At 58.9% G+C, this 230,686-nt stretch carries 197 protein-coding genes, 5 pseudogenes and 2 riboswitches (1 of these 204 cut by a window edge); of the genes and pseudogenes, 79 read left to right on the top strand and 123 right to left on the bottom strand.

All coding sequences use genetic code 11. The features are described 5' to 3' along the window. Window positions 1-972: the 5' portion of a methionine synthase gene (metH, locus tag BMZ57_RS14605; RefSeq protein WP_021491689.1), read on the bottom strand. 2,739 nt of this gene lie to the left of the window's left edge; 972 of the gene's 3,711 nt are visible here — the first part of the coding sequence; it begins with the start codon at window positions 970-972; its stop codon lies beyond the left edge, outside the window. A 166-nt stretch (window positions 973-1,138) separates the two neighbouring features. Here metH and BMZ57_RS14600 point away from each other — a divergent pair, with 166 nt between their 5' ends. Both BMZ57_RS14600 and nfuA read left to right on the top strand, forming a co-directional pair. Beyond that, complete coding sequence (locus BMZ57_RS14600; protein WP_021491688.1) at window positions 1,139-3,430, top strand: fatty acid cis/trans isomerase; 2,292 nt, start codon at window positions 1,139-1,141, stop codon at window positions 3,428-3,430. 519 nt (window positions 3,431-3,949) lie between these two features. Then, window positions 3,950-4,534 carry a Fe-S biogenesis protein NfuA gene (gene nfuA / locus BMZ57_RS14595; RefSeq protein WP_003173594.1) on the top strand — a complete coding sequence of 195 codons (585 nt, stop codon included), beginning with the start codon at window positions 3,950-3,952 and terminating at the stop codon, window positions 4,532-4,534. 65 nt (window positions 4,535-4,599) lie between these two features. Here the strand turns inward: nfuA and cobM are convergent, their stop codons facing one another. The 4 genes from cobM to BMZ57_RS14575 all read right to left on the bottom strand — a co-directional run bounded on the left by cobM (window position 4,600) and on the right by BMZ57_RS14575 (window position 6,710). After that, on the bottom strand, window positions 4,600-5,346 hold the full coding sequence (cobM, locus tag BMZ57_RS14590; protein WP_010210885.1) for a precorrin-4 C(11)-methyltransferase: 747 nt from the start codon (window positions 5,344-5,346) through the stop codon (window positions 4,600-4,602). Between the two features lie 70 nt (window positions 5,347-5,416). Continuing rightward, entirely contained in the window at window positions 5,417-5,809 is a 393-nt protein-coding gene (locus BMZ57_RS14585; protein WP_044287046.1) for a cobalamin biosynthesis protein, read from the bottom strand. Further along, entirely contained in the window at window positions 5,806-6,510 is a 705-nt protein-coding gene (locus BMZ57_RS14580) for a CbtA family protein (protein WP_010210883.1), read from the bottom strand. The genes BMZ57_RS14585 and BMZ57_RS14580 overlap by 4 nt, the downstream gene beginning before the upstream one ends. A gap of 11 nt (window positions 6,511-6,521) precedes the next feature. Beyond that, window positions 6,522-6,710, bottom strand: coding sequence for a CbtB domain-containing protein (locus BMZ57_RS14575; RefSeq protein ID WP_010210882.1), 189 nt, complete (start codon window positions 6,708-6,710; stop codon window positions 6,522-6,524). A 96-nt stretch (window positions 6,711-6,806) separates the two neighbouring features. Beyond that, window positions 6,807-7,011, bottom strand: a riboswitch (cobalamin riboswitch). 478 nt (window positions 7,012-7,489) lie between these two features. Beyond that, window positions 7,490-7,689, top strand: a riboswitch (cobalamin riboswitch). A gap of 93 nt (window positions 7,690-7,782) precedes the next feature. On the opposite strand from BMZ57_RS14575, the gene cobW reads away from it, so the two are divergent. The 4 genes from cobW to BMZ57_RS14555 are packed head-to-tail and all read left to right on the top strand — an operon-like array spanning window position 7,783 to window position 14,325. Then, window positions 7,783-8,850 (top strand): cobalamin biosynthesis protein CobW, encoded by a 1,068-nt coding sequence (gene cobW, locus BMZ57_RS14570; RefSeq protein WP_021491686.1) that lies wholly within the window; start codon window positions 7,783-7,785, stop codon window positions 8,848-8,850. A 3-nt stretch (window positions 8,851-8,853) separates the two neighbouring features. Then, entirely contained in the window at window positions 8,854-12,615 is a 3,762-nt protein-coding gene (gene cobN, locus BMZ57_RS14565; RefSeq protein WP_069672656.1) for a cobaltochelatase subunit CobN, read from the top strand. A gap of 55 nt (window positions 12,616-12,670) precedes the next feature. Continuing rightward, the gene (locus BMZ57_RS14560; RefSeq protein WP_021491684.1) at window positions 12,671-13,669 is read left to right on the top strand and encodes a magnesium chelatase ATPase subunit I; all 999 of its coding nucleotides are present in this window, start codon (window positions 12,671-12,673) and stop codon (window positions 13,667-13,669) included. Between the two features lie 53 nt (window positions 13,670-13,722). After that, complete coding sequence (locus BMZ57_RS14555; protein WP_069672713.1) at window positions 13,723-14,325, top strand: vWA domain-containing protein; 603 nt, start codon at window positions 13,723-13,725, stop codon at window positions 14,323-14,325. 114 nt (window positions 14,326-14,439) lie between these two features. Here the strand turns inward: BMZ57_RS14555 and BMZ57_RS14550 are convergent, their stop codons facing one another. Then, a complete protein-coding gene (locus BMZ57_RS14550) occupies window positions 14,440-15,387 on the bottom strand; it encodes a DUF1853 family protein (protein ID WP_069672655.1) in 948 nt (315 codons plus the stop codon). Window positions 15,388-15,531: 144 nt separating this feature from the next. Here BMZ57_RS14550 and BMZ57_RS14545 point away from each other — a divergent pair, with 144 nt between their 5' ends. From BMZ57_RS14545 to pepN, 6 genes are read left to right on the top strand one after another with little or no spacing between them, the layout of a single operon-like run. After that, window positions 15,532-16,422 carry an NAD(+) kinase gene (locus BMZ57_RS14545; RefSeq protein ID WP_010210870.1) on the top strand — a complete coding sequence of 297 codons (891 nt, stop codon included), beginning with the start codon at window positions 15,532-15,534 and terminating at the stop codon, window positions 16,420-16,422. Next, the gene (locus BMZ57_RS14540) at window positions 16,419-17,393 is read left to right on the top strand and encodes a metallophosphoesterase (protein ID WP_373422413.1); all 975 of its coding nucleotides are present in this window, start codon (window positions 16,419-16,421) and stop codon (window positions 17,391-17,393) included. Before BMZ57_RS14545 ends, BMZ57_RS14540 begins: the two co-directional genes overlap by 4 nt. Further along, a complete protein-coding gene (locus tag BMZ57_RS14535; RefSeq protein ID WP_021491805.1) occupies window positions 17,390-18,259 on the top strand; it encodes a rhomboid family intramembrane serine protease in 870 nt (289 codons plus the stop codon). The genes BMZ57_RS14540 and BMZ57_RS14535 overlap by 4 nt, the downstream gene beginning before the upstream one ends. A gap of 14 nt (window positions 18,260-18,273) precedes the next feature. Then, window positions 18,274-18,534, top strand: coding sequence for a YeaC family protein (locus BMZ57_RS14530; protein WP_010210866.1), 261 nt, complete (start codon window positions 18,274-18,276; stop codon window positions 18,532-18,534). Then, window positions 18,531-19,361, top strand: coding sequence for a DUF2797 domain-containing protein (locus BMZ57_RS14525; protein ID WP_021491804.1), 831 nt, complete (start codon window positions 18,531-18,533; stop codon window positions 19,359-19,361). The genes BMZ57_RS14530 and BMZ57_RS14525 overlap by 4 nt, the downstream gene beginning before the upstream one ends. Window positions 19,362-19,374: 13 nt before the next feature. Next, window positions 19,375-22,032, top strand: a complete 2,658-nt coding sequence (gene pepN, locus BMZ57_RS14520; protein WP_010210861.1) for an aminopeptidase N — start codon at window positions 19,375-19,377, stop codon at window positions 22,030-22,032. Between the two features lie 52 nt (window positions 22,033-22,084). Here the strand turns inward: pepN and BMZ57_RS14515 are convergent, their stop codons facing one another. After that, window positions 22,085-23,131: an aldo/keto reductase gene (locus BMZ57_RS14515; protein ID WP_010210860.1), complete on the bottom strand. Its 1,047-nt coding sequence runs from the start codon at window positions 23,129-23,131 to the stop codon at window positions 22,085-22,087. Window positions 23,132-23,290: 159 nt separating this feature from the next. Between BMZ57_RS14515 and BMZ57_RS14510 the strand changes: the two genes are divergently transcribed. The 4 genes from BMZ57_RS14510 to BMZ57_RS14495 all read left to right on the top strand — a co-directional run bounded on the left by BMZ57_RS14510 (window position 23,291) and on the right by BMZ57_RS14495 (window position 26,177). Next, the gene (locus BMZ57_RS14510; protein WP_021491802.1) at window positions 23,291-24,007 is read left to right on the top strand and encodes a helix-turn-helix transcriptional regulator; all 717 of its coding nucleotides are present in this window, start codon (window positions 23,291-23,293) and stop codon (window positions 24,005-24,007) included. Between the two features lie 52 nt (window positions 24,008-24,059). Next, on the top strand, window positions 24,060-24,395 hold the full coding sequence (locus BMZ57_RS14505) for a nuclear transport factor 2 family protein (RefSeq protein WP_010210857.1): 336 nt from the start codon (window positions 24,060-24,062) through the stop codon (window positions 24,393-24,395). Between the two features lie 15 nt (window positions 24,396-24,410). After that, window positions 24,411-25,514, top strand: a complete 1,104-nt coding sequence (gene zapE, locus BMZ57_RS14500; protein WP_010210856.1) for a cell division protein ZapE — start codon at window positions 24,411-24,413, stop codon at window positions 25,512-25,514. Window positions 25,515-25,685: 171 nt separating this feature from the next. Beyond that, a complete protein-coding gene (locus BMZ57_RS14495; protein ID WP_010210855.1) occupies window positions 25,686-26,177 on the top strand; it encodes a GNAT family N-acetyltransferase in 492 nt (163 codons plus the stop codon). Window positions 26,178-26,278: 101 nt separating this feature from the next. Here the strand turns inward: BMZ57_RS14495 and BMZ57_RS14490 are convergent, their stop codons facing one another. The 4 genes from BMZ57_RS14490 to BMZ57_RS29515 all read right to left on the bottom strand — a co-directional run bounded on the left by BMZ57_RS14490 (window position 26,279) and on the right by BMZ57_RS29515 (window position 31,078). After that, window positions 26,279-26,500 (bottom strand): hypothetical protein, encoded by a 222-nt coding sequence (locus BMZ57_RS14490; RefSeq protein ID WP_010210854.1) that lies wholly within the window; start codon window positions 26,498-26,500, stop codon window positions 26,279-26,281. A 145-nt stretch (window positions 26,501-26,645) separates the two neighbouring features. Continuing rightward, the gene (locus BMZ57_RS14485; protein WP_010210853.1) at window positions 26,646-28,874 is read right to left on the bottom strand and encodes a TonB-dependent siderophore receptor; all 2,229 of its coding nucleotides are present in this window, start codon (window positions 28,872-28,874) and stop codon (window positions 26,646-26,648) included. Between the two features lie 111 nt (window positions 28,875-28,985). Continuing rightward, window positions 28,986-30,737 carry a phosphoethanolamine transferase CptA gene (locus BMZ57_RS14480; protein WP_010210852.1) on the bottom strand — a complete coding sequence of 584 codons (1,752 nt, stop codon included), beginning with the start codon at window positions 30,735-30,737 and terminating at the stop codon, window positions 28,986-28,988. Window positions 30,738-30,898: 161 nt separating this feature from the next. After that, entirely contained in the window at window positions 30,899-31,078 is a 180-nt protein-coding gene (locus BMZ57_RS29515; RefSeq protein ID WP_255213030.1) for a DUF6026 family protein, read from the bottom strand. Window positions 31,079-31,348: 270 nt separating this feature from the next. Between BMZ57_RS29515 and gnd the strand changes: the two genes are divergently transcribed. From gnd to BMZ57_RS14465, 3 genes are read left to right on the top strand one after another with little or no spacing between them, the layout of a single operon-like run. After that, a complete protein-coding gene (gene gnd, locus BMZ57_RS14475; protein WP_021491799.1) occupies window positions 31,349-32,332 on the top strand; it encodes a phosphogluconate dehydrogenase (NAD(+)-dependent, decarboxylating) in 984 nt (327 codons plus the stop codon). Then, complete coding sequence (gene zwf, locus BMZ57_RS14470; protein ID WP_069672654.1) at window positions 32,329-33,852, top strand: glucose-6-phosphate dehydrogenase; 1,524 nt, start codon at window positions 32,329-32,331, stop codon at window positions 33,850-33,852. Before gnd ends, zwf begins: the two co-directional genes overlap by 4 nt. After that, the gene (locus BMZ57_RS14465) at window positions 33,849-34,673 is read left to right on the top strand and encodes a Cof-type HAD-IIB family hydrolase (RefSeq protein WP_069672653.1); all 825 of its coding nucleotides are present in this window, start codon (window positions 33,849-33,851) and stop codon (window positions 34,671-34,673) included. Before zwf ends, BMZ57_RS14465 begins: the two co-directional genes overlap by 4 nt. Window positions 34,674-34,739: 66 nt before the next feature. Here the strand turns inward: BMZ57_RS14465 and BMZ57_RS14460 are convergent, their stop codons facing one another. Next, window positions 34,740-35,000: a hypothetical protein gene (locus BMZ57_RS14460; protein ID WP_010210845.1), complete on the bottom strand. Its 261-nt coding sequence runs from the start codon at window positions 34,998-35,000 to the stop codon at window positions 34,740-34,742. 343 nt (window positions 35,001-35,343) lie between these two features. Here BMZ57_RS14460 and BMZ57_RS14455 point away from each other — a divergent pair, with 343 nt between their 5' ends. After that, window positions 35,344-36,669, top strand: coding sequence for a sigma-54 dependent transcriptional regulator (locus BMZ57_RS14455; RefSeq protein WP_021491796.1), 1,326 nt, complete (start codon window positions 35,344-35,346; stop codon window positions 36,667-36,669). A 108-nt stretch (window positions 36,670-36,777) separates the two neighbouring features. On the opposite strand, the gene fapF is transcribed toward BMZ57_RS14455, so the two are convergent. The 7 genes from fapF to BMZ57_RS14420 all read right to left on the bottom strand — a co-directional run bounded on the left by fapF (window position 36,778) and on the right by BMZ57_RS14420 (window position 42,786). Then, a complete protein-coding gene (fapF, locus tag BMZ57_RS14450) occupies window positions 36,778-38,079 on the bottom strand; it encodes a fibril amyloid transporter FapF (protein WP_021491795.1) in 1,302 nt (433 codons plus the stop codon). Between the two features lie 50 nt (window positions 38,080-38,129). Beyond that, the gene (fapE, locus tag BMZ57_RS14445; RefSeq protein ID WP_021491794.1) at window positions 38,130-38,873 is read right to left on the bottom strand and encodes a fibril amyloid subunit FapE; all 744 of its coding nucleotides are present in this window, start codon (window positions 38,871-38,873) and stop codon (window positions 38,130-38,132) included. 40 nt (window positions 38,874-38,913) lie between these two features. Next, a complete protein-coding gene (gene fapD, locus BMZ57_RS14440) occupies window positions 38,914-39,594 on the bottom strand; it encodes a fibril amyloid maturation endopeptidase FapD (RefSeq protein WP_010210841.1) in 681 nt (226 codons plus the stop codon). Window positions 39,595-39,655: 61 nt separating this feature from the next. Beyond that, a complete protein-coding gene (gene fapC, locus BMZ57_RS14435) occupies window positions 39,656-40,393 on the bottom strand; it encodes an amyloid-like fimbrin subunit FapC (RefSeq protein WP_010210840.1) in 738 nt (245 codons plus the stop codon). Between the two features lie 67 nt (window positions 40,394-40,460). Then, the gene (gene fapB / locus BMZ57_RS14430) at window positions 40,461-41,012 is read right to left on the bottom strand and encodes a fibril amyloid subunit FapB (protein WP_044287050.1); all 552 of its coding nucleotides are present in this window, start codon (window positions 41,010-41,012) and stop codon (window positions 40,461-40,463) included. Further along, window positions 41,012-41,461: a fibril amyloid chaperone protein FapA gene (gene fapA, locus BMZ57_RS14425; protein ID WP_021491793.1), complete on the bottom strand. Its 450-nt coding sequence runs from the start codon at window positions 41,459-41,461 to the stop codon at window positions 41,012-41,014. The genes fapB and fapA overlap by 1 nt, the downstream gene beginning before the upstream one ends. Window positions 41,462-41,790: 329 nt before the next feature. Continuing rightward, window positions 41,791-42,786 (bottom strand): FecR family protein, encoded by a 996-nt coding sequence (locus BMZ57_RS14420; RefSeq protein ID WP_044287051.1) that lies wholly within the window; start codon window positions 42,784-42,786, stop codon window positions 41,791-41,793. A gap of 142 nt (window positions 42,787-42,928) precedes the next feature. Between BMZ57_RS14420 and BMZ57_RS14415 the strand changes: the two genes are divergently transcribed. Next, entirely contained in the window at window positions 42,929-43,198 is a 270-nt protein-coding gene (locus BMZ57_RS14415) for a PepSY domain-containing protein (protein WP_010210833.1), read from the top strand. 55 nt (window positions 43,199-43,253) lie between these two features. Here BMZ57_RS14415 and BMZ57_RS14410 read toward each other — a convergent pair whose 3' ends face one another. After that, window positions 43,254-48,371 (bottom strand): dermonecrotic toxin domain-containing protein, encoded by a 5,118-nt coding sequence (locus BMZ57_RS14410; protein WP_044287052.1) that lies wholly within the window; start codon window positions 48,369-48,371, stop codon window positions 43,254-43,256. 210 nt (window positions 48,372-48,581) lie between these two features. On the opposite strand from BMZ57_RS14410, the gene BMZ57_RS14405 reads away from it, so the two are divergent. Then, a complete protein-coding gene (locus BMZ57_RS14405; RefSeq protein WP_042571576.1) occupies window positions 48,582-49,619 on the top strand; it encodes an Ldh family oxidoreductase in 1,038 nt (345 codons plus the stop codon). Between the two features lie 33 nt (window positions 49,620-49,652). Here BMZ57_RS14405 and BMZ57_RS14400 read toward each other — a convergent pair whose 3' ends face one another. Beyond that, window positions 49,653-49,973: an ElaB/YgaM/YqjD family protein gene (locus BMZ57_RS14400; RefSeq protein ID WP_003217958.1), complete on the bottom strand. Its 321-nt coding sequence runs from the start codon at window positions 49,971-49,973 to the stop codon at window positions 49,653-49,655. A 163-nt stretch (window positions 49,974-50,136) separates the two neighbouring features. On the opposite strand from BMZ57_RS14400, the gene BMZ57_RS14395 reads away from it, so the two are divergent. Then, window positions 50,137-50,391 (top strand): hypothetical protein, encoded by a 255-nt coding sequence (locus BMZ57_RS14395; RefSeq protein ID WP_003190904.1) that lies wholly within the window; start codon window positions 50,137-50,139, stop codon window positions 50,389-50,391. Here BMZ57_RS14395 and BMZ57_RS14390 read toward each other — a convergent pair. Next, window positions 50,384-51,277 (bottom strand): LysR family transcriptional regulator, encoded by an 894-nt coding sequence (locus BMZ57_RS14390; RefSeq protein WP_021491789.1) that lies wholly within the window; start codon window positions 51,275-51,277, stop codon window positions 50,384-50,386. The genes BMZ57_RS14395 and BMZ57_RS14390 overlap by 8 nt on opposite strands. Window positions 51,278-51,358: 81 nt before the next feature. Here BMZ57_RS14390 and BMZ57_RS14385 point away from each other — a divergent pair, with 81 nt between their 5' ends. Beyond that, the gene (locus BMZ57_RS14385) at window positions 51,359-52,285 is read left to right on the top strand and encodes a carbon-nitrogen hydrolase family protein (protein ID WP_044287053.1); all 927 of its coding nucleotides are present in this window, start codon (window positions 51,359-51,361) and stop codon (window positions 52,283-52,285) included. 39 nt (window positions 52,286-52,324) lie between these two features. Here the strand turns inward: BMZ57_RS14385 and BMZ57_RS14380 are convergent, their stop codons facing one another. Both BMZ57_RS14380 and BMZ57_RS14375 read right to left on the bottom strand, forming a co-directional pair. Continuing rightward, window positions 52,325-52,786, bottom strand: a complete 462-nt coding sequence (locus BMZ57_RS14380) for an LEA/WHy family protein (protein WP_010210817.1) — start codon at window positions 52,784-52,786, stop codon at window positions 52,325-52,327. Between the two features lie 12 nt (window positions 52,787-52,798). Continuing rightward, window positions 52,799-54,226 (bottom strand): nucleobase:cation symporter-2 family protein, encoded by a 1,428-nt coding sequence (locus BMZ57_RS14375; RefSeq protein WP_010210816.1) that lies wholly within the window; start codon window positions 54,224-54,226, stop codon window positions 52,799-52,801. A gap of 235 nt (window positions 54,227-54,461) precedes the next feature. On the opposite strand from BMZ57_RS14375, the gene BMZ57_RS14370 reads away from it, so the two are divergent. Beyond that, window positions 54,462-56,087, top strand: coding sequence for a methyl-accepting chemotaxis protein (locus BMZ57_RS14370; RefSeq protein WP_010210815.1), 1,626 nt, complete (start codon window positions 54,462-54,464; stop codon window positions 56,085-56,087). Between the two features lie 131 nt (window positions 56,088-56,218). Here the strand turns inward: BMZ57_RS14370 and BMZ57_RS14365 are convergent, their stop codons facing one another. The 8 genes from BMZ57_RS14365 to BMZ57_RS14330 form a co-directional block, all read right to left on the bottom strand. Then, window positions 56,219-57,196, bottom strand: coding sequence for a 2-hydroxyacid dehydrogenase (locus BMZ57_RS14365; RefSeq protein ID WP_069672652.1), 978 nt, complete (start codon window positions 57,194-57,196; stop codon window positions 56,219-56,221). Beyond that, window positions 57,193-58,485, bottom strand: a complete 1,293-nt coding sequence (locus BMZ57_RS14360) for an MFS transporter (protein ID WP_010210812.1) — start codon at window positions 58,483-58,485, stop codon at window positions 57,193-57,195. The genes BMZ57_RS14365 and BMZ57_RS14360 overlap by 4 nt, the downstream gene beginning before the upstream one ends. Window positions 58,486-58,530: 45 nt before the next feature. After that, window positions 58,531-59,472, bottom strand: coding sequence for a sugar kinase (locus BMZ57_RS14355; RefSeq protein WP_042571573.1), 942 nt, complete (start codon window positions 59,470-59,472; stop codon window positions 58,531-58,533). Continuing rightward, window positions 59,465-60,247 (bottom strand): sugar phosphate isomerase/epimerase family protein, encoded by a 783-nt coding sequence (locus tag BMZ57_RS14350; RefSeq protein ID WP_042571572.1) that lies wholly within the window; start codon window positions 60,245-60,247, stop codon window positions 59,465-59,467. The genes BMZ57_RS14355 and BMZ57_RS14350 overlap by 8 nt, the downstream gene beginning before the upstream one ends. Window positions 60,248-60,373: 126 nt before the next feature. Beyond that, on the bottom strand, window positions 60,374-61,405 hold the full coding sequence (locus BMZ57_RS14345) for a LacI family DNA-binding transcriptional regulator (protein ID WP_085989256.1): 1,032 nt from the start codon (window positions 61,403-61,405) through the stop codon (window positions 60,374-60,376). A 272-nt stretch (window positions 61,406-61,677) separates the two neighbouring features. After that, window positions 61,678-62,319: a DUF1345 domain-containing protein gene (locus BMZ57_RS14340; protein ID WP_010210806.1), complete on the bottom strand. Its 642-nt coding sequence runs from the start codon at window positions 62,317-62,319 to the stop codon at window positions 61,678-61,680. A gap of 151 nt (window positions 62,320-62,470) precedes the next feature. Further along, a complete protein-coding gene (locus tag BMZ57_RS14335) occupies window positions 62,471-65,563 on the bottom strand; it encodes a multidrug efflux RND transporter permease subunit (RefSeq protein ID WP_021491782.1) in 3,093 nt (1,030 codons plus the stop codon). A gap of 6 nt (window positions 65,564-65,569) precedes the next feature. Further along, on the bottom strand, window positions 65,570-66,712 hold the full coding sequence (locus tag BMZ57_RS14330; RefSeq protein ID WP_069672651.1) for an efflux RND transporter periplasmic adaptor subunit: 1,143 nt from the start codon (window positions 66,710-66,712) through the stop codon (window positions 65,570-65,572). Between the two features lie 287 nt (window positions 66,713-66,999). On the opposite strand from BMZ57_RS14330, the gene BMZ57_RS14325 reads away from it, so the two are divergent. Continuing rightward, window positions 67,000-67,701, top strand: coding sequence for a response regulator (locus BMZ57_RS14325; RefSeq protein ID WP_010210801.1), 702 nt, complete (start codon window positions 67,000-67,002; stop codon window positions 67,699-67,701). Between the two features lie 3 nt (window positions 67,702-67,704). Further along, window positions 67,705-69,006, top strand: a complete 1,302-nt coding sequence (locus BMZ57_RS14320; protein ID WP_010210799.1) for an ATP-binding protein — start codon at window positions 67,705-67,707, stop codon at window positions 69,004-69,006. Here the strand turns inward: BMZ57_RS14320 and BMZ57_RS14315 are convergent, their stop codons facing one another. Both BMZ57_RS14315 and BMZ57_RS14310 read right to left on the bottom strand, forming a co-directional pair. Beyond that, window positions 69,007-69,675, bottom strand: coding sequence for an anti-sigma factor (locus BMZ57_RS14315; RefSeq protein WP_010210798.1), 669 nt, complete (start codon window positions 69,673-69,675; stop codon window positions 69,007-69,009). It abuts the gene before it with no gap. Further along, complete coding sequence (locus BMZ57_RS14310; RefSeq protein ID WP_010210797.1) at window positions 69,672-70,187, bottom strand: sigma-70 family RNA polymerase sigma factor; 516 nt, start codon at window positions 70,185-70,187, stop codon at window positions 69,672-69,674. Before BMZ57_RS14310 ends, BMZ57_RS14315 begins: the two co-directional genes overlap by 4 nt. A 43-nt stretch (window positions 70,188-70,230) precedes the next feature. Between BMZ57_RS14310 and BMZ57_RS30145 the strand changes: the two are divergent. Then, window positions 70,231-70,317: pseudogene (locus BMZ57_RS30145) on the top strand (outer membrane lipoprotein carrier protein LolA); the annotation flags it as partial. Between the two features lie 40 nt (window positions 70,318-70,357). Here the strand turns inward: BMZ57_RS30145 and BMZ57_RS14305 are convergent. After that, entirely contained in the window at window positions 70,358-70,879 is a 522-nt protein-coding gene (locus tag BMZ57_RS14305) for a DUF3455 domain-containing protein (protein ID WP_010210793.1), read from the bottom strand. Between the two features lie 138 nt (window positions 70,880-71,017). Between BMZ57_RS14305 and BMZ57_RS14300 the strand changes: the two genes are divergently transcribed. After that, window positions 71,018-71,788 (top strand): class I SAM-dependent methyltransferase, encoded by a 771-nt coding sequence (locus BMZ57_RS14300; protein ID WP_021491778.1) that lies wholly within the window; start codon window positions 71,018-71,020, stop codon window positions 71,786-71,788. Between the two features lie 91 nt (window positions 71,789-71,879). After that, window positions 71,880-72,665 (top strand): sulfite exporter TauE/SafE family protein, encoded by a 786-nt coding sequence (locus BMZ57_RS14295; protein WP_010210788.1) that lies wholly within the window; start codon window positions 71,880-71,882, stop codon window positions 72,663-72,665. Window positions 72,666-72,854: 189 nt separating this feature from the next. Here BMZ57_RS14295 and BMZ57_RS14290 read toward each other — a convergent pair whose 3' ends face one another. After that, window positions 72,855-74,093: an acyl-CoA dehydrogenase family protein gene (locus BMZ57_RS14290; RefSeq protein WP_010210787.1), complete on the bottom strand. Its 1,239-nt coding sequence runs from the start codon at window positions 74,091-74,093 to the stop codon at window positions 72,855-72,857. A gap of 253 nt (window positions 74,094-74,346) precedes the next feature. Here BMZ57_RS14290 and sfnG point away from each other — a divergent pair, with 253 nt between their 5' ends. Further along, window positions 74,347-75,432 carry a dimethylsulfone monooxygenase SfnG gene (gene sfnG / locus BMZ57_RS14285; RefSeq protein ID WP_021491776.1) on the top strand — a complete coding sequence of 362 codons (1,086 nt, stop codon included), beginning with the start codon at window positions 74,347-74,349 and terminating at the stop codon, window positions 75,430-75,432. Here the strand turns inward: sfnG and BMZ57_RS14280 are convergent. Next, the gene (locus BMZ57_RS14280; protein ID WP_044287057.1) at window positions 75,416-76,516 is read right to left on the bottom strand and encodes a GNAT family N-acetyltransferase/peptidase C39 family protein; all 1,101 of its coding nucleotides are present in this window, start codon (window positions 76,514-76,516) and stop codon (window positions 75,416-75,418) included. The two genes, sfnG and BMZ57_RS14280, sit on opposite strands and share 17 nt — an antisense overlap. Before the next feature lie 94 nt (window positions 76,517-76,610). On the opposite strand from BMZ57_RS14280, the gene BMZ57_RS14275 reads away from it, so the two are divergent. Next, on the top strand, window positions 76,611-78,197 hold the full coding sequence (locus tag BMZ57_RS14275; protein ID WP_042571568.1) for a RimK family ATP-grasp domain-containing protein: 1,587 nt from the start codon (window positions 76,611-76,613) through the stop codon (window positions 78,195-78,197). 7 nt (window positions 78,198-78,204) lie between these two features. Next, a complete protein-coding gene (locus BMZ57_RS14270) occupies window positions 78,205-79,143 on the top strand; it encodes a magnesium transporter CorA family protein (RefSeq protein WP_010210779.1) in 939 nt (312 codons plus the stop codon). A gap of 548 nt (window positions 79,144-79,691) precedes the next feature. Here the strand turns inward: BMZ57_RS14270 and map are convergent. Both map and BMZ57_RS14260 read right to left on the bottom strand, forming a co-directional pair. Continuing rightward, window positions 79,692-80,441, bottom strand: coding sequence for a type I methionyl aminopeptidase (map, locus tag BMZ57_RS14265; protein ID WP_010210778.1), 750 nt, complete (start codon window positions 80,439-80,441; stop codon window positions 79,692-79,694). After that, the gene (locus BMZ57_RS14260) at window positions 80,441-80,641 is read right to left on the bottom strand and encodes a ParD-like family protein (protein WP_010210776.1); all 201 of its coding nucleotides are present in this window, start codon (window positions 80,639-80,641) and stop codon (window positions 80,441-80,443) included. Before BMZ57_RS14260 ends, map begins: the two co-directional genes overlap by 1 nt. A gap of 273 nt (window positions 80,642-80,914) precedes the next feature. On the opposite strand from BMZ57_RS14260, the gene ilvA reads away from it, so the two are divergent. After that, window positions 80,915-81,937 (top strand): threonine ammonia-lyase, biosynthetic, encoded by a 1,023-nt coding sequence (gene ilvA, locus BMZ57_RS14255; protein ID WP_010210775.1) that lies wholly within the window; start codon window positions 80,915-80,917, stop codon window positions 81,935-81,937. 234 nt (window positions 81,938-82,171) lie between these two features. Continuing rightward, window positions 82,172-82,441 (top strand): DUF1652 domain-containing protein, encoded by a 270-nt coding sequence (locus tag BMZ57_RS14250; RefSeq protein ID WP_010210773.1) that lies wholly within the window; start codon window positions 82,172-82,174, stop codon window positions 82,439-82,441. 107 nt (window positions 82,442-82,548) lie between these two features. On the opposite strand, the gene BMZ57_RS14245 is transcribed toward BMZ57_RS14250, so the two are convergent. The 12 genes and pseudogenes from BMZ57_RS14245 to BMZ57_RS14190 all read right to left on the bottom strand — a co-directional run bounded on the left by BMZ57_RS14245 (window position 82,549) and on the right by BMZ57_RS14190 (window position 100,910). After that, complete coding sequence (locus BMZ57_RS14245) at window positions 82,549-82,818, bottom strand: DUF2790 domain-containing protein (RefSeq protein ID WP_010210772.1); 270 nt, start codon at window positions 82,816-82,818, stop codon at window positions 82,549-82,551. Window positions 82,819-82,987: 169 nt separating this feature from the next. Continuing rightward, window positions 82,988-83,224: pseudogene (locus BMZ57_RS14240) on the bottom strand (hypothetical protein); the annotation flags it as partial. Window positions 83,225-83,367: 143 nt separating this feature from the next. Beyond that, window positions 83,368-84,306 carry a carbohydrate kinase family protein gene (locus tag BMZ57_RS14235; RefSeq protein WP_069672650.1) on the bottom strand — a complete coding sequence of 313 codons (939 nt, stop codon included), beginning with the start codon at window positions 84,304-84,306 and terminating at the stop codon, window positions 83,368-83,370. 12 nt (window positions 84,307-84,318) lie between these two features. Next, window positions 84,319-85,800: a xylulokinase gene (gene xylB / locus BMZ57_RS14230; RefSeq protein ID WP_045792220.1), complete on the bottom strand. Its 1,482-nt coding sequence runs from the start codon at window positions 85,798-85,800 to the stop codon at window positions 84,319-84,321. 141 nt (window positions 85,801-85,941) lie between these two features. After that, window positions 85,942-87,423 (bottom strand): mannitol dehydrogenase family protein, encoded by a 1,482-nt coding sequence (locus BMZ57_RS14225; RefSeq protein ID WP_069672649.1) that lies wholly within the window; start codon window positions 87,421-87,423, stop codon window positions 85,942-85,944. 18 nt (window positions 87,424-87,441) lie between these two features. Further along, window positions 87,442-88,545 (bottom strand): ABC transporter ATP-binding protein, encoded by a 1,104-nt coding sequence (locus tag BMZ57_RS14220; RefSeq protein WP_010210760.1) that lies wholly within the window; start codon window positions 88,543-88,545, stop codon window positions 87,442-87,444. Between the two features lie 22 nt (window positions 88,546-88,567). Continuing rightward, a complete protein-coding gene (locus BMZ57_RS14215; RefSeq protein WP_069672648.1) occupies window positions 88,568-89,398 on the bottom strand; it encodes a carbohydrate ABC transporter permease in 831 nt (276 codons plus the stop codon). A gap of 10 nt (window positions 89,399-89,408) precedes the next feature. Next, the gene (locus BMZ57_RS14210) at window positions 89,409-90,302 is read right to left on the bottom strand and encodes a carbohydrate ABC transporter permease (protein ID WP_029529156.1); all 894 of its coding nucleotides are present in this window, start codon (window positions 90,300-90,302) and stop codon (window positions 89,409-89,411) included. Window positions 90,303-90,479: 177 nt separating this feature from the next. Beyond that, window positions 90,480-91,802 (bottom strand): ABC transporter substrate-binding protein, encoded by a 1,323-nt coding sequence (locus BMZ57_RS14205; protein WP_044287060.1) that lies wholly within the window; start codon window positions 91,800-91,802, stop codon window positions 90,480-90,482. Window positions 91,803-92,075: 273 nt separating this feature from the next. Next, window positions 92,076-98,477 (bottom strand): hypothetical protein, encoded by a 6,402-nt coding sequence (locus BMZ57_RS14200; RefSeq protein ID WP_254668483.1) that lies wholly within the window; start codon window positions 98,475-98,477, stop codon window positions 92,076-92,078. A 123-nt stretch (window positions 98,478-98,600) separates the two neighbouring features. Beyond that, window positions 98,601-99,548 (bottom strand): AraC family transcriptional regulator, encoded by a 948-nt coding sequence (locus BMZ57_RS14195; protein ID WP_045792219.1) that lies wholly within the window; start codon window positions 99,546-99,548, stop codon window positions 98,601-98,603. Between the two features lie 72 nt (window positions 99,549-99,620). Beyond that, window positions 99,621-100,910, bottom strand: coding sequence for a glycosyltransferase (locus tag BMZ57_RS14190; protein WP_042571564.1), 1,290 nt, complete (start codon window positions 100,908-100,910; stop codon window positions 99,621-99,623). 158 nt (window positions 100,911-101,068) lie between these two features. On the opposite strand from BMZ57_RS14190, the gene tpx reads away from it, so the two are divergent. From tpx to BMZ57_RS14155, 7 genes are all read left to right on the top strand, one after another. Then, the gene (tpx, locus tag BMZ57_RS14185; RefSeq protein ID WP_010210749.1) at window positions 101,069-101,569 is read left to right on the top strand and encodes a thiol peroxidase; all 501 of its coding nucleotides are present in this window, start codon (window positions 101,069-101,071) and stop codon (window positions 101,567-101,569) included. Between the two features lie 232 nt (window positions 101,570-101,801). Continuing rightward, window positions 101,802-103,103 (top strand): MdtA/MuxA family multidrug efflux RND transporter periplasmic adaptor subunit, encoded by a 1,302-nt coding sequence (locus tag BMZ57_RS14180; protein WP_010210748.1) that lies wholly within the window; start codon window positions 101,802-101,804, stop codon window positions 103,101-103,103. Continuing rightward, complete coding sequence (locus BMZ57_RS14175) at window positions 103,100-106,201, top strand: MdtB/MuxB family multidrug efflux RND transporter permease subunit (RefSeq protein WP_021491764.1); 3,102 nt, start codon at window positions 103,100-103,102, stop codon at window positions 106,199-106,201. Before BMZ57_RS14180 ends, BMZ57_RS14175 begins: the two co-directional genes overlap by 4 nt. Further along, window positions 106,198-109,305, top strand: a complete 3,108-nt coding sequence (locus BMZ57_RS14170) for an efflux RND transporter permease subunit (protein ID WP_021491763.1) — start codon at window positions 106,198-106,200, stop codon at window positions 109,303-109,305. Before BMZ57_RS14175 ends, BMZ57_RS14170 begins: the two co-directional genes overlap by 4 nt. After that, window positions 109,302-110,849, top strand: a complete 1,548-nt coding sequence (locus BMZ57_RS14165; protein WP_069672647.1) for an efflux transporter outer membrane subunit — start codon at window positions 109,302-109,304, stop codon at window positions 110,847-110,849. The genes BMZ57_RS14170 and BMZ57_RS14165 overlap by 4 nt, the downstream gene beginning before the upstream one ends. Window positions 110,850-111,128: 279 nt before the next feature. Continuing rightward, window positions 111,129-113,225, top strand: a complete 2,097-nt coding sequence (locus BMZ57_RS14160; protein WP_010210743.1) for a putative bifunctional diguanylate cyclase/phosphodiesterase — start codon at window positions 111,129-111,131, stop codon at window positions 113,223-113,225. 54 nt (window positions 113,226-113,279) lie between these two features. Continuing rightward, complete coding sequence (locus BMZ57_RS14155) at window positions 113,280-114,026, top strand: SDR family oxidoreductase (RefSeq protein WP_044287062.1); 747 nt, start codon at window positions 113,280-113,282, stop codon at window positions 114,024-114,026. A gap of 11 nt (window positions 114,027-114,037) precedes the next feature. On the opposite strand, the gene BMZ57_RS14150 is transcribed toward BMZ57_RS14155, so the two are convergent. The 4 genes from BMZ57_RS14150 to BMZ57_RS14135 all read right to left on the bottom strand — a co-directional run bounded on the left by BMZ57_RS14150 (window position 114,038) and on the right by BMZ57_RS14135 (window position 117,613). Next, window positions 114,038-114,235, bottom strand: coding sequence for a hypothetical protein (locus tag BMZ57_RS14150; RefSeq protein WP_010210740.1), 198 nt, complete (start codon window positions 114,233-114,235; stop codon window positions 114,038-114,040). Window positions 114,236-114,318: 83 nt separating this feature from the next. Next, window positions 114,319-115,728 carry a GntR family transcriptional regulator MpaR gene (mapR, locus tag BMZ57_RS14145; protein WP_010210739.1) on the bottom strand — a complete coding sequence of 470 codons (1,410 nt, stop codon included), beginning with the start codon at window positions 115,726-115,728 and terminating at the stop codon, window positions 114,319-114,321. 51 nt (window positions 115,729-115,779) lie between these two features. After that, complete coding sequence (ccoG, locus tag BMZ57_RS14140; RefSeq protein ID WP_010210738.1) at window positions 115,780-117,189, bottom strand: cytochrome c oxidase accessory protein CcoG; 1,410 nt, start codon at window positions 117,187-117,189, stop codon at window positions 115,780-115,782. A gap of 184 nt (window positions 117,190-117,373) precedes the next feature. Further along, window positions 117,374-117,613 carry a DUF3203 family protein gene (locus BMZ57_RS14135; protein ID WP_010210735.1) on the bottom strand — a complete coding sequence of 80 codons (240 nt, stop codon included), beginning with the start codon at window positions 117,611-117,613 and terminating at the stop codon, window positions 117,374-117,376. Between the two features lie 120 nt (window positions 117,614-117,733). Between BMZ57_RS14135 and BMZ57_RS14130 the strand changes: the two genes are divergently transcribed. Then, a complete protein-coding gene (locus tag BMZ57_RS14130) occupies window positions 117,734-118,225 on the top strand; it encodes an MgtC/SapB family protein (protein ID WP_010210730.1) in 492 nt (163 codons plus the stop codon). On the opposite strand, the gene BMZ57_RS29510 is transcribed toward BMZ57_RS14130, so the two are convergent. Further along, on the bottom strand, window positions 118,203-118,379 hold the full coding sequence (locus tag BMZ57_RS29510) for a hypothetical protein (protein WP_010210726.1): 177 nt from the start codon (window positions 118,377-118,379) through the stop codon (window positions 118,203-118,205). The genes BMZ57_RS14130 and BMZ57_RS29510 overlap by 23 nt on opposite strands. Before the next feature lie 204 nt (window positions 118,380-118,583). Here BMZ57_RS29510 and BMZ57_RS14125 point away from each other — a divergent pair, with 204 nt between their 5' ends. The 4 genes from BMZ57_RS14125 to BMZ57_RS14110 all read left to right on the top strand — a co-directional run bounded on the left by BMZ57_RS14125 (window position 118,584) and on the right by BMZ57_RS14110 (window position 127,507). Then, entirely contained in the window at window positions 118,584-120,566 is a 1,983-nt protein-coding gene (locus tag BMZ57_RS14125; RefSeq protein ID WP_069672646.1) for an alpha-1,4-glucan--maltose-1-phosphate maltosyltransferase, read from the top strand. A 141-nt stretch (window positions 120,567-120,707) separates the two neighbouring features. Beyond that, window positions 120,708-124,055 (top strand): maltose alpha-D-glucosyltransferase, encoded by a 3,348-nt coding sequence (gene treS, locus BMZ57_RS14120; RefSeq protein WP_047543202.1) that lies wholly within the window; start codon window positions 120,708-120,710, stop codon window positions 124,053-124,055. Further along, window positions 124,052-126,289 carry a 1,4-alpha-glucan branching protein GlgB gene (gene glgB, locus BMZ57_RS14115; protein ID WP_069672645.1) on the top strand — a complete coding sequence of 746 codons (2,238 nt, stop codon included), beginning with the start codon at window positions 124,052-124,054 and terminating at the stop codon, window positions 126,287-126,289. The genes treS and glgB overlap by 4 nt, the downstream gene beginning before the upstream one ends. Window positions 126,290-126,340: 51 nt before the next feature. Then, window positions 126,341-127,507 carry a GGDEF domain-containing protein gene (locus BMZ57_RS14110; protein WP_021491755.1) on the top strand — a complete coding sequence of 389 codons (1,167 nt, stop codon included), beginning with the start codon at window positions 126,341-126,343 and terminating at the stop codon, window positions 127,505-127,507. Between the two features lie 3 nt (window positions 127,508-127,510). Here BMZ57_RS14110 and BMZ57_RS14105 read toward each other — a convergent pair whose 3' ends face one another. From BMZ57_RS14105 to BMZ57_RS14095, 3 genes are all read right to left on the bottom strand, one after another. Then, window positions 127,511-129,688, bottom strand: coding sequence for a hybrid sensor histidine kinase/response regulator (locus tag BMZ57_RS14105; protein WP_021491754.1), 2,178 nt, complete (start codon window positions 129,686-129,688; stop codon window positions 127,511-127,513). A gap of 149 nt (window positions 129,689-129,837) precedes the next feature. Next, window positions 129,838-130,689, bottom strand: a complete 852-nt coding sequence (locus BMZ57_RS14100) for a CAP domain-containing protein (protein ID WP_010210719.1) — start codon at window positions 130,687-130,689, stop codon at window positions 129,838-129,840. An 81-nt stretch (window positions 130,690-130,770) separates the two neighbouring features. Next, window positions 130,771-131,985, bottom strand: coding sequence for an MFS transporter (locus BMZ57_RS14095; RefSeq protein WP_069672644.1), 1,215 nt, complete (start codon window positions 131,983-131,985; stop codon window positions 130,771-130,773). Between the two features lie 113 nt (window positions 131,986-132,098). Between BMZ57_RS14095 and BMZ57_RS14090 the strand changes: the two genes are divergently transcribed. After that, a complete protein-coding gene (locus tag BMZ57_RS14090) occupies window positions 132,099-133,007 on the top strand; it encodes a LysR family transcriptional regulator (RefSeq protein WP_069672643.1) in 909 nt (302 codons plus the stop codon). Window positions 133,008-133,027: 20 nt separating this feature from the next. Then, window positions 133,028-133,696 carry a GNAT family N-acetyltransferase gene (locus BMZ57_RS14085; protein ID WP_069672642.1) on the top strand — a complete coding sequence of 223 codons (669 nt, stop codon included), beginning with the start codon at window positions 133,028-133,030 and terminating at the stop codon, window positions 133,694-133,696. 113 nt (window positions 133,697-133,809) lie between these two features. On the opposite strand, the gene BMZ57_RS14080 is transcribed toward BMZ57_RS14085, so the two are convergent. After that, window positions 133,810-134,403, bottom strand: coding sequence for a TetR/AcrR family transcriptional regulator (locus tag BMZ57_RS14080; RefSeq protein ID WP_047543214.1), 594 nt, complete (start codon window positions 134,401-134,403; stop codon window positions 133,810-133,812). Window positions 134,404-134,472: 69 nt separating this feature from the next. On the opposite strand from BMZ57_RS14080, the gene BMZ57_RS14075 reads away from it, so the two are divergent. Continuing rightward, window positions 134,473-135,072, top strand: coding sequence for an NAD(P)H-dependent oxidoreductase (locus tag BMZ57_RS14075; protein WP_010210709.1), 600 nt, complete (start codon window positions 134,473-134,475; stop codon window positions 135,070-135,072). A 1-nt stretch (window position 135,073) separates the two neighbouring features. On the opposite strand, the gene BMZ57_RS14070 is transcribed toward BMZ57_RS14075, so the two are convergent. The 8 genes from BMZ57_RS14070 to BMZ57_RS14035 form a co-directional block, all read right to left on the bottom strand. Beyond that, the gene (locus BMZ57_RS14070; RefSeq protein WP_047543216.1) at window positions 135,074-135,463 is read right to left on the bottom strand and encodes a hypothetical protein; all 390 of its coding nucleotides are present in this window, start codon (window positions 135,461-135,463) and stop codon (window positions 135,074-135,076) included. A 32-nt stretch (window positions 135,464-135,495) separates the two neighbouring features. Continuing rightward, window positions 135,496-136,752, bottom strand: a complete 1,257-nt coding sequence (locus BMZ57_RS14065; protein WP_010210707.1) for a 3-phosphoshikimate 1-carboxyvinyltransferase — start codon at window positions 136,750-136,752, stop codon at window positions 135,496-135,498. A gap of 186 nt (window positions 136,753-136,938) precedes the next feature. Beyond that, entirely contained in the window at window positions 136,939-137,493 is a 555-nt protein-coding gene (locus BMZ57_RS14060; RefSeq protein ID WP_044287069.1) for a UPF0149 family protein, read from the bottom strand. Between the two features lie 205 nt (window positions 137,494-137,698). Next, window positions 137,699-138,442: a hypothetical protein gene (locus tag BMZ57_RS29785; protein WP_254668482.1), complete on the bottom strand. Its 744-nt coding sequence runs from the start codon at window positions 138,440-138,442 to the stop codon at window positions 137,699-137,701. A gap of 3 nt (window positions 138,443-138,445) precedes the next feature. Then, the gene (locus tag BMZ57_RS14050) at window positions 138,446-139,885 is read right to left on the bottom strand and encodes a gp53-like domain-containing protein (protein ID WP_069672641.1); all 1,440 of its coding nucleotides are present in this window, start codon (window positions 139,883-139,885) and stop codon (window positions 138,446-138,448) included. Next, the gene (locus BMZ57_RS14045) at window positions 139,885-140,469 is read right to left on the bottom strand and encodes a phage tail protein (protein ID WP_069672640.1); all 585 of its coding nucleotides are present in this window, start codon (window positions 140,467-140,469) and stop codon (window positions 139,885-139,887) included. Before BMZ57_RS14045 ends, BMZ57_RS14050 begins: the two co-directional genes overlap by 1 nt. Then, window positions 140,462-141,583, bottom strand: coding sequence for a baseplate assembly protein (locus BMZ57_RS14040; protein WP_069672639.1), 1,122 nt, complete (start codon window positions 141,581-141,583; stop codon window positions 140,462-140,464). Before BMZ57_RS14040 ends, BMZ57_RS14045 begins: the two co-directional genes overlap by 8 nt. Next, the gene (locus BMZ57_RS14035) at window positions 141,567-141,944 is read right to left on the bottom strand and encodes a GPW/gp25 family protein (protein WP_069672638.1); all 378 of its coding nucleotides are present in this window, start codon (window positions 141,942-141,944) and stop codon (window positions 141,567-141,569) included. Before BMZ57_RS14035 ends, BMZ57_RS14040 begins: the two co-directional genes overlap by 17 nt. Window positions 141,945-142,044: 100 nt before the next feature. On the opposite strand from BMZ57_RS14035, the gene BMZ57_RS14030 reads away from it, so the two are divergent. After that, the gene (locus BMZ57_RS14030) at window positions 142,045-142,713 is read left to right on the top strand and encodes a DUF4145 domain-containing protein (RefSeq protein ID WP_074900545.1); all 669 of its coding nucleotides are present in this window, start codon (window positions 142,045-142,047) and stop codon (window positions 142,711-142,713) included. Here the strand turns inward: BMZ57_RS14030 and BMZ57_RS14025 are convergent, their stop codons facing one another. From BMZ57_RS14025 to BMZ57_RS14005, 5 genes are read right to left on the bottom strand one after another with little or no spacing between them, the layout of a single operon-like run. Next, window positions 142,714-143,265, bottom strand: a complete 552-nt coding sequence (locus tag BMZ57_RS14025; protein ID WP_069672636.1) for a phage baseplate assembly protein V — start codon at window positions 143,263-143,265, stop codon at window positions 142,714-142,716. Then, window positions 143,265-144,374 carry a phage late control D family protein gene (locus BMZ57_RS14020; RefSeq protein WP_069672635.1) on the bottom strand — a complete coding sequence of 370 codons (1,110 nt, stop codon included), beginning with the start codon at window positions 144,372-144,374 and terminating at the stop codon, window positions 143,265-143,267. Before BMZ57_RS14020 ends, BMZ57_RS14025 begins: the two co-directional genes overlap by 1 nt. Then, window positions 144,362-144,568, bottom strand: coding sequence for a tail protein X (locus BMZ57_RS14015; protein ID WP_069672634.1), 207 nt, complete (start codon window positions 144,566-144,568; stop codon window positions 144,362-144,364). Before BMZ57_RS14015 ends, BMZ57_RS14020 begins: the two co-directional genes overlap by 13 nt. Then, window positions 144,568-145,449 (bottom strand): phage tail protein, encoded by an 882-nt coding sequence (locus BMZ57_RS14010; RefSeq protein WP_069672633.1) that lies wholly within the window; start codon window positions 145,447-145,449, stop codon window positions 144,568-144,570. The genes BMZ57_RS14015 and BMZ57_RS14010 overlap by 1 nt, the downstream gene beginning before the upstream one ends. Next, a complete protein-coding gene (locus BMZ57_RS14005; RefSeq protein WP_069672632.1) occupies window positions 145,449-148,040 on the bottom strand; it encodes a phage tail tape measure protein in 2,592 nt (863 codons plus the stop codon). Before BMZ57_RS14005 ends, BMZ57_RS14010 begins: the two co-directional genes overlap by 1 nt. 19 nt (window positions 148,041-148,059) lie before the next feature. On the opposite strand from BMZ57_RS14005, the gene BMZ57_RS14000 reads away from it, so the two are divergent. Beyond that, window positions 148,060-148,320 carry a hypothetical protein gene (locus tag BMZ57_RS14000; RefSeq protein ID WP_069672631.1) on the top strand — a complete coding sequence of 87 codons (261 nt, stop codon included), beginning with the start codon at window positions 148,060-148,062 and terminating at the stop codon, window positions 148,318-148,320. A gap of 59 nt (window positions 148,321-148,379) precedes the next feature. Here BMZ57_RS14000 and BMZ57_RS13995 read toward each other — a convergent pair whose 3' ends face one another. The 24 genes from BMZ57_RS13995 to BMZ57_RS13880 form a co-directional block, all read right to left on the bottom strand. Beyond that, on the bottom strand, window positions 148,380-148,694 hold the full coding sequence (locus tag BMZ57_RS13995; RefSeq protein ID WP_069672630.1) for a phage tail assembly protein: 315 nt from the start codon (window positions 148,692-148,694) through the stop codon (window positions 148,380-148,382). 169 nt (window positions 148,695-148,863) lie between these two features. Next, the gene (locus BMZ57_RS13990) at window positions 148,864-149,388 is read right to left on the bottom strand and encodes a phage major tail tube protein (RefSeq protein WP_069672629.1); all 525 of its coding nucleotides are present in this window, start codon (window positions 149,386-149,388) and stop codon (window positions 148,864-148,866) included. Further along, window positions 149,388-150,812, bottom strand: coding sequence for a phage tail sheath subtilisin-like domain-containing protein (locus tag BMZ57_RS13985; RefSeq protein WP_069672628.1), 1,425 nt, complete (start codon window positions 150,810-150,812; stop codon window positions 149,388-149,390). The genes BMZ57_RS13990 and BMZ57_RS13985 overlap by 1 nt, the downstream gene beginning before the upstream one ends. Next, complete coding sequence (locus BMZ57_RS13980; protein WP_069672627.1) at window positions 150,802-151,014, bottom strand: hypothetical protein; 213 nt, start codon at window positions 151,012-151,014, stop codon at window positions 150,802-150,804. The genes BMZ57_RS13985 and BMZ57_RS13980 overlap by 11 nt, the downstream gene beginning before the upstream one ends. Beyond that, window positions 151,011-151,499 carry a Gp37 family protein gene (locus BMZ57_RS13975; RefSeq protein WP_069672626.1) on the bottom strand — a complete coding sequence of 163 codons (489 nt, stop codon included), beginning with the start codon at window positions 151,497-151,499 and terminating at the stop codon, window positions 151,011-151,013. Before BMZ57_RS13975 ends, BMZ57_RS13980 begins: the two co-directional genes overlap by 4 nt. Then, window positions 151,499-151,930 (bottom strand): gp436 family protein, encoded by a 432-nt coding sequence (locus tag BMZ57_RS13970; protein WP_069672625.1) that lies wholly within the window; start codon window positions 151,928-151,930, stop codon window positions 151,499-151,501. Before BMZ57_RS13970 ends, BMZ57_RS13975 begins: the two co-directional genes overlap by 1 nt. 8 nt (window positions 151,931-151,938) lie before the next feature. Then, a complete protein-coding gene (locus BMZ57_RS13965) occupies window positions 151,939-152,271 on the bottom strand; it encodes a capsid cement protein (RefSeq protein WP_069672624.1) in 333 nt (110 codons plus the stop codon). Next, entirely contained in the window at window positions 152,268-152,651 is a 384-nt protein-coding gene (locus tag BMZ57_RS29180; RefSeq protein ID WP_139136447.1) for a hypothetical protein, read from the bottom strand. The genes BMZ57_RS13965 and BMZ57_RS29180 overlap by 4 nt, the downstream gene beginning before the upstream one ends. A gap of 7 nt (window positions 152,652-152,658) precedes the next feature. Beyond that, window positions 152,659-153,582, bottom strand: a complete 924-nt coding sequence (locus BMZ57_RS13955) for a major capsid protein (RefSeq protein ID WP_069672622.1) — start codon at window positions 153,580-153,582, stop codon at window positions 152,659-152,661. A gap of 12 nt (window positions 153,583-153,594) precedes the next feature. After that, entirely contained in the window at window positions 153,595-154,701 is a 1,107-nt protein-coding gene (locus BMZ57_RS13950) for a peptidase (protein ID WP_069672621.1), read from the bottom strand. Window positions 154,702-154,936: 235 nt separating this feature from the next. After that, window positions 154,937-155,413, bottom strand: a complete 477-nt coding sequence (locus tag BMZ57_RS13945; RefSeq protein ID WP_069672620.1) for a phage virion morphogenesis protein — start codon at window positions 155,411-155,413, stop codon at window positions 154,937-154,939. A 10-nt stretch (window positions 155,414-155,423) separates the two neighbouring features. Then, the gene (locus tag BMZ57_RS13940) at window positions 155,424-156,254 is read right to left on the bottom strand and encodes a phage head morphogenesis protein (RefSeq protein ID WP_069672619.1); all 831 of its coding nucleotides are present in this window, start codon (window positions 156,252-156,254) and stop codon (window positions 155,424-155,426) included. Further along, entirely contained in the window at window positions 156,254-157,750 is a 1,497-nt protein-coding gene (locus BMZ57_RS13935) for a phage portal protein family protein (protein ID WP_069672618.1), read from the bottom strand. The genes BMZ57_RS13940 and BMZ57_RS13935 overlap by 1 nt, the downstream gene beginning before the upstream one ends. After that, window positions 157,747-159,351, bottom strand: coding sequence for a hypothetical protein (locus BMZ57_RS13930; RefSeq protein WP_069672617.1), 1,605 nt, complete (start codon window positions 159,349-159,351; stop codon window positions 157,747-157,749). Before BMZ57_RS13930 ends, BMZ57_RS13935 begins: the two co-directional genes overlap by 4 nt. Further along, window positions 159,348-159,899, bottom strand: a complete 552-nt coding sequence (locus tag BMZ57_RS13925; RefSeq protein ID WP_069672616.1) for a phage protein Gp27 family protein — start codon at window positions 159,897-159,899, stop codon at window positions 159,348-159,350. Before BMZ57_RS13925 ends, BMZ57_RS13930 begins: the two co-directional genes overlap by 4 nt. A gap of 2 nt (window positions 159,900-159,901) precedes the next feature. Further along, on the bottom strand, window positions 159,902-160,195 hold the full coding sequence (locus BMZ57_RS13920; RefSeq protein ID WP_069672615.1) for a VpaChn25_0724 family phage protein: 294 nt from the start codon (window positions 160,193-160,195) through the stop codon (window positions 159,902-159,904). Further along, window positions 160,192-160,497 (bottom strand): DUF2730 family protein, encoded by a 306-nt coding sequence (locus tag BMZ57_RS13915; RefSeq protein ID WP_069672614.1) that lies wholly within the window; start codon window positions 160,495-160,497, stop codon window positions 160,192-160,194. The genes BMZ57_RS13920 and BMZ57_RS13915 overlap by 4 nt, the downstream gene beginning before the upstream one ends. Continuing rightward, window positions 160,494-160,712 carry a TraR/DksA C4-type zinc finger protein gene (locus tag BMZ57_RS13910; RefSeq protein ID WP_074900543.1) on the bottom strand — a complete coding sequence of 73 codons (219 nt, stop codon included), beginning with the start codon at window positions 160,710-160,712 and terminating at the stop codon, window positions 160,494-160,496. The genes BMZ57_RS13915 and BMZ57_RS13910 overlap by 4 nt, the downstream gene beginning before the upstream one ends. 6 nt (window positions 160,713-160,718) lie before the next feature. Continuing rightward, complete coding sequence (locus BMZ57_RS13905; protein ID WP_069672613.1) at window positions 160,719-161,333, bottom strand: lysis protein; 615 nt, start codon at window positions 161,331-161,333, stop codon at window positions 160,719-160,721. Window positions 161,334-161,528: 195 nt separating this feature from the next. Next, window positions 161,529-161,747 carry a DUF7940 domain-containing protein gene (locus tag BMZ57_RS13900; RefSeq protein WP_069672612.1) on the bottom strand — a complete coding sequence of 73 codons (219 nt, stop codon included), beginning with the start codon at window positions 161,745-161,747 and terminating at the stop codon, window positions 161,529-161,531. After that, window positions 161,744-162,232, bottom strand: coding sequence for a structural protein (locus BMZ57_RS13895; RefSeq protein WP_069672611.1), 489 nt, complete (start codon window positions 162,230-162,232; stop codon window positions 161,744-161,746). Before BMZ57_RS13895 ends, BMZ57_RS13900 begins: the two co-directional genes overlap by 4 nt. A gap of 109 nt (window positions 162,233-162,341) precedes the next feature. Continuing rightward, a complete protein-coding gene (locus tag BMZ57_RS13890; protein WP_139136446.1) occupies window positions 162,342-162,893 on the bottom strand; it encodes a hypothetical protein in 552 nt (183 codons plus the stop codon). Between the two features lie 36 nt (window positions 162,894-162,929). Further along, window positions 162,930-163,412, bottom strand: a complete 483-nt coding sequence (locus tag BMZ57_RS13885) for an NADH dehydrogenase subunit 6 (RefSeq protein ID WP_069672609.1) — start codon at window positions 163,410-163,412, stop codon at window positions 162,930-162,932. Window positions 163,413-163,429: 17 nt separating this feature from the next. Then, a complete protein-coding gene (locus BMZ57_RS13880; RefSeq protein WP_217628725.1) occupies window positions 163,430-163,957 on the bottom strand; it encodes a helix-turn-helix domain-containing protein in 528 nt (175 codons plus the stop codon). On the opposite strand from BMZ57_RS13880, the gene BMZ57_RS13875 reads away from it, so the two are divergent. Continuing rightward, a complete protein-coding gene (locus tag BMZ57_RS13875; protein WP_069672607.1) occupies window positions 163,946-164,158 on the top strand; it encodes a DNA-binding protein in 213 nt (70 codons plus the stop codon). The genes BMZ57_RS13880 and BMZ57_RS13875 overlap by 12 nt on opposite strands. A gap of 36 nt (window positions 164,159-164,194) precedes the next feature. On the opposite strand, the gene BMZ57_RS13870 is transcribed toward BMZ57_RS13875, so the two are convergent. Further along, window positions 164,195-164,437 carry a hypothetical protein gene (locus BMZ57_RS13870; RefSeq protein WP_217628724.1) on the bottom strand — a complete coding sequence of 81 codons (243 nt, stop codon included), beginning with the start codon at window positions 164,435-164,437 and terminating at the stop codon, window positions 164,195-164,197. Between the two features lie 111 nt (window positions 164,438-164,548). Here BMZ57_RS13870 and BMZ57_RS13865 point away from each other — a divergent pair, with 111 nt between their 5' ends. The 14 genes from BMZ57_RS13865 (at window position 164,549) to BMZ57_RS13800 (ending at window position 173,002) form a co-directional block, all read left to right on the top strand. Beyond that, entirely contained in the window at window positions 164,549-164,917 is a 369-nt protein-coding gene (locus BMZ57_RS13865) for a hypothetical protein (protein WP_254668481.1), read from the top strand. 108 nt (window positions 164,918-165,025) lie between these two features. Next, window positions 165,026-165,328, top strand: coding sequence for a helix-turn-helix domain-containing protein (locus BMZ57_RS13860; protein WP_069672605.1), 303 nt, complete (start codon window positions 165,026-165,028; stop codon window positions 165,326-165,328). A gap of 310 nt (window positions 165,329-165,638) precedes the next feature. Next, the gene (locus BMZ57_RS13855; protein ID WP_437436581.1) at window positions 165,639-166,268 is read left to right on the top strand and encodes a hypothetical protein; all 630 of its coding nucleotides are present in this window, start codon (window positions 165,639-165,641) and stop codon (window positions 166,266-166,268) included. Window positions 166,269-166,271: 3 nt separating this feature from the next. After that, window positions 166,272-168,047 carry a TnsB C-terminal domain-containing protein gene (locus BMZ57_RS13850; protein WP_069672603.1) on the top strand — a complete coding sequence of 592 codons (1,776 nt, stop codon included), beginning with the start codon at window positions 166,272-166,274 and terminating at the stop codon, window positions 168,045-168,047. Further along, window positions 168,047-169,228, top strand: coding sequence for an ExeA family protein (locus tag BMZ57_RS13845; protein ID WP_069672602.1), 1,182 nt, complete (start codon window positions 168,047-168,049; stop codon window positions 169,226-169,228). The genes BMZ57_RS13850 and BMZ57_RS13845 overlap by 1 nt, the downstream gene beginning before the upstream one ends. Before the next feature lies 1 nt (window position 169,229). Continuing rightward, a complete protein-coding gene (locus BMZ57_RS13840; RefSeq protein ID WP_069672601.1) occupies window positions 169,230-169,547 on the top strand; it encodes a hypothetical protein in 318 nt (105 codons plus the stop codon). Then, the gene (locus tag BMZ57_RS13835) at window positions 169,544-169,750 is read left to right on the top strand and encodes a hypothetical protein (protein ID WP_069672600.1); all 207 of its coding nucleotides are present in this window, start codon (window positions 169,544-169,546) and stop codon (window positions 169,748-169,750) included. The genes BMZ57_RS13840 and BMZ57_RS13835 overlap by 4 nt, the downstream gene beginning before the upstream one ends. Then, window positions 169,747-170,037, top strand: coding sequence for an Arc family DNA-binding protein (locus BMZ57_RS30140; RefSeq protein ID WP_074900540.1), 291 nt, complete (start codon window positions 169,747-169,749; stop codon window positions 170,035-170,037). The genes BMZ57_RS13835 and BMZ57_RS30140 overlap by 4 nt, the downstream gene beginning before the upstream one ends. Next, entirely contained in the window at window positions 170,030-170,665 is a 636-nt protein-coding gene (locus tag BMZ57_RS13825; protein WP_069672599.1) for a DUF3164 family protein, read from the top strand. The genes BMZ57_RS30140 and BMZ57_RS13825 overlap by 8 nt, the downstream gene beginning before the upstream one ends. Window position 170,666: 1 nt before the next feature. Next, window positions 170,667-170,888 carry a hypothetical protein gene (locus BMZ57_RS13820; RefSeq protein ID WP_069672598.1) on the top strand — a complete coding sequence of 74 codons (222 nt, stop codon included), beginning with the start codon at window positions 170,667-170,669 and terminating at the stop codon, window positions 170,886-170,888. Further along, entirely contained in the window at window positions 170,885-171,328 is a 444-nt protein-coding gene (locus tag BMZ57_RS13815; protein ID WP_069672597.1) for a hypothetical protein, read from the top strand. The genes BMZ57_RS13820 and BMZ57_RS13815 overlap by 4 nt, the downstream gene beginning before the upstream one ends. Before the next feature lies 1 nt (window position 171,329). Next, window positions 171,330-172,019, top strand: a complete 690-nt coding sequence (locus BMZ57_RS13810; RefSeq protein WP_069672596.1) for a DUF2786 domain-containing protein — start codon at window positions 171,330-171,332, stop codon at window positions 172,017-172,019. 183 nt (window positions 172,020-172,202) lie between these two features. Next, window positions 172,203-172,643, top strand: a complete 441-nt coding sequence (locus BMZ57_RS13805; RefSeq protein WP_083266236.1) for a gp16 family protein — start codon at window positions 172,203-172,205, stop codon at window positions 172,641-172,643. Further along, window positions 172,640-173,002 (top strand): Mor transcription activator family protein, encoded by a 363-nt coding sequence (locus BMZ57_RS13800; protein ID WP_083266235.1) that lies wholly within the window; start codon window positions 172,640-172,642, stop codon window positions 173,000-173,002. Before BMZ57_RS13805 ends, BMZ57_RS13800 begins: the two co-directional genes overlap by 4 nt. A 247-nt stretch (window positions 173,003-173,249) precedes the next feature. Here BMZ57_RS13800 and BMZ57_RS13795 read toward each other — a convergent pair whose 3' ends face one another. Then, window positions 173,250-174,497: a chloride channel protein gene (locus tag BMZ57_RS13795; RefSeq protein ID WP_069672594.1), complete on the bottom strand. Its 1,248-nt coding sequence runs from the start codon at window positions 174,495-174,497 to the stop codon at window positions 173,250-173,252. Between the two features lie 192 nt (window positions 174,498-174,689). Here BMZ57_RS13795 and BMZ57_RS13790 point away from each other — a divergent pair, with 192 nt between their 5' ends. Both BMZ57_RS13790 and nudC read left to right on the top strand, forming a co-directional pair. After that, the gene (locus tag BMZ57_RS13790) at window positions 174,690-175,502 is read left to right on the top strand and encodes a crotonase/enoyl-CoA hydratase family protein (RefSeq protein ID WP_010210704.1); all 813 of its coding nucleotides are present in this window, start codon (window positions 174,690-174,692) and stop codon (window positions 175,500-175,502) included. Between the two features lie 5 nt (window positions 175,503-175,507). After that, window positions 175,508-176,341 carry an NAD(+) diphosphatase gene (gene nudC, locus BMZ57_RS13785; RefSeq protein WP_010210702.1) on the top strand — a complete coding sequence of 278 codons (834 nt, stop codon included), beginning with the start codon at window positions 175,508-175,510 and terminating at the stop codon, window positions 176,339-176,341. Here nudC and BMZ57_RS13780 read toward each other — a convergent pair. The 3 genes from BMZ57_RS13780 to BMZ57_RS13770 form a co-directional block, all read right to left on the bottom strand. Further along, window positions 176,309-177,088: a TSUP family transporter gene (locus tag BMZ57_RS13780; protein WP_044287071.1), complete on the bottom strand. Its 780-nt coding sequence runs from the start codon at window positions 177,086-177,088 to the stop codon at window positions 176,309-176,311. The two genes, nudC and BMZ57_RS13780, sit on opposite strands and share 33 nt — an antisense overlap. 175 nt (window positions 177,089-177,263) lie before the next feature. Next, window positions 177,264-177,983 (bottom strand): phosphatidylcholine synthase, encoded by a 720-nt coding sequence (gene pcsA, locus BMZ57_RS13775; protein WP_010210698.1) that lies wholly within the window; start codon window positions 177,981-177,983, stop codon window positions 177,264-177,266. A gap of 149 nt (window positions 177,984-178,132) precedes the next feature. Next, on the bottom strand, window positions 178,133-179,047 hold the full coding sequence (locus BMZ57_RS13770) for a class I SAM-dependent methyltransferase (protein ID WP_069672593.1): 915 nt from the start codon (window positions 179,045-179,047) through the stop codon (window positions 178,133-178,135). A gap of 191 nt (window positions 179,048-179,238) precedes the next feature. On the opposite strand from BMZ57_RS13770, the gene mdeB reads away from it, so the two are divergent. Continuing rightward, the gene (mdeB, locus tag BMZ57_RS13765) at window positions 179,239-181,905 is read left to right on the top strand and encodes an alpha-ketoglutarate dehydrogenase (RefSeq protein WP_044287073.1); all 2,667 of its coding nucleotides are present in this window, start codon (window positions 179,239-179,241) and stop codon (window positions 181,903-181,905) included. Window positions 181,906-181,982: 77 nt separating this feature from the next. On the opposite strand, the gene BMZ57_RS13760 is transcribed toward mdeB, so the two are convergent. From BMZ57_RS13760 to BMZ57_RS13740, 5 genes are all read right to left on the bottom strand, one after another. Next, window positions 181,983-182,471 carry a DUF1289 domain-containing protein gene (locus BMZ57_RS13760; protein ID WP_044287074.1) on the bottom strand — a complete coding sequence of 163 codons (489 nt, stop codon included), beginning with the start codon at window positions 182,469-182,471 and terminating at the stop codon, window positions 181,983-181,985. Window positions 182,472-182,779: 308 nt separating this feature from the next. After that, on the bottom strand, window positions 182,780-185,260 hold the full coding sequence (locus tag BMZ57_RS13755) for a TniQ family protein (protein WP_074900538.1): 2,481 nt from the start codon (window positions 185,258-185,260) through the stop codon (window positions 182,780-182,782). Then, complete coding sequence (locus BMZ57_RS13750) at window positions 185,253-186,209, bottom strand: TniB family NTP-binding protein (RefSeq protein ID WP_069672591.1); 957 nt, start codon at window positions 186,207-186,209, stop codon at window positions 185,253-185,255. The genes BMZ57_RS13755 and BMZ57_RS13750 overlap by 8 nt, the downstream gene beginning before the upstream one ends. Window positions 186,210-186,473: 264 nt before the next feature. After that, entirely contained in the window at window positions 186,474-188,363 is a 1,890-nt protein-coding gene (locus tag BMZ57_RS13745; protein ID WP_069672590.1) for a TnsB C-terminal domain-containing protein, read from the bottom strand. Continuing rightward, complete coding sequence (locus tag BMZ57_RS13740; RefSeq protein WP_069672589.1) at window positions 188,350-188,868, bottom strand: hypothetical protein; 519 nt, start codon at window positions 188,866-188,868, stop codon at window positions 188,350-188,352. Before BMZ57_RS13740 ends, BMZ57_RS13745 begins: the two co-directional genes overlap by 14 nt. 1,049 nt (window positions 188,869-189,917) lie before the next feature. Between BMZ57_RS13740 and BMZ57_RS13735 the strand changes: the two genes are divergently transcribed. Next, window positions 189,918-190,796: a hypothetical protein gene (locus BMZ57_RS13735; protein ID WP_069672588.1), complete on the top strand. Its 879-nt coding sequence runs from the start codon at window positions 189,918-189,920 to the stop codon at window positions 190,794-190,796. A 41-nt stretch (window positions 190,797-190,837) separates the two neighbouring features. On the opposite strand, the gene BMZ57_RS13730 is transcribed toward BMZ57_RS13735, so the two are convergent. Beyond that, window positions 190,838-191,794, bottom strand: a complete 957-nt coding sequence (locus BMZ57_RS13730) for a DNA-binding protein (protein WP_069672587.1) — start codon at window positions 191,792-191,794, stop codon at window positions 190,838-190,840. Window positions 191,795-191,970: 176 nt separating this feature from the next. Here BMZ57_RS13730 and BMZ57_RS13725 point away from each other — a divergent pair, with 176 nt between their 5' ends. From BMZ57_RS13725 to BMZ57_RS13715, 3 genes and pseudogenes are all read left to right on the top strand, one after another. Beyond that, window positions 191,971-192,879 (top strand): site-specific integrase, encoded by a 909-nt coding sequence (locus BMZ57_RS13725; protein ID WP_069672586.1) that lies wholly within the window; start codon window positions 191,971-191,973, stop codon window positions 192,877-192,879. A gap of 132 nt (window positions 192,880-193,011) precedes the next feature. Further along, window positions 193,012-193,752 (top strand): annotated as a pseudogene (locus tag BMZ57_RS13720) (serine hydrolase domain-containing protein); the annotation flags it as partial. Between the two features lie 225 nt (window positions 193,753-193,977). Then, complete coding sequence (locus BMZ57_RS13715; protein ID WP_074900536.1) at window positions 193,978-198,075, top strand: HigA family addiction module antitoxin; 4,098 nt, start codon at window positions 193,978-193,980, stop codon at window positions 198,073-198,075. A gap of 1,721 nt (window positions 198,076-199,796) precedes the next feature. Here the strand turns inward: BMZ57_RS13715 and BMZ57_RS13705 are convergent. Further along, window positions 199,797-200,384 (bottom strand): hypothetical protein, encoded by a 588-nt coding sequence (locus BMZ57_RS13705; RefSeq protein ID WP_069672585.1) that lies wholly within the window; start codon window positions 200,382-200,384, stop codon window positions 199,797-199,799. A gap of 461 nt (window positions 200,385-200,845) precedes the next feature. Here BMZ57_RS13705 and BMZ57_RS13700 point away from each other — a divergent pair, with 461 nt between their 5' ends. Further along, the gene (locus BMZ57_RS13700) at window positions 200,846-202,759 is read left to right on the top strand and encodes an AAA family ATPase (protein WP_069672584.1); all 1,914 of its coding nucleotides are present in this window, start codon (window positions 200,846-200,848) and stop codon (window positions 202,757-202,759) included. Further along, complete coding sequence (locus BMZ57_RS29175; RefSeq protein WP_139136445.1) at window positions 202,759-203,757, top strand: hypothetical protein; 999 nt, start codon at window positions 202,759-202,761, stop codon at window positions 203,755-203,757. Before BMZ57_RS13700 ends, BMZ57_RS29175 begins: the two co-directional genes overlap by 1 nt. Before the next feature lie 472 nt (window positions 203,758-204,229). Here the strand turns inward: BMZ57_RS29175 and BMZ57_RS13695 are convergent, their stop codons facing one another. The 3 genes from BMZ57_RS13695 to BMZ57_RS13685 form a co-directional block, all read right to left on the bottom strand. Further along, window positions 204,230-205,279 (bottom strand): hypothetical protein, encoded by a 1,050-nt coding sequence (locus tag BMZ57_RS13695; RefSeq protein WP_139136444.1) that lies wholly within the window; start codon window positions 205,277-205,279, stop codon window positions 204,230-204,232. An 817-nt stretch (window positions 205,280-206,096) separates the two neighbouring features. Next, complete coding sequence (locus BMZ57_RS13690) at window positions 206,097-206,930, bottom strand: HNH endonuclease family protein (RefSeq protein ID WP_069672583.1); 834 nt, start codon at window positions 206,928-206,930, stop codon at window positions 206,097-206,099. Beyond that, window positions 206,927-209,092: an AAA family ATPase gene (locus BMZ57_RS13685; protein WP_175439641.1), complete on the bottom strand. Its 2,166-nt coding sequence runs from the start codon at window positions 209,090-209,092 to the stop codon at window positions 206,927-206,929. Before BMZ57_RS13685 ends, BMZ57_RS13690 begins: the two co-directional genes overlap by 4 nt. 779 nt (window positions 209,093-209,871) lie before the next feature. On the opposite strand from BMZ57_RS13685, the gene BMZ57_RS13680 reads away from it, so the two are divergent. Continuing rightward, window positions 209,872-210,750, top strand: coding sequence for a putative phage abortive infection protein (locus BMZ57_RS13680; RefSeq protein WP_069672581.1), 879 nt, complete (start codon window positions 209,872-209,874; stop codon window positions 210,748-210,750). A 136-nt stretch (window positions 210,751-210,886) separates the two neighbouring features. Here BMZ57_RS13680 and BMZ57_RS13675 read toward each other — a convergent pair whose 3' ends face one another. After that, the gene (locus BMZ57_RS13675) at window positions 210,887-211,099 is read right to left on the bottom strand and encodes a hypothetical protein (protein ID WP_069672580.1); all 213 of its coding nucleotides are present in this window, start codon (window positions 211,097-211,099) and stop codon (window positions 210,887-210,889) included. Between the two features lie 90 nt (window positions 211,100-211,189). Here BMZ57_RS13675 and BMZ57_RS13670 point away from each other — a divergent pair, with 90 nt between their 5' ends. Further along, on the top strand, window positions 211,190-211,525 hold the full coding sequence (locus BMZ57_RS13670) for a hypothetical protein (RefSeq protein ID WP_069672579.1): 336 nt from the start codon (window positions 211,190-211,192) through the stop codon (window positions 211,523-211,525). 18 nt (window positions 211,526-211,543) lie between these two features. On the opposite strand, the pseudogene BMZ57_RS30335 reads toward BMZ57_RS13670, so the two are convergent. The 9 genes and pseudogenes from BMZ57_RS30335 to BMZ57_RS13630 form a co-directional block, all read right to left on the bottom strand. Beyond that, window positions 211,544-211,714 (bottom strand): annotated as a pseudogene (locus BMZ57_RS30335) (integrase); the annotation flags it as partial. Continuing rightward, window positions 211,715-211,954 (bottom strand): annotated as a pseudogene (locus BMZ57_RS13665) (IS110 family transposase); the annotation flags it as partial. 597 nt (window positions 211,955-212,551) lie between these two features. Then, window positions 212,552-218,473, bottom strand: a complete 5,922-nt coding sequence (locus BMZ57_RS13660; RefSeq protein ID WP_069672577.1) for a hypothetical protein — start codon at window positions 218,471-218,473, stop codon at window positions 212,552-212,554. A gap of 7 nt (window positions 218,474-218,480) precedes the next feature. After that, complete coding sequence (locus tag BMZ57_RS13655) at window positions 218,481-223,745, bottom strand: hypothetical protein (RefSeq protein WP_069672576.1); 5,265 nt, start codon at window positions 223,743-223,745, stop codon at window positions 218,481-218,483. Next, the gene (locus BMZ57_RS13650; protein WP_139136443.1) at window positions 223,742-224,704 is read right to left on the bottom strand and encodes a hypothetical protein; all 963 of its coding nucleotides are present in this window, start codon (window positions 224,702-224,704) and stop codon (window positions 223,742-223,744) included. The genes BMZ57_RS13655 and BMZ57_RS13650 overlap by 4 nt, the downstream gene beginning before the upstream one ends. A gap of 297 nt (window positions 224,705-225,001) precedes the next feature. Then, window positions 225,002-226,726: a hypothetical protein gene (locus tag BMZ57_RS13645; RefSeq protein ID WP_069672574.1), complete on the bottom strand. Its 1,725-nt coding sequence runs from the start codon at window positions 226,724-226,726 to the stop codon at window positions 225,002-225,004. Window positions 226,727-226,757: 31 nt separating this feature from the next. Then, the gene (locus tag BMZ57_RS13640) at window positions 226,758-227,546 is read right to left on the bottom strand and encodes a hypothetical protein (protein WP_069672573.1); all 789 of its coding nucleotides are present in this window, start codon (window positions 227,544-227,546) and stop codon (window positions 226,758-226,760) included. Between the two features lie 770 nt (window positions 227,547-228,316). Continuing rightward, on the bottom strand, window positions 228,317-229,096 hold the full coding sequence (locus BMZ57_RS13635) for an SIR2 family NAD-dependent protein deacylase (RefSeq protein ID WP_069672572.1): 780 nt from the start codon (window positions 229,094-229,096) through the stop codon (window positions 228,317-228,319). 28 nt (window positions 229,097-229,124) lie between these two features. Beyond that, on the bottom strand, window positions 229,125-229,661 hold the full coding sequence (locus BMZ57_RS13630) for a hypothetical protein (RefSeq protein WP_139136442.1): 537 nt from the start codon (window positions 229,659-229,661) through the stop codon (window positions 229,125-229,127). A 93-nt stretch (window positions 229,662-229,754) separates the two neighbouring features. On the opposite strand from BMZ57_RS13630, the gene BMZ57_RS13625 reads away from it, so the two are divergent. After that, on the top strand, window positions 229,755-229,988 hold the full coding sequence (locus BMZ57_RS13625; protein WP_069672570.1) for a helix-turn-helix domain-containing protein: 234 nt from the start codon (window positions 229,755-229,757) through the stop codon (window positions 229,986-229,988). A gap of 342 nt (window positions 229,989-230,330) precedes the next feature. On the opposite strand, the gene BMZ57_RS13620 is transcribed toward BMZ57_RS13625, so the two are convergent. Then, on the bottom strand, window positions 230,331-230,686 hold a 356-nt coding region (locus BMZ57_RS13620; RefSeq protein WP_074900529.1), incomplete at its 5' end, for a ribonucleotide-diphosphate reductase subunit beta.

The raw sequence follows: 230,686 nt of genomic DNA, 5'->3' as shown, positions 1-230,686 counted from the left end.
GATGGCCTCGATGTGGCCCGGCGTGGTGCCGCAGCAGCCGCCGACAATGTTGAGGAAGCCGCTCTGGGCGAACTCTTCGATGACCTTGGCGGTTTGTGACGGCAACTCGTCGTATTCGCCGAATTCGTTGGGCAGGCCGGCGTTCGGGTGGGCAGAGACGTGGGTGTTGGCCTTGTTCGACAATTCTTCCAGGTACGGACGCAGCTCGCTGGCACCCAGGGCGCAGTTGAGGCCCACGGAGATCGGCTTGGCGTGGGCCACGGAGTTCCAGAACGCTTCGGTGGTCTGGCCCGACAGGGTACGCCCGGAGGCGTCGGTGATGGTGCCGGAAATCATGATCGGCAGCTCAATATTCAATTCCTCGAACACGCCTTGCACGGCGAAGATCGCGGCCTTGGCATTGAGGGTGTCGAAAATGGTTTCGATCAGGATCAGGTCGGCACCGCCTTCGATCAGGCCTTTGGTGGCCTCGGTGTAGTTTTCCACCAATTCATCGAAGGTCACGTTGCGGTAGCCGGGGTTGTTCACGTCGGGCGACAGCGAGCAGGTGCGGCTGGTCGGGCCGAGCACGCCTGCGACGAAACGCGGCTTGTCCGGGGTTTCCGCCGTTTTGGCGTCGGCGATCTTGCGCGCCAGGCGTGCGCCTTCTACGTTTAGCTCAAACGCCAGCGCTTCCATGCCGTAGTCGGCCATGGAGATGCGCGTGGCGTTGAAGGTGTTGGTTTCGAGGATGTCGGCGCCGGCATCCAAGTAGGCTTTTTCGATGCCGCCGATTACGTCTGGACGGGTGATCACCAGCAGGTCGTTGTTACCCTTGACGTCGCTGGGCCAGTCGGCGAAGCGTTTGCCACGGTAGTCATTTTCCTCAAGCTTGTAGCTTTGGATCATCGTGCCCATGCCGCCGTCGAGGATCAGGATACGTTCCTTGAGGGCTTGATGAAGGGCTTGCAGACGAACGCTACGATCGGACATGGGACTACTCTGGTCAGGCATTTCGGAGGGCGTGAATCATAACAAACCTGTGCCGATTTAGAGCATGCGCAGTTTTTGCATGAATATCGTTCATGTTGCTGGGGAGTATGGCCCGGTAGAATCACCGGCAAATTTTCAGCGCACGCATTGAACCGGGACCCGATACATGTCACTTCGCCTCATCACCAGCGCCGTCCTGGCGCTGGTCGCTTGCATCGCACAGGCTGACGGACCCGCCCCGGCGATTTCGTACACTCGCGACATTCAACCAATCTTTACCGAGAAGTGCGTGGCCTGCCACGCCTGCTACGACTCCGCCTGCCAGCTCAACCTGGGCAGTGGCGAGGGCGCGGCCCGGGGTGCAAACAAAGTGCCGGTCTATGATGGCGAGCGCAGCCAGGCGACCCCGACCACACGGCTGTTCTATGACGCCTTTGGCAAGCAGGCCTGGCAGCAAAAGGGCTTTTACTCGGTGCTGGACGCCCAGGGCAGCCAGGCGGCCTTGATGGCACGCATGCTGGAGCTGGGCCATAACGCACCGCTGCAACCCAACGCCAAGTTGCCTCAAGATATCGTACTGGGCCTGAACCGTGAAAACATGTGCGCCATGCCCGGCGAGTTCAATGCCTACGCCGGTGCCCATCCCAAGGAAGGCATGCCGCTGGCGGTCACCGGCCTGACGGACCAGCAATACCAGACCCTGCAACGCTGGCTCGCGTCCGGCGCTCCTATCGATGAACAAGGCCTGGCGCCCAGCGCCAAGGAAGCCCTGCAGGTGCAGCAGTGGGAAAACCTGTTCAACCAGCCGGGTGCGCGGGAGAGCCTGGTGGCGCGCTGGTTGTTCGAACATCTGTTTCTCGCGCACATCTACTTCGAAAACGGCGAACCGGGGCATTTCTTCCAGTGGGTGCGTTCGCGTACGCCCAGCGGCCAGCCGATCGATCTGATCGCCACCCGTCGCCCCAATGATGATCCAGGCACCCGTGTGTATTACCGCCTGTGGCCGGTGCAGGGTGTGATTGTGCATAAAACCCACATCGCGTACCCGTTCAGTGCCCAGAAGATGGCGCGGATCAAAGAACTGTTCTACGCCGGCAACTGGCAGGTCAACGCCTTGCCGGGCTATGGCCCAGGCCGTCGCGCCAACCCCTTCGAAACCTTCGAAGCCATCCCGGCCAAGGCGCGTTACCAGTTCATGCTGGACAACGCCGAATACTTCGTACGCACCTTTATCCGTGGGCCGGTGTGCCGTGGGCAGATTGCCACGGACGTGATCCGTGACAACTTCTGGACCCTGTTCCAAGACCCGGACCACGACCTGTACATCACCGATGCGCGCTATCGCGGCCAGGCCACGCCGTTGCTGGCGATGCCGGGGCAGAACGATGACGTCGGCAGCGTGCTCAGCCTGTGGCTGGCGTACCGCGACAAACGTAATGAATACGAGGCCCTGCGCCGCGACAGCTATGCTGACTTGCCGCCGCCAAGCTGGTCGACCCTGTGGGCGGGCAATGACAATGCCTTGCTGAGCATCTTCCGCCACTTCGACAGCGCTTCGGTGACCAAAGGCCTGATTGGCGAGGTGCCGCAAACCCTGTGGCTGTTCGACTACCCGCTGCTGGAGCGCACCTATTATCAGTTGGCGGTGAACTTCGATGTGTTCGGCAACGTGTCGCACCAGGCCCAGACCCGGTTGTATTTCGACCTGATTCGCAACGGTGCCGAGCAGAACTTCCTGCGCCTGATGCCGGCCGATTCCCGCGAGGGCTTCTTGGATGACTGGTACCAGAACAGCGGCAAGCTCAAGCTATGGCTGGACTATGAAGCCATTGATGACGATAAACCCACTGGCCTGCACCTGAATGAAAACGATCCGAAGCGCGACTTTGCCAACCAGTTGCTCACGCGTTATGGCGATTTGAATGCGAGCCCGGATCCGATCAACCGCTGCACGGGCGCCTATTGCTCGCGTGACGGCGTGGACCCAGCCATTCAGGATGCGGAGCAGGCGCTGAGCCGCCTGACTTCACGCCCGGCCGCCGGGCTCAAGGTCATCGACCAACTGCCTGAAGCGACGATGTTGCGTGTCGAGACCGCCAGCGGTAAGCGTGTGCTCTACAGCATGCTGCGCAATCGTGCCCACAGTAACGTGGCGTTTCTGCTGGGTGAGGCTTATCGCTATCAGCCGGGCTTGGACACGGTGACGATTTATCCTGGCGTGCTGAGCAGCTATCCGAACTTTATGTTCAATATCCCTGCCCAGGAAGTGCCGGAGTTTGTGGCTGAAATGGAGCAGGCCAAGGATGCCAAGCGTTTCGAGAAGATTGTGGACCGCTGGGGTGTGCGGCGCAGTCATCCGTTGTTTTGGCAGTACTTCCATGATGTGTCGCAGTACATTCGGGAGACTACGCCGGTGGAAGAGGGGGTGTTGGATATGAATCGGTATCAGAACTTGTGAGATCTTTTCGGAGTGCATATCCGTTGCTGCGGTAACGGCTGATATTGGTTCCGCCCTTACGGCGCCTCAGATCAAAAGCCAGAGCAAGCGCGACTCGCTTCGCATCGTGGATACGCTTTTCGTCCTTTGTAGGAGCCGGCTTGCCGGCGAAAAACGTGAGAACGCCGCGTTTTGTCTGGTTACCCGCGTCATCGTTAACCACCATCGCAGGCAAGCCAGCTCCTACAGGGACTGCGTTTGCCCTTGCCTTTGCTCTACACCACTCAGGCCGCCGTGCTCTTGCGGTCCCCCAAACCCCTGTCGGATTACGGGCACACCGAGTATTGGGGCAAGAGCCTTTTGGTTGCTTTTGGACTCTTTTCAAAAGTGACCCGCCGTAAGAGCGGAACCCATAGCAGCCATCACCCAAATAACGGATATGTACACCCCCCCAAAAAACCTATCCCGACAAAAACACTAGGACTTTGTACCTGCGTAATATTTTGGCGTAAACTGCTGGCAAGCCTGTGAGGAGTTTCCATGACTGCCATAACCATTACCGACGCCGCCCACGATTACCTGGCTGACCTGCTGTCCAAGCAGAACACCCCGGGTATCGGCATCCGCGTCTTCATCACCCAACCCGGCACCCAATACGCCGAGACTTGCATTGCCTACTGCAAGCCTGGGGAAGAGAAACCTGAAGACACCGCCCTGGGGCTGAAAAGCTTCACCGCGTACATCGATGCCTTCAGCGAAGCCTTCCTCGACGACGCCGTGGTCGACTACGCCACCGACCGCATGGGCGGCCAGTTGACCATCAAGGCGCCAAACGCCAAGGTGCCGAACGTCAACGCCGACAGCCCGGTGAACGAGCGCATCAATTACTACCTGCAGACCGAGATCAACCCAGGCCTGGCCAGCCACGGCGGCCAGGTCAGCCTGATCGACGTGGTCGAAGACGGCATTGCGGTGTTGAAATTCGGCGGCGGCTGCCAAGGCTGTGGCCAGGCGGACGTGACCCTGCGTGAAGGCATCGAGCGCACCTTGCTGGAGCGTATTCCAGAGCTCAAGGGCGTGCGTGACGTGACCGACCACACGCAGAAAGAAAACGCCTACTACTGAATAAGGCGTTCACTGCGAGCAGAAAAAACGGCGCCCCGTGAGCGCCGTTTTTTTATGCCTGGGTTTCAGGGGCGGTAAAGATGAGCATGGCCCGCGCGATACAGCGACGACTCACTGAAGCTGTCACTTGCCAACACCCGGCCCACCACAATCAATGCCGTGCGCCGAAAGCCCTTGGCCGCCACCTTCTCGGTAATGTCACTCAACGTGCCCATCGCCCAATCCTGATCCGGCCAGGTTGCCCGGTGCACCACGGCAATCGGGCAATCCGCGCCGTAGTGCGGCAGCAGCTCAGCGACGATCTTCTCCAGGTGATTGACCCCCAGGTGAATCGCCATGGTGGTGCCATGCCGGGCCAGGCTGTCGAAATCCTCGCCGGCGGGCATGCGGGTTTTGTCGGCATAGCGGGTCAGGATCACGCTTTGGGCGATATCGGGCAGGGTCAGCTCGGTTTCCAGCAGGGCGGCGCAGGCGGCCACGGCGGTGACGCCGGGAATGATCTGGAAGGGAATGCCCAGCTCCCGCAGATGGCGGATCTGTTCGCCAATGGCGCCATACAGGCTCGGGTCACCGGAATGGACGCGGGCCACGTCCTGGCCGTTGTCGTGGGCGGTTTTGATCAGGTCAATGATCTGTTCCAAGTGCAATTCGGCGCTGTTGACCACCGTTAGCGCCGAATGGCCGTCCAATACCGCCGCCGGAACCAATGAGCCGGCATAGATGATTACCGGGCAACTGCGGATCAGCCGCTGGCCTTTGACGGTGATCAATTCCGGGTCGCCGGGGCCTGCGCCGATGAAGTAGACGGTCATGGTGGTTCCTGTCGAAAAAACGGGCGAGCATGAATGTTGTTCATGATCGGGGGCGGCAATTATCGGGATTTTAGCCGGCGCAGGCTAATGCAAAGGTGGCTTGGGCGGTTTTTTTGCGAGTGATCAACAGGCGGGCAGGGCTGCCTGCAAGGTGCTCGGCGAGTGCCAGCGCGGCGCTTTCGGCGATGCCATAACAGCCGGTGTGGGCAAAAGCGATGTCGGATTTGTGGCTCAGGCGGTGTTCAAACGCCGCCAGTTGCTCGGCGCTGAAACACTGCAGTGGCAGGTTCAGCCTCTGGGCCAGAGCCAGTAACCCCGGTTCATTCTGTTTGCGATCGATACTGGCCAGCGCGCTAATGCGGTGACGCTCGATACCGCCCTCGGCGAGGGCCGAATCGAACAGCGCCAGCAAGGTGTGAAGATCGCAACCCTGCTGGAAACCCAGGCCGATCACCAGGGTCATGCCGAGTATTGGTCGTCACGGTTGCGGCGGAACAGCCACGCGCTGATCAGGCCCAGTGCGAGCCAGAAAGCGACGTTGGTCAACTGTGAAGCGATCTTGAATTGTGCTTCCAGGGCTTGCGGTGCCAGCATCGAATGCACTTCGGGCTGTGGCGCGCCGATCACGTGGGGGACGGCGAGGATCGCCACGCCCAGCACTTTCAACAGCCAGTTACGACCAAATACGATCAAAGCGATGCCGGCAGCCGTAGAAGCCGCAGTGCCGATCCACCAGGTCTGGCGCAGCGCCAGGTCCGCGGCGGCGGTGCCCGGCAGCTCAGGCGGCAGGCCCATCGTCGGTGCCAGCACGAAGGTTGCGTAACCGGCCAAGCCCCACAGCAGGCCTTGGGCGGTGCGGGTTGGCGCGCGCAGTGTGTAGAGACCGGCCAGCATCAGCGCAAAACCGACCGCGACCACCAGATTACCGCCTGTGGTGGAGAGCACGCGCTGCCAGCCGTCTTCCGGCTCCCAGGCTTCGGCATCGTGGGTGTGGGCGGCAGCGCCTTCGGTGTGTTCGTGGGCCACTTCGGTGGCGGCCGGGGCCTTTTCAAAGGTTTCCGCCTGCAGAATCAGCGGGGCGACCCAGAAGCTTTGCAGCAAGGTCAGCAACAGGGCGGCCAGCAGGCCGGTGAAACCTGCAGTTTGCGCGATACGCTTGATCATGTCGGCAGGTCTCAGTGGCACGGGAACGCAGCGCTGTGGCGGGTATCGTGGGCAGCGTTGTGCACGGCCTCGATGTGCGAGAAACCGGCAAAGTACACCAGGCACGCACCAAGGATCGACGCGCCGATGGCGGCGGTCAGGCGTTGGCTCAGGGTGGCGGTGCTGCTGGCGGAGTGCGAGGTGCTGCTGACGATCGACATGGCGCGTCCCTTTCAGGTGTCTGGGTGAAACGAGCGCATGGAAACCCCGCGAGCCAGGCACGCAGGGTTTGAACAGCGCCCGCCCACCGCGGGTTTGTTATCTGAATTTTTCGGGCCGGTCTCCGGGCTTGCGAGGGGCAATGTGCCTAATAAGCATCGCCTTCCCATGCCGTCGAGGCACAGTGGATCTGACGCTTCACTCGCTTACCGTTGCGGGGGCAGCACCGGACTGGTCATATCGCTATGACGCACCGGTTTCCCGTTTCACCCTGTGAAGGGCACCCGAAACAAGATGTGTAGGAGAGCATGGGGGTGGGAGGGGAGTCAATTGGGGTGTGTACATATCCCTTGTTGCGATGATGGCTGAAATGGGTTCCGCTCCTACAGCGAACCGCCTTTGCTCTACACCACTCAAGCCGGCTGTCAGGCCGCTGTGCTTTTGCTTTTGATCTTGATCTTGATCCTAAGCGCCCCGTCAAACACGCTGGCCGGAATTCGACAGGGATTTGGGGGGTAAACCGGCAGGGATGCCGGTTTAGCCGCCCCGCGCCATGGATGGCGCGTGGCGGTGGCCCCCCAAATCCCTGTCGGATTACGGGCACACCGAGCGTGAGCGAGGTGCCGAGTGTTGGGGCAAGAGCCCTTTGGTTACTTTGGGGCTCTTTTCCAAAGTGACCCGCCGTAAGGGCGGAACCCATAGCAGCCATCACCGCAGAAACGGATATGTACACTAACCCAACCAATCCAACCCCATCATTGACCATCCCCCAAGCACTGCGTAGCCTTACACCCTTCGAGGTTCTTCGGCCCAGGCCGAAGCTAAGAAGGGAACGCGGTCCAAGCCGCGGCTGCCCCCGCAACTGTAAAGGGTTCAGCTGACTGCCACGCCACTGCCGACAAGGCGGGAAGGCGCAGCCAGCGCCGGTCGCAAGACCCGCAAGCCCCAAGCCAGGAGACCTGCCTCGCAACCGATTTTCTACTTCAACCGGGCGGGGTGATCCGGTGACGAAATCCGCTGCTGCGCGCCGTCGCAGGGCCTATCGTCCCGTATGCCCGCCCCCAAGGGCATCCGATGAAAACACTGGCCAAACTCCCCGTCACCATCGTCACCGGCTTCCTCGGCTCGGGCAAGACTACCTTGCTGCGCCACATGCTCGATAACGCCCAGGGCCGTCGCATCGCCGTGATCGTCAACGAATTCGGCGAACTGGGTATCGACGGTGAAATCCTCAAGCAGTGCTCCATCGGCTGCACCGAAGAAGAAGCCAACGGCCGCGTCTACGAGTTGGCCAATGGCTGCCTGTGCTGCACCGTGCAGGAAGAGTTCTTTCCAGTGATGCGCGAGTTGGTGGCCCGTCGCGGCGACCTCGACCATATCCTCATCGAAACCTCCGGCCTGGCCCTGCCAAAACCGTTGGTACAAGCCTTTCAGTGGCCGGAAATCCGCAGCGCCTGCACCGTCGACGCTGTGATCACCGTGGTCGACAGTCCGGCCGTGGCCGCCGGCACCTTCGCCGCTTTCCCGGACCAGGTGGATGCCCAGCGCAAGCTCGACCCGAACCTGGACCACGAGTCGCCGCTGCATGAGCTGTTCGCCGACCAACTGGCCAGCGCCGACCTGGTGATCCTCAACAAGAGCGACCTGATCAGCCCTGAAGACCTGGCCCGTGTGCGCCTGGAAGTCGCGGAAGAACTGCCGCCCGCGGTGAAGATCATTGAAGCCAGCAGCGGTCGTTTGCCGTTGGACGTGCTGATCGGCCTGGGTGCCGGCTCCGAAGAGCATATCGACGGTCGCCACAGTCATCACGACCATCACCATGACGGTGAAGACGATCATGACCATGATCACGACGCCTTCGACTCCATCTCCATCGACCTGCCGCAGGCCGATGAAGCGCTGCTGCTCGACGCCCTGACCCAGTTGGTGGTGCAACACGGCATCCTGCGCGTCAAAGGCTTCGCTGCGATTCCGAACAAGCCGATGCGCCTGCTGATCCAAGGGGTGGGTACGCGTTTCGACAAGCACTTCGACCGTGCCTGGGGCCCGGACGAAGCACGCATCACACGCTTGGTGCTGATCGGTCAGGACCTCGACGCGGCGGGCCTTGAAGCGCAACTGCGCGCAGCCCTCAGCGTTTAACCCATGCACCTGCTCAGGACCCAGCCCGGTGGTTTCGTCTCGGACGACAATATTGCCGACCTCGGACAAACCCCCGCTGATCTGGTGATCCTGTGCAGCGGCGATTCCAGCCTGGCGCTGCTGGCCGAAGCGGCCCAGCAGTTGCCGGACGATTACCCCAGCTTTCGCTTGGCCAACCCGATGCAGGTGCAGAACCATGCCTCGGTCGACCTGTATGTCGATGAGGTGCTGCGCCACGCCAAGGTCATCCTGATTTCCCTGCATGGTGGCATCGGTTATTGGCGTTACGGCATTGAGCGTCTGGTGGAATTGGCCGAGCGTGGCGTTCAACTGATTCTGGTGCCGGGGGATGATCGCCCGGACCCTGAGCTCAGCGGACTAAGTACCGTCGGCGCCGAAGAGCGTGATCGCCTCTGGCACTTCCTGCGCCAGGGCGGCCTGGGCAATGCCCTGGATTTCTATCGCTGCCTGGCCAGCACTTACCTGGGCCGTGATTACGCCTGGGCCGAGCCGCAAACCTTGCCGCGCACGGCGATTTATCACCCGCACCGTGCCAGCGCCCGGCTGAATGATTGGCAGGCCGACTGGAATGCCGAGTGGCCGGTGGCGGCGGTGTTGTTCTATCGCTCGCATTTGCAGGCAGCCAATACCGGTTTTATCGATGTGTTCTGCCAGCGCTTGCAGGCGGCGGGTCTCAACCCGTTGCCGATGGCGGTGGCCAGTTTGAAAGAACCCGGCTGCCTGGCGGTGGTCGAGGACCTGCTGGACGAGGTCGGCGCGGCGGTGATTCTCAACACCACCGGCTTCGCCCAGTCCAGCCCGGAAGCGCCGCACTTGCGGCCGTTTCGCCGCAATATCCCGGTGATCCAGGCGATCTGCGCCCAGGACAACCAGCCCGGCTGGGAAGCGAGCGACCAAGGTCTTGGCCCCCGCGACCTGGCGATGCACATTGCCTTGCCGGAGCTGGACGGGCGGATCATCAGCCGGCCGATCAGCTTCAAGGACCTGGCCTGGCGCAGTGAGCGCAGCCAGTCGGATGTGGTGTGCTACCGCGCCGCGCCGGAGCGCATGGATTTTGTTGCTGAGCTGGCGCGGCGCTGGGTCGAGTTGGCGCGAGTGCCGAATGGCGACAAGCGCATCGCGCTGATCCTCGCCAATTACCCGACCCGCGACGGTCGTATCGGCAATGGTGTCGGCCTGGATACGCCGGCGGCGGCGTTGAATATCCTGCGTGCCCTGCAGGCCGAAGGCTACCCGGTGTCGGATGCATTGCCGGAAAGCGGCACGGCACTGATCCACGCTTTGCTCGGCGGCGTTACCAATGACCTCGACAGCCTCGACCTGCGCCCCTGCCACCAAAGCCTGGGCCTGGAGGACTACGAGGCGATGTTCAGCCGCTTGCCCGCGGCCAATCGCCAGGCGGTGCTGGAGCGCTGGGGCACGCCTCATCACGACCCGATGTTCCGCGATGGCCGCATGATGGTCGCCGGCCTGCGCCTGGGCCTGACGTTCGTCGGTATCCAGCCGGCGCGGGGTTATCAGGTGGACGCCAGCGCCGTTTACCACGACCCGGACCTGGTACCGCCCCACGGTTACCTGGCGTTCTACTTCTGGTTGCGCCACACCTACGGTGCCCACGGCGTGATCCATGTAGGCAAACATGGCAACCTTGAATGGTTGCCGGGCAAGGGCGTCGGCTTGTCGGAAAACTGCTGGCCCGATGCGCTGCTGGGGCCGCTGCCGAATATCTACCCGTTTATCGTCAACGATCCGGGCGAGGGCGCCCAGGCCAAGCGACGCACCCAGGCGGTGATCATCGATCACTTGATGCCGCCCCTGACCCGTGCCGAAACCTACGGCCCCCTGCGTAACCTTGAGCTGCTGGCGGACGAGTACTACGAAGCGCAACTGCTGGATCCGCGTCGCGCCCTGGAGTTGCAGAAAGACATCCTCAAGCTGGTGCGCGAAACCCGCATCGACCAGGAACTTGAGCTGGAGAGCGACGCCGACGCCGCCGTCTGGCTGCCGCGCCTGGACACGTACCTGTGCGACTTGAAAGAGTCGCAGATCCGCGATGGCCTGCACATCTTTGGCGAGTCGCCGGCAGGTCGCCTGCGTATCGATACTTTGCTGGCCTTGCTGCGCATCCCGCGTGGCGATGGCCGTGGTCCGCAATCGAGTCTGCTGCGTGTGTTGGCCAAGGCCTTTGACTTGGGCTTTGATCCGCTGGATTGCGCTTTGGCCGAGCCCTGGACCGGGCGCCGTCCCCAGGTCTTGCAGAAGATCGATGCGCAGTTGTGGCGCACCGCCGGCGATACCCGCGAGCGCCTGGAGCTGTATGCCGCGCGGCTGATCGAACAGGCGCTGGAGGGGCCGCTTGAACAGCTGGAAGAGCCCGGTTGGGAGGATGTGAAGGCCGTTATCGAAAGCCTGCGCATCGTGGTGGCGCCGCGTCTGGACGCTTGTGGCCCGGCGGAAATGTGTGGCTTGCTGGATGCCCTCAGTGGCCGTTTTGTGCCTGCCGGCCCAAGTGGCGCGCCGAGCCGCGGACGTTTGGATGTGCTGCCGACGGGTCGCAATTTTTTCACCGTCGACGTGCGCAACCTGCCCACTACCACGGCCTGGCGCATCGGCTTTCAATCCGCCAACCTGATTCTCGAGCGACATTTGCAAGACCACGGCGACCACCTGCGCCAACTCGGCCTGTCGGTATGGGGCACTGCCACCATGCGCACCGGCGGCGACGACATCGCCCAGGCCATGGCGCTGATGGGCGTGCGCCCGGTGTGGGCGACCGGCAGCCAACGGGTGGATGATTTTGAAATACTGCCGATCAGCCTGCTGGACCGCCCGCGTGTCGACGTGACCCTGCGTGTGTCCGGGTTCTTCCGCGATGCCTTCGCCAACCTGATCCGCCTGTTCGACGCCGCGGTGCAGGCAGTGGCGGCGCTGGATGAACCGGACGATATGAACCCGCTGGCCGCCAAGGTGCGCAGTGAGCGTGAGGCGTTGCTCACATCTGGCCTGGACGCAGAAGCTGCGGCGAAACAAGCCGGTTGGCGCATTTTCGGCGCCAAGCCGGGCGCCTATGGTGCGGGCGTGCAGGGCGCGGTCGACGGTCGCCTGTGGCAAAGCCGTGAGGACTTGGCCGAGGTTTACCTCAACTGGGGCGGCTACGCCTATGGAGGTTCCGATGAAGGCACCGCCGCCCGTGCGCAATTCGCTCAGCGCTTGAGCCAGGTGCAGGCGGTGCTGCAGAACCAGGACAATCGTGAGCACGACCTGCTGGATTCCAACGACTACTACCAATTCCAGGGCGGCATGCTCGCTGCCGTGGAAACCCTCAGCGGTGACAAGGCCGCCAGCTACCATGGTGACCACAGCCAACCGGACCTGCCGAAGATCCGCACTCTGAAGGAAGAGCTGAACCGGGTGATCCGCTCCCGCGCCGCCAACCCCAAGTGGATCGAAGGCGTGAAGCGCCATGGCTATAAAGGTGCATTCGAGATGGCGGCGACCGTGGACAACCTGTTCGCTTTCGACGCCACCACGGCGCTGATCGACGATCATCAATACGCGCTGCTGGCCGATGCCTACCTGCTCGACCCCGACACCCGCGCCTTTGTGCAGCAACACAACCCCGACGCTTTGCGGGACATGACCGAGCGCATGCTCGAAGCCCAGCAGCGGAGCATGTGGCAGGAGCCGGGGGCGTATCGCGAGGCGCTGGAAAACCTGTTGCTGGATATAGAAGAGGACGGCTAAAGGCGGGCTCGTTGTGGTGAGCAGGCTTGTGTCGCAGAATTTGAAGAGGGATCGCATGACTGATATTCCCCATTTCCCGCTGTCCGCCGTAGTCGGCGCCGATGACCTGAAACTGGCGCTGTGCCTGACTGCCATCGACCCGAAGATCGGCGGTGTGCTGATCGAAGGTCCGCGCGGCATGGCCAAGTCGACCTTGGCGCGCGGTTTGGCGGACCTGTTGGCCAGTGGTCAGTTCGTGACGTTGCCTTTGGGCGCCACCGAAGAGCGCCTTGTGGGCACGCTGGACCTGGACGCCGCGTTGGGCGAGGGGCGGGCGCAGTTCTCACCCGGGGTCTTGGCGAAGGCCGATGGCGGCGTATTGTACGTCGATGAGGTCAACCTGCTGCCCGACCACTTGGTGGATGTGCTGCTGGACGTGGCCGCCAGCGGCACCAACCTGATCGAGCGCGATGGTATTTCCCATCGCCATTCGGCGCGCTTCGTGCTGATCGGCACCATGAACCCGGAGGAAGGTGAGTTGCGACCGCAGCTGCTCGACCGTTTCGGTTTCAACGTGGCGTTGAGTGGGCAGACCTTGCCGGTCGAGCGTGGGCAGATCATTCGTCGTCGCCTGGATTTCGACAGCGACCCGGCGGCGTTCTGCGCACAATGGGATGAGTCGCAGGCAGCCTTGCGAGAGCGCTGCACTCAGGCGCGGGCGCGGCTGGATGCCATCGCGCTGGACGATGAGACGCTGGCTCGGATCACCGAACGGTGCTTCGCTGCGGGCGTCGACGGGTTGCGTGCGGACCTGGTCTGGTTGCGCGGCGCTCGGGCCCATGCCGCCTGGCGGGGTGCCCATGCTATCGGCGAGGAAGATATTGAAGCTGTGGCGGAGTTTGCCTTGCGCCATCGCCGCCAAGAGCAGGCCACTCCATCGAGCCCACCGAGTGAAGGGCAATCGCCCAAGTCCTCCGACGCTTCCCCAGGCCAAGGCCAATGGGGCGATATGCCCGCACCGGCCTTGCCCACGGGCGCACGCCGCGATGTGCCGGCCTGGCCAAAAAAGCCCTAGGCATTCGCCCCCGACCTGACGCGGGGGCGGATGCCCGCCCCAACGCGGGGCAACTGGACAGAGGCAGGCACGGCAAGGCGCGCAGCGCGAAACAGGGCTCGATCAATTGGCCGGGCACCTTGCTCGGTGGGCGCCCGCAAACCCGTGAGGATCTGCTTTATCACCTGCGCAGTCGTTCGGCCCCCGCGTTGTGGCTGGTGATTGTCGATGCGTCGGCGTCCACCCGGCGACATCACGCGCTTTCCGACGCCAAGGGCGTGTTGGCGCATTTGTTTGATGATGCCTACCGCCAGCGGGCACGGATGGCGTTGTTGACGGCCAGCGGGCATTCGCCCAACTGGCAGGTCCAGGGATTGAAGGCGGCGAAGGGCTTGGCGGGTTGGCTGGACCAGTTGGGCGCGGGCGGCGGCACGCCATTACTCGCGGCGCTTGTAGAGGCCAGGCATTGGCTGGCACTGCGGCGTGCGCGTTACCCGGCTGAGCAACAGCGGTTGCTGGTGATCACTGACGGACGACTCAAGGATATCGCCGGGTTAGCGTTGCTGGAGTGCCCTGGCGTGCTGGTGGATATCGAGCGTGGGCCGATCAGGTTGGGTCGGGCTCAAGAGCTGGCGGCTGGGTTGCAGCTGGATTATCGGCATATCGATGACTTGTAGCGCCTGGACGATCGCTTTCGCAGGCAAGCCAGCTCCCACATTTGATCGGCGGTGCAGTCAAAATGTGGCCGCTGGCTTGCCTGCGATAAGGCCCTCCAATACACCAAAAATCCTTCAGCCCGCCCCCGGCACATTCGGCCAAAGGTCCGCCACCAGAAACAGCCGTTCAGCTTCCTCCCAATCCTCACCCACCTGCACCAGCCGCACCAGCAACTGCGCCGGGGCCATGGGGTCCAGGTCGGCCAGCCAGCCTTGCATCTGCGCCTCGCTCCACACCTGATCCGCCGGGTAATGCGCCGGCGCCAGCCACGCATGCCGGGGCAGGGGTTGCCAGCGGCCCGGCTGGCTGAGGCTGACAAACGCTTGCCAATCGCGCTGATGCAACCAGCGCCCACGCAGGTGCTGCGGATGGGCGCCGACGGGGGCTTGAGCCTGGCCGGGCCAGGGGTAGAGCAGGTAACCGCCCAGCCACAAATGCGCATCGAATTGCTGTATATCCAGCGCCGCCAACGCCTCGCGGCTTTCCGCACGCGCTGATATCGGCAGTTGATGCTGGGCCAGATGAGCCAGTTTGCGGTCCAACCGATCATGGCAACCCGGTCCCAGCCATTGCGCCGTGTCCTGGCCGTGGCCATCCTGTGGCCCAAGATAAAGTTTGATCGCCAGCTCCAGGTGATGCACGCCATCGCGGTCACGCAGCAGCATGTCCAGCTCGCCCAGGGTATGCCCGGCACGCCGGATCGGCAGGTTGGCGGCCAGCAATTCCACACCCGGCGCATGTTGCACCGCGAACTGCCACAGGCGTTCGTAATAGAGGCCCAGGCGCCGCGTGCGTGACAGGCTGAGCCATTGCTGCAAGGCGCCGCTGTCCTGATCAAGTTGGCGCAGCCAGCGTTCCAGTTGATGCGGTGCCTGCACCCAATCGCTGCCGGCCAGCGGGTGGCGTTGCGGCCACGGCGTGTGCGCGAGCATCGGCGGGGCGAGCATCACCCACGCCAGGTCGCGCACTTCGGGGTGGCGCAGCTGTCGGGGCAGGGTGTGCAGATCCGGGAACACAGTCATGGTCCGAGCATAGCCGTTTAAAGGTTGCATGGGTGGCTGAGAACTATTGTCATCAAGGCTTCATGGCGACAAAGGATTTTGCCTGGGGCGGCCTTTCGCCCATAATCCTTCTTTTTGCCACACCCCACATCCCGCAGGAGCCCCATGGAGCAATTTCGCAATATCGGCATTATCGGTCGCCTGGGCAGTACCCAGGTGTTGGACACCGTCCGCCGGCTGAAAAAATTCCTGCTGGAACGCCATCTGCATGTGATCCTCGAAGACACCATCGCTGAAATCCTCCCCGGCCACGGCCTGCAGACTTCATCGCGCAAGATGCTCGGCGAAGTCTGTGACATGGTGATTGTGGTCGGTGGCGATGGCAGCCTGCTGGGTGCGGCCAGGGCCTTGGCTCGGCATAACGTGCCGGTGCTGGGGATCAACCGTGGCAGCCTGGGGTTCCTCACCGATATCCGCCCCGATGACCTGGAAGTCGAAGTGGCCAAGGTGCTCGACGGCCATTACCTGGTGGAAAACCGCTTCCTGCTGCAAGCTGAAGTGCGTCGCCACGGCGAAGCCATCGGCCAGGGCGATGCCTTGAATGACGTGGTGCTGCACCCCGGCAAGTCCACGCGGATGATCGAGTTCGAGCTCTATATAGACGGCCAGTTCGTGTGCAGCCAGAAGGCCGACGGCCTGATCGTTGCCACGCCTACCGGCTCCACGGCCTACGCGCTGTCGGCGGGCGGCCCGATCATGCATCCCAAGCTGGATGCCATTGTGATCGTGCCGATGTACCCCCATATGTTGTCGAGCAGGCCTATTGTGGTCGATGGCAACAGTGAGCTGAAAATCGTGGTGTCCAAAGACATGCAGATCTACCCCCAGGTGTCGTGTGACGGGCAGAACCATTTCACCTGCGCCCCCGGTGACACCATCACCGTGAGCAAGAAGGCACAGAAGTTGCGGTTGATCCACCCGCTGGACCACAACTACTACGAAGTGTGCCGCACCAAGCTGGGCTGGGGCAGCCGCTTGGGGGGTGGAGGCGACTGATGCTCGATCCCGCGCGTAGCTACGACCTGATTGGTGACGTGCACGGTTGCGCCCATACCCTTGAGCACCTGCTCGACCTGTTGGGCTACCACAAGCAGGGCGGCACCTGGCGTCACCCGTCGCGCATGGCGGTGTTCCTCGGCGACATCATCGACCGTGGCCCGCGCATCCGCGAGGCCTTGCACATCGTCCACGACATGGCCGAGGCCGGCCAGGCGCTGTGCATCATGGGCAACCATGAGTTCAACGCCCTGGGCTGGACCACGCCCGCACCGCCAGGCAGTGGCAAACAGTTCGTGCGCGAGCACAACCCACGGCACGCGCGGTTGATCCACGAGACCCTGACCCAATTCGAACAGCACCCGGCCGACTGGCACGACTTCCTCGGCTGGTTCTACGACATGCCGCTGTTTGTCGATGCCGGACGCTTCCGCGTGGTGCACGCCTGCTGGGATAACGGCTTTATCGATCCGCTGCGCGCGACTTTTCCGAACGGATGCATCGACCAGCATTTCCTGCAGGCCGCCGCCGTACCGGGCAGTTTTGCCTGTAATGCGTTCGACCGCCTGCTGCGTGGCACCGACATGCGCCTGCCGGATGGCTTGACGCTGACCGGTGGCGATGGCCTGACGCGCTCATTCTTCCGCACCAAGTTCTGGGAAGACGACCCCAAGACCTACGGCGATATCGTGTTCCAGCCCGACGCCTTGCCGGAACCGGTGGCGCGTACGCCGTTGTCGTCCACCGAAAAGAATTCCCTGCTGCGCTACGGCGTCGACGAACCCTTGCTGTTCGTCGGCCATTACTGGCGCAGCGGCAAACCGGCGCCGATCCGACCGAACCTGGCCTGCCTGGACTACAGCGCAGTGCTGTATGGCAAGCTGGTGGCCTACCGTCTGGATCAGGAGACGCGGCTGGATCCGAATAAATTCGTATGGGTCGACGTTGAGCGGCCCGAGGTCATCAAATGAGTGCTGTGGCGGTATTACGCTTACCCTTGAGCGTCGACCTGGGCGGCTTTGTCCTGCTGCTGCAACGTATGCAAGTCCCCCATCGTGTCAGTGAAGAGGCGGGTGAGCAGGTGTTGTGGGTGCCCGAGAACATCAGCGACGACGTGCGCGTACTGTACCAACGCTTTCCTGCCGGGGACCCGGACCAGCAACTGGATATTCCCGAGCAGGCTCCGGTCAAGCGGCCCGGGTTCATTCAGCAACTGCGGCACAGCCCGTTGACCGCTTTGGTGCTGCTGGCAAGTATCATTGTTGGCGCCGTGACCTTGCTCGGTGAAAACCTGCAAGCCATGAGCTGGCTGACGTTCCTGCCATTTCGCATCGTCGGCGAGTACATCCAGTTCACGCCGCTGGCCGATAGCCTGGCGGCGGGGCAGTGGTGGCGGCTGGTCACCCCGATGCTGATCCACTTTGGCATCCTGCACCTGGCCATGAACGGCATGTGGTACTGGGAACTGGGCCGGCGCATCGAAGCGCGCCAGGGCAGCATCAACTTGCTGGGCCTGACGCTGTTGTTCAGCCTGGTGTCCAACTACGCTCAATATGCTTATGGCGGCCCCGGCCTGTTCGGTGGGTTGTCCGGCGTGCTGTATGGCCTGCTCGGGCATTGCTGGATTTTTCAATTATTGTCGCCTAACCCGGCCTATCGCTTGCCCCGCGGGGTGCTGGTGATGATGCTGGTATGGCTGCTGCTCTGCCTGTCGGGGCTGGTCTCGATGATCGGTTTCGGCGAAATCGCCAACGCTGCCCATGTCGGCGGCCTGGTTATCGGTTGCCTGACGGGTTTGCTGGGTGGGCTATACAGCCGCCGCAAAGCGTCTATTTGATAAGGAAGAGCCTTATGTCCTCTTTTGCTGAAATGATCGAAAACATCACGCCGGACATCTACGAGAGCCTCAAGCTCGCCGTGGAGATCGGCAAATGGTCCGATGGCCGCAAGCTCTCTGCCGAACAGCGCGAACTGTCGTTGCAGGCCATGATCGCCTGGGAAATCCAGAACCTGCCGGAAGACCAGCGCACCGGCTACATGGGCCCGCAGGAATGTGCGTCCAAGTCCGCGCCGGTGCCGAACATCCTGTTCAAGTCGGATGCGATCCATTGATTGAAATTGGTCGCGGTGCAGTCAGCAAAATGTCGGCGCAACTCGGTGAGCCGACCGTTCAATATGCGTTTCGCCTAGGCGATGCCGAGGTACCGGTCAATCCATTGATCGGTACTCACGTGCGCCTGGAATACCTTGGTGCCATTCATTGCAGCCATTGCGGCCGCAAGACCAAGACCAGCTTCAGCCAGGGTTACTGCTACCCGTGCATGACCAAGCTGGCCCAGTGTGACCTGTGCATCATGAGCCCCGAGCGTTGCCATTACGATGCCGGCACCTGCCGCGATCCGGGCTGGGGCGAAAAATTCTGCATGACCGACCACGTGGTGTACCTGGCGAACTCGTCGGGGATCAAGGTTGGCATCACCCGCGCCACCCAGTTGCCGACGCGCTGGCTGGACCAGGGTGCAAGCCAGGCGCTGCCGATCATGCGCGTGGCGACGCGCCAGCAGTCCGGGTTCGTCGAAGACCTGTTCCGCAGTCAGGTGGCCGACAAAACCAACTGGCGCGCGCTGCTCAAGGGCGACGCCCAAGCGGTCGACCTCAAGCAGGTGCGCGATGAGCTGTTCGCTTCCTGCGCCGAAGGCTTGCTCGGTTTGCAGGAACGCTTTGGCCTGCAGGCCATCCAACCGGTGACCGACATCGAACCGATCGAAATCCGCTACCCGGTGGAGCAGTATCCGGCCAAGATCGTCAGCTTCAACCTGGACAAGAACCCGATTGCCGAAGGCACGCTGCTGGGGATCAAGGGCCAATACCTGATCTTCGACACCGGCGTTATCAATATTCGTAAGTACACGGCCTACCAGCTCGCCGTGCATCAGTAGAAGGATGCCACCCATGCGCACCGAACAACCGAAGATGATTTACCTGAAGGACTATCAGGCGCCGGACTACCTGATCGAAGAGACGCACCTGACCTTCGAGTTGTTCGAGGACCACAGCCTGGTCCACGCGCAGCTGGTGATGCGCCGCAACCCTGAGCGCGGCGCGGGGTTGCCGCCGTTGGTGCTGGATGGACAACAGCTGGAATTGTTGAGCGTGAACCTTGCCGATCAAGCACTCGGCGCTGATGACTACCAACTGACCGACAGCCACCTGACGGTCCAGCCGAAAAGTGCGAGTTTTACCCTGGACACCACGGTAAAAATCCACCCGGAAACGAACACCGCCCTGGAAGGCCTGTACAAGTCCGGCAGCATGTTCTGCACCCAGTGCGAGGCCGAAGGTTTCCGCAAGATCACTTACTACCTCGACCGCCCGGACGTGATGAGTACCTTCACCACCACGGTCATCGCCGAACAGCATCGCTACCCGATCCTGCTGTCCAACGGCAACCCGATCGCCAGCGGTCCTGGCGAAGACGGCCGCCACTGGGCAACCTGGGAAGACCCGTTCAAGAAACCGGCGTACCTGTTTGCCCTGGTTGCAGGTGACCTGTGGTGTGTCGAAGATACGTTCACCACCATGACTGACCGTGTCGTAGCGCTGCGTATCTACGTCGAGCCGGAAAACATCGACAAGTGCCAGCACGCGATGACCAGCCTGAAGAAGTCCATGCGCTGGGACGAAGAAACCTATGGTCGCGAGTACGATCTCGACATCTTCATGATCGTGGCGGTGAACGACTTCAACATGGGCGCCATGGAAAACAAGGGCCTCAACATCTTCAACTCCAGTGCCGTGCTGGCCCGTGCCGAAACCGCTACCGACGCCGCGCACCAGCGGGTCGAGGCGATCGTCGCCCACGAATACTTCCACAACTGGTCGGGTAACCGCGTGACCTGCCGCGACTGGTTCCAGCTGTCGCTCAAGGAAGGCTTCACCGTGTTCCGTGATTCGGGCTTCTCCGCCGACATGAACTCGGCCACGGTCAAGCGCATCCAGGACGTGGCGTACTTGCGCACCCACCAGTTCGCCGAAGACGCCGGCCCGATGGCCCACGCGGTGCGGCCGGACAGCTTCATCGAAATCTCCAACTTCTATACCCTGACCGTGTATGAAAAAGGCTCCGAAGTGGTGGGCATGATCCACACCTTGCTCGGTGCCGAAGGCTTCCGCAAAGGCAGCGATCTGTACTTCGAACGCCATGATGGCCAGGCCGTGACCTGCGACGACTTCATCAAGGCCATGGAAGACGCCAACGGCGCCGACCTGACGCAGTTCAAACGCTGGTACAGCCAGGCCGGCACGCCACGTCTGGCGGTGAGCGAGTCCTACGATGCGGTGGCCAAAACCTACAGCCTGACCTTCCGCCAGAGCTGCCCGGAAACCCCGGACAAGGCGGAAAAACTGCCGTTCGTGATCCCTGTGGAATTGGGCTTGCTGGACGCTAAGGGCAGCAGTATGGCCTTGCGCCTGGCCGGTGAAGCGACCGCTGGCGCCACGTCGCGCGTGATCTCGGTGACCGAGGCCGAGCAGACCTTCACGTTCGTTGATATCCCTGAGCAACCGTTGCCTTCGCTGCTGCGCGGGTTCTCTGCGCCGGTCAAGCTGAGTTTCCCGTACAACCGCGATCAACTGATGTTCCTGATGCAGCATGACAGCGACGGTTTCAACCGCTGGGATGCCGGCCAGCAGTTGTCGGTGCAGGTGTTGCAGGAACTGATTGCCCAGCATCAACAGGGCCAGGCGTTGCACATGGATCAGCGCTTGATCACCGCGCTGCGCAGCGTGTTGAGCGACGAAAGCCTGGACCAGGCGATGGTTGCGGAGATGCTGTCGCTGCCGGGTGAAGCCTACCTGACCGAAATCAGCGAGGTGGCGGATGTGGATGCCATCCACGCCGCCCGCGAGTTTGCGCGCAAGCAATTGGCGGATAACCTGCATGAAGCCCTGTGGCTGCGTTACCAGGCCAATCGCGAGCTGTCCAAGCAAACGCCGTACGTGGCGGCCGCCGAGCACTTCGCCCGTCGCGCATTGCAAAACATCGCGCTGTCGTACCTGATGCTCAGCGGCAAGCCGGAAGTGTTGGCGGCGACTCTCGAGCAGTTCGACACCAGCGACAACATGACCGAGCGCCTGACCGCGCTGGCGGTGCTGGTGAATTCGCCGTTCGAAGCGGAGAAGGCCCAGGCCCTGGCGGTGTTTGCCGAGAACTTCAAGGACAACCCGTTGGTCATGGACCAGTGGTTCAGCGTGCAGGCCGGCAGCACCTTGCCGGGCGGGCTGGCGCGCGTGAAGGCGTTGATGGAACACCCGGCGTTCAACATCAAGAACCCCAACAAGGTGCGCGCCTTGATGGGGGCCTTTGCCGGGCAGAACCTGATCAACTTCCACGCGGCGGACGGTTCGGGTTATCGCTTCCTGGCGGACCTGGTGATCGAGTTGAATGGTTTCAATCCGCAGATCGCTTCGCGGCAGTTGGCGCCGTTGACCCGCTGGCGCAAATACGACAGCGCACGCCAGGCGCTGATGAGGGCAGAGCTGGAGCGCATTCGGTCGTCTGGTGAGCTGTCGAGCGATGTGTTCGAAGTGGTCAGCAAGAGCCTGGCTTAAGCTGGAGCGATGAATAAAAAACGGCCTGTTCGACAGGCCGTTTTTTTTCGCCTCAGATAACCGGCGGGCGAGGGGAGTCCAGGCCGATATCGATGGGGAAACGCTCGGCGATGATGCCGTGCGGTACACCCAGTGGTATGGCGCTGGCATGGTCGAGACGGGTGACGTGCTCGGCCGACAATTGCACATTCAACGCGCCCAAGGTGCTGTCCAGTTGGGCGCGAGTGCGCGAACCCAGGATCGGGATCAGTGCGGTGGTGGAGCGGCGCGCCTTTTCCCGTAGCCAGCCGATGGCAACGTGGGTCGGGGAGGCTTCAACTTCGGCGGCGACCGCCAGCAGGGTATCCAGCACGGCGGTTTCACGGGCGCTGTGTTCGGCGTGCACCAGGATCCCAAGTTTGTTGGCGCGGTTGTCGTCCTGGGTGTTGCGGTACTTGCCTGTCAGGAAGCCACCGCCGAGGGGCGACCACAGTGTTGCAGCCAGGCCCAGGGCTTCGGCCATCGGCAGCAATTCGCGGTCGGCGGTGCGCTCGACCAGACTGTATTCCACCTGGATGCCGATGATCGGCGCGAAGTTGCGCACTTCGGCCAGCAGGTCGGCGCGGGCAATACGCCAGGCGGGAAAGTTGGAAAGGCCGGCGTAGTGGATCTTGCCGGCGCGGACCAGGTCGTCGAGGCCGCGCAGGATCTCTTCCATGGGCGTGACGTTGTCGCTCATGTGCGCCCAGAGCAGGTCGATCCGGTCGGTGTTCAGGCGTTTGAGGCTGTCTTCCACCGAGCGAACCAGGTTCTTGCGATTGTTGCCCAGCCTGATCGTGCCTTCATCCGATGGCTGGGAGCGCAAGGTGTACTTGGTGGCCACCACCAGGTTGTCACGCTCGGTGGCGATAAACTCACCCAGCAGTTTTTCGGCCTGGCCGAACTGGTAGCCGTTGGCGGTATCGAGAAAGTTGCCGCCGGCCTCAAGGTAGCCGTCGAAGATTTGTTTGGCTTCATCGCGTTCGGCGCCATGGCCCCAGCCCGTACCGAAATTAGCGGTGCCCAAGGCCAGTTCAGATACCTGCAGACCGCTGCGGCGGCCAAAGACTTTATTGCGCATAGAAGGACTCCTGAGGCTGTGATGGTTAATACATGTCTATCAACATGTATTAAATATGATGCTGGTAATGTATTCGGTCAAGAGGCTTTTTCACTGCTGACGTTTTCTGACAGGGGGCTCTGCTAAGCTGCATCACTTTTTTTCTCGGCAGGCATTCCCGTGTCGCGCACCACTCGTCTACTGACTTTGCTCCAGGCCTTGCGGGGCAAGAAACGCCCGGTGACTGCTGCCGTGCTGGCGGCGCAGCTAGAGGTGTCCGAGCGTACGCTTTACCGCGACATTGCCGAATTGACTGCATTGGGCGCGCCGATTTTCGGCGAGGCGGGGGTTGGATATGTGTTGCGAAGCGGCCTGTTTCTGCCGCCTTTGATGCTGAACGCCGAGGAAACCGAGGCTATCGTGCTCGGCTTGCGTTACGTGGATCAGCGCGGTGATGACGTGCTCAGCCGCGCCGCCGCCAATGCTTTGGCGAAAATCGCCGACGTGCTCGACCCGGCCGCTCAGGAAGCCTTGCGCAACCCAACGGTATTGCCCGGCCCGCCAGGGTTCGGTTATCCGGAAAACCGCGTACCCCTCAACGTGTTTCGCGAAGCCATTCGCAGCCAGGCCAAATTGCAGATCGATTACGCAGACGCCAGCCAGACCCAGAGCCAACGTCTGATTTGGCCCCTGGCCTTGGGGTTCTTGAACGAAGTGCGGGTGATCGTCGCCTGGTGTGAATTGCGTGGCGCGTATCGCACCTTCCGCACCGACCGTGTGGCCAGTGCCCAACCCCATGGCGAGCGTTATCCGGGGCGGCGCAGTGATTGGCTACGGGCCTGGCGCAAGCTGATGGAACAGAATGAGGACGGGCCGTTTACTCCTGACAAAAACTGACACAACCCTGGCTTAGCATGGCGTCACCAATCACCTACAAAGGAGCTGTGCCATGTCTATTCCCGAGTTGGCGCCGGCCATCATGGCCTACCTCGAGGCGGCCAACAGCCGTGACACCTCGGCTGTCGCCGATTGTTTTGCCGACGACGCCAATGTGTTCGATGAGGGGCAGCATCAAGTCGGCACCGTTGCCATCGCGCGCTGGATGGAAGACACCGCGCGCCGTTACCAGCCGCGGGTCGAAGTGCTCAAGGTGCAACACCGAACGGGCAAGGTGCTGGTCAGTAATGTGGTGTCTGGCAATTTTCCCGGAAGCCCGTTGGAGCTGCGCTACACCTTTCGATTGAACGAGCAGGGTAAGATTTCGCGACTGGATATTTCCCTGTAGGTCATACTGGCGGGCATGACTTTCGACTCGCCCCGCGCTGCCTACCAATACGCCATTGCTCAACCGGGCTTCGTTGCCGACGACGCTCAGCGTCGAGCGGTCGACGCGCTGCAAGCCTGCCATGAAGCCCTACATCGGGGGCGTGCGCCAATCATCGGCGTCTACCTGTGGGGGCCAGTGGGGCGTGGCAAGACCTGGCTGATGGACCAGTTCTACCAGAGCCTGCGGGTGCCTGCGCGGCGCCAGCACTTTCATCACTTCATGGCGTGGGTGCATCAACGGCTGTTCCAACTGACAGGCACCCATGACCCCTTGCAGGCCCTGGCGCGCGAGCTGAGCCAGGAGGTGCGCGTGCTGTGCTTCGATGAGCTGTTCGTCAATGACATCGGTGACGCGATCATCCTGGGACGCTTGTTTCAGGTGATGTTCGAGGAAGGCGTGGTGATGGTCTGCACGTCGAATCAACCGCCTGGGCAGTTGTACGCCGATGGCTTCAACCGGGAGCGTTTTTTGCCGGGCATTGCGGCAATAGAACAGCATATGCAGGTGGTGGCCGTGGACGGCGAAAAGGACCACCGCTTGCACCCGGGCGTGGCGTTTCAGCGCTATTGGGTCAATCAACCCGACGCGCTGGCCGGTGTATTCAAGCAATTGGCGCAAGGGCAGGCGGTGCAGAGTGGGCCGGTGACTGTCGGTCATCGCTCGATCATCGCGCAGCAGTCCAGCGACACAGTGCTCTGGTGCAATTACGCGGACCTGTGCGAGCAACCCCTCGCGGCGATGGATTTCATGCTGCTGTGCGATCGCTTCAAGGCGATCCTGTTGGGTGAAGTGCCCAACCTCAGTGCGCAAAAACGCCCCGGCCGGATCGCCCGAGGTACCGAAGATGGCGCACAGCGCGTGGAGGCGGGTGATCGCGAGTTGCCGCAATTGTCGGTGCACGATGACAGTGTGCGTCGTTTCATCGCCCTGGTGGACGAGTGCTACGACCGCAAGGTGCCATTGTTCATCGAGGCGCGGGTACCTCTGGAGTGTCTTTATACCGAGGGTTACCTGGAGTTTGCGTTCCGTCGGACATTGAGCCGCCTGCGGGAAATGCAGTTGCTGCGTTTCGCCTGAGGGCGTGTGAAAAAACACAGGAATCGGCTGATTGTCGGCTTTCAACGGCACAGCCTTGGCGCTTTCATGCGCATTTTTGTAGTTAATCTCCTTCATCTGTGTCCGGCTCCACGCTTACAATCGTGCCCCTATAGGGAGCCGATTCCCTTGTAGTCGTGATTGAGGACGGAAATGGACACCCCAGATATCCTGGTGCTGCAAGCCAGCTATACCAATCCCGTGCATGCGCAAGCCATTGGCCGCGTGCTCAACCATTACGCCGAGGACCCGATGGGCGGTGGCCACAGCCTGCCTGCCGATCTTCTGGAGCAGTTGCCGGGCGAGCTGGCCAAGCGACCTCATGCCTTCAGCGTGCTGGCGTTTGTGGGAGGGGAGCCGGCAGGTCTGGTGAATTGTTTTGAAGGGTTTTCCACATTTGCCTGCCGTCCGCTGGTCAATGTCCATGACGTGGTTGTGATGGATGCGTTTCGGGGGCTGGGGTTGAGCCAGAAAATGCTGTTGAAGGTCGAGGAAATCGCCCGTCAGCGGGGCTGCTGCAAAATCACCCTGGAGGTGCTGGAGGGCAATGCGGTGGCTCAGTCGGCCTATCGCAAGTTCGGTTTTGATGACTCGATATTTGATCCAGCCCACGGGCGCATGTTGTTCTGGAGCAAACCGCTTTAATCAATCACAGGCAAAAAAAGGCGCCATTAATTAAATGGCGCCAAGTTCACCTTAGCCATAGGAGCAGGATGGTAAAGGGCCGTGCGGTTAACGCAGTTGAATCAAGTGTTCGGTAGTTCCTCGGCGGTAGATTGACCGGCTGCCTCTTTCTTCACGTTCTTCCCATCAGCCTGCGCGGTTTGTTCTGCAGTGCCGTGAGTCTTTTGCTGCATGAACGTGAAGTTGTTGTAGAACTCCTTCGAGCGCTCGGAACCACCTTCGGCGAAGGCGGCGGCGGAGGTCAGGGTCATCAGGCTGGCAAGCACCAGGGTCGAGAGTTTCATGGCAGTATTCCCATTAAGAGTGATCGGTATCCGCTCTGTCCTTGATCAGATTCATGGGGCGAGTTTGAGGTGAGTTTATTAAGTAGGAATTAACTCGGAAAAAACCGCGAAGTTAACAATTTCGTTAACTTCGGGTTAAAAGATCTTACAGCTTCCAGTCCAATGCCAGAGTGATCGAACGAGGGTCACCCCAATACACGCCATTGTAAAAACCGACACGTTCGTAATATTTTTTATCAAATAGATTGTTGACGTTAATGGATGCCGAAACATGTTCGTCAAACTGGTAGCGCGACATCAGGTTGACCACGGTGTAGGCCTGCTGGGTGATCTTGGTCGGAGTCGTGATGAGGTCGCCGTCCTGGTTCCGGCCACCCGTTGGACGCCCGGCAAATTTGTAGAACTCGCTCTGCCAATTGACCGCGCCACCTACCGTCAACCCTCGCCATTCACCCGGCAGGCGATAGGCTGTCGACATCTTCAGCAGGTTCATCGGCTGATCGGTGTTGTTGCGTTGCTTATCGCCGTTGACCGAGTGGGTGTACGTGTAGCCTGCGGTGAGATTCCAGTCGGGCATCACTTCGCCTGACACCTCGACTTCAAAGCCCTGCACCTTGTTGCCTTTACCACCGGATTTATAGAACTGCTCGCGGGTCACCGGGTCGGGTGGCGCGGCGTTGTCGAGTTCGGCCACGTTATCCTGGGTGCTCCAGAAGTACGCGGTGGCCAGGTTCAACCGCTCGTTCAGCAGGCTGCCCTTGAGGCCGATTTCGTAGTTGCTGCCCACCACCGGTTCCAGGTATTTCTTGCTGGCGTCGCGTTCGTCCTGCGGGTTGAAGATATCGGTGTAGCTGGCATACACCGTGTATTGCGGTGTCAGGTCGTAGAGTAGCCCGGCGTAGGGCGTCCACATGTCGTTGTGGGTCTGGCGGGTTTTGGGTTCGGGGATACGCTGGTTATTGGCGTCATAGTCAACAGGGGTGCTTTCGATTTCCCAGCTGCCATACCGGCTGCCCAGTACCGCGTGAAGCCTGTCGGTCAGGCTCAGTCGAGTGGCCAGATACCCGGCTTTTTGTTGTTTGCTTGAGTGTGGGCCCTTGAGCCCAGTGGTACGGTCGGGGAACTTGACGATACCGCCCATATCTTGCCAATCAGGGATGGTTTCGTAGCCTTCGGGTGTGCTGTAACGCTGGTAGGGCGAGGAATCCCGCTGCTCCGACTCCCCATACCCCACCATCAATTCATGCTCGCGCCCCAGCAGTGTGTAGGTGCCGGCGAGGTTGAAGTCCACGGCATCCATTTTCGACGTGCCGACCATCTGGTTGGTCCAGGCGGTCATGCCGCTGCCGTCCGGATTCGGGAAGCCCGCGCCGCCGTAATAGACCTTGCCGTCGGTATCGCTCTGTCGGTGGGTGTAGGCGGCTTTCAGGCGCCAGTCCTCGGACAGTTTGTGGTCCAGGGAGGCAAAGGTGGTCTTGTCCTTCAGCGGCCAGGAGCTCCAGTCGGTGGCCATATTGGCGGAGCGTGACAAGCGGGCCTTGCCGCCATCGCTGTTCCAGTAGGGCAGTGTGCCCCATGAGGTGCCCTGAACATGCTTGTTCTGATAATCGAAGCCTACGGCTACCACGGTATCGTCTGTCAGGTCGGCCTCAAGAATGCCGTAGCCGACTTCCCTTTGCAGAGCGTAGTTGTCGCGAAAGGATTGGCTGTCGCGGTAAGCCATCACGGTACGTCCGCGCAGGCGCCCGTCAAATGCCAGCGGGCCGCCCACATCCAGGTAGCTGTAGTAGTTGTCATGGCTGGCGCCGCTGACGCCGGCTTTGGCTTGCCACTGTGACGTCGGGCGTTTGCGGATCATGTTGACCGTGGCCGAGGGATCGCCTGCGCCGGTAGTCAGGCCGGTCGCACCGCGTACCACTTCGATACGGTCGTAGATGATGGTGTCGGCGTCTGACTTCATGCGCCCGAATGTATTGAGCATGCCATCCACCTGGAAATTGTTGATGGAGTAACCGCGCGATGAGTAGCCGGCGCGGTCCGAATCCAGGTGTTGGACGGTCACCCCGGTGGTCTGGCGCAGCGCATCGGTCAATGTATTGAGATTGAAATCATCCATCTGCTGGCGAGTGATCACCGAGATGGATTGCGGGGTGTCTTTGACCGACAGGTTCAGGCGGGTGGCGGTGCTCATGGAACCGGTGGTGTAGGCCCCGGTGTGCTCGGTGGTGGCACCCAGGCCTTCGGCGGTGATACTGGTGGCACCGAGTTCGAGGGCGTTGTTTTCGGGGTCGGTTTCAGCCAGCAGATCCGGGCTTGCTACCACAGTGAACAGGCCGAGGGTGAAGGTCATGGAACGCGTAAAGGGCGCGAACATCGCGGAAGACTCCTTGTCGTCTTTGCAGCCTTCTCAGTAAAAGAAGGCCTTGGCTCAAAGACGAAAGGAGGCGCGGAACTTTAGGGTTAAACGAGAATGATTGTTATCTTTCTATTGCAAGGGCTCTTGTAGCACCACGTCGGTGGTGCGCTTTTTCGGCTTGATCAGGCTGAAGTCGATCAGGCCTTTCTGCTGACGCTCGTAGGGGTTGCCGATCATCAAGGGGCGAGGCGTGAAGCTGTCGCTGACCAGGCTCTTGCTGCGGTCCCATTCATCGAAACTCAGGCCCGCCAGGTCCGCCCAGGTGTGGATCAGTTGGGAGCTGCTGTACGGGCGTTGCAGGTCGCCGGCGAAACTCCAGTCGTGGCTTTCGCGCCATTTGGGGGAGGCGTAGGCCATGAACGGGATGGTGTACATCGGCGCCGTCGGCTTGCCTTCGTTGCGCCCCAAGGTGGTGTGGCCGGCGGAGTCGAAAACGTCTTCGCCATGGTCCGACAGGTACAACAGGAAGCCATTGGGGTCGGTCTTGGCGTAGTCCTTGATCAGGCTCGACACCACAAAGTCGTTGTACAGCACGGCATTGTCGTAGCTGTTATAGGTCGGCAACTGCGCATCGCTGACGCCCTCCGGTACGCCTTGGCGATCGGTGAATTTGTCGAAGGTCGGCGGATAGCGGTACTGGTAGCTCATGTGGGTGCCCAAGAGGTGCACCACGATGAACTTGCGTTCGGCGGGGTCGGCCAGCGCCTTGGAGAAGGGGGCAAGCACGTCACCGTCGTACTGGCGAGCGTTCTGGTTGCGGTTGTTGTTCAGGTACACCTGCTCGTCGGCCTGTTCGGAAAAGGTTGTGAGCATGGTGTTGCGTTTGGTCATGGTTTGCTGGTTGGTGATCCAGTAGGTCTTGTAGCCGGCCTGCTTCATCACGCTGACAATCGACGGTGTCTTGAGGTACAGGTCCGGATTTTCTTCGTCGGCAAAGGTCAGCACCTGTTGCAGTGCTTCGATGGTGTAGGGGCGCGGTGTGATGACGTTATCGAACACTGCCAGTTGATCACGCAGCTTGTCCAGTTCGGGCGTGGTGTTGCGTGGGTAGCCGTAGAGGCTCATGCGCTGGCGGTTGGTGGATTCGCCGATCACCAATACCAACGTTGACGGCTGGCCAGCCATGCTGTCCTTGAGGTTTTTCAGGGGCGGGATCTGGCTGGCGCTGGTCAGCATGCCTTGCATGTTGTCCAGCTGTTCGGTGTAGCGGCGATAGGCAACAATCATCTGCCATGGCACGGCAGGCTCGATGCGGGTTTCGAAGCGATCAATAGCCTGTTCCATGTTATCGCTGGTGGCGATCTGCTTGACCAGCGGATAACCCACCACAGCCAGCACAATGGCGGCCGCGGCGAGCATCGACTGACCGCGAGGCAGATAGACCGGGCGCAAACGGGTCCAGAGGAACACGGCGAAGGCGGTATGAGCGATGAACGCCAGCACGATCCACCAGGCAAAATACTGGGTGGCGTATTCACCGGCTTCCGAAATGTTCGACTCGAACATGATGAAGATGACGCTTTGGGAAAATTCCTGCTGGTAGATGAAGAAATAACCCAGGCTGGCCATGGAGCAAGCCCACAGCACGACGCCGATCAACGCGGCGAGCAGACGTGTACGGCGGGGGAACAGCAACATGGGCGCCAGCCACAGCGCGCTCATAAAGAAGGCTTGGCGAAAGCCACTGAAACCGGAGGTTCCGGTCAGTTGGATCAGCAGTTGGGTAATACCCGAGAAGTACCAGAAGAACAGAAACAGCCAACCAAGACCGGCCCAATCAAAGCCTTTCGCAGACGTAGTGCTGCGTTTGAACATCGCCATCCAGCGCTCCAACCCGATAATTTTTTCAGTTGACGCGCAGGGGCGCGCGCAACAGAGGCCACCCTTGCATGGGGCGGCCCTTCGGGCGGGAGTATCGGGAGGGGTATGTGAAAACTTTGTGAGATTTTTGTAGCTGTTATCTTACAAAGTGATCGCAAGACTCAGCAGAGTGCGGGCTGGACGCCGGCGGGCTGGTCCAACTGGGCTTGGATGATGTGCGAACGCAGGCGCATGACTTCCTGCTGCAGCTGTTCGCGTTCGTCTTTCAACTGGCGCAACTCATCACGTCGAATGGTGACATAGAGGGTCTGTGGCGGACGATTCATCTGTGCAGTGCTCATTGCTTACCTCGCAAATAGCCGGTATGTCGCGGTGTGCCAGAACGCTTGAGTCGAGGTTCTCGGCAGCAGTCGAGGCTAATTCTGAATTCTTTTTGCGGGCAATGGAACTTTTTTATTTTTGATGGTCCTGTGACTTTTTGTGCCGTGATGGTGAAACGATGGCAACTTTTTTCCATGAAACTACAGGTATCCGCGCTGGACTAACCCTCATTAGCCTCATTGCGCTATAAACTATGTCACACATTTTTTAGTAGTTAGGAGCATCAGCACATGCAACTGGGGATTATCGGACTAGGCCGCATGGGCGGGAATATTGCACGGCGCCTGATGCTCAATGGGCATACCACCGTTGTTTACGACCGTAACGAAGCATTTGTAAAAGGCCTGAGCGAAGAGGGCGCTACCGGCGTTGCCGATCTCAAGGCCCTGGTTGCCGGGCTGCAGAAGCCGCGCACCGTGTGGGTGATGCTGCCAGCCGGCGCACCGACCGAAGACACCATCAACGAATTGAGTACGCTGCTGGAAGACGGTGATGCAATCATCGACGGCGGCAACACCAACTATAAGGACGACGTCCGTCGGGCCAAGGCGCTGGCGGAAAAAGGCTTGCACTATGTCGACGTCGGCACGTCCGGCGGCGTCTGGGGCCTGGAGCGTGGTTACTGCATGATGATCGGTGGCGACGCCGAGACCGTGCAGCGCCTCGATCCTATCTTCAAGAGTCTGGCCCCTGGCCTGGGCAACATCCCGCGCACCAAGGATCGCTCAGACAGCGCTGACCCGCGCGCCGAGCAAGGCTATATCCACGCAGGCCCTGCGGGTTCCGGGCACTTCGTCAAGATGATCCACAACGGCATCGAGTACGGCATGATGCAGGCGTTCGCCGAAGGCTTTGACATTCTCAAGACCAAGAACTCGGAAAACCTGCCCGAAGACCAGCGCTTCGACCTGAATGTGGCCGATATCGCTGAAGTCTGGCGCCGTGGCAGCGTAGTGTCTTCCTGGCTGCTGGACCTGACCGCTGACGCCTTGGCCACCGACCCGAAACTCGACGGCTATTCCGGCTCGGTTGCCGACAGTGGCGAAGGCCGCTGGACCATCGAAGCGGCCATGGAGCAAGCCGTGCCGGTGCCGGTGCTGTCCACCTCGCTGTTCGCACGCTTCCGTTCGCGTCAGCAGAGCACCTACGGTGACAAAATGCTTTCTGCCATGCGCTTCGGCTTTGGTGGTCATGTGGAGACTTCCAAAAAATGACCGCCAACGGCAAGAAACCCAAGGCCGAACCCGCTCCACCCACCACGCTGTTTCTGTTTGGTGCCCATGGTGACCTCGTCAAGCGCCTGCTCATGCCGGCGCTGTACAACCTCAGTCGTGATGGCCTGCTGGGCGACGGCCTGCGTATTGTCGGCGTTGACCACAACGCCATCAGCGACGCCGATTTCGCCAAGAAACTCGAAGACTTCATTCGCACCGAAGCAGCGAGCAAGGTCAAGGGAAGTGGTGAAAACGCCCTGGACCCTGAGCGGTGGGCGCAATTGGCCAAGGGCATCAGCTACGTCGAGGGGGATTTCCTCGATGACAGCACCTATGCCGACATCGGCAAGAAGATCGCTGACAGCGGGACCGGCAACGCGGTGTTCTACCTGGCCACTGCTCCGCGCTTCTTCAGCGACGTGGTGCAGCGCCTGGGCAGCGCCGGCCTGCTCACGGAAACCGAAGACGGCTTTCGCCGCGTGGTCATCGAGAAGCCCTTTGGCTCCGACCTGGCCACCGCTGAGGCGCTGAACGCCAGCCTGCTCAAGGTGATGAGCGAGAAGCAGATCTATCGCATCGACCATTACCTGGGCAAGGAAACGGTGCAGAACATCCTCATCAGCCGTTTCTCCAACGTGCTGTTCGAAGCGTTCTGGAACAACCATTACATTGACCATGTGCAAATCACCGCCGCTGAAACCGTCGGCGTTGAAACCCGTGGCAATTTCTTCGAGAAGACCGGCACTCTGCGCGACATGGTGCCCAACCACCTGTTCCAGTTGCTGGCGATGGTGGCCATGGAGCCTCCCGCTGCCTTCGGCGCCGATGCCGTACGGGGTGAAAAGGCCAAGGTGATTGGCGCGGTGCGCCCTTGGTCGCTTGAAGATGCACGGGCCAATTCGGTGCGCGGGCAGTACACCGCCGGTGAAATCGGCGGCAAGTCGCTGCCGGGCTATCGCGAAGAGGCGAATGTCGCCCCGGACAGCAGCACCGAAACTTTCGTCGCCCTCAAGGTGATGATCGACAACTGGCGCTGGGTCGGCGTGCCGTTCTACCTGCGCACCGGCAAGCGCATGAGTGTGCGCGACACCGAAATCGTCATCTGCTTCAAGCCTGCGCCCTACGCGCAATTTCGCGATACTGAGGTGGATGAGCTCAAGCCCACCTATTTGAAGATCCAGATCCAGCCCAATGAAGGCATGTGGTTTGACCTGTTGGCGAAAAAGCCCGGGCCGACCCTGGACATGGCCAACATCCAGCTGGGTTTTGCCTACAAGGACTTCTTCGAAATGCAGCCGTCGACGGGGTATGAAACCCTGATCTATGACTGCATGACCGGCGACCAGACCTTGTTCCAGCGCGCAGACAACATCGAGAACGGCTGGCGTGCAGTGCAGCCATTCCTTGATGCATGGAAGGAAGACGATGGGATCCAGGCCTACAAGGCCGGTGAAGATGGTCCGGCTGCCGCCGACGCCTTGCTGGCCCGTGACGGCCGCACCTGGCATAGCCTCGGATGAGTGATGCCGCGATCCATCCCATCCGTTTTATCCTCAGTGATGTGGACGGCACGTTGCTGCATCCGGATCACAGCCTCAGCCAACGCACCGCCGACGCGGTGCGTGCCTTGCGTGACAGCGGGGTGTTTTTCAGCCTGGCCAGCGGGCGTCCGCCCAAGGCCATGCTGCACTTGATCGAAACCTTCGGCATCGACGTGCCCGTCGCTGGTTTTAACGGCGGTACGCTGATCCATCCCGATGGCAGCATTCTGGTTGCCCACCATCTGCCGGCGGAGGCGGCGCTGGTGACGTTGGCGTTGTTCTCGACTGAGCCGGAGGTGGAGGTCTGGGTGTTTGCTGACGGCGACTGGTTGCGCCGCGACCCGGCAGGGCCGATGGAGCCGCGCGAGGCTGAGGGACTGGGCTACGGGCCGGTCGTGGTGGAGAGTTTTGAACCCTATCTGGACCGTGTGGACAAGATTGTCGCGGCCAGCAACAACACGCAGTTGCTGGTGGAGCTAGAGGCGCAGTTGCAGCCCAAGGTGCAGGGGTTGGCCCAGGTGTCGCGTTCACAGCCGGTGTACCTGGACGTGACTGCAATGTTGGCCAACAAGGGCGAGGCCTTGAAAACCTTGGCGGCGCACCTCGGCATCGCCATGGAGCAGACCGCGGCCATAGGGGATGGCGGTAATGACCCTGCCATGTTTCAGGTGGCCGGGTTGTCGATTGCCATGGGCCAGGCTGAAGAAACCGTCAAGCGTCAGGCCAGCGTGGTAACCGGTAGTAATGTCGAGGACGGTGCCGCAGAGGCCATCGAGCGGTTTATTCTGGCTGCTCAATAAGCGTCGCGCGTTTTAACACTGAACTTGCGCTGATCTAAACCGATAAGCGCAAGTTGCAGTGGCGGATTACTTAGGCATTGCCCACGATTGCAACTGGTAGCCACTTTTATCGAGTTCGGCACGGGCCTGCAACAGCAAGTCTTCAAGTTGTGCCGGGTCGGTATAAGCACTCGACGACAGTTGTTTGCTACCAATACGGGTATTGGTTCGGTCGATGACGCTCAGGCTGAGGGCGCCATTGCCGTCATGCCAGGCCACGCACTGAAAGGGCTGGAAGGCACGGTCTGCGATCAAAAGAGCTTCGTTGATGCGGAGCGGGGCGTTCATGTGGGTTCTCTCTCATTGCCCATTCAAGTGAGTGCCGGCGGTTGGGCTGACCGTGCGGCGGGTTACTTGTACTGATGCACGATGGCGGGGTACGGGTCACATGTTAAAGCAACTATTTTCGATATTTAGTGATTAACGTCATGTAAGCGGCTGTTTTGAAAGCTGAATGGAAGTCTCGTCGACGCCTAACTTTTTCAGTCTGAACACCGGCTGATGGCTTTTTGCCCCGACTTATAGCGAAACGATACAAGGCCAGCGTCAAAACCTTGCTAGGGTAAGCGGCAGACGTCACAAACTATTGTTTCTAAATAACATTTAACAATGTTGACGCCAAGGAACAGTCATGGGTGGACCCCCCGTTCAACGTCGATTGCTAGTGGTTGATCCCTGTGACGACTGCCACGGGCTGCTGCCCGGTTTGCGTGCGGCGGGGTGGGAAGTCGACAGCTGCACCTTGGAAGGGGTCGGTGACCGGTCTTGCGATGTCGGCCTGTTGCGCCTGCAGCCCTATCACCTGGAACGTCCTGAAGCGGTCAAAGAACTGATCAGCCGCAGCGGCACCGAGTGGATCGCGGTGCTCAGCCAAGACGTGCTACGCCTGCAGAACGTCGGTGACTTCGTCTGCGAGTGGTTCTTCGATTTCCATACCTTGCCGTTCGATGTGGCTCGCGTACAGGTCACCCTGGGCCGCGCGTTCGGCATGGCACGCCTGCGTGGCAAGGGCTACACGGCGGTGGATGAACCCGAGCATGAACTGCTGGGAGACAGTCGACCGATCCGCGAACTGCGCAAATTGCTCTCCAAACTGGCGCCCACCGAATCCCCGGTATTGATCCGTGGCGACAGCGGCACCGGTAAAGAACTGGTCGCCAAGACCCTGCACCGCCAATCCCAACGTCACGCCAAACCATTTGTGGCGATCAATTGCGGGGCGATCCCTGAACACTTGATCCAATCCGAATTGTTTGGGCATGAGAAGGGCGCGTTTACCGGTGCACACCAGCGCAAGGTCGGGCGGATTGAAGCGGCCAACGGCGGCACCCTGTTTCTCGATGAAATCGGCGATCTGCCGATGGAGCTACAGGCCAACCTGCTGCGCTTTCTCCAGGAAAAACAGATCGAGCGAGTGGGGGGCAGCCAGCCGATTCCGGTGGACGTGCGGGTATTGGCGGCGACTCACGTCGACCTTGAAGCCGCCGTAGAGAAGGGTACTTTCCGCGAAGACTTGTACTACCGGCTCAATGTCCTGCAAGTGGTCACCGCGCCTCTGCGTGAACGGCATGGCGACATAGCGATGTTGGCCAACCACTTTTCACGTTTCTACAGCCAGGAAACCGGCCGCCGCCCACGCAGTTTCAGTGACGATGCGTTGGTCGCAATGGGTGAGCACGCCTGGCCAGGCAACGTCCGTGAGCTGGCCAATCGCGTACGCCGTGGGCTGGTCTTGGCCGAAGGACGGCAGATAGAAGCCGTTGATCTGGGATTGCAGGGTCAACAGGCAATTTCGCCGCCGATGGCTACACTGGAAGACTACAAGCACCGCGCCGAACGTCAGGCGCTGTGCGACGTGCTCAACCGGCACAGTGACAACTTGAGTGTGGCGGCCCGTGTACTGGGGGTTTCCCGACCCACGTTCTACCGGTTGCTGCACAAACACCAGATCCGCTAGGGCGGGTAAACCGAAAAGCCCCGCAACGACCCTTATCGTTGCGGGGCTTTTCCTTGTTTCGACTACCCGTAGTAGGCGCGAGCTTGTTGGCGAATACCGTCGTTTCAGTTAGAAGTAATAAGGGAATTTCAGGCTGAACGTAAAGTCCGGCGCATCATCCGTCATCCCGATCGCCAGGTTCGGCACAATCGTCAGGTTATCCGACGCCGCAATGGTCATGCCCACGTTGAAGTAGCCTGCGTTGGCATCGCTGGACACCACCGACTGCCAGTCCCCACCGTCAGGCTTGAGCTTGCTCTTGCGCTGTATCAGGTCGGAGACCGAGAACGACATACTCATCTTTTCGTTCAGGGCGAAGGCTACACCGACGCCGAGCTGGAAGCTGTCGCCCAGCCTGACTTTGCCGCCGACCTTCTGATTGACGTCACTGCTGATGTCGTCAAACGAATCTTCGAAGTTATGGGTGTACGAAAGCGAGCCAAACAGCACGGCCGGGTCGAAGGTCTTGACCAGCGAGATGCCCGGTGTGATCGACCAGACACCGTTACCGGTCGGCAGGCTTTCCGGTACATAGAGGTTGTCGTTGGTGGTTTGCCTGACCAGCTTGATGCCGAAGGGTTCTTTACCGGTCGGCGCCTTGACGCGTACCGAAACCACCGCGTCCGGCAAGGTGGGGGTTTCATCGAGGAATTTGTACGCCACGCCGAAGTTCACGTCACCGATGGTTGGATCGCGGCTGACGTCTGCTTCAGAGGTGGCAGTGGCATCGTTGCCGGCGCCGCTCGATTGGTAGGTCGATTCGCGGTACACCACCGGCACGTTGACGTCGAACTGCCAACGGTTATCGACGTTGTAGCGACCGGTCAGGTCCAGGGTCCAGCTATCGGCTTTGATCCGGTCCAGGTTGATATTGCCGAGGAAGATAGAGTCCAACGCCAGGAAGCCGTTGAGGGTGAGCTGGCGGGCATCGTAACGCGCGTAGGTGATGCCGGTTTCAACGCTGAACTTGCCGTTGCCGAAAAAGCCGCTGGCCTCGTTATAGAGGTTGCTCACGCTTTGTGCAGGGGCTGAGTCGTCCTTGAGTGACTGACCGTAAGAACTGCCGCCACCACCTGCACCACCAGAGGCTGCTGCTGCGCCCGTACCTGCCACGGTCGTGCCACCTTTCTTGAAGTCTGCCGGGGACTTGGCCAGGCGCTTGGGCGCGGGTGCCGCGGGTTGGTCCTCCACCTGGCGCACCCGTTGCTCCAACACCGCCAGGGCTTTTTGCTGTACATCGTACCGCTGCTTGAGTTCCAGAAGTTCCTGTTTGAGGGTCTCGATATCGGCGTCTGGCGCGGCATACAACACGGATGCGGGCAACAGCGTACTTAAACAGACCACCGCACGTAGCGATAACGATCGATGCATGAAATAAGCCGTCCTGTTCTGAATGCGAAAGTGCCGAGGGTCAGCGTAGTTCAATAACCGAGAGTGCGTAGGCCTTTGAGTTGATCCAGGTTGCAGTTCAACGCCGGGTTGTTCAGGCCGTTATTCATCACCACATTGAGTTGGGTCATATTGGTGACGAAGTTGGCATTACCGGTCAGGACGATGGCCTGGCCCAGATTGCCGCCACCGATTTGTTGGAGGCTGTTGCCTTGATTATTCTTGGACTGGATCGCCATCTGCAGGCCGCCGTTTCTCGCCGAAACAGCAATATCGCCCGCAGCGCTGGTGCCGTTGACTATTCCACCTGCCAGCAGTACCTGCCCGGATTGCACGACATTCGTGGGGGCCAAGCCATTTTCAGTCACGTTGATACCTACATTGTTGTAGCCCGTATTACCGTCACCGGCTGTACGTACGCTCTGAGTCACGCCTTGGCCACTGCCCAGGCCTGCGCCGCCGGTCACGGTGCCGGTGCCCGGCCCCTGGTTCGTGCCTGAACCTGATGAGCCGGTGGTTTGTACATAGAATTGCGGTGTGATGGTGGACGCGTCGACCTGCATGCTTGCCGTGCCCTTGATGATATCTCCGGCAGCGTTTTGAAACGTGCTGCTCATGACGATGCCGAAGCTGATAATCCGCCCCGGCATCACATATCGACCGCGCAGCTCGGCCATTTCCGAATCCTTGAGTTCGATCGGTTTAAACCCCGATGAAGCATAAGCGGGCATTGAGGCTGCCAGACACAAGACCGTCAGCCAACGGGAAGTGTTCATCTGCTGCTCCTGGAGCGTCCTGCCCCTTATTGCGCTTCTGTTAAAAGAAGTCGCTCTGGATGAAACCGAAATCCATCAGCTCTGCATCGCCTACGGGCCTGAACTCATTCATCTGGTTTTTGGCGGTCAGCGGTGTGGGTGGGTCGAGCAAGGCGTTGGCCTTGTCGTAACCTTCACCCAGGATGGCGAAGACAATGCCATTCCAGCCTTTGACGAAGTCGTCGTGTGAATAGCGTTTATGGCCCAGCACCGGGTCGCCGATATAGACCCAGTCCTTGTCCGCGCGCTGTAACACCACGAAGTGCTTGTAGCCACGAATCTCCAGCAGCACCACCACAGGGATTTTCACGGTCACCAGGGTCTCTGGCCCGATCTTGTAACCCCGGGCACGCATGCCGATGCTTTCGAGGTAGCGCTTCATGTCCAGCATGGAAAAACCCTGGGTACGTACCAGGTCCTGGTCTGCATTGACCAGCATGCCTTTGATGACGTGGTCTTCGTCTACGTCCAGCCAATAGCCCTGGCGCAGGATGGTGGCGAGTGCCGCAGCACCGCAGCTGAAATCGGTTTTCTGTTCCACCAGGTTGGCGAACCGGCGTTCACGGATACTCTCGACCTTCTTGTAGATGACTGCACCGCCAGGCATGGCGGAGATCGCCATGGTGCCTGCCCAGGTTGGGCCGGTGAGCAACATCAGGAGGGTAAGGGTCGCGAGGCGCATGATCGTGTGACCTGTTGGACACTGGAATAAAAAAGGGCCTTGTTGCCAAGGCCCGATTGGATCAGAAGCGCACGCCGCTGGTGCAAACGGTGCAACCTTGACCGATCGACAGGCTGTTGCTGCCTTGGTTGCCGGCACCGGATTGCAGGTTTACACCTGTGTTGCCGGAGTTGCGGTTAACCGAGTTGTTGAGGCTGGAGTTGTTCGATACGTACTGAGGTTTGCCATAATGGCCATACCCGGAAGTAGCGGTGTTGAGGTAGCTGTTGGCGAGCGAGTTTTGCTCGGTGTTGGCGGCCGCTGCGATGTTTTTGCCATCAGCGGTGGTGATTGCCAGGTTGTTTTTACCTTGGTTGCCTTGACCGGCTTGGCCGTTGTAACCGACGTTACCGGAGTTGCCGTTAACCGAGTTGTCCAGGGAGGCATTGTTTTGCGTGCCTTTGTTAACGAAGTTGTTCAGACCGCTGTTTTGATTCACATCGACCACGGCGAACACGCTTGCATAGTCACCTTTGGCACTGGAGATGGCGCCAGAGTTGTCTGCCTGGTTGCCACTGCCAGCCTGAGCGTTCACACCGGTGTTACCGCTGTTGCTATTAACCGAATCATCGGCAGAGGCGTTGTTTTCGGTGTTGGTGTCGTCGAAGCGGTTGCCTGCGCTGTTTTGTACGTCTGTGACGACAGAGGCAACAACACCGGTTGGTTGAGGCGCAGGGTGCCAGCCATTTGCTTGAGCAGCAGCAGCCATGAGTGCGGCGAGAGCGAAAACCAGTGGTTTCAGAGCCATTTGAGGTTTCATGGTGTTTCTCCTTGCTTCTAATTAGTTGGTTAAGTGTTGGTACGGTCTAACGTGTGCTACCAAGCTGTTACTTGATAGTGATGCCCAAGGTGTTAGCCACTCGGTTCCCCACCCCGGCACTCTGGTTCACCTGAATCACTCCTCGGCTGCCGGTGAAGGCCTGGTCGCTTGTCACGACCTGGCGGCTGCCAGTGGTGGGGGTGAGCCCTGAGTCGGTTGCCAGCGTCGTCGTGTTCTGTTGCAACAGGACGCTGTCGTCGATGCTTTGCGGGCCAGGGTTGAGGCTGATCCGCACGGCATTGATTGATTGGTTATTGGCCCCGGCCGACTGGTTGATGCCCAGCATGCCGTTGCCATTGGTAAAAGAAGTGCCCTCGATCGTCGCCTTGGCGCTCAGGGCGGAGTCGACCTTGCCATCCATATTCTGGACAGTGCGGGTGGAGGCCTGGCCCCCGAGCGCTACGGCGCGATTGTTGGCCGATTGCTGTTGGTTGCCCGCCGCCTGATTGATCATCACGTTGCCGACATAGTCTTTGCCGCTGTTGTTGATCACCGCAGTGTTGTCGGCCATGGCCGCGGCGCTGCCCAGCAGGGCCAGAATGAGCAACGAACGGTTCATTATTTGCCCCCCATCATGCTGCCGATGTTGTTCAGGGGCGCCATGCCACGCTGGATCGAGTCGCTGATCTGCCCGCCCATGCTGCTGCCCGCACCATGACCGGCTGCCGAGCCGGCACCCAGGGTCGACATGCCGTTTTGGGTGGCGGTCAAGTGGTTCAGGTTGCTGGTGGACTGAATCGAGCGGGCAATGCTTGAGCCGCTGCTGATGCCGCCAATCGCCGAATCACTGAGTTCGCCGGTGGCGCTGATGATGTCCCGGCTTGGATTTGCGTTAGCCGTGGTTGGGTAGGGGTCTTTGCCGAATGAAGGTCGACCGTACATGTGCCCTTGTACGTCGCGGCCCGTCACAATAACGCCGTCACCCGCAAAGCTCGGAACACTGATGCCGGCACTGAGTAAACAGCTGATCAGCAATACGTTCAGCGACGCTTGATTGAGTGTGATCACGGCGGTCTTCCTTATGCTTCGCGCTGACCCTAAACAGCGCTGTAAGGGATAGAGCAGAAGCCGTGCCGCTTTCTATTTGTCTTGATTATTCATGGGGTTAGGTTTTTTGTGGGGCAAAGTGATGTCACGGCTGTTTCATCCGTGAGACAGCGCCAAGTGGAACCCTTGCACTTCTGTCATCGCACAAACGTTTCATCCCGCTGTATCAGTGTTGAAACACTGTCCATGACAAAACCATGAATCCGCTCCGCACGGGCGATTCAGGCCGACAGTGTGTTAAAAAAACGGACACTCCACGCGCACAGAACCCTGTGCCTGTAGGCAATGGCTCAGCCTTTCGGTGCTTTACGCGGGATGGAATTGAGTACGGGGTTGCCGTCCTGGTTCTGGGTCAGGTAGACCGGCAGAACCTTGGGCAGGGAGGGAACGAGGTTGTTGACCTCGTTGATGTTGTAGATGCCGCCGATGCGGATCGTGCCGGTGTTGGCGTCGGCGAGCATCACCGGTTTGCTCAGGTAGCGGTTGATCAGCGGTAGCGCGTCGGCCAGGGCCAGGTTGTCGAGGATCAGCTTGCCCTGGCGCCAGGCCAGCGCCGTGTCGTTGGGACTCATCGTCCTTACGCGCGGCGTGGCATCGCCGTGTTGGTAGTTGGCCTGCATGCCGGGGGTCAGTGGCACGCTGCCATGCACTTTGTCGCTGGAGATCTGCACCGAGCCTTCGAGCAGCGTCACGCGCACCTGGTCTTCATACTTCCACACGTTGAACTGAGTGCCCGTGACCCGCACCTGGCCTTCGCCGGCGTGCACGATAAACGGATGCGCGGTGTCATGACTGACCTTGAAGAACGCTTCGCCTTTCTTCAGCGTTACGCGGCGCTGGTCTTTGTAATTGCTATAGACCAATTGGGTGCCCAGGTTGAGTTCCACCTGGCTGCCATCCCCGAGCGTCACCTGGCGCAGGCCATGGGTGGCATCAAAGCGTTCATAGGAACTGGGCAGCCATCCCGCTTCCCAGCCGGTAAAGGCCGCCAGGGGCAGGGCGACCAGACAGATCGCGGCCGCTACCGCATAGGTGCGCAGGCGACGACGGGGCTTGAAGGGCACCACCGTTGTCGTGGGTTCATTGCGTGGCAGGTGGTCGGCGACGTCCCAGATTTCCAGCATGGCCGCGTACTCGAAAGCATGCAGCGGGTGGGCATCGTGCCATTGTTCAAAAGCCTGACGTTCACTCGCGGTGCAATCAACCGCGTGCAGGCGCATGCACCAATGCGCGGCAGCGTCGGTGATGGCGTCGTATTCGGCTTCTGAAAGGGACTTTTCGGTCATTGACTCATCCTGATTTCCCACATTCTAACCTCCGCAGGCCGGTGGCGAGAACAGCCGTCATGGCGATTGCACATCAATTGGAACTTATTCTTGTTTGAGAGCGCCTAAAAAATTCAGGACATTCCCACAATGGAGAACGAATATGCTGAAGAAAACCTTAGTCGCTGTGTGCGCAACCACTGCACTGCTCAGTGCTGGCGCAGCCCTGGCGGATAAACCGGGGGCGGGCTGGATTACCATTGAAAAGGCTATTGAAGTCGCCAAGACCAAGGCCGGTTATGTCGAGGTTTACGCGGCCGAAGCCGATGACAATGGCTATTGGGAAGTCAAAGGGCGCAAGTCCGACGGCACAGTCTATGAAGCGCGTATTGATGGCGCGTCGGGCAATGTTCTGCGCGATCAGAAAGACTGACGCTGCCCGCCGGGAGCCCGTTCGGGCTCCCAGCTCCAATGGGGCGCCGGAACATTTAACGCGTACCCTGTTCAGGGTCGAGTGCGCGCCCCATTTCACAAATAAGCCTGGCAACGGAGTCGGCGTTGCGCAGAATCGTGTCAATGCGTTTGTCGGCTGATGCGGTATCTAAAAATGCTCTACGTGCCTCATCAATGCTCGTGCTGGCTGTGGTTTCCAGGATTGCCTTGGCGGCTAGATCTTCCGAGTTGGAAGCGTCCATGGTGACCCAATTACCGGAGTTGCCGGAGGTGCCAGAGCTCCCGGACCTAGGGTACCAACGCGAGAACAGCTGATTAAACGGCGTGCGCAGTGACAGAACGTTGTGCTGAAAGGCTTGCAACAGTGTGTGTTCGAACCTGCCTCTTTGATTCGTGGTGTCAATCAGGTCCGCGAAGGGCCGACGCGCCTCTATGTAGGTGATATCTTCGGCGCGCGCGTAGAGATGGGCGAACTCGTGAATCAGTGTGGCCGCTCGCGCATGGCCGTCAATGTTGAAGGGTTCGGTCAACAGAGTGATGTACTTGTGCCGGAGTTGTTGATCAAAAAACAGCTCGGTAAAGAACACTTGGTTTTTTCTGTCGCCGGAGACAGTGAACGCGATCACCCTTTGCGAGGGATTTCTGTTCGCCCCGACCACAAAACGTGAGGTGTCCCACCCGTCGAGGTCCGGGTCTACCAAGGCTTTGCACAGCGGGGTGATGGCATCATGCACTTTCTTCAGGAGGCCAGCATCAACGTTTTTGACGTCAAACAGCCGCTTCAGGAAGTCATCAAGGCGTGTGCCTGGCGTCAGGCGTCGGAGTTGAACCAGGTTATGCATCGCGCGCAATGCGTAGAGGCGTGCGATGTCCAGGGCCTCGATAATCTGCTGGGCCTTGATCGGGTAGATTCGGCGAATTTCATCCATGCCAGTCGCTTCGATATTCATGTCAAGCGAGGCGTTCAAACGCGTCACATAATGATTACCCAGCCGCGTGATCGCTTGGCCGTATTGCAGCGGGTGATAATGCGGGGCCAGCACCTGTTGCTGCCGAGGGGTACGGGATAGCAGCGGGCCGTCACTGTTGGTGGACAGGCCGGCGATCCTCAGTTGTGGGCTATTTTTGATCGAGTAAACCTTGCCCTCCACGGCACCGTAGAGCGACCTGCCGTCGGCAGCAGCGTAGAGGCCGGTTTCCGCCTGTTTTTTCAAATCTATCAACGCCACTTGGCTGGTTTCGTAGGTTTGCAGGCGTGTGCGCCTGGGGTCGGTCACGTCGATGTCCTTGACGGTCGGCGCGACGACTGTGTCGGAGGGGCTCAAATCGCGTTCGTTCACTTCTTTGTAGACAGGGGGAGCTGCTTTGGGAGCTGGCGTGCGCATCAGCCGCTCCAGCCTTGCCATTGTTGCAACACCAAGAATGAATGAGCGCAGTGCATCCTGCCAATGATGCTGTTGCAGTGCCTCGGCAGAGTCTTTGAACAGTTTATAGCTCTGCCAGATCACCACCGGTATCTGCAGCGTTCCTGGCAAGAATTGCGCGACGATCCGCACGCCGCCGCTCAAGAGGCTTTTGACGGTGCCCCATAAACCCGCGCCATCGGGGTCCTGCTGGTGTTTCAGCATCCGCCCCATCACCACTTGGTTGTCCTGATAGAGCTGCTTGATGGCGTGACCTCTTATTGGGTGATTGGCCAAGGTGATGTCGGAGGTGGCACCTGCTGTGCTGATCAGCAAATTTTTATACGTCGTCTTATCTGCGCCTTCCAGGTGGGCGATGATCCAGTCCTGCAGCATGCCTGGGGCATTCAGGTGGAGGAGAAACTGCGCCTGGTGCTCGAACTCCATGAAGCACTGCCCTGGGTAGTAAGGCGCATAGAGAATCAACGGCCCAGTAGCACCGGCACCCATCACGTAAAGACCCAGTGCCTTGACGATTCTGGCGCCAGGTGTGGCAATCATCTCAAGGGGCCGAATACTTGCCGTGGCGCCCGAAATCGTGGCTCGGGCGACGGCGTCCGGCATGTCGAAGACCTGACGAATCAGGTTGTAGCCAGCCTCCGATAACCGCTCCTGCAGTTTCAGCGCATGGGCCTGTTGCAACAGTTGCCAGGGTAATTGCCGGATAAAACGCTGCTCACGCTCCAGTGCACCTGGTTGCCCTGAGGCTAGTTTCTCTTTCAGGTAGTCCTGAGTGGCCTGGGCGATGTTCAATTTAAGCAGGAGTGGCCGGATCGTTGATTCGGTCAGTTGGGTTACCGCCGACTCCACAGTGAAGGCACTCGCCTGCTCATTGATGTGGGCCAAGGCGTAATCGGTGAGGTTCTGTCGTTGACCACCCATGGCAAGCCGTGGCGTGATAAACACGTCTTCCGGGTCAACAGAATAGTCCACCAGCATCTCGTTCAGCGTGTCGTGAACCCGCTGGCGTAGCGAGGAACACTCATACAGATAGTCTTTTTGATCCAGGGTGTTGAGCCGATATTGCTCAAGTAACTCAGCATGGTGCTGCTGTTCAGCAGGGCTCGCCATGCCGAGCCAAGCGGGTAGTGAGCGTTGTGCCATAAAATGATGGGCGAGCTGTGCAGCCCCCCCAAGGACAGGGGTAGGCAGTACCGCCATAAGATTTAACAGTGCTTTGCCATTTGGCTTCTGTGCCAACCAATGGGCCCTTTGTGCGATGTAGTGGTCGATCCAGGACTGCTGGCGATTTTCGCTGATCGGTTCGGTGATCAGCCAGAATGCCCCCAAGCTGTAGTTGGCATGCGGCTGGCGTTGGCGCGGGTCCAGGTTTTCCAACAGTGCCAAGCACGCGCAGGGGTCGCTCAGGCGCACCTCAAGCTGCTGTTTTGCCACGGAGGGAGAAACGAAACTTTCCAGGCCCCAGGCCGGTGTCCAGAGAATGGCGCGACCCGAATGCTGGTGATCAAGTCCACCGCGCTCGGTGATCATCAGGCAATTGGCCAGGCTGTGCCGCAGTGCTTCTTCATCGCGTTGGACGGTGATGCGATAGACATCGGGGATAAACCCTTCCAGGTCTTCCCGTCGACGACGGTCAGGGTTGAACGGGTCAAACACGGCTTGAATGATGGCCTCATCCCTGGCGTCCAGGGTCTTGTTAAGACGTCGCAGATAGGCCTGGTGGCGTATCGCGTTGGACATCATGACCCCCATCTGCGGTAGCAGGTCCTGAAGGTGTTTACGGGGGGCGTCGTGGATGCCCTGCTCTTTGTAGTGGGCCAACACCTGATTGACGATCCGATTGAGCGACCTCACGTCCACATGAGTCAGTTGTTGCCCATAAGCGGTGTGGTCTGGCTTGTAAACGCCGTAATGGCGGGTTTCAGGGACCGGGCCAGCCCCTTCGGCCAGACGTGCGGCGAAATGGTCCGCCAGGCTTTGGCTGTCCAGTGGCAGCACAAGGGGGTAGGGGGGCGCATCGTCGGTGTAGCGATTGATGTACACCCGTTCAGGGTCGACTGCCTGCCGCTCGCGGCTCGACAAGGCTTCGGCCAGCGGGGCGGTGATCGACGGCAGTGGTTTGACCAGGTTCTCCAGCGCGTCGGGGATATCAATCAACTGTTTATGCGCCTGCTCCGCTCGTTTAGCGGCGACCGAAATGGGCCGAAGCGGGTCGGCCAACACTGAGTGGGTGGTCCAGCGGTGCGCAGTGTCCAGCGTCAAGAGCTTGTCATCGATCATGAAGCGCACGTCCATGGCATGATCCAGCAACGCCGAGAGGTTGATATCGCCGCGTTCGCGTCGGAATTGGCCGAGCACGTAGATCAGGTTCTGTTTCTGTTTGTCGATGATGCCCTCCATCAGGTGTTCAAACACGTTGCCGACGATGAGGTTGCCGCTGACCGACGGTTGGTTGAAACCGATAAACCACAGGCGCTCCTCCAGGGACAGAGCGTTGTAGACATCATCTTCATAGGCCGGGGCCTTAACCATTGCCTTCAGGGTATGAATCAGATCGTCGTGATCGGCCAGTACCTGCAGCCCCTTGGGCGGCGAATAAAACCAGGTCTGCACATCGCTGATCATCACCGAATTGGTCAGTTCGACGAAGTGAGACGCGCGCTCCCAGAACCTCACCGTCTCGACACGTAATCCGTCACTGGCTTGGGAGCGCGGCGCGCCGTCCGGAAGGTAAAGCGCGGCCAGTTTATCGGCGTGTTCAGGCGTAATGATTTCACTCTGGCGTTTGAACAGTAGGTCGATCCGAGCCTTGTGCGCCATGGTGTGTGCCAGGAATTCACGGCGTGAGGTGCCGTTTGGCGACTCTGTGTTCCAAAACGTCTCAAGGGTATTCTGCAAGAACGACGACAATTGTTCTGATGCCTGCTTCAGGCCATCTTCCCAGCGGGTTGCGTTGTTGGCGGCGGTGATGGCGTAGGGATGGGAGTACTCGCGGGTCTGCCCCGCCGGCCAGGCTTGCTGACGGTAAAGCATCAGGAGCGCCTCGCTGATCGACAGCGAATTGACCCACTGCCGTGGCTTCCCTTCGGTGGATAGCAATTTGAACAAGTTGATTCGGGTTTGGCTGGGCTCAAGCCCGGGGAAGAGTGGGTGGAAGACCGACCTGAGCAGCGACTGGAGCATCATGTCGAGGCTGGGCAATTTCACCAGCTCGGCGAGCACGGCTTGCAGGTTGAGCGTTTGCTGCTGCTCCACGGCTTTTCTCTGCTGGTCAAATACATCGCCCTCAATATCCACTGGTGTCAGCACCAGAGGGGATGACAGCTTCAATCCCGAACGCGTGCCCAGCGCAATGAACTGCAAGAGCTCATCGGCTTTGGCCGGCGTCTTGAGGCGTTCAGTCAACTCACTTAGCAACAGAGTCCGACTGTCGAATTTTTCCAGCCCGCCATAGGGCGTGTACAGAAAGGCGCGGGTGTAGGTGCCTGTTGAACTCATCATGAAACTGCCCACCAGTTCCTGCTCGGTCGGGCTGTTTTTGTTCAGCCAAAGCGTCTGGGCGATCATGGGGGGCACCTGCTTGCCCCGTACCTCATGGCTGCTCAAAGGCAGATTGCGCAAGAACCCCCTGTCGTTGGCATCAATGCCAAAGTGTCGTTCGCGATCGCGTTCCTTCCAGACCGAACGCAGGACTTCAGGAAAAAAGTAAGGCGGTTGTACCTGACTCATAGGGTGGACCCTCAAAGGTGCGGAGGCGGTGCGAATAGCCCGTCCGGGACGTCGTGAGCCTAGAGTCGTGGTACGCGGGTTCGGCAGTAGATATGTCTGATGCGCCGGGCTGCTTGTCGTGGTCGACAGTCACGCGCGAAACACTGTTTAATCGTGACTGCCGATTGTTCGTACGCAGTGCCCCTTCCAATAATTAAACGGGAGCTACCGATGTCTGCATCGCCTTTGGATCACGCCCCTTCAACCACGCACCTGAGCTATGAGGCCTTGACGCTGCTGTTGCAGCGCATCTTTACCCGGCAGGGCACGTCTGAATCGGTGGCTCAGGTACTGGCCGAAAACTGCGCCAGTGCCGAACGCGACGGGGCCCATAGCCACGGGGTGTTTCGCGTGCCCGGCTACGTCTCGACGTTGAACAGCGGCTGGGTTGACGGCAAGGCGGTGCCCATCGTTGAAGACGTCGCCAGCGGCTTTGTGCGGGTGGATGCGGTGAATGGTTTTGCCCAGCCGGCGCTGGCAGCTGCCCGCTCACTGTTGGTGGACAAGGCCCGCAGTGCCGGCATTGCGCTGCTGGCCATTCACAACTCCCACCACTTTGCGGCGCTGTGGCCCGACGTCGAACCCTTTGCCGAAGAAGGGCTGGTGGCGCTGAGTGTGGTCAACAGCATGACCTGTGTGGTGCCCCATGGCGCCGACCGGCCGTTGTTCGGCACCAACCCGATTGCGTTCGCTGCACCACGGGCGGACGGCCCTCCCATTGTGTTTGACCTGGCCACCAGCGCCATCGCCCACGGCGACGTGCAAATTGCCGCGCGCAAAGGTGAGCGCCTGCCGCCGGGCATGGGCGTCGACAGCCTGGGTCAGCCGACCCAGGACCCCAAGGCCATTCTTGAAGGCGGTGCGCTGTTGCCGTTTGGCGGGCACAAGGGCTCGGCGCTGTCGATGATGGTCGAGTTGCTGGCCGCCGCGTTGACGGGCGGTAACTTCTCGTTCGAGTTCAATTGGTCGGATCATCCAGGTGCGCGCACGCCATGGACGGGCCAGCTGGTGATTTTGATCGACCCGAGTAAAACCACCGGGCAAAACTTTGCCGAGCGCAGCCAGGAGCTGGTGCGGCAGATGCATGCGGCGGGGTTGCGGCGCTTGCCGGGGGACCGGCGTCATCGCTCGCGGGCGAAGTCGCAGGAAATCGGTATAGAGATTAACGCGCAGGATTTAAAGCAGTTGCAGGAATTGGCCGAAGATTGACGGGGGCTGCGCCAGCAGCGCAGCCCCCGTTGCTCAGTTACGGCGACCGAGCAGCAGGCCCACCACCAGGCCGAAACCGGCGCTGATCGCCACGGTCTGCCATGGGTGGCCACCGATGTAGGTCTCGGTGGCATCGACCACCGGCTTGCTGCGCTCGCGCACATTGGACACCGAGTCCAGGGCTTGTTTGAGCTTGATGGCGACCTGCTCACGCAGGGTTTCACCTTCTTCGCCTACCAGGGAGGCGCTGCTTTTGAGCAGTTTGTCCGATTCTTCGATCAACGCGGTCAGTTCGCTGAAGGCTTGATCCTTGATTTGGTCTTCGACAGCTTGGGCAGCGGATTTGCGGGCCATTGTGTGACTCCTTGCGGGTGAATGGGACAGTGATCAATGGAGTGCCGGGCGATGGCAAAAGTTGCAGTTTTTTTGCTTAGGCCCGGCCTTGAGCAAAATCCGAATCTGGAATATTCGACCTACAGTGTAAGATGTCGCCTATTTGTGCAGCAGGTAATTCAACATGAGCTTCAATCTCGCCAACAAGACCCTCGCCGAACGCGCCGAGCTGGAAGATGAAAAGTCGCGTCTCTACGACCTGTGGCAAACCAATCTGGGCAAGGCCAAGGGCGAGGCCGCGCGTTTGTTCGGCGAGCGCGCCAAGCGTAAGGGCAAGTGGGCCGAGTGGGTGCGCGCCGAACTCGACGGCATGTCGCCGCCGGAGTTTTCGAACATGGTGCGCAGCGAAGTCAACAAGCTGATGGCCGCGGCTAAGTAAAACTCGCCACAATCGCTTCACGCACTTTCAGCAACAGCGGATCAAGCTGCGCCTGGGTACGCCAGCCCAGTTCCACCGGGTAGCGCGGCAAGGCCAGCGGGCAGGGCAGCACGCGCAGGCCGGTCATCTGCGCGATGGCCTGTGCCGCATGCCCAGGAATGGTCGCCACCGCCTGACTGCCCTTGAGCAGAAAGGGCAGCGCGGCGAAGTGGCTGGTGGACGCACATACCTGGCGGCTCAGCCCCAGCGCCGCCAAGCCCTCGTCAGTAATCCCGATAAACCCGCCGGATGACACCAGCACATGCTCGCGTGTGACGAATTCCTCCAGGCTGATGCTGGCTTGGTCCGAATCCACCAGACAGCGGTAATCGCCTTCTCCCAGTACTTGGCGACTCAGCCGGCCCTGAGCAAAGCCACCGGCTGTGATAGCAAGATCCAGGGTGCGGTCGAGGAGGGCGCCCGCGACGATCTGGCTATGTGTCTGACGGAAAATCACCCGCAGCCTGGGCGCCCGTTGTGCGATGGCCTCGATCAGCCGGCGGCCGTACGCAATTTCGAAATCATCGGATAAACCCAACACCACTGACCGACCCTGATAGTGCTGATTGTCCGGATCAACCATGGCCAGGCTCTGCCGGCAGCGTTCCAGTGCTTCACTGATTACCGGTTTCAGTTGATTGGCCCGCAAGGTCGGCGCCAGGCCACGCCCGGTGCGCACGAACAATTGATCACCATACACCTCGCGCAAGCGCCGCAAGCCTGCGCTGACGGCCGATTGCGTCACGCCCAGGCGCAAGGCGGCGCGGCTGGCGCTGGACTCGTCATGCAGGGCTTCGAAGGTTTTCAGTAGGTTCAGATCGACCTGGGCGATATTGATTTGGCTCATATCATTCAGCACTGAAGTGGGCTTTATTCATGATCGAGGCTGACGGGAGAATGGGCAACCCCTTTATCTGGAGTGAATGCGATGCCTGTTTCTACTGTGGCGGCCCTGCAAATCGGATCCCTGCCTGGCGGCAAGGGCGAAACCCTGGCGCAGATCCTCAGTTATGAGGACGAGATCCTGCGCAGCGGTGCGCAATTGGTGGTAATGCCCGAGGCGCTGCTGGGTGGCTATCCCAAAGGTGAGGCATTCGGCACGCAGCTGGGTTATCGGCTGCCGGAAGGTCGCGAAGCCTTCGCGCGTTATTTTGATAATGCGATCGATGTGCCAGGCCCTGAAACGCAGGCGCTGGCAGGCCTGTCGGCGCGCACTGGCGCCAGCCTCGTTCTCGGTGTGATCGAGCGCAGCGGTAGCACGCTGTATTGCACGGTGCTGTATTTCGAACCGGCGGGCGGTCTGGTGGCCAAGCACCGCAAGTTGATGCCTACCGGCACCGAGCGGCTTATCTGGGGCAAGGGCGACGGCTCTACCCTGCCGGTGATCGATACGGCAGTGGGACGTGTCGGCGGCGCGGTGTGCTGGGAAAACATGATGCCGCTGCTGCGTACGGCGATGTACGCCAAGGGTGTGGAGGTCTGGTGCGCGCCGACGGTGGACGAGCGCGAGATGTGGCAGGTGAGCATGCGCCATGTGGCCCATGAGGGACGTTGCTTTGTGGTGAGCGCGTGCCAGGTGCAGGCGTCGCCCGAGGCGCTGGGGATTCAGGTGGCGAACTGGCCGGCCGAGCGTGCGTTGATTGCAGGTGGCAGTGTGATTGTCGGGCCCATGGGTGACATTCTGGCAGGGCCGCTGCTTGGAGAAGCCGGGCTGCTGACGGCGCAAATCAACACGGATGATTTGGTGCGTGCGCGGTATGACTATGACGTGGTGGGGCACTACGCCCGGCCGGATGTTTTCGAACTTGTGGTGGATGAGCGCGCCAAGCCAGGCGTGCGCTACATCACCGACTAAAACGCAATCGTTCGGTGTGCAGCGTCGGTTGCATGGCGGTCACCAGGTGGCCGTGTTGGGCATGTCCAACGTACCACGGTCGACAAAGCGCATCGTGCCGAACAGTCCACCCGCCAGTTTGCCGCGCAACACGTAGGGCAGGTTGTTCAAACTCTGGGTCTGGCTCAGGCCCAGGGTCTGGCGCAAGACAGAAAACGCCGAAACACTGACCGGCACCGTCAGAACCGTCTCGGAAAAGCGTGGGATGGATCCGCTTTGATCACTCACCCCTGACGCCAGCGGCCGGCCATTGACCTCCAGGTCCAGGGCCACGCCGTTGTAGTCGATCGCCGTATCATTAGGGTTCTGCACCCGCAGTTTCACGGCGAATCGCACTTCCAGGTCCTGGCTTTGCAGGGGCTCGATACCCACCACGTTGATGTTCACCGGGTCGCGGTTGGGGAACAGCGCGCAGGCGCTCAGGGTCAGTAGCAACAGCGATAGAACCATGAGCTTGCGCATTGATAAGTGCTCCTATTTCGTGACGTCCGGGTCCTGCATCACTTTAAGGGTCGAAGACTCCGGATCAAATTCATCTTCTTCCAGCTCTATGAACTCTTCCGGCAGGAAAATGTTCAGCAGGATTGCACAGAAAGCCCCCACGGTGATCGGCGATTCGAAGATGTTGTGCAGCGCCTTGGGCAAGTCACGCAGCACTTCCGGCACGGCGGCCACGCCCAGGCCCATGCCCAGGGAAATCGCCACGATCAGCACATTGCGCCGGTGCAGCCCGGCTTCGGCGAGGATCTTGATGCCGGCCACGGCCACGGTGCCGAACATGATCAGCGTGGCGCCGCCCAACACCGGCTTGGGCATCAATTGCAGCACCGCGCCGATCATCGGGAACAGCCCCAGCAGCACCAGCAGCCCGGCGATGAAGTACGCCACGTAGCGGCTGGCCACGCCGGTCAACTGAATCACCCCGTTGTTCTGGGCGAAGGTCACCATCGGCAGGCTGTTGAAGGTGGCCGCCATCGCCGAGTTGAGGCCGTCGGCCAGCAGGCCGGACTTGATGCGCTTGATATACAGCGGGCCCTTGACCGGCTGCTGGGAAATCATCGAATTGGCGGTCAGGTCACCGGCCGCTTCCAAGGGCGATATCAGGAAGATCACCGCCACCGGGATAAACGCCACCCAGTCGAACGAGAAACCGTATTTGAACGGCACCGGCACACTGATCAACGGCACCTGAGGCAGTGCCGCCATGTCCACACGCCCCATCAGCCAGGCCACCACAAAGCCCAGGGTCAGGCCGATCACGATGGAGCCCAGGCGCAGGAACGGGTTGTTGAAACGGTTGAGCACCACGATAGTCAGCAGTACCAGCGCAGCCAGGCCCATATTACTGGCCGCGCCGAGGTCGCTGGCGCCGAAACCGCCAGCCATGTCAGTGACTGCGACTTTGATCAGCGACAAGCCCATCAAGGTAATGATGGTGCCGGTGACCACCGGGGTGATCAGCTTGCGCAGCTTGCCGATGAACTGGCTCAGCACCACCTCGATAAACGCGGCGAAGAAGCAGATGCCAAAGATCGTCGAGAGGATCTCATCGGTGCCGCCGCCCCGGGCCTTGACCATGAAGCCCGCGCTGAGAATTACGCTGATGAAGGAAAAACTGGTGCCCTGCAGGCACAACAGCCCCGAGCCGATCGGGCCGAACGTGCGCGCCTGCACAAAGGTGCCGAGCCCCGACACAAACAGCGCCATGCTCACCAGGTACGGCACTTCGCTTTCCAGGCCCAGCACGCCACCGACGATCAGCGTGGGGGTGATGATTCCGACGAAACTCGCCAGCACGTGCTGCAACGCGGCAAAAATCGCCGCGGTGAAGTGCGGGCGGTCTTCCAGGCCGTAGATCAGGTCGGATTTATAGCGCGGGCGGGGGGCTTGAGCGTCAGACAAAATACGGGCTCGGGTCAGAAAATGGAGGCGCAGGATGCCAGAAAGCGCCGGTCGTCAGAAGTGTAAAAAAATATTTATGAATGACCTGCGGGAAACCCCAGGCCCTGCCGATATCGAGGATAGGCCCACATACCAACGACAACAGTGGTGACCACAGGTCGGAACGGCGCGTTGACGCCGACTGATCGTTTCGCAGCAGGGACGCTCGCAAACACTACTTCTGAGAGCCCCCCCTATGTCCCTTCGCCAATTGAACATTGCCCCTCGAGCGTTTCTCGGTTTCGCCTTCATTGCGTTGTTAGTGATTTTACTGGGGGTGTTTGCGGTCAACCGCATGGCACAGATTCGGCAATCCTCAGTGGAAATGACCGCGACCCAACTGCCCAGCGTGACGTCGCTGGGGGTGATCACGGAAAACGTGCTGCGCCTGCGCATCCTGTCGTTCCGCGTGCTGGTCAACCGCGAGCCTGCCAGCCTGCAAGAGGCCGAAACGCGCATAGGTGTGCTCGTTGACAAGGTCAAGACCGCCCAGGCCAGTTACGCTGCGCTGCCCGCCGGCCCGGAAGAAGCCGCGCTGTACAAAACGTTTATGGTCACGCTGGACAACTACCTCAAGGCCCAGGCCGACATGCTCGCGTTGTCCAAGCAGGGCAAAGTGGATGAAATGCGTGCGCTGATCAACAGCCGCATCAAGGACGGCACCGACCAGATGGGCGAGCAATTGAATAAGCTCATCGCCATCAACGTGGCCGATGCCAAGACCGCCGACACTGATGCCGGGCAGAGTTACGACGGCGCGATCACCGGCGTGATTGCGGTTTCCGTCGCTGCCGCATTGCTCACCGTGCTGTTGGCCTGGTTGTTGACCCGCAGCATTGTCACGCCACTGCGCAAAGCCGTAGAAGTCGCTGAAACCATCGCAGGCGGCAACCTGAGCAAAGCGATCGAAGACGACGGCAAGGACGAACCGGCGCGCTTGCTCGGCGCCCTGGCCACCATGCAGGCCAACCTGCGCCAGACCATCCAGCACATCGCCGGCTCGGCCACCCAGCTTGCCTCGGCAGCGGAAGAGTTGAGCGCAGTCACCGAAGAAGCCTCCAAAGGTTTGCAGCAACAGAACAACGAAATCGACCAGGCCGCCACGGCAGTCAACGAGATGACGGCGGCGGTAGAAGAAGTGGCGCGCAATGCGGTGTCCACCTCCGAGGCGTCCAGCCAGTCCAACCAGGCCGCCCGTGAAGGCCGCGACCGTGTGGTGGAAACCGTCGGCGCCATCCAAACCATGACCCAGGACGTACAAAACACTGCGGCGATGATTGAAGGCCTGGCCACCCAGGGCCGCGACATCGGTAAGGTACTGGACGTGATCCGTGCGATTGCTGAGCAGACCAACCTGCTGGCGCTCAACGCCGCCATTGAAGCGGCTCGCGCCGGTGAGGCCGGGCGTGGCTTTGCGGTGGTGGCCGACGAAGTGCGAGCGTTGGCCCATCGCACCGCGCAGTCGACCCAGGAAATCGAGAAAATGGTCGCCGGCATCCAGAACGGCACCGGTGAGGCCGTGCAATCGATGCAGCAGAGCAACCAGCGCACCCAGACCACCCTGGAAATGGCCCGCGCCGCCGGCGTGGCCTTGGAGCAGATCACCCAATCCATCAGCCTGATCAACGAACGCAACCTGGTGATCGCCAGCGCCTCGGAAGAACAGGCCCAGGTCTCCCGCGAAGTGGACCGCAACCTGGTGAACATCCGTGACCTGGCGACCCAGTCGGCGGCCGGTGCCAATCAGACCAGCGCAGCCAGCCACGAACTGTCGCGCCTGGCGGTGGATTTGAATGGAATGGTGGCGCGTTTCGTTATCTGACCTGAAATGCGCTCAAAATGGGGGAGCGGGGGCGTGCTCGCGAATGCAGTGGATCAGTCAAGACGTCTCTCGACTGACACACCGCATTCGCGAGCAAGCCCGCTCCCACATGGGGTTTGTGGTGTCAGAAATCAGCGGTTCCAGGCGTTGGCGTTGACCAGGTTCTTCGGCTTCTCACCGGCCAACGCCTGCAGCAAATTATCCACCGCACATTTGGCCATGGCCTCCCGCGTCTCATGGGTGGCCGAGCCGATATGCGGCGTGGCCACCACGTTGTTCAAGCGCAACAACGGCGAGCTGTGATCCAGCGGTTCCTTCTCAAACACATCCAGCCCCGCTGCCCGAATGGTGCGCTGTTGCAACGCCTCCACCAGCGCGGCCTCGTCGACCACCTTGCCCCGCGAAATATTGATGAAGATCGTCTCCGGGCCCATCCGCGCAAACTGTTCTGCGCCTATCAATTTCTCGGTTTCGGCGGTGAGCGGCAACGTCAGGCAGACAAAGTCGGCCTGTTGCAGCAAGTCGTTCAAGCTGCGGTACTGCGCACCAAAACGCGCCTCCACCGCCGGCTTGGGCGAATGGCTGTGGTAGATCACCGGCATGCCAAAACCAAAATGCCCACGCTGGGCCAGCGCTTCGCCGATGCGGCCCATGCCGATGATGCCCAGGGTCTTGCCATGCACATCGCTGCCGAAATGCGCTGGGCCGATGTTTTTGTTCCATTGGCCGGCGCGGACCATGTCGGCCAGTTCGACCACGCGCCGGGCGGTGGCCAGGATCAATGCAAAACCGGTGTCGGCGGTGGTTTCGGTGAGCACGTCGGGTGTGTTGCTGAGCAAGATGCCGCGCGCGGTGAGGTAGTCGATATCGTAGTTGTCGACGCCGACCGATACGCTGGCCACGGCCTCCAGCTGTGGCGCCAGGTCGAGCAACTTGGCATCCAGCCGTAGGCTGGCACCTAGCAGACCGTGGGCGCCGGGCAGGGCATCGCGCAATTTGGCCAGGCCGGTGTCGTCCAGTGCTTCGATCAGCGTGACATCGGTCTGATCATGCAGGCGGGCCATCAGTGGCGCAGAGAGTTTCTTGTACAACACGACAGACTTTTTCATGCGGTCTTTACCTTTAATTCCAGGTTGGGCGCCGGCGTGCGATCACTGGCGCCGGGCTTGAGAAAAATCGTCAGTACCACCGACAGCAGCAAGGCGCCGCTCATCAGCAGGTACGAAGTACCGGGCGAACCGGTGCTGCTATTGAGGTAGCCCACCAGGTACGAGCCGCCAAAGGAGCCCAGGGCGCCCATGCTGTTGATCAGCGCCATGGCGCCCCCGGCGACGTTGGCCGGCAGGATTTCCGGGACAATCGCAAAAAAAGGACCGTAGGGCGCGTACATGCAGGCGCCGGCAATCACCAGCAAGGTGTAGGACCACCAGAAGTGTTCGGCACCGAGCACGTAGGACGCGTAGAAAGCAATGGAGGCAATCAGCAACGGTGGCCATACGAAACGCTTGCGCTTTTGCAGCTTGTCCGAGCCCCACGACACCGCCAGCATGCCAATCACGGCCGCCAGGTAGGGCAGCGCCGACAGCCAGCCGGCCTCGACCATGTCCATCTGCAAGCCTTGCTTGAGGATCGACGGCAGCCACAACACGAAGCCGTACACACCAATGCTCCAGCAGAAGAATTGCAGGGCCAGGATGATCACCTTGGGCGAGCGGAAGGCTTCGGCGTAGTTCTTCACCGCCTTGATCCCGACTTGCTCGGCGGCCAGCGCGGTTTCCAGGTCCTGTTTCTCAGAGTCGCTCAGCCACTTGGCATCCTTTGGACGCTCATCGGCCAGCTTCCACCAGATAAACGCCCACAGCACGGCCGGCAGGCCTTCGATGATAAACATCCAGCGCCAGCTGAAATGCTGCACCAGGTAGCCTGATACCACCGACATCCACAGCATGGTCACCGGGTTGCCGAGGATCAGGAACGTGTTGGCGCGTGAGCGTTCTGCCCGGGTGAACCAATGGCACAGGTACACCAGCATCGCCGGCATCACCGCGGCTTCGACCACGCCGAGCATGAAGCGGATCACGATCAGCATGTAGGCGTTGGACACCACGCCGGTCAGGGTGGCGAGGCCGCCCCACAGGATCAGGCTGACGAAGATCAGCTTCTTGACGCTGCGCTTCTGCGCGTAGATCGCTCCTGGCACCTGGAAGAAAAAGTAGCCGAGGAAAAACAGCGCGCCCAGCAGTGACGACATGCCGGGGGTGATCATCAGGTCTTCGGCCATGCCGGAGGCGGCGGCGAAGCCGTAGTTGGCGCGGTCCAGGTACGCCAGGCTGTAGGTGATAAAAACGATGGGCATGATGTACCACCAGCGGCGGGTGGCGAGTTTCACGGTTTCCATGGGGTTGCTCCTGAGCTTGTTGTAGTTGTGGCAACAGGTAGTGGGTTAGGCAACGGATCGAATCGGTAACTCTGAACGGGCGGGCAGGCCTTCCATATCGCCACGGCTTTGCACGGCGCGGCTGCCGATCCAGTTGCCGCGCTGTACCGCCTCGGGGAAGCTGAGGTTTTCCAGCAGGGCGCTGATCATGCCCACGGCAAAACCGTCGCCGGCGCCGACCGTGTCCACGACCTTGTCCACGCGCACGGCGGCGACAAAGCCCTGGTCCAAATGAGTGCGGTAGTAGGCACCGTCCGGGCCAAGCTTGATGGCCACGGCTTCGGCGCCTTGGTCGAGGTAGAACGCGGCGATGTCGGCCGGGTCATCGAAACCGGTGAGCAGGCGGCCTTCACCCAGGCCCGGCAAGACCCAATCGGCCAGGCCGGCGAGGGCGTTGATTTCACGGATCATCGTCTGTTGGTTGGCCCACAAGGACGGGCGCAGGTTGGGGTCGAACGACACGCTGCGTCCGGCTTTGCGCATCTGCGTCATCAGCTCCACGGACAACTCACGTGTCGCCTCAGACAGTGCGGGCGGAATGCCGGTGGCATGCAGATGGCGGGCTTGCAGCAAGGCAGGACTGATGGCTGCGATCGACAAATGGCTGGCCGCCGAGCCCTTGCGGAAGTACTCCACCTGAGGATCATCGCCGGTTTCTTCACGGGATTTGAGTTGAAAACCGGTGGGGTGTGCCGGATCGACCGCCACGTGGCGGCAATCCAGGCCTTCCTGGGTCAAGGTGTCGACCACAAAGCGCCCGAGCGAATCGTTACCGACCCGGCTCAGCCAGGCCACCTTGAAACCCAGGCGTGACAGGCCGATGGCGACGTTGCTGTCGGCACCCGCGATCCGTTTATGAAATTGAGCCACGTGGGCCAGATCGCCGGTTTGCTCGGCGACAAACATCGCCATGGTTTCACCAAACGACAGGATATCGATCTCAGACATAAGCACGCTCCGCACGAGGTTGGCCCAGCAGGGTGAGGGTGGCGACCTGCCGCGCGGTGACCGCGACCAGGTCATCGCCTTGCAGCGGGAATTCCACGGCCCGGCTAATACCTGGAGTCATGTGCTTGAGCAGTTGTTCCCACAGATGCAGGTCGGTGGCGCCAGGCGGCATGGCCACCAGCTTGCCGTCGGCGCGGCGGGCCACGGCCTTGCAGTGCAGGTAATCCACATGCCGGCCCAGCAGGCGTGCAGCGGTGAGGGCGGATTGGTCTTGCCACTGCCAGTTGCCGATATCGAAGGTCATCTTCACCGGCAGGCCCAGGCGTTCCACCTCGGTGAAAAAGCGCTGCATGGGTTCGATGCGGCCGCCGTGCAAGGTCTGGTCGTTCTCTACCAGCAGTTGAACCGGGTGGCGGTTGAGCAGGGCGTGCAGGCTTTCCAGGTCGTTGGTGTCGGTGAAGTAGCCAAGGGAGACTTTCAGCCAGCGTGAGCCGAACGCCTGCGCTCGATCGAGGGTGGCCGCGAGTTCTGCATTCGGTTGGGCGCGGCCGGCGACCCACAGTTCCAGCGGCGATGAAAACACCGATTCCAGGCCATGCTCGGCAGTGGCCTGGGCCAAGGCTTTGGGTTGCTCGACGGTCAGCAATTCTTCACGCCATTCGATACGTTGGGCGCCGGCGGCCCTCAGCAGCTCGACAAAACTCAACTGGCCCTGCTGGCGGACGAGGTCGGCGCCGTAGCTGGAGAGGCTGATTGAAACGGGGTATTTATGCATTGTTGGTTACCTCTGAAACCGGTTTCATTTTTTCTGAAAAAAATACTTTCCGTAGGCGCGAGCTTGCTCGCGAAAAACCTGAGAGCGCCGCGTTAAACCAGGATCGCTGCGCTATCGTTGGTGTTTTTAGCGAGCAAGCTCGCTCCTGCAAGGGGTTGTGGAGCCTCGGATGATCAGTTGGGGCATGAAGTCCAGGGTGCGGGTCGGCGTTGTGTCACCGCGCAGACGTTTGAGCAAACAGTCGAAGGCGCTGGCACCAATCGCTTCGGTCGGCTGGGCGAGGGCGGTAATACCGGTGCCTACCAGCGGATACCAGTCGAGGTCATCCAGGGCGATCAGGCCGATGTCGTCGAACAGGTTGCAACCCAGGTTCTTCAGGGCGCGGGTGCAGGCCAGTGCTGCGACGCCGTTGGCACAGAACAGCGCCTTGGGGCCAGGTTTTGCGAGAAAGGTCTGCAGGTGTTGTTGCAGCGCGTCATCCAGTTCTAGCACGGCGCCGGTCAATGCCGGGCGGCTGGCAATCTCAGCCTTGAAACTCTCCAGGCGTTCCAAGCGTGAACTGGTGCCATCGGTGGGTTCGCTCACCATCAGCACATCGCGATAACCCTGCTGCTCCAGGTGTTCTACCGCCATACGCACTGCCGCCGGGTTGTCCAGACCAACCAGGTCGCTGTGCAGCGGCTCGACCTTACGGTCCACCAGCACCAGGGGCATTTCCCGTTGCAGTTCCAGCAACTGGTCGAGGTGATGGCCGAGGGTGTTCACGATCAGCCCTTCGATGTTGTAAGAACGCAGGGCCGCCAGGTGCTGGCGCTCTTGTGCGTCATCGCGGTCGGTGTTGCACACCACCAGGCTATAACCGTGCTGGCGGCAAGCGGTTTCGACACCGTGCATCACGGCAATGGAATAGGGGTTGCGGATATCGGCCACCAGCATGCCGATCAGGCGGGTGCGGCCACGTTTGAGACCACGGGCCATCTGGTTGGGGCGGTAGCCGAGGTGTTCGATGGCTTGCTCGATGCGCAGTGCAATGGCATCGGAGAGCAGGGCGCGGTCGTCGCCGATAAAGCGTGACACGCTGGCCTTGGACACACCGGCGCGCTCGGCCACATCAAGCATGGTCACACGGCTGCGCTGGGCGGCAGAGAAATTGTTCACGGTCATCGACCTTCTGTTTTTATTGGAATGACTGAAACCGGTTTCAGGAAACCATCAAATGAGGAAAGTCGTCAAGCTGTTGTAGGACAAAGTCAGATGACCGGTGCGTCAAACTGCCACATGCAGCCAGGTCGCTATCAGCAGCAACAGGGCCGGTGTTGGCTTCCTCGGATAAGTCGATTCAGTTGTGCGTGCCCATAAGGCACCGAGACGGACTAAGTGAAGCGATTAGCGCCCAGCGTGTGTGGGGCGTCTAGCAGGTGTGTGCCGTGTCAGCCGAACAGTCCGGCGGCAATATTGATCGAAAACCCCAGGATCGCCGTGTTGAACAAAAAACCGATCAACGATTGGCCCAGCACCACTTTGCGCATGGCCCGGGTGGCGACGCCCACATCGGAGGTCTGCACCGCTACACCGATGGTGAAGGAAAAGTACAGGAAGTCCCAGTAATTGGGCGTAGTCAGGCCCTCGGCAAAGCGCAACGCCGGTTCCTTGCCGTCCCAGGTGTAGTAAAGGCGGGCGTAGTGCACGCTGAAAATCACCCCGATCAGCAACCACGATCCGATCACCGTCAACCCGGTGAACCCGTAGTGCAGCAGGCGCTCGGCATTGGCCAGATCCTTGCTGCCCACCAGCTCGAACGTGATGGTCGCCAGGCTGGCAATGGCGGCGATGCATACCGTGAACAGCACCAGGCCGGCATTTTCATCTTCGATCTCGGCGATGCGCTTTACGTCCTCGGCCTTGGCGCGGCGGGTCAGCCACAGCATCAGCACCAGGTAGGTCCAGACGCCGGCGTTCCAGCCGATGAGGACTTTGCTGACCAGCGTGTCGGCCGGCACCAGGATGCCCACGGCAATCCCGAACACGGCGGCGGCGGAGAGGCGAGGGTGGGTGCGGGCGAGGAAGGGCATGAGGGCTCACAAATCACGGTATGTGAGCAGACTGTACCCGATCCTTGTGGGAGCTGGCTTGCCTGCGATGCAGCCACCTCGGTACATCAGGCATACCGAGTTGATGCCATCGCAGGCAAGCCAGCTCCCACAGGGGAAAGGGAAAATTGTGCTAGCGGCTTTTTTTCTTCACCAACTTCATCACCACCACAAAGAACACTGGCACAAACACCACTGCCAGCGTCGCCGTAATCATCCCGCCAATCACCCCCGTACCAATCGCTTGTTGACTGGCCGAGCTGGCGCCGGTTGCAATCGCCAGCGGCACCACGCCGAGGATGAACGCCAGGGACGTCATGATGATCGGCCGCAGGCGCAAGCGCGCAGCTTTCAAGGTAGCGGTGACCAGGTCTTCACCCTGGTCATACAGGTCCTTGGCGAACTCGATGATCAGGATCGCGTTCTTCGCCGACAGGCCGATGATGGTGATCAGGCCAACCTTGAAAAACACATCGTTGGGCATGCCGCGCAAGCCCACCGCGATAACGGCGCCGAGAACACCGAGCGGCACCACCAGCAATACCGAGGTGGGGATCGACCAGCTTTCATACAGCGCCGCCAGGCACAGGAACACGATCAACAGCGACAAGCCCAACAGCAAGGGCGCTTGAGCGCCGGACAGACGTTCCTGCAACGACAAACCGGTCCATTCCTGGCCCAGGCCTGCCGGCAACTGGCTGACCAGGCGCTGGATCTCGTCCATCGCTTCACCGGTACTGTGGCCCGGTGCCGCTTCGCCGGAAATCGCGATGGCCGGGTAGCCGTTGTAGCGGGTCAGCTGCGTCGGGCCCTGGGTCCATTTGGCTTCGACAAAGGCCGACAGCGGCACCATCTTGCCAGCGTTGTTGCGCACGTTGATTTTCATCAAATCCGCCACCTGGCTGCGCTGGTCGCCTTCGGCCTGTACCACCACCCGCTGCATGCGGCCCTGGTTGGGAAAGTCGTTGATGTAGGCCGAGCCGATGGCCGAGGACAGCACATTGCCCACGTCGGCGAAGGACACGCCCAGCGCGTTGGCCTGCTTGCGGTCCACCTCCAACTGCACTTGCGGGGCTTCGGCCAGGGCGCTTTCGCGGACGTTGGCCAGGATCGGGCTTTTCTCAGCGGCAGCCAGCAATTCGGTACGCGCCGCCATCAACGCGGCATGGCCGACGCCCCCCCGGTCCTGCAGGCGGAACTCGAAACCACTGGACGTGCCCAGGCCGTCCACCGGCGGCGGCAGGACCGCGTAGGCAATCGCATCCTTGAGCTCGCTGAAGGCCATGTTGGCGCGGTCGGCAATCGACGAAGCCGAATCATCGCTGCTGCGCTCAGACCAATCCTTGAGCGTGGTAAACGCCAGCGCCGCGTTCTGCCCCGAACCGGAGAAGCTGAAGCCCATGATCATGGTGGTGTCGCCCACCCCAGGTTCCTCGGCGTTGTGCGCTTCGATCTGCTCGGCCACCTGCACCGTGCGGTTCTTGCTCGCGCCCGGCGGTAGCTGGATGTCGGTGATGGTGTAACCCTGGTCTTCCACCGGCAGGAAGGAGGAGGGCAGGCGGCTGAACATCCAGCCCAGGCCTACCAGCAGCACCAGGTAGATCAGCAGGTAACGGCCGCTACGCTTGAGGGCATAGGCTACCCAGCCTTCATAGCGGTCGGTGAGCTGTTCAAAGCGCGTGTTGAACCAGCCGAAGAAACCGCCCTTGGCATGGTGCTCGCCCTTGGCGATCGGCTTGAGCAAGGTGGCGCACAGCGCCGGGGTCAAGGTCAGGGCGAGGAACGCCGAGAACAGGATCGAGGTGGCCATCGACAACGAGAACTGCTGGTAGATAACCCCCACCGAACCGGCCATGAACGCCATCGGCAGAAACACCGCCACCAGCACCAGGGTGATGCCGATGATGGCCCCGGTGATCTGGCCCATGGCCTTTTTCGTCGCTTCCTTGGGCGACAGGCCCTCGGTGGCCATGATGCGCTCGACGTTCTCCACCACCACAATGGCGTCGTCCACCAGGATACCGATGGCCAATACCATGCCGAACATGGTCAGTACGTTGATCGAGAAGCCCAGCAACAGCATGGTGGCAAAGGTGCCCATCAGGGCTATCGGCACCACCAGCGTCGGGATCAAGGTATAGCGCACGTTCTGCAGGAACAGGAACATCACCGCAAACACCAGCGCCATCGCTTCGAGCAGGGTATAGACCACCTTGGTGATCGAGACCTTGACGAATGGCGAGGTGTCGTACGGGATCTTGTACTCCACATTGGCCGGGAAGTAGCGCGACAGCTCGTCCATTTTCGCCCGCACCAACGTCGCGGTGTTCAGGGCGTTGGCGCCCGGCGACAGCTGTACGCTGACGGCGGTGGACGGCTTGCCGTTCAGGCGTGTGGAGAACTGGTATTCCTGGCTGCCCACTTCAACCCGCGCCACATCGCCGATGCGCACGGTCGAACCGTCCGGGTTGGCTTTTAGCACGATATCGGCAAACTCGGCGGGCGTCGAAAGCTGGCCCTTGACCAGGATTGCAGCGGTGATTTCCTGGGTGTTGGTGCCGGGCAAATCCCCGATGCTGCCGGCCGAGACCTGGGCGTTCTGCGCGCTGATCGCAGCGTTCACGTCGGCCGGCGTCAGGTTGAAGCCGATCAATTTCTGCGGGTCGATCCAGACGCGCATGGCGCGCTCGGCACCATACAGCTGGGCCTTGCCCACACCGTCGAGGCGCTTGAGTTCGTTCATCACGTTGCGCGCCAGGTAGTCACTCAGCGCCACGTCATCGAGCTTGCCGTCGTTGGAGGTGAGCGTCACCAGCAGCAGGAAGCCGGCGGAGACTTTCTCCACCTGCAAGCCTTGCTGGGTCACCGCCTGCGGCAGGCGCGGCTCGACCGCCTTGAGGCGGTTCTGCACGTCCACCTGAGCCATTTCCGGGTTGGTGCCCGGTTGGAAGGTGGCGGTGATGGTGGCCGAACCGAGGCTGCTCTGGGACTCGAAATACAGCAGGTGATCGGCGCCGTTGAGCTCCTGCTCGATCAGGCTCACCACGCTTTCATCCAGGGTCTGCGCCGATGCACCGGGGTATACCGCGTAGATCTCCACTTTCGGCGGCGCGACGTTGGGGTACTGCGCCACCGGCAGTTGCGGGATCGCCAGCAAACCGGCCAGCAGGATAAACAGGGCGACCACCCAGGCGAAGATCGGGCGGTCAATAAAGAACTGCGGCATGACGGGTTATTCCTTTACGAGCGGGCTGTCGTCCACTTCAACGTTTTCACCGGGGCGCGCGTGTTGCAGGCCTTCGACGATGATGCGGTCACCGGGCTTGAGGCCGCTGCTGACGATCCAGCGATCGTTGATCACCGCCCCCAGCTCGACCGGCTGTTGGCTCACGGTCTGCTCGGCGTCCAGCAGCAACACCATCGGGATACCGGCGCTGTCACGGGTGATGGCGCGTTGCGGCACGCTGATGCCTTGTTTGTCGACCGCTTGTTCCAGGCGCACCCGCACAAAGCTGCCGGGCAGCAGGTCGAGGTCGGGGTTGGGGAACTCGCTGCGCAGGATGATTTGCCCGGTGCCAGGGTCGACACTGATCTCGGCAAACAGCAACTTGCCCGGCAATGGGTAGAGGCTGCCGTCGTCCTCGATCAGCGTAGCCTTGGCCTGGTCCTGGCCGACCTGCTTCAAGCTGCCGGCGCGGAAGGCGCGGCGCAGGTCGTTCAGTTCGCGGGTGGACTGGGTGAGGTCGGCGTGGATCGGATCCAGTTGCTGGATGAGCGCCAGCGGTGTGGCCTCGTTCTGGCCGACCAGCGCGCCTTCGGTGACCAGCGCCCGGCCAATGCGCCCGGAAATCGGGGCGGTCACGGTGGCGTAGCCCAGGTTCAAGCGCGCGCGTTCGACGGCGGCTTTGTTGGCGGCGACCTCGGCGTTGGTCTGGCGCACGGCGGCGCGGGCGTTGTCGTAGTCCTGGCCGCTGATGGCATTGCCTTCCACCAACTGGCTGTAGCGCTGTTCCTGCAGGCGCGCCTTGAAGGCATCGGCCTCGGCCTTGCTCAGGTTGGCCTGGGCGCTGTCGAGGTCGACCTTGAACGGTGCGGGGTCAATGCGAAACAGCACGTCGCCCTGTTTGACATCATGGCCTTCCTTGAACACCCGTTGCATCACCACGCCTGCGACCCGTGCGCGCACTTCGGCGATACGCGGCGCGGCAATGCGCCCGCTGAGTTCGCTGGTGATGGCCAGGGGCTTGGCTTCAAGGGTTTCGACGCGCACTTTGGCCAGGGGCATTTCCGGCGCCTCGGCGGCGGAGTCGCCACATGCGCTCAGGGCCAGGGTGAGGGCCAGCAGGCAAAATGGCGCAAACAGATTCTTCGACATGCTTTTATCCCAATATTGACTGGCGCATCCTAAAGTCACCTGCGCCTTGGTGCTGTGAAGCTGTGTAGCTCGTCTGTGAAGAAATGTAAGGTGCGACCCATAGTCGGCAGAGGGCGTATATCCTTGCACAATCCTGCAAACAGCAACGATCAATGTGGGGGGCGGGCTTGCCCGTGAAAGCGGTATATCAGCCAAAAAATCTGCTCACTGAACCACTGCTTTCGCGAGCAAGCCCGCTCCCACAAGGGTCTGTGCACAGCCGACGAACCGCATTATTTGGAAACACCATGCCCAACATCCTCCTGGTGGAAGACGACGCCGCACTCTCCGAGCTGATTGCCAGCTATCTGGAACGCAATGGCTACCACGTCAGCGTGCTCAGCCGTGGCGACCACGTCCGCGAACGCGCGCGCCTCAACCCGCCGGACCTGGTGATCCTCGACCTGATGCTGCCCGGCCTCGACGGCCTGCAAGTCTGCCGCCTGTTGCGCGCTGACTCGGCGGGCCTGCCGATCTTGATGCTCACCGCCCGCGATGACAGCCACGACCAGGTGTTGGGCCTGGAAATGGGCGCCGACGACTACGTGACCAAGCCTTGCGAGCCACGGGTATTGCTGGCGCGGGTGCGCACGTTATTACGGCGCAGCAGTTTGTCCGAGCCCCAGGTGGCCAACGATCAGATCATCATGGGCAACCTGTGCATCGACCTGTCGGAGCGCACGGTGACCTGGCGTGAGCAGCCGGTGGAGCTGTCCAGCGGCGAGTACAACCTGCTGGTGGTGCTGGCGCGGCATGCAGGCGAAGTGCTGAGCCGCGACCAGATCCTGCAACGCCTGCGGGGCATCGAATTCAATGGCACTGACCGTTCGGTGGACGTGGCCATCTCCAAGCTGCGCCGCAAGTTCGACGACAACGCCGGTGAGGCGCGCAAAATCAAGACGGTGTGGGGCAAGGGCTACCTGTTCAGCCGTTCCGAGTGGGAATGCTGAGCCATGTTCCGTGTATTGCTGCGCCTCTACCTGATCACCATCGTCACCTACAGCCTGGCGATCTACTTGATCCCGTCGCTGGTGATCCAGCTGTTCGAACACCGCTACATGAACTACAACATCGAGCAGACCCGCGGCCAGCAGAAGCTGATCGTCAAGCAATACCTGCGGGCGCCGGTGGAGCGCTGGTCCCAGGTCACCGAGCAACTCGGTCGTGATTTCGCGCCGCTGAAAGTGCAGTTGTTGCTGCGCCAGGACGCCAGCTACACCCCGGCCGAAGAGACGCTGCTGGAACGCGGCAAGTCGGTGGTCCGGCTGGGGGAATGGGGTTGGATGGAGGAAATCAGCTCGCCGATCAATGAGCAGTTCGTGGTCAAGCTGACTGTACCGCCCGATCCGATGGACATGAATGTGCTGTACTGGGCGATCAACGTGCTGATCGTCGCTGCACTGCTGGCCTGCCTGCTGGTGTGGTTGCGCCCGCACTGGCGCGATCTGGAACGCCTGAAAAGCACCGCCGCGCAATTGGGCCAAGGCAACCTGGCCGAGCGCACGGGTATTCCGGCCAGTTCCAGCATCGGCAGCCTGGCCTCGGTGTTCGACACCATGGCCGACGACATCGAGCACCTGCTCAACCAGCAGCGCGACCTGCTCAACGCGGTCTCCCATGAGCTGCGCACGCCGCTCACGCGCCTGGATTTCGGCCTGGCCCTGGCGCTTTCCGAGGACTTGCCCGAGGCCAGCCGCGAACGCCTGCAAAGCCTGGTGGCGCATATCCGCGAACTGGATGAGTTGGTACTGGAGTTGTTGTCCTACAGCCGCCTGCAAAACCCGGCGCAGCTGCCGGAGCGGGTCGAGGTGGTGCTCGATGAGTTCATCGACAGCGTGCTGGGCAGCGTCGATGACGAACTGGAAAACCCCGAGATCGTCATCGACGTCGCGCTCGACTGCGCCGTAGAGCGCTTCAGCCTCGATCCGCGCCTCACTGCTCGTGCCTTGCAGAACCTGCTGCGCAATGCCACGCGTTACTGCGACAAGCGCATCCAGGTTGGGGTGAAGGTGTGTGCCAAGGGCTGTGAAATCTGGGTGGACGACGACGGTATCGGCATCCCCGTGGACCAGCGCGAGCGCATCTTCGAGCCGTTCTACCGGCTCGACCGCAGCCGCGACCGCGCTACCGGCGGGTTTGGCCTGGGCCTGGCCATCAGCCGGCGCGCCCTGGAAGCCCAGGGCGGCACCTTGACGGCATTGGCTTCACCGCTGGGCGGTGCGCGGTTTCGCGTGTGGTTGCCCACCGTCGCCTGATCAGAGCACTTTGACCGCGCGGCCGATCGCCTGGATCGGCCCAGTGGGTTTGCCGGTCGGCGAACCGCGCGGGTCTTCCAGGGTCAGTTCGAACAATTGGTTCTGAGTCAGCGGTGGCAGCTTGTCCAATGGCACCGACAGCGTCTGCCCCGGCGTGACCAGGCCCAAGGATACCGGTCCCTGCCAGCCGTCGCCCTTGGTCCAGAACTGCAGGGCCTTGTCGGCCGGCACTTCCATGACGCCCAACGGGATCAACTGAATCTGCTGATCATTGCTGGCCTGGATCACCCAGCCCGGTGCCTGGCTTTGAGGCGCCACCAGCACCACCACGAAGCTTGGGGCGGCAGTGGGCGGGCGGGTCAGCAGCAACCCGGCCAGCACCAGCGTGGTCAACAGCCCAGCACCGGCCAGGCCGCGCCACACTGCCAGCAGGTCCCACCAGCGTGTACCGGCACTGGCAATATTGCGTTCGATACGCCGCCACAGCTCAGAGGAGGGCGGCACGGGCTCCGCCAAGGCCGTCAGCGGCAACAGGCGTTGCTCCCAGGCGTCCACTGCAGCGCGTAGTTCGGAATCGTGTTTGAGGCGTTGTTCGACTTCAGCGCGCTGTTCGCCGGGCAGGGTGCCCAGCACGTATTCGCTGGCCAGTTCGTCCAGTGGGTTGCTCATGCCATGCACTCCCGCAGCGCGGCGAGGCTACGTTTGATCCAGGCCTTGACGGTCCCCAGCGGGGTGTCGAGTTTCTGGGCGATTTCGCTGTGGGAATAACCGTCGACATAGGCATGCAGGATGCACGTGCGACGGACCGGGTCGAGTTGCTCAAGGCAGGTGTGCACTTGCCCTGAGCGTGCAGTGAATTCAAACGTGTCGGTTGCAGCGACCTGTTCGTGTTCATCGCTCAACGGGACTTCGCGGTATTGGTTTCGTACGAAGTTGAGCGCCAGGTGCCGGGTCACACTGAACACCCAGCCACGGGCCGAGCCGCGACTGGGGTCAAAACTGCCGGCACCGCGCCAGATCTTGATAAACGCATCGTGCACGATATCTTCGGCCAAGGATCTGTTCCTGGCGATGCGCATCGCTACGCCGAGCAGATGGCTGCTTTCCTGCTCGTAGAGTTGGCGCAAGGCGCGTTGATCGCCACGGGCGCAGGCCTGCAGACAGGCTTCGTAATCAAACACGTATCACCGTCCCCTCAATTGCTGAACCCCTGTAGGAGCGAGATTGCTCGCGAAAAACGTTAACGAAAACGTGGGCATTCAGGCTGTCCGTGGCGCTCTCAGGTTCTTCGCGAGCAAGCTCGCTCCTACAAGGTATGTAGGCAGTTTCGGGGCAGCGTAGCTCAGTTTGCTCAGTTGGCCGCCCAGAAGATGTAATCGGCCTGGTATTTCACCACTTCCTGCTTGCCTTTGTTGGCTGCCGTGCACTCTGTGTTCGGTGCCACGCCGCCCTTGAGGGCCACGCGCTGGATGTAACTCACGCCGCTCATCACGCCTTTGCCTTCAGCGGGGTTGGCCTTGACCAATTGATACGGCAAGTTGCCCGCGCCCGATGGCGCCACGGCCAATTGGGTGCCGGTGATTGTCGAACCGTCCTTGGCCTGCCAGGTGGCCGGTGGGCCAAAGTAGGTGCCGACTTGCTTGCCGCTGCGGTCATTCAACACCGCTTTTGGCCCGACAAACGTCCACTCGGTCTGGCCGGCGGCGTTGGCCTTGTCGCGGCACTCGTAGGTGATTTCGCCGACGCCGGTGGTTTCCAGCGCCACCTTGTGGCCGTCCGGCACCTTGATGCTGTCAGGCAAGCCGGTCTGGGCGAATGCGGCCGGCGCGGCGGCCAGCAGTGTAGTGAGGCAGAACAGTGCTTTAGCGTTCATGGGTACTTCTCCATTTCAGTAAAACAGCGGGGTTTCTGAAAGGACTACCCATGGCGCGTACGATTGGATGCAGCGATTAGAAAATAAAGGTGAGAGGGCGCACACTGTGCCCCCGCTTTACCCGAGGAGAGATTGGCAATGACTGGTGTACACACGTCTGCTCAACAAGGTTTCTCTACCCAGGCCGTCACCTACGCCCAAGGCCGGCCGGACTACCCCAGGCAACTCACGGGCTGGCTCGCCGACACACTGCGCATCGATGCACAATCGAGCGTGATCGACCTGGGCGCCGGCACTGGCAAATTCACCCGCCTGCTCAGCACCCTGGCACCGACATTGACCGCCGTCGAGCCGGTCGCGGCCATGGGCGCGCAGTTGACCAAACTGTTGCCGGATGTGCGCCTGGTCAATGGCACTGCTGAGTCTATCCCACTGCCCTCTGCCAGCGCCGACGCAGTGGTGTGTGCCCAGGCGTTCCACTGGTTTTCCACTGAAGCCGCGCTCGCAGAAATCCATCGCGTACTCAAACCTGACGGTCGGCTTGGCCTGGTGTGGAATGTCCGCGATGAGTCGGTGGATTGGGTCGCCGCCATCACCGAGATTATCACCCCGTACGAGGGTGATACGCCGCGCTTTCATACGGGGCGTTGGCGTGAGGCCTTCACCGGCGAGTATTTTTCCGACCCCGAAGTAACCTGTTTTCCCTACAGTCATGTCGGCAGCCCTCAGGAAGTGATCATGGACCGCTTCCTTTCCGTGAGCTTTATTGCCGCGCTGCCGGATGCACCCAAGGCGGTAGTGACTGCGCAATTGCAGGCCTTGATTGATACGCATCCGGCGTTGAAGGGGCGCGACACGGTGGCCTTTCCGTATCAGACCCAGGCTTATGTCTGTCACCGTCTGAGCTAAAAGGCATAAAGTCAGATCACATTGATATAAGTCGTTATAAGAAAAATCGCTATCCTGCGGCCAGAAATTTATAAGGCCGCAGGTAGCTGTGATGGATGTGGGTAATTTTGGTTTTGTAATTGCTGGCCTGATCGTTGGTTTTATCGTGGGCATGACCGGTGTGGGTGGGGGCTCGTTGATGACCCCGATCCTGCTGTGGTTCGGCATCAACCCGGCCACCGCCGTGGGCACTGACCTGCTGTATGCCGCCATCACCAAGTCGGGTGGGGTGTTGGTGCACAGCAAGAACAAGAATATCGATTGGGCCATCACCGGCTGGCTGACCCTGGGTAGCGTGCCGGCGGTGTTGTTGACGCTGTGGTTCCTGGCCAGTCTGCATACCGACCCCAGTGTGATGAATGCGGTGATCAAGCAGGCGCTCGGTGTAGTGTTGCTACTGACGGCCTTGGCGATTCTGTTCAAGAAAAGTCTGTTGGCGTTTGCCCAGCGGCATGCGGGTGATAGCTATCACATGAGCCCGCGGAACCTGAATGCGCTGACAGTGGTGACTGGCGCGGTCCTCGGAACCATGGTGGCGCTGACGTCCATCGGTGCTGGTGCGCTGGGAACGGTGGCGTTGTTTATTCTGTATCCGTTCCTGGCTACGCGGCGATTGGTGGGGACTGAAATCGCGCATGCTGTGCCGCTGACCCTGGTGGCGGGGTTGGGGCATGCCAGCATGGGGAATATGGACTGGCATTTGTTGGGGTTTTTGTTGATGGGGTCGTTGCCGGGAATCTATGTCGGCAGCCATATGACGGGCAAGCTTCCGGATGGGGTGTTGCGGCCTTGTTTGGCGGTTATGTTGATGGCGATTGGTTACAAGCTCGCGTTCTGATGTTGGCTGGGACGGCCTTAAAGCCGTCCGGTATTCAACGCCGAACTCGGTCAACATGTGGGAGCTGGCTTGCCTGCGATGGCATCACCTCGGTGTAACTGATATACCGAGTTGCCTGCATTGCTGGCAAGCCCTCCAAATCAATGTTGGATTACGGGCACACCGAGCTTAAGCGATGTGCCGAGTGACTCAGCCCCGGCCCGGCCCATTCCCAATCTGCCAGACAAACGGCGGCTCAACCCCATTAACCACCCAATCCCCCACAATCCGCGCCTTATAGATCACCGGATTATGCGACGACACCGTCCGCGCATTCCGCCAATGCCGGTCCAGCGCCTTACCCTGACGCACATCCGACGCCCCCAGGGCATTGAACAACTCACTGGTGGCACGCTGAATCAACCCCGACACCACCACCTGCGCCGTGGCCGACTCAATCTCGGCCGCTACATTGGCTTCACGCTCAACAATATCATCCCTCCCAAACCGCGCCAGGTACGCCCGTTGCGCCGGCAACGTGGCTTTCAACGCGCTTGCCTCGGCGGCATAAACCAGCGCCGCCACTTCGCCCACTACCTGTTGAACCTGCGCGTCCTGGCTGACATGGGCCGCATTGCCATGGCTGTAGATGCGCTTACGGCTGCGCACCTGGTGTGCCACGTCGCGCAGCGCCGCGCGGCCAATACCCGCCAGGCTGGCGAGCAGCACCAACTGATAGAACGCCGTCTGGTATTTGAACCGCGTAGCAAAGTCGATAACGTTGTCCGCCTCCACCACCGCATCGGTAAAGCGCGACGTGCCGCTGCCCGTGGTGCGCTGGCCAAAGCCGTCCCAATCATCACTGTGCACCACCCCAGGCTGGCGGGCGCGGGTGGCGGCAATCACATCGGCGCCGGTGTCGCTGCGTTGGGCATACACGTCGATCCAGTCGGCGAAGATGCTGCCGGTGCTGTAGAACTTTTCTCCATTGAGCTTCCAATGGTCACCGTCGGGGCTGACCTGGGTGACCACATCGCCAATGGCCACGTTGCCGATTTCGGTCCAGGCGCAGCCGACGATATCGCCCTCTACGAAGCGCTTGAACCACAGGTCGCGACCGGCACTGGGCGGTGCATTCAGGCGGTCTTCGGCAAAGGCAAAGTGCCCGCGCAGGGCCTGGGGCACGTTGGAGTCGGCTTCGGCCAGTTCGATCAGCAGTTCGAACAACTGCGGCAGGGAAGCGCCCCCACCGCCGTACTCCACCGGCACGCGCACCGCGCCAAAGCCGGCGGCTTTCAGCCACTGGATCGGCTCGTGGGGCAGGGTGCGGCGCTGTTCGCGCTCTAGGGCGCCCTCGGCGATGCGCTGAAAAATCGGGCGGAAGCGTGCCGCCAGAGTCGGGTAGTCGACGCCGGTAGACAGCGGGTTGATGACGTGTTGTTCGGTCATGGGCAAGGTTCCTGGGCAGTGATCGGTACAGGGGGATTGCACAGTCCGTGCCGGGTGCCAGCGCCCGTATTTGCGGGGTAGACCCTTCGGCCACTGTTGCCCTGGCAACAGCTGATCGACAAACCAGCACACTCTGCGACATCGTCGCCGACACCTCGAAGTCGGCCCAGAGCCCCTGGCATGGGCGTTTCACCGGCCTGGCACGCTTGCTGCTCAAGCCCCGGGTACATCCCTTTGTGCGAGGTACCGTTCGATGAGTCAGCAAGCCGTGAAATTTGCCTATTGGGTGCCCAACGTCAGCGGTGGGCTGGTGGTCAGCAAGATCGAGCAACGCACTCACTGGGGCATTGATTACAACCGCAAACTGGCGCAGCTTGCAGAAGCCGCCGGTTTCGAGTACGGCCTCACCCAGATCCGTTTCACCGCCGGCTACGGCGCCGAAAACCAGCATGAGTCCGTAGCGTTCAGCCATGCGCTGCTGGCGGCGACCACCACGCTCAAGGTGATCGCCGCCATCCTGCCCGGTCCGTGGCAACCGGCGCTGGCGGCCAAGCAACTGGCGACCATCGACCAGCTCACCAACGGCCGTATCGCGGTGAATATCGTCAGCGGCTGGTTCAAGGGCGAGTTCCAGGCCATCGGCGAACATTGGCTGGAGCACGACGAGCGCTATCGTCGTTCCGAAGAGTTCATCCGTGCCCTCAAAGGCATCTGGACCCAGGACGACTTCACCTTCAAGGGCGACTTCTACCGTTTCAACGAGTACACCCTCAAGCCCAAGCCACTGGGCCAGCCGGAAGTGTTCCAGGGCGGCAGCTCGCGGGCGGCGCGGGACATGGCCGCACGGGTGTCGGACTGGTACTTCACCAACGGCAACACCCCAGAAGGCATCAAGGCTCAAGTCGACGACATTCGAGCCAAGGCGGCGGCGAATAACCATTCGGTCAAGGTCGGCGTCAACGCGTTCGTGATTGCCCGCGACACCGAGGAAGAAGCCCGTGCCGTGTTGGCGGAGATCATCGACAAGGCCGATCCGGAGGCCGTGAATGCCTTTGGTGATGCAGCCAAGCAGGCCGGCAAGGCTTCACCGGAAGGTGAGGGCAACTGGGCTAAGTCCAGCTTCGAAGACCTGGTGCAGTACAACGATGGCTTCAAGACCAACCTGATCGGCACGCCGCAGCAGGTCGCCGAGCGCATCATCGCGCTCAAGGCGGTGGGGGTGGACCTGGTGCTCGCCGGTTTCCTGCACTTCCAGGAAGAAGTCGAGTACTTCGGCAAGCGCGTGTTGCCGCTGGTGCGTGAGCTGGAGGCCAAGGCTGCGATCAAGAACGTGGCGTGAAGACCACCACCGCCGCGCGCAATTTGTTATTGCCGAACCGGCACATGCGTTCGAACTCCCCATGGCTGACCGGCAAGTGCTGGCAGTCCAGGGGCTGACGGTGCTGGCTGTGGTCAACGTCCGGGTCGTGAAGGTAGACGAAGTCATCGTCGCAGTCGGTGACTATTACCCAGTGCGGTGACTTGGATCGGGTGAGGCGGTAGCTGCTGATCAGCACCAGCGGCTGGCCGCCGTCGCGTAATACCTGGGGCAAGTCCAGCGCGCCGCCGAACACTTGCTCGACGTCACTACTCGCTAATTCCTCTTCGAAAGCCTCATGCACCAGGCGCATGACGTCCTTTTTATGCGCATCACGCACGCCATCCAAAAACAGCGGCCCGCGCACATTCACCTGCATGCGCACCGCAAAGCCCCGGCGCCAGGCGGCCAGGGCCAACCCTTGGGGGCTGCATCCGCCGTGGCCGGCGGTCATGAACACGGTGGTCGCTTCGCGCCAGATCTGCAGCTCTTCGCGTCGTTGTGCCACGCGTTTCGGCACCAGCGCGCCCATAGCCATCAGCAGGCAGGCAGCGCCACAGGTGAAGTCAGTGGTCTGCTGGTAATACGGCACGCTTTGCGGGCGCGCATCCTGATGCTGGACGATGCGTTTCTCCAGGCGCAGGGCAGCGGTGTGGTCTTCGTAGTAATCGTTGATCAGGGCAAAACGCCGGTAGCCATTGCGTTCATACAGGGCGAGGGCGCCGGGGTTGTCGGTGCGCACCTCCAGGCGCAGGTAGGCGCAGTCGTGTTCCACCGCGATGGTTTCGATACGGGCGAGCAACTGTTTGCCCAACCCCAGGCCGCGCGCGTGCTCGGCAATGGCGATGGAATACAGGCGCGCCAACGAGGTACCGCGGTGGAACAACACCAGCCCATAGCCGAGCAGTTGCCCGTCATTGTCCGCCACCAGCAACTGGCCATGGGCGCGGCTGACCATCCACTGGAAACTGCGCGATGACAGCCGGTCGGTGGTGAAACAGTGCTGTTCCAGTGCCACCAGTTCAGGCACATCGCAGGGGGTTGCAACGCGAAAGCAAAGAGCCATATGACCGCCGTAAAAGTTGCGTAACGAAACGGGACTTCTCTAAAAGATCGTGCTTAATAGAAAAGGTCGAGTTCTCTAAAGCGGATCAAATATTATGTCGGCGGTACAAGGTCATTGGCGTGAAGTATCCGAGCAAACAGTCGCGGCGACAATAACTAATACAGGTTATTTTCCCGTCCCCCTCAAAGGAACCCGTCAAGTAGTGATCATTGTCGAGCGCAAGGAAGATTGGGCCTCCTACTTCCCCAGCGAAGACATCGTCACCGCGCAGGAATACCTGGAGCAGACCCGGGAAAGCGAGACCGGCAAGCGTGTGCAGGTGATCAACCTGTGCCGCGGCTACAAGTACCTGGGGCACGGTTATTACTGCTCGCTGCTCGCCGAAGCCCGTGGGCACAAGGTAATTCCCTCGGTGCGCACCATCAGTGAACTGACCAGGAAGTCGCTGTACGGCCTGGCCCTGGACGACCTGGACAAGACCCTTGATAAAGCCCTGAATCATCACCTCTATAGCAATACCGAAGGCTTTACCCTGACACTTTATTTTGGTCGAACCAATATAGAGCCATTGCAGGATTTGGCCCGTCAATTGTTTGAAGCCTTCCCTTGCCCGATTCTGTTAGTTGATTTCAAAAAGAATAACGGTTGGCACATAGAAGGGGTCAAGTCCGGCGTGTTGCACAAGTTGCGCGATGATCAGGAAGATCAATTTGCCCACGCCCTGGACAACTTCAGCCGCAAGATCTGGCGCCAGCCGCGCTCACGGAGACTGGCGCGTTATGACCTGGCGATCCTGCACGATCCCCAGGAGCAATTGCCGCCGTCGAATGCCAAGGCGCTGGATAATTTCATCCGCGTGGGCAAGGGCCTGGGCATCGATGTCGAGTTGATCGAGCGCAAGGACTACTCGCGCCTGGCTGAATACGATGCCTTGCTGATCCGCGAAACCACCAGCGTCGACAACCACACCTACCGCTTCGCCAAGAAAGCCGAAAGCGAAGGCCTGGTGGTGATGGACGACCCGGCGTCGATATTGCGCTGCACCAACAAGGTCTACCTTACCGACTTGCTCAACAGCCACCAACTGGGCATGCCCGCCACAGAGATTCTGTACAAGGAGCGACCGGAAGACTTCGAACGGGTCGGCGAGCGCCTGGGGTTCCCGCTGGTGTTGAAGATCCCCGACGGCTGCTTCTCGCGAGGCGTGATCAAGGTAGAAAGCCAGGACGCCTTGCTCAAGGCCACCGCCGAGTTGTTCGAGCATTCGGTGCTGTTACTGGCCCAGGAATTCTTCTACACCGAGTACGACTGGCGCATCGGCGTACTCAATCGCAAGCCGATTTTTGCCTGCCAGTACTTTATGTCCAAGGGCCATTGGCAGATCTACAACCACAAGGCCATCGGCCAGGACATCAACGGTGAGTGCCGTACCCTGGCGGTCCACGAAGCGCCCAAAGCGGTGGTGGAACTGGCGGTGAAGACCGCCAACCTGATCGGCGATGGCCTCTACGGCGTCGACCTCAAGCAGTCCGGCGACAAAGTGGTGGTGATCGAAGTCAACGACAACCCCAACCTGGACGCGGGCATTGAGGATGCCTACTTGCAGGACGACCTGTATGGGCTGGTGCTGGAGGAGTTCGTGCGACGTCTGGAGTTGAAACGTCAGGGCCAGGTTTGGTGACCCGGCGATGATTCAGCGTTTTCAACTGGCCGACGGCAAGCTGTACGGTGGGGAAAGTGACGATGCCCCGATCCTGTTGTTCAACAACCCTGACCTGGCCGAGCGCGAGTGGCTGCGCGACCACCATAAGCTCGACGAGCACGCCCTGGCTTCGGCGCTGGACCCCGACGAAGTCTCACGCATCGAGTTTCATCCGGACAATCTGTTCCTGATCTGGAAGCGCCCGGAAAACTACTCCGGCGGCGGCAACCTGGTGTTCGAGGTGTCGTCCTGCGGCCTGCTGTTTTCGCCCAGCCGCCTGCTGGTGATTGCCACCGACGAAACCCCGCTGACCGGTCTCGGCAAGCGCCGCCCACTGCACACACCGCTGGATGTGTTGCTGGACCTTTTGCTCAACAACATCCACCACTATCTGGGCCATCTCAAGGTGATCAAGCTGGTCGCCCGGGAATTGCAGCAGCAGTTCAACGCGTCCATGAGCAACCATCATCTGATGCAGATGTTCAGCCTCAGCGAAAGCCTGATCTATTACATCAACGCGCTGCACAGCAACGGCGCGGTGCTGTCGCGGCTGCGCAACCATGCCGAGAAGGAGCACTTCGACGCGGAAATCCTGGCGCTGATCGATGACCTGATCATTGAGAACCATCAGTGCTACAAACAGGCGGAGATCTATTCCAACGTGTTTTCCGGGCTGATCGATGCGCGCGGCAATCTGATGAACAACAGCATGAACAACCTGTTGCGCAAGCTCACCCTGATCAACGTGGTGTTCCTGCCGCTCAACCTGATTGCGAGCATTGGCGGCATGTCGGAGTTCAGCATGATGACCGCGGGCACGCCCTGGTGGGTGTCGTACCCGTTGTTCCTGCTGGCGATGGGGCTTGGGGCGGGCTTGATGGTGGTGGGGCTGAAGCGGATAGCGGGGGGCGCCAATGTCGTGTGAACATGCCAGCGATGCAAACACCTCTGTACATCAGGCATATCCAGTTGAGGCTATCGCAGGCAAGCCAGCTCCCACATTCGACCGAGATAGAGAGTAGGAAACGGGTCAGTTCTAAGGCCGCCGCGCTTGGCTGAGAGATCAGTCGCCTCTGCTTTTCTGTGGGAGCTGGCTTGCCAGCGATGCAGACACCTCGGTACATCAGGCACATTCAGTCGAGGCCATCGCAGGCAAGCCAGCTCCCACATTCGACCGAGATAGAGAGTAGGAAACGGGTCAGCTCTAAGGCCGCCGCGCTTGGCTGAGAGATCAGTCACCTCCCTGCTTTTCTGTGGGAGCTGGCTCGCCAGCGATGCAGATAACTCGGTACATCAGGCACATTCAGTTGAGGCCATCGCAGGCAAGCCAGCTCTCACATTTGACTGAAATCGAGAGTAAGAAACGGGTCAGCTCTAGCGAAGTGCCGAGGGTTGCGGCGAGAGCATTTTTCTTACTTTTGACTGGGCCGGCATTCCGGCTGTTCGAAAGTGAGCCGCCGTATGGGCAACCGTCTAAGTCTGCAGGGTCAGGACTTCAAAGCCATCCGCGGTCACTGCCACCGTGTGCTCCCACTGCGCCGACAGGCTGTTGTCCTTGGTGACCACCGTCCAGCCATCCTTGAGGCTGCGCACTTTCGAGCTGCCCTGGTTGAGCATCGGCTCCACGGTAAACACCATGCCTTCACGCAGTTCCAGTCCGGTGCCGGGGCGGCCAAAGTGCAGGACCTGTGGTTCTTCATGCATCTGCCGGCCGATGCCGTGGCCGCAATACTCGCGCACCACGCTGTAGCCGTTGGCCTGCGCATGGCTCTGGATGGCATGGCCGATATCACCCAGGCGGGCGCCGGGCTTGACCTGGCGGATACCGGCCCACATCGCTTCGAAGGTCTTCTCGACCAGGCGCTGGGCCTTGGGCGTAACGCTGCCGATCATGTACATCTTGCTGGAGTCGGCAATGAAGCCACCTTTTTCCAGGGTGATGTCGATGTTGATGATGTCGCCGTCCTTGAGGATTGCCTTGGCGCTGGGCATGCCATGGCACACCACCTCGTTGATCGAGGTGTTGATGGAGAAGGGGTAGTCGTACTGGCCCAGGCTGGCAGGGCGCGCCTTGAGGTCGTTGCGGATAAAGGCTTCGACGGCGGCATCCAGTTCCAGGGTAGAGCGGCCGGCGGCGACAAAACCGTCGAGCATGGTGAAGACCTGGGCCAGCAGGCGCCCGGCTTCACGCATCACGGCCAATTGTGCGGCAGTCTTGATCATCAACTGCGCCCTCGGATCAGGTCAGGTTTGTCCAGCAGCAGTTTGTTGATCAGCTCGTTGTAGGGCAGGTGAGGGTTGAGTTCGGCGAGCAGGCCGATCTTGATCCAGAACTCGGCCTGGGCGTTGATGGAGCGGTCCATCGCTGCGCTGGCCAGGCGTAATTGTTCGTGCAGGTGGTCGGTGATCTTGACGATGCCCATGGTCATCACTGTGCAGTGGGAATATACAAAGCGTATACGTTTCGTATATAGAACGTAAACCCCCAGCCGCTAAATGGCGCTTGGCCATTGACTTGATCGCGGGCCGCCGGTTAGTTTCGTCACATGACTTTTCAAGCCTTCCGCAGCCAGCCAAGCATTATTACCGCCATTCCTCATTTGGCGGGATAGCGCACGGCTGTACCCAGACCCGCCCTAGAGGCGGGTTTTGTTTTTCCGTCTCCAGGGTCTTTGACAAAAAGCCAGGAGACATCCATGAGTAGCTGCACCGCGCCTCACACCGCCGACCCGGGACTGCTTGAGCATTACGTGAAGAAGATTCTTGCTGCCCCGGTGTACGACCTGGCGGTGCGTACGCCCTTGCAAGCGGCCCCGGCCTTGTCGGCATTGCTGGGCAACCAGGTGTTGCTCAAGCGCGAAGACTTGCAGCCCACCTTTTCATTCAAGATCCGCGGCGCCTATAACAAGCTGGTGCAGCTCACGCCTGAGCAAAGGGCCCGTGGCGTGGTCACCGCGTCGGCGGGTAACCATGCCCAGGGTGTGGCCCTGGCAGCGCGGGAGTTGGGGATCAAGGCGCGTATCGTGATGCCCGCCAGTACCCCGGAACTCAAGGTGTTGGGCGTACGTTCACGCGGTGCGCAAGCCGTGCTGCACGGCGCGAGTTTTCCTTTTGCCCTGGCCTATGCGCTGCAGTTGGCCGAGTCGTCCGGGTGCACCTTCGTGTCGCCCTTCGACGACCCAGACGTGATCGCCGGCCAAGGCACCGTGGCTATGGAGATCCTGCGCCAACAGCAGGGGCCGCTGGACGCGATCTTCGTGCCGGTGGGCGGTGGTGGCCTGATCGCCGGCGTCGCCGCCTACGTCAAATACCTGCGCCCGGACGTGCGCATCATCGGCGTCGAACCCGAAGGCTCCAGTTGCCTGTTGGCGGCGCTGCGTGCCGGTGAGCGCGTGGTGCTGCCCAGCGTTGACGGGTTTGCCGACGGTACGGCGGTAGCCCAGGTCGGCGCCCACGGGTTCGAGATCTGCCGGGACTGGGTGGATGAAGTCATCACCGTCAGCAATGACGCGTTGTGCAGCGCAATCAAGTTGATCTACGACGACACGCGTTCCATCACCGAGCCTTCCGGGGCGTTGGCGGTGGCGGGCATTCGCCAATACGTCGCCACTCACAACCTGCGCGGGCAGACGCTGGTGGCGATCAATTCCGGAGCGAACATCAACTTCGATAGTTTGCGACATGTTGCCGAAAGGGTCGCTGCGCAAAGTGTCGTTTGACCTTAAGTCCAGGGTTAAACGTTTAATCGTAGCCGTTCGACGACGATCCCATTGACGCTGTTCAACCTCTATAACCAGGCACAGTGCTTATGAGGAAAAGTTACAACGAGCGCTGACTTAGCCGAGTACGCTTGGGTGTTACAAGCGTCTTCCAGGGCCGGCAAGACGCGGCGGGCGAGCGTCCGCCAGATTCATAACAATCTGTTGGCAGTCTCAGAAAAGGAGAGGTTGACCATGCTTTCGGAATTAGAACTTCGCAGCATTATTGAAGGAAGTTTCCTGCCCAGACGGTGCGAATGCACCAAAGCCGAAGATGCCTCGCTGACGATCAAGGTCTACGATGACCGTGACCGCGACCGGGTGGATTTGGAAGTCAAAGGAATCGATGCAGACAAACTCGACAGCAGTCGAGCCATTTGCAACCTGATCACCGGGTTGCGCGAAGACCTCAAGCACACCCACGCACCTACACTGCAACGAGTGGGAGGGCGCGGCTACTATTAGCCGGGGCGAGCTTGCTCGCGAAAATCGGCAACGATAACGCGGGTAGCCTACTACTCAGTGGCGTTTTAAGTGCTTCGTGAGCAAGCTCGGTCCTACGGTGGTTCGCTTCAATTCTGGAAATCGCAGGCATCGGACATCTTCCGATAGCTCACGTCTTCCACCTTGCCTGCCTTGTCCAGAAACTTGATATCGGCCTTGATGACTTTGCATTCGTCGGTCTGGGCTTCGTTCATGGCCAGGACCTTGTCGATGTTCATCGGCAGGCCATAGTGGTAAGGCACGGGTTTCACGGCGGCTGTTTGATCGTCGGCCTGGGCCAGGCCTGACACAGCCGCCAGTGAAAAGGTGGCACCGAGCATCAATGTGCGCAGTTTCATGGTGGTTCTCCGCAAGTGGGTACAGCGTCACTCTCGACTTGCGGGATTAACCATCGATTAATGTTTGCCTGGCTGACAAAACCTTCATCTTCACCAGCTCATGCGCACGCCGGCGGTGCCGCTGACCCCCTCCATCGCGTTGCTGTCCAGGTGGGTGTTGTAGTCTGCCGCCAAGTAGACGCTTACCGTTGATGGTGCCGGTGCCACCTGCAGGCAGCGTCAGGCTGTTATTGCCCAGGAGATCGGTCAGGCCGGCACTGCTGCCGCTGTCGCAGATGAAGGTGTCGTTGCCCGGGCCGGGAGTGAGTGCGCAGGCAGCGTAGGACTGTTGTGGTGTGGTGTACTGCAGTGAGAGAAGGCCGACAGCTAAAACGGCGCGGGTTGATAAGCCGTTGCTTTTTTGCATGGGTCTTTCCTGCATTTGTTGTAATTACTGCTCCTGTTTTGGGTTTAGCACAGTTTTCCCGCTTGGCAATGTGTGTATAAACGCGCGCAGGCCACGGAATACGTGGCCTGCGTGGTGGCACATTGCTCATGTTGCTGCTGGGTTCAACTCACCTGGCGGCGGTAAGGCAGGTCTGGACCGGTCTTGGTGCAGGTCAATGCCGCGGCGCGAATCGCAAAGCCCAGCATGGCGTCGATCTGGTCGCGGCTGAGCTGCTGCAGGCCGTCAATCGAGTCAAATTGTTGCTCGGTCAACCAGGCAATCAACGCGGCCTGGAAGGTATCGCCGGCCCCCACCGTATCAGCCATCACCACCTTGACGGCCGGTTGTGACCAGTGGCCGTGCTGGCGACTGAACACACTGGCGCCATCGCCGCCTTGGGTCAGGAACACCAACTGGCAACGGTGCTGCAGCCAACCCTGCAACACGCTTTCCGGGGACTGTTCGGGGTAGAGCAGGTGCAGGTCTTCGTCGCTGACCTTGATCAGGTCGGCATGCTTGACCAACTCTGCCACGCGGTCGCGCCACAGCTGGATATCCGGCTGCGGGTTGAGGCGCACGTTGGGGTCGAGGCTGATCAGGCGCTTGCCGCTTTCGCGCTTGACCAGGCTCAGCAGGGTGTCGCCGATGGGTTGCACCACCAGGGAGAACGAGCCGATATGCAGGCCGCGAATGTCATCACCCAGCTCAGGCAGATGGGCGACTTCCAGCAGTCGGTCGGAGCAGCCTTCACCACGGAAGTTGTACTGCGGTGAGCCATTGGCGCCCACGGCGACCATCGACAAGGTGGTCGGCGCGGCAAATTCCACCAGGAACTGCTCGCTCACGCCCTCATCCTTGAGCACCTGCAATAAGCGGCGACCAAGGAAGTCAGTGGACAAACCGCCGAACAAGCCCGCCTCGATACCCAGGCGGCGCAAGCCTACCGCGACGTTGAACGGCGAACCGCCGGCAATCGCCTTGTAATTGACCTTGGACGCCTGCCCGCTGGCATCTTCCTCGCTGAAAAAATCAAACAGCGCTTCACCACACACCAGATACATAGTCGTTCGCTCTTAAAGGGTTGCCACAAGCTGCTGGTAGCGCTCGTAGGCTTGTTGATATGCGCTGACACTGGCCGCTACCGGCAGCGTACGGCTGGCCGGGTCGACGCTCACGCACTTGTCGCACAGGCTGGCCAGTGATTCGCCGGACTGGCTCCAGGCCGCCTGAATCGCGGCGCCCAGCGCGGCGGCTTCACTTTGTTCGGTGCAGACCACTTCGGTGTTCATGATATCGGCGACCATCTGCCGCCAGATCGGGCTTTTCGAACCGCCACCGATCAAGCGGATGCTCTGGCTTTGCAACCCTGTCTGACGCAGCAAGTCCAGGCCGTAGCGCAGGCCGAAGGTCGTGCCTTCGACCACCGCGCGACACAGGTTGGCGCGGGTCAGGTTGGTCATGGTCAGGCCGTGCAGGCTGCCGGTGGCGTGGGGCAGGGCGGGCACGCGTTCGCCGTTGAGAAACGGCAGCATGCTGACGCCGTCCGCGCCAATCGGCGCTTGCTCGACCAAGGCATTGAACGCGGTCAGGTCCAGATCGAAGAGTTCGCGGATCACCCCGGTGGCGTTGGTCAGGTTCATGGTGCAGATCAGCGGCAGCCAGCCACCGCTGGATGAGCAGAACGTGGCGACCGACGCCTGCGGGCTTACGCTCGGCTGGTCGGCAAACGCATACACAGTGCCCGATGAACCCAAGCTCATGGTGATCACGCCAGGCGCAATGTTGCCAGTGCCGATGGCGCCCATCATGTTGTCACCACCACCACTGGAAACGATGGCATTGGGGTTGATGCCCAGGCGTTCGGCAATTGCCGGAAGAATCGTGCCGACGCTTTGATCGGCCTCGATCAGTTGCGGCAAGGCGTTTTCAAGGCGCCCACTTGGGTCGATGTGCTTGAGCAGCGCCACATCCCATTCACGGGTGCGCACGTTGAAGTAGCCGGTGCCTGACGCATCGCCGTATTCCGCGACGGCGCGACCGGTGAGCCAGTAATTGAGGTAGTCGTGGGGCAGCAGGATATGCGCGATACGCGCAAAAATGTCCGGGTGCTGTTCGCGGGTCCACAGCAGCTTGGATACTGTGTAGCCCGGGGCAATCGCCACACCGAGGCGTTCCAGAGAGCCGCTTTCGCCGCCCAGGTGCTGCAAGAGTCGCTCGTTTTCCGGCGCAGTCTCGGTATCGCACCACAGCTTGGCCGGGCGCAGTACGCGGCCCTGGTCATCCAGCAGCACCAAACCATGTTGCTGGCCGGAAACGCCGATGCCGAGGATGTCCTGGCCATCCACGCCCGCCTGTTGCAGGGCGCGGTGGGTGGCTTCGGTAAAGGCGTCCAGCCATTCCTGGGTGTGCTGCTCGCGACGGCCATTGGCGCCGCTGATCAGCGTGTGCGCCGCAGCGCCCAGGCCGAGTACCTTGCCGCTGGAGGCGTCGAGGACGATGGCCTTGGTGCCTTGGGTGCCGCAGTCGATGCCGAGAAACAGGTTTTGCTGGGTCATGAGGATTTGCTCAGCAGTATTGTTTTTTTGGAGTGGAAACCCTATCAACGGTGGGAGCTGGCTTGCCTGCGATGGCGGTGGTCCGGTTAGCCATGATGTGACTGATAGATCGTTATCGCAGGCAAGCCAGCTCCCACCTATTTAATTCGGTTTCTTCAGTAGATGTTGCAGTGTTGCGGTGACGCCGTTGTCACGCAAGCTGATAAAGCAGCGCTCGAAAGCTGCCACAAACCCAGGCGAGTTGGGAATAGCCGTACCAAAAATCTCTTCCACCGCCAACAGGCGTTGGCTGATCAGCGCGTCATCACTCACCAGCCCCTGGCAAAACTCAGCCCGCGGATCCGGGATCTTGTAGCTCACCCCGTTTTCATCCACACCTTTCAAATACAACGCCCAGGCCGCCACCACCAGCGCGGCGCGCTCAGTCTCGCGGCCATCGGCGATCAACCGGTTAATGGTCGGTACGGTGAACTTGGGAAACTTCGACGAGCCATCCGAACACACGCGCTCCAACTGATCGGCAATCGCCTGGTTGGAGAAGCGATCCACCAGCGTCTGCTTGTAGTCCGTCAGGTCGATGCCCGGCACCGGTGCCAGGTTCGGCGTGACGTCCAGGTCCATGTAGGCGCGCATGTAGGCGACAAACACCGGATCGTTCATGGTCTCGTGCACAAACCGATAACCCTTGAGAAACCCCAGGTAGGTCAGCGCCAGGTGGCTGCCGTTGAGCAGGCCGATCTTCATTTCTTCATAGGGGGTGACGTCATCGGTGAACTGCACGCCGACCGTTTCCCAGGCCGGGCGACCGTTGACGAACTTGTCCTCCAGCACCCATTGCACAAAGGGTTCGCACACCACCGGCCAGGCATCGTCGATGCCGTGATCATCATGCAATTGCAGGCGGTGCGCGGTGCTGGTCATCGGCGTGATGCGGTCGACCATGGCATTCGGGAAACTCACGTTGGCCTTGATCCAGTCGTGCAGTTCGGCATTGTGCAGGGCGGCGAAGGCCAGCAGCGCCTTGCGCGTCACGGCGCCGTTGTGCGGCAGGTTATCGCAGGACATCACGGTAAATGCCGGAGTGCCGGCGGCGCGGCGTTTGGTCAACGCGGCACAGATAAAGCCGAACACGGTTTTCGGTGCGCTCGGGTGCGCCAAATCATGCTGGATCTGCGGCAGGTGGGCCATGAACTCACCGTTGCTGTCGTCGATGCAGTAGCCGCCTTCGGTGATGGTCAGCGAGACGATACGAATTGCCGGGTCAGCCAGCTTGTCGATCAACGCCTGGGCGCCGTCTTCGGCCAGCAGCATGTCGCTGATCGAGCCGATCACACGCACTTCGGTGTCATCGGTATCGCCCAGTTCATACAGGGTGAACAGGTAGTCCTGGCCGGCCAGGTCGTCGCGGGCCTTGCGGTCTTCGGCCCGCAGGCCGACGCCGCAGATGCTCCAGTCCAGGCCAACGCCGGTGTTCATCAGGGCGTCGGTGTAATACGCCTGATGTGCGCGATGGAAGCCACCGACGCCGATATGGGCGATGCCCTGCGTGGTACTGGCGATCTCATAGGTGGGCAGCTTCACTTGCGGTGCCAACTGGGCGAGGTTCTGTTTATTCAGTTTCATCAGCAAAGTCTCGCGAAATCAGGCGGCAGCGCGCAGTGGGCGGGCCACGGCAACACCGTCGGTGTCGAACAGATGGCAGTGCGCCGGGTCCAGGTGCAGGTGCAGCGTCTCGCCGTACTGGCTGGCCATGTCGCCGCGAATCCGCATGGTCAGCGGTTCGCCATTGGCGGTGATGACATGGCAGAAGGTGTCGCTGCCCAGGCGTTCGCCGACGTCGGCGGTGACGGTCAGGGTGGTTTGGCCCGGGGAGGCAATTTCCAGATGTTCCGGACGAATGCCCAGGGTCACTGCACTGCCCACGCTCAAGGTGGCGCCACTCAGCGGCAGGTTGATCAACGTGCCAGCGTCCAACTGCACTTCGCAGCTTTGGCTTTCAACACGGGTGACTTTGCCCTTGAGGAAACCCATCTTCGGCGTGCCGAGGAAACCCGCCACAAACAGGTTGGCTGGCTGGTGGTACAACTCCAGCGGCGAGCCGACTTGCTCGATACGGCCACTGTTCAGCACCACCACCTTGTCGGCCAGGGTCATGGCTTCAACCTGGTCGTGGGTCACGTAGATCATGGTCGCTTGCAGCTCTTTATGCAGGCGCGCCAGTTCCAGGCGCATCTGTACGCGCAGGGCGGCGTCGAGGTTGGACAGCGGTTCGTCGAACAGGAAGATCTTCGGGTTGCGCACAATCGCGCGACCGATGGCCACACGCTGGCGCTGGCCACCGGACAACTGCTTGGGCTTGCGCTCCAGCAACGGTCCCAGTTCCAGGATGCGTGCCGCCTCGCTGACCTTGCTCTCCACCAGCTTCTTGTCGACACCGGCCAGGTCCAGGGCAAACGACATGTTCTTGCGCACGCTCATGTGCGGGTACAGCGCGTAGGTCTGGAACACCATCGCCAGGTCACGCTTGGCCGGGGTCACTTCGGTGATGTCGCGGCCATCCAGTTCGATGGTGCCTTCGCTGACTTCTTCCAGGCCGGCGATCAGGCGCAGCAGGGTGGATTTACCGCAGCCCGACGGGCCGACGAACACCACGAATTCCTTGTCGTTCACTTCCAGGTCGATGCCTTTGATGATCGAGAAGCCTTCGAAGCCTTTTTGCAGATTCTTGATTTTCAGGTTGGCCATGATGAGCCTCCGCTAGGAATTATTATTTAACGGCGCCAAAGGACAAACCGCGCACCAGCTGTTTCTGGCTGATCCAGCCAAAGATCAGGATCGGTGCGCAGGCCAGGGTCGAGACGGCGGACAATTTGGCCCAGAACAAGCCTTCGGGGCTGGAGTAGGAGGCGATCAATGCGGTCAACGGCGCGGCGCTGGAGGAGGTCAGGTTCAGCGACCAGAACGCCTCGTTCCAGCACAGGATCAGCGACAGCAATACGGTGGACGCCAGGCCGCCTTTGGCAATCGGCAACAGTACGCGGACCATCTCTTGCCACAGGGTCGCGCCATCCAGGCGGGCGGCTTCGAGGATGTCCTTGGGAATGTCCTTGAAGTAGGTGTAAACCATCCACACCACAATCGGCAGGTTGATCAGGGTGTAGATGATGATCAGCGCAATGCGTGTATCCAGCAGGCCAAAGCTCTTGGCCAGCAGGTAGATCGGCATCAGCACGCCCACGGGTGGCAGCATCTTGGTGGACAGCATCCACAGCAACGTGCCTTTGGTGCGCTGGGTCTCGTAGAACGCCATGGAGTAGGCGGCCGGCACCGAGATCAGTAGGCAAAGCGCCGTTGCGCTGAAGGAAATCAGCACCGAGTTCCACGCATAGCTGAAGTAGTTGCTGCGCTCGTTGATGTGCAGGTAATTCTCCAGCGTCGGCGTGAAGATGAACTGCGGCGGCGTGGCGAACGCGTCGATTTCGGTCTTGAAGCTGGTCAGCACCATCCAGAAGACCGGGAAGAAAATCAGGATCGCGATGGCCCAGGCCAGGGTGCCGAGCAACAGGCTTTGCAGGCGGCGGGATTGTTGAAGCGTCATGGCGCGGCCCTCAAGGCTTGTCAGTCAGGTTTTTGCCGATCATCCGCACCAGGATGATCGCCGCGATATTGGCGATGACCACGGCAATCAAGCCGCCGGCCGAAGCCATGCCCACGTCGAACTGCACCAGCGCCTGGTTGTAGATCAGGTAGGCGAGGTTGGTCGAGGCGTAGCCGGGGCCGCCGTTGGTGGTGGTGAAGATTTCAGCGAACACCGAGAGCAGGAAGATCGTCTCGATCATCACCACCACGGCAATCGGGCGGGCCAGGTGCGGCAGGGTCAGGTGCCAGAAGATCGCGATGGCGCCGGCACCGTCCAGGCGCGCGGCTTCCTTTTGTTCCTGGTCGAGGGACTGCATGGCGGTCATCAACAACAGGATCGCGAAGGGGAGCCACTGCCACGACACAATGATGATGATCGACAGCAATGGGTAGTGCGCCAGCCAGTCCACCGGCTCGGCGCCGAAGAACTTCCAGACGGCGGCGAGAATCCCCGAGACCGGGTGGAAAATCAGGTTCTTCCAGATCAACGCACCGACGGTGGGCATGATGAAGAACGGCGAAATCAGCAACACCCGCACCAGGCCGCGGCCGAGGAACTCACTGGCCTCCAGCAGGGCACTGATCAACACGCCGAACACCACGCTGATCAGCAGCACGCTGCCCACCAGCAGTAAGGTATTGGTGGCGCCGGGCAGGAACCCCGAATCGGTGATGAAATAGGTGAAGTTCTCCAGCCCCACGAACTCGTTTTCGCCGGGGTAGAGCAGGTTGTAGCGGATCAACGAAAAGTACAGGGTCATGCCAAGCGGCACGATCATCCACAGCAGCAGCAAGGCCACCGAGGGGCTGACGAGGAACCAGCCGGGGTTGGCCAGGCGGTTTTTGGGTGTGGTTGTATTCATGGTGATCAAAGCCAGTCGATTACATGCAGAACCAGAGTCGGAGCGCGATCAAATGTGGGAGCTGGCTTGCCTGCGATGGCATCATCTCGGTGTAACTGACAGACCGAGTTGTCTGCATCGCAGGCAGGCCAGCTCCCACAAAAGCCCTGCTCCCACATTTATGGTGGTGAGCCTGGACTATTTGGGATAACCCGCCCGCTTCATTTCACGCTCGGTGGTGGTCTGTGCGGCGGTCAATGCTGCATCCACCGTCTGCTGACCGGTCAGTGCGCCCGAGAAGAACTTGCCGACCTGGGTACCAATCGCCTGGAACTCAGGAATGGTCACCAACTGGATACCGATATACGGCACCGGCTTGAGTGTCGGCTTGGTCGGGTCTGCGACTTTCAGCGATTCGAGGGTCACCTTGGCAAACGGCGCGGCCTTCATGTACTCGTCGCTGTAGGTGGATTTGCGCGTGCCTGGCGGTACGTTGGCAATGCCGTCGGTCTTGGCCACCAGCTCGCCATATTCCTTGGAGGTTGCCCAACTGGTGAACACCTTGGCGGCATCCTTGGCCTTGGAGCTGGTCGGAATGGCCAGGCTCCAGGAGTACAGCCACGAAGTGCCTTTGTCGGTCTTCTCGTGGGGGGCAAAGGTAAAGCCGACATGGTCAGCCACTTTGCTTTGGGTCTTGTCGGTGACGAATGAGCCGGCCACGCTGGCATCGACCCAGATCGCGCACTTGCCGCTGTTGAACAGCGCCAGGTTTTCATTGAAACCGTTGCTGGAAGCACCCGGCGGGCCGGATTTCTTCATATTGTCGACGTAGAAGTTCAGCGCGTCTTTCCATTCAGGACCGTTGAATTCCGGTTGCCACTTCTCGTCAAACCAGCGCGCACCGTAGCCGTTGGCCAGGGTGGTGATCAGCGCCATGTTCTCGCCCCAACCGGCTTTGCCGCGCAGGCACAGGCCGTATTGCTCTTTGGTCTTGTCGGTGAGTTTGCTGGCGAATTCGCCGATCTGCGTCCAGGTCGGATGCTCAGGCATGGTCAGCCCGGCGTCCTTGAACAGGTCGGTGCGGTAGTAGGTGATCGAGCTTTCGGCGTAGAACGGCAGGGCATACAGCGAGCCCTTGACGGACAAACCGTCACGCACCGAAGGGAACACATCATCGAGGTCGTAGGACGCCGGCAGATCCTTCATCGGCTCCAGCCAGCCCTTGGCGCCCCAGAGTGCAGCTTCGTACATGCCGATGGTCAACACATCGAACTGCCCGCCCTGGGTGGCGATGTCGGTGGTGAGGCGCTGGCGCAGCACGTTTTCTTCGAGCACCACCCAGTTCAGCTTGATCTCCGGGTGCTCGGCCTCGAAGGTTTTCGAGAGCTTTTGCATGCGGATCATGTCGCTGTTGTTGACGGTGGCAATGGTCAGGGTCTGCGCGCCAAAGCTGACGGCGCTGAGGGTCATGCAGGTCATCATGCAGGTAGAGGCAAGCAGTGCTTTTGCTGTGAACTTCATCGCGCACTCCATTTCCGCGCCCAGGGGGCTACAGAAGGACAGTTATTGTTGTTGTGTCTTCCTACAGGTTGTCAGGAAGAGTGTGCGTTGATTACAGCCTTCTAAAGGCGATGTGACAAATCCTTGGGAACACTGGTACTGATACTTTTTTGCACTTCATTCGCGGCTGGGTAAAACGTTTCAGTGATTGTTCAGGCGAAGGCATAGGCCCGGCGGGCCTGGGCAAAAAAAGCGCTGCTATCGGATTGCGTGCACTTTTCGCCCGGCGAGGGATCAGGGGTTGATATAACCGTGAGGATAGGGGGTCTTCGGTTTCACGATAAGAGCATCCATCCAGTTCTTTTCCAGTGGGCTTATAGGCTTGTTGCCCTCGACTATTTTTATGCCATGGCGCTCCCACTGAGTCATGACCTCTTTCAGTTTTTGCGTGTACTCCCGAGCGGGGCTGGCAATACCGGCCCACGGGTCGACAATCCAGGCATCCGCCCATTCCGGTTCCGAGAAGTCGACTGTTCCTGCAGGTATCGCGGACGGGCCGCCTACCACGGTAAATGCATGAGCGTCTGAGGCTTTCCATTCGTAGGCATTGCCACCGCTCTTTTTGATGATGTCCCTCGACAGCAGGGCCATTTCTCCGCAATTGCCGGCGCCGGCTTTCAAAATTATGTCAGAGCGATTCCGCGCACTGCTGGGAATGCTTCGACGCAACCATTCGACGGTCTGGTTGGCGGCGTCTGCGCGCGCAATATCCGATGCTGAGCGTATCTGATTGCCTGGGCCTAGCCCGGTGGCCGTCATGGAACGGGTCACCGTGTCTTTTACCTGCTGCGCCAGGAATTTGTTCTGCTGCTCGGCTGTTAAAGTCGAGTAGTTCGCGGGAGTTGTCAAAGCGGTTACTCGATTTGGCTTCAGGGCGATATTCGTCTTGCCAATCGCTTCGCTACGTTGCAATTGATAGAGCACCTCGCGCTGTTGCTCCTTCGTCATGTTTTTAACGAAGGCCCCTAACTCATCGACATCTTTTTTCTGGTAACCCGACCGCTTCAGTTCTGCCAGCGCCGAGTCCAGTTTGGGCAGGGCGATGAATTCGGTATCCAGTGGTGTTCTGGACACGCCTTGGCGGATGCTGAATTTATTCCGATAACCATTGACGAGCGATATGTCGTTGGGTGTGGTTTTAAAGAATTTGAGTTCGCCGGATGACGCTGTATTCAGCTTTGCGTAATAAAACTGTGCGGTGTCCGCCTCGATCACCAGGTATTTTTGGGAGTCCCCAGGCGTTCGACCGTGAACAATGACCGCACGAACTTCGCGCTTGTCGTCACTTATATCGCTGATGCTGTTGAGCTTGATAACACGCGTTTCCTGGTTCAGTGCTTCGTTGGTTTGCCCAACGTAAAAGCCAAACTGTGGATCATGTTTGATGCTGCCGGTGATCAGCGATTTGTAAGTGATGGGCTGCTTGTCCAAGGTCGGGTGAAGGTGTGGCCCCGTTTCGCCATCAATCACTTTGTAGCGGCGTCGTTCGAAGACGACAAATTGATCCTTTCTCAGAAACTTCGACGGCGAGGGGAACAAGCGCACGTGCTCAAGCGCTTGCAGTTCCTGGGTCAATTCGTTGGGCGTGTTTTCAACGATCTTGGAGAAGCAGGTGTCATTGGCGCCACGTTTGATTCTGCCGCCGACGGACGGCGCCTCACAGATCGCCTCGAAATTATCCAAGGGCCTAAAGTGGTCGGCCGACTCCAAGTCCGTGAGCACACTGGGATTTTTGGCGTCGTAACGGTATACCTTGCCCTCATTGACCAGGTCGAAGCCATTGGCGCGGGGGAGGGTGTACGCATCGGCGGCCAGGGGCTTTTCAGTGACCAGGGCTTGAGTGCCACTGGAGAAAGTCTCTTTATGCAGGGGGGCTGATGTATCCGAGATAAACCCTTCCAGGGCGGGGCCATAAGCCGCCTGTGTCTTGGCGTCGTAGGCGTACCATTTACCGTCTTGGAATACCGTGCTGACCTTGACTTGGTTGTGGGTGCCGGAACGTATGACCCTGCCCTCGGCCATATCTGCCGTTTGCGCTGCAAGGTGGCTTTCCTGCATTCGGCTCAATGCGTTGATCGAATTCGAGGTGCTGGCGGCAGTTATATCCTTGAGAGCAATGTCCTCGGCTTCATCTGCGCCAAACTTTTCGACAAACTTGGCAGAGACCTTGGCCGTCGCCCACGCAGCACCTGTTTTTGCTAGCGTCCATATTTTCCCAGCGCCTTCGGTAGCCACATAGAGCGCGATATCAACGAGCAGGTCACCTGCTGCTTTGGCGTATTCACCGTGATAAAGATCTTCAAGGCTGCTGCTGCCTGGAATGGCGCGTAAGAGGCCTTTGAAGAAGTCGCTGGGTTCTACGCCATGTTCAACTGCATTGTGCAATCCACGGTGGCTACCGACAAACGTACTTTTGCGCAGGTAGACCGTGTCAACCAGCACCTTGGCGAGGTCCTCCATTCTGTTGCTGTCGTAAACGGAAGATGCGTCACTTGCACTGCGTTCAAGGAAGCGCCTTTCACGTAACTCAGGGCGTTTGTCACCGTCTGTGGTCTCGTTGAGGATAAATTGTTCGCTTTCCCTTAATACAACATCGCAGGTGACGCCCTGTTTGGGCTCCGTGCCGTTTTTGAGCGCATCCATGTCGAGAGCCACGCTGACTTTTTTGTCTAGCGGCGTTGATGGATCAATGTCGGGAATTCTGACTATTTGCCCGGTTGCCGGATAGACCGCGAAATCCCGCCTCACGCCTTCGTAAACGGATGTGATGATGATGCCACTGGCGGTCCCTTCCACTTGCAGAAGTTCCACCGTTCCAAAGTTAAGGCTATTGCGCTCCTCCAACGGCAACTTGCTGAGCATGTCTTTGAACAGGGAAATCGTATGGCGCCTGCGCGGGGTGAAGTCTTCCTGGATGGCGTTGTCGAATTGCGCGTTGATATCTGGCAACTCGTGTGCTTTTTTGCGCAGGTCTTCGACGTTCAGGCCTGGTTGTTGTGTACTCCAACTTTCACCCAGGCGGCCAGCCTCATAGACCTCGACGATGCTTGCGTTAATACCGGAAAAGATCCCGCCCGCCACCTTTTCCCATAGAACCGGCCTCTCAAAATCGATGCTTGCGCCAAACTTTTCTTTCAATGCCGCCAGGGCCATGGCCCTTCTGCTTGGGGGGGCGACGGTTCGCAGGTAACGTTTGGCTTGCGAGGTCTCATTGATCTGAGTATTGAGTTTTTCCTGGCTGTCGTTCAGCTGCTCGAGGCTATATTCGTCGTTGTTGTTTTTCCCAAGATGGTTATTGATGACGGCCCAATCAATCACTGGGTTCAGTTGGGCGACGGCCTGCAGGCGGTTTTCCTCTGCTGAAATGGGCTTGATGTTATGAAAGTCCATGACTTGCTGGTAAGTCATGTTCGCGCTGGCACCGGCGGCTATCAGTTCGATTCGATTTACCGCACTTGAAAAGTTGACCCATTCTGGGGAACCAAGCTTCAACGTCGACGGTAGGTCTTTGACCAGCAAATGTGGCGCTGCACCGGACATCAATAGGCGGGTGACTGCCGGACGAAGGTGGGTCGGGACCTGTTGGGTATCAGCCAAATGTTGGCTTAAAAGCTCACTGAGCTTGCCAGCACCTAAGCCCCAGTTCGCAGGCCACATGAAGTCGAAACCTGCAACGCGATTGCGCTGGGTGCCGGCCGTTGGATCAAGCGCTAGCACAAGCGCGGTCAATAGCCATTGCTTTAGGCTGGTTGGGGTAGCAGCGCCCTTCATTGCGGTTTGCAAGTGTGTGGCGAGCTCCAGGGCGATGTCACTGGAGAGGAGCTGTTGCAGTGCCTGATCAGGGTCGCTGCTCAGGTTGGAAACCCCGGAACTCAAGAAGCTGAGAAGGGTGCTGTGGTTTCCAATAGACGTTTTGACGAGCTCACCCACCGCGCTGCGTTGCTCAGCACTCAACGGTAAGTCAGTGGACAAGAAGCCCCATTGGTTGCCCAGGGCAGGTGCCTGCGGGATCTGGGTTTGCAACGCCTGTAACAAATTATCGACCTGTGCGGCCGACGTGGCGCCATACCAGCCGTGGTCTGACAGAAACTTCTGGAGTGTCGTGGTGCCCTTGGGCTGGTGGCTAGAGTCCGGATCCACCGTAAAGCGGGTTGTGGCGTCGTTATCAACATTCCCGAATTTAAGCTGATGAATCAGCGCATGCCTGTCATTGCTGTCGCCTAACGCGATTTTGCGCTGGTTCAACCAGCTCACGATTTTCCCTGGGTTTTCAGGTGGCGTTGGAAATGCCAATGTTCGGCCCATCAGCTCCGTATGGCGTGTGAACGCCTCGCTGTCGTAGTCGGTACTGATGGAATAAAAATTGGCCAACCATTCAAAGGATGCGCTGCTGTCGTTGGCCTGAGCCAGCGTGATCGGTTTTCCATGTGCGGTGAATGCCTCGGCAGCGGTCAACACTGGGGTGAGTACGTCAAAATGCTGTTCCGGGTATCTTTTCGTAAAATCAGTGGCTGTAAAGCGTTGCTCAACGCCGTTGACCTTACCGATCAGTGCGCGGTCCGTTGGGTCAAAGCGCAAGGTACTTAGGTCGATGCCCTGTTTCGCGGCCCACTCGGTAAAGCCGCTGCTTTTCAGGGCTTTGTCCAAGTAAGCGCGCCATTGTCCGAACAGGCTGTTGGCCGGGACCGGCTCAACCTTTTTTGAGGCAGGGGGCGTCGGGTCGCTCTTGAGCTCAAGCATCACGCGATGCGCAGTGTCGATCAGTTCGCCTTCGGCGCGTGCCAGGATGTCTTCTGGGGTGTCGAGGTCTGGTGCCGCGTTTACGGGCGGTGCGGGGTCGCTCTGTGGCACATTGACCTTGGCTGCCGCCGCCAGGGTTTCAAGCGGCGAAAGGTTCATTGGCTTCCCAGTGAGCTGTGAGATGACGGCCTGCTGCACCTCGCGCACGCTGAGCGAGCGGGCATCGTCAGTGGGTGTACCCACCAATGCCTTGAAGCCGTCGACTTGGGTGATTTCGGCACTTCTGCGCAGACTCCCTTCGCGCGCTCTTCGCGCCCAGCCAGGGTTAGGAGCGTCATTTTGAGGCGGTCCTTCTTCCGCGTAAAAACGCAGCACCTCTGAAACCTCTGCAGAGTGTGCACTCGGATAGAAGACGTAATCGCCTGAGCCTGTCGCCATACGTTCTACCGCCAGTTGTACTTGCGGCCAGACCTCGGACCAACCGGAGAGGTCGTTCAACACGAAGGTGGTTTCGACGCCATTGACTGTGCCTTTTAAGGTCCCGTCCGCCGCATTGATCCGGACGCTCGACACTTCAAGATTTTTTTCCTGTGCGAACGCTGTAAAAGCAACGCCGTTCAGCACATCCTTAAGGTTGTTACGTACCAGGTTGAAGGTCGAATATTCGGGGAGTTCTTCAATCTTGATCCCAAACAACTTGCCCATCGCTTGGCTGCTCAGGCGGGCCAGGGCCTGATCGGCGTCCTTGATCTTTTGTGCCACCGATGCGGGCTCGAAACCGGCCAGTAGTCGGTTCAACTGAGGCGGTGGCAGGTTTGCGACCTGTTGTTTTGCCTCTCTTTGGCGCTGTTGGACTGGGGCGTATTGAGCCGCGTAGTAGGTATCGGTGTTACTTATCGAATGGAAGTTTCTCTCTTTCATCAGCCAGTCGATCGCTATCAGCGTGTCGTCGCTGTTGTAGCGGGGCGCGCGCTCCAGATAAAAGCTTGCGACGTCCTCCGCGGGTGCATGCTCGCGGTCGTGGAACGTGATGTCCCCGCGCATTTTTCTTGCCGCAGTCAAAACCGCAGATGAAGCGGCGGCCCATTCAGGATTTTGTGCCAAAGAGAAGCTGAAGGTTTGATTGTTCCTCTGGCCGGTCAGGTCTCCATTGGCCTTAATGACAAGACTGGAAATATCAATGCCTTTGGTTTGGGCAAAGGTTTTGAAAGGCTCCGCGTCGAGCGCGTCAGCCAGTTCGTTCCAGGCGAGGCCGAACGTTGAGCTGGGCGGTACAGCAATTGGGACTGCACGAGCAGGGTTGTATGGGATTGCATCCACCCGAATGCGGATCAAATAATTGGCAAAATTAATCGCCAGTTGGCTGTCGCTGTCTTCAACCAGAGCATTGGCGAACTGCTGGATTGAGGTGTTACCCGCGTTTTGCGCAGGGTGGGCGTTTTGCAGTTCTCGGCGAACTCGAGAAAAACCAATGCCGTTGTTGGGCATGGCACGCGCCGGGCTTTGGAGTATGTCGTCAATCAGTTGGGTGTAGGTTTTTTGCGGATTGAGCGCGCTCGGCTGGTTCAGGAGCCGTTCGACTTCGTTGTGCAGTGCTCTTTCGTCTGTGAGTGTCTCACCGGCGCCTTGTATCAATTGACTGATCTGTTCGGCCAGACTTGGCTGCTCGTCGGTCACCGTGTATCTGAGCAGGTCAAGTATTCGCTGCGGGGCGTGTTTCGGCATATCGACTGCGTATTCGGGCTGCGGGCGGTCTCTATGCCTGTTTTGACGAGCCTGAAAAAGTCTGATGACGTTGGAGGCCACCGAATGTTCATCGGCTGCGTGCAGGCTTTGTAGTGTGGGGGCCGTGGGCGTAATAGAGGTGGCCAAGCGAACGCGGTGAACGCCAGTCATAAGTGGAGGGCCTTATATCTGTGTGTGAACATACGCCATCCAACGAATGAAAAAGAAGCGTTGGGCGTGTGTTCACTAAGTGGCTTGGCACTTCGTAAGGTTCCATTGCGTGAAGGCCACGGTTTAAGGCCCTGATCTGTAGCCGTTTGCTGGTGTCGTAAGGTGCTGGCCGCGGTTTTCTTCGGTGAGCCGTTGCACTGCCAGGCGTCGGTAGTGGGAGGGTGTCATGCCCTTGAGTTGCTGAAAGCGCCGGTTGAAGTTGGAGATGTTATTGAAGCCCGACTCGAAGCACACATCGGTCACGGCCTTGTCGCCGTCTGCCAGCAATTCGCATGATTTGCTGATGCGCAACCGGTTCACAAATTCGATAAACGTGCGCCCGGTGGCCTGTTTGAATACTCGGGAGAAATAGGTGGGTTTCATTCCTAGATATTCCGCCACTTCCTCCAGCGGCAACTCACGGGCGTAATGGGCGAAAATGTAGTCCACCGCGCGGTTGGTGCGGTCGATGCTGTGCTCGTCGGCCAGCTGCGGGGTAGTGGCACCCGACAGCAACTGGTAGTCCTCACACGCACTCAAGGCTTCCAGCAGGATAAAGAAGTGCCCCAGGCGCGCCATGCCCTGGGCGTCCTCGATGCGTTGCATCAAGGTCATCGCCTGGGTAATCGTGCGTTTGCAGCGAAACTCGATACCGTATTGCGCACGCTCCAGCAGCGGCGCCAAGGTCTTGAGTTCGGCGAAGATCTGGCTGCCACCTTCAAACAGCTCATCGGTGAAATTCACCAGCATGTCGCGTTTGGGCACCACCTCGTCTTCCTCCACCTGGCTGATCCAGTTGTGGGGCAGGTTGGGACCGGTGAGAAACAGGCTTTCCGGGTAGAAGTTACCGATGTAGTCGCCGATGAACACCTTGCCGGAGCTGGCGACGATCAGGTGCAGTTCGTATTCCTTGTGGAAGTGCCAGCGCACCAGCGGGCAGGGGAAACCATGCTGGCGATAGATGATGGACAGGCCGTTGTGGTCGTCCATCAGCTCGTAGGAAGGGTCGGTGATTCGCGTTGCTCGGGTCATGCTGCCGTCGCTTTATTGTGGTTGCTGCCTTGGATAATGCCCCCTCGCACGCGACCTCGCCAGCACTCGTGTTTATACGATGCGGTTTTTCGCCTCGATCCACTGGGACATGTATTGCGTACTTTTATGGGCGTGATGGCGCAGCATGCTGCCGGTGAAGTTGTCCCGGCGATGGGCATTCAGATGGCTGCGGCACTGTTCCAGGCAGGCCACCAGCGCCGGGCCATGCATGGCCTGGTCATAGCGGCGGGCGAGCAGTTGGCGGCCATTTTCTTGGGCCAGGGTCCAGCGTTCGCGGTTCTGGTAGAGCGCCACGGCAGCCGCCGCCAAGGCAGGTGCGCTGTGTTCGATCATGCCCGGCCACGGCTGTTCATCACCCATGGCCTCGGCGCCGATAGGCGTGGTGACGTTCGGCGTGCCGCAGAGCATCGCGTCCGCCAGTTTGCCCTTGATGCCGGCGCCGAAGCGCAGGGGCGCCAGGCAGATACGCGCGGCGGTCATCACCTGCAAGGCATCTTCGGCCCAGTTCATGACATGAAAACCCTGCGTCGGGTTATGCAAGGCGGTGGCTTTGGGCGGGGTGTAGGCGCCATAGATGTGCAACTGCGCCCCCGGCAACTGCTGGCGGATCAGCGGCCACAGGCTGTTTTTCATCCAGAGCACCGCATCCCAGTTGGGCGCGTGGCGGAAGTTGCCGATGCTGAGAAAGTGCGCGCGGTCTTCAAACGGCGCGAAGGCTTCGGTCGGCGGCTCCACCATCAGCGGGCACCAGTGGAGCAGGGCGGGTGGCACCTTGAAGTGCTCGGTGAGCAGGCGGATTTCCACGTCGGAAATCATCAGGCTGATGTCGCAACGGTAGATGGCCGCGATCTCGCGCTTGGCCAGGTCGGTATCGGCCATCAGTGTGAACTCTGCCTGCAGTGCCGGGGAGAACAAGGCACTGAAGTCGTCGCTGTCGGGGTGCGCCTTCAAGTGATCCTTGAACCGCTGGTGACGTGCGTCGCGCAGGCTCTGCAAGTCGGAGGTTTCCAGCACGCGCAGGGCGCTTGGGCAGCATTTCTCGACGCGCCAGCCGAACTGTTCTTCCATCATGAAACGGTCGAACAACACGATATCCGGGGCCAGATCGCGGATAAAATCATCGAAACTGCTGTTATTGAGCTCGATGGCGCACTCGGCGATACCCAGGGCAGGCAAATCGGCCTTGTGTTCCCCAATCGTCGCTGGGCTGCTGAAGGTGATGTCCCAACCTTGTGCAAGAAAGCTTTCAAGGATCTGCATCATATGCCCGCCTGCGGCCGAGGAGCGGGGTTCCGGCCAGACGTATCCAATGACCAGGACTTTGGTGGCAGGGGCATTCATCGACATCGTTTTCCTTGAAGGGCTGGGCGCAAAGCGCGCAATTAAACCATAACCGAAGGCATGACAATTTATCGCTGGCGGTAGGTAGACGCCGTAGTTTGTGGTTAACTTCGACCTCTCGAATTCGTTAAACCCACATCAGCATAAGGATTCCGTTCATGGCTCAAGTCACCCTTCGTGGTAACCCTGTCCAGGTTGAAGGCGAATTGCCGAAAACCGGTTCCACCGCTCCTGAGTTCAGCCTTGTTGCTGTCGACCTGTCGCAAGCGTCCCTGGAAACCTTCGCCGGCAAGCGTAAGGTCCTGAACATCTTCCCAAGCGTTGACACCCCGACCTGCGCCACTTCGGTGCGCAAGTTCAACGCCCAGGCCAACGACCTGAGCAACACGGTCGTGCTGTGCATTTCCTCTGACCTGCCGTTTGCCCAGAAGCGTTTCTGCGGCACTGAAGGCCTGGACAATGTGCTGAGCCTGTCGGACTTCCGCAACGCCGACTTCGCAGTGGACTACGGCGTTTCGCTGGCTGACGGCCCGCTGCAAGGCCTGACCGCCCGCGCCGTGGTGGTGCTGGACGAAAACAACAACGTGCTGCACAGCGAACTGGTGCCTGAAATCGGCCAAGAGCCTAACTACGAAGCAGCCCTGGCTGTTTTGAAGTAACTGTTTCGGTACGTTACTGTCGTTTTGCAGTAACACGCGTGATGCAAGATTGCGGCCTGGCCTAGTCCAGGCCGTTTTTATTTGTAGCTCAGATGCTTAGCGAAACCGCCGTAGGACTAAGTCGCATAAGTTAAAAGTTGTAAGCCCAAGGTAAATAGCCGGTAAAGGCGCTTTTCTAAATGCGCCCCAGTGCTTATCTTTCAGCCTCCCCAAGAAGAAGCTCTCGCGCCCAATGGTTGATCACTCCATGCAATCCTCCCCCCGTAAGTCCCGCCGCTGGCTGTTCGGCCTGCTTGTGTTGCTGGTTATCGCCGGCCTGTGCTGGAAATTCTGGCCCGGCAGCCATAAAGACGGCGCCGAGAAGCCCGCGGGGCATGCCGGCAAAACGGGGATGATGCGCCCAGGCTTCGGTGGATCCACCGGCCCGGTGCCAGTGCGTGTGGCGCCTGCGGTGCTGGGCGAGTTTCCGGTGTACTACAAGGCGTTGGGCACGGTCACCGCACTCAACACCATCAATGTGCGCAGCCGGGTGGGCGGCGAGCTGGTGAAGATCGCCTTTGAAGAAGGGCAAATGGTCAAGGCTGGGGATCTGCTCGCCGAGATCGACCCGCGCAGCTACCAGAACGCCTTGCTCCAGGCCCAGGGCACGCTGATGCAGAATCAGGCCCAGTTGAAAAACGCCCAGGTCGACGTGCAACGTTACCGCGACCTGTATGCCCAGGACAGTATTGCCAAGCAGACCCTGGACACCGCTGAAGCGCTGGTTTTGCAATACCAGGGTACGGTCAAGACCAACCAGGGTGCGGTGGATGACGCCAAGCTCAACCTCGAATTCACCAAGATCCGCGCGCCCATAAGCGGCCGTGTCGGCCTGCGTCAAGTGGACGTCGGCAACCTGGTGGCGGCCAACGACACCACGTTCCTGGCCGTGATCACCCAGACCCAGCCGATCAGCGTGGCCTTCACGCTGCCGGAAAACACCCTGGAAACCGTGCTCACCCGCTACCACGCCGGCAACAAGCTGCCGGTGGAAGCCTGGGACCGTGGTGATGTGAAGCAACAGGCCGTGGGTGTGCTGCAAAGCCTGGACAACCAGATCGACGTGACCACCGGTACCCTGAAATTCAAGGCACGCTTCGATAACAAGGACCAGGCGCTGTTCCCCAATCAGTTCGTCAATGTGCACCTGCTGGCCGATACCTTGCACAACGTAGTGCTGGCGCCGTCGGCGGCGATCCAGTTCGGCAACACCGGTACCTTCGTCTACGTGCTCGACGGTGACAAGAAGGTCAAGGTGCAGCCCCTGGTGGTGGGTGATACCGACGGCGACAACACCGTGATCAAAGAAGGCCTCAAAGCCGGCGACCGCGTGGTCCTGGAAGGTACCGACCGCCTCAAGGACGGCAGCGAGATCGAAGTGGTGAACGACAGCAGCGAAGTGCCGACCACCCCGACCGAACACCTGCAAGGCAAGCCAGCGGCGAAAGGGGAGACCGGCACCACCGCCGGCAAGGCGCAAAAGGTCGGTTCATGAACCTGTCGCGGCTGTTTATCCTTCGCCCGGTCGCCACCACGCTGAGCATGCTGGCCATTGTTCTGGCCGGCATCATCGCGTACCGCTTGCTGCCGGTGTCGGCCTTGCCCCAGGTGGATTACCCGACCATCCGGGTGATGACCCTGTACCCCGGCGCGAGCCCGGACGTGATGACGAGTGCGGTCACCGCGCCGCTGGAACGCCAGTTCGGGCAAATGCCGGGCCTCACGCAGATGGCCTCCACCAGCTCCGGCGGTGCGTCGGTGCTGACCCTGCGTTTCAACCTCGACATCAATATGGATGTCGCCGAGCAACAAGTGCAGGCCGCGATCAACGCTGCCACCAACCTGCTGCCCAAGGACTTGCCGGCGCCGCCGGTGTACAACAAGGTCAACCCGGCGGATACCCCGGTGCTGACCCTTGCGATCACTTCCAAGACCATGCTGCTGCCCAAGCTCAATGACCTGGTCGACACGCGCATGGCGCAGAAAATCGCGCAGATCAGCGGCGTCGGCATGGTCAGCATCGCCGGCGGCCAGCGCCAGGCCGTGCGCATCAAGGTCAACCCCGAAGCCCTGGCAGCCAATGGCTTGAACCTGTCGGACGTGCGCACGCTGATCGCGGCGTCCAACGTCAATCAGCCCAAGGGTAACTTCGACGGCCCAACGCGGGTGTCGATGCTCGACGCCAACGACCAGTTGGTCTCGCCCCAGCAATACGCCGAACTGATCCTCGCCTACAACAATGGCGCGCCGCTGCGCCTCAAGGACGTGGCGCAGATCGTCGACGGCGCCGAAAACGAACGCCTCGCCGCCTGGGCCAACCAAAACCAGGCCGTGCTGCTGAATATCCAGCGCCAGCCAGGGGCCAACGTGATCGAGGTGGTGGACCGCATCAAGGCGCTGCTGCCGAGCATCACCGACAACCTGCCGGCCGGCCTCGATGTGACGGTGCTCACCGACCGCACCCAGACCATCCGCGCCTCGGTAAAAGACGTACAGCATGAATTGCTCATCGCCATTGCCCTGGTGGTGATGGTGACCTTCCTGTTCCTGCGCCGGGTCAGCGCCACGCTCATTCCGTCCATTGCCGTACCGCTGTCCCTGGTGGGCACCTTTGGCGTGATGTACCTGGCGGGGTTCTCCATCAACAACCTGACGCTGATGGCATTGACCATCGCCACCGGGTTTGTGGTGGACGATGCCATCGTGATGCTGGAGAACATTTCCCGTTACATCGAAGAAGGCGAGACCCCGCTGGCCGCCGCACTCAAGGGCGCCAAGCAGATCGGCTTCACCCTGATTTCCCTGACCCTGTCGCTGATCGCGGTGCTGATTCCCCTGCTGTTCATGGCTGACGTGGTGGGGCGCTTGTTCCGTGAGTTCGCCATCACCCTCGCGGTGGCGATCCTGATTTCCCTGGTGGTGTCGCTGACCCTCACGCCAATGATGTGCGCACGCTTGCTCAAGCGCGAACCCAAGGAAGAAGAACAAAGCCGTTTCTACAAGGCCAGCGGCGCCTGGATCGATTGGTTGATCGCGCGTTACGGCAGCATGTTGCAGTGGGTGCTCAAGCACCAGCCGCTGACCCTGCTGGTCGCCATCGCCACCCTGGGCCTGACCGTGGTGCTGTACCTGGTGGTGCCCAAGGGCTTCTTTCCCGTGCAGGACACCGGGGTGATCCAGGGTATTTCCGAAGCGCCGCAGTCAATTTCCTTCGCCGCTATGAGCCAGCGCCAGCAGGAATTGGCCAAGATCATCCTGGCCGATCCGGCAGTGGAAAGCCTGTCTTCCTACATTGGCGTGGACGGCGATAACGCGACCCTCAACAGCGGGCGCCTGCTGATCAACCTCAAGGCCCACGGCCAGCGCGATTTGAGCGCTGCCCAGGTGATCACGCGTTTGCAGCCGGAAATCGATAAGCTGGTGGGTATCCGCCTGTTCATGCAGCCGGTGCAGGACCTGACCATTGAAGACCGCGTCAGCCGCACCCAGTACCAGTTCAGCATGTCCTCACCCGATGCCGAGTTGCTGGCGTTGTGGAGCGACAAGCTGGTGCACGCGTTGAGCCAGTTGCCCGAACTCACCGACGTTGCCAGCGACCTGCAGGACAAGGGTTTGCAGGTGTACCTGGTGATCGACCGCGATGCGGCTTCGCGCCTGGGCGTCAGCGTGTCGACCATCACCGACGCATTGTATGACGCGTTCGGCCAGCGGCAGATTTCCACCATCTACACCCAGGCCAGCCAGTACCGTGTGGTATTGCAGGCCCAGTCCGGCGAAACCCTGGGGCCGGAGGCGCTGAACCAGATCCATGTGAAAACCACCGATGGTGGCCAGGTGCGCCTGTCCAGCCTGGCCCATGTGGAACAGCGTCAGGCCCAATTGGCGATAGCGCATATCGGCCAGTTCCCGGCAGTGATGATGTCGTTCAACCTGGCCCCCGGCGTTGCGCTGGGCAAAGGGGTGGAACTGATCAACCAGACCCAGAAAGACATTGGCATGCCGGTGGGCGTGCAGACCCAGTTCCAGGGCGCGGCCCAGGCCTTCGAAGCCTCGTTGTCGAGTACCTTGTTGTTGATCCTGGCGGCGGTGGTCACCATGTACATCGTGTTGGGCGTGCTCTACGAGAGCTATATCCATCCGATCACCATTCTCTCGACCTTGCCGTCGGCGGCCGTGGGCGCCTTGCTGGCGTTGCTGCTCAGTGGCAATGACCTGGGCATGATCGCGATCATCGGCATTATCTTGCTGATCGGTATCGTCAAGAAGAACGCGATCATGATGATCGACTTTGCCCTCGACGCCGAACGCAACCAGGGCCTCGACCCGCAGACCGCGATCTACCAGGCGGCACTGCTGCGCTTTCGGCCGATCCTGATGACCACCCTGGCTGCGCTGTTTGGCGCGGTGCCGTTGATGCTCGCCACGGGATCCGGTGCCGAATTGCGTCAACCCTTGGGCTTGGTGATGGTCGGTGGTCTGCTGGTCAGCCAGGTGCTGACTCTGTTCACCACGCCGGTGATCTACCTGTACTTCGATCGCCTTGGCCGTCGCTGGCGTAAAGAGCCGCAAAGCCTGGAGCCGGTTGAGTCATGAACCTGTCCGGACCTTTCATTCGTCGGCCGGTAGCGACCATGCTGCTGAGCCTGGCGATCATGTTGCTGGGCGGTGTCAGCTTCAACCTGCTGCCGGTGTCGCCGCTGCCGCAGATCGACTTTCCGGTAATCGTTGTATCGGCGAGTTTGCCCGGCGCGAGCCCTGAGGTGATGGCGTCTACCGTGGCCACGCCGCTGGAGCGCTCGTTTGGCTCGATTGCCGGCATTACCACCATGAGCAGCTCGTCGAGCCAGGGCTCTACTCGGGTAATCCTCGCATTTGACTCCGACCGTGATATCAACGGCGCAGCGCGGGAAGTGCAGGCGGCAATCAACGCCTCGCGCAACCTGCTGCCCAGCGGTATGCGCAGCATGCCGACCTACAAAAAGATCAACCCGTCCCAGGCGCCGATCATGGTGCTGTCGCTGACCTCGGACGTGCTGCAGAAGGGCCAGCTGTACGACCTGGCCTCGACCATCCTTTCGCAAAGCCTGTCCCAGGTGCCCGGTGTGGGCGAAGTGCAGATCGGCGGCAGTTCGTTGCCGGCAGTGCGCATCGAGCTGGAGCCCAAGGCCCTCGACCAGTACGGCGTGGCCCTCGACGACGTGCGCAACACCATCGCCAACGCCAATCAGCGCCGGCCCAAAGGTTCACTGGAGGACAGCCAGCGCAACTGGCAGATCCAGGCCAACGACCAGTTGGAAAAGGCCAAGGACTACGAGCCGCTGCTGATTCGCTACCAGAATGGCGCGGCGTTGCGCCTTGGCGATGTGGCCAAGATCAGCGACGGCGTTGAAGACCGCTACAACAGCGGCTTCTTCAACAACGAACCGGCGGTGCTGCTGGTGATCAATCGCCAGTCTGGGGCCAACATCATCGAGACGGTCAGGCAGATCAAGGCGCAATTGCCGGCGTTGCAGGCGGTGTTGCCGTCCAGCGTCAAGCTGAGCCTGGCGATGGACCGTTCGCCGGTGATCACCGCCACGTTGCACGAAGCCGAAATGACCTTGCTGATTGCCGTCGGGCTGGTGATCCTGGTGGTGTACCTGTTCCTGGGTAACTTCCGCGCCTCGCTGATTCCTACCTTGGCGGTGCCGGTGTCGCTGGTGGGTACCTTTGCGGTGATGTACCTGTACGGTTTTTCGTTGAACAACTTTTCGTTGATGGCGTTGATCCTGGCCACCGGCCTGGTGGTGGACGATGCCATCGTGGTGCTGGAGAACATTTCCCGGCATATCGACGAGGGTGTGCCGCCGATGAAGGCCGCGTACCTGGGGGCCCAGGAAGTCGGCTTTACCTTGCTGTCGATGAACGTGTCGCTGGTGGCGGTGTTCCTGTCCATCCTGTTTATGGGCGGGATCGTCACCAACCTGTTTCGCGAGTTTTCCATCACCTTGTCGGCGGCGATCATTGTGTCGCTGATCGTCTCGCTGACCCTGACCCCCATGCTCTGCGCACGCTGGCTCAAGCCCCATGTCAAAGGCCAGATGACCGGTTTGCAGCGCTGGAGCCAGAAGATCAACGACCGCATGGTCGCAGGCTACGCCACCAGCCTGGACTGGGTGCTGCGCCATCGTCGCCTGACCCTGCTCAGCCTGTTGCTGACCATCGGCCTGAATGTGGCGCTGTACGTGGTGGTGCCGAAAACCTTCATGCCGCAGCAGGACACCGGCCAGTTGATCGGTTTTGTGCGCGGCGACGATGGGCTGTCGTTCAGCGTGATGCAGCCGAAAATGGAAACCTTCCGCAAGGCGGTGCTCAAGGACCCGGCGGTGCTCAGCGTGGCCGGCTTCATCGGCGGCAACAACGGCACCAACAATGCGGTGATGCTGGTGCGTCTGAAGCCCATCAGCGAGCGCAAGATTTCCGCCCAGGCGGTGATCGAGCGCCTGCGCAAGGACGTGCCGCTGGTGCCGGGCGGGCGGCTGTTCCTGATGGCCGACCAGGACCTGCAATTCGGCGGTAGCCGCGACCAGACCAGCGCCCAGTATTCCTACATCCTGCAAAGCGGCGACTTGGCGGCACTGCGGCTGTGGTACCCGAAAGTGGTGGCCGCCTTGCGCGAGCTGCCGGAACTCACCGCCATCGACGCCCGCGAAGGCCGGGGTGCGGCGCAGGTCACGCTGATTGTCGACCGTGACCAGGCCAAGCGCCTGGGCATCGACATGGACATGGTCACGGCGGTGCTCAACAACGCCTACAGCCAGCGGCAGATTTCCACCATCTACGACAGCCTCAACCAGTACCAGGTGGTGATGGAGGTCAATCCTAGATACGCCCAGGACCCGATCACACTTAATCAAATGCAGGTGATCACTGCCGATGGCGCGCGGGTGCCGTTATCGACCATTGCCCACTATGAGAACAGCCTGGCCGACGATCGCGTCAGCCACGAAGGCCAGTTCGCCTCGGAAAACATCGCCTTTGACATGGCCCCCGGGGTGACGGTGGAGCAGGGTACGGCCGCCATCGAGCGGGCGATTGCCAAGGTCGGGTTGCCGGAAGACGTGATCGCCAAGATGGCCGGCACCGCCGATGCCTTCGCGGCCACGCAGAAGGGCCAGCCGTTCATGATCCTGGGGGCGTTGGTGGCGGTGTACCTGGTGCTGGGTATTCTGTATGAGAGCTACATTCACCCGCTGACGATTCTTTCGACCTTGCCGTCAGCCGGCGTCGGCGCGATGCTCGCGATTTACCTGACCGGTGGCGAGTTCAGTCTGATCTCCCTGCTGGGGCTGTTCCTGCTGATCGGCGTGGTGAAGAAAAACGCGATCCTGATGATCGACCTGGCCTTGCAGTTGGAGCGCCACGACGGCATGAGCCCGCTGGAGTCGATTCGCAGTGCCTGCCTGCTGCGTTTGCGGCCGATCCTGATGACCACTCTGGCAGCCATCCTCGGTGCGTTGCCGTTGCTGCTGGGCGCGGGCGATGGCGCGGAAATGCGTCGCCCCTTGGGCCTGACCATTATCGGCGGCCTGGTGTTCAGCCAGATCCTGACCCTCTACACCACCCCGGTGGTTTACCTCTATCTCGACCGCGCGCGCCATCGCTTCAACGCCTGGCGCGGCGTGCGTACCGATGCTGCCCTGGACACTGCGCTATGACCGATTCAATCAACGCCAATGCACCGCAGTCCCCTGTAGGCGCCGGCTTGCTGGCGAAAAACTCACCGTCACCGCGTACTTTCAGGCTGTGCGCGTTTTCGTTGACGACCTTCGCGAGCAAGCTCGCTCCTACAATGGGATTGGCGTTGTTGCTCAGTGCTTGCGCTATTGGCCCCGACTACCAGCGCCCGGAAGTCGTGGAACCGGCGCAGTTCAAGGAAGCCCAGGGCTGGCGTCAGGCTACCCCTAGTGACTCCCTGGCCCGTGGCGCCTGGTGGGAACTGTACGGCGACCGCCAGCTCAACGACTTGGTGATGCGCCTGAACACGGCCAACCAGACCGTGGCCCAGGCCGAGGCGCGCTTCCGCCAGGCCCAGGCGCTGGCGCGCAGTTCCCGTGGCGCTTTTTACCCCACCGTTGACCTTAGCGTGGGGAAAACCCGCGCCAGTCAGGGCACCGGCAGCAGCAACGCGAGCCTGAGCAGTTCCAGCAGCGGCATTCGCGACACCCTCAATGCCCAGTTGGGCGTGAGCTGGGAAGCGGATATCTGGGGCAAATTGCGTCGCGGCCTGGAAGCCAACGAAGCCAGCGCCGAAGCCAGCTCGGCGGACCTGGCGGCGATGCGCCTGAGCCAGCAATCGGAACTGGTGCAAAGTTACCTGCAACTGCGCGTCATGGATGAACAGACGCGCTTGCTGCAAGCCACGCTGGAGACCTATCAACGCTCCCTGCAAATGACTGAAAACCAGTACCGGGCCGGGGTCTCCGGCAAGGACGCGGTGGCCCAGGCACAAACCCAGCTCAAGACCACCCAGGCCAGCCTGATCGACCTGATCTGGCAGCGTGCCCAATTGGAAAACGCGATTGCCGTGTTGATCGGCGAGGCACCGGCCAACTTCAACCTGGCGGTGAGCAAGGATATCCCGGCACTGCCGCAGATTCCGGTGAGCCTGCCGTCGCAATTGCTGGAACGCCGTCCGGACATCGCCTCGGCCGAACGCTCGGTGATCGCCGCCAACGCCAATATCGGTGTCGCCAAGGCGGCCTACTACCCGGACCTGAGCCTGAGCTTGGCCGGCGGCTACTCCAGCAGTACCTACGCCGACTGGATCAGCCTGCCGAATCGCTTCTGGTCGGTGGGGCCGAAACTCGCCATGACCCTGTTTGACGGTGGCCAGCGTTCGGCGGAAGTCGACCGTACCGTGGCCTCCTATGATGAGACGGTGGCCAAGTACCGCCAGACCGTGCTGGATGGTTTCCGCGAAGTGGAAAACTACATGGTGCAGCTCAAGGTGCTGGAAGACGAGGCGGTGGTCAGCAACGAAGCGCTGGAGGCCGCACGTGAATCGCTGCGCCTGACCCAGAATCAGTACAAGGCCGGCCTGATTGCCTACCTGGACGTAGTCACCGTGCAAGCCACGGCCTTGAGCAACGAACGCACGGTGCTGACCTTGCTGCAGACGCGCCTGGTCGCCAGCGTGCAATTGATCGCCGCATTGGGCGGCGGTTGGGACGGGCAGACACCGATCGCGGACAAAAAATAAACATAAACCGAGCCATTGTGGGAGCGGGCTTGCTCGCGAATGCGGAGTGTCAGTCACTGAACATTTGACTGATTCACTGCCTTCGCGAGCAAGCCCGCTCCCACATTCGGCCGCAACTGACCCTCGGATTCGAGTAGCTGTTGAGCCATATGATTGACGTCAAAATGCCACTAATGGCGCTCTGATAATTAATCAACTGTTCAATAATTATTCTCGCTACAATCGCCCGCTTTGCCACCTGGTACGGGCGTCTTAGTCCCGTTGTGCACGAGAAGTCCCATGCTCATCGGTAGTTATTCACCCTCCCTGGTCGTGATCTCGCTGTTCGTGGCGATCCTGGCTTCCTACACCGCGCTGGACCTGTCCGGACGCATCGCCACCGCCAATGGCCGCACTGTCTATTTATGGATAACCGGCGGCGCCATCGCGATGGGCGTAGGGGTCTGGTCGATGCACTTTATCGGCATGCTGGCGTTGCGCTTGCCGTTTGCCTTGGGCTTCGACCTGGGGATCACGGCGCTGTCGTTGTTGATCGCGGTGTTGTCGAGCGGCTTTGCCTTGTGGCTGATCAGTCAGCCGCGTTTGCCTGCCTGGCAACTGGCGTTTGGCGCGCTGGTCATGGGCACCGGCATTGCGTGTATGCATTACACCGGCATGGCCGCGATGCGCATGACGCCGGGCATTGACTATGACCCCACTCTGTTTGGCGCTTCGTTGTTGATCGCCGTCGCGGCGTCTGGCGCTGCGCTGTGGATCGCCCATAACTTGCGTCGTAACGCGCCGTATGTGCGCCTTGCGCGTGGGGGCGCCGCGGTGGTGATGGGCTTTGCCATCGTCGGCATGCATTACACGGGGATGGCCGCGGCACGTTTCGCCGATGACAGCGTTTGCGGTGCTGCACTGAACGGCTTGAGCGGCAAGGGGCTGGACAACCTGGTGCTGGTGACCACCCTGGCCGTGCTGGCCATCGCCTTGCTCACCTCGTTGCTCGATGCACGCCTGGAAGCGCGCACTGCAGTGCTGGCCGATTCCCTGACCCTGGCCAACCAGGAACTGACCCACCTGGCCCTGCACGACATGCTCACGGGCTTGCCCAATCGCACCTTGTTGGCCGATCGCATTCAACAGGCCATGCAGGTCGTGAAAGAGCAGGGCGGTTGCTTCGCGCTGATGTTTATCGACCTCGACGGCTTCAAACCGGTCAACGATGCGTTTGGCCATCACATGGGTGACCAATTGTTGCGTGAGGTCGGCCTGCGCCTGCGCGAAGACTTGCGCAGTCAGGACACCTTGGCGCGCATTGGCGGCGATGAGTTCGTGTTGCTGGTGCAACTGACCCAGCCGGACGATGCCCTTGGCCTTGCCGAGCGCCAAGTGATCCTGATCAACCGAGCGTTCCAGGTGGCCGAGCATGAGCTTAAGATCTCTGCCAGCGTGGGCATCGCCATGTTCCCGGGCAACGGCCACAACCCCCAGGAATTGCTGATGAACGCCGACGCCGCGATGTACCACGCCAAAGGCATGGGCAAGAACGGCTACAGCTTCTTTGATGCCTCGATGAACACCAATGCACGCAAGCAATTGCAACTGCTGCAGGACCTGCGCAATGCGGTGGAGCAGGAGCAATTCCGCTTGTACTACCAGCCCAAGTGCGACGCGGTCAGCGGTATCCCGGTGGGGGCCGAGGCCCTGCTGCGCTGGGAGCATCCGCAACAAGGGCTACTGCTGCCGGCGATGTTTATCGAGCTGGCGGAAAAGACCGGCCTGATCATTCCGATCGGTGAATGGGTGCTCAACGAGGCCTGTCGCCAGATGAGCCTGTGGTACGCCCAGGGCTACGAAGACTGGCGTATTGCCGTGAACCTGTCGGCGTTGCAGTTCTGCCACGCCGGGTTGGTCAAGAGCGTGGCCGACGCCCTGGAGCGGCACCAGTTGCCGGCCAATAACCTGACCCTGGAAATCACCGAAACCACTGCCATGAGCGACGCCGATGCGAGCATGACCGTGTTGCAGCAGCTGTCGGACATGGGCGTCGATTTGTCCATCGACGACTTCGGCACCGGTTATTCCAGCCTGATGTACCTCAAGCGCCTGCCGGCCAACGAGCTGAAGATCGACCGGGGGTTTGTACGCGATCTGGAACACGACAGCGACGACGCCGCCATCGTTTCCGCCATTGTCGCCCTCGGCCAGGCCCTGGGGCTGCGCATTGTCGCCGAAGGCGTGGAAACCGATGTGCAGCAGAGTTTCCTCACCCGGCTGGGGTGCAACTCCCTGCAGGGGTATCTGCTGGGCCATCCGTTGCCGGCGGAGGGGTTCATGACGGACATCCAGCGCGCCGAAGAGGCGGTAGCGCCTGACAAAAGCCGTGCGTGACGGTTATTCTTGGATCCAACCCTTAGCATCAGGTTGAATCAGGAGACCGCACCCATGGACAAAGTCGTCATCATCACCGGAGGCAGCCGTGGGATTGGCGCCGAGACGGCCTTGCTGGCCGCCCGCCAGGGCTATCGCATCTGCATCAACTACCAGTCCGACGAAGACGCAGCCCATCGTGTGCTCGAACAGGTGCGTGCGCTGGGTGCCCAGGCCATTGCCGTGCGCGCGGATGTGAGCATCGAGGATGAAGTGATCGCGCTGTTCCATCGGGTGGACGCCGAGTTGGGCCGTGTCACCGCATTGGTCAACAATGCCGGCACGGTGGGGCATAAATCCCGCGTGGATGAGATGTCCGAATTCCGCATCCTGAAAGTCATGAAGACCAACGTGCTCGGCCCGATCCTCTGTGCCAAGCATGCGGTGCTGCGCATGTCGCCCAAGCATGGCGGGCAGGGTGGTAGCATCGTCAACGTGTCGTCAGTGGCGGCTCGCTTGGGTTCGCCGGGTGAATACGTCGACTACGCGGCCTCCAAAGGCGCACTCGACACCTTCACCCTGGGCTTGTCCAAAGAGGTGGCGGGTGAGGGTATTCGTGTCAACGCCGTGCGGCCTGGCTACATCTTCACCGACTTCCATGCCCTGAGCGGCGACCCCGACCGGGTCAGCAAGTTGGAATCCGGTATTCCCATGGCCCGGGGCGGGCGCCCGGATGAAGTGGCGGAAGCGATTATCTGGTTGCTCTCGGATAAGGCGTCTTATGCCACCGGGACGTTCCTCGATTTGGGCGGTGGTCGTTAAGCACCTGCTGCTTACGTCTGTAGATGGTGCAGCACGTCGTAACCCTTGCGGGAAAAAGCCTGGAGCAGGCTGGCTTCGGAATTGTCCAGGATGCTGGAACCGTTGCTGGCCGAGCCGTCTATCTGTCCATTACGGCGATGGCTGGCGTTCAAGTAACGATCGTCTGCGTTATCGAGAAATCGCAATACCTTGTCCAGGTCGATCGCCAACAGGGCGCCCCATTGGCGCGTGCATTTCGCGTAGCTGTTGCGTGCGCGTTCTTGTGTGGCCTCTTGTGGAGTGGGGTTCCTGCTCAAAACGATCGGATAATACGCCCCAATGTTTCCATGGCTTCCTCCGATGCCTCGGTCCACGGACTGCCGTAATTCAGGCGAATGCAGTTCCTGAAGCGCTGGGTCGCCGAGAAGATCGGCCCCGGCGCAATGCTGATGCCTTGCGCCAAGGCCATCTGGAACAACTTTAACGAATCCGTCTGCTCCGGCAGCTCCAGCCACAGGAAATACCCGCCGGCGGGTTGGCTGACGCGCGTCTGCGCCGGGAAGTAGCGGGCGATGGCCGTCAGCATGGCGCTTTGCTGTTCCTCCAGGGCATAGCGCAATTTGCGCAGGTGCCGGTCATAACCGCCGTGCTGCAAGTAATCGGCAATCGCCGCCTGGGCGGGCATCGAAGGGCAAAGCGAGGTCATCAACTTCAAGCGCTCAACCTTTTGCGCGAAGCGCCCGGCGGCCACCCAACCCACGCGATAGCCGGGGGCCAGGCTCTTGGCGAAAGAGCCGCAATGCATCACCAGGCCTTCGGTGTCGAACGCCTTGGCGGGTTTCGGCGCCTGTTGGCCGTAATACAGTTCGGCGTACACATCGTCTTCGATCAAGGGCACTTGATGGCCGCGTAACAGCTCCACCAGTGCCTGCTTCTTGGCTTCCGGCAGGGTTGCGCCCATGGGGTTCTGGAAGCTGGTCATGGTCCAGCAGGCCTTGATCGGGTAGCGCTCCAGGGTTTGCGCGAGCGCGTTGAGGTCAATGCCATCGCGCGGGTGCACGGGGATTTCCACTGCCTTGAGTTTCAAACGCTCCAACACTTGCAGGCAGGCGTAGAACGCCGGGGCTTCGATGGCCACCAGGTCACCGGGTTCCGTGACGGCTTGCAGGCACAGGTTCAAAGCCTCCAACGCGCCGTTGGTGATCAGCAGCTCTTCCATCGGCAGCATCAACCCGCCGACCATGTAGCGCAGGGCAATCTGCCGGCGCAGTTGCGGGTTGCCCGGCGACATGTCGGTGACCACCAGGCGCGGGTCCATCTCACGGCTGGCGCTGGCCAGGGAGCGCGCCAGGCGCGGCAGTGGAAACAGCATAGGGCTGGGGAACGCCGAGCCGAACGGTACGGTGTTCGGGTCCTTGATCGAATCGAGTACCGAGAACACCAGTTCGCTCACATCCACTTCGGTGGACTCATGCACCTGCTCACTCACCACCGGCTCGGAAAACGGGCTGGGGGCATGGGTATTGACGAAATACCCGGAGCGTGGCCGCGCGCGGATCAGGCCACGGCGCTCCAGCAGGTAGTAAGCCTGGAACACCGTGGACGGGCTGATGCCGTAGGTCTGACTGGCATAGCGCACCGAGGGCACTCGCTGGCCGGGGCCCAGCACGCCGGAGCGGATCAGTTCTGCAATGTCGTCGGCGAATTTTTCGTAGCGTTTCATGAATATCCAAAAGATTTACGGTAGGAGCCGGCTTCTACAGGTTGCGAGGGTTCAGCGGTTCAGCGGTGCGACAAAACGGCTGTCGGCAGCGCTGTAGATCCATGGTTCATCCACATCCGTCACCTTGAAGCGCAAGGTCTGCGAACTGCTCGCAGGTTTGTCTGCCAGCAACGCCACCGACACGGGTACATCGCTGATTTCCCCCGGCGCCAGGCTGATCTCGGTCTTGCCTTGCAACTGGAAGCCCTCGGCGTCCACCAGCTCCAAGCGATAGTCCTGGCGCTGCTGCGTCTTGTTGATCACCTTGAGGCTGTAGATGTTTTCGATCAAACCCTGGGCGTTCTCGCGGAACATGCCCCGGTCCTTGGTCACGTCCAGCGACACCATTGGCCGCTCCACCAACGCCACCACCAGCGCCGCAATCATCACCAGCAGCACGGCACTGTAGCCGATCAGACGCGGCCTTAGCAGGTGCGTCTTGCCGCCTTGCAGTTGATGTTCGCTGGTGTAGCTCACCAGGCCGCGCGGGTAGCCCATTTTGTCCATGATCGAATCGCAGGCGTCGATGCACGCCGCGCAGCCGATGCACTCCATTTGCAGGCCGTCGCGGATGTCGATGCCAGTGGGGCAGACCTGCACGCACAGCTGGCAGTCGATGCAGTCGCCCAGGCCGACGTCGGCGGGTTTGACCTCACGTTTGCGCGGGCCACGCTGTTCGCCGCGTGCCACGTCATAGGAAATGGTCAGTGTGTCTTTGTCGAACATTACGCTCTGGAACCGCGCATACGGGCACATGTGCATGCACACCGCTTCACGCAGCCAGCCGGCATTGATGTAGGTGGCGCCGGTAAAGAACAGCACCCAGAACAGGCTGACGCCGCCCATCTGCCAGGTCAGTAGTTCGGCCGCCAAGGGGCGGATCGGCGTGAAATAGCCGACAAACGTCAGACCGGTCAGCACGCTGATGCCCAGCCATAACGTGTGCTTGGCCGAGCGTCGCGCCAATTTGTTCAGGCTCCAGGGTGCGGCTTGCAGCTTGATGCGCTGGTTGCGCTCGCCTTCGGTGACTTTTTCGCACCACATGAACAGCCAGGTGAACGAGCTTTGCGGGCAGGTGTAGCCGCACCAGACGCGACCGGCGAACACCGTGATCGCAAACAGGCCGAAGGCGCAGATGATCAGCAGCGCCGACAGCAGGATGAAGTCCTGCGGCCAGAATGTCGCTCCAAAGATGTGAAATTTGCTTTCAGCCAGGTCCCACAGCACCGCCTGCCGATCGTCCCAGTTCAGCCACACGGTGCCGAAAAAGGCCAGGAACAGGAAGCCCGCACCGCTCACGCGCAAGGTACGGAACAGCCCGGTGAAACTGCGGGTATGAATCAGGTTGTCACTGGATTTGGCCTTCACCTTCTTTGGGTGTGTGGGCTCAAAGATTTCCACGGTTGGGATGTGTTCGCTCATGGTCATTCGCTCATCAGCCTCCATCAGGCGGATGAACTATGCGCGTGACGCTGTTTGCATAACAGACTCAGGTATGGCGATAAAAAGCGGATCAGAAGGTGCGCGGGAAGATCGCTGCGACAATGTGCTGCACCCCGTGGCGTCAGGGGTGCAGCGTTATTTTGAATGCGCTGACACAGATCAATTAAATCAGCGAACCAGGTTCTTCTGCCTTCACGTGCTGACGTCCGTCATGGGCGCCGGCCACGGTCAGGGCATCGGCCTCCGCTTCAGTGATGTAGATCCGTTCGGCGGCCAATTCCACGTAGGACATGGATTTGTCGAGGTCGGTAACAATATTGACCCGAGTCGCCGGCACGCTCTGTTCCTGGCCGTTGTCATCGAGCATGAAGTAGCACAGGTGGTTTTCGATACGAATGGGCATGCCGTTCTCCTTATTCATGGGCTATGAGGATTAGGGGGCAGTAATGTGTGGGGGTTCCAGGCAACTGACTGGCGGTCACCGCTGTCCATGCTTTACCAACCATGACAAAGGACAGCTTCGATGGACGCTTGGTGGCTTGAAGTGTGGCAAACCCTGCAGGCTGAATTCGCCGACATTGGCGACGCCAAGCAGCTCACCCAGATCACCGTGCGCCTGCTGATCGCGGCGACCCTGGGCGGCATTCTTGGCTTTGAGCGAGAGAGCAAGGGCAAGGCCGCCGGGGTGCGCACCCACATGCTGGTGGCGTTGGGCGCGGCTTTATTTGTGATGGTGCCGCAAATGTCCGGCAACCAGGCGGATGCCATGAGCCGGGTGGTGCAGGGTGTGATTGCGGGGATCGGCTTCCTGGGCGCGGGCACGATCATCAAGGGCAAGGATGATGAAGAGGGCCACGTCAAAGGCCTGACCACCGCAGCTGGTTTGTGGATGACCGCTGCGATCGGGGTCTCGGCCGGGTTGGGCCGGGAATCGACAGCGGTACTCAGTACGTTACTGGCCTTGGTGGTGTTCAGCGTGATGCCGAAGATCGTCAAGCGTTTCGAGAAGGACTGACGATCACTGGCGGCATGGTCGTAGGGGGTTCCTCCACCGGCGGTGGCTCATTTTCGGGTGGTTCTTTTTCCGGAATGGGCTGCGGTTCGGTGGGCGGCAGGGTGGGTTTGTCGATATTCGGGTCCGGCGTTTCTGCCGGGATCGGGATATTCATCGGTGTGGCCTCCTTTGTGCTTTGCTCTATCGGTGGACAGCCACCGGGGCGAATTGATTCCCCGCCCGATGGCGGCATATCCAGCTGAACTTTTAACCGGAGCCCAGGCTCGGACCTATTACGGTCATGCTCAGGAAGAGCGCGGCCGCCTCAGAATTCGGATCAAGCAAAGAGCGTCCACAGGGCGTAAGGGGAAGATGCTCGATGACTGCTGAAATAGAATCTTTGTTACCACTGTCCCAGGCACTGTTGCTGCCCAGGATTGCGATCGAAAGCACCACCCCCGTGATTGATGGCGGCGAATTTGCCGTGAAGGCCGTGGTCGGCCAACAGGTCAATGTCACCAGCAAAGTGTTCGCCGACGGCCATGACAAGCTCGCCGTGCTGATCCGCTGGCGCCCGCTTCAGGATGAAAGCTGGCACAGCGTGGTCATGACCGACGTGGGCAACAACGGCTGGGAGGGCACGTTTACCGTGACCCAGCAAGGCCCTCACGAATACTGCATCGAAGCCTGGATCGATACCTTCGCCAGCTTTTGCTATGAGCTACGCAAGAAACATGAGGCCGGCGTGCCGGTGAGCCTGGAGTTGCAGGAAGGCCGTAGCCTGGTGCTGCAAGCTGCCGAGCGCAGTGACAATGAGCTGCGCGATCGCCTGATGTTGCTGCACCATGAACTCTCCGGGCTGCTGGAAACCGAGCAGGTCGCGCAGTTCCTGCACGAAGACAGTGCACACCTGATGACCCAGGCCGATCATCGCGCCTATTTGAGCATCAGCACGGTTTACCCGATTGATGTGGAGCGTGAGGCGGCGCTGTTTGCCAGCTGGTATGAGCTGTTTCCGCGCTCGATCACTGACGATCCTGCGCGTCACGGCACCTTTAATGACGTGCACTCGCGGCTGTCGATGATCCATGACATGGGCTTCGACGTGCTGTACTTCCCGCCGATCCACCCGATCGGGCGTAGCCACCGCAAGGGCAAGAACAACTCGCTGACCGCCGGCCCGGACGATCCGGGCAGCCCTTATGCGATTGGCAGCGAGGAGGGTGGCCATGAAGCCATCCATCCGCAACTGGGCAGTCGCGATGACTTCCGTCGCCTGGTCCAGGCGGCCGCCGAGCATGGGTTGGAGATCGCCCTGGACTTCGCGATCCAGTGTTCCCAGGACCATCCATGGCTCAAGGCCCATCCCGGCTGGTTCAACTGGCGCCCGGACGGCACGATCAAATACGCGGAGAACCCACCGAAGAAATATCAGGACATCGTCAACGTCGACTTTTATGCCGCAGATGCCATCCCGAGCCTGTGGACGGAACTGCGCGACATCGTGGTGGGCTGGGTGGAAGAGGGCGTGAAGACCTTTCGCGTCGACAACCCCCACACCAAGCCGCTGCCGTTCTGGCAATGGCTGATCAGCGATGTCCGGTCCAAGTACCCCGAGGTGATTTTTCTCGCCGAAGCCTTCACCACCCCGGCGATGATGGCGCGCCTGGGTAAGGTCGGCTATTCCCAGAGCTACACCTATTTCACCTGGCGTAACACCAAGGCCGAGTTGAGCGAATACCTGACGCAGCTGAACGAATCACCGTGGCGCGAGTGCTACCGGCCGAATTTCTTCGTCAATACGCCGGACATCAACCCTGCCTTCCTGCACGAATCCGGCCGTGCCGGCTTCTTGATCCGTGCGGCACTGGCCACCATGGGCTCAGGGCTCTGGGGCATGTATTCAGGCTTCGAACTGTGCGAATCAGCCCCGGTGCCGGGTAAAGAGGAATACCTGGACTCGGAGAAATACGAAATCCGCCCACGGGACTACACGGCGCCCGGCAATATCATCGCCGAGATCGCCCAGCTCAATCGCATTCGCCGGCAGAACCCGGCGCTGCAGACACACCTGGGGCTCAAGCTCTACAACGCCTGGAACGACAACATCCTGTATTTCGGCAAGCGCAGCGAGGATGGCAGCAACTTCATCCTGGTGGCCGTGAACCTTGACCCATTCAACGCCCAGGAAGCCCATTTCGAGTTGCCGCTATGGGAGTTGGGCCTGCCGGACGACGCCCAGACCCAGGGCGAAGACTTGATGAACGGCCATCGCTGGACCTGGTATGGCAAGAACCAGTGGACGCGACTGGACCCACAGATGCCCTTTGGAATCTGGCGTATCACCCATTCCCCAGCCTGATGGAGATCCCCTGTGAGAGCGGGCTTGCCTGCGATTGCGATGTGTCAGTTCAGGGACTGACAGACCGTTATCGCAAGCAAGTCAGCGCCCTCACTGGATCGTATTCCGGCCACAGAATTTTAGTGTTTTCAGGAGTTTCCAATGGCGAAGAAACCCAACGCTGCCACCTTTATCAAAGACCCGCTCTGGTACAAAGACGCGGTGATTTATCAGGTTCACGTCAAATCCTATTTCGACTCCAATAACGACGGTATCGGTGATTTTCCCGGCCTGATCGCCAAGCTCGACTACATCGCTGATCTGGGCGTGAACACCATTTGGTTGCTGCCGTTCTACCCCTCGCCACGCCGTGACGATGGCTATGACATTGCCGAATACCGTGGCGTGCACAGCGACTACGGCACCATGGCCGATGCCAAGCGCTTCATCGCCGAGGCGCACAAGCGCGGGCTGCGGGTGATCACCGAGCTGGTGATCAACCATACCTCCGACCAGCACCCCTGGTTCCAGCGCGCACGTAAGGCCAAGCCCGGCTCGGCGGCACGGGACTTCTACGTGTGGTCGGATGACGACCAGAAATACGACGGCACGCGCATCATCTTCCTCGACACCGAGAAGTCCAACTGGACCTGGGACCCAGTCGCGGGCCAATACTTCTGGCACCGTTTCTACTCTCACCAGCCCGACCTCAACTTTGACAACCCCCAGGTGATGAAAGCCGTGTTGTCGGTGATGCGCTACTGGTTGGACATGGGCATCGACGGCCTGCGCCTCGACGCCATCCCGTACCTGATCGAGCGCGACGGCACTAACAACGAAAACCTTCCTGAAACCCACGATGTGCTCAAGCAGATCCGCGCCGAAATCGACGCCCATTATCCTGACCGTATGCTGCTGGCCGAAGCCAATCAGTGGCCGGAAGACACGCAGCTGTACTTCGGTGACAAGAAGGGCGACGACGGCGATGAATGCCACATGGCGTTTCACTTCCCGCTGATGCCACGCATGTATATGGCGCTGGCCCAGGAAGATCGCTTCCCGATCACCGACATCCTGCGCCAGACTCCGGAAATTCCGGCCAACTGCCAGTGGGCGATCTTCCTGCGCAACCACGATGAGTTGACATTGGAAATGGTCACCGACAAGGAGCGCGATTACCTGTGGAACTACTACGCCGCTGACCGTCGCGCGCGGATCAACCTGGGTATTCGTCGCCGTCTTGCACCGTTGATGGAGCGTGACCGTCGTCGAGTCGAGCTGCTCAACAGCCTGTTGCTGTCGATGCCCGGTACGCCCACCCTGTACTACGGCGATGAGATCGGCATGGGCGATAACATCTACCTCGGCGACCGCGATGGCGTGCGCACGCCGATGCAATGGTCCATCGACCGCAATGGCGGGTTCTCTCGCGCCGACCCGGCCAGCCTGGTACTGCCGCCGATCATGGACCCGCAATACGGCTACCCGTCGGTGAATGTCGAGACCCAGGCCCAGGACCCCCATTCGCTGCTGAACTGGACCCGGCGCATGCTGGCGGTGCGCAAGCAGTCCAAGGCGTTTGGTCGTGGCAGCTTGAAAATGCTCTCGCCGAGCAACCGCCGCATCCTGGCCTATACCCGTGAATTCACCGGCGAAGATGGGCGCAACGAGATCATTCTCTGCGTGGCCAACGTGTCGCGCAGTGCCCAGGCGGCCGAGCTGGACCTGTCGGCATTCGCCGGCATGGTGCCGGTGGAGATGCTGGGCGGTAATGCCTTCCCGCCCATCGGCCAGTTGAATTTCCTGCTGACCCTGGCGCCCTATGGCTTTTATTGGTTCGTGCTGGCGCCGGAAAACCAGATGCCCAGCTGGCACGTGGAGCCGGCCCAGAGCATGCCGGACTTCACCACGCTGGTGTTGAAAAAGCGTATGGAAGAACTGCTGGACGAACCGTGTCGCGCCTCCCTGGAACAGACAGTGCTGCCAGCCTGGCTGCCCAAGCGCCGCTGGTTCGCCGGCAAGGACACGGCCATCGACAGCGTGCGCATTGCTTACGGCGTGCGCTTTGGCGACCCGCAACACCCGGTGTTGCTCAGCGAACTGGAAGTGACGGCCGGTGGACAGGTCAGTCGTTATCAGTTGCCGTTCGGTTTCCTCGGCGAAGATCAGTTCACCAGCGCCTTGCCCCAGCAATTGGCGTTGGCCCGTGTGCGGCGCGTGCGTCAGGTGGGGTTGGTGACCGATGCCTTCAGCCTCGAACACTTTGTCCGCGCCGTGATCCAGGGGTTGCAGGCGGGTACCCTGCTCAACACCCATGAAGGCGAGCTGCGCTTTGCGGCCACCCCGCACCTGGCCAAGCTGCAACTGACGGATGAGTCCGAGGTGCGCTACCTGTCGGCCGAGCAGTCCAACAGCTCGGTGGTGGTGGGCGAGAGCCTGGTGCTCAAGCTGATCCGCAAAGTCGCCTCCGGCGTGCACCCGGAACTGGAAATGAGCGCCTACCTGACCGAAGCCGGCTACCCGAATATCTCGCCGTTGCTGGGCTCGATGATTCGCCACGACGCCGAGGGCCAGGACAACCTGCTGATGATTGCCCAAGGCTACTTGAGCAACCAGGGCGACGCCTGGGGCTGGACCCAGAATAACCTGGAGCGCGCGATCCGCGACGAACTGGCCGAAGCCATGTCCGAACAGGAACAGCACTACAACGCCCTCGGCGAGTTGGCTGACTTTGCCGGGTTGCTTGGCCAACGCCTGGGCGAGATGCACCGGGTGCTCGGCGCGAAAACCACCAACAAGGACTTCAAGCCGGAAGTCACCACTGTCAAGGACACCCAGGCCTGGGCCAAGGATGTCGGCGCGCAATTGGACCGCGCGTTGCAACTGCTCAAACTTCATCAAAGCCAGTTGAACCTGGCGGATCAAGCGCTGGTCAGTGAATTGCTGGCGCAGAAAAAAGCCATCGCCAGCCATGTGCAGGCCCTGGCGAAAGCCACGGCCGGCGGATTGCGTATTCGGGTCCATGGTGACTTGCACCTGGGCCAGGTGCTGGTGGTCAAGGGCGATGCCTACCTGATCGACTTTGAAGGTGAGCCGGCGCGCCCACTGCATGAGCGACGCGGCAAGCACAGCCCGTATAAAGATGTGAGCGGCGTGTTGCGTTCCTTCGACTATGCAGCGGCCATGGCCTTGAATGTACAAGGGGTGGATCACTCGCCCGAGGCGGACCAGGCGCGCAAACGCGTGACTGACCGTTACCTGAAAGAAGCACGCCAGGCCTTTATCCAGGCCTATCAGTCCGCTACGTCTACACTGGCGCATGACTGGCAGGATGCCAAAGGCCAGGACGCAGCGCTGACGTTGTTCAGCCTGGAGAAGGCCGCGTATGAAGTGGCCTACGAAGCGGAAAACCGCCCGACCTGGTTGCCAGTGCCCCTGCAAGGGTTGCACGGACTGTTGAGCGGGCTTGCGCCTATATCGAAAACTGCACGCGGTGGGGAGACGTCATGAGCTTTACAAATAAAGAACCGCTGCAACCGAAGTTGACGGCATTGCCGGCGTCCAAGGACGTCGAAGCGCTGGTACGCGCCGAACACCATGACCCGTTCTCGATTCTCGGGCCACACGATGATGATCACGGCGGCCAGTTTATCCGTGCGTTCCTGCCTGAAGCGTTGAGTGTCCAGGTACTGGCCCGCGACAGTGGTGAGCAGATCGGTAGCCTGGACGCGAGCCAGGTGCCCGGTCTGTTTGTCGGGCACTTTCACACGCGCCAGGTGTACCTGTTGAAAATCCAGTGGGCGGGTGGCGAGCAGATCACGGAAGACCCTTATAGCTTCCAGCAACTGTTGCTCGGTGAAATGGACCTGTACCTGTTCGCCGAAGGCAATCACCGCGACCTTGGCAGCTGCCTCGGTGCCCAGGTGACCAGCGTCGACGGCGTGCAAGGTGTGCGTTTTGCGGTGTGGGCACCGAATGCTCGGCGGGTGTCGGTGGTGGGCGACTTCAATATCTGGGACGGTCGCCGACACCCGATGCGCCTGCGCCATCCTTCCGGCGTGTGGGAGATCTTTATCCCACGCCTGCAGCCGGGCGCTGCCTACAAGTACGAAGTGCTCGGCGCCAACGGGATCCTGCCGCTCAAGGCCGACCCTGTGGCGCTGGCCACCCAATTGCCGCCGGACACTGCGTCAAAGGTCGCCGAGCCCTTGCAGGTCGACTGGCAGGACCACGCATGGATGCAGTCGCGGGTGGAAAAGCAGAAGACCACCGCGCCGCTGTCGATCTATGAATTGCACGTGGGTTCCTGGCAGGCCGAGCTGGACGAGGCGGGCGAAGTGGCACGCCAGTACAATTGGCGCGAGCTGGCTGAACGTCTGATTCCCTATGTGCAGCAACTGGGCTTCACCCATATCGAGTTGATGCCGATCATGGAGCATCCGTTCGGCGGCTCGTGGGGCTATCAGGCCTTGTCACAATTCGCACCGACGGCACGCTTCGGCTCGCCGCAGGATTTCGCCTATTTCGTCGATGCACTGCATCAGGCCGATATCGGCGTGATCCTCGATTGGGTGCCGGCGCACTTTCCCACGGATACCCACGGCCTGGCGCAATTTGACGGCACCGCGCTGTACGAATATGCCAACCCGCTGGAAGGTTTCCACCAGGATTGGGACACGCTGATCTACAACCTGGGCCGCACCGAAGTGCATGGTTTCATGCTGGCTTCGGCGCTGCACTGGCTCAAACATTTCCACATTGACGGGCTGCGCGTGGATGCGGTGGCCTCGATGCTCTACCGCGACTACTCGCGCAAGGCCGGCGAGTGGGTACCGAACCGTCATGGCGGCCGCGAAAACCTGGAAGCGATCGACTTCCTGCGTCACCTGAACGATGTGGTCGCCATCGAGGCGCCTGGCGCCCTGGTGATCGCCGAGGAATCCACCGCCTGGCCCGGCGTCAGCCAGCCGACCCAGCAGGGCGGCCTGGGCTTCAACTACAAATGGAACATGGGCTGGATGCACGATTCCCTGCATTACATCCAGCAGGACCCGGTGTATCGCGCCCATCACCACAACGAGCTGAGTTTCGGCCTGGTATACGCCTGGTCCGAGCGTTTCATCCTACCGATCTCCCACGATGAGGTGGTGCACGGCAAGCATTCGCTGATCGACAAGATGCCTGGCGACCGCTGGCAGAAGTTTGCCAACCTGCGTGCCTATCTGGCGTTCATGTGGATGCACCCCGGCAAAAAACTGTTGTTCATGGGCTGCGAATTCGGCCAATGGCGCGAGTGGAACCACGACCAGCAGCTGGATTGGTACTTGCTGCAGTATGCTGAGCACAAAGGCGTGCAAAGGCTGGTCGGCGACCTTAACCGCCTGTACCGCGAGGAACCCGCCCTGCATGAGCAGGACGACGCGCCCCAAGGCTTCCAGTGGCTGATCGGTGACGATGCGATCAACAGCGTCTACGCCTGGCTGCGCTGGAGCAAGGACGGCAGGCCAGTGCTGGTGGTGGCCAACTTCACCCCGGTGCCGCGTGAGGGTTATAAAGTCGGCGTGCCGTTCAGCGGGCGCTGGAGCGAAGTGATCAATAGCGACGCGGACATGTACGCCGGCTCCAATTACGGAAATGGAGGGGAGATATTTACCCAGGATGAGCCGCACCATGGACAGGCGGTATCGCTGTCGTTGAATCTCCCGCCGCTTGGCGTACTGATTCTGCGTCCGGAACCGCTTTAAAGGCTCTACCGTGCTGGATTCTGTTGTCCGCACTACTGGCAGGGTGCCACAATGGCGCCTTTGTCGTGGCAGTCGGATCGGGCGAATTTCATGAATGGCCTTGAGCGTGGGCAGGACCATGATTGCTTCATAGAGGAGCAGGTGCGAACCGATCGTTTGCACCAGCTGTTCCGGCAGTCATTCGCTGCGATATTCGGCAGTTACCTGGCTGCGGTGATGCTGTGCTGGCTGTGCTGGGAGCGGTTTGACCATCAGGTTATCTTGGTCTGGCTGGTGGTATTGGCGGCGACGTCGCTGATTCGCATCATGATGTTCATGAAGTGGTTTCGCTGCCCCAATGCCGAACGCACTCCAGACCGCTGGGAACGCCGTTACTGGGTTACGTTGCTGCTGTCTGCCGCAACCTGGGGCCTCGGCGCCTTGGCGGTGATGCCCACCGATGATCGGTTGTCCCAGGTGCTGGTGATGCTGTTTACCGTGGGTATGTCGGTCAGCGCCGTGTCCTGTTACTCGGCTTATCGCTACATGACGCTGGCTTCCATGGCCGTGGTGCTGTTGCCGTGCACGCTATGGCTGCTGTTCCAGCCGTCGTCGATGCAAGTGGGCGTAGCCGTTGCGGTGCTGGTGTTCTCCACCTTTGTCGTCAGCGCCACGCGCAAGCTCTCGGATGCTTTGGAGAAGGCCTTTCGCCTGACCCGGCAGATGGAGCGTGCCCACAACATTTCCACCCGCGCCGCACAGACCGACGAACTCACCGGCCTGATGAACCGCCGTGCCTTCTTTGAACATGCCCAGGTGTTGTACGCCCAATGCCGTCACAACCGGCAACCGCTGTGTGCGCTGATGATGGACATGGACCACTTCAAGGAAATCAACGACACCTACGGCCACCAGGCTGGTGACCAGGTGTTGCGTCAGATCGGCGGGGTGATCAGCACGTCGTTCCGCCAAGCCGATGTGTACGGGCGCCTGGGCGGCGAAGAGTTTGCTGTGTTGCTGCCCAATACGTCGCTGGAAACCGCGCGGGATATTGCCGAGCAGTTGATCAAGGCCATTTCGGGATTGGCCTCCGAGCCGGTGCATGGGTTGACCGCCAGTCTGGGTGTGGCGTCCACCCATGCGCAGGATCAGGACTTGCACGGCCTGATGAACACCGCTGACAAGGCCCTGTATCGCGCCAAGGCCCAGGGCCGCAATCAGGTGGCAGTGGCGGAGTAGGGCTCAGGGCATCGCCTTGGCGAGCGCCCGGGCAACCTGGTCGGCGGAGTAGGGCTTGGGCAGGAACTCAAACCCTTCGTAACCGCTGTCGGCCAGTTCCTCGCTGTAGCCGGACGTGAGCACCACCGGCAAGTCCGCGCGCCGTTGCCGCAGTACTTTCGCCATGGCTACGCCGGTCATACCGGGCATCACCACATCCGAAAAAACGCCATCGAACGCCAGGGCGTCCGTGCCGGCCAAGGCGAGGGCCTGCTCCGCGTTGGTGGCCCAAGTGGTCTGGTAGCCCAGATCCTGGAGGATCTGGGTGGCGAAGCGGCCCACTTCGAGGTTGTCTTCCACGATCAGGATGTGGCGTTGCGCGGCATCGTGCGTGGGCGCAGGGCCTTGCTGCGGTTGCTCGTCAGGTAGCGCCTGTGGCGTCGCCTCTGGCAGGTATAGCGTAAAGACCGAGCCTTGCCCTGGGGTGCTGACGACTTCTACGTTGCCCCCGGACTGCTTGGCAAAGCCGAATACCTGGGACAGTCCCAGCCCGGTGCCTTTGCCTACGGCCTTGGTGGTAAAGAACGGCTCGAAAATGCGTTCGACGGCGTCGCCAGGAATACCGCTGCCGGTATCGGCCAGGGAAATGCTCACAAACGGTTGTCGGGCTTCCGCATCGCCCCGGATCCTTGGCATTGCTTCGACAGTGACCACGCGCAGGGTCAGGGTGCCTTGACCCTCCATCGCATCCCGGGCATTAAGGGCGATATTGATCAGCGCGGTTTCAAACTGGCTGGCGTCCACCCGCACATGGCAAGGGTGCTCGGGCAGTTGCACCTGCACGTGGATGCGTGCGCCGGTGACGCTTTCAAGCATTTCGCCAATGTTCTTGACCCGCTGGCCCGCATCGAAGACTTCCGGGTTGAGCGGTTGGCGCCGGGCGAACGCGAGGAGTTGGCTGGTGAGCTTGCTGGCGCGCTCGACGGTGTCGGAAACAGCGCTCATGTAGCGCTGGCGCCGCTCTTCGGAAAGCCCGGGCTGGCGCAGAAAGTCGACCGACGAGCGAATGATGGTCAGCAGGTTGTTGAAGTCATGGGCAACGCCACCGGTCAATTGGCCGATGGCTTCGAGTTTCTGCGACTGGTGCAGCGCGGCTTCGGCCTGGGTGAGGGCGGCAGTGCGCTCCATTACACGCTGTTCGAGGGTGGCATTCAGCTCGGTGAACGCCGCTAGGCCTTCGCGTACGGCGGCGTCGGCGCGTACCCGTTCGATATGGGCCCAGGAGCGTTCGGTGACTTCGCCTACCAGCGCCAGGTCGTAGGGTGACCAGACGCGCGCCTTCTTGTGATGCACCGCCATCAAGGCGGTCAGGCGGCCGTCCTTGATCAGTGGGAAACACACCGTCGCCAGGACGTCCAGGGCCTGATAGCTGGCGGCTTCCTCGGGTGGGAACTCCACCCGGTTGTCCTCAACCACCAGTGGCTCACCCGCGCGCAACTGCCGCACTGCCCGTGCGCCGAACGAGGCGAGGCTGTAGCGCCCTACAATGCTGGGCGAGCCCGGTGCCGCCCAATTGCCGCGAATGGTGAAGCCGTCTTCGTCGGCGTCCATGTCCGCGTAAGCGCAGTTGGACACCTGCAAGTGCTCAGCCAGCAGGCGTGTGGTGGTGGACATGATGGTTTCGGCGTCGGTGGCATTGGCCACCGCACTGCCCACGGCATCCAGCACGGCCAGGCGGCGGGCGAGGAACACGGTGGCGGTGGTTTCCGTAACGGTGTCGAGCATGCCCACGACCCTGCCTTGAGGGTCGCGGATCGGGCTGTAGCAAAAGGTGAAGTACGCCTGCTCGGAACCGTTGCCGCGCTCGATCAGCAGGGGGAAGTTCTCGATGTAGGTGGCATGCCCCTCGAACGCCGCATTGGCGATGGGGCCGATGTCTGCCCAAGCCTCATGCCACACCTCGCTGAACGGGCGGCCCAGCGCATAGGGCTTGTCCCCCAGAATCGGGATGAAGGCGTCGTTGTACAGCATGGTCAATTGCGGCCCCCACACAATGGATTGGGGGAAGCTTGAGGCGAGGCAAAGCGCCACGGTGGTCTTGAGCACATCCGGCCACTGCTCCAGCGGCCCCAGGGGCGAGCTTGCCCAATCATGCAGGCGAACCCGCTCAGCCATGTCGCTGCTGCTTTGCAGCCAATTCATCGCGAGAACACCTTGTTTGCCACCGCCTGTCGAACGCCTGAAGTCAGGTTAACTATCAACAGACCGGAATGACCGCTGCCAAGTTCAGCGCCATTATCCATGAGATGGCGATTTGATGCTGCAACCGTTTGATCGACCTGCACATTGACTTATTGCGCGCCGAAAACCCCCGTCCAGTAAATCCCTGCATCACTCTTCGGGTCCATGGCATACGCCGCGCCCAGTTCACGGAATTGCGGGTTCATCAGGTTGGCGCAATGGGCCGGGCTGGCCAGCCAGCCATCCACGACTTTGCGTGGGGTATCCAGGCCGGCGGCGATGTTCTCGCCGATGTTCTTCGCGATGTATCCCGCCAGTTCGGCACGGTCGCCAGGGGTACGGCCGTCATGGTCGAGGTGGTCAAAGAAATTGCCATTGGCCATGTTGCGCGTGTGGCTGTTGGCAGCGCTGGCCAGGTCTTCGTTCCAGGACAATGGTGTGGTCGCGGTAAAGGCCTGGGTGCCGCACTGGCGCGGCTGCGAACGCGCGGTGTTGATCAGGTTCAGCACCTGCCGGCCTTCGGTCTGCCAGTCGCCCAGGCCGCTGGTGAGCAGTGGGCGGGCGAGCACGATGCGCCAGTCCTGGCCGCTGTTGCTCACGCCGATATCGACAAATTGTGGATCCAGCACCACGCGGCAGAAGCTTTCGCGCACGGCCTTCATGGCTGCCTGGGCATCCTTGGGGCCGGACAGGCTGATGGCCTGCACGTTGACCATCGGGTACGCGGCCCGCGCCAGCGCCTGCTGCAGGTCACCGACATTGGTGGCCGGCAGCACCAGCCGCGTATCGCTGGTCAGCGGTGGCAGTTCCTGGGAACCCTGGTCGCCGCAGCGCTGCACCTGGCTGCGGTATTGGTTGATCTCTTGTACCAACTGACTTTCTTCATTCGCCATCGCGCTGGCGCAGAACACCGTACTGGCGGCCAGCGTCGTAAGACCCATCATCAATGACAGAACGCGCATGGACGTTACCCTTGAGCTTGAAAGTGCCCATGATGCGCGATGTAACCCGGTCTGGCGCAACGCCTTTTTTGTTTTTTTGCCTCAATGGATGTTCTGGAGGCCGTTGAAAGCAGCAAAGCGGCGCCATGCCATCACGCTGGCCAGCAGGATCAAGCCCAATGCCACGCTGAACGTTGTATGCAGGCCATAGGCCACGGATTGGGGAAGGGCGCGGGTGACATCCGGGCTGGCCCAGGCGAACACCGCCCCCAATGCCCAGGCGCCGACGATCAGCCCCAGGTTGCGTGACAGGTTTAACAGGCCCGACACCGTGCCACGACGCGCGCCCTCCACGTCGCCCATCACGGCAGTGTTGTTGGCGGCCTGGAACAGGCTGTAGCCGGTGGTCAGGATCACCAAGGCGCCCAAATAGACGAATAGACCCCAAGCGCAGGACAGCAGCAGGGCGCCACAGGCCATCATGCCCAGGCCGGCCAGCGTCATGCGCGGGCTGCCGAGGCGGTCGGTGAGCCTGCCGGCCGGTACGCCGGTGATGGCCGCGACGCAGGGGCCGACCGCCATGACCAAGCCCATCCATTCGGGATCGAGTCCCAGTCCTCGGGACAAGTAGAACGGGCCGACCACAAACGTGGCCATGATCACAGCGGCCACCAGGGCACTCATGACCAACCCGGTGCGCAACGACGCATCTTTTAATGATGGCCAGAAACCTGAGCCGGCCGAGGAGCGCGCGTGGGGCCGATCAACCGGCAAATAGCAACAGGCAAGGGCGACCGCCACCAATCCCAATGGCACGCCAACCAGAAAGATCGCCTGCCAGCCCCACACACTCAGCAACACGCCGCCGACACTGGGCCCCATCGCGGTGCCAACGGCCGACATCGTGCCCAGCAAACCCATCACCCGGCCGGTACGCGCCTTGGTGACGGTGTCACCGACCATGCCCAGGGCCATGGCCATCATCACTGCTGCGCCGAGGCCTTGCACGACGCGCGCTGCAATCAGCCACGCCAGGGACGACGCCATGCCGCACAACCCGCACGCCACGGCAAACAGCAGCAAACCGGCGAGCAACAACCGCCGCCGTCCGAACCGGTCGCCCAGACGTCCGGCGCTGACAATCACCGCCGTGATTGCCAGCAGATAGGCCAGCACCACCCATTGCACGGCGTGGAAAGAGGCATCAAACGCCCGCGTCAGGCTGGGCAGCGCGACATTGGCGATACTGGTGCCCAGGGAGGCCAGCAACATGGCCAGGGACAGGCTGACGAGGCTGCCACGTGAGGTGCTTTGCATGGACAATTCCTTGAATGAAGGCAACTGTCACAAATCTACGGTGTGGCTTAACATGGCGGAAGACGCATGGTGTGCAGTTAATACGTGCACCCGACGCCATATAAGGAGTGCTGATGCCCGATCTCAATCTGCTGATCACCCTGGATGTGCTGCTCGCCGAAGGCAGTGTTGCGGCTGCGGCCAAACGCCTGCGTCTGAGTCCTTCGGCCATGAGCCGAGCCTTGGCCCGTTTGCGCGAAACCACCGGCGACCCCTTGCTGGTACGCGCGGGTCGCGGCCTGGTGGCCACGCCCAGGGCGCTGGAGTTGCGTGATCAGGTCAGTCGTCTGGTGCAAGAGGCCAATGCCGTGCTGCGCCCCGTGCAATCCCTGAATATGAACCATGTGACGCGCACCTTCACCCTGCGTACCAGCGAAGAGTTTGTCGAAAATTTCGGTCCGGCATTGCTGGCCCGCGCCGCGAGGGACGCGCCCGGCGTGCGCTTGCGGTTCATCCACAAGGCCGACAAGGACAGCACTTTGCTACGCGAAGGCAGCGTCGACCTGGAGACCGGGGTGGTCGACCCCACTGCCGGCCCGGAAGTGCTGACCCAGGCGCTGTTTCGCGATCGCCTGGTCGGCGTTGTGCGCAGTGGTCACCCCCTCAGCCGGGGTGACGTCAGCGTCGAGCGTTATGCCGCAGGTCAGCACGTCTACGTATCCCGACGGGGCCAGGATCGAGGCCAGATCGACGACTTACTTGAATCCCAGGGCCTCACGCGACAGATCACTACCATTGTCGCCGGTTTCGCCGCTGCCATCGCCTTGGCCCGAGACACTGACTTGATCGCCAGCGTGCCGGAACGCTACACCGCCCATCAAACCGAGGGCCTGCACCGCTTTGCATTGCCGCTGACGTTGCCCACCTTCACCGTGGCGATGCTCTGGCATCCCAGGTTGGATGCCGACCTGGCCCATCGCTGGTTGCGCGGATGTTTGCGTGAGGTGTGTGGGCTGCAACAGGTACAATCGGCGCTGCCTTGACGTTAAACCCAGGAATTTGCATGTTCAGCCTTACCCGCTACACCACGCCGTGCCCCGAGCCCATCAATGCTCAGATCCTGCAGATGGTGGTGGACAACCTCACCGATATCAGCAGCGTGGCGCTGCCGCCGAGCAACCTGTTGTACAACATCTACCAGTACGCCATTGGCTTTGAGGTGCACCTTTACCTGGAGGCGCTGAACGGCGCCAAAGGCATCGCCGTCGAGTTGGTGGTGGCGATGGAAGCGGAAAAACTCATCGGCTTTTGCCTGTACCTGCCGGTGAAGGACGATTCGGAGGCCTGCGGCATTGCGTTCATGGCGGTACAGGTCGGTTACCGGCGTCAAGGTGTGGCGCGCGCAATGATGGGTGACGTGTTGAGCCGCTATCCCCATGCGGAACTGGCGTGCTCAGTGGAGAAGGTGCCGGCGTTCGAGGGCATGGGTTTCCAAGTGCGCGGTGCGCGGGGTACCCAGGTGCTGATGAACACGCGGGACTACGGCACGGAGGGCTTGATGGGCGTGCTGGATGTGGCGTCGATCTACCGCTCATTGGAAGTGCGGCAGATTCATACCTACCTGCTGCAAAAGCACGGCAAGCGCGCCATGGTGGATGCCGAGAAACAACGCGATCGGCACCTTGATCAACTGGCGCGCCGGGTGCAGCTGTTTCTACAGGATCGGGGCTGAAAGACAATCCCGCATTGGCCTTACGGCTTGGCCAGGTTGCCGTTGCCGCCAACACCGTCATCGGTAATGACACGCCCGCCGTGCCGGTTTATTCCTCGCCTGTCAGACGTTATTCACATGCGACTGCGATTGACCATCGCGAGGATGGTCGCCAGCAACTCCTGCTTCGCCTCTTCACGGCTGATCTCGCCGCTGGCTGCCGCCTGGGACAGCGCCTCCGCAGCGCCCAGCATGCCGCGCAGTCCCGCCTGGGACACGCGGCCGAAGGGCGACAGCGCGTCGCGGCATTTATCGAGGAAGATCGCCTCGTACTGGCGCTTGAGTGCTTCCAGCTCCGGCGAGCTGCTAAGGGCCGCAATCACCCCCGGGATTTCCCGACCCTGCAATAAAACGCAATCCACATAGGATTCGGCGATCACCCAGGCACGCTCTTCCAGCGTGTCGCCACTGGCCGCGATGGCGTTGGCGAAGACCTGATCCTGTCGCGCATCGAAGTCCTCATACAGCGCCGCCAGCAACCCGGCACGGGTGACGAAATGGTCGTACACCACCGGCTTGGTCACGCCCGCCAACTCCGCCAGGCGGCCAAGGGTCAGGGCTTCGGTGCCTTCATCGCGCACCAGTTGCCAGGCCACCTCCAAGAGTTGGCGCAGGCGATCTTCACGGGACAGGCGACGGCGGGGGGAGGTGGATTCGCTGCTTGACATGCTTATATACCAAAAGTAACTTACTAATCGTAACTTAAGCCTAGGCTAACCCCAAAGGGAGTCAATGTCATGCACGCACTCATCGTTGTTGCTCATCACGACCCGCAATCCCTCACCCATAGCGTGGCTGCGCAGGTGTCAGCCGGCCTTACTGCATCGGGCCACACCTTCGAAATCGCCGACATTGCCGCGGAAGGTTTCGACCCGCGCTACGCCGCCGCCGATCACTTAGTGCACCGTACCCGCGCCACGCCTCCGGCCGACGTGTTGGCCGAACAGGCCCGCATCGACCGCGCCGATGCGCTGGTGCTGGCATTCCCGATTTATTGGTGGTCGCTGCCGGGCCTGCTCAAGGGCTGGATCGACCGCGTCTTCGTCAACGGCTGGGCCATCGATTACGGCCCCGACACCCCGGTGGTGAAAAAGCTGCGGCACTTGCGGGTGCATCTGCTGGCGCTGGGTGCAGCGGACGCCGATGCGTTTGATCGACACGGCTACGCCAACGCGATGCGCACGCAAATTGACTACGGGATCTTTGATTACTGTGGCGCGCAGGTGGTGACGTCGGCGTTGTTGCTGGAGTCGGAAAGCGGCGCGGCGCAGGCGCATCTGGACAAGGCCAGGGCCTTGGGCAAAGGGCTGTTCGAAACCGAAACCGTGGCGGGTTGATTCAACCTTCGCGAAACAGGTCGTGGGCGTCAAGCAGGCGGTAGGCGATTTCCGGACGTTTCTCCATGCCCCGGCGGATGGCTGCCGGGATGGATTGGCGGGTCTTGCGGCACATGCCCGGCAGCTCGTCGATCACGATCTGGATACCGCGCATGCTCTTGACCTCGGTATGGCCGGGGGCCACGTGCACGCGGATGCCCAAAAGTTCGTACATCCGCTGCTGCATGTGCTCCAGGTCTTGCAGGCTCTTGAGGTCTTCCAGCCGGTCGAGCAGTTTTCTCTCTTCCTGTCGCGTCAGGTTGAGAATGCGCAGGTCGGCACCAGGCGCTTGCAGCAGTTGCTCGCGGTCGCAGACGCAGGCGCCGGGTGGGCAGGGTTGGCGAATTGTCATGTGCAGTGCCTCCCCATTCCGACGCCGCCCCTTTAATAGCTCAACTGAACCCCAAGACTGCCCAAGGCCTTCCAGTATTCAGGATAGGTCTTCGCGACGCAGTCCGGGTCCTGGATGCGGATCCCCGCGACTTTCAACCCCGCCAGCGCAAAGCACATGGCGATGCGGTGGTCGGCGTGGGTGTCGATCAGCGCGTTGCACGAGGTGCCGGCCAGGGCCGGATCGCTGGCCACCAGCAGGTCGTCGCCTTCGATGGTCGCCAGGCCCGGGCGGATCTCGTTCAGGCCGTCATGCAGGGCCTGGACGCGGTCGCACTCCTTGACCCGTAGGTTGGCCAGCTCGGTAAAGCGCACTGGGGTGTTGTTGAACGCGGCGAGTACCGCCAGGGTCGGGATGGCGTCCTGCATCTGCGAGCCGACGACTGTGGCTTGCATGTTTGGAAACTGCGCGATCACGGCCTGGGCCTTGGCATCCGGCTGGGTGAAATCCTGGGCGGCCACGCCGATGTCGATGCGGCCACCGGTCAACACTTCAGCGGCCCACAGGTAGGTCGCGGCGGAGGCGTCGGGTTCGATCAGGTAGTCGTGGGCGGTGTAGCCGGTGGGGGCCACGCGCCAGGTGGTGTCGTCGACCGCTTCAACCTGGGCACCGAAGGCGCGCATGCAGTCCAGGGTCAGGTCCACGTAGCCACGGGCACCAATGTCCTTGCCGGTCAACGCCACTTCAATCGGCGCTTCGCCACAGGCCGCGAGCATCAGCAGGGCCGATACGTATTGGCTGGACAGGCCGCCGTCGATCTCGAAACGCTTGGCCTTGATCTTGCCGACGCCGTGTACGGTGACCGGTGGGCAGCCGGTGGGGCTGTCGACCAGGATGCCGTTCTGGCCGAGGGTTGCCAGCAGCGGGCCGATCGGGCGTTTTTGCATGTAGTCATCGCCGTCCAGCACCACGGTGCCTTCCACGGTGGCGACGGCAGCGGTGAGGAAGCGCATGGCGGTGCCGGCGTTGCCGAGGAACAGTGGTTGCGACGGCAGTTGCAGTTTGCCTTGGCCGGTGACGACGAAGGTGGTGTCGTCCGGCTCGTCGATGGTTACACCCATCTGGCGCAGGGCTACGGACATGTGGCGGGTGTCGTCGCTCTTGAGCGCGCCGCTGAGGCGGCTGGTGCCGTTGGCCAGCGCGGCAAGCAGCAGGGCACGGTTGGTAATGGATTTGGAGCCGGGGGGCGCGACCTTGCCATTGAGGGGGAAGTTGGGCGGTGTAACGGTCACGGTTTTCTGCGAACTCAAGGTACAAGGCTCCTGATTCAAGGCAAGGTGGAACGGAGTGGCCGACGGGCGGACTGGAATAATCGGGCATAGACGCCGTGCTTGTCGAGCTTGGGGTCGTGGCCGCTGATATTTACTCGGTGTATGTGGGAACTGGCGTGCCTGCGATGCAGGCGCCTCGCTCCCTCTGATACGCCCAGCAGTCCTTTACCGCTTCGCCAACCAATACGCGTGCAGTGCTCGTGCTGCCGGTTCGAGTTCGCTGACGCGTTGCTGGTGTGCTTGCACGTCCAGGTCGGCGGGCAGTTCGAAGTTGTCCTGTTCGGCGCACCAGGAGATTTTTTCCAGCAGTGCTGCCTGTTCTGCCGGCAGCGCCGGCCAGTTGCCGATGGCCGCGCCGCGGATGTAGCCAAAACACCATTCTTCGGCCAGGGTCACGTTCTGGCCCTGGTGTTCGGTTTCGTCGAAGCGAGCCTTGAAGCCCTGGGCATCGGTGGCCAGCTGGCTTGCCAGGGTGTTGATGTGGCGCACGCACAGTTCGAGGAAGCTTTGCGCTTCATCCATGTTGTTCCACTCCGGGTTCTGGCCGCCCCAGATCGCCGGGAACCACTCAGCCACATCCACCTGCGCCGGGCTGGACACCAAGGCGGTGAAGTAGCCGTCGAGTTCGGCCAGGTTCAGCACCGAATGGTCGTCGCCGTACTTGAGCAGGGTGTTTTCGATGAACTCGAATTCGGCAGGGGTGAGGGGGTGGGCGTGCATGGGCATATCCTTTAAACGTCGAGCGCCGCGAATTGATGCCGAGCGCGAAAAACTCACGCTGTAAACTGAGATAAACCACTTCAGGATCTTTTGCATCCCTTGCAACAGAATGTCAAAACAGGTCAGAAGGTTGGTCTGAACATCCAAAATGATGATCGAGCCATCCTCCGCATTAAAACCCTTACCACCACCGATCAGGACTACATCACCCGAGTAGTGAAACAAGCCACTCAGGGCGCACTGGGCGCTTCTCTAGTGAAGGGAAGTATGTCGACTCAGGCCAGTCGCGCAGGTCCTGCCGGTAGGCCTGCAACTGCTTATATTGCGCGATGGTGAGTGTTGTCGGACGCTCGGCCTCAACTTCATCCCGGTGACGTGCAATCAGTGGGTCAGTAAGCAGCAGCGCTTTATCTCGCAAGGCACGCTCGCGGCGTGCCATTTCTTCCGGTGTTGGCCCTGGAGCAGGAACAGCCTTAGGGCGCCCTTGCTCATCGCTGGTCAATACTGAAAAGCTTGTGGCAATAGTCGCTTCGATAGCCCGATGCTCATCCTCTGAAACATCGACAAGTTCGTCTTCCGCAGGTAACAAGCAATTGGGGTTTGGCACCTCAATTAATGGTGCAACAGCGGACGGATCAGGCGTATCAATCAATGGTTGCACGGCTTCAAGATCAGGAATATCTACAGTAGGAGCTACCGCATTCACGTCAGGAACCAAAACCGTCTCCGGGACATCAACGGCCCCCTCTTTCCACTCCGGGTTCGGAACCTCAACCAACGGTCGACTCCAGCCAGGCATTGGCCCCTTTACCACCGGAGTACTCCATGCAGGGTCCGGCACTTTAATCATCGGCGGCTTCCAATCTGGATCGGGGATCGATATCAGTCGAGTGCCATGGAAGTCGTCACGATAAAAAACATTCTCCCGCGCGCTGTAAAAAATCTTCAATTGTTATCTCCCGCGAGCTGTGATGATGGCCGTCAGTGATGCTGGCTGGACCGATTGTTGAGCCTCATCAACTTGTAATCGGCATCCATTAACGGTTCCCATAGAGTAATAAGCCGTTGTTATGTGTCGTACGGATGCATCGTTACTCCGCAGGACGATAGACGTGACATTGATAAAGGCATTAGGAAATGCGAATGGCCAAGTCACATCTATGGTGGCGCCACCTCCTGGGATGTCCCCAATGAGCACCTCTTTCCATTGAACAATTTCTCCGGTGTCAATATTTTTTGTATAGCCGTTAGCGGTTAAGTTTGCCGCGTCAACGACAGACGCCGGCCGAAGTCTGACGACCTCACTATTTATGGTTCTGCGCATGTATGGCGCAGCAGTCGGTGATGCATCAACAAACCCAGCGAAGTCTGCGTTGTCTGCCCCAAGACGGCCAGCCACAGAGGTGGCTACAAACGCGCAGTTAGCAATATACGGACCCGAGTAGCCTGGGCCTTGCGTCGACACGGCTGTGTTGCTGGTTATTGCAGGAACAAACAGCGCTGTCGGGACCGTCAGAATCCCGCTGTAGCTGTACGTCATCGTAGGGCCGGTGACGGAGTTATCGGCGTTAACAGTTCGCCAAGTAAATCCACCAGTTCCTGAACTTCGATTGCAAACCGAATTGAAAGCGTTAGTAAACTGCCCGTCAGTTCCGTATGAAACGAATGCCCCTGGGTTGTTAATAGGCAAAGAGTTAGCAGTAATACATATGCTGTATAAACTAGGCGAGTAAGGACCGCCGGATGTTGGCAGCTTCCCAGAAAGGGAGTTGTCTACCTGGGTCTTGGTGTAAGCGTCCGAGATGCCATAGCCGCCCAACGACGTCGCCTTGTTGGCCTTAGCCGCCAAAGCGTTAGTCATGGTCGTAGCAAAGTTCGGGTCATTGCCCAGAGCAGCGGCAAGCTCGTAGAGTGTGTCTAGTGCTGCCGGTGACGAGTTCACGAGGTTCGATATTGCCTGCTGAATCGCAGACGTAGTCTCGGGCTTGGTGAAGGCATCTGTGATGCCATAACCGGCCAGGGTTGTTGGATTACTTGCTCCCGTCACCAAGCCTTTAACATTGATAGTGACCTTGGTGTAAGTACCTGCTGCGACACCGGTATCAACGAGCGTTAACGCTATTTCTGTATCGCCAGTACCGTCATAGCTACCACTTCCACTTACCGCTCCCTTGAACTTTAGAGTTCGGGAAGCCGCCAATCGAGTCGCTTTACCTACCGTCGTCGTACCGTCGATGATTTTCGCAATCGCCGCTCTTAACCAGGCTGTCCGATTACCCAACTGCTCTGCCTGTTTGTTGGCGATGCCACCAGGCCCACCCAGGACGCGATCAGACGTTTCGATCTGATAAGTGCCCTCAGCAAAGTCTTCTGTTTCCGGCAAGTTAGCCATTAAGCACTGCTCCCATGGTTGTACAGCCCGTCATAGCGAGCGGTGCCGTTGTATCGAATGGCCGCGGCCTGGTATTCAAGCGAGGCAAGGCGACGCCCTGCAGGCGCGATGGAGGACAACATACGGCGTATAACGTCCGCCTGGTCGTTGGTAATGGGGTCTTTGAAAATCACGCGATAGGCAGCCCAAGCGCGGGAATCGCCATATACATAAAGCCCGTCGAAGGCGATGCTGCCGTCGTAAGTGCGTCCTCCGAGCCCTTCCTGGAGTTCGACCTCACCGAAGCCCAGCAAGCGAATGATCTCGCGGATCGCCCAGGGCGTTCCCTTATAGCGGTGCAACTCGACAGCGTTTTTGATCAAGTTTCTACGGGCATCCTCCGACTCAGCCAAAATCCAGACTGCCTCATCAAGCAGGCTGAACTGGTCGGCCAGCACGGGAAGCAACGGTGCCTTTACCAAGTCGACGAGGTAGACCAGCATTGGGTTCAGATCAATGTCGGCATGTCGCTCTTCCAACAGCTTGCACAGCAGTGAAAAACGCTCATCGCCCGCCAGTGCGGGCGGTAATGTCAGATCAGCCATCGGCGGTCCCCGAGTAAAGGATCTCGATGCTGGAGCAATCCGCCCAGCCATGGCGTGGGAGGTCTAGCGTTGCAGCCGGTAACTCCAGGGCAGATCGATACACGCCCGCCACTTGAAGCCTGGCGTTGAGTTGCTCAGGAACGATGTCTATGCCAAGCCCGACACGCAGCTCCTGCGCGTAAACCTCAGCCGCCCCTTGCACAGCAGCCAGCGTGGATTCCTTGTCGGCCCAGGAGTAAAGGGTGATATGCGACTTGATACGCCAGTCTGTCCTGGCTGGCATCTGGGCTCGTACCGTGTCACACAAGGGGCGCAACTTTTCCCCGCTCAGATAGCTTTCGACTTGTTCCAGAAGGTTCGTCGTGGGCATTCCTGCTTCAGTCAGCGGGTGAATCGCGACCTCGCCATCTGGCAGGCCGTCGTCGGGGCCACGCACTGCCACATCAATGATGGACTGGTGAACTGACAGCGCGTGGTATCTGTATGCACCGCGACTGCCTGCAGTGGTGTAAGCCTCAGGGGCAAGTATGATCCGTTGCTTATAGCGGTCATCAGACTCGTCCTCAACGCCATCGGCCGGTATGGCGCTGTTGCTCGCAGTCAGCCCAACGAACGGTTGGCCAACCAAGGTGTTGATCTGGCCGATAGCCCAACCATTTCCAACCACACCCACTGTTTCGCAGATCGCAGACACTTGTACTGAAAGTGTCCCTGCCTTAATTACCGCGTCCTGGCGCGTGAGGAACGCTACAGCACCGTTTTGATTGGTGATCCGTGTGTTTTTCGGAATCAGGCGATCCTGGGGCTGCGGCTGCGATGCAACGAACAAGAAGGGGCTGACTGCTCCAACCGCCAACAACCGGGGGGTGCCGACCAGGTCGCCCAGGTAATCTAGGATTGGACCAGCGCTGAAACGCACCAGGAGCTTTTCCCCGGCGCTCTGAATCGCTGCCTTGATACGGGCCTCGGAATAGGCCACCTGGTTAATGAACAGGCGCTCAATCTGAGCCGGGAACAGCGATTTGCCTGAGTCTCGCTCGTAGAGGGCAATTAGCTCGGCCTCGATCTCTGCGGGGTCGATTTTCACGAACTCGGGTTTAGGCAGCTCGCGCATATGGCACCTCGGTCAGTTGAGGAATGCCGTCGGCTACACGCCATTGCACACGCACAGTGATGTGCTCGACATCAATGCTGACTTGTACCTGGACGACTGATACGCGGGTTTCCCAGCGGCGAATGGCGTCGACGGCTTCACGCACCAGGTGCGGAGTGACTCGGTTTGTGGGCCAGTCGATATATAGATGTAGGTCGCTGCCGAACTCAGGCCGGTGTGCATCGCTGCCCTTGGGGGTGGTCAGGATGATGCGGATAGCCTGGTCGATGTCGCGCAGACCTTCGACCACCTCGCCGGACGTGCCGAGGGCGGGCTGCCAGTGGGCGGCGGTGATGCTGGTGTAGGGAGTGGGCGTCGTCATGCGCCCATGATGGGAAAACCAACTGACGGTGGCTTTTAATCGAGTTTAAAGACCAATCCAGTTAGATTAGCGAAAACAACTGGATGATGGGTTGGTATCAATGAGCAAAGTCGATGGTACGCCAGGTTACAGAAAGGACAGCTTCAATTGCCCGCGTTGTGGCGCATTTGCCGGTATGAAATGGAACGACTTGCTTCTGAATCTCAATGAATACGCGTCCATAGCTCTTTCGCTCTGTGATGCCTGTCGTAAGCCAAGTGTTTGGATCAATGATGAAAGCGGTATCTCCAGGGGATCAAGGGAAGGCAGGCCGTTGCTAGGACTTTTAGGTGGCACTCGAGCCCTGATATTCCCTCAAGAATGTGTTGCTCCTCAGGCGGAGGAGGATATGCCTGAAGGGATCAAAGCGGATTATGAAGAAGCCAGATTGGTTTTCAGCCACTCGCCTCGCGCAGCGGCTGCACTGCTTCGACTGTGTGTGCAGAAGCTTTGTGAGGAGCTTCTAGGCAAACCAGGAAAAATCCACAACCAAATTGGTGAGCTTGTAGAGTTGGGGTTGCCCAGCCGACTGTTGAAAGCGTTCGATACCATTCGTATCTTCGGAAATGAGTCGGTGCATCCAGGAACTGTCAATCTCAATGACAGCCCAGAGGTCGCGCTTGCGCTCTTTACCCTGCTGAACATTGCCGTTCGTCACTGCATTACAGAAGAGAAAGAATTAGAGGCGATACGTGCATTAACCCCTGAAAACAAACGACGGGACATCTAGCTAATGGCTGTGATGGTTTGAGTTTCCACCACCATCCATGATGGTGCCGGTAGCTTCGACGCTTCCGTCGACCAGCAAACTACCTGTTATTGATAGGTCTCCGATCAGGGAGACCTGAGGCACATTTAATGTTGCTGAAGGCGCCTTGACCACGACCGGCTCTCCGGCTTCAACAGTGATATTTCGCCCGCACTTCACACGCAATGCCCCAACACAATCAAGTGTCATGACTCCTGCAGCTCGGTCGTAGGTTGAAACCGTCCCATCGCTGAAGCGGACATAGTCGGTATCTTCATCTACAACTGGCGGTGGCTCAGCAGTCGAGTAGATCCCGCCCAGGTACACACCACCGACACCATCGGCATCGAGCAGCACCGCGACCTGCTCCCCCAACTCGGGCATCAGCGGGCGGCGCTGAGTACCCTGCGTATTGCGCTGTGGCACGTGGAGCCAGTAGCTCTCAACACCATCACGATCATCCAGACGGACTCGCACGCGACAGGTTGGGTAATCCACAGCGCTGATCTCACCGTACTCAAGCTCAATGCCCATCAGGCCACCACCTCGTGTTGGATGCCGTAGGTCGACAGCGCCAGGTCAGGCTTGGTGTTGGCCAGGCTCAGGTTGATCGAGGGTGCCGAAATGCGACACAGCTCTTTATCCACGGTGTAGCCAGTTCGGCTGACACGGTGATGCGAGGCCGTGATCAGGTAGTTTCCGCCAAGTTTGCCAGCGGCCACCAGGGTGACGATGTTGCCGCTGACAAGGTCAGGGCGCCCCATACAGCTCCAACTGCCTGTTGTTCGCTCGCGGTTGGCTTTGGCCAGGTCGGCTTTGGCCTTGGCTTTGGCGACCTCCGCTGAGGCACTGCGCTTGCGCTGTTTCTTCGTGTCAGCGCTGGTTGTGGCCTTGCTGGAACTGCTGGGCACGGCAACGGTTTCGCCATTGACCATCTTGTACGCGATCAACTGTTTTTTGGCAGGCTCTTTGTGTTTCACCTCAATAGCCTTGGGCACCACCGTAATCTGGTCACGCAATCGCACGCTGGCGAGGTCCTTCAAGATCAAACTGGCTACAGATACGCCACTGGCCAGCTCGCTGATTGCGTGAAACACCATGCGTTTGCCGGTGACCTTGAAGGCATAGTCGTACTCGCCAGCCAGGTTTCGGAGGAAGGCCAGGTCCGACTCCTGTTGAGTCAAGCGGTCCAGTTTGATTGGCTCGATACGACCAACTAGCTCCAGCCCCTGACGGTCGGCAATCTGTTTGGCCACAACGTCCAGCGTCATGTTTTCGTAGGCTTTATGTTCAGTGGTACGCAGAGCGGTCTGAATGCCGGCAGCGAGGGCACGAATGCTGATGGTCGACGGCGGGCAGTTCAGTTCCACCTCGTCTATTTCAAAGCTGCCCACCGCCCGTAATGGCTTGCCTTCCCAGCCTATGGACAGTTTCAGGGTGTCGCCATGTCCCGGATACCAGGCGTCCCGCCACTTGCCCTCGGTGTCCTCCAGTTCGACCTCCAGGCTATCAGCCTCACCCGTCAGAAAGTCGGAGTAGGTCAACGACAGCAGGTGCTTGCTGATGTCGCGGGTGATATTGCGTTGCTGGTAGGTCAGCACGAAGCGCGCTTCGGGTACCTGAGCGGGAATCAACGCATCCATGGTGGGAGATCCTCGGTCGACGTCACGGGGTCCAGCATAGGGATGGCCAGCGTCAGCCCAGCTGGAAGCGCGGCGGTGATGGGCACATGGGTGTTTGCTTCGACGATAGGCAAATAGCGGTGAGCGTCACCGTAGTAGCGCCAGGCTAATTGATCCCAACGCTCTCCCTCAGTGGTTACGTGGGCGATAAACATCAGGCTCTCCTGGTCAGGACTTGAGCTGCCAGGCCTGCGAGGCGGGTACTGGCGCTGTTCAGGGTGGTGGCTGCCTGTCCAAGGGACTCGCGGGAGCTGGCAAAGCGGTCGACGATGTTGCCCAGGTCTACTGGATTGAGACTGGACCGGGAGCCCATCACGCTACCCAGCACGGAGTCACTCAGACGTGACAGATCGGCGCCGTCATCGAGCAGGCCTGCCGCGTCCTTGAAGCCCTGGAGCGGCTCAATAGCCCGAGCGGTGATGCCGAGCAGTTGCGGCACCTGCCCAAGAATCATGGACGGACTGCCGCTTTTGGTGGAGTCGTACACGTTCATTCCCGCACGCAAGACGTTGCCCACGGTTTTTGCATGAGCAATAGCCATCTGCGTTGGGCTGGCAGGCGGCGTCAATTTAGAAATCAGCCCCGGAGAGCCAGTCACTGCTGCAGGAGTGCCACTCAATGCCGGATCTAGCAGCCCCGGCCGGAGTACCTTACGGTTAAACGCTCCCGTGTATTCCTTGAGGCTTACCTGGACCGTTGCGGCGGCGATTTGGCCCACAGCGGTTCCCCGTCGCATGGTGTTGCTGATGTCGGTGATGACGTAGGCGCCCAAGTACTCGCCGCTGCCCATCACGAATGCCAGCGGCTCGTGCTTGCTCTTGGCCTGGCGCAGTGCGCGCAGCCGCTCCTCGGGATCACCCAGCAACGGGTGCAGGACCATCGTCAGGTTGCAGGTGTCCAGTCCTTCGCCAATCCACTCCAACAAGGGCTTGCCTTGGATACGAGCATGCTCCGCCCAATCGGCTGTGCCGCTTTGCTCCAGGCCGCTGATGCCGCCTGCAACGTCGAACTCAATGTCTCCCAGGATCGCGAACATCAGGCAAAGCCCTCGTCAGGTGACCCGTAGCTGCGGCGACGTTTATCGTGGAAGTAACGATCCATGTTCTTCACGAACTCGGCATAGCCTGCTTGCAGCCCCTGGGTGACCTGTTCACTCACGTTGGGTCCACCCGGAACATTGATCTGGGGAGAGAAATGGAAAGTAGGCGCCGCGCCTGCACCTGGTGTGCTGCCCTGACCGGAACCTGCGAAGCTACCCATCATGCTCGCCCTGGACACCTCAGTCGGGTTTGGTGGCAGCATGTCGACCTTCGATTGACCCGCCATGCTCAGCGCCGCCTTGCCCACCAGGTCGGATTGAGCGGTGATGCCAATGGCAGCGCCTTCGCTGATGTTTGCGCCATACCCCATGAACACACGGCTGGGCGACTGGATGCCCAGGGTTTCGGTAAACCAGCCCTTAATAGATGAGCCAATGCCCAGCACACTGTCTTTCAATGCACCGGCCATGTTGCTGATGCCGTTGACCAGTCCTGTCACCAGCATGCCGCCGAACTCACTGAACTTGCCGGGCAACTCAACCCCGAAGTAGCTCATCACGCCAGCGAAAGCACGGTAGAACAGCCCCAGCGGAGAGAAGTCCAGGATCAAGCTTGTGATGCCGGACAGCCCGCCGTTGAAGCCAGCTTTGATCTCAGTCCACAAGCCGCTGAAGAAGCCTTTGATGGGCTCCCAATAGCGGTAGATCAGATACGCGCCCAGGGCGATGCCGGTGATCAGCAGGCCGATGGGGTTCATCAGCAACGCTCTACCCAGCCAGAGGACAGCTTGACCAGCGAGCTTGAGACCGAACAACAACGTCCCGCCGAGGATCTTGCCCAGGAACAAACCACCACGCGCCACCATCATCAGCGGTGCGCCGAGTGCCATAGTGACGCCGCGTAAGAACAGGCCGCTGTACCGGGCAACCGTGAGCAAACCGCTGCCAATACGTGTGAGGCCGGTGACTAGGGGCGCGAACTTGCCCATCTGCCACATGCCACGCAGCAGAGTCCATTTGGCGGACACAGTAGTGATGGTGGTGGACATCGCCACGAACGGTGACATCACCAGGTTGGCGCCATAGGCGAGACCGATGAAGGCCAGTTTGCCTGCCAGCAGGCCGCCGACGAGGCCGACAACACCTTTGATGATGGCGGGGTTTTCGCTTGCCCAGGTGGAGAACGATGCCATCAGCGGCACCAAAGCCTTGGTAACATCTACTAGGGCAGGTAACAACGCATTACCTACTGAAATACCTATGTCTGAGAGATTGATTCTTAAGTTTTTCAGCTGCTCTTTAGAGCTGCCCATTCGCTTCGTCCAATCCTCATCCAGTACACCTTTGTCGGCAGCACCTTTACTACCGGCTTTAATATCGCCTAAGTCTTTTTGGTTCGCGAGCGCAGGACGAACAAACGAAAGTACTTGCTGATCAACAAACAGCTCTCCCAAATTGTAGGCTTCATCCAATCGGGCGAGCGCTATTTGCTTTTCTTGGTCATCTTTTAAGTCGAGCGCTTTCCCATATTGGGCAGCAGCTTCGGGCGCCTTCTTCCCAAGGTGTACCGTCAGTATTTTGATCATCGCTTCAGCAGGCGAAAGACCTTCGCTGACTAAGTTCTTCATGCTGCTTTTAAGATCAATACCCGCCTTCTCAAAGGCCTTTATTGAATCTGGAGCGGTAATTTTTGAAAGAAAGTTTTTGAAGTTGTTAGCGGCCTCATCATTTGTGCCTGCGCCACGCCGAGCTATTTGCAGTGACGCTCCGATTTCAGCAACGGCTCTTTCGCCTGTAACCCCTAGTGCAGCGAACTGTGGGGTCAGCTGTGGCAACCACTTTGCCATGTCAGCGAGTTCGAACTGGCCGCTTTTCCCGGCGAATGCCAGCATGTTCATTGAACGCTCTAAACCAGCAGCGCCAATACCCAGGTTATCGTTCAGTGCAATAGCAACAGAACCAAGATCGTCCATGCTAGCCCGGGTTGCGGTCGCGGACTTGGCCATCACTGGAGCGTAAGCAGCAAGTTCCTTGGCGCTCGATATACCCCCCGCGATCAAGACGCCCGTGCCCTTGGCCACGTCGGTTTGAGTTTGGTTCCATCTCAACGCCGCCCCACGCATCACATCACTAAGGCGTTTTTCCTCGGCCTCGTCGAAGCCGCCTGTAATGGCAATGTCACGGGTCTGGTCTTGAAAATCGATAGCCGTACGCATCGACTGCACCACTGGCGCGCCCAGGGCGACTCCAGTACCGATGGTCTCCATTGCCTGGCCACGCAGATCCCCACGCTTGTTCTTCAGCGTTTCGCCACGAGCAATGCTGGTGTTGAGACGCTCCTGTTTCGCCTTGAGCTGTTCAATGGTGCGGCCGACCTGGTCGTATTGCCGCCGAAGACGCTCGACGCCGGTACCGCCTCTGGCGATGGACGCCGCCAACTCTGTGCCCATCAGCTTCTGCTTGGTGGTCAAGCCATCGGTAGCGCGGCCCAGCTGCTGCACAGTGGATTTAGCCGAGCCAAACGCGGCGTGCAGGCTGCCCGATACCACGGCACCAATCTTTAACCCGACCAGGACTTCATTAGCCATAATTTGCTACGCTGCAAGCATGTTTGAAAAAGCCGCTCTGCTCACCGCCAAAACCCTTTATGCACTGGCCATCGGCGTCGGTGTGATCTGGCTTGCCTGGCTCTGCCTGGCGAACCTGCCCTTGTGGGCGGCGGTGCTGATGTTCTGCCTAGGACTGCCGTTGCTGGCCCTGGCAGCCGCCCCTATCGCAGCGGGCGGCGCATTATTGGCGGGAGTGGTAGTGGGGTTGGTAGCTTTGATCAGCGGTTCATTTGCTCGGAAAGTTCGATCCGGCGGTTGATCTCTCGCTCACAAACATCAACCCAAAACCAGTACCGCTCCATCTCCAGCTCGTCGATCTCAGACGGTTGCATCCTCAGTACCAGGAGCAGCGCTTCGTCCCAGGAATGCAGCAAGGTCTCCTCCGCCCACCATTTCCCGAAACACCGCACTGACTGTTTTCGAGTCAGCAATGTCCAGGTCCATCAAGTCCTCCACGGTCATGCCGGTCATCTTCGCTACAAGATGATCTTCCATGGCCGCTTCGTCTTTGGAGTTGCTCTGGGCGTTACTGAGGTCTTTACGTTTGAGGCGAGTGATCGGCAGCGAAGTGATCTGTTCACCTGCAGCGGATTTGAAAGGGAACTTGAGGGGGATACTGAGTTTGTCGGCCACGTTCGTTACTCCAGGTTGATCAAGTGATCGGTTGCTCGAGAGCCCTGAGTGTCGCGCCTGGCCGTGGCGCTGGCTTTTAATCTAGTTTAAAGAAGAAGCCCCGCACAATGGCGGGGCTTCGGTTTTGCCGTCCTGGCGGCTTCGATCCATCGAAGCGATCCTATCGGTCTTACGCCTGACCGATGTTCTTCCGGTACTTGGACAACTGATCCTCACCGCCTACACGGAAGATGTTGGACAGGTAGTCCAGTCGCACGATTTCCTCACCGTTCAACAGCTGGCGCACGTACGTGGCCGAGAACGGCGTTTCGAACTTGGTGGGGTCACGTGGTTTGTAACTGCCCAGGGCGTATTCCTTGAAGGTCACTGTCATCAGGGTGACCAGGGGGATTTCATCCACCAGCCCCGCACTGTTGAACACTTGTACGTTCGAACGGCACTGCAGCTGAACACTTTTGAACGGTGTGGCCAGCTTCTTCGCCGCATCGTAGTAGAGGCTGTTCCACACGATCTTGCCTTCCAGCTTGTCGAGGCCGTCAGGCAATTCAATCAGGCCGACCATGCCCAGTCCTTGGAAGTCAGACATGACGGCTTTGACCGTGCCGAGTTCGATCTCCTCGCAACGAGCAAAGAAGCTGTTGCCATCCAGATATACGTTCGCGTTGGCGATCCGATGCGCGCTAAAACCAGCCATTATTCGGCTCCCAGTTTGACCAGGTATTCCCCGGTGATTTCGGTTTCAAAGGTGCCGCGTTCAAAGGGCACCGGCACGGTGAGCTTGTAGTTGATCAGCAGGTTGCCCAGTTCGATCTGCGTCTGTGGATTCCGTGTCGGATCAAACCAGCACTCACCGCCGAGCAGAGCCTCGTCGCCGATCAGCTTGCGGAAGAACTGGTTGACGCTTTCAGTCAGGCTGTCGATCAGCGAGTTCGTGATCGGCATGTCAACGAACTGCAACGAGCTGTAGCGAATCGATTCGTCGGCCACATCCTTGGTCCGGCGCACGTTTTCGAAGTTGCGCATATGGGTCACGGTGGGCCATGCCGCCGTTCGGTTGCCCCAAAGACGCAAGCCGGTACCGAACGAATTGAACACGGTGGTCACGCCGTTTTCGTTAAGCAGGTTGACTTCGCTGTTCGGATCGTCGACCCGCGCCGTCAGCGGCCGTTCTAGACCAATGACCCCAACCAGCTCCTGGTTGGAGCTGGACCACCAGTACCCCTTGTCGTTATCTACCTTGGCCCGTAGGCCAGCGGCACGGATCGACAGAGGCTGTAGCCGCTCGCTGTTGGTGCGTGCGTTATAGACTTTAACGTGCGGGTAGCACAGACGCGCCCGGTCGCTGCTGGTATTGAAGTTAATCACGCCAAGTGGGCCGCGACCCGCAACGACTTGCTGCACGGTACTACCGATGGGCGCATCAATGTAGGCGACGCCGCCCAGTTGGGTTGCTGACGCGATCAGCTCCACGCTCACTGGGCCCAAGGTGCTGAACCCAGGCGCAATGAAAATCTTGGGGAAGAAACCGAACAGGTTGTAGCTGTCCGGGAACGCCTTCAGGCCCGTTCGCCGACCAGCCAGGGTGACCGAGCCAATGATGTCAGCGGGAGTAACCTTGCTCGGATCAGCGTGGGTGTAGTCAGCCTTGACCTTTGCTCCTACGGGGATAGCGCCTGCTGACATGCGCGTGACGCTGCCGGTCAGCAGGTTCACGGAGTAGTCGGCATCCGGCACGTAGGTGATGGTACCGTCCTCGGACTTTAACGCCAGTAATTGCAAAGCACCGTGCTGCAGTTGCAGCAGGTCATTGTCACCAAACTGACGAGCCTGGCCAACGACGTTGCTGCGATGGACCGCTGGATCAAGCACGTTGATCACCAACACCGTCCCGGCGCCGAAAGCGTGAATGCCCGCGAGCGCGTCAGCAATGCTGAAACCTTCCAGGTCTGGACCGAACTGGGCGTCGTCCACTTCGGTCTGCGACAACGTCAGTTCGTTGACCGGACCAATCGGCGCGGTACCCACCAAGGCGATGACCGCAGACTTGACCACGCGAATAGCCCGAGGGCCGCGCTCGACCTCGATAGTCTCGATGCCGTGTAGATAGTTAGCTGGCATTGGCTTTTGCTCCTTTCTTTTCGGCAGTCGGCAGCGGCACCAGGTGCTTCAGCTCCACCAACACCTGGGTGTATTCGTGATCAGCTGGAAGCTCGACCGGCTGACCAGGTATCAGCTGCACATCGAGCAGTTCACGCGCTTCACCGACGCGCAGTGATGCGCTGCTTTGAGGGCCGGTGTAACGGTATCGGGTCAGTGTCATGGGTAATCCTCGAATCGGGCTTCTGTCATCGGCGGGCCGTCTTCAAGGCCCATGATTTGCAGTTGGACGGCACGGGTGGCAATGCTCAAGCCGTATTGCCAGAGCCCTTGTACCTGGCCAATAAAGTTTTCGGCGGTTGGTCGACAGGTCATGTCGCAGTGCGGCGGCTTCCAGCCGGTCAGGCATTCACGGATTCGATCCAGGTAGCTGATCGCGCCGCTGGTGCCATGAAGTTGGCGAAACACCAGAGTCAGTTGAAAGCTCATGTTGCGTGCCTGGAACACCGCGTCAGTGGACTCCGACGCACCGAACGTTGACTTGCCGTAGGCCACCAGGATCGCGCCGCACGCATGGTTGAGTCGGTACTGGGCCGGGTTTTCGGGGAACAGCTCAATGGCCAACTCCCGGTCAAAATCCTTTTTCAACCGAGTGACAAAAGCGTCCAGCAGTTGCTCGGTCAGTGTCTTTGCCCTGGGTTGGCTCATCAGTAACGCTCCCAGCGGTCATCCGTGAATTGAGGACGGCGCGCACGAACCCTGATCTCACCAGGCTCCGGCGCGGCCTGGCCGGTCGGCATACCCAAGGTGACTACGCCGTCGCGGATGCTTTCCAGCAGCTTGATGGTGTCCTTGCGGCTGTCCTTAACAGGATCCGGCATCGTGCCTTCCGGGCGGCGCTGGTAAAGCCAGTGCCGCGCCAGGTACACCACGGCGTCACGTAGTACGGTGGGCACCGGATCCAGTGGCAGGTTGTAGCGCCCGCGCAGATAGCCATCCACCAACTCCTCAGCCTGACGCACGCCGTCACCAATGACGGTTTCGTTCGGTTGCTGGGCAGCCGGGTCATCGTTGGAAAGCTGGATCAACGTTATTTCGGGGATGGCGTTGCCGATATCGGCGCGAGTGCAGTAGCGCATGGCTGGCCTCAGATACCCCGAACGATGCGGATGACATCACCAGCTGCAGTCGCAACATCCATAGCAAAACCGTTGGACGCGCCTGCAGCGAGTTTCACAGCTCGGCCAGTGGCGTCAGACTCCACCTGGTCACCGGCGGCTATTGCGCCACCGCAGGTGATCAGGCAGATGCCCAGGACACTGACCGGAGCTACGTTGTCGGCCTGGGTGTCAGCCTGCACCGTACCCAGGGCCTTGGCACCGGCAGCACACAAGCCGCCAGAGAAACCGGCGAAGCGGTTACGTGGCAGGTCGACCAGGGCCACGACCGAGGTGATGAGAACAGGTTGTTGAGTCTTCATTTTTTGCTCCTGGAAGGCTCGATAATTCGGCGACGTAACAGCGGGGTCGCCTCCTTATCGTTCAATGAGATTTCGTCACCCTGGTGATACCAGGTGCCGTCATGCAGCACAGACGACACGTCGGTCACCAGATAGCCAGGCAGTTCCGGTGTGCCCGTGGCATCACCAGGCGCAGCAGCTGCATCAGCAGTCGACGCGGTTGGTGAGTTGGTTGCCGGAGCTGCTGGCGCAACTGGATCGCTAGGCTGTTCACCTGCCGTGGCTGGGTCTGACTGCGAAGCTGCTGCAGCTGCTGCGGCTTGGTTGACATCAACCTGAACCACGTCAGTAGGCTTTTCCGAGGTGCCGCCCTGGTCTTGCTCTGTCTTCTTAGCTGCCATGGGAACCTCAGCCGTTGATGTCGGAGATCAGGTAACCAGCATCCGAGCCCACGACCACGGGCTTATAGATGTCAGTGTTACGAACGAAACGCACCTTGCCGCCCGAACCGTCATAGGTATCGATTTCAGGCATGCCCTTACGACGCAGGGTGTAGCCGAAGCTCGGTTCGTCATGATCAGCCTGGGCGCCAGCTGCAGGCTTGGCGACATAAGCCAGGGTCAGGTTGTCGCTCCAGATATCGGAGGTATTGACCGACCCGGCCAAGGACTCGCCGATCAGTACGTTCTCGATGCCGAAGAGCGCCTTGAGGTGTTCAACGGTGATCAGCTTGCGCTCGGTGGAACCCAGGGCTTCCTGCAGCTTCGGGTGGAACTTCAGCGATTGATACACCGAGGCGCCCATGGTCATGGTGTTGGGGCGAATGCCGATTCGGCTGCGGACCACTTCCTTGCCTTGCTCAACCACTGCGATGGGATCACCACCACCATTGCTCCACTGGCTGGAGCCAGCCAGTGTGACCTTGGCGCCTGGCTGAAAGGTGCCAGGGTTTTGTGCCAGCTTGGCGCAGGCCACTTCGCGGCGCAGATCAATGGCATTGACGACGCGACGCGAGGCACGAGCTTCGGCGTCGAACATGGATTCATTCTTCTCGCGGTAATCCACGGGATAAGCGAGGTCATGTTCGCGCAGCACCACGTCCAGGCCATCCACATCGTCCGGAGTCATGATGTTGGATTGGGCACGGATAGCCCGCTCGGTATCGTAGACCTCGAAAGCTTCCTTACCGAACAGCGGGACAACCCCGGCTTCTTTGTCCATCAGCGCGATGGGAAACAGCCCCTCACCAATGTACTGGGCGTTGCGATAGCCCCGCGCCAGGTTGGTGAGGACCGGGTCAACGATCCGCAGTTTGCTCAAACGGTCAGCCATGATGACTCCTTGTTACTTGATGAGCTGGCGAACCGCCGACTCGTAGGGAATATTTTTGTCGGCTGCCAGAGCACTGGCACGGTTGTGCAGGCTCAAGCGATCCGGGTCAGTGTTCTTCTCAGCGAACTCCAGATCGACGCTGATGCTGCTGGCGCCTTGACGGTCTTTGCTTGCCTGCTCGGCAAAGTCGATCTGTGCCGGCAGGTCGTCGAAAATCGCCTTGAGCCCCTCGATCACCGGCTTACGCTCTTTGCCTTCACCGAATTCCAACGGCTCATCGCCAGCCTCGGCGAAGTCCAGGGCAGCAATCAGTGCGGCAGTGTGTTTGGGCAGCAGCTTGCCCGAACCGACCAGTTCCTCAGCAAAAGCCAGGTTTTTGGTATGACGTTCATCGGCAGCAGCCTGCCGCTGGTCAGTCTGATGTTGTTCGAGTTGGGTTTTGAGGCGCTTGTTTTCCGCCTCCAGGGCGGCTTGTTCCGCTGGGCTCACGGTGTGTTCCTCGATGGTGGTGTTGTGGGATTGAGTGGGTTCGGTGAATGAGGGACGGACATCGTCACGAAGTGCTTCAGCTGCAAGGTTGTCCACGTCCCAACCGGGCACTACCTGGTCAGCCGCTTCCTGACCGAACTGGCCAATGAGCCATTCACGCAAGCGGCGGAAGACGCCAGCCGTAATGCTGTCGCCGAAATCACCAAACTCGATGATGCCTTCCTCGTCCTCTGCCAGCTCGATGGGGCGCAGGCCTTTCACTGATGGTGGTTGCGCACCGAGGAAGCCCACATGGCGCAGGTAGTACACGCCCGGTACCGGGTTGTTGGCGGCATCAGGGTGGTAGAACGAGGCGGAGATTTTCTTGAAGCTTTTTTTTGCGACCAGTTCCGCGAATGCCACATCGACTTCGTGCGGAACGGCGATCAGCCCTTCAGCAGCGGCTGAGATGGATTTGACCCAGCCAGCGGCGGGTGCATCGTGTTTAGGATGGCCGATAACCAGAGGCGCTTCGTGCAAGGTTGGATCGTAGGCGCGCACGGTGGCTGCCAAATCGGACTCACCGAACGTGATACTGGCGCCACTCATGGTGACGTGCGTACCTGGCTTGAAAATGTGAAGAGGCTTCATGGGATGTGCGCTTCGTTTGAAGGTGATACGCACAGCCTGGGCCAATCAATGGCCCATGACTTTTAATCGAGTTTAAAGAGTTGCTTAAAGGACTTTGGGCGATGGCGCTGCAAGATGCATCCGCGCAACGGTTCGATAGTTGCGCGGGCTGGCTTTATAAAGCGTTTACGGCGTTTTTGGAGTGGGTGATTCGATGAACCGGAGCTATGCGTAGCTGTAAGCGCCTCTGAGGGGCTTACAGGCGAGCGGCCTTTTCGATGTGATGCATCGCCAGTTCAAGGATTGCTTCTTCTGCTTCAGGCTGCAGCTGGCCCTCGACATCCATTGGCAGGAAAGGTCGCCCTGGAATATCACCCCACAGATGAGGGAAGTCTGACTTCTTCCCCCCGAAGTGCATCATGGCGGCGTAGGGTTTATTACTACCAACCAGTGCAGAGCTGTCATCCGAATGGCTGGTGACCGATGCCGCCAAGCCCGCCGAACTGATCTGCAGAATCTGCCCCGGCCAATTGCCTTTCTTTGCTCGACGCTCAGTGGTGGTATCTGAAAGGTCTTTCCAGTCAGGCCGACCTTCTTCTTCAAAGTTCTCTTCGGTCTGACTGGCCAGCTCAGCAGCGATACCACGCATCAAGGGCGCGACATCTCCTACGGCCCACTCCACTCGACGCAGGGCGTTTTGCAAACGTTCGTGATCCAGTTCAACGGTGATCATTTCAGCTCTCCTACGCAGCCGTTTGTTTGCGCTTCAGCATGTCAGCAAGGCCTGTACCTGGTGCGTGGTTGAACCCAGGATCGGTGCGGAATGTTACCGGCTTGCCCGCCTTGTCAGTGGTTCGGATACCAGTGACGGGCGCAGTTCTGATCTCGCCTGTCCGTTTGTCGGTGCCGGTCTCGACGGTCTCGGTGAACATACGACCTTCGCTCGACACGATCTTCAGCCCCCGGCGTTTCACTGCAGCCTCGCTCAAGGCGACAACACGGCAGCGGCAGTTGAACCCATTGGGTGGGAAGATTGCTGCCCAGATCGGATCATCATGACGAAACACCTGACCGTGCAGCGCCCGATGGCTTGGCCGGGTCTTGCCGTCCAGGATGGCGATGTACATCCAGTATGGATGGGTGTCAGTGGTTTCCTCCATGCTGGCTTTACGGCCAGCCATGTAGGCACTCTGCAGATTGGTCTGATAGATCGTCTTGAGCCGACGCGGACTGCCGAGCTGCACCAGTTCGCCTACGCCCTGACTATCGACAATCACCTGTTGCCCCCACCAACCTTGGCTTTCCAGCGTCGGTTGCAGGACAGCGATGAACTGTTTGAGTGTTTGCCCATCCTGCAGCGCAGTCTCCAGCGCGCCACGAATGTCCGAGAGCAGATCAAGGCGCATGGCTTTGGCCACTGTGAAGGATTGGTCATGCGCCTGGTCGAGCATTTCCTGCCAGTTCCAGGTGATCGCGTAGCCTTTGGACTTCAGATAGGCCACGGCGTTTTCCGGCTCAAGGCCGAAGATGGCCTTGAGGTCGGCTGGATTTGGGGTTTTCGTGGTGATATCCATCAGTCCACCCGATCCGCGCTGGCATTCAAACGGCCCCAGACGTTGGCCACAAACAGCAGGCGTGTGAGGTTTTCTTGAAGTGCCTGGTCATCCATCTGCGGGAAAGCCTCCGCCAACAGACCGAGTGCTTCAGTATCGGAGCGCGCTCGCAATAGCGCCTCGATCACTGGAGCGATGATCTGTTCGCTCTGATTCTGGAGCAGCTCTGCAGGCAGATTGTTGATGACCTGGTCGAGCGCCACCTGGTCGAGGATGGGTTTCAACGTGGACTCAGCAAACTCCGATGATTGAGCCGGTGCTGCCGTCTCATCCAGGTCACCGTCCTGCAGGTTGTAGGTGCGCTTCCAGTACTGCGGTGTGAACTTTACCCCTGACTCTGTCAGCGCTTTGTCGCGGTCGGCCTGGGTCTTGTCGATCTCTTCCTGTTCCCACAGCTCATACACCGGTGCATCAACGTGCTCACCGAAGTTCAGATCCACGACCCGGCGAATGACCGCGTTCATGGTCGCGGCAACAATGCCTTTGTCGCCATCGCGAATATCTTTGAGTACCTCCAGGCCCGCTGTTGCGCTGGCCCGATTGCTGTTGGACTCGGTGGTTTGGTTTTGTCCCAAGAGGCCCACGTTGATTTCACTGCGGCAATAGACCAACAGTTCACGGTAAACCTCGGCGCTGCCAGCCTTGCCAGCGGCCTCGACTATGTCAACGCTGGAGTCATTAGGGATGGCTGCTACTGCGTCCTGGACCATTGCCTCCAGGCTGTCGAGCAGCAGGTCGGTTTCCCCCGTACTAGCCCCACGCGGGTGTTTGCCGATTACCCAGGGCGAGCCGTATTTCTCGGTGAACTGAACCCAGAACTTCAGCCCGCCTTTCATAAAGATCACGGGCCAGAAGCACATCGAAAGGTCAGCAAAGCCATATGGATTGTTGTAGGTCGCGTCCTGACGGGCTACTACAAAGCGTTTCGGATTGCACAGTTCACCGGTCAAGCCCGCGTCGCGGGCACGAAAGCGCAGATTGTTGTCCTGGTCATACAGGAACCACTCAGCGGGTTTGCCTACCAGATCCTCAGGAACAAGGTTGAGCCCAACAGGTCGCCACATCAATTCGATGGGCTGAAACCCGAACAACGGCGCATCCAGCATCTCGCGAATGATTCGATCAAGATCGAGGTCAGCCAGCCAATCCCGAATAAAGCGCTCCACCCGAACAGGTGCATCGCCCCGCTTCAGATCCCGCTCCAGGGCGAGCACCGACGACTTGCGACGACGGATGTTGCCTCCGACCAGAGCGGAGCTGCGCAGGTCGCGGTAGACCGTGATGTCCTTGCCCTGGGCCTTGAGGATCGGGTCGGGGTTCGGCAGGTACATGCCGAGCGCCTGAGCGTCAAAGCTGCGGGCACGGCTGGCGATATGATCGGTCAACCCCTTGTCACGCTTCGGCTCGGCGAAGTTGACGAACTCGGTGGGGCTAACCCACACACCCTTGTTTTTCATGCGTACCCCTGAGTCATACGGGCGCCCTGACGTGGGCGGCGGGATTTAACGGAGACTGGTCCTGCGTCGCTTTCCAAGGTGGCGAAGTTGGCCAATGCGCCAGCACCCGCGAAGTCGCCGTGCCGGTAGAGGTCCGGATCCTTGAGGTCCTGCGAGCGGGCTTTAACGATTTGGGGAATGCCCTCGACCATCTCAATTGAGCGAACATCTTGCTGCAGCGAATCGTCCTGAGGGATGGTGACCGTGCCGTCCTCAAAGAGCTGGATAAACCTTGGCATCCAGGCGCCATACCATGCGCGGCTGAGCTTCACTTGTTGAATGCGGTCATGACCAAGCTCATCCGCTATTTCCTCGGCGAGGGTTTCACCGCTGCCGGTGGCGTCGAAAGCTGCACCGACAAAGCGCGGCAGGCGGCGCAGGATGTAAAGCACGATCTGTTTCTGTTGACGGTATGGTACCTTGTGCATCTCCACCACGAAGGGCACGTCTCGATGGCGAGCCTGGTCAACGGACATCGGGCAGATGACCGAGAAGTCCCGGTGACGGGCATAGTCCATACCCAAGTAGTGCCGCAGCTCGAGCGTCAGTGCCCGCACCAGTGGCGCGAGATAGCGTTCGATCCAGTCCTCGACATAGGCTTCACGGCGGGCAAGTGACTGCAGCGTAAAGTCATCGTCCAGCGCAAGACGTAACACCGTCCGACCTTGACGCATGGCGTCTTCGATCCACACACCAGGAACACACACGCCGTTGCCGTCACGAGGAACGGCATCCAGCTCTTCGCGCATCTGCGCCTTGCGAGGACCGTAGGCGTTGCGAATCTTCTTGTACCAGGCTTCCTTGTCTTCAGCCGTGGCCACCTTGCCGGCCATGAAACACACGCGCTCAAACAAACCATTGGCTACAGCATCATCAAAGGTGGCCCGGTAGACTCGGGCGCTGTCGCCGTAGCGTTTCTCCCGGATGTCGTTAACCATCTGGTTGAACGCATTACCCTTGCCGTTGTGGGTACTGATGATGACGATCCGGCCACCCCAAATCAGCAGCGCCGTGGCGGCATCGAGCACGGCCGAAACGTCACGGTGGAATGCAGCCTCGTCGATAATGACCTTGCCCTGCAGACCGCGCACACCCGCTGGGTTACTGGACAAAGCGACGATCTTGAAACCTGACGCGTAGCGGATACGGTACGCGTTGATCTGCCGGGTATTGCCTGCTTCGTCCTGGTCGTCGAACAGAAATTCCTCGATCTCGCTCACGCCCGAGGCCTGAGCCTCGGCCATCACTCGGCTGAACTTGGCGCAGTAGCCAATAAACTCCAGACCCTTTTCCTTGGTGTCGCCGATGTAGAAACAATCCATGCCGCCCGCGACCTTTTGGGAGGCGGCGGTGATGACCGAGTCCAGTGCCTCGGCGAAGGTGATGCCGGTACGTCGACCTTTTTCACACAGCTTGATCTGCGCATCGATGCCCAGCCATTCAGACTGGTGGGCCATCAAGATGCCTTCAATGAGTGGGTTGTATCCTTCGGGGATCTCCCGAACGCTGGGTGGAAGCTCGTCCCACTCGACGACACGCAGCGTGCTGGATGAAGGTTTCATTGCTTCACGCCCAGGAATTTCTGACGCCAGAACATGGCCTGGTCTTCGGTCATGCCCTTGGCTTTGACGGCGCTATCCAGCTCAGCTGCTTGCTCCTGGAGCAGGCGCTCACGTCCGGCCTGTTCTGCAGCTTGACGCTCCTTCATGCTCAACGTGCGAGCCTGCATGGTGTTCTTGGCCGCTCGTGCCAGCTCGGCCACTTCCTTGGTGGTCACCTCATCTTTTTCGTGGGCTCCCATGGCGGCCTGGTACGCCAGGGTTGAAATGGCCTCGACCAGCAAGGCGCCGGTCTTGTCGGTGGAGTCCTCACCGAACGCACCAACAAACGCTTCCGCCTGCTCACGATGCTGGCGGGCCTTCTCGGTCAGCAGATCGAACCCCATTTTGAAGCGACCCAACGCGCTACGGCTGGGGGCTTTCTCATTGGGGAAGCGCGCCTGGATATCGGCGAGCATGTCATCCAGCGTCATGCGATCTTCACGCAGCAGCTTCTGGATGTACGCCTTGACCATGGGCGGCAGGCGGTTGATCGATGACTTGCCCGCCATGGTTATGCCCCCGGCCGTTTGATACCAGGAACGCGAGCACGCCCAGCAGCAATGTCCTGACCACGCTCAGTGAGCGTGGCCACCAACACCGGGCCAACATCGGCGACGGTCAACGCACTTTGCTCGGCCAACCAATGCAGCTCCGTTTTGACCTGGTCGCGGCTGAGAGAGTGCCCATAGCTATCCAGTGCCATGGTCAGTACGGAGCTGTTCGCACGGTACGCCGTCATCTCGACGAGCAAGCGCAACAACACTAAGCGGACATCCTGACGGATGAAGTCGGAGTATGGGGTCATGTCTTTTCTCTCAGCAGGTAGTCATTGATTCGGTCCAGCGAGCGGGCCAAAGGGCCCAGGGCATCCTTGACCCCCGTCAGTTCGGCGCGAACCGCTTTCATGTCACCCAGCAGATCGGTGACGGCGGTTTGGTCGGGTAAGTGCCGCACGTGTTCTTCCAGGGCGACAATGCGAGTGCGCAGTTCCAGCAATTCCTGAGCGCTGGCTGCCTGTCTATTGGTGAACCAGGTGTAGATGCCGATCACTGTGAGCACGACCCACTGCATGGCGGTGAAGCTGAAGTTCAGTTGTTCCAGGTTCATCGAAAACCCCGTCTATTCATGTGTTGTAAAGCGTCTTCACAGTCGCTGCAGTGTTCGGTGCCTGGTTCGTTCTGGCGGCGATCCTCCGGGATCGCGTCGCCGCACGCATCACAGCGGTAGGCTGAGCGGCCAGATCGCCGTTGCAGTCCTTGGGTGTAGATCCGTGCTTCCGACTCATCGTCGTCCTGCTCTGTAGCGTGTTCGGCTACATCCATAGAGCGTCAGTCCTTTTTTTGTAGATCCAGCAAGCCGTTGAGTTGGGCAAGGTTGTTGCGGGCCCACACGCCGTAGTCCTGGGCGTGGGCAAGAATGTCTGCGGGAGTGACGCCGCTTTCCAATAGTTCGGCGTCAGTGCCGGGGGTGGCCCAGGGCGCTTGCGGAGGTTGGGTGGCAGTGGCGCCTGCTCCTGGGGCGGGCACACCGAGGGCGGTGTTGTAGTCGCGCAGCCAGCCAGAAGTGAACACGCAACGAGGGATAGGCTGAGCAGCTGCGCCAGGCGCAGGACGGTATTGGGTGGTGACATGGGGGATGCGCTCCTGGAGCAGTTGTTTCTCTTTGGCGTACTGGTCCATCAGGTTGAACAGCAGCGACTCGCTTTCGTTGGCTCGGGCAACCTTCTGCAGCAGCTGCAGGCGGTTGGCGCTTTCCGCTGCCAGGGCTTGGTCTGCGTGCTTGGATTTGAGGTCTGACAAAGCAGTCGCGCCCAAGGACTGGGCGTAACGAAAGCCGAAGCCATAGGCGATTGAACCGGCAGCCGAGGCGCTTAACAGGCATGCGAGCCCGACAGCAGCAAGCCGAGCCGGTAAAGGCCAAACCAACTGATCAAGCGCGCCCATGGCGATGCCTCCGGCAGTTGCGTGATTTACGTGCATGACGTTTGGCTGCGACGATGCCGGTTTTGCCGTGCCGATACGATGGAGTGACTGATGCCCTGGTCCAACTGCCCACTGCTGAGCTGGGTAAGGTCCAGCGTGGCGCCCAGGTGAAGCCTGCGAGCAGCGCTGAAAAGAGCCGACCAAACAAGTTGAGCTTCATGACGATGCCCCCTGATCCGGGCCTTGCTTGATCAGGCGAGCGACGAACAGCACCAGTGCCAAACCGCTGTTGAGTGCGGCATAGGCGCGTGGCGAGAGCTGTGCCTGCCACATAGGCAGCAACTCAAGCTGAGCGAACCCCAGCAGCGCGATCAGGATGGTGATCTGAACGCTGTAGAGTCGATAGCAGCAACGCCAATCGCAAATGGGCTTCATGCCGCCACCCCATGCTTCGCCCCGCGCTCGATGCCTGCGAGAGCCAGACCATCGGCAATGATTGCATCGCCGTACCATTGACCACCTGGCAATGGCCCAGGGCCGTTTTCATGGCGAATGATGGCGGTCACCAGGGTGAACATGACATCAAAGTCATACACGTCCACGCCTTCATGGTCAGGGTGAAGGCCCAGCGCACGGGCCACGCTGGCGGTGTAGGCGTTGGTGTCGTTCTCGAATGGTGGTGCCCAACGCTCGATGAACTCGCGCACGGTGTCGATGCGGCTTCCATCAGCTGCGAGGCGTCTGTCCTGGTAGGTGATCAGTACGCGGGCGATGGCGCGGATACCCCAGCGCGGAGCAGTGAACTGGACGAAGGCCGTGTCGCCCTGAGCGTCGGCCATGCCTTGCCAACGCACGCCCTTGGCATGGCGGATATTGCCGGGGTTGAAGTTGCGGATACCGCGAGGGGTTTCGGGTCGCATGGGACGCCTCCTGTAAAGGCGCCGTAGGTTTCAGGCGCCAGAAATACACACGCCGCCATGATCGGCGGCGTGGTACAGGAAGGCTTTTAATCTTGTTTAAAGAGTGGAGTCAGGAGTTGCCTCTAAGGCCCTCGGCAATAGTATTCAAACAGTCCACGCGTCTTGACTCATAAATGGACAGATTACTTTGAACCTCACCTGGAGTTGATTCAATGCCACCTTTCAAAGCGGCCCCCACTTGAGCCTGCCACCATGCGCGAGCAAAGTTACCTGCTATGCCGCATTGTCCAAAGTGGTCAGCAATAGTCGCGCCGAAAAGGGCTTTTCCTTGGTCTGCCAAAGCCGAGAATCGACGGCTATGATCGCCCATCGATTTCAAGCTCTTAGACTTAAGGCTATTTAAACCGAGCTCCATTGCCTGTTCTACATCAGCAAAGTATTGATTTGCGATTGCCATCGCTTCAGGGGATGCCTTTGTAAAGGTCACTGCCGCCGGAAGTAAGGCCGGATTTTCGTTTTGAGGCCCGTTAGCCAGAGGTTCAATCGATTTGGATGGCCAGAAAAAATATGCGCCAATTGCTAAGACAGCAAGCCAGCCTATGAGCACCGCTTTACGCTCGCCTGTGCTCATATCTGTCCAAGCTTTTCCTTTGTTCTGCATTGCATCTGCCTCCCAGATCCGGTGTAAAGCAGTGAGTTATCGCTGTGCTTGTAAGACAACAAATGCGAGGAAGCCCGCAACTACCGTTACGCCAATGGCCCATCCCTGCAGTGGGGCAGGAAGATGGTCCTTAAGCAAAAAACTTCCTGCAGCAACCGCAACACATACGCCAAACACTTTTAACATCAAGATTCCGACTGCCTCGTTATGACGTTTGGCCGCATTCTCCGCTTCTATCTGGTCATGCCGATACAAATCATAGTCGCAATGCATACATAGCTGGGTGTAACGCCAAGCTGGCTTACCGCACTGCGGACATTCTCTTTCTCGGTCGCTACCACGTGGAGGTGGTTCCTTCCCCGACCGAATGTCAAAAGTCTGAGTGCCAAGGTTTATATTTCCGTGATCGCCTTTGATTTTAATGATCAGTTCATGATCCTTACCATCATTGGGTAGATTCCCGATCTCCTCGGTAAGCCGTGCTGAAAGTTTTGCCACCAGATCTTCATCGCTTCGCATAATCCTCCTTTGCTACATCAGCGATTTACTACCAACTTCAGCACCCGTTGTACTTGATGCTCATCCAGCACTCGATCAGTACTGAGTACGTTGTAAATTTCTGCAGCAACGGCGGTGAGCTTTTTCACCGGCCAGCGTTTGCCTGCCTGACTTGCAGCAATCTCAAGCATTTCAGTGATCCTTTCCAAGCGACTCACATCGATAAGTGTTTCATTCATCTCTTGAGCAGCAGCATTTACAGAGTGCTTTCCCGTCAAGATAAATTGGACATCAGCACCCGCATTCGCAAAAGAGAACAATACATCTCCTCCCGGAGCTGCAGCTCCCCGCTCATACCGCCCCCAAATTTCTCTCGACACACCACAAAGCTCCGCAGCTGAAGCTTGCTTCAAGCCGAGGCGGATGCGCTCCTCCTTCATCCGCTCAGCAGATAGCGAAGAAAATGACAATTGAACCCCTTGCAAATGAGAACTTAAGTTCTCATAATCATTCGTGTAAACACTAATCATCTTTGCATCACAGGAGCCACCACCATGGCCACCCATGCCAAAGCCCTATCCGCCGACCAAGTGAAAGAAAACTTTCGTCGGGTTGGCAAAACCATCACTGAATGGGCTATCGAGAACGGCTACACCCGTAACGAGGTGTACCGCGTGCTCAATGGCCAAGCCAAAGCCCACTACGGCAAAGCCCACGATATTGCGGTGAAGCTTGGCCTTAAACCTTCTGCAGCGATGGCAGCCTGATGAAGACCATACAGCCTCTTACCGACTGCTTTGGCTTCATCCACGCGTGTCAAGCCATTGGCGAGCGTCTCTCGCCTCGGCTAGCTGACCGCACAGCCACTCAACCGTATTCAACGCCTCAAGCTCAAAGAGCCGCTCAGGCCAGCGAGCAGTTCGTAGAGATTGCTCAATTTGACCAGGAGCAACCACGCCGCCTACTTCAAGAGCCGCCGCAAGACGCAACCAACCCTGCGCCAGGGCATTCACTTGCGCTTCAAGCCTATCAATACGGTCGGTCATAGCCATGTTCCTGTCAGTGAATGTACCCGAAAATGTTGCGCCTGGAGTAATCCTTTTGCCTAGGTGCAAACGCTCTATTTGTTTGGAAGACGCTCTTTTGAGGTCATTCCAATGAACCGCCGTCGCTGGAAGACCATTCAACCGACCTCGCTGCGGCACGGGCTGGAGCTGTGCAAAGACTTCGCGAAAGAAGCCCACAACATGAGCGTCGAGCGCATCGCGGTCGAGATGGGCGTCACCGATCAGTGGACTGTCTACAAGTGGCTCCAGACCGGTCGCATGCCAGCCAACATGATTCGTCCCTACGAGCGGGCTTGCGGGTGCGACTACGTCACCCGCTGGATTGCAGCTAGTGCTGGACGGTTGACCATCGTTATCCCCACCCGGACGGAACTGCACAGCCAAGGACATGCAGGCGCTGCAGGAGCTGCTGACGACTGCTGCCGGAAAGCTGCTCGCTTTCTATGCCGAAAACATTGACGCCGATGACGCCCTGGCTGCGATTCAAGCAGCCATGGAAGGGCTTGCCTGGCATCGGGGAAACGTCACCCAAACTCAAAACCCACAACTTGAACTGGAGGGGCAGCCATGAGCCGCACCGCCTCAGGAGCTGCCCGTGTGCTGGGTGTGCTGAAAGCACTGAAGGGCCACACCGTCACCGGCCTTAGCAACACAGAACTGGCTCAGCTCACTAAAGACAGCCCAAGCAACATCACTCGCGCCATGCAGACCCTTATTGAAGAAGGGTTGGCTGTGAAGCTGGACAACGGGCGGTTTGCCCACTCGGTTGCAATGCTGCAGATCGCCCAGGCCCACGCTGAACACATGGCTCGCCTGACCCAACGGATGCAAGAAATCAATCAGCGCATAGCCGCTGGCTCAATGAACTAAGGAGCCCATCATGGCACGAGCTAAAGCCCAACCTACCGCCCCAATGGAATTGCCTGCTTTGAATGGCGAGGTACTGACGGCCACTCAAAACTCTATGGCCACGGCGATAGCATCACATACCGACGACCGCGACCTACTTAATCAGCTCCTCGGCCAAGCTCAGATGGCAGAGTCATTCTCAAAATTTTCGCTGACCGTCAGCACTTCCAAACTGGCCTACGTCAAGGAAAGCAAGCTGTACCGGGCTCTAAGCGGGAAGAAAAGCGCTGACGGTCAGCAGTTTTCAGGAACTTGGGACGAGTTTTGCTCCTTGCTTGGCCGCTCCCGTCAACAGGTCGACGAAGACATAGCAAACCTGCGGACGCTCGGGGAAGAAGCCCTTGAGTCCATGTCCCGCATGGGCATCGGCTACCGCGAAATGCGTCAATACCGCCGCCTGCCCGAAGACGCCCAAGCAGCCCTGATCGAAGTCGCCAAGGCCGGTGACAAGGACGCCTTCGTTGATCTAGCAGAAGAAATCATTGCCAAGCACGCCAAGGAAAAAGCCGAACTCGCCCAGCGCCTGGACGAGGTCAACGCCGACTACGACGCCCAGGGCGAAGTCATGGCGAAGAAGACCAAAGAGCTGGACAGCACCAAGCAGGAGCTGGAAAAACACCGCAAGCGCATCCAGACCGCAACGCCGGATGACGTCATCAAAGAACTGCGCACCGAGGTAGTCGCCCTTCAGTTTGAAGTGGAGGCCAAGATCCTGGGCGAGCTGCGGGAAGGGTTTTCCAAGATGACTGAGCACGCCGCCGCCAATGGCCAGGACCATCGCGCCTATCTGGCCGACCTGGTTCTGCAATTGGAAACAACCCTGGCCACCGTACGCAGCGAATTTCATCTGCCCCATCACCAGGCTGCCAACCCTGTGTGGATGGACCAGGCAGAGGCGTAACCCATGAACCCGGTACAGACCCAGCAACTGGCCCAGATCGCCCAACGGGCAGCCAATGCCCCGCATGGTCAGCGCACCGCCATTTACAAGGCCGGTGCAGCCGAGCTGGGTGTTTCCCTTCAAACCCTGCAGCGCAAGCTCAAGGAGGTTGCGGTGAGCAAACCCCGTAAACGTCGCAGCGATGCAGGCAACAGCGCTTTGCCCTTGGAAGAGGCTCGCATGATTTCAGCCGTGTTGCTGGAGTCGATTCGGGCCAACAACAAACAACTGTCCACCATAGAGCGAGCTGTTGAGCGCTTGCGCAGCAACAACTTGATCCTGGCCGGCCGCGTAGATGAGGCCTCGGGTGAGTTCCGCCCGCTGACCAATAACGCGATCAGCCGCGCCTTGCGCACTTACAAACTGCACCCAGGGCAGCTGCTGCATGACGCACCTGCGGTGTCGCTGGCCAGCAAGCATCCCAACCACGTATGGCAGGTCGACGCCTCTATCTCGACGCAGTTCTATCTGGCGGACGATGGTGCTCGGGTGATGCTGAAGGCCGAGTTCTACGACGGTAAGCCTGGCAACTTGAAGAAGATCGAACGCCAACGTTTGTGGCGCTACGTGATCACCGACCACACCAGCGGCACGTTATATGTCGAGTACGTGCTGGGGGCGGAGTCGGCTGAGAACCTGTGCAACGTTTTGATAAACGCCATGCAGAAACGCAACGAGTCTGACCCATTCCACGGTGTGCCCTGGATGCTGATGACTGACCCCGGTGCCGCCATGACCAGCGGGACCTTCCGCAACCTATGCCGCGCCATGTCCATTGAGTTGATCATCAACCAGGTGGGGAATGCTCGCGCCAAGGGCCAGGTAGAGCAGGCTCACAACATCGTCGAGCGCGAGTTTGAGAGTGCCCTGAAGTTTCAGGCAGCAACCAGCCTGGAGCAGATCAATAGCTGGGCAGGCCAGTGGATGCGTTACTTCAACGCAACCTCTATTCACACCCGTACCCGTCGTAGCCGCTATGGCGTGTGGCAGATGATCAAGCCGGACGAATTGCGCCTAGCTCCTGGTGTTGAGGTCTGCCGGGAACTGGCGGTCAGCACGCCGGAGCAGCGCAAGGTCAGCAACCTGTTACGGGTTTCGTTCCGAGGCGATCAGTTCGATGTCAGCTCGGTACCGGAAGTGATGGTAGGCGACAAGCTGCTGATCACCCGCAACTGCTGGCGCGACAAGGACTCAGCCATCGTCGTAATGATCGGCGACGACGGTCGAGAGCATTACCACGTCGTTGAGCGGATCGGCATGGACCAATTCGGCTTCGCTCAAACGGCAGCGACCATCGGCGACCAATACAAGCGACATGCGGAAACACCTGCGCAAACCTCGCGCAAGCTGCTGGAGCAGATCGCTACCGGCACTACCAACGAGGCCGACGCCCAGGCTGCCCGTAAGGCCAAGACCCTTCCGTTCGGTGGGCTCATTGACCCGCACAAACACGTTACCGATACCGTGCTGCCGGCCTACCTGCCGCGTCGTGGCACGTCCCTGAACGTCAACGCCCCGACTGTCGAGCAAGTGCTTTTGTCGCATGTCGAGGCTGCGAAATTGCTGCGTCCGAGGATGGCCAATCTCTGGTCAGCCGAGACATTCAGTTGGCTGCAGCAGCAATACCCGGAGGGCATCGCCCAGGAGCAGCTCGACACCATCGAGGCCGAGCTGAAACGACCTGTAGAGGTCATGCGCAAACCGCTCAGCCTGGTTCGGGCTGTGGTTGGAGGTGAGTGATGTTGAAACTTAAGCACGTTTTACAGGGGGTGGGCCGACCTCAATCGGCCTTGGCCGAGTCGCTGAAGCTCAGCGAGGCCGCCATCGCACAGCTGCTGAACCACGGCCAGTGGCCACGCAGCCTGGATAACGAAGAACTGCAGGGGCGCATCCGTGTATTCCTGACAGAGTCCGGCGCCAACGATGCCGATATCGCCAACGCGTTTGAAGAAGTGGATCTGCCGTGCGCCAACACGGCAGATCCGGCCCTTAAAGAAGAGCCGTCCGGGGAGGACGAACCTATGTTACTGCCAAAACAAACTCTGTTGCCATCTACCCGCAAGGCATTCGGCCTGTTCCGCGATCCGTTTGATGAGCTTTCCTGCGCCCAGGACATGTGGGTCAGCCCTGATATTCGCTACGTTCGCGAGGTGATGTACCAGACCGCACGGCACGGCGGCTTCATCGCCGTTGAGGGGGAATCGGGTGCAGGAAAAAGCACCTTGCGCCGCGACCTGGTGAACCGGATTGCCGAAAACAACGACCCGGTTTTGATCATTGAGCCCTATGTACTGGCCTCTGAAGATAACGATACCAAGGGCAAATCGCTGAAAAGCACCCACATTGCCGAGTCAATGATGGCGGCGGTCTCGCCCTTGGCCAAGCCCAAGAGCAGCCCTGAAGCGCGCTTTGCGCAACTGCACAAAGCGTTGAAGGAATCCCATGCAGCGGGCTACCGCCACTGCCTGGTGATCGAGGAGGCACACAGCCTGCCGATCCCGACGCTTAAGCATCTCAAGCGCATCCTGGAGCTGGAGGTGGGTTTCACCAAGCTGGTCAGCATCATCATGATCGGCCAGCCGGAGCTGAGCGTGAAGTTGAGCGAGCGCAACGCCGACGTGCGCGAAGTGGTGCAGCGATGCGAGCGTGTCACGCTTCCACCGGTTGAAGGCGCTCGCCTGGAGGAGTTTCTCAAGTTCCGCTTTGAGCGTGCAGGTAAGTCGTTGGCCGAGGTGATCGACGCCGGGGGCATCCAGGCAATTGCCGCTCGTCTGTCGCAGGCCGACCGCCGTGGTGGTCGCGACGAAACAATCTCGCTGCTGTATCCGCTGGCCATCGGCAACTTGATGATCGCCGCGATGAACCTGGCCACCCACCTCGGTGTGCCGACAGTCACCGCCGATGTCGTGAAGGGGGTGTGAGATGGCTGCTTTGTACTTGGTAGGTGTGCAAGTGGAAGAGCGGCCCAGCGTTCTGGCTGAAGACTTCACCGTGAAGCTTTGTGCATTCAACGAGCTGACCCGCGACATCCGTGCTGCCGGTGTAGTCATCAAACATCTGGTGCTGCTGGATAACAAGATCTTCATCGACAACGACAGCGTTGACCTGCTCCTGCGTCGCTTCGGAGATGAACTGCATCGGATCAGTTTCACTCCCGTTGGCCGTCATACCCGTAACACCATGCGTATCCGGGGCGTCGACGTGGCCTGGTACACCTCGGTGAAGGAGCAGGATCAATGATCGCGCCCGTAAACAATCACCTGCGCGTTCAGGGGCGTCAGCACGCCCTTGAGATTCTCGACGCCCTCGGCGAACGGCTTTACACGGTCCAGGGTGTGGCCGATGCAATCGCAAAGCTTGAAGCCACGTCGAAAAATAAGCCTGAGAGTCAGGTGCTCGGCATCAACGACGTTATCGAAGTACTTCGGAAGGCACTGCCATGAACAACACATCATCACGTAATGCAGACAAATTCGTTGTAAGGCTGCCGGATGGTATGCGTGGCCGTATCGGCGAGGCTGCACAACAAAATCACCGCTCCATGAATAGCGAGATCATCCAGCGCCTGGAGCAATCGCTCATCAAAGGTGAGCCTGCGGAGACTGGTGAGGGAGAAGAACCATTGCAGGATCTACTCGACAAACTGCTACTCCGCGCATCCCAGATCAGTGCCCAGATTCTCGCTATCCGTTCCAACCAGTCGAAACAAGAGGAACCTATTCATGGCTGAGACACAACAAACAGCGCTGGTGCAGATCCCCACTGGCTTCGTTCAAAACGCCGCTGGACACCTGGTTCCTGAGCATCAAGTGCGCGAGCACGACAAGCTGCGTGACCAGGTCGCGGCCGACCTCGCTGGTATGGCTCTCGTACTCAGCAAGGGATTGACCGAATTTAAGGCCAAGGCATTAGCCGATATCGATGACCTGATTGCCATTTCCCACGAACGGTATGGCGTCAAGATCGGTGGAAAAAAGGGCAATGCATCGATTATCACCTACGACGGCAAGTTTAAGATCGAGCGCGCCATGGCTGAGCGCATCACGTTCACAGAGGAGATTCTTGCTGCCAAAGAGTTGATCGATCAGTGCATCCGAAAATGGAGCGAAGGCGCGGATCAGCATCTACGCGTACTGGTTGATCGTGCATTCCGCGCCAACCGGCAGGGTCAGATCAAAACAGGCGATGTACTCAGTCTGCTGCGTGTTGAGATCGACGATCCAGATTGGAAGCTCGCTATGGAGGCCTTGAAAGACTCTATCCAGGTGAACGGAACGTCCGTGTATATCCGCGTATATCAGCGTGTGGGGGCCACTGATCGTTACGAGCCAATCAACTTGAACTTGGCGGTGGTGTGACATGGGCCTATTAACTTCGCTGCAATGGCCCAAGACGACGCTATTTCAGCTGCTAGAAGATGCAGAGACCAGCGCTAACGACACCTTTGACGTTGTTCACCTGGCGCTTGAGTCAGGGCAGAGCTTTGTCATTGCTGTGATTCATGGCGATCCAGACAAAGTCGATGTTGCTGCGGAAAAGCTTGAAGTGTTGAAGCAGCAGTGGCAGGGAGAATCGACATGAGCAAGACATTGATTGAGTTCCAAGATCACCACCAGGACTTTCTTGTGTGGACAGTCGATGAGGTGGGGATCGTTACAGAAAGCTGGCCATACCAGACCGATGTTTGGGGCGGGCTCAAGGTCGTGAACCTGGCCAGCCTCAAGGTCGGTGGCGTCGTTGAGTATCTGTGGGAAGGTCGTAGCGGGAGCGTGAAGTACCCGGTGCATTCGATCCACCCGCTGGCCTCCGTCGAGGTTTCGGTACGCATGAACGGTGATGGCTATGTCACCAGTACCGTGCGCGGTAAGCGCGTGTCCTGCACCCACGACTATGAGTATCCCGTGAAACGTCTGGCCGAAAAGCTTTTTCCCGGTCGTCACACTGACATCGAGCGCCTCCCATGTACGACAGCCGGGCGTCTGCACAGCAAATGGCGCATTACCCCGTTGGAGAACGTGTGACATGGAAAACAATCGCACTCTGGAAAAAATCAAAAAATGCCTGGAGATGGCCAAGTCCAAAACCAGCAACCCTCATGAGGCTGAGATCGCGTTACGCCAAGCCCATAAACTGATGGAAATGTACAACTTGGAGGTGGGTGACGTACTCGCCAGCATGGCGAGCGAACACACGATCCTTGCCGGTTCTGAAGGTTCTCCACCGGTTTGGCGTGTGCGACTGGCCCAAGTCTGCGCTGATGCATTCGGTACCAGGTTCATCATCTCCAACCCTCGGTGGAGTGCTGCTCGCTTCATCTTTGTGGGTTGTTCAGCCGCGCCAGAACTCGCTGGCTATGCGTATCAGGTGCTTGTACGCCAGCTACAGAAGGCCCGCCGTGACTACCTGGATACCCAAAAACGCTGCAAACGCTCAACCAAGGCTGCCCGAGGCGATGCATTTGCCAATGGTTGGCTGGATGCGGTTCACAGCAAGATCGAGGCGTTCGCAGGCGTCGAAGACAATATTGCAGAGGCCATTGAGGCGTTCATGCAAAAGCAGTATCCAGAGTTGGAGAACGTCGAACTGAAGCGTCGTAAGGTCAAGGCGCGCAATGAAGGCGCCAGTGATGCCGGTTATGAGGCTGGTAAATCGGCTCAACTGCACCAGGCGGTGGATCACCAGCCTCGTGCGCGCTTGACCATGGGGCTTTGAAATGAACACGACCAGCACAGGGAAACTTTCAGCCGGTGTATTGGAGTTTCTGGCGATCTGCGATCAGTGCCAGCGCCCCCGCAACACGGGTAATCACACCAAATGCAGCAAGGCTCGGCAACAGATTCACGCTGCCCGAAACCAACAGAGCAATAGCGAACGTTCGACGCTGGGAGGTGCCCAGTGAAAGCCGCGCCTTCCAACCTAAATCGCCTGCGCTTGATCAAGCTGATCCATGTCGCCCGACGTGAGCTACGCATGGAAGATGACACCTATCGCCTGATGCTGGCTGGCATGAAGGGTTTGGACGGCGCAACGTCCACCGCTGATCTGAGCGTTCCAAATCTGCTCAGGGTTTTGGAACAGCTCAAGATAAAGGGTTTCAAGGTTCGTCCAAGCAAAGAGCAGAAGCGGCAGCTAGCCGACGACATTCAATCGAAGAAGATCCGATCACTGTGGTTGGAGCTGCACGGTCTGGGGGCGGTGCGCGACCCCTCCGAGGCGGCTCTGGCCAAGTTCGTACAGAGCATGACTCGTGTCTCCGCGCTCCAGTGGCTGACCACGGCCCAGGCAAGCCGGGTCATTGAGAACCTGAAACAATGGATGGGGAGAGTCCAGCAATGAGTACATTACGCGGCAGTGATCTTTTGAGCGAAGCCGTCGAGCCTATTGCCAAAGTGATTCGCGATACTTTAGGGGTCAGCCCTGAACTGGCAGAAGCGACGAGCGTGGAAATCACTACGCTGTTCGCATTTTTGTGGGGTGGCCAGGTGGTCTACGTCCCGAAGGGCGTTTTCATCCAGGCGTCAAAGCTCCACCAAAAAATCTACGATGACTTCACCGGACGGAATCACCACCAGGTGGCGACTAAGCACGGAGTTTCTGTTCAGCACGTATATACAGTGGTGAAACGTATGCGCCTGGCAATCATCGCCCGCGACCAAGGGGACTTATTCCCACCACCGGACGACGAACATGCTTGAGCCCAATACGATCTAAGCCCAGTCACACGCCCCCGCCAGCACCAACTGATCGGGGGCCACTTCCAATTGCACTAGCTGCAACTCTATTTCACAATCCATCCCAACCTAGGCCAGCGTATCCCGGATTATCTCGGGTTTACCTCACACCCCCCTATGGATTTATCTCAGTCCTGAACAGCGAATGGGGCGGCCTAAAGCGCGAAGGATGGCGTGTGTGCCGGGTTTTATCCAGCATTTTGCAGGGTTTTTACCAGCGCCGTTGGCACAGCTTGCTCACACACATCGAACCCACCACGGCCAGGATGATCGGTACCAGGAAGTCATGGTCGATTCGGGTGAACTCCGCCACCAGCACAATCGCGGTCAACGGCATGCTCATGCTGGCGGCCAGGAATGCCGCCGCGCCGATGATCGCAAACGCGCCCAAGGGAACGCCGGGCCACGCCAGGCTCCAGGCGCCGCCGAGGATGATTGCCAGTAACGCGCCATTGGCGAGGCCGGGGGTAAGCAAGCCGCCTTCGGCCCCGGCGCGCAGGCTGCTGGTGGTGATCAGCACTTTGACCACCAGCAATAAAGCCGCCAGGCCGATGCTTAACTCGTTGTCGAAACCCAACTGCGCAGGGCCTTTGCCATTGCCGAGGATTTGCGGCAATACCATCGCCAAGCCGCCGATGATGGTGAAGTTGATCAATGCCAGCACCGGCAAGCGCCAGCCTCTTGCAGCCTGTGCCCGCGCCTTGCCGGTGAGCCGGGTGAAAGCGTACGCAGCCACGCCGAATAGCGGGCCGCAAACCACCGCCCAAGCGATCAATTCAGGGCTCAATACGAAGTTCGGGACCTCATATTGTAATTGCGCACCCAGCCCGATCCACGCCACCGAGGCCGCAATCGCCGAGGTCGCCAGCGCAATCACCGCCGCTGGCCAACTGAACGCGCCCACCAGTACTTCCAGCACAAACACCGCGCCACCCAGCGGCACGTTGTAGACCGCCGCCAGACCCGCCCCGGCGCCGCAGGCGACGAGCAGGCGATGCATCTGTGGGTCGAGTCGCGCCCGCAGGGACAACCAGGTGGCGGCCAATGCCCCGATTTCCCGCGGTGCCACTTCACGGCCCAGCGGCGAACCCAGCGCCACGGTGATGATCTGCAGCACGGCGTGGGCGAGGGTGGTCTTGGGCGGCATGATCGGCATCTTTTCCGCGACAGCTTGCTTGATGCTCACCAGCGGCCGGCCATAGCGATAAATTGCCCACCAGCCCAATCCCGCCACCAGGCCGCACACCACCAGCACCAGCAGACGCCGCTCGGGCGCAGCCGCCGTGACGCCCAGCAAGAACGTTTCATCGCTGACCAGGCTGTCGAGACTATAGCCGTAGGCCAGGTGCTGAATACCGTGCAGGAGCAATGCCAGCAGCATCCCGCCCAACCCGGCACCGATACCGGTCAATACGACCACCAGGGCCAGGATCAAGGTTGAGCGAAACGTAGTCGGCATAGGCGGCTCCAGGCAATGGCCCTGATTGTATAGCCGATAAATCGGCCGCCTTGGGTGAAATGTATCGGTGCTGCATGAAGTGATCACTCACAACATTCCATCACATTGGCCTGTCCCGTTTTTGGCCGATGTGCCGTGACGTTCCCTTGTTATAGTTCGGGCCTTATCACTCGCCAGTCAGGGATCACTGCCATGTCCGAATACCACGCTTTTGTCGTCGAACTCATCGGCAACGTTGCCCATGTGCAGATCAACCGCCCGGAAAAGATCAACGCGATGAACGCCGCGTTCTGGACCGAGATCATCGACATCTTCCAATGGATCGAGGACACCGACGCCGTGCGCGCCGTGGTGCTTAGCGGTGCAGGCAAGCATTTTTCCTCCGGCATCGACCTGATGATGCTGGCCTCGGTGGCCAACGAGTTCGGCAAGGACGTGGGCCGCAATGCGCGCCTGCTGCGCCGCAAGATCCTTGAACTGCAAGCCTCGTTCAATGCCGTCGATAACTGCCGCAAGCCGGTGCTGGCGGCGGTCCAGGGTTACTGCATCGGCGGCGCCATCGACCTGATCAGCGCCTGCGACATGCGCTACGCCGCCGAGGGCGCGCAATTTTCCATCAAGGAAATCGACATTGGCATGGCCGCCGACGTCGGCACCTTGCAGCGCCTGCCGCGCATCATCGGCGACGGCATGCTGCGCGAACTTGCCTACACGGGCCGCCAGTTTGGCGCTGAAGAGGCGCGCAGCATCGGCCTGGTCAATCGCGTCTATCCCGATCAGGACAGCCTGTTGGCCGGCGTCATGGAAATCGCCCATGAAATCGCCGCCAAGTCGCCGATAGCCGTCACCGGCACCAAGGCCATGATCAGCTACATGCGTGACCATACAGTCAATGATGGTCTGGAATACGTTGCCACCTGGAACGCGGCTATGTTGCAATCCAACGACCTGCGCGTGGCCATCGCGGCCCACATGAGTAAGCAGAAACCCGAATTCGTGGATTGACTGACATGACCCCAGGCTGGATTACCACAACGTTGCTGGACAACGACACCCCCGGTGGCTGGGCCGTCGCCCGCAGCCGCGAGGGCTTTTTACACGACACCAATGGCCCCTTGTTTCCCCGGGAGTGGCTCAAGCGCCAGGACCTCTCGGTGTTCGCCGAACACGGCATTGGCCACCTTGATGGCGAACCGGTGTACCTGCTGGAACTCGATGCCCCTGCTGAAGTACCGGGCTGCAGCTGGCAGGGTCTGCGCGGCTTCATGCTGCAAGGCGACCACACGCTTTACAAAGTGCTGGGGTATGCGGCACAGATCGGTACCTGGGCGCGTGAACACAGGTTTTGTGGGCGTTGCGGCCAGGCCATGGTCCAGGTGCCACGCGAGCGGGCGATGTATTGCGAGGCCTGCGACTTGCGCAGCTACCCACGGATCTCGCCGAGCATGATCGTGCTGGTGACCCGTGGCGACGAGATCCTGCTGGCGCGTTCGCCACGTTTTGTCACGGGGGTGTACAGCACGCTGGCGGGTTTTGCCGAGCCGGGCGAGTCGGCCGAAGACTGCCTGATCCGCGAGGTACGCGAAGAAGTGCAGGTAGAGGTCAAGAATATCCAGTACATGGGCAGCCAATGCTGGCCGTTCCCTCATTCGATGATGCTGGGCTTCCATGCCGAGTACGCCGGTGGTGACATCGTGCCCCAGGCGGACGAAATCGAGGACGCGCAGTGGTTCAACATCCACGACCTGCCGCCGTTGCCGGCCTCTCGCTCGATTGCGCGTTACTTGATCGACCTCTACCTGGCCCGTCGACTAGGCCACGCTGAACCAGTGCTGCCAGGCTAGGCGCACTGTCAGGCCAAGGACCACGGTGATAAACACCGGGCGAATGAATTTGGCGCCGCCGCTGATCGCGCTGCGTGCGCCAAAGAACGCGCCGCACATTACCGAGATGCCCATGGCCAGGCCGACGATCCAGTCCACCGAGCCGTTGATGATAAACACCGTCAGCGCCGCCGCGTTGCTGACGAAGTTCATGCTGCGCGCCACGCCGCTGGCTTTCACCAGGTCGATGGGGTGCAGCAGCATCGTGCTCACGGTCCAGAACGCCCCGGTTCCGGGGCCGGCCACGCCGTCGTAGAAGCCCAGGCTGAAGCCCTGGGTGGATTGCCATTTCTTCTTGATCGGCGCATCGGCGTCCAGCGGCGCCTTGGGCGTGCCGCCAAACAGCAGGTACACGCCACAGGCGAACACGATCACCGGCAGCATCTTGTTCAGGGTTTCGGCGGGCAGGTAGTGGGCGACTACGGCGCCGGTGAGGGCGCCGACCAGCGTGCCGACGATGGCATGCACCCACTGGCGCGGATGGAACAGCTTGCGGCGATAAAAGGTGAAGCTGGCGGTGGCCGAGCCGAAGGTGGAACTGAGCTTGTTGGTGCCCAGCACCAAGTGCGGTGGCATACCGGCGGTGAGCAGCGCAGGGGTGGTGAGCAAACCGCCACCGCCAGCGATGGCGTCGATGAAGCCGGCGATAAAGGCGACAACGGCCAGGATGGCGAGGGTGGTGAGGTCTACGCTGAGTTCGAAGGGCATGGGCTGGGCTTATGATTGGCAGGGCGCTAAGCGAAAGGCCGCCATCTTACTCGCCAGCTAGACGCAATCCAAATGTGGGAGCGGGCTTGCTCGCCAATGCGGTGTATCAGTACCCGATGTACCGACTGACACTCAGCATTCGCGAGCAAGCCCGCTCCCACATCTTCAACTGCGATCAACCGTGACGTTTTTCGATCCATTCCAGCGCCGTGCGCCAGATACAAATCCCCAGGAAGTAAGCCGACATTAACGACCACAGCCCGAACGTCCACGGGTTGGTATTCGGGTAATCCACCACCATCAAAAAGCTGCACAGCAGCCAGATCGTGGTCACCGCGATATTGATCGGCATGAAACGCTTCACCCGGAACGGGTGCAGGAATTTCATCGGCGTCACGGTCAGCAGGGCCAGGCCGATCACCGTCAGCAAGGTGACCCAGGCTTCCGGCTGGATGATATAGACGCACAAGGCCACCACATTCCACGCGGCGGGGAAGCCCACGAAGTAGTTGTCCTTGCTTTTCATGTTGACGTTGCAGAAGCAGAACAGCGACGACACCAGGATCACCGACACCGCAAACAGGTGGGTGAAGTCCGGCAGGTCGATGTAGCGGTAGATGAACAACGCTGGAATGAATACGTAGGTGAGGTAATCGATCACCAGGTCGAGCACCGAACCGTCGAAGCTCGGCAAAACCGTGCTGACATTCACGCGTCGCGCCAGTGAACCGTCGACACCGTCCACCACCAATGCCAGGCCCAGCCACAACAGGCAGGCCTTGGGTGAGTTTTCCAGCAGCGCCAGGGTAGCCAGAAAGGCCAATACCACACCGGTGGCGGTAAAGCCGTGGGCGCCCCAGGCTTTGAGTCTGGCTACATGCAGGGTCGATATCACGGGCGGTTCTCCAAAAGGTGAAACGGGGCAGCCGACAACGTGACGCCGTCGAGTCTGGCCGGGGAATGCAGGTATCGACCGGGAAGGGGGTAAGAAGGTTCACCACCCCGGCGTATCACTTAGCGTAGCAAGCGTAGGACGTTTCGGCATCAGCCCTGGCGGAACACCAGCGCCTTTAAGCCACTTTGCACATCAATGTCAGGAAATTCCGGCGGGTTTTGTAGCCGTTCAACAAAACGCAGGCCCGGAGCCTCGCGGGTGACACCGTCGATCAGGAAGTCTTCACCAAAGGCCGGATCGTTCATGCAAGCCAATACAGTGCCTTGTGGTGTAAGCAGGTCCGGCAGGCGGCGCAGCACGCGCTGGTAGTCCTTGGTCAGCAGGAAACTGCCTTTCTGGAACGAGGGTGGGTCGATGATCACCAGGTCATAGGGGCCGCTATGGGTGACTTTGGCCCAGGACTTGAACAGGTCGTGGCCCAGGAAACTGACTCTGCTCAGGTCATGACCATTCAGGCGATGGTTGTCACGGCCACGGCTCAAGGCACCACGCGCCATGTCCAGGTTCACTACGTGGTCCGCGCCACCTTCGATGGCCGCCACGGAAAACCCGCAGGTATAGGCAAACAGGTTGAGCACGCGCTGGCCCTTGGCCTGCTCGCGCACCCAGTTGCGGCCGTAGCGCATGTCGAGGAACAGCCCGCTATTCTGTTTTTTACCCAGGTCGATCAGGTAGCGCAGACCGCCTTCAGTAATGGTCAGCTCGTCGACAGGGTTGCCCGCCAGCCATTCGGTGGTGCTTTGCGGCAGGTAGCGGTGTTGCAGGGCGACGGTGTACGTACCGAACTCGGTTTGCAGCAGCTGTTTCAGGGCGTCCAGTTGTGCAGCGTCCGGCTCCTTGAACAACGCCACCAACAGCACGCCTTGCAACCAGTCCACCGTCAGTTGCTCCAGGCCCGGCCAGCAGCGGCCACGGCCGTGGAACAGGCGGCGGGTTTCAGCCGGTGGGTGCGCCAGGGCGGTGAGCAGGTGAGTGTGCAGGGTGGCGAGTACGTCTGGGGTCATCGTTAAGCGTCGGTCGTTGAGCGGGCGGCATTTTAAACACAATTGCGGGCTTTCGTCCTGCTGGAGCATAACGTGCTGGTAAAACGAAGCCTGGGAGTGATTCATGCTCAAAATTCAACGGTGAACGCCTGATAACAGGCAAAAAATCCTCCAGCGCCGACATAAACTGGAAAAAAACGCCGGAGGTGCCCATGAACGGTTTCACGAATGCGGTGATTGATCAGCAAGAGTTGGATGAGTGGCGCGACGCCCTGGCTTCCCTGGTCACCCACGCCGGCCCCGTGCGGGCGCGCCAGATCCTCGACGTGCTGGCTCAAGACGCCAGTGCTGCGCATATCGACTGGAAACCCCGCCACGGCACGCCCTATATCAATAGCATCAGCGTGGCGCAGCAACCGGCATTCCCCGGCGACCTTGCTACCGAAGAACGTTTGGCCTCGCTGGTACGCTGGAACGCCTTGGCCATGGTGGTGCGCGCCAACCAGGCCTATGGCGAGCTGGGTGGCCATATCGCCAGCTACGCCAGTGCGGCGGACTTGTTCGAAGTGGGTTTCAACCACTTTTTCCGCGCGCGCAACGAAGGGTTTGGCGGCGACCTGGTGTTCTATCAGCCGCATTCCGCGCCGGGCATCTACGCGCGGGCGTTCCTTGAAGGGCGCTTGAGCGAGCACGACCTGGCCCACTATCGACAGGAGATAGGCGGGTCCGCGCATGGCGCACGCGGCCTGTCCAGCTACCCGCACCCGTGGTTGATGCCGGACTTCTGGCAGTTTCCCACCGGATCCATGGGCATCGGCCCCATCAGTTCGATCTTCCAGGCGCGTTTCATGCGCTACTTGCAGCATCGCAACTTGCAGGACACCCGCGACCGCCACGTCTGGGGCGTCTTCGGCGATGGCGAGATGGACGAGCCGGAAAGCATGTCGGCCCTGACCCTGGCCGCCCGCGAAGGCCTGGACAACTTGACCTGGGTGGTCAACTGCAACCTGCAACGCCTCGACGGCCCAGTGCGCGGCAATGGGCGAATCATCGATGAGCTGGAAGCCTTGTTCGCCGGCGCGGGCTGGAACGTGATCAAGCTGGTGTGGGGCTCGGACTGGGATGCGTTGCTGGCCAATGACGCTGACGGTTCGCTGGTCAACACCTTGTCCAACACCGTCGACGGTCAATTCCAGACCTTCGCCGCCAAGGACGGTGCCTACAACCGTGAACACTTCTTCGGCCAGAGCGAATCCCTGGCCCGGCTGGTCGAGGGCATGAGCGATGAGCAGATCGACCGTCTCAAGCGTGGCGGCCACGACATGGTCAAGATCCACGCGGCCTATCACGCCGCACGTCGGGTCAAAGGCAAACCCACGGTGATTCTGGCCCAGACCAAGAAAGGCTTCGGCATGGGCGAGGCCGGGCAGGGCAAGATGACCACTCACCAGCAGAAGAAGTTGGACCGTGATGCGTTGATCGCCTTCCGCAATCGCTTCCAGTTGCCGCTGACCGATGAACAGACCGAATCACTGAGCTTCTTCAAACCGGCCGAGGACAGCCTGGAGTTGCGCTATCTGCACCAGCGCCGCACTGCGTTGGGCGGCTACGTGCCCCGTCGCAGTCAGGGCGCCAGCCCGGTCGGCGTGCCGGCGGTTTCGGCATACGCCGGCTTCGCGACGGCCGCCGACGGCAAGGAAATGTCCACCACCATGGCCTTCGTGCGCATGTTGACCAACCTGCTCAAGGATAAGGCCCTGGGCCCACGTATCGTGCCTATCGTGGCCGATGAAGCGCGGACATTCGGCATGGCCAACCTGTTCAAGCAGATCGGTATTTATTCAAGCGTCGGTCAACGCTACGAGCCTGAGGACATTGGCTCGATCCTCAGCTACCGCGAAGCCACCGACGGGCAGATCCTGGAGGAAGGTATCAGTGAGGCCAGCGCCATCAGTTCCTGGGTCGCGGCGGCGACCAGCTATTCGGTGCATGGCCTGCGCATGTTGCCGTTCTACATCTATTACTCGATGTTCGGCTTCCAGCGCGTTGGCGACCTGATCTGGGCGGCCGCCGACCAACGCGCCCGTGGCTTCCTGCTGGGTGCCACCGCCGGACGCACCACCCTGGGGGGCGAAGGCTTGCAGCACCAGGACGGCAGCAGCCACCTCACGGCTGCCACCGTGCCCAATTGCCGTGCCTACGACCCGGCGTTCGCCGGGGAATTCGCGGTGATCCTCGATCACGGCATGCGCCAGATGCTGGAGCAGGATGTGGACGAGTTCTACTACGTGACCCTGATGAACGAAAACTATCCGCAGCCGAGCCTGCCGGAAGGGGTTGAAGCGGCGATCATCAAGGGCATGTATCGCCTGCAAGGCGCGGCCGGTGCCCAGGTGCGCCTGCTCGGGTCGGGCACGCTGGTGCGCGAAGCCCAGGCAGCGGCACAGTTGCTGGCGGACGATTGGCAGGTGGCGAGCGAGGTGTTCAGCGTCACCAGTTTCAGCGAGCTGGCGCGGGATGCGCGGGAGGTGGAACGGTGGAACCGCTTGCATCCGCAGGCAGTGGCGCGGGTCAGCCATGTGAATGAATGCTTGCCCCACGGCGCGCCGGTGATTGCGGTGTCCGACTATGTGCGGGCAGTGCCGCAGATGATTGGCTCTTACTTGGGTTCCCGCTACACCGTACTGGGTACGGACGGCTTTGGACGCAGCGATACGCGGGCGGCGCTGCGGGATTTTTTTGAGGTGGATCGCCATCACCTGGTGCTGGCAGCGCTGACGGCGTTGGCGGAGCAGGGCAGCCTGGCGCCGCAAGTGTGTCAGCAGGCGATTGAGCGCTACGGCCTGCAGGCGGAACGCGACGCTTCCTGGAACGCCTGAACCCGTGAAAGCCCGGCTTGCTGGCGATGGCGTCCGTAAGGTCGCCATCGCCGGCAAGCCGGCTCCCACCGTGTTTTTCAGAGCGTGGCGATCAGGGCGGGGCCAAACGCTTCCTTCAGGAAACCTGGGGCGATGTACCGCTCGTAATGCGCCTCTGACAGCAGGAAAAACTCCCGGTCAATCGCATCCCGAAGATCCGCCAGGCTGCGTTCGCGAAACTCTGGCAGCAATGCCAGCCCATACGCATCCAGCTTGGAAATCACCCGCGCACCCCGTGCAATCAGCTGGTACGCCCAGCAATACGGTGACTGGTGCGGGACGAAACGGATCTTGCGGTTCTCCAGTTGCTGACGCAGCAGGTGCGCATCAAACACCTCCAACTTGCTGGCCATCACCTGCACCAGCAATTGCTCCAGGCGCAGCCACACCGCCTGTTTCTCGTCGGCGTTGTAGCCGTTCCACTGGATCACTTCATGGTGATAACGCTTGCAGCCCCGGCAGACCAAGTCCCCGTAAACGGTGGAACACAAGCCGACGCAGGGCGTCTTGATGGTTTGATTGGGCATAAAAACTATTTAACGGGTATCAACACCAAACCTGTAGGAGCCGGCTTGCCGGCGATGGCGCCCGCATGATCGCCATCGCCGGTAAGCCAGCTCCCCCCATTTTTCATTTCTCCTTTAACATACTAGCATTGATTTCGTTGACATTTGTCAAAATCACTAGGTAGAAGGTGTGAAAATAAGCTGGCTTTTGCTTGTTTCTGGCAAAATAAGCTGACAACGGTTATGCCAGTCAGCTATTACTAACCGGACTAGTAGCTGATCGTATCAGTATTGGCCGAACGAGTGTGTTGGTAGAGGGAGGGCAAAATTTAGATAAGATGATTTTTTAACGCGTAATCGTACAAAGCTGCTCTTTCAACCATAGGGTAGTTTGTATAGGGCAGTAGCGGGTGTGTTACATCTATTTTTTTTGTCCGGATGAGGTTGTGTGCAAGGTTAGGATGCCCCAAATATTTGTTGGCTTGCGAGATGATGCAGTACTTTTCCATTATCTGTGAAATTCTGAGGATGTCACTTTCTAACAGATAAATTGGTTCGTGATTTCCAATCGTGTCAACAAATCCGGACGCTATGAAGAGTCGGAAGAATGGTACTGCTGAAAGCTGGTGTCTCTTTCTCACAATCGAGACTTTTTCTAAAAGCAGAAATTTTCCTGCCTTGTAACCAATTGAGTTGGGGCGACGGGGTAGGGAAAAAACTGCGGCGACGTCGTCTATCCTGTAGATTTGGGTCTTAGACGATTTGCTTGCCACTTCCGATATTGGATTTATTCCGAACCTAGATAATGCTCGCACTACGCATTTGATTGGAACGTTCAAAAACTTGGCGACGGTCAACTCTGTTGCGTAATGGTCATAAAATTCATCCACACTTCTCTTCTTTAGCGATTTTTTGAAGCGATCCTTTGGGTCTACAAGCTCCAATGCTTTGGCATTGATCAGTTTCACTATCGTTGCGGGGGGAAGGTGTAACTGGCGACTTGCGTCATAGTTAGTAATGCCTGAATCATCAGCTTCATCAATAGGGCGCAGTGATGCAAGTACTTGAGAACGTAAAAAATGGTAAGAAGAATTTCTATCTACTCCGGGCCCCGTGACGGGAGCGATGCCCGCTTGTTTGAGGACGGTACTGGCGGAGTGTAGCGTCAAGCCCAATAGCTTTGCCGCTTCGGTGACGCTTATGTAGTTAAGTTTGAATTCGACCAGCGCCGTCTCCTCAATGAGGTAAGCATTGTTTTTGGATCCGCCAACCGAAGCGGCTACCAGCCCGGCCGCTACAAAACAACCGATCTGTGGCGGCCCGACCCCTAAGAATTTTGCTGCAGCCGATGAATTCAGCCAAATGCCGGCCTGGCTCGGGTCATGTTTTGGAAGCCCGAACCAAGATGCGTCCCGCTTCTGATATTTTTTTGGATGAGGGGTGCACCACTCAATCACTGCTTTGCTTGTTTCAATATTCATCACATGTAAACACGCTCTTTGACTTCTAAATTCGGAACTGCGTAATTCTAAGTGTCGAAGCGCGCTGCGTATTTTGCGTACCGGGATTTGGGTGTTGGCCGACAGCTTCCGCACGGAAATGTAATGCTGAGAGAAGTTTTCTATATCAGTAGGATCGAATAAGCAGCCATTTTGCTGCCAGCTAATTGGGTGCAGAAGCTTTTTGTTGATAGCGTCCCTTAGAACTTTCATACTTATCAGTAGATTTTTTTTCAATTCTCCTAGCTTTATGCCCGAGATAGTTTTCTTTTGGCTGAAACCTTTATTAAGCTTTAGTTGAAGTATGTGCGCAGCCATTGTTTGCACTTCCTCCAAGTAGTAACGGCCCGTTGTTGGGAGAGTATTGAATGTTTTGCGAGCTGTTTTCCATTGGTGGTTGTTCAAATTTTGCCAGGCACAGATTTGGCGACTAGTTAGGTAAAAGGCTGACAAAGGTTTTGGTGTAAGGTTTTTTTGTTGAATAGGAGTGGTGTTTTGTAGTAGGAAAGTTTTTACACAGTCCTGATATTCCTCCGCCGGGACCAGAGAAAGTTTGGCACAGATAATTCGTTTGGGTATGTCGGGGTAAAGTGCGTGCAGCTTTTCCAGATTGCACAAGATCGCCTTTCGATCCCTGTTCAGTAAGGCAAATGCTATCATGATTAAGGTTCTTACTGCGCTGCATTCGTGTTGATCTTTTTTTAAAAAGTCCAGCAGTTTCAGATATTCGTCAAACCTGCTGAACCGTATGTTGTCTCCCTGTCTGAATAAGTTCAAAAGTTGACGTTCAATGTCCGCATCTTCAGGTGTGCAGGCCGGTGACGTTGCCAGTTCTTTGCATCGGCACCTGCCGGATAATAGGCTGCACCAACTCAGATCAGTACCACATCGAGGACATTTATCCAAATATTGGCGTAAGTGATAAGGACAATAGACTGCAAGTCTCAGGTCCTTAATGAAATATTCCCGGCCAGTTGCCCAGCACTCAGAGCAGAAGGCAGATCGGTTTTTTCGCACCATCTCGGCCTTGACCACCTGCCCGCCGATTCTCAATGGCGGCGCGATTGGTAACGGCCCCACCGGCTCGTAGAATCCGCTCAGAAACCGTTCCACATTCCAGCTGGATTGCGTCGCAATGGCTTGGATAATGGGGTGCGTGCGGACGAGTATCGGCCTATAGAAGTTGGCTTCTCCAAAGAGGTCCTTAAGATCAGTCCTGACTGTACAACCGTGTCGGATCGCCATGCGTCTCAGCACGCTGGTAGGACTTTCTTCGGGAAGCGGGGCAGGCAGGAACAGTATCTTACTCACCCTCCGTCTCCTCACAATCCAAAATGAGTTTCAACGCGTCGTCATAAGACAGTCCGAAGGGATTTCCGTCTGACAAATTTTTCGGCATGTCTGCGTACTGGCAAGCCGTAATGAAATCATCCATCTTCAACTCGAGCTTCTCATTGCGGTACAGGCACGTCTTCAGCGCATCGTTGATGATCAAACGCATGCGTTTTAGATTGCCTCTGGTACCCACAAACAGAGGAGCCGCGATCGTTGGATCATTAAGGTGGACACCTCTTTCGAGCGGAGCTACCTGATACATCGCCCTGTCCAGATGTTTCAACGTCGCGTAGTAGTCGGAGTTATCTCCTGTTTCATAGCGGAAGTTTGAAAGCTCGGCGAAGTATGGATACCTGTTTTCAAAGGCTTCGTCTTCGCGGCGAATGTTACGGCACAGGCAGGTGCCTGAAAGGATCACCGGAATTCCGGAGCCGTTGAGCAGCGAAACAATCCATTGCAGGGAGTCCAGTCGTACCTTCTCGGCCACGGTGGTGATGCAGAGGCGTTGAATTTCGTCGAGAAAAATCACCCTTACCTGAGATGTTTTAAGACACGTGATGAGCTGATGGGTTAGCTTCTCAACGGTACCACTGGGGGTAGCGTTAATCAGCATGCGCAACATGTTCGTGATCAGGCCTTTGACGGTGGCCGGTGAGGGGACCTCGCAATAGAAGACGGGGAGGTTGGAGTAAGTGCCGTCTTTACGATGAGTTTCTGCGTCCGCGACATAATGCTTGCGAAAGTAATTACACAGCGTGGACTTCCCAGTCCCGCTTGGGCCGCAAAGCAGGGCGCACGCTGGTTCACCTAGTGCCTCCGTATTCTCGATCGCATTCTGGATTTGCGAGAATGCGTGCCGGTAGCGCGGATGGAAGACAATTTTGCTTTTGAACGCTTTAAGCACTTGCTGACGCTCGAGCTCCATGATGGTGGACCTTTTGTGCGTGCGCACTGACGGATTATCAGGGCGTTGGGGACACTGACGACGGGGAGGTAGCCCGGCTGTGGCTCACTCCAAGAAGTGTTGCCGGCAGCCGGCTACATCGCTTTTCGCTAACAGAGACGGAGATTGGCGCAGCCCGTGTGACTGACAGGGCAATGCTCTGCGAGTGGTCGTGATCGCTGGCTGGCACCGAGCTGGGTCTGAGAGGGCACAGGCGAGTGCCTCGACATTGGCATGTGCATGGCCTTAGATCTCCTCAGACGAATAGTCGTCGGGTGTGTTGTCGTGGTAACGGTAGGTCGTGGGCTGCGGTTTCAGCGGCTGCTGTTTGCCGCCGCTGCCAGCGCGCCGGGTCTTGGGCTGCAATGAGCCCTGTTCTTCGGCTCGGCTGTGTTTACGCCGTTGGGCCGGCGTCTTTACTAGGGCTAGCTCATGCAGCAGTGCCACCCTGGCGCGGCGCGCCTTGTGCGAGTCGAAGCTTTTACGCTCGGCCCTCAGACGTTTAAGCGTCAGTTGATGAAGATGCATGGTCAAGCCTTGCTGGTAGTCAGGCTCTACAGCTTGCAGCTCCAACACCTCGTCGGGATAACTGGGATGGCAGGCCCAGGCCAGACCGAGGTCACTCGGGTCGTAGTAGACCAGGAGCTTTTCTGCTTTGGGCTCGCGGTTGGCCAGATACCCTACCGCCGGCCCGGTCCAAAACAGGGAGTTGTAGCGCAGCCGCCCCTGTTGGGGAGAGGCTTGGAACGCACTGAGAAAGTGCTGGCGTAATTCGGACTGTGAATAGCGCCGGGGCGGAAACATCTCGGAGTACGCCGCTTCCCAAGCCCGATTGGGAGACGTGTTCAGACTGCTGTGCACGCGTTCGCAGTACACCTGCGTCACCCAGCGGGAGAAGGCGTCTCTGACGTCCTCGATGGTCATGCAAGCGTTTTTTTCGGAGCTGTAGTCACCCCGTGCGCCGATGTTCGAGAAAGTCGTGCCTCGCATCACGTGGGCGATTTCTTTCGACCAAGTTCCGAAGAACGCTTCCACGTGAGGCTTCTGATTGCCGGTACCAGGCTCGCAATAGCACACCTCACCGCCGAGCATGGCGATAATTCGACGCAGATTCTGCGCGATGAACTCGGCTCCGCTGTCGAAAACGTAGCGGATGGCAACACCGGCGTATGTGTTATCACTGGATAACGATCGCTTGAGTGCCTGAAGGGTCGTGTCCAAAGAGGGGGGATTAAATCCGATAGACCAGGCATACGGCATCCGCGTGTAAACCTCTAGGAACACCGTCAAGTAGGGGCGGCCAATGACCTCTCCATCACTGCCCACTACCATCACGTGCATCTGCTGCGTGTCGGCCTCGACGAGTTCGAAGAATCGTCCAGGCCGATCCCGCTTGCGAGTCCATCCCTGGTGTTTCTGGGCATATTTGCTGCCATGCTGAGCCAGCGCTCTTTCATAAGCGTCGAGCTCTCGCAGGATACGGTTGAGGGTCGATTCCGATGGGATCTTCAAGCGATCGTGGCTGGGTCTGCCGTCGTTGAAGGCTTCCAGCTCCAGGACAATGGCATCGATCACTTCAGTTTTACAGGCCGGTTCAGCTTTCAGGTAAAATTGGCTGACCTGTTGATTGATCACCTGCTGAACCTCCCAAGGCTGGAGGGCTAAGCGATGTTTCGCTCTCTGCCGTCGGCCGGGTATAAGGGCAAGGCTGCTGTGCCCCGATTTGCAGAAAGCCCGTACCCAACTGCGGGCCGTGCTGAAGCTGGGGGGACTGATGTCCTTGATGTCATTAGCCAGAGCGCTGATCATCAGCGAGCTCCGCTCCCTCGGCATTTTCCCTCCAAACCGTTTGGTGAGCGCATGCACATAATGCCAGCGTCGGTCGAATGCAGCCGCGTAAGGCTTGGGGAGCCCCGCAAGGATTTTCTGTGGATCCTTCTCGATGGGCGCCTCCTGATCTTTGACCAGGTCACAGCGCTTCATCGCACGTAGTAGAACTTCTCGGGTTTGGCGCAATACGATCCGGCGGCCTTCGACGGCGCGCAGTTGCACGGTTTCACCTTGTTGATCGACGACCTGAAAGCGCTGGCCGCGATAGCGGTAGTGTTCACCGATTTTAAATTCAGAGATGTCCATCATGGCCTCCGTAGATCCTGCTTTCGGGCGTGAGCTTCTGCTCAAGGTTGACCCGCAACTCATTCAGAAAGATGGCGTGGCTGATGTCTGCGGGAGCGATACCCCTAGCCAGCAGTGCTGCAATGGTCGTCTGTTGTCCGGCATGCGCGACGACCTGAGCACGCACTTCAAGTGCTGCCCGTTTAGAACTGCTGAAGCTGTGGTGATAGAGGTACCTCAGGTTTTGAGTGACCAGACGCTGAGGCAGTTTGTCGTGAATGAGCCACCGGAATAGCACTCCATGCTCCAGCAGCATGGCTTCGACCGCCTTCGTCCAGTCACGCATGTGTGGCCTGGCCTGGTCATCCGGTAGCAGAAACTTGTGGTACACCGACGGTCCGTTGCTGAGCGCAACGAGAAAGTCGGCCTTGTAGCGCAGTTCACCCTTGCACACGGTTGGAGGGCGGCACTGGTAGGTGCGGACATCGTGGTGATACTCGAGGTGAACGCAATAATCAGCCTGCATGAGGTTGCCGCAGGTGATCGGGCCATGGTTTTTTCGTGACGGGAAAAACGTTACTCGACTCCCTGGGCGTCCTTTGCTCAAGGGCGCACGGGGCCGGTTTTCGAGACAATCCCTAGATGTTACAAGCATGATCGTGTTCCTCCGGGGGGGGGGGCGCGCTGAGTTAAGCAGTCATGACTGTCAAGCAAGCTGACCTCCACGCAGCACGTCATGGGATATAAGTGCCCAATTAGCGCTAGCAGGGTCTTCGAGGAGACCATCGTCGCGACAATAGGGGGCTGAGCGCCAAGGTCATCGCGGCGAAGATCCGGCCAATGATCTGTGCACGGTGCCGGACTCCTGCGTGGGGAATACGCAGCCCGGTATCGTTCAGTGAAGTGGCCAACGCTGCGACAAGATTGCGTTGGTGCATAGTCTGTCCCCCGACATCACTAGGCGCCTCCGCCCGACCGGCCTGTTGGGGGTGTGCTTGGACGCAGTGGTGAGAGAGGCTGGTGCGCCAAGGCGGGGGACCGAATTGTCTATGCGAGGTGTTATCTAGGGCTATAGGCCGCCGTAATGGCGGGATACTGCGCAGGTACAATCGATGGCGATGCATGGTCATGTCCTTCAGGTAGATCCAAGCAAAGTGCCGGATCGCCAGCTCACTGTAGGCCGGTACGTACATTCATACTGCTAACGGAAATTCCTCTAAATTTTGAGATAGATATTGGCTATGGCTATAAGGATCAACGGCTTACACTCACCGAGGTTGCGCATTAGCTGGCGAGAGATGACAGGCCGTCAAACGACAAAATTGGCGCTAAATTCACGATAGGCACTGTATATATCTAGACACGTCAGAGACTTAGCGCGACCCAGTTTTCGCATTACTCTGTCATGAACGGTTATAGCCTGTGACGTCGGCATGGGTGACGAGATGCGCTGGCTTCTGTTTCGTAGCGTTCTATAGTTATGTACTGGGGCTACGGGCCGCAGGAGATGACAAAGTGTCGACACTTTCGAGAGTTGCAATATGCCGCTGTCGCAACCGTTTCCTAGGCGCCCAGATGTACCAGATATCGGGGGCTCGTGACCGGAACGAATTTGCCCGGTGGTGCGACTATCTGGATCGTCCGTATCTCTATGCCGTACCGGGCGGTCAAGTGATCGCTGGCGGAGGCGTAGCCAATCCCAAATGGCTGCGCCTACTGGATGACGGGAGCCAGTTGCAGACCCATTGCCTAAAGCGTCTGATTGCAGCCTTCCCGGTGCTCAATCAGGTGTTGCAGAATCCGTTGTGGACGTTGCTAACTTGGGACTCGGAAGACGCTGAGAGGCCCGCGGCCTTTCTACAGGACCTTCTGCCCAGTTGCCGTGCCCTAGTCCCTAGTTCCTATCGCTGTCGCGTCAATGCGCGGATGAGTTGGGCGCTGGGTATACCGGATTGGAGCAGGCTGGCGATGCCACTGGCCCTGGTAGGCTGCCGCTGCCCGCGCCGGATGCCGCAGCGCCTGTGGTTGCATAAATATTTCAACGACTACCTGACCCTCGCGTCGCTCTCGCCTGAGTGCCAAGGCTGTTTTGCTGACCTGTGGTTACTCATTGACAATTGGTTACGCGCCAGAGGGCTGGAGCCCAATCCGTCACAGCCTGATTGGCCGGTCGACGCCGCCGCGTTTGCTGATCAATGTGTTTTGTGCAACGAACGGTTCGCCGATCTGAAGGAGTGGGGATGGTTGCCCGCCGATGATCGCACCGCGCGGTGCGCTATTGCGATGCTCTGGTGTCTCCGTATTGGTGGCAAAGCGTTTGAAAAAAAGCTGCAGGGCAGTCTGAACCATGGCGTGCGTCGGTGCCCGCCCTTACTAATGAGAGCGATGAGGGCGTTGGACCCACGGCTCGACGTGCCCAGTGCGGTACGAGTAGACCGATCTCTCGAGGGCTAGCACGTGGCAAGGCCCCGAACACTGTTTGCATAGGAAAGGTTTCATGCGCGATGCGCCGACGTTTCTAACAGGCGTTGCAGTTGAAGAATCTGCCGCTGCTCATGCCGTCGGTACAGAGCATCGCTGCGCTGCTTGAGCAGAGCCGCGCGCAGACGTTCGCGTAATTCTGCCTCCTCCGTTTGCCACTGGGCCTGTGCCTGCTGATGACGATGGGCGAGTTGTTGCCACTCGACTCTGGCCTGGCTGTAATCCCGCGAGTCGGTAAGTGCCTGTCGGCTAGCCAGGCGCGACTCGGTGAGCAGCCGTTCGTTGGCTCTATTGAGAGTGGCCAGTTCTTCCTGTTTGGCGAGCAAGGATGCCTGCAGGGTCCGAAGTTCTTTGGACAACTGCTGGACCTGCTGATCGTGACGAGCCAGTTCCTGTTCTCGCTGAGTCCGTTGTTGCTCCTGATAGTGATCCCGCGAAGCTTTGAGGTGATCGTGACGCTCACTCAAGGCGGTGAGGTGGGCCTCACGCTCATCTAGCGTTTGCTGCACGTGAGTCAATTGCCGTTGCTGCGCCTCGAACTGGGTCTGCAGGTCCCGGGCATAGCTCTGCGCCGCCAATTCGCGCTGGCGGTGCTCTTCCACCTGTGCATCCAGGCGGCGGACCTGATCCCTTAAAGATTCCACTAGTTCGCGTTGTTGCTCCTGAGCTTGCGCATGCCGCTGCCAGGCTTGATCGACTCGGGTTTGATCGTTCGCGACTGCTTGTTTGGCTGCCTCTTGCAGCCGCTCGGCTACACTGCTGATCAGGCGCACCAGTTCGTCTTCCAGAGCTACCGGGTCTGAGGGCGCCTGCACGGCACTGAGCTCCTGCAGATAGCGCAGGATGGTGCTTTTGGAGCCCGTGTTGCCCAACTCGACTCGCACCGCGTCAATGCTGGCCCGGACGCCTCGAGCCTGCAGTGCGTCGCGAGCCTTCTGGACCAGCGCCTTGTTGATGCCACCACGTGCCATGAGATGTCTCCTACGATTTCGTAGCTTGTTATGGAGTATGTAAGTACGGGTGTACTTCTGTCCTCTAGTACGTGCGAACAGGCGACGGACTGACGTTTGAGAATGCTGATTTCCCACACGTGAGGCAGTTTTTCGGCGCACGGTTGGTTTTTAGCGGTATGCGAGGAACAGATGGCATGACAATCCCGGCGGAGCGGTACCTCAAAGCAGCACGGCGCGAGAGCACGCTGCGGCGCTATCGTCAGGCGGTCGCGCACTTCGGAGACGAGTGGGGCGGATTGCTGCCCGCTTCCAGTGAAAGTCTGGTGCGATACCTCGCCGAGCACGCCGAGTTGCTATCCAGCAGTACCTTGCGCACGCATCTGGCGGCGCTGGCGCAGTGGCACAAGCGTCATGGTTTTCAGGACCCTACCAAGGAGTCCAAAGTCCGCGATGTCTTGCGCGGGATTCAGGCCGAGCACCCGCGTCTGGTGCAGCAAGCCGATGCTCTGCAATTGGAGGCGTTGGAGGAATGTCTCGCCGGTTTGTCCGAACAGGCCGCTTCTGACGCCGCTGGCGAACGGCTGCGTGCACTGCGCGACCAGGCGTTGATCCTGCTGGGGTTCTGGCGAGCCTTTCGCAGCGATGACTTATGTCGTCTGCGTATCGAACACATCCAGGTCCGTACGGGGAAGGGGCTGGAGATATTTTTGGGCAGTGGCAAGACTGATCGCCAAAACCAGGGGCGCACGGTCAGCGTCCCGGCGCTGAAACGTCTCTGTCCGGTACAGGCCTATGAAGCCTGGCTGGACGCCAGCGAATTGCAGAAGGGGCCGGTGTTTCGGGCGATCGACCGCTGGGGCCATGTCTCTCTAGAAGGCCTGAATCCGAACAGTGTGTCGCGCTTGTTGCGGATGGCGTTTGCCCGCAATGGCGTGGACGGTGCAAGCCTCAGCGGGCATTCATTACGCCGCGGTTTCGCAACCTGGGCCAGCCGCAATGAGTGGGGTACGAAGGCATTGATGGATTATGTCGGCTGGAAGGATGTGCAGTCGGCACTTCGCTATATAGACACCAGCGCGCCCTTTGGCGATTTAGCACGATGACGCTTGCCCTGTGTCACTAAGCCCAGAAACAGTCGTTCAGCACAGCACAAACGGCTGACTTCACCCCGGCGAAGAAGAGTAATTGAGATATCTTGTCGAGCTGTCGATCCGCTCAACATTCCAGGGAAGCCAATGCTAATTTCACTCTTGTCAAATGGTCAGCCACAAACGCCAGACCGATTGGAACTGATGGCCCCCTGGTGGAGTTTCACGAAAACGGTCTTGGCTGCGACGGCCCTATCGTTGGTGCGTGACGGACTGATCGGCTTGGACGACCCCATTCCCGATCAGCCTTTCACGTTACGCCAGCTACTGCGGCACGAGGCCGGCTTGGCTGATTACGGAGAACTTGCGGAGTATCACACCGCCGTTGCTAACGGTGAGCCAGCATGGCCGGCAGATGAAATGATGCGGCGCCTTGACGGTACTTGACTTCGATACACCTCCGGAACCGGCTGGCGTTACTCGAATGTCGGCTATTTACTCATCGGCAGGCTAATTGAACGGCTGACTGATCTGACGCTTGATGATGCGGTGATTCAACGTGCTCTTTCCCCTCTGGGTATCTCGAACGTTCGCTTTGCTAAAACGCGAGCCGACTTACAAACGTCCCCTCTTGGAAGCGCCTCAAATTATGACCCCGCATGGGTTTACCATAGCTTGTTGATCGGCCCGATTTCGCAAGCAGCACTCTTTCTGGATCGACTTCTCTGTGCAGACCTCCTCTGCGCGGGCTTGCTCAAGGAAATGCAGACAGCACGAACACTAGGCGGCCCGATTCCCTGGCGCCCATGGATCACCCCGGGCTATGGCCTCGGCTTGATGCACGGTTTGATTGACGGTGGGTATTCTCTAACCACACGATGTTTTCCATTTATCCCTATCGACCCCGATGACTGTCATGTGGCGATCTAAGGAGCTTTCGGGGTCTAAACCTACCTTGTCTCGCCGCGTCTACGCGGAGTTGTTACGTGGCGCGACAAGCATCGCTGCACCATCAAACTGAAGGGTGTATGCGATCTATATTTCTAGAATTGCGCCGGTCACCCTGGGTGTGTAAGGTGTAGCCTTACGCATTACATAAAACGGGCCCAAAAAATGAAAAAGGAAAATACCTCCTTGCACCCGGGAAATTGGGTCCGAGAAAACATCCTCAACCCTCGGAATCTCACGGTGACCGACGCGGCTAAGCTTATCGGTATAAGCCGTCCTGGGGTTTCAAATTTCCTCAATGCAAAAGTATCAGCGACGCCTGATATGGCCGCGCGGCTGGAGCGGGCGTTTGGCGTACCGGCTATAGATATTCTCAACCTCCAGAACTCCTTCGACTCGCACGCCGCCAAGACCGAAGTTGCCGCAGCAAGCGTGCGCGCCTACGTAATGCCGTTTCTTGGAATTTCAGGCAATGACATAACCGACTGGTTTTCTAAGACAATTTTAGCCCGCACCCGGTTATCGGTTCTGCTTCGCACGCTCGTCAATTCGACAGGAGAGAATCTGGAGAAAGTTGACTTTCCCGGAAACGACGACGCAGAGCGCCCTGGCTGGGACGGCTTTATTGAAGGCCCCCTGGGGACGCCATGGATTCCTGCCGGAGCATCGGGCTGGGAGTTCGGGGTCAATGCTGACATCAAAGCAAAAGCTGACGGCGATTTTGCGAAAAGCGTGAAAGCTATCAGTAAGGCTGATCGTCAAAACATCACGTTTGTGTTTGTTACCCCTCGACGATGGCCTGGAAAGGCTGCATGGCTTACAGCCATGCAAGCAAAGGGACTCTGGAAGGATGTTCGAGCCTACGATGTTAGTGATTTAGAGCAATGGATGGAGACATCCATTGCCGCGCAGACATGGTTTGCTAATCAAACTGAACGGCCATCGAGAGGCGTTCGAACTCTCGAAAAATGCTGGACTGATTGGGCAAATGTTGCAGAAACACCCCTTCATCCGTCGCTCTTCAGCACCGCGAACGACGTGTGGCGCAGCCGTATAAAATCGTTCTTGTTGAAGCGCGACTCAGAGCCGCTTGTTATCACGGCCGACTCAGTTGAGGAAGCCGTTGCGTTCTTAAGCCAGATATTCAGCGAACCGGAGTTTGACCATCATAAAGACCGCGTGCTCGTGTTCGACGAATGCGGCGTGCTACCAAAACTTGCCCAGAGCACAACCAATTTCATTGCGGTTGCGCACACGCGAGACGTCGAGCGGGAGTTCGGCTCCTATAGCGGGTCGTTGCGTACAATCGTGGTCTATCCGCGCAACGCCGCGAATGCCAATCCGGACATCATCTTAGAGCCACTCGGTTATGAGACTTTCGACAAAGCACTTGAAGCAATGGATAAAGGGCGCGACGAGATAACAAGGCTTGCTAATGCCTCAGGGCGCTCACTCACTGTGCTGCGGCGTATACTTTCGACAATCCCAGCGATCAAAACGCCTGCGTGGGCTGCCAATCATCAAGCCGCCTCTAACCTTGTTCCGCTCGCACTTTTAGGAACATGGGATACGCGTAACGATGCAGACCAAACAGCTCTTTCGCTGCTTGCGGGTGACCTCTCCTTTGATGCACTAGAGAGACGCGTGCAGGAGCTGCTGCAGTTCAACGATTCCCCCGTGTGGTCCCTCGGAAACTATCGTGGAGTGATTTCCAAGATCGACTCGTTATTTGCGATTGCTGGGGCTGTCACCCTAGGTGACCTCAACCATTTTTTCGACATCGCAAAGATTATTCTGGGTGAGGGCGACCCCGCTCTCGATCTTCCGGAGAACGAGCGTTGGGCGGCGGCCATCCACGGAAAGAAGCGCGAGTTCTCTTCAGCGCTTCGCGAAGGCATTTCTGAGACGTTAGTTTTGCTCGCTGTTCATGGAAAGCATCTTTTCGGGAAACGCCTTGGCTTTGATGGTGAACTCGCTGCTGCCCGGTTAGTGAGGGAACTCCTTGAGCCGCTTGAGACCCGGAAGCTGGAAGCGAACGATCGCGATCTTCCTCTATATGCGGAAGCTGCCCCCAACGAGTTCTTGAGCATTATTGAGCGCGACCTCAGATCAGAGAGGCCTTGCACGCTCGGACTGCTGCGTCCTGTCGCGGCAGGCCTCTTTGGCTCACCTAAACGAACAGGTCTTCTGTGGGCGCTTGAAGGGCTGGCTTGGAACCCCGCAACTTTTCCTCGGGTCGTCAAAATTCTGGGACGGCTCGCCGAAGTCAAAATTGGCGACAACTGGTCTAATAAGCCAATTGGCTCACTGGGGTCGATCTTCAGAGCGTGGATGCCGCAGACGGCTGCTGACCACGACTCGCGACTGAACGCTATGCGAATGCTACTGGAGAAGCACCCCACAATAGGCTGGGAGATCTGCCTCCAGCAGTTCGGCGATTTCGGGAGTCGCGTCGGAGACTACACCCAAAAGCCTAAATGGAGGCCCGATGGATATGGGTTTGGCGACCCCTTCAGCACTTGGGGGCCCGCCAATGACTTTGTCCGCGAAATGGTCAAGATGGCTTTGACCATGCCGTCCTACACAGCCGACATGATTTGCGACCTCATCACGCGGCTCCACGCGCTATCTGTCGAGGATCAAGAAAACGTCTGGAAAATCATCGACGAATGGCAGCAGGCCGGAGCCATTGACGCCGACATCGCCCGTGTGCGCGACAGAATCCGTGTGACAGTACTGTCAAGACGCGGCCGAAAGAAGGCGGACGAAGGTGGACAAGCCACCCTTTCGAAAATTGCGAAGGCTGTTTACGCTTCGATGGAGCCGACCGACATCATCAATAAGCACGAATGGCTGTTCCGGCAGGGCTGGGTCGAGGAATCGGCAGATGAACTCTCTGGTGAAGAGCTGAATTTTCAGGCGCGCGAACGCCGGATCGAAAAGCTCCGATTCGAAGCTTTGACTGAGATCGCAGCCAACAGTGGGCTACGTGGAATTTTCAACCTTGCCATGAAAGGCAATTCTCACCGGCAAATCGGCTGGTATCTGGCGCGTGGAATCTTAAACGCAGAGCAGCTTGAAGAGCTGATTCTCCAGTGCCTTAGCAAGGAGAATGACTCCGGCCACAACAGCATCGCAACTGGTGTTTTGGGTGCACTTGATCAAGATCAGCACAAGGCTCTCTTCGCAAGCTTGCGCGATAAAATGTCTGAGCAGGATGCTCTTCGCATGCTCCTTTTCTCACCCTATCGTAGAACGACGTGGGCACTCGTGGATCAACTTTCAGCTGAAGCGCGTCGTAGCTACTGGCGTGATGTCACACCGGAATTCATATTCGATGCGCCGGATCAAAATAACGAAAGCATCGGGCATCTGCTTGGCGCGAAAAGACCGCGTGCCGCCTTCTCCTCCGTTCACTTCAAGCTTGATGAGGTACGTCCTGAACTTCTGGTTCGGCTGCTTTCCGACATACCCAAAGACGGCAATGACAAGGAAGGCGAGTATCAGCTTCAACGCTATGCAGTCCAGCAAGCCTTCAAGCTATTAAACCGAAATCCCGACGTGCTGCTCGAGGAAAAGGCAGGGCTGGAGTTCATTTTTATTGATGTACTCGCCCGATCACTTCGAGGTGGTGACGGACATCAGATTCCGAACCTGGAACGCTATATCGAAGATCATCCCGAAATGTTCGTGCAGGCGATCGCTTGGACGTACAAGCGCAAGACTCCCGGCGAAGATCCTCCGGAGTTCAGTGCGGAAGATGGACGGGAGGGCTTAGCTCTCAGGGGCTACAACTTGCTGGAAGCTTTGGAGCGCATACCTGGACAGGATGAAGCCACTGAAGAGTTGGCCCGCGAGAAGCTGACCGAGTGGATATCGATGGTCCGCAGACGTTGTTCCGAACTCGACCGCGCAGAAATAGCCGATGTTTGCCTTGGCAAGCTTTTGGCCCGTGCCTCTGAAGGAAAGGATGGAGTGTGGCCCAACGAGGCTGTTCGCAATGTTATGGAGGACTTGGAATCCGAGGAAATATCGCGGGGCGCTCATACGGGACTGTACAACGCCCGTGGGGCGCACTGGCGGGGCGAAGGAGGAGGTCAGGAGAGAGAGCTCGCAGCCAAGTATCGCAGATGGGCGGAAGCCCTCCACTTTACCCATCCGTTCGTCTCCTCGTCTCTTCTTATATCAATGGTGGAGACCTACGAATATGAGGCAGAGCGGCAGGATACCGAGGCAGGTATTCGACGACGCCTTCGGCACTGACCCTACCCATGGCGTTGAGGTTTTTAAAGTGAAATTTACGTTTCTATGGCTAGTAAAAACTCAAGAAAAAATCGAAAAAAACTATCGCGTGTAAGCCTTTTCCTACAAATACAAGACATGTGAACCTTTGCACGAAGGGATTTGTAGGAAATTGGCCACACTTAAGCAAAAACCAGCTGATCAAAAAACATACAAATGTATATATTCTTCTATGAGCCCCCCCTCAAGGCTGAATAAATTGAGGGGGGCCGGCTTAAACACGTTTTTTATCCACAGGCTTATGCACAAAATAAAAAGATATGCACAAGCAAAAAAGCTGAAAAAACGCTTGATGTCTTCTCTGGCCATCATTAGAGTGTCAACAAGCAGGCAGCAAGCAGACAGAACGAGGCGATTAGTCAAATTAATGACTGACGCTTGTAAGAGATTGGCTTTTGGCCTAAATGAAAAGTCCCGCGAAAGCGGGACTCAATCGGCCGTAAGGGGGAATGTTGTCGAGACGGCCCCCCTTACGGCTACCCAAGCGCAGAACCTGAGGAGCGAGATTCTATGCGTACGCACACTGTTTGTACAGCATACAACCAGTTGCGGCCGCAGCTTCGGGGTTAATGCGCATTTATCGCCTAAGGAGAATCCTCATGGCAAATGGCAAAACTCCCGGTTCCAATACCGGTAATAACGGCGGCATTTTTCAGGAACAAGGGCCACGCGGCGGCAAGCGTCCCAACTTCACCACTGTTCCTGACAATACGCGCCTACCACCAACTAGCCGTCCGGACTCTACATGGGTTCCTACCCACAGAACTCCAGATAGCAACCGTTAATCTGAAGTAAAAAAAGGCTCCACCTGATTATAGGTGGGGCCTTTTTCTTTGGTAAGAAATTTAGCACACCATTGCTTACACTTGCTCGGCGCATAGGACACAGGTAATCACTCGTGCTTCCGGCCGACGCTTACCGATTGATTTGATGCTGCCAGGCCGAATGTTAACTGACCCGGTGCCGACCTTTTCTTTAAATCAGTATTAAAAGACACACATCCAACCCGCCGCGATAAGTCGGTTAGCGATCTCTGTCGATAAGTCTAGTGAAAGCTTCACTATTAGTGATCAGCGCTATTCCGTTCTATCGGGTACTGATGACCTGTAAAAAAGGTCCTTACACCTCTAGGAGGGGTAACGCCGTTAGGCGCAACCCGACGCTCTATGCAACGTCTGGGCATCTGAAAGTATGAACGTCCACTATTGTCGCTCAACTCCAAAGTTATGCGACGATTCTCTCGCACTGCTGGGTAAAACGTTGCGGTGTCGCTTTAGTCAGTCGCAGGTGTTTAATTTTCTGCGACATGAAATGCGATAGCTGTGGCTCTGCGACGGATTGGGTGTGTAGTGGTCAACAATTCCCGGACTGAATCGTCGCTAGTTTCGTAGACGCCCGATGGCCGCTTCTGGCCCTTAGTGTGTAAAAACGCTTCGCCAAAATTAAAGTGCGTGCGTCTACGTTAAATCTGGAATTTATCGGCAGTCAGCTGAAGTAGATTTCGCAAAAATGCGCGATTTCCAGTCCGGTGATGAGTACCTGTCGCACTCGAAAACGTTTTTACACAGCCTCTGCCACAAGGAGCCACTCGCATCAGGTCACTTTCGCACCTAAGCGGACGCTAACGTGGAGCCAACCAGAGCTGCGTGGCCTTATCGCGCAGACTTTGGTTGAGCGTAGAGTTAGGAAGCATTATTAGTACTCAAGGCTCGAAATTGCTTTTGAATTTCCGACCAAGAGTATTCCTCAGAAAGAAATGCCAGCAGGGGCACTGCTTGTTGCTTGACCTCTGGCCATAACGCTTGGCCATTCTCGAAGAGATCAAGAAGTTTCTTTTCGACCACCCATGCTCCAATCGTTGTCTTCTTTGCGGAGAGGAGGGAAAAGACGCCTTCAGTATTGTTATGTCCGCCACCGGAGCCTTGAAGCGCCAAACGACCACGGGAAAATACAAACCACTCTCCCGTGCTTCCAGATTCCAGGACATAGCCAGGGAGGTTGTAGGCAGAGCTTGGGCTATCCTCAATGAGCAGGTGAACAATCGGGGCATCGACGTAAGACAGAATCTTTTCTAGGTCGTATACCGCATCAAATGTTTTGAATCTGCGAGCTTTGGCGGTGACCTTCTCGTCCAGCTTTTCGGGAGCTGGTACTTCTTCGACCTCAGGCGGTTCTGGCTCGGGCTCATTCTTTCCGAAAAAGAATTCATCAGCGCGGTTGCCGAGAACGTTTTTGAAAATATCCCAAAGAAATGAAGCGATCGGATCCATGGTGTGTCCTGACGTTTGGCTAAAGGGCCGGCGAGCAAAACGAACGACTCGAACCGTTTGTTAGGCCGCTGTTCGACTGCGGCATCACTGTACAGCCCATAACCGTACCGCTGACGACAACGAGCATAGCTTGAAGTGGTGAGGGGAGCCAATAGCTCTAGGGTGCCGAGGGAAGTGGTACGGATGGCTTGTGATGGTTCTGTAGCCTCGTGTTTTATGGTCTGTAAACGCAGGCGTTCCAATCCATCACCGATAAAACTGTTGATTTTGCGCCTGACTGAAAGCAATCGACCCTAAGCGGACGATGTGTAAGCCCCAGAAATTGGACATCCTCACTATCAGAATCGTTGATGCTTAATCGTTGCCATTAATGGCTATCTCAGGGAGGTTGATCAAGGGCGGCATTATGCCATACTCGGACGATTCCAGTCTGGCTTCAGTTGTAATCTCAGGGACGTCCAATGATAAGCTCACTCTCCTTAAGAAACTTCAAATCGATTCAGAAAGAAACAACTCTACAATTTCAAAACCTATCATTAATTTGCGGATCGAATAGTTCCGGAAAAAGCTCCATTATCCAAGCGCTTCTGATGCTTAGCCAAACATTCGCTTCACGATATATACGGCGCTCTGTCTCCCTGAACGGACGACTAGTGCGTCTTGGATCCTTTCACGATATATTCAATCACATGTCGGCCGATGATGAAAAAAATAAAGATCGTAGTATCGACATTGAAATCAACATGGAAATGCAACATGAAATCACATTTGCCGGAATAAAAAGACTTAGCATCGCCTTAACTTTCAGCGCCCAAAACGAAAGCAATCGAAAGTTTGATAGTGAATTTCACCCAGAGATCACAAGCGGGAAAATAAAAATTGAACGAATCGATGCCGAATCCGTAGTCGAACAAATAGAATTTTCTTCAGCTGAATCTGGAAAATCTAACAGCGATCTATACTTCGTTAACCTTTTAGAATCGGCAAGCAAAAATCTGATCTCCAAGGAGTATCCAGATTACAAAATTGAAGGCGTATCTAAGCAAGACTTAGTTCCGCACAACTTACATCTGATATATGATCTTACAAAAAAGTTAAGTCAAAACTTAGTGCCTTTCCTGATCGGGACGCCAAATTATTTAAAGACGGTTGATGATGACGTCGTTGACAAACTTAGCAGCCTTGAGATACCTAAGCCTATGCTTTACAAGCTTCGCTCATTGATCGAGGCTGAAAATGAGGAGCTTGTACGAAATTTTGTTCTGCCTGACGAAATATTTGAACTCCTAAAGAAGGAAAAAGAACTGCTAGACTCCAAACATGTTCGTAATATCTTGGCGCGTCAATCGATAGCGCTTAGTCATGATAGGTTTGATAAATTATTCGACGCTGAAAATATCACGATAGCGGATTGGAGAAGGAGCGTTACGGAGTTCAACGATAAAGAAAAAAAGGCTTTATCTGATGTGTTAATTCGGAATCGTGACGAAATCCAAGGGACATGGTACATCAATATGAAGAGAGTCCGTGCAAAGGCCATCTATGGCTTAAATGCACTGAATCAGCTGGAAATATTTTTGTCATACTTTTTCCCGAGAAATTTAAAGTATTTGGGGCCACTACGATATGAACCCCAGGCTATGTACCAAGCATTCGATCTATCGGAGCCTAAGACAGTTGGGCTCAAGGGCGAAAACACCGCGGCAGTGCTGCACCTGAATAGTTCTCTTAAACTATCCTACCCGGTGGTGGTGGAGAGAGAAGGCGGTAAATTAGAGTTTGGCACTAGAGAGGGCACACTAAGCACAGCTTGTACGGAGTGGCTGTCTTATATGGGGGTGATCACAGACTTCCAAACATTTGACAAGGGCAAGCTTGGCTACGAGCTACAAGTCAAAACTAATGAAAACGATAAAATGCAGGACCTTACTCATGTTGGTGTCGGGGTAAGCCAAATATTGCCAATTGTTGTGATGGCTCTTCTGTCTGAAACTGATGATATACTTATTTTCGAACAGCCGGAACTTCATCTGCATCCCAAGGTTCAATCCAGACTGACAGACTTCTTTCTAGCACTTTCGATTAATCGGCAATTGATAGTTGAGACCCACAGTGAATACTTGATCAACAGGTTAAGACTGCGAATCGTCCAGAGTCGGGACAACGGGATTAAAGATGCATCTACGATTTTGTTCGTCAATAAAGACAAAGATGGCTCCCAGTTCCAAGAAGTCGATATTACCCCATTTGGGTCTATCGTGAACTGGCCAAGCGAATTTTTCGACCAGACAGATACAGAAGTCGAAAATATTCTTTTGGAAGCGGTTAACAAAAAGAGAGAAGGTTCGATCACTAAACCTGCGGGGCAGAACTAATGCAGATCGTAGTGAGTTGCGATTATCTAGTTGCTCCGGCATTTTGCGATCCTTCCCATCTGGCTGAAAAAGTTAGCGACCTAGTTAATATAAAGAGAGAAATTGCCGGAGGAAGCGACCGAGCGACTATTGAAAGTAACGCTTTGCTAAAGCTCTCGGCGCTTGGGTATTATCCGTGCAGCTCGCTATTCAAAAATAACATGGTCGCTAGCCAAACTGAGTTATTCTCAATTAAGGATATAACCAAGGTGGTTTATCATCTCGCTTCGATGACCTTGGATGACGATAAATTCTTTCCAGAATGTGTAGCTTACTGGAGTAGAAAGGAAATAGTTCCTGCGATCACGGGCTGTAGCCACGAGCGAAGCGAGGCTATAGTTAGCTTGGTAGAGAGCATATTTCTGGCGAACCATTTTCATGGTAAATCGCTATCGATTCTGCACCATCCCTTAGATTCTGGGCATAAGTCTGTTACGTTTACTGGAGAATTGACTAACAGTATCCCCGAGACCCCGCCGCCATTGCCGGTCACACTTGAGAATAGTATTTCCCTATTTTCTGATTACTCGGAGTTTTTATCGCAATTCAACGCTGCTGCTGCCTACAATACTGCCAATACCCCAGAAGAGATTAAGGATGCTTTTACCTTAGGAGCTATCGCTTTAGCCCGAAGCTGCGGCAGACCTGGCGTCGGGAGTTTTGAGTTTGGTGATAAGTTTGTCGAGAGTCTTGGTTTGCACCAGTGTGCACCTACACAGCGATTTTCGAACACTGCATTCGATGTGATCTGCCATGTGATTGCAGGGGTCGAGAAGTCTCCACACAAGCCATTTTATTCAGATTTAGGCAAAAAGATCCAAAAAACTAGAGATGGCAAGCTTGCTTGGCGAACTCACGTAACAACAGGCAATCCTGCACTAAGATGTATGTATTGGACAGGAGGTTGTGGGCTCACGCTAGCCAACATAGGAAATAAAAAAGATCTAGAGATTTTATGAGAAATATAGTTGTGCACCCGAGTTCTTAATCGGCTCGGGTTTTTACATTCTACATTCATTTAATTGAAGTGATGTCTCCTTTATCTATCCTGGCAGCACGCTGGCCATTTCTACCATGCTCGCTCTCTCAAGGGGGCAAGTACTTCACGCCAAACAATCTCACCACGCACACTCACCATGACTGTAAAGATATGTGCTCGCAGCACCTCGGCGACAAGTGTCGCAGCCAATAGGCTATTAGAATAAGCTGCCGAGTTGTGGGAGGCAGTGTGGGTACAGTTTATTATTGGCTGTTTTTCCTTCAGCCGACGGCTAAATGCATTGCCTTCTTCCTGACAACCTTTTATAGCTGGTATTTTCGATATCGGCTGACAGGTTTGGGTCGAAAGCGGTAACTCACTCATGTCCGCTTTTGGCCGTTTGCTGCCTGTCGCTAAGGGCTGCAAACGGCCAAGGCCAGTTGGCCCCTTTTTTATATCTTGAACTCCATGTTTGGCTGAAGACAAAATTGCCAGAGTGGAAGCTTGTCGCCTTTGTATCCGTCAGGAATATGCACTGAAAACACCTCAGGGTTAACCCTAGCATCAAGGGCATATATCTTGCTTTCGTATACGGTATGCTCATTGTAAGCGCTAGTGACCATTGAGCTCAGTGAGCCTAGCATTGCAAATCCCTGGTCTTCTTCCCATGGTACGTCAGGATAAAAATCATATCGAATAGACCTTACTCTTTCTCCATCCATCTCAGCCGAAGGAGCGTCGGTAGTCCAGTCTCCGAATCTAATGAGATAAAACGCAATATGTTTTTCATTTTCCTTCAGAATCTCATTGTCATGGCAGTACAACTTGACATCGCCTATTGTTATTGAGGCTTGCCCATCCTCATTGATTCCTGACTCTTCTTCGGGCTTTGCAACCAACTCGATGCTCAAATTCGGCTTAGTGCCGATCATCCTATCCCCCAGCGATATCATTTCACTCTTGGCGTAGCCTTCAATGAAGTTGGTCGTGTATTTATTCCGATGTTCAGTCATTGACTCTTTGGACAAGAGTACCCATTTTCTGATCCTGGAGAAATAAATCGCAAACTTTACAGTTGTACCTTGTAGCTGCGCATAATTCTCCAGCCGCTCTACGTAGTCCTTTCGAAGCACATAGTTTTCTTTGGGATCGCCATAATGGCAGTTTTTCACCTCTACAAGAAATCTCGCTCCGTCATTCAAAGCAATAGAGTAATCGGGCGCCTGAACATTCATTCCTGCTGCGAATATTGCACCACTGTCTTCCTGCTTCACCATTGCGCATTTGCCCAAAGCTCCGGCAACATGAGCAAATAAAGCTTCGACTCGCTTACCGTTCAGCAGGTTTTGATTTTTTAGAGATGACTTGAGAGACTTTCCAACTTTTTCTAGGAAGTCTTCAATATCCTCTTCTGCTTCGATTCTGTAATTATTATCCCTGCTTACGGCGGTAAATAGTTCAACTGGATCGAATTTTAATGGATCTCTTGGCATGCGTTTCAAGAATTATTCCTTGTCAAAAATCTAGCTTTGAGCGTCACGTGGGGAGTAAGGCAGGTGTTGAGGATACGTTGCGAGTGTTGGCAGCACTTCCTCCATGCCGAACGGAACGAGCAACATTATGATGAAGCAGATTTGAATCCTATGAGGTACTAGACCGAGATCGGCAGAACTCAACAATGATCCAGCGTAACTGAATCGTCGCATGTTCGTGTCCCTCTCTCCTGCAATATTGCGTGACAAGGCAGGCTTGCCCCTGATCGCTTCTCCAGCGTTACGCGCGCCTTCAAACGAGTGCGGTAATGCCGTCCCATCCGAAAATACCTATTGGGTGAAAGTCCCTGCCAAGCCAGCTCTGCCTCCATCATCACGTGTGCTGACGCGCTATTCCCACCGTATTGCTGCGCATACCGCATGAACATTTCCATGTTGTGTGGAACCCGAGCCATGTCGATTGAAATTGACTCCCCCTTTTCATAGGCAGAGGACCGCCGTCGCTGAGCGGCCGGGATGCTCGGCGTACTGTGGCAGGATTGCTGTATAGGGGCGGGGCGGACGAGTCGCAAGTGGGGCTGCTTCTGGGCATTCGTGGCAACAGTGCGGTGCGGGCGCTGTTGTTAAGGCCGCGTCCGTCGTTGGCTGGTTTGATCCGGCGCTTGTTGTAAACGCGAAGGCCGAGCGTGGGCACGCGACGTAGTGGTATGCGCCTACATCCCATCCTCGGCCCAGCTACGAGGCCGCGCTCACCAGGCGTAGCTGATCGTTGTGCTCATCGCTTTACCAATTCAGTTTGGGCAATTTTTTGAGCGATCAAGTTAGGCTAGAGCGGAATGCCATATTCGCGGAAAATCGCCTCGCTTGCTGCCCTATACGGTTGTCGCGGGTCTAAGTGAGCCCGAGCGTCCATTAGAAGATTTGCAGAAAGGTTTAGCCATTTCTCTCTACGTGTGATGTCGTCCGTATCCTCGGCTATCTCGGCGGCCTCAAGGGCGCGTTCGATGGCTGCTCTGATCATGAGTTGCTTGGCGGCCCGCTGTTCGACAAGGTCATGGCGTAACAGACCGAAGACCTCTATCGAGGTTTCGCCTTTGGGGCTGGGGTTTCCAGCGGTATCGGCTACTGCCCGTACCAAACCGTCATTTAGAAACTCGAGGTGTTGGTCGGGATAGTCATCACAGGGGTTGAGTAACAACGGTTGCTCGTTCACGTTGGGAGCGGTATGGCTACGCCATCGGTGTGCTTCGTCCACTACGGGAAATAGGTTGGCTTTTCCCGAGGACGCTTGATTGGGTACCGCAAACTCCTTGGAGCGTTTGCGATTACAATCGATGCAGGATGGCAACAGATTGCTCCACTCTGCGGCTAACCAATAATACCCTGGCTTGGTAAGTTGGCCGTTGATGACTACGGCACCTTTGGGACGAAAATGCTCAATATCCTCGGGGGAGCCTGCTGCATAGTTGAACTCGCAGTAAGCGCATTTCTTATTGAACATCTCGCGTAGAGTGAGAACGACATCAGACTCTCTATACGCTCTGAACTTTGTTTTTCCACCTGCCGCTTGCGCGACAAGTGCGGCTGCTCGCTCTCGGCTACCTTTTGAATCAGGACCATTCAAACTAGGTGGGCATTCCGCCCGTTCTACCCTGATCATAAGGGTGACTTCCTGTCAGTTCCCAGTTGTGGGGGGGGGACCGTGTCAGGCTCATCCAGGGTTGCCCATAGCTGTTGCAGACGATGTTGGGCTCCCAACTTTAATTGTTCCGGTAACGCCTGCCGCCTGGCCATTCGTTCAGCAATGTATGCATCGGCTGCTTCGAAAACCAAGCGTTCACGTTCAGTCAAACCTAACTGGCGGCCTGATTCAAGCTCTTCACGGAGTTCCTCAAGACGCAATTCATCTGCGACAGTTCGCTCCCTTGAGGCAAGCAGTCGATAGTACTCCTCAAACAGGGTATCGATTTCGAGGTCTTCGGCCGAGTTCAGGCCAAAGAAGTCAGAGGTCAGCAATTGACCCACTGTCATATTGCGAGGTGACGGCAGATCGTCGGTTTCTGCGGTTATGACCTTCACTGCGCCACTCAGTGTCCGTTTCAACACCGCTACTTCATCTCGTTCTATACCCCGTAGTGTCAGTGGCTCGTGGCTTGTGGCGATGAATTGCAGGCGAGGGAAGACCTCACGCAGGCGCTGGATAATGCGCATCTTCCACCGTGGATGGAGATGGGCATCAATCTCATCGATCAACACGATCCCTTCAGCGGAGGCCGCATCTTGCCAGCCCCGTCGCAGCACGCTCATGATGTCTAATGCCAACGCAAGTACAGCCTGGTAGCCGCTACTAAGTGCCTCCAGGGTATCGATAACTCCGGCGGATTTTACAATGATTTCGTTATTGTAACGAAAGAACTGAGCGCCATCCGGACGAGGTAGTAGGGCGGACAATGCACGTGCTATCCGGTCGAATTCTTGATCATCCGTGTCGTAAAGCCAAGGGCGACCGTTACTCAGACGTTCGAGCGGGTTGAAGAGGTTGGCAATGTGAACGGATGCGCGAGGCAGGGCCTTGTTTTTATGCGGTGTTAATAACCGAGTTGCGCCATATGCCAGGACCATGACTTTGGGCTCAGGCGGATCAATGGTGATGCTGTTATTTGCTGCGTTAAGCGTCATGACGATGGGTCTGGAGAAGCTAGACAATTGCACGCTGACTGTACCGGTTTCGCAGCCGCTGCGTAGCAGGTCAGACGCTTTGATATCGAGATCGTCAACGGCATCCTGTCCCGCCAGTGCACAAGCAAGGGCTTGAAGGGTTGTGCTCTTGCCTGTGCCATTTTCGCCCAGCAACACTAACCACTTCCCTGATCCTCCTGCTCCCAGTGAGGTCTGTAGGCTTACGTTTTCGCATGACCGGATATTGGTCAACTGGAAGTGTTCGATAAAACGGCTTTTACGGTAGAAGTCATTCGATATTCGCTCTTCCAATACAGAAAAAGACTCCATCCCCACAGTTGTATTAGTGAGACGTTCTGCCGCTAGCTTCAAGTCATCCAGACTTGCAACAAGACTCCCAGTCACTGCGCCCCGGTGGTGCTGCAGTTGTTGCAGTAGCTTGCTCGTTTGTGGACCAGCAGGGGCCTCCTCAGCGGCCCAGGTAGCTACGAACTGTCTGCGCATGGCGGCATACGGACTGTCATCCGTAATCATTGCGCTCAGTAGGTCATCCACCAAATAGGGCGAATCGAAGGCTATCTTTTGTACCGATAAAATCCGTTTCAGGTTTTCTAGATCACGACGACGTGCGTGCACCAACGCCTCCCGGTTAAGCCCGAGTACATCGATCGTCGCCGAGCCCTGAAAGTCGTCACTTGTGACACGACCATCCTCTAGAAAAAGCAGTAACGAAGACGGCTCATCTTCGCAAGGATCGAGCAGTAGCCTTTCTTCTTCAGTCAAGCCTAGGCTGGTCGGATATGGCCCAGCACGCAGTCCTTCGACGGGGAAGCGCGACCCTTTTAAGGTGTTGCAGGGAGAGCAGGCGAGCAGGTAGTTCGACCAGTCATGCGCGAGCCACCAATAGCAGTCGTCGTCTACAGAACCGTCCAGATTGCTGGCACTCTGCCGGGGGCGAAACAACTCTATTTCAGGTTTCTCGACCGGGGTCTCACAGTAGGCGCACTTGCTAGGGAAACATTCGGCCAGCGCCTTTCGTATGTCACTGTTTAACTGCGCTGCATACTTCTGAAACTCAAAGCGTTTCTGCCTCCGTTGTTCTCGCGGTTGAGAGAAAAAATCGGCAGCTTCCTTTCGCAGCATGTTAGCGCGTTCGGAATTTAGGATATCCGGGACGGGACCCCGCTTTAATCGGATCATTTTTTTCTTCCTTGATCTTGGGGGCACAACACAAAATTTGGCGGAGTTTGTGTTGTGCCCGCGCCGTTGTGCGAGAAAAGTGGCTCGTTAATTGTGTCATTTTGCCACTAAAAGAAACGCTTGAGGGGGGGCAGCGCAGATTCGATGCAAGCATCACGCTGAACGGTTATAGCGTCATGTAGGACACCACCATGAACTCACAGGCTGGATTACCTGTCGTGAGTTACCGTACGCGCCCAGGACTTTGCCAATCCTTTACTAGCGCGGCAAATCCTCGACACCTACGGCGAAGCGCGGGACGACGGCGAGCGGCGCTTGTACCGCTTTGCCGTAGTATTCACCTCCGACCAAGGTGGGTTGGACAGACGAGAAATGGCATTGGCCGTGCTCGACATCATGGAGGGGTCAGAGGAGGCATTCAGGCGCCGCGTTGAGAAATATCACTTCTGACCCCACTACGTCGTTAAGAGGCGGAGCAATATTGGACGAGAATACAGCCAGCGCATTGGTGCATTGGCAAATTAACGGCGCCTTTGCTTGTTAAATGGAGCAAAGCCGGAGTGCATGCCGAAATACGCACTCTGCTTCTCGAAACAGCAGAGCCGTTGGTTATCCAATGGCACTCTGCGTAAGCGAAAACTGGAAGAGCGATCCCCACCTCTTCGATTTACGCTGAGGTGCGGATAAAGCATTATGATGCCATTCAAAAGGGGAGAGCGGGCATGGTTGCATGGATAGCACGGTTGTGGAACAGACCATTTCAATGGTTTGAATCCTTCGTAAAACCAGGAGAGGATCTGGGTGTCAAAGGGTTATACCGGATTTTTGTTTTTGCATTGTTAGTGGTATTGCTCATTTTTTTAATTGACGTGGTATTGACCCTCTCTGCAAACAAAGAAGGCGAGCCCAGTCACGGGGTTTTCGGTGATTTTTTTGGCGGGGTGGCCAACCCGTTTTTGACGTTTCTTACTTTTATGGGCCTGCTTTTGACAATAGTTGTTCAAAAAGTAGAGTTAAGAGATTCAAGGGAGGAAATGAAGCGCTCCGCGGATGCTTTGAGTGAGCAAGTAGTGGCTTTCAGGAAGCAGGGTTTTGAGGTGACGTTCCTCAAGATGCTCGAGATTCACTCTGCGCTTACTCAGTCGATAGATTTGTTGATAGTAAAATCCAATCAGACGGTCACCGGGACAGACTGTATGGCTCGCTTCCATTTGAGGTTAAAAACAATATATCGAACTAAATTTAAAGATAATGGGATGGCATTCGACGGCAAGACACTGCAAGGAATGGGGGAGCTAAAAGCTATGTATGCAGAGTATTGGGAGCCTACCAGAAAAAACTTGCATAGCTGGCATGAAAGCCTCTCAGTAGTTTTGGCTTATATAGCTTCGGAGTCTAGTTCAACTGAACCGTACCTCTCGATGGTGTCTGCCCAGTTATCGGAGTATGAAAAAATTTTAGTTTTTTATCATGTGGGTCTGCATGATCAGACTCGACTGAAAAAACTGGTTTTAGAGTTGGGCTTTTTGAAGGACTTGCCCGCTGATCTTCTCCTGGATGGAAGCCATATGCAGTTATTGCCGACCACGAGCTTTTTATAGGGCGGCCCCACCCGCATCTTTGTGGCCTAAACAGCAATGGAGCAATATGAATGTGCAAAGCCTGGAGAATTACGAGTGGTTCGCGTCGTTTCAAGGCAGTGTTTGCTTGAGCGAGCAGTGGTATCCTGCACGAGGATCAGAGGCTTTTAGAGCTGAGCTTGGCCAGCCCCTGCTTAATGTGGCCGGCATTTTCACCTAAAATATATAACGCACCGCGGACATTTTCGCCGACGTCGTTTGACCCCTGCCTCTCGGCGTGGATGGCCAATTCCATCAGCGCAGCCTCTAGGGCCAATTGATTTTCATACAGCCTTTCCAACAGGTCTGATAGTGAGTATTCCATCGTCATCTCGTTCGAATTCCTGTCGAGAAAATTCAAGCATAGCAGTCGCCGGGTTAGAATCGGCCACGTGATGTATCAAGCTCAATGAGAACAGTGATGAGTACCGAACTTACAGAAGAAGAGATACGTCGAGCATTGTTCGGCGACGTCGAGCCGCCTGCGCCAGGCGCCATTGTGCATCAGCAAATTATCGCCCCGGATGATGTACCGGCGCTGCCTGTTACGCGTGCAAAGAAGAAGGCCTCAATCTCAAAAGGTTTTACGCCCAGGCTGAGGGTCACGCTGCGTGTGGGGAACGATTTTGAGGGTCAAATGCACGAGCTTGTGCATGAGGCCGACACGCTGAGCTCTCTGCTCGCAGAGCAAGAGGCAATCAAGGCGGCGCGGAAAAAATTCAGATACGTGGAGGTGGTATCGGTCAAGTCGATGTAACTTCGTATCGCCGTATCGTTAAAAACCTGCCCCAATGTGCTCGTCCTTCGGGGGCTCTTGGTCATCAACGGTCGATGAATTAAGCAGAGTCGTGGCTCGACTTTCGAGCAGCGCACCGGCTTGAAAGTAGCCCATGACCGTACTCACGCTGCGGTGCTCGGTCATCGCCATGACTTCACCCAGTGGCACCCTGACGAACTGCGGGGCCATAAGCCGCACTGTATGCCCAAGCGCTTCGAGCTTACGGGCCCAGTAGTGGGCACTACTGCACGCTTCCATACCGATCAGGCAAGGCGAAAGGTTGGCAAAAAACACTGCCATCTGATCGCGCTTTAGCTGTTTGCGCAACAGGGGCTTGCCTCGCTCGTTCATTCCATGAACTTGGAAGACGTTTTTGGCTAGGTCGATACCAACAGTTCTGATTTCCATAGCTGATTACCCCTTCGCACAGGTGGATGGTGACACCACTCACTTTGGCACAGCGATGCGATTATGGGCGGGGGCGTCCATCCCATTGCTTACCGTTATACGAGTCAAGTATGCCGTTGAGATTTCCAACGGCGTCCGCCAGGGCTATCACTGACTTCACCCCATTGGGCGACATGCCCATGTCCTTTAGAACGATGCCCTGTAGCTCACCAATTGGTGGAGCTAGCGCCTGCTTATGTATCGGTGAAAGATTTCATGGGGCGCGGCATGCAGAAAAATGGCAGTGAGTAAGGCGCCAAACTCGTTGGCTAATAGCAGACGTTAGTTCGTCTTGGTTAGATGATCCCGTGTCGGGTCGACTCCGGCCTGTCACGACCGGTACCAGCCGACCCCAAACTGTCATCGCGCAAACGTCAAAGGAGGCGCTGGATTGATGAGTGACAGCCCGCTTACGCCCTGACGTCTACCTACACTGCTGCCTGAGGGCTCGGCTCGTCGTCAAGATGAGGTCACCGCGCGTGACGCGCCTTGTTATGGCAGGCAGCACCGCAGGCCCGCAGCAGTGGCTGCGTTCCCAGTGGTCGAGTGTGCACCCCGCTAGCGGCTCTTGAATGTGATCGGGACATCGACATTTAGGACGCTATGCCCTTCGGTGTCCCTCCACGATACGCGCGTCCACGCATCGAGCGTCATGATTTCGGCGGGCTGGAGCGCACCGAGCAACTTGTCGAGCGTCCCACCGGGCACCGCGCTGCAGATCTGACGAACCGTAGTCACCTCCCTGGCTGGGATCGGAAACACAGTTCCGCTTTTGCCATAGCGCGCGCTCAGATCAACAAGAGTTCGGTTTAGCGTCGCCGAGACGGTAAAGCCGTCATGCGTCATCCAGTCAGATTCCCAGATTGACTTCGACTTGTCACCGTCATCCACATCGATGAATACTGGCACGTTAAGCATTGCAGGCAGCGCCGCTCCTGCATCAAAAGTGCCGCCCATGTCGATTTTTTCAAGCCACTCACGAATACTCGTCTCGGGTGGAGCACCGGCTGGCACCACACGAAGCTCTCGCCCCATGTCGGGCATCTTCGCATCGTTCAGTAACGCGGCATCCACGTGCCGCGGTGTGCGTCCCTCGCATGCCCATTCGCTATACCCGCTTGCCAGCACGAATGCAGGATTGATGTCCGGCTTGCCGTCGCCGTCCACGTCGGTCCAGTTGCGCACGATGCGCATGCGCGCGCGCGTAATGTGGAACGGATGGTCAAGCACGCTCAAACGGATTACCGCCGACCGTTCTGAGTCTGGCACGACCGCATCATAGGCCGGTCCCTTGGTCGCGCTGGGGGCAACCTGCGCCAAGACCTCGAATCCGACGACAGCCCCGAGCGCGCCCACTATGTTTGCATCCAGTGAACTGGGATTCGTCGGGTCTGACTTGATTTGCCAGCCCCCGGCTTGTGCTGAACGCCCGATCCTGAACTTCCTGGTCAGCGCTGGCGCCGTCAGGTTCTGCGTAGTAAGAATCGGGGCCTCGAGCAGGTGCGCACCATGGTAGGGTCCATCACTTGGCGGCTGGGCCAACCAGTTTGAGAGACTGTTCACGAGTTCGTCCTCGGTGACAGCGGGAATCACTTCGGCGGGGGTACCGGTCTTGAGCGCTCGCATCCGGCGATATGCATTGAGCAGTTTGTCCGATCCTTCTATCTTGTCCGGCGTTCCGGGCGAATCCACTGGCGGGCTTTTCCGCCACATCTCTACTTCGATCTCGTAGACATCATCGTCCAACTGTTCGACGAGCTTCGACTTCGATTTCTGCAGATCGATCGCGAAGTAAAAGTTCGCGAGTACGGTTGTGAGCAGATGCCACCCACCCGCCTCGGCGCCTGCGACCTTCGCAGTAGGCAGCGCGCGTGTTGCCGGATCTTTTGGATTCTTTGAGGGCAGAATGCGACGATAAACACGTGGCTCCCCGCCACCCTGCATAGCCACTTGGAGCGCGTCAAGACTCGCCGTAGCGTTGTCGTAAACTGGTGACCAGGCCTCTCGCAATTTCACCCTCGGCAATGGCGCGGCCGGCGATAGGGCAGGCAAGTTCAACGTGATCATACTTTGTGAGGCGTCTTTGCCGTCCAGCGTCGTCATGGGAACCGCTCGTGCTAGCGGTGGCATGCGTCGCTCGGGAAGGAGATAGTAGGCTTGCTTGCGACTTACTCCATTGGCATCGCGTTCAAGCACACGCCAACTCGGAAACACATGCACGACATTCGCTGCGATGCCGCGTGGCTCGCCAGTTCTAGGTCGGTCGATCGCATCCTCGCCGCGCCGCGCAAAGACACCTGATTGGCCATCGCTTGAAAAGCTCTCTATCTGGTCGATTCCGCGAGGAACTCCCCATGCGTCCTCCTCGTTTGGATCGATTCCGCGGTAGACGTTCTGGCCGATGACTACCGTATCGTCATAGGTCCGATCCGGGAGCACGTCGATCACATAGGCGTAGATTCTGTTGCCGATCATTCCGCCACGTAGCGATCTCAGGTCGAAACGTGTCGTGTCCTCAGCCTCGGTACCGTCATCACCAACGAGCAACTTCTTCAGATCGAGTGAGAGCAGTTCTGGGCTGAAGCAGTCATGATTGAACGGTGCGGCAGGATCGCTGCCCTGGTGATCGAGATGGGTATTGAAGGGAACGATAGAGATCGCGCGCGTTGACGCGTAGAGCGACGGACGATCAATGATCATCTCGCGGATGGCGGCGGACGGACGGTCGGGAGAGGGGGCTCCATCGACCTCCAGCGTTTCCAACTTGTCGAGTAGCGCTCCTGCATGCCAATGTAACGCGCGTGGCTGGTCAGCGGGTGGGGTAGGTTCCGCGATATCGACCCTGCGAAACATTCGCATGAGATGGTCCGTGATACCGTTTTTTTGCTCGAGTAGCAAGCGCAGCCTTCGGCGCAGGCGTACAGCCGCATCAGCAGTGAGCGTCGCGAGCTCAACTCGATCCGCAATGGAGCGGCTACTCAGCACGTCCTCAAGAAGCGTGAGCAGGAAGCTCGCAAAGTCGAAGCTCGCTTGGCGATCTCCCAAGGCGCAATGCGCCGCCGGCAGAACGAAGGCGTGCGGCATGTAGAACAGGTCGACGACGCGCTGTACGCGCTGCGTCGGCGCTTCTGGCACAAGCATTGTGGACGCGCCTGCCCCCAGCACTGGCGTCTTGACCTCCGTTGCTGGCACGAATATCCAATCGAGCGCCGAGGTCAAGCGCGAGCTGGCAAGGTAGCCCGCCAGCTCCTGTTGGGCTACGTTTGCAAGTGCGGTGCCGGCCGCCGATCCGCCATCTTCCGCCACCGGAATGAACGCACCTTTTGCCCACTCGGGCGATGCATTGACCGCCTCAGGGCGCTGGAGCAGCAAGCCAACGCGCAGCACAGATGCGCGTCTGACTGCCTTGGTGACGGGCACGTTGCAGAGCTGTGCCCACCAATTGTCAGGGCTGGTCTGTACCACTTGCTCTAGCTCGGTGCAAAACGCCGTGAGGTCACGGTCCAACGCGGCGAACATTCTCGCAAGCGCGCTTCCCGGTGCGGGAGGCTCGAGCAACATGGTCGTGTTGTCGACGCAGCTCAAGCCTTGCGTCAGTGTCGCACCTTTCCCAACGCCAATCGCGCTCGAATTGTCGAAGACCCATTGCTCAATCTCAACAAATGCACTGCGTGCGTGGATCGCGTCACGAAGCTCCGCGAGCGCCCGATAGAGCGTACGCAGGTCGGCGGCGAAGTCCTCCACGGGGCTCTTTGCCGCGTAGCGGGCCAGCGCCTGCGTGGCCGCGTCCTTCCGTAGGCCAACCTGCAGCTTGGTCTCTGTACCCAACTGGATTTCCCTTGCCTCGACCAGTGTTAGCCTTTGGCCCTCACTCTTGCCCATCGTTGGCGGCGCGCCAAGGTGCACCTGTGCCGGATTGATGATGTCGACGCCGCGCCGCATCTCAAGCGGCATTTCAGGGATAGCAACACGATGGCCGTACTGATGCTCGAAATAACCGCTCAGGCTGAACTCGCCGCCTGCGTGCGACCAGGTGTGAAACCGTGTTGCCTCTAGCCGCTCATCGCTACCACTCGAGTGATCAAAATACTCGCCAAGCCAGTAGTAGGCCTGCGGGCCGTCCGGATTTATCATTCCGCGTCGATGCCAAGGCCGGTTGGTGATTTCCTCGTCCGGATTCGCCGGGACGTAGTGAGGATCGAAGAAAGGAAGGGGTAGCAGCGCGTCGGGGAGCGAAAGCGCACGGATGTAGCCACCTGGAGTATTGAGCATCAAGCGGAGCTTGTTCGTGTTGGCAATTTGGTCGACGAGCGGAGTAGCCGTGCCATCGGCTGGCCTTCCATCGGGATCATAGCCGGGTGACCAGCTAGCTTCCAATGCTAGCGCCAACCGATCGGAGGTGAGCCCAAGCCGTGACGCCGGAGCCTTGGCGAGTACGATCGAGAATTTATCGGAAAGCCCCTCGACGAGATCGAACGGATCAGTGGCGCCTTGCGACGAAAACACGATCGTTACACGGGGATCTTTTGACCCGCCCGGCAGCCCGGGCCGTGCAGCGAGCAGCTTCGCTAGCGATCCAGCCGCTGCCGGATTGGGATCAAGGATGATCAGGGAGCCATCGACATCTATACGAAGGTTCGCGGCGCTGAGTGTCACCTCCGTGGTCGGCTGTGGCGTTTGCTGAGCGTCGACGGTGGGAATCCAAAGGAATGCCTGTCTTCCAGTTCCGCCAGAAGTGATCGCATCCAGCCATGTCGCAACCTGCGCTTCCGCTGGATGCAGTGCGTCTGAGAATCGCAGCGCGTAGGCCGCTGGGCCCTCCGAATTGGCCGCGCCGGTTAGCGGCCGCGGCTCGATCTCGGCGATTCGCCGCTGCCAAGTTAGCGCACCTGCGGGCAAGGGCTTGGCCAGCTCGGAATGGAACAACCCTCGCCGAGGTGCGGACACTGAAGGCAACAGCCTTGGGCCACCGCCACTAAACCGAGCCGATCCGTCGACGAGGTCGAGCAGTGCTTCGCCGAAGGCTGCAAAGCTGCGGCCCGCTGGATGCGCACTGGCATCGAGTGCTGCAAGGTTTGCCTCGCGTGCCGCGAAAAGGACCAACCGCTCAGGCTTGGCGGGCGTAACGCTTTGCGCGCCTCTCTCCTGAGCGATTGCCAGCGAGACGTTCGGCTTGACGCCACTGGCGGCGTCGCGCGCGATCGCGGCGAAGTAGATGTTGAGTGCGCCGGCGAGATCGGCGCTTGGTGGAACCGCATGGCCGGCGATGATGAGGTCGGCGGTGGTCAGCTGCGTTGGTGGATCATCGGGATCGAAGGGGGTGATCCGGAAGACCAGGCCGAGAAGTGACACCATGTTGGTTACCAGCCAAGCTGAAGGATCGATCCAGCTTGGCGGTTTCTGATCCGGGGAGAGTTTGGCGTCCGCCGATAGGCTTGGGCTAAGCGTCATGAATCGCTTTGCGTGCTGCACCGACCCGCTGACGCGAGTCATCGGCCAAGCCAGGCGCTCGCCAAAACCGAACAATCGCTGCAGCGTCCCCTCGAGCTTCGCTGGCTCGCGCTTGCCGATGTCGGCCAGACTGCACCACATTGCGTCCAGATAAGAACGGCCTGAAAGATGGCCCGTATCGAGAAAAAGCCCCGCTTGCTGACTGAGCAGCGTGGCGTCCCATGGATACCGTGGTACAGAGATGGATACCTTGCCGCTGACTGGACCGTTTGCGACAGCTTCGATCAACAGGCGGTACGCCCAGCCAATCCGCGCGCTGCCACCATTCGCTTCACCCAGGTATGTACGCCACCATGACGTGTCGCTGAGCGGATGCGCGCGATATTGCGGCTCGACGATCGCTGTCCAGATCCTAACCCGTGCGTCATTTGCCGGAAGCCCAGGCGGTGCTGCGCTCCACTCCTCGATCATCTGCGAGAACAGAGCGAAGAGGGCGGCTACGACGGCGCGCTTCTGGGGGCCATCTTCCGTGCTGCGCGCATCCAGGTCCGCAAATTCCTCCACGAGAGGCATCGCTTGGGAGAGCACTGCGAACCCTGGCCAGCCGAGCGCAGCGTCTCCACCAAGCTGATCGAACTCCGTGACCGGCATGCCTAACGGTGTGGTGCCGCCAACGACCCGGTCGTCCCACCAATCTGGAAACGCAGCACCCGAACGCGTATTCCCCTTAAGCGTGAGCTTGAGGTTGGTATTCTTAGGGAATGGCACTGGAATCATCCGTGTTCCGTGCAGTTGCCGAGCGACCTGCTCGTCAATGAGGACAAAACCGGTCTGTTCCAGGCGATCTACATTCCAGCTCGCGAAATAGTCTTCGGGAGGGATGTGGTCCGGATGATTGGCGTCGACCAAGAAAGGTTGTACAACCACGAACGTCGCGTCGGCGTCGTGGCTGTAGTCATCTCCATTGGGGCCGTTCGGTTCGAACAGCGCGGAGTGGAAGTGTGAGATCGCTACGTAGAGTCTTGTCATTTGAGCCTCATCCGAACGCCGCGCGGCCACTGATATGCATCTGCACCGCGCCTGAGACCCTGAATGTCCAGCTGAACCAGCCCGAGCCGACGCGCACCGATGCGGAATACCTCGCTGACAACATCGCGTCCCAGGCGATCATGCTGCGTCCCGAGGGCACGTAGTTAAGCGTGACTTGGACAAAGGCTTGCGCCGATACGCGGAAGCGCGCAGACAGAATCCAGACTTCGACCCCACCTTCCCCATATGCGTAGATGCCGATCACACCGACAACTGTGAGCTGCGCCAACGACCCCTTGAGCAGCGCGAGCGGATTGCCTGCGGCGGACTTACTAGGAAGCTTCAACGTCGCCGATCCGATTAGGACACCGAACACGCCGATGCCTGCACGCACCCAAGCGATGCCAGCGGATAGTTCGAAGCGGTAGCCAAGATAGAAGCCCGCGCCCGCGCTGAACGTTACGTACTTTCCTTGGTCCAGCGGGAGGGAAGCAGGCGGTGCGAGACTTGTTCTGCGCTCAATGAAAAAGCCGAACTTCGCTTCGTAAGTTCCAACAGGCATCGAGAAGGCTCGCTCCCAGGCATAGCCGTCCGGGCCGCGCCAAGGCTGACCGCAGTCGATTAGGAAGTCCCAACATGGGCTCCACTCAAGGGCCATGACGCCCGAGCGCATCTCGGCGAGCAGGTCGAACGCGGCGCAACGAAACGTCGTGCGGAACCGATCAAGCGCGGGCTCGGTGCCTGGGATGTAGGCAAAGTTCAGTTCGTCCTCGCCAGTGAGCAGCTTCGGTACCACGCCGCCAAGACGGATACCGTAATAGTGCTTGTCGTAGAGCACCAAAGCACACGGTTTGAACAACTCGCCCAAGTCGAAACGCATGCCGAATAGCCATGGATCGTCCGTGCCGATCCGGGCGTTCAACTGCTTGTTCGGTGACGAGGTCAAGATTTGCGCGATCGCTTCACGCTCGCCCTTCACATCGTCGTCGCCGCCGGGTGCGAGCAATGCATTGAGAACGTTCCCGCCTGGATCGAAATTGCGCGCCACCAGCAGCCAATGTAGCCGGAAGAAAGCGCCGCTCGGTTCGTTGTTGCCGCTTGAGTACCAGGCAAGCATCCCGCGCCCGCTGCCTCGTTCGGTCTTTTGCGCAAGGATCATCTGCCGCTCGTCCTTGTCGCTGAACAATGACCAGGAGAGCAGCTTCAGGTTGAAATCCTTGACGCTGACGACGCCGACGCTATCGTTGCCCGCGCTCGCGCCGCCTGATTTGATTCGGGTCGAATCCGGATCGCGAAGCGGGATGACGCCGACTTCCACTTCCTTCGCCGAGATCGTCAACAGTCGAAACAGTGAAAGCTCAAGGTCGCGTCCTTCGAGCGAAGCGATGCCCAAGCCTGGGGTGTGAAAATTCTTGCCAGGATCCGATACCGGCACGCCCGCGCGCGCCACCAGCGAAAGTTGACCGCCGCCACCCAGCTCGGGACCGCTTCCGAAGGAGATTCGAGTGTCGAGGTACGGATAGGCATAGCGGCCCGGGCTCGGCATGTCCGGCTCAATCACAGGCATGGTCTCATCACGTAGGCGCTGGAGGATGGCTTCGCGGTTATCCCGAATCATGCCGATACCGACAGGTTTGATCTCGAGTCCGGCTATACGGAACTGGCGCTCACCGATCACAGGAAATCGGATTGCTCCGAGATCAAAGGACAGCGCGCGACGGATACCCATCGGGATAGACAGCCCGCTGTGGATCTCGGGCATGCGGATGCGAAAGTCTGACAGGCGCACTGGCGCATCCGGCATCTCGAACTCGATGCCGGCTATATCCCATTTGCGACATTTGAGGTCCGCGTCGACGTCGAGTGTTGTGTCTCCATCGTGAGATCCCACGCGAATGCCGCGGAGTTGCACTTCCTCTAGGAATGCGACGCCTACCTCAAGCGTGAGCGGTGTATCGAAGCTAGCACCGAGTGTGAAGTCGCGCGCTGCGTCATTGGCAGGCGCATCGGAGGGGCGGAGCACGCTCGAAACCTTGATGTAAGGCCAGTTGAGATCGCTTCGGCCGAACAGTTCGCGCACTTCAAGTACGAACTCGATCTCGCCACAAAGGATCGTCGTACCCTTGATTGTCGCTTCAAACTTGGCAAGCGACCAGCCAACATCCGCGGTGCCCCAGCCAGGCGGTGTCTTGAGCGAGTCGCCCCTCGCCTCGGCCCAGCCTTCGACTTGTGGGCGTCGCTCTATGCGCCCCCACACATCTAGGTCGATACCACTGAGCGCAGCGGGCGTCTGTCCTCCAATCGCCGCGTAGCGCGCACTGATATGCGGGAAGCCACATAAAGTGCTGAACACCGGATCGCGTTCGAGATCGATCGCAGGATTGATAATGAGCACACCGCGCCACTCGGGATGACGCAGATCGCTCGCGAGCTGATCGAGGAACGCGCCGACAGGATCGTTCGTCTCGATTCCAGGCACGAGACCGAAGGGGTCCGGGCGCTGGGATGTCACATAGGCCTTGTGGACCTCGGCCAGAATATCGTCCAGCCTACGCTCGCCACCAAGCTTGACGAGAAGCGTGGTGTCGTCATCAAGAAACATGTCCCAGGCTTTGCCGCCGCCCAGGTTGCAGAAATCGAAGCGATGGTTCCACAGCGCTGCGACGCGGTCTACTGGATGCAGCGAGACGGTGTCGCCGGCGACACCGGCGGATCTGGTCCGACGGGAAATCAGTAAATAGTCTGGCGGCTCGAACGACAGGTCGGCGAGCCGAGCCAGCGGCAGCCCCATCGCGCGGAGCGCCTCTAGTAGCGCGTCGGAATCGATCGGTTCTGCGAGAACGGCCGCATAGACTTCTGGTGTGAACAGCGACCCGTACCGCGCGTTCAAATCGTCGAGCAACGTGACAATTTCGGGATCAAAGCTCTGGTGATCTCGCCAGACCTGCTCGACCAGCTCTATCAGCGGCGACAGCCCTTGGAGCAACTCGGCGATGAGGCCTGACGGCCTTAAGTTGCCTGAGAACATGTCGCTCATCGCTTGCACCAGCGCTTGGCCAACCATCTGCCGCAACATTGGCAGATGCTGTTTGAGCACGTGTGCAGGATCCTTGCTCCAAATCGCAGCGGCAGCGCGCTTCAGCACATCGGTCGAGGGCGGCGCGAATGCATATTGAAAGACACGTGACAGGAGTCCGTCGTCGCCCGCGGGGTCGAGCAACTCGGCAACCTCGTCGGGCAAGGCATTGCCTAGGACCTCTGCGTACTCCTCGAACCCGAGCACGTTAGGGGGGGGGCGGTTGAGCATGCCCGTGGCCTGGTTGAGTCGCGCGGACGCCTCGACCAGATCCTCCCAAGTCCAGTTATCCGGGTCGGGCAGCGCCGCTGGCTCACCGACGAGGTACCTGCGAAGCGCGCGGCGAGCCGGCCCAGGATCAGCCCCCAGTCCTGACGGTAGATCATGTCCAGCCCAAAAGCGGAAGAACGCTTCAATCTTTGGCGCAAGCACAGTGCGGGCCTTGTCCAAACGCTCAAGCGCGTCGTCGATGGCTTGCTCGCTACGCGACCCGCCAAATAGAAATGCGGTGGACTGCTCTGTTGCCACGCGGCTCGAGAAGGGCGCTAATGTTCGACTTGTTCGCGAGAGCACGGTCTCTGCGAGCAGGAAGGCAGTTTCGAGGCGTGCGCCCGACCTTATAGTTGTTGCTGGTGGAGTCGCGATCAGACGTGCAAAGCCCTGCGGCGGTGCGTTCGCACGGTGCCCTTCGGTATGCGCGTAAGAACCGACCGCTGCGGCGCTGAAGCCTTGCACAAGTACCTCGTTAAGTAGTGCAGGCCAGGATTGAATCGTACTGGCAAGCGGCTGTGCGCCGGCAGCTTGCTTTGGCCCGGCAACATCGGCGAAGGTCCAGCCTATATCGCAAAGCGGCAGTGCTACCGTACGCCCAAGCCCTACCGCGATGTAGCGCAGCATCGGTGGCGTTTTGGTGCCGTTGTATACGAAGGTTCCACGCTCAGGCAGGTCAGCGCTAAGGTGCATATCGTTCGTCTCGAACGACAAGCTGGTCTCAACAAACAGAAGGTCGGTGGCTGACGGGAGAACCGGGCTCAGCTTGAGCTTGCACTTGAGCGCGCCCCGCCCGCCAGTCCGGATAGCGCCGTTGCTGGACCAGCCAAGAATCTCGCGCGGGCGGTCGTCGCTGGACAGAGCGAAATTGCCATGGGTCCAATACGGTGGCTTGATCGTCCTATCGCTACCGAGTGGCGAAGGCCTGCGGTCAACACCATATGTCTTGACGGGATCGATCGAGACCAACTCGACATCGATCTCGAGTTCGGAATCGCGGCGGCCCAGAATCACAGCCTGATTGAGTCTCCCGTCACTTTGCGCCTTAAGAACGCCAACGCGCTTGGTGATTGGAACTCGCACCGGGACGCTCAGCACGAGAGGATGCCCATGCTCGTCCCTGAGTACCGGCACGGCGAGGACAAAACGTTTCGCAGTCGGAGCAACCCACCATTGCGAGATTTCCCAGCCATTGTTTACTGCTGTGAGGTCCGCCTCTAGGCGCACTTCCGCCGCGATGTGCTGGAAGAGCAATCCATTGTAGCCATCGTCGAGCGCTTCAGTCGGGTCGAGAATATCTGCGTTGAAGAACAACGCGCCCGTGCGTGGCTCGAGAAGCACGACAGGCGACGAGGCACCAAGGCGAACTCCGAGCATGCGGCAAAATTGGTCTATACGCGGGCTGGTTGACGTGCCACCAAACTGGTCACGCAGCAGTACACGAGGCCGATCATCCTCCGCGAGCAATTCGGCTGAGCCGGTTTGCAGGTCGAGCGCCAGCCGACTCGCTTTCCAATATTGCAGGCGTTCGAAGCTAAGAATGCCGTTTAACGGATTGCCTGTGATTTGCGCCAGGTCCGCCGCGAGGGTCGCGCCATGCTTGAAGAGCAGCGCTCCACCTTGGACATCTGCACCCAGCTCGGTAGCGTCAACGTTGCTATGCCCAATCTGCAGCGTGATCGTGCCGTTGCTAGGCAGACTCATGGCTTCCCGCAGCGCAACCCTGCCATCTTGGATCACGCAAGGTACCGACACATCAACTCCAGAGAATTGTGCAGCGCCTGACGCACCATTCAACTCGATCTTGAGCTGGGATCCAGCGGAGTTGAGCGAGAACCGTGCCGTAAGCCCGGGCATATTGGGCTGCGCACTTCCCCCAGCAGTGATCGAAAGATTGAGCCCAAGGAGCGAGAGCGTAACCATCATTTGGCCGCCCGATCACAACCTGAGATTTTAACCTCGTTCTCGCCGGCCATCCAGCGCAGTCCGCGCACATCGGCTGCGGTGAGCAGCCTCAGATCGGTCCGGAGGATACTGGCCTTGAACGGATTGGTGTCTTTGTTCCGCTCCAGAGCACGCGTCACATGCCGATCAATGATCCGATGCGTTGGATTTTCGTCGACTACCTTTAGATAGGCTGCACCGCCATTTAGCAACACTGCGTCGATGCGTGTTTCCTCGCTGTCGAGCCTACAGATGCCGGATGCCTCCCAAGCCGCGAGCGACCAATGTGGCGCTCCTATTTCCAGCGGACGGACTGCATCAAACACGATTTCGCCAAGCAGTGTCTTCGGCGACCCAAGCCCTCCGCTGTCGTAATAGCCGTTATCTCCACCCTTGGTCACTACTGCCAATGTCGCAAACGGCCATGCGACGCTGTGGACCAGCGGGCCGACTCCGTTGAGAGAGCGGTTGACGATCCAACCAGCACAGTCGGGATTGTCCGTTGCGGAGAGAGTGTCGATAAACGCCTCTACGAATGCCTTGCGCGAAGCTGCTGGCATCGCAGCGCACAGCGCGGCCATGTTGCCGATGGCGCGTATTGCTGGCACCTTCAATTCGACTCCGGGCGGCGCAGTCTTGCGCACCTCGATGCACATGCTGCCCACCAGTGCGTTCCACAGCGCTGATTGATTCGCCTCCAAAACCTCCGCCAGCGCGCCGCGCGATTTCTCTGAGACCGGGTAATCGCCTGTCGGGTCACCCGAACTCCATTCGGTCCTATTGGCGGTAAGGAAGGTCGCCAGCACCGCCCGTTCGTCGGCATCGATCCGCTGACCGCTGCCGATCAAGCGAATCGCGACGTTTGTTGGTGTGAGGACTGGTGGGTTAGAGTTGCCTGAGCCCAGGTCAGCGCGAAGTGTGCCTGCGCTCCAGGTTGCCAAGGTAATTCGCGTACCCACGCCAGGACGCACGGCGAAATCTGGTTTCGGATTATTTGGGAGAGGGGGCTCTCTTCCAGGCCCGATACCGAGTTGGCAGCGCGTTCCGATCTGCGGCCTCGGAATGCCGACTGACGGACCTATTTCCGTTGCATTGTCGGGTAGTGCTAGCGGCGAGTCGAGGGGCATATGCGTTCGCAGCGACAACTCGCCAACTGCACACCCACAAAGGAGCGTGGCCTGCACCAACATCATGAACGGTCGAGCTAAGATCGGTGGCATATTAGCGTCTCCATTACTTCAAGTCGGCAGGTTGTCTTTGTCAAGCTGGAAGGAGCCGCGCTCGCTTCTAAGGGCAGGTGTGGCCACCTCTTCTGGGAGTTTGAACGCGGCACCCTTTCGGCCCCACTCGAATTGGGAACGATCTGGCCAGCTCAGGAGCTTCCGGCACTGAGCGAGCAGATCACCAGCCGGCTCGAGCGTGGCGAGTTCCGCACGCATCTCGTGCACGCGATCAATTGTCAGCTTCTTGAGCTTGGTTGCCACGTCGGCGGGCAGCTTCGCGACTGCGGCAGAGGCCAGCAGCCCTTCGATGAGGACGGCCTCTTCGGCCGTTTTCCACTTGGCAGGATCCTTCTCGGCAATGTTGGCAAAGGCGAGCGCTAGTCGAAGCGATGGGTGCGCAAGCTTTTTCTGAGCCATAAAGCCCGACTTGCGAATATGACATCGAAGCAGCAGCGCGACTCCAACCTCTGAGGTGATCAGCTTGGAAACCGCCACCGTGTTCGAGCCGGCATCCTTTATAGGTCGATCGGAGGGGTCGATTTCGTAGGCCAGGATGTCTCGCAGTCTTATTCGGGTCATGTGCCATTGGCGCTGCCTAAACGATTTCACGTTACGGGCCAGCGCTAGGAAGCGCCAGAACCAATGCGTCGTGCGAATCCAGTTCAGGTCCTCTACTTTGGATATCGGGCCGTCCTCCGCAGCACCGTCGATAGGCCCAGACATCCAATGAAGGCGCCCGGTGTAGCTGCAGGCGCCGCCAGGCTTGCTCGGCGGCTTGCCATTGGTCCAAGTGGGTTTCGGCACGACCCCGAATGGCTGGATCAGCTTCGCGTTGGAGTCATTGGTCTCTGTGGCAGCCCAATAGGCAATGAAAGCAGGCAGTTCGCCAGGATTCGCATCGTCATCAGGGCCCGCTTTGCCAGGCACGGCGAGCGCTAGAGTCCAGTGACATGGGCCCTGCGACATCCAGGCATCGTCATAGCCGTTGATCGACTCAAGATAGCCATAACATTCGTGCTCAGAAACAGCCCGAATCACCCGGAAGGTCCGTCGAGCCTGATCATTCAAATCGGCCCACTCCTTGCCGATGAGATTCTTCGGCGTGACTTCGGCCGTGGAGGTCATGGTGAGGGGGGAGTTAGCGACATACCCACCGACATATACATCCGGCGGCTTGCCCTTGGCCGCCGACACATGGTGCTTGAAGATGCGTCCGGACATGACAGATGCCTTATGCTCCTCCTCGAACTGGCCAGTCAGGTCGCAGATGCGGACATGCAGTTCGCCATAGGGCTTATCGCGCTTGGACGCTTTGACGAACGCTTTGATGCGAGGGTCGTCATAGCGCCAGTAGTTGCCGCGGACATCGCTTGAGCCCTCGCCAAGCTCGGACCATTTCGCTTTTCCGATCCTGATGTATATCTCTGCGACGACTGGGCATCGATACTTTGCGGCTGTCCAGTGATCGAGGATAGGCTGCACAGATGCACGATCATAGATGCCGTCAATCTGGCCCGTGTAGCGCTTGGAGTTGTTCGTCGCTTCTAGGCGGTCAAGCCAGCGAGCCTCGTTCGCGCTTCCCTGCTTAACTTTCGCGACCCGAGGTAGGCGGGCGTAGATCTGAAACTCGCGGATAGCGTGCCGAAGCCATGCAGTGGGCTGGTCGCCGACATCAAACAGCAAGTTGAAGCCAAGCTCAGTCAACTGCTTCTTGAGTTCTACCACTTCAACCGGGCTCATCAACGCTATTCCCGCCGATCCATGCGTACACTCACGACGACCCCCCGACCTTGTCAGCAAGATAGGCTGCGTGGCTAATTCCGAGTAGTGAGAGCAAGCCCGGCGATATGTCCGGAAATCTGTTAACCGGTTCAGATAGCGGCAGGCTCTTGTCCATGATTGCGAATAGAGCAAGGCCGTAGATCAGCAGGAGGAGTAGCGTTAGCACGAAGTGTTGTAGCTTGCTGATGTCGATGTGGGCAGCTCCTTCATAGTCTCCCATCACAAGGTCGATCCAGCGTGCGTCATTGGATGATGCGTTTTGATAGACCCGTCCAGCGAAACGGCCAGCCTCCCTCAGGCCCCGATCATGCTTAATCTCGCTGACAATGTCGGTATCCTTCTCGGGCGCGCGGAGTGGACGGGTTCGGTTGCCTTGCTTGATCACTGGCGCCACGACGGCCGTGAAGCTGCCGAGTCCGAGTAGCGTCCAAATCTCTGGTGGAATCCTGATGTCGAGCGGGCCGAGCATCATTTCAGCGCCGAAGGATTGTGGGTAGGTGACTGTGCTGTTGAAAATGCCAGCGGCCTGCAGAGCTCCCATCAGGAGCACGGTCCACAAGACCAGCTGTAGGCGCGATAGACTGATCCGGTTGTCTCGATCAATCAACACGCCATCCAAGCGCCCGTGCACAGCCCAGCCAATTGCGCCAAACATCATGATCAACGGCACCAGAGAGATCAGCCACGCGAGCCCACCGGACAGATGGAGAATATGGAAGCGTCCGGCTACTAAACTGATTAGCGCCGACATGGCCAGCAGTAGAATAGCAAGTGCCATTTCACCTCCTTATAGTAGGACGATTGCCCCATAGAGCGACCGGTAGCTTGGGTTGCTCTCAAATGTGAACCGAATTTGACTGTAGCTGCGAAAGCAGTGGGGTCAAGTACAGTCTAGCTAGACTCCTTGAGTCTTTGCGGCTTCACTCTGCCCCAGTTAGGTAGCCCGGACATTGAATCCGAGGAATCAAAGCGCCTTGACCATCCGTCCGGTAATGGGCGGACACTGTTCAGGCTTGAGAGTACCAACCAGCTCAAGGGCGCAGAACCGCCCGAATGAGCCTAGCCTTTGCTTAGAGTCATAGAGCATGGAGCCAATCCTGAAGCCCATAGGGGCAAGGTCAATACTACTTGTCGTACGTCTGAGTTAATGGGTCAGCGACGAAGCCATCAACTGTCTTGCCATTACCTCCCGAGTCGATACATGAGCGCACGATGACGGTGTCGCTCCATCCTTCGGTGATAAACGCAAGGGTGGCGCTGCAGTACTGATGCATGCCTACCGGCGGAAAATATCCGAATATATCCTGCGGACTATAATTTATATCCAGCAGGATATATTCCGATATTCACAACAATCTGCACGCCCTCTATCAGGACCGATTTGCTGCCCATCCATGCGTGAAATATGTAGTTCTGTAAGCGTCGCCAACTCACTTTGCGTGAATTGTGCCCAGTGGCAGCGTCCTCCCGAGGTTAAAAGCGAACTATAAAGGTTCGCCAAAAATTAGCCTGACTTCACTTTGCTTCGCGTGCGCCCACAGGCCAATTTTATCGAGTCTGGACCTCTTTTAACATCATCGAATACAGTCGTGTGAGTACTTCAGTAGCTTTACCTACTAACGAGATTTCGTTGGGTTCGTTTTCGCCCACACCCTGATCGATAGTGTTCACATGAATTACCGTTTTGTACAACCCAAACGCGATATCAGGCAGGTCCGAGGCCGGGGTGACGATCCCTGATGTGCCAACGGAAACCAGAACGTCGCAATCTTTAATCAATGACATCGCTGACTTCCAGGCGCCTTTGGGGAGGTCTTCTCCGTACCAAACCACTCCAGGACGCAACTTTCCATTACATTTTTCACACCTAGGTGGCTCGATCAGGGCACCGAAATCTGTCACGTATACGTTATCAAACGACAGGGCGGCGGGCCGGTGGCACGCAAAGCATTTCGGTGTAGCCAAACTGCCATGTAGGTGGAGTACTTCTTTCGAGCCCGCTTTTTCGTGCAAGTCGTCGATGTTTTGCGTAATGATGGAGACCTTACGCCCCAGAGCAGCCATCTGGTGTAGAGCGATATGACCTGCGTTGGGTTTCGCTCTTGCTACCTGCTGTCGACGCCACAGATACCATCCCCATACTAGTTGAGGATTCTCGCGGAACGCGTTGGCTGTTTCCAAATACTGTGGATTTTGCCCGGCCCACAATCCGGTGAGTCCGTCGCGATACGTGGGAATTCCGCTTTCTTGTGAAATGCCTGCGCCTGTTGAGATAACGATATTTTTGGCTTCTATAAGGGCCTTTACCGCTTGCTCGTAATCCGTCATTAATTTTTTCATAGGTGCTAATTGAATTTTAATGGTCTGATGTTTTTGCTTGCACTAATTTACTGCCATCATTTTTTGGTTTTTGGATGCAGCGACTGTTCCGAGAGGAAGAAGCAATATTTTTCAATATGACTCTTTGATCGGGAGATGTTGCTTCAACAGCATCTGAAAGTAGGTATCTATAAGAATGCAAAAGTGTCTTGTATATTATGTATGCGGGACGGCCCTCAATCTTCTTTTCAATGACGGCCTCTACAAACTCCTCTACGATCCATCCGCGTCCGCTTGCAATGTCAGGAGGAAGTAATATTAATACCTTCTCAATTCCAAGATTCTTACGGTTTAAATTTTTTGCCGAGAAGTCTCGCATCCTAAAATAGTTATCCATGATCGAGACGCTATGATTTGCACCTGTTGAGTTTAGGTGCCAATGAAAGATCATGAATAGCGGGTGCGTCCCTGTATGCTCGAATCGATCTAAAGCGATTTGGCCATCCAAATACTTTGAGATGTCTTGACCCTCAAGCCCTGACTCGTCCACGACTGCGATCATCAATTCAGGCAAATCTAGATTCCTCCATTAGCGAAATATTCACAGTATACTGTGAAGACGATTGCAGCGCTCTACCTCACAGTTCCCTTCTGATAGGAGGGATGAGTGGATATCGCAGTTGCATTTGGTAAGGTCTTGCGTGAGGCGAGATTAAGTCAGAAGGTTACGCAAGAAGCATTAGCTGCCCAAGCTGGGTTGCAGCGCAACTATGTGAGTCTTATGGAGCGAGGTCATCACCAACCGACGTTAGCTACCATTTTTGCTCTGGCGGTAGCACTCAACAGCTCCCCATTGGACTTGGTGAAGTCGACGATGGAAAAAATATCGGCTTCCGAATAGCACCTAATTAACAAGTTACGGCTTTTTCACCTAACTTATTTCCCTGAAGCTCCGACGATAAAGCAGGATGCTGGTTGCGTGCGCCCCTTCGTCAACCCACCTGTAGGAAAGATGCCCAGTCTATCGCTTTGCCTTTGTATGATATTTTGGCGTTACCGCTCCTTTCAGTGCCAGCAGATAGCCGCGGCTCAATCCTTCCGCGCTTCGTTGCGGCTATTTTAGTCAAAGCCTAAAACCGATCCGAAAGCCTGAAAAAATCAGGCTTAGACGAATCGGAAGCTGGCGTGCTAAGTCATCGTGACAACGTGTCAATGCTTCGTGACAAGCGGGGGCTCCTACACGTTAGTCCCAGCTCAGCGCGCCGCCGGTCTGGTACTCGATCACACGGGTTTCGAAGAAGTTTTTCTCTTTCTTCAAGTCCATGATCTCGCTCATCCATGGGAACGGGTTAGTGGTCCCTGGATACTCTTCTTTAAGACCGATCTGCGACAAGCGACGGTTCGCGATGAACTTGAGGTAATCCTCCATCATCGCCGCGTTCATGCCCAGTACACCGCGTGGCATGGTATCGCGCGCGTATTCGATCTCCAGCTGAGTCCCTTGCAGGATCATCTGGGTCGCTTCCTCTTTCATCTCGGCATCCCACAGGTGTGGGTTTTCGATTTTGATCTGGTTGATCACGTCGATACCGAAGTTCA

This window comes from Pseudomonas simiae, from assembly GCF_900111895.1.
In the GTDB taxonomy this organism is placed as follows: Bacteria; Pseudomonadota; Gammaproteobacteria; order Pseudomonadales; family Pseudomonadaceae; genus Aquipseudomonas; species Aquipseudomonas simiae.
Note: the sequence above shows the minus strand (reverse complement) of the source record. Positions and strands in the feature narration are given on the sequence as shown.

Excerpts from the sequence above, each read along its gene's own strand:
- BMZ57_RS14600 (WP_021491688.1), top strand. The coding sequence starts at position 1,139 with ATGTCACTTCGCCTCATCACCAGCGCCGTCCTGGCGCTGGTCGCTTGC.
- nfuA (WP_003173594.1), top strand. The coding sequence starts at position 3,950 with ATGACTGCCATAACCATTACCGACGCCGCCCACGATTACCTGGCTGAC.
- cobM (WP_010210885.1), bottom strand. The coding sequence starts at position 5,346 with ATGACCGTCTACTTCATCGGCGCAGGCCCCGGCGACCCGGAATTGATC.
- BMZ57_RS14585 (WP_044287046.1), bottom strand. The coding sequence starts at position 5,809 with ATGACCCTGGTGATCGGCCTGGGTTTCCAGCAGGGTTGCGATCTTCAC.
- BMZ57_RS14580 (WP_010210883.1), bottom strand. The coding sequence starts at position 6,510 with ATGATCAAGCGTATCGCGCAAACTGCAGGTTTCACCGGCCTGCTGGCC.
- BMZ57_RS14575 (WP_010210882.1), bottom strand. The coding sequence starts at position 6,710 with ATGTCGATCGTCAGCAGCACCTCGCACTCCGCCAGCAGCACCGCCACC.
- cobW (WP_021491686.1), top strand. The coding sequence starts at position 7,783 with ATGAAAACACTGGCCAAACTCCCCGTCACCATCGTCACCGGCTTCCTC.
- cobN (WP_069672656.1), top strand. The coding sequence starts at position 8,854 with ATGCACCTGCTCAGGACCCAGCCCGGTGGTTTCGTCTCGGACGACAAT.
- BMZ57_RS14560 (WP_021491684.1), top strand. The coding sequence starts at position 12,671 with ATGACTGATATTCCCCATTTCCCGCTGTCCGCCGTAGTCGGCGCCGAT.
- BMZ57_RS14550 (WP_069672655.1), bottom strand. The coding sequence starts at position 15,387 with ATGACTGTGTTCCCGGATCTGCACACCCTGCCCCGACAGCTGCGCCAC.
- BMZ57_RS14545 (WP_010210870.1), top strand. The coding sequence starts at position 15,532 with ATGGAGCAATTTCGCAATATCGGCATTATCGGTCGCCTGGGCAGTACC.
- BMZ57_RS14535 (WP_021491805.1), top strand. The coding sequence starts at position 17,390 with ATGAGTGCTGTGGCGGTATTACGCTTACCCTTGAGCGTCGACCTGGGC.
- BMZ57_RS14530 (WP_010210866.1), top strand. The coding sequence starts at position 18,274 with ATGTCCTCTTTTGCTGAAATGATCGAAAACATCACGCCGGACATCTAC.
- pepN (WP_010210861.1), top strand. The coding sequence starts at position 19,375 with ATGCGCACCGAACAACCGAAGATGATTTACCTGAAGGACTATCAGGCG.
- BMZ57_RS14515 (WP_010210860.1), bottom strand. The coding sequence starts at position 23,131 with ATGCGCAATAAAGTCTTTGGCCGCCGCAGCGGTCTGCAGGTATCTGAA.
- BMZ57_RS14505 (WP_010210857.1), top strand. The coding sequence starts at position 24,060 with ATGTCTATTCCCGAGTTGGCGCCGGCCATCATGGCCTACCTCGAGGCG.
- zapE (WP_010210856.1), top strand. The coding sequence starts at position 24,411 with ATGACTTTCGACTCGCCCCGCGCTGCCTACCAATACGCCATTGCTCAA.
- BMZ57_RS14495 (WP_010210855.1), top strand. The coding sequence starts at position 25,686 with ATGGACACCCCAGATATCCTGGTGCTGCAAGCCAGCTATACCAATCCC.
- BMZ57_RS14490 (WP_010210854.1), bottom strand. The coding sequence starts at position 26,500 with ATGAAACTCTCGACCCTGGTGCTTGCCAGCCTGATGACCCTGACCTCC.
- BMZ57_RS14485 (WP_010210853.1), bottom strand. The coding sequence starts at position 28,874 with ATGTTCGCGCCCTTTACGCGTTCCATGACCTTCACCCTCGGCCTGTTC.
- BMZ57_RS14480 (WP_010210852.1), bottom strand. The coding sequence starts at position 30,737 with ATGGCGATGTTCAAACGCAGCACTACGTCTGCGAAAGGCTTTGATTGG.
- BMZ57_RS29515 (WP_255213030.1), bottom strand. The coding sequence starts at position 31,078 with ATGAGCACTGCACAGATGAATCGTCCGCCACAGACCCTCTATGTCACC.
- gnd (WP_021491799.1), top strand. The coding sequence starts at position 31,349 with ATGCAACTGGGGATTATCGGACTAGGCCGCATGGGCGGGAATATTGCA.
- zwf (WP_069672654.1), top strand. The coding sequence starts at position 32,329 with ATGACCGCCAACGGCAAGAAACCCAAGGCCGAACCCGCTCCACCCACC.
- BMZ57_RS14465 (WP_069672653.1), top strand. The coding sequence starts at position 33,849 with ATGAGTGATGCCGCGATCCATCCCATCCGTTTTATCCTCAGTGATGTG.
- BMZ57_RS14460 (WP_010210845.1), bottom strand. The coding sequence starts at position 35,000 with ATGAACGCCCCGCTCCGCATCAACGAAGCTCTTTTGATCGCAGACCGT.
- BMZ57_RS14455 (WP_021491796.1), top strand. The coding sequence starts at position 35,344 with ATGGGTGGACCCCCCGTTCAACGTCGATTGCTAGTGGTTGATCCCTGT.
- fapF (WP_021491795.1), bottom strand. The coding sequence starts at position 38,079 with ATGCATCGATCGTTATCGCTACGTGCGGTGGTCTGTTTAAGTACGCTG.
- fapE (WP_021491794.1), bottom strand. The coding sequence starts at position 38,873 with ATGAACACTTCCCGTTGGCTGACGGTCTTGTGTCTGGCAGCCTCAATG.
- fapD (WP_010210841.1), bottom strand. The coding sequence starts at position 39,594 with ATGCGCCTCGCGACCCTTACCCTCCTGATGTTGCTCACCGGCCCAACC.
- fapC (WP_010210840.1), bottom strand. The coding sequence starts at position 40,393 with ATGAAACCTCAAATGGCTCTGAAACCACTGGTTTTCGCTCTCGCCGCA.
- fapB (WP_044287050.1), bottom strand. The coding sequence starts at position 41,012 with ATGAACCGTTCGTTGCTCATTCTGGCCCTGCTGGGCAGCGCCGCGGCC.
- BMZ57_RS14420 (WP_044287051.1), bottom strand. The coding sequence starts at position 42,786 with ATGACCGAAAAGTCCCTTTCAGAAGCCGAATACGACGCCATCACCGAC.
- BMZ57_RS14415 (WP_010210833.1), top strand. The coding sequence starts at position 42,929 with ATGCTGAAGAAAACCTTAGTCGCTGTGTGCGCAACCACTGCACTGCTC.
- BMZ57_RS14410 (WP_044287052.1), bottom strand. The coding sequence starts at position 48,371 with ATGAGTCAGGTACAACCGCCTTACTTTTTTCCTGAAGTCCTGCGTTCG.
- BMZ57_RS14405 (WP_042571576.1), top strand. The coding sequence starts at position 48,582 with ATGTCTGCATCGCCTTTGGATCACGCCCCTTCAACCACGCACCTGAGC.
- BMZ57_RS14400 (WP_003217958.1), bottom strand. The coding sequence starts at position 49,973 with ATGGCCCGCAAATCCGCTGCCCAAGCTGTCGAAGACCAAATCAAGGAT.
- BMZ57_RS14395 (WP_003190904.1), top strand. The coding sequence starts at position 50,137 with ATGAGCTTCAATCTCGCCAACAAGACCCTCGCCGAACGCGCCGAGCTG.
- BMZ57_RS14390 (WP_021491789.1), bottom strand. The coding sequence starts at position 51,277 with ATGAGCCAAATCAATATCGCCCAGGTCGATCTGAACCTACTGAAAACC.
- BMZ57_RS14385 (WP_044287053.1), top strand. The coding sequence starts at position 51,359 with ATGCCTGTTTCTACTGTGGCGGCCCTGCAAATCGGATCCCTGCCTGGC.
- BMZ57_RS14380 (WP_010210817.1), bottom strand. The coding sequence starts at position 52,786 with ATGCGCAAGCTCATGGTTCTATCGCTGTTGCTACTGACCCTGAGCGCC.
- BMZ57_RS14370 (WP_010210815.1), top strand. The coding sequence starts at position 54,462 with ATGTCCCTTCGCCAATTGAACATTGCCCCTCGAGCGTTTCTCGGTTTC.
- BMZ57_RS14365 (WP_069672652.1), bottom strand. The coding sequence starts at position 57,196 with ATGAAAAAGTCTGTCGTGTTGTACAAGAAACTCTCTGCGCCACTGATG.
- BMZ57_RS14360 (WP_010210812.1), bottom strand. The coding sequence starts at position 58,485 with ATGGAAACCGTGAAACTCGCCACCCGCCGCTGGTGGTACATCATGCCC.
- BMZ57_RS14355 (WP_042571573.1), bottom strand. The coding sequence starts at position 59,472 with ATGTCTGAGATCGATATCCTGTCGTTTGGTGAAACCATGGCGATGTTT.
- BMZ57_RS14350 (WP_042571572.1), bottom strand. The coding sequence starts at position 60,247 with ATGCATAAATACCCCGTTTCAATCAGCCTCTCCAGCTACGGCGCCGAC.
- BMZ57_RS14340 (WP_010210806.1), bottom strand. The coding sequence starts at position 62,319 with ATGCCCTTCCTCGCCCGCACCCACCCTCGCCTCTCCGCCGCCGCCGTG.
- BMZ57_RS14335 (WP_021491782.1), bottom strand. The coding sequence starts at position 65,563 with ATGCCGCAGTTCTTTATTGACCGCCCGATCTTCGCCTGGGTGGTCGCC.
- BMZ57_RS14330 (WP_069672651.1), bottom strand. The coding sequence starts at position 66,712 with ATGTCGAAGAATCTGTTTGCGCCATTTTGCCTGCTGGCCCTCACCCTG.
- BMZ57_RS14325 (WP_010210801.1), top strand. The coding sequence starts at position 67,000 with ATGCCCAACATCCTCCTGGTGGAAGACGACGCCGCACTCTCCGAGCTG.
- BMZ57_RS14320 (WP_010210799.1), top strand. The coding sequence starts at position 67,705 with ATGTTCCGTGTATTGCTGCGCCTCTACCTGATCACCATCGTCACCTAC.
- BMZ57_RS14315 (WP_010210798.1), bottom strand. The coding sequence starts at position 69,675 with ATGAGCAACCCACTGGACGAACTGGCCAGCGAATACGTGCTGGGCACC.
- BMZ57_RS14305 (WP_010210793.1), bottom strand. The coding sequence starts at position 70,879 with ATGAACGCTAAAGCACTGTTCTGCCTCACTACACTGCTGGCCGCCGCG.
- BMZ57_RS14300 (WP_021491778.1), top strand. The coding sequence starts at position 71,018 with ATGACTGGTGTACACACGTCTGCTCAACAAGGTTTCTCTACCCAGGCC.
- BMZ57_RS14295 (WP_010210788.1), top strand. The coding sequence starts at position 71,880 with ATGGATGTGGGTAATTTTGGTTTTGTAATTGCTGGCCTGATCGTTGGT.
- BMZ57_RS14290 (WP_010210787.1), bottom strand. The coding sequence starts at position 74,093 with ATGACCGAACAACACGTCATCAACCCGCTGTCTACCGGCGTCGACTAC.
- sfnG (WP_021491776.1), top strand. The coding sequence starts at position 74,347 with ATGAGTCAGCAAGCCGTGAAATTTGCCTATTGGGTGCCCAACGTCAGC.
- BMZ57_RS14280 (WP_044287057.1), bottom strand. The coding sequence starts at position 76,516 with ATGGCTCTTTGCTTTCGCGTTGCAACCCCCTGCGATGTGCCTGAACTG.
- BMZ57_RS14275 (WP_042571568.1), top strand. The coding sequence starts at position 76,611 with ATGTCGGCGGTACAAGGTCATTGGCGTGAAGTATCCGAGCAAACAGTC.
- BMZ57_RS14270 (WP_010210779.1), top strand. The coding sequence starts at position 78,205 with ATGATTCAGCGTTTTCAACTGGCCGACGGCAAGCTGTACGGTGGGGAA.
- map (WP_010210778.1), bottom strand. The coding sequence starts at position 80,441 with ATGATCAAGACTGCCGCACAATTGGCCGTGATGCGTGAAGCCGGGCGC.
- BMZ57_RS14260 (WP_010210776.1), bottom strand. The coding sequence starts at position 80,641 with ATGGGCATCGTCAAGATCACCGACCACCTGCACGAACAATTACGCCTG.
- ilvA (WP_010210775.1), top strand. The coding sequence starts at position 80,915 with ATGAGTAGCTGCACCGCGCCTCACACCGCCGACCCGGGACTGCTTGAG.
- BMZ57_RS14250 (WP_010210773.1), top strand. The coding sequence starts at position 82,172 with ATGCTTTCGGAATTAGAACTTCGCAGCATTATTGAAGGAAGTTTCCTG.
- BMZ57_RS14245 (WP_010210772.1), bottom strand. The coding sequence starts at position 82,818 with ATGAAACTGCGCACATTGATGCTCGGTGCCACCTTTTCACTGGCGGCT.
- BMZ57_RS14235 (WP_069672650.1), bottom strand. The coding sequence starts at position 84,306 with ATGTATCTGGTGTGTGGTGAAGCGCTGTTTGATTTTTTCAGCGAGGAA.
- xylB (WP_045792220.1), bottom strand. The coding sequence starts at position 85,800 with ATGACCCAGCAAAACCTGTTTCTCGGCATCGACTGCGGCACCCAAGGC.
- BMZ57_RS14225 (WP_069672649.1), bottom strand. The coding sequence starts at position 87,423 with ATGAAACTGAATAAACAGAACCTCGCCCAGTTGGCACCGCAAGTGAAG.
- BMZ57_RS14220 (WP_010210760.1), bottom strand. The coding sequence starts at position 88,545 with ATGGCCAACCTGAAAATCAAGAATCTGCAAAAAGGCTTCGAAGGCTTC.
- BMZ57_RS14215 (WP_069672648.1), bottom strand. The coding sequence starts at position 89,398 with ATGACGCTTCAACAATCCCGCCGCCTGCAAAGCCTGTTGCTCGGCACC.
- BMZ57_RS14210 (WP_029529156.1), bottom strand. The coding sequence starts at position 90,302 with ATGAATACAACCACACCCAAAAACCGCCTGGCCAACCCCGGCTGGTTC.
- BMZ57_RS14205 (WP_044287060.1), bottom strand. The coding sequence starts at position 91,802 with ATGAAGTTCACAGCAAAAGCACTGCTTGCCTCTACCTGCATGATGACC.
- BMZ57_RS14200 (WP_254668483.1), bottom strand. The coding sequence starts at position 98,477 with ATGACTGGCGTTCACCGCGTTCGCTTGGCCACCTCTATTACGCCCACG.
- BMZ57_RS14195 (WP_045792219.1), bottom strand. The coding sequence starts at position 99,548 with ATGACCCGAGCAACGCGAATCACCGACCCTTCCTACGAGCTGATGGAC.
- BMZ57_RS14190 (WP_042571564.1), bottom strand. The coding sequence starts at position 100,910 with ATGAATGCCCCTGCCACCAAAGTCCTGGTCATTGGATACGTCTGGCCG.
- tpx (WP_010210749.1), top strand. The coding sequence starts at position 101,069 with ATGGCTCAAGTCACCCTTCGTGGTAACCCTGTCCAGGTTGAAGGCGAA.
- BMZ57_RS14180 (WP_010210748.1), top strand. The coding sequence starts at position 101,802 with ATGGTTGATCACTCCATGCAATCCTCCCCCCGTAAGTCCCGCCGCTGG.
- BMZ57_RS14175 (WP_021491764.1), top strand. The coding sequence starts at position 103,100 with ATGAACCTGTCGCGGCTGTTTATCCTTCGCCCGGTCGCCACCACGCTG.
- BMZ57_RS14170 (WP_021491763.1), top strand. The coding sequence starts at position 106,198 with ATGAACCTGTCCGGACCTTTCATTCGTCGGCCGGTAGCGACCATGCTG.
- BMZ57_RS14165 (WP_069672647.1), top strand. The coding sequence starts at position 109,302 with ATGACCGATTCAATCAACGCCAATGCACCGCAGTCCCCTGTAGGCGCC.
- BMZ57_RS14160 (WP_010210743.1), top strand. The coding sequence starts at position 111,129 with ATGCTCATCGGTAGTTATTCACCCTCCCTGGTCGTGATCTCGCTGTTC.
- BMZ57_RS14155 (WP_044287062.1), top strand. The coding sequence starts at position 113,280 with ATGGACAAAGTCGTCATCATCACCGGAGGCAGCCGTGGGATTGGCGCC.
- mapR (WP_010210739.1), bottom strand. The coding sequence starts at position 115,728 with ATGAAACGCTACGAAAAATTCGCCGACGACATTGCAGAACTGATCCGC.
- ccoG (WP_010210738.1), bottom strand. The coding sequence starts at position 117,189 with ATGAGCGAACACATCCCAACCGTGGAAATCTTTGAGCCCACACACCCA.
- BMZ57_RS14135 (WP_010210735.1), bottom strand. The coding sequence starts at position 117,613 with ATGCCCATTCGTATCGAAAACCACCTGTGCTACTTCATGCTCGATGAC.
- BMZ57_RS14130 (WP_010210730.1), top strand. The coding sequence starts at position 117,734 with ATGGACGCTTGGTGGCTTGAAGTGTGGCAAACCCTGCAGGCTGAATTC.
- BMZ57_RS29510 (WP_010210726.1), bottom strand. The coding sequence starts at position 118,379 with ATGAATATCCCGATCCCGGCAGAAACGCCGGACCCGAATATCGACAAA.
- BMZ57_RS14125 (WP_069672646.1), top strand. The coding sequence starts at position 118,584 with ATGACTGCTGAAATAGAATCTTTGTTACCACTGTCCCAGGCACTGTTG.
- treS (WP_047543202.1), top strand. The coding sequence starts at position 120,708 with ATGGCGAAGAAACCCAACGCTGCCACCTTTATCAAAGACCCGCTCTGG.
- glgB (WP_069672645.1), top strand. The coding sequence starts at position 124,052 with ATGAGCTTTACAAATAAAGAACCGCTGCAACCGAAGTTGACGGCATTG.
- BMZ57_RS14110 (WP_021491755.1), top strand. The coding sequence starts at position 126,341 with ATGGCGCCTTTGTCGTGGCAGTCGGATCGGGCGAATTTCATGAATGGC.
- BMZ57_RS14105 (WP_021491754.1), bottom strand. The coding sequence starts at position 129,688 with ATGAATTGGCTGCAAAGCAGCAGCGACATGGCTGAGCGGGTTCGCCTG.
- BMZ57_RS14100 (WP_010210719.1), bottom strand. The coding sequence starts at position 130,689 with ATGCGCGTTCTGTCATTGATGATGGGTCTTACGACGCTGGCCGCCAGT.
- BMZ57_RS14095 (WP_069672644.1), bottom strand. The coding sequence starts at position 131,985 with ATGCAAAGCACCTCACGTGGCAGCCTCGTCAGCCTGTCCCTGGCCATG.
- BMZ57_RS14090 (WP_069672643.1), top strand. The coding sequence starts at position 132,099 with ATGCCCGATCTCAATCTGCTGATCACCCTGGATGTGCTGCTCGCCGAA.
- BMZ57_RS14085 (WP_069672642.1), top strand. The coding sequence starts at position 133,028 with ATGTTCAGCCTTACCCGCTACACCACGCCGTGCCCCGAGCCCATCAAT.
- BMZ57_RS14080 (WP_047543214.1), bottom strand. The coding sequence starts at position 134,403 with ATGTCAAGCAGCGAATCCACCTCCCCCCGCCGTCGCCTGTCCCGTGAA.
- BMZ57_RS14075 (WP_010210709.1), top strand. The coding sequence starts at position 134,473 with ATGCACGCACTCATCGTTGTTGCTCATCACGACCCGCAATCCCTCACC.
- BMZ57_RS14070 (WP_047543216.1), bottom strand. The coding sequence starts at position 135,463 with ATGACAATTCGCCAACCCTGCCCACCCGGCGCCTGCGTCTGCGACCGC.
- BMZ57_RS14060 (WP_044287069.1), bottom strand. The coding sequence starts at position 137,493 with ATGCACGCCCACCCCCTCACCCCTGCCGAATTCGAGTTCATCGAAAAC.
- BMZ57_RS14050 (WP_069672641.1), bottom strand. The coding sequence starts at position 139,885 with ATGGCTAACTTGCCGGAAACAGAAGACTTTGCTGAGGGCACTTATCAG.
- BMZ57_RS14045 (WP_069672640.1), bottom strand. The coding sequence starts at position 140,469 with ATGGCTGATCTGACATTACCGCCCGCACTGGCGGGCGATGAGCGTTTT.
- BMZ57_RS14040 (WP_069672639.1), bottom strand. The coding sequence starts at position 141,583 with ATGCGCGAGCTGCCTAAACCCGAGTTCGTGAAAATCGACCCCGCAGAG.
- BMZ57_RS14035 (WP_069672638.1), bottom strand. The coding sequence starts at position 141,944 with ATGACGACGCCCACTCCCTACACCAGCATCACCGCCGCCCACTGGCAG.
- BMZ57_RS14030 (WP_074900545.1), top strand. The coding sequence starts at position 142,045 with ATGAGCAAAGTCGATGGTACGCCAGGTTACAGAAAGGACAGCTTCAAT.
- BMZ57_RS14025 (WP_069672636.1), bottom strand. The coding sequence starts at position 143,265 with ATGGGCATTGAGCTTGAGTACGGTGAGATCAGCGCTGTGGATTACCCA.
- BMZ57_RS14020 (WP_069672635.1), bottom strand. The coding sequence starts at position 144,374 with ATGGATGCGTTGATTCCCGCTCAGGTACCCGAAGCGCGCTTCGTGCTG.
- BMZ57_RS14015 (WP_069672634.1), bottom strand. The coding sequence starts at position 144,568 with ATGTTTATCGCCCACGTAACCACTGAGGGAGAGCGTTGGGATCAATTA.
- BMZ57_RS14010 (WP_069672633.1), bottom strand. The coding sequence starts at position 145,449 with ATGTTCGCGATCCTGGGAGACATTGAGTTCGACGTTGCAGGCGGCATC.
- BMZ57_RS14005 (WP_069672632.1), bottom strand. The coding sequence starts at position 148,040 with ATGGCTAATGAAGTCCTGGTCGGGTTAAAGATTGGTGCCGTGGTATCG.
- BMZ57_RS14000 (WP_069672631.1), top strand. The coding sequence starts at position 148,060 with ATGTTTGAAAAAGCCGCTCTGCTCACCGCCAAAACCCTTTATGCACTG.
- BMZ57_RS13990 (WP_069672629.1), bottom strand. The coding sequence starts at position 149,388 with ATGGCTGGTTTTAGCGCGCATCGGATCGCCAACGCGAACGTATATCTG.
- BMZ57_RS13985 (WP_069672628.1), bottom strand. The coding sequence starts at position 150,812 with ATGCCAGCTAACTATCTACACGGCATCGAGACTATCGAGGTCGAGCGC.
- BMZ57_RS13980 (WP_069672627.1), bottom strand. The coding sequence starts at position 151,014 with ATGACACTGACCCGATACCGTTACACCGGCCCTCAAAGCAGCGCATCA.
- BMZ57_RS13975 (WP_069672626.1), bottom strand. The coding sequence starts at position 151,499 with ATGAGCCAACCCAGGGCAAAGACACTGACCGAGCAACTGCTGGACGCT.
- BMZ57_RS13970 (WP_069672625.1), bottom strand. The coding sequence starts at position 151,930 with ATGCGCTACTGCACTCGCGCCGATATCGGCAACGCCATCCCCGAAATA.
- BMZ57_RS13965 (WP_069672624.1), bottom strand. The coding sequence starts at position 152,271 with ATGAAGACTCAACAACCTGTTCTCATCACCTCGGTCGTGGCCCTGGTC.
- BMZ57_RS29180 (WP_139136447.1), bottom strand. The coding sequence starts at position 152,651 with ATGGCAGCTAAGAAGACAGAGCAAGACCAGGGCGGCACCTCGGAAAAG.
- BMZ57_RS13955 (WP_069672622.1), bottom strand. The coding sequence starts at position 153,582 with ATGGCTGACCGTTTGAGCAAACTGCGGATCGTTGACCCGGTCCTCACC.
- BMZ57_RS13950 (WP_069672621.1), bottom strand. The coding sequence starts at position 154,701 with ATGAAGCCTCTTCACATTTTCAAGCCAGGTACGCACGTCACCATGAGT.
- BMZ57_RS13945 (WP_069672620.1), bottom strand. The coding sequence starts at position 155,413 with ATGATCACCGTTGAACTGGATCACGAACGTTTGCAAAACGCCCTGCGT.
- BMZ57_RS13940 (WP_069672619.1), bottom strand. The coding sequence starts at position 156,254 with ATGGATATCACCACGAAAACCCCAAATCCAGCCGACCTCAAGGCCATC.
- BMZ57_RS13935 (WP_069672618.1), bottom strand. The coding sequence starts at position 157,750 with ATGAAAAACAAGGGTGTGTGGGTTAGCCCCACCGAGTTCGTCAACTTC.
- BMZ57_RS13930 (WP_069672617.1), bottom strand. The coding sequence starts at position 159,351 with ATGAAACCTTCATCCAGCACGCTGCGTGTCGTCGAGTGGGACGAGCTT.
- BMZ57_RS13925 (WP_069672616.1), bottom strand. The coding sequence starts at position 159,899 with ATGGCGGGCAAGTCATCGATCAACCGCCTGCCGCCCATGGTCAAGGCG.
- BMZ57_RS13920 (WP_069672615.1), bottom strand. The coding sequence starts at position 160,195 with ATGACCCCATACTCCGACTTCATCCGTCAGGATGTCCGCTTAGTGTTG.
- BMZ57_RS13915 (WP_069672614.1), bottom strand. The coding sequence starts at position 160,497 with ATGAACCTGGAACAACTGAACTTCAGCTTCACCGCCATGCAGTGGGTC.
- BMZ57_RS13910 (WP_074900543.1), bottom strand. The coding sequence starts at position 160,712 with ATGGATGTAGCCGAACACGCTACAGAGCAGGACGACGATGAGTCGGAA.
- BMZ57_RS13905 (WP_069672613.1), bottom strand. The coding sequence starts at position 161,333 with ATGGGCGCGCTTGATCAGTTGGTTTGGCCTTTACCGGCTCGGCTTGCT.
- BMZ57_RS13900 (WP_069672612.1), bottom strand. The coding sequence starts at position 161,747 with ATGAAGCCCATTTGCGATTGGCGTTGCTGCTATCGACTCTACAGCGTT.
- BMZ57_RS13895 (WP_069672611.1), bottom strand. The coding sequence starts at position 162,232 with ATGCGACCCGAAACCCCTCGCGGTATCCGCAACTTCAACCCCGGCAAT.
- BMZ57_RS13890 (WP_139136446.1), bottom strand. The coding sequence starts at position 162,893 with ATGCAGAACAAAGGAAAAGCTTGGACAGATATGAGCACAGGCGAGCGT.
- BMZ57_RS13885 (WP_069672609.1), bottom strand. The coding sequence starts at position 163,412 with ATGCGAAGCGATGAAGATCTGGTGGCAAAACTTTCAGCACGGCTTACC.
- BMZ57_RS13875 (WP_069672607.1), top strand. The coding sequence starts at position 163,946 with ATGGCCACCCATGCCAAAGCCCTATCCGCCGACCAAGTGAAAGAAAAC.
- BMZ57_RS13880 (WP_217628725.1), bottom strand. The coding sequence starts at position 163,957 with ATGGGTGGCCATGGTGGTGGCTCCTGTGATGCAAAGATGATTAGTGTT.
- BMZ57_RS13870 (WP_217628724.1), bottom strand. The coding sequence starts at position 164,437 with ATGACCGACCGTATTGATAGGCTTGAAGCGCAAGTGAATGCCCTGGCG.
- BMZ57_RS13865 (WP_254668481.1), top strand. The coding sequence starts at position 164,549 with ATGAACCGCCGTCGCTGGAAGACCATTCAACCGACCTCGCTGCGGCAC.
- BMZ57_RS13860 (WP_069672605.1), top strand. The coding sequence starts at position 165,026 with ATGAGCCGCACCGCCTCAGGAGCTGCCCGTGTGCTGGGTGTGCTGAAA.
- BMZ57_RS13850 (WP_069672603.1), top strand. The coding sequence starts at position 166,272 with ATGAACCCGGTACAGACCCAGCAACTGGCCCAGATCGCCCAACGGGCA.
- BMZ57_RS13845 (WP_069672602.1), top strand. The coding sequence starts at position 168,047 with ATGTTGAAACTTAAGCACGTTTTACAGGGGGTGGGCCGACCTCAATCG.
- BMZ57_RS13840 (WP_069672601.1), top strand. The coding sequence starts at position 169,230 with ATGGCTGCTTTGTACTTGGTAGGTGTGCAAGTGGAAGAGCGGCCCAGC.
- BMZ57_RS13835 (WP_069672600.1), top strand. The coding sequence starts at position 169,544 with ATGATCGCGCCCGTAAACAATCACCTGCGCGTTCAGGGGCGTCAGCAC.
- BMZ57_RS30140 (WP_074900540.1), top strand. The coding sequence starts at position 169,747 with ATGAACAACACATCATCACGTAATGCAGACAAATTCGTTGTAAGGCTG.
- BMZ57_RS13825 (WP_069672599.1), top strand. The coding sequence starts at position 170,030 with ATGGCTGAGACACAACAAACAGCGCTGGTGCAGATCCCCACTGGCTTC.
- BMZ57_RS13820 (WP_069672598.1), top strand. The coding sequence starts at position 170,667 with ATGGGCCTATTAACTTCGCTGCAATGGCCCAAGACGACGCTATTTCAG.
- BMZ57_RS13815 (WP_069672597.1), top strand. The coding sequence starts at position 170,885 with ATGAGCAAGACATTGATTGAGTTCCAAGATCACCACCAGGACTTTCTT.
- BMZ57_RS13810 (WP_069672596.1), top strand. The coding sequence starts at position 171,330 with ATGGAAAACAATCGCACTCTGGAAAAAATCAAAAAATGCCTGGAGATG.
- BMZ57_RS13800 (WP_083266235.1), top strand. The coding sequence starts at position 172,640 with ATGAGTACATTACGCGGCAGTGATCTTTTGAGCGAAGCCGTCGAGCCT.
- BMZ57_RS13795 (WP_069672594.1), bottom strand. The coding sequence starts at position 174,497 with ATGCCGACTACGTTTCGCTCAACCTTGATCCTGGCCCTGGTGGTCGTA.
- BMZ57_RS13790 (WP_010210704.1), top strand. The coding sequence starts at position 174,690 with ATGTCCGAATACCACGCTTTTGTCGTCGAACTCATCGGCAACGTTGCC.
- nudC (WP_010210702.1), top strand. The coding sequence starts at position 175,508 with ATGACCCCAGGCTGGATTACCACAACGTTGCTGGACAACGACACCCCC.
- BMZ57_RS13780 (WP_044287071.1), bottom strand. The coding sequence starts at position 177,088 with ATGCCCTTCGAACTCAGCGTAGACCTCACCACCCTCGCCATCCTGGCC.
- BMZ57_RS13770 (WP_069672593.1), bottom strand. The coding sequence starts at position 179,047 with ATGACCCCAGACGTACTCGCCACCCTGCACACTCACCTGCTCACCGCC.
- mdeB (WP_044287073.1), top strand. The coding sequence starts at position 179,239 with ATGAACGGTTTCACGAATGCGGTGATTGATCAGCAAGAGTTGGATGAG.
- BMZ57_RS13760 (WP_044287074.1), bottom strand. The coding sequence starts at position 182,471 with ATGCCCAATCAAACCATCAAGACGCCCTGCGTCGGCTTGTGTTCCACC.
- BMZ57_RS13750 (WP_069672591.1), bottom strand. The coding sequence starts at position 186,209 with ATGGAGCTCGAGCGTCAGCAAGTGCTTAAAGCGTTCAAAAGCAAAATT.
- BMZ57_RS13745 (WP_069672590.1), bottom strand. The coding sequence starts at position 188,363 with ATGGACATCTCTGAATTTAAAATCGGTGAACACTACCGCTATCGCGGC.
- BMZ57_RS13740 (WP_069672589.1), bottom strand. The coding sequence starts at position 188,868 with ATGCAGGCTGATTATTGCGTTCACCTCGAGTATCACCACGATGTCCGC.
- BMZ57_RS13735 (WP_069672588.1), top strand. The coding sequence starts at position 189,918 with ATGTACCAGATATCGGGGGCTCGTGACCGGAACGAATTTGCCCGGTGG.
- BMZ57_RS13730 (WP_069672587.1), bottom strand. The coding sequence starts at position 191,794 with ATGGCACGTGGTGGCATCAACAAGGCGCTGGTCCAGAAGGCTCGCGAC.
- BMZ57_RS13725 (WP_069672586.1), top strand. The coding sequence starts at position 191,971 with ATGACAATCCCGGCGGAGCGGTACCTCAAAGCAGCACGGCGCGAGAGC.
- BMZ57_RS13715 (WP_074900536.1), top strand. The coding sequence starts at position 193,978 with ATGAAAAAGGAAAATACCTCCTTGCACCCGGGAAATTGGGTCCGAGAA.
- BMZ57_RS13705 (WP_069672585.1), bottom strand. The coding sequence starts at position 200,384 with ATGGATCCGATCGCTTCATTTCTTTGGGATATTTTCAAAAACGTTCTC.
- BMZ57_RS13700 (WP_069672584.1), top strand. The coding sequence starts at position 200,846 with ATGATAAGCTCACTCTCCTTAAGAAACTTCAAATCGATTCAGAAAGAA.
- BMZ57_RS29175 (WP_139136445.1), top strand. The coding sequence starts at position 202,759 with ATGCAGATCGTAGTGAGTTGCGATTATCTAGTTGCTCCGGCATTTTGC.
- BMZ57_RS13690 (WP_069672583.1), bottom strand. The coding sequence starts at position 206,930 with ATGATCAGGGTAGAACGGGCGGAATGCCCACCTAGTTTGAATGGTCCT.
- BMZ57_RS13685 (WP_175439641.1), bottom strand. The coding sequence starts at position 209,092 with ATGCTGCGAAAGGAAGCTGCCGATTTTTTCTCTCAACCGCGAGAACAA.
- BMZ57_RS13680 (WP_069672581.1), top strand. The coding sequence starts at position 209,872 with ATGGTTGCATGGATAGCACGGTTGTGGAACAGACCATTTCAATGGTTT.
- BMZ57_RS13675 (WP_069672580.1), bottom strand. The coding sequence starts at position 211,099 with ATGACGATGGAATACTCACTATCAGACCTGTTGGAAAGGCTGTATGAA.
- BMZ57_RS13670 (WP_069672579.1), top strand. The coding sequence starts at position 211,190 with ATGAGTACCGAACTTACAGAAGAAGAGATACGTCGAGCATTGTTCGGC.
- BMZ57_RS13660 (WP_069672577.1), bottom strand. The coding sequence starts at position 218,473 with ATGACAAGACTCTACGTAGCGATCTCACACTTCCACTCCGCGCTGTTC.
- BMZ57_RS13655 (WP_069672576.1), bottom strand. The coding sequence starts at position 223,745 with ATGATGGTTACGCTCTCGCTCCTTGGGCTCAATCTTTCGATCACTGCT.
- BMZ57_RS13645 (WP_069672574.1), bottom strand. The coding sequence starts at position 226,726 with ATGAGCCCGGTTGAAGTGGTAGAACTCAAGAAGCAGTTGACTGAGCTT.
- BMZ57_RS13640 (WP_069672573.1), bottom strand. The coding sequence starts at position 227,546 with ATGGCACTTGCTATTCTACTGCTGGCCATGTCGGCGCTAATCAGTTTA.
- BMZ57_RS13635 (WP_069672572.1), bottom strand. The coding sequence starts at position 229,096 with ATGACGGATTACGAGCAAGCGGTAAAGGCCCTTATAGAAGCCAAAAAT.